The sequence below is a fragment of the Variovorax sp. ISS6 genome (assembly GCF_056523145.1).
The window spans coordinates 1,463,132-1,686,403 of sequence record NZ_JAWRZC010000002.1 but is presented as its reverse complement, the minus strand read 5'-3'; the positions used below and the strand labels follow the sequence as shown (position 1 = coordinate 1,686,403).

Here is a 223,272-nt window from a genome sequence, read left to right as displayed (position 1 = left end):
GACGACGGCAAGTTCGACCACTACGAGAACCCCGGCCATCACGATCCCAACATGCGCTCCCCCGGCCGCGGGACCGATCCCTACAACACCGGCAAGAGCGTGCTGCCCGAGAACCATCGCGAGTTGTTCGAGAGCAGCCGCTCCTACCCCGGCGATCGAAGCGTGCGCTATGCCCGCGACAGCCACGGCAACGTGCACCAGTTCCAGGACTCGGGCGCGCGGATCTTCCACTGGGCCGGTTCGGACAACGGCGTCTCGCTGCGCGGCACGGTCGACCACCTGCGCATCAATGCCGCGCGGCGCCGCTTCGCGTCGACCGTGCCCGCGTGCCGCGCCTAGCGGCGCGCCTCGAACCGACGGCTTCAAGGACAATCGCCCCATCATGCCCGCACATATCTTCGGCACCCGGGAGACCCTGCAGTTCGACATCGCGCCCAAGGACCCCGAGAGCTTCGCGATGCGCCAGGTGGACATCCACGCGGCCGGCACGCACGTGACCGCGACCGATAACGGCGTCTACGTGCCCAGCTTCCTCTTCACGCTGCACAGGACCCTGAAGAGCTTCCGCAACCCGGCCCGCTTCCAGCCCAGGGCGGACATCTTCGGCGACCGCGGACCCGTGGACATCCACCGGATACTCGCCGACGCGCCGGATCCATCGCCCGATCCCGGCGACTTGCCGGACCTCTGGGCCTTCCTCCAGTTCGGAGACGTCACGTTGCGCGTTCTGAGCTTCCTGATCCCCACCGCGCACGGCGTGTACCTGAGCTGCGAAACGCCCTCGCCGGAGACGCCGCAGCAGCCCGGGATCCGGGTCGTCGAAGTGTCGGTGGAAGCCCTGGCACGGACCATGACGCAGGCCTTCGAGGCCGTCGCCGCCGAGTACGAGGGCGACAAGTCGTCCGTGTCCTGATCCGCCCGCGGGCGTCGAGAGAAGGTCGCGGCTAGTCGATCGCGATCTTCGCGCGCGCCACCACGTCCTTCCAGCGCTCCAGCCCCTGCCGGATCGCCTGCGTGACCGCCTCGGGCTCGCTCGATCTCACCGCATAGCCCAGGCGCGCCAGCCTCGCGGCGAGATCGGCATCGAGGGCCTTGCGCGTGGCGGCGCGGATCGTTGCGAGCACGGAGGGCGGCACGCCGGCCGGCGCCAACAGGCAGTACCAGACCTCGTAGTCGACCGAGGGCCCGCCGATCTCCTTCAGCGTGGGCACCTCGGGCAGCTGCGTGCTGCGCTGCGCGCCGAACACCGCGATGCCGCGCAGCCGCCCGGCCGCGATCTGGCTCGCGACCGAGGGCGAGGTGGCGTAGACCATGTCGATCTGCCCGCCCATCGCATCGTTGACCGCCGGCGCCGTGCCCTTGTAGGGCACGTGCAGCGATTGCAGCGGCGAGATGGTCGAGAGGTACTCGCCCACCAGGTGCGGCGAGGTGCCCGCGCCCGGCGTCCCGTAGCTCAGCGAGCGCTTTTTCGACAGCGCTACCAGCTCCTCGAAATTCTTCGCGGGGAAGTCGGGCCGCACGGCCATCACCACCTGCGTGCTGCCGACCATGCTCACGGACGCGAAGTCCTTGAGCGGATCGAAGCGCGTGTTGCGGTTCACGCTCGGATTGGTCGCGAGGTAGTCGTTGGCGAACAGCAGCGTGTGGCCGTCGGCCGGCGCGCGCGCGACGAAGTCGGTGCCCATGTTGCCGCCACTGCCCGGGCGGTTGTCCACGACCACCGCGCGTCCGAGCAACTGGCCGAGCCGCTCGGCGAAGGGCCGCGCGATGGTGTCGAAGCCGCCGCCCGGCGGAAACGGGACCACCATCGATATCGGGCGCGACGGGAATTCCTCGGCAGCCCATGCGCGCGGCAGCGGCGACGCGACCAGCGCGGCACCGAGTCCCAGCACGATGCGACGGCGCCGGCCGCCGGACTGAACATCGCGCATGCTCACAGCCTCGGCAGCTCGATCTGCAGCAGCTCGCTCGCGGCATCGGCCGTCATCGCGCTCGCCGCCTCGCCGCTGTAGAGCGAAGACCGCGCTTCCCAGTCGCGCCTGCCTTCATCCGCGTGGCCCTTGCCGGCCAGCACGAAAACGATGGTGTTCGGCGGCACCTCGATGCTCCGGCCCGCCTCGAGCGCGATCAGCGACAGCACGGTCCGCGCCTCGGAGAAGCTGCCCAGGTGCTTGCGCGCCACGCCGGGCCGCTGCGCATCGCCCAGCCATTGCGCGGCGGAGGGGCGAATAAAGATCGGCTTGTCGTAGCGGCTCTCGGGGTAGCGCAGCTCGCGGCCGTTGATGTGCTCCCAGACGGCTTCGTAGGCATCCTGGTTGCGCGTGCCGCCTTCGGGCTTGTCGACCTTGTAGACGCCGGCCTCGAAGCGCCCGTTCTTCTTCAGTTCGGCGATGCCGCGCTGGAACGCCGCCTCCGACACGTAGCCGCTGCGGCTCGCGCCGCCGAACTGCAGCACCAACGTGAGCGACTCGCCCGCAATGCTCTGCGGGCCGTAGAACACACCCTCGGGAAAGTAGCCGATCATCCCCGGCCTCATGACGCCATCGCGCGCGAAGTCGGCGTCGCCCTCGAGCTGCACGCGCACCTGGTCGAAGTTGTGGCGATGGCGCGGCGAGTCGAAGTCGTTGAAGGTGTTGGAGAGCTGGAGGAAGAAGTTGCCCACGCTGCCGTCGCGGCCGGACAGCAGCGGGTGGTAGCGGAACTTGCCGCCGCGGGCATGGGTGCGCTCGATCATCGTGAGATCGCGCAGGTTCAGAATCTGCTGCATGGAAGGATGCGTCTCCTTGTTGGAATGGCCCGCATGCTGACGCAGTCCCCGCCACAAGCCCAGCGACATTAATTCACGGCAGCGTTGCCATTGCGGCAACGCTGCCCCGCGCACCATGAAACCCCGACGCCCCCTGCTCGACCACCTGAACCTCGCCACCCTGAAGCTCGTCGCGGCGATCGAGCACGAAGGCAGCCTGTCGCGCGCGGCCGCCACCCTGCACATCGTGCCCTCGGCCGCGAGCCGCCGCATCACGCAACTCGAGAACGCGATGGGCGTCGAGCTGCTGCACCGCACCGCGCGCGGCGCCGGCCTGACCGCGGCGGGCCTGTCGATCGCACGCTATGCACGCGCGATGATGGAGGACGTCGACACCCTCGATGCCGAGTTGCAGAACCTGCAGGCCGGCGTGTCGGGCCGCATCCAGCTCGTCGCCTCGATCTCGGCCATCGTGCAGCACCTGCCGCAGGACCTCGCGCTGTTCCTGCAGCAGCACCCGGGCATCAAGATCGAGCTGGCCGAACACACGAGCGCGGAGATCGTCGAACTGCTGCTGCAGCGCAAGGCCGACGTCGGCGTGTTCGTCGCCGAGGGCGACATCCCGGGCCTCAAGCTGCAGCCCTACCGCACCGAGCGGCTGGTCGTGATCCTGCCCGTGCACCACCGGCTCGCGAAGCGCAAGCGCCTGCGCTTCGAGCAACTGCTGAAGGAGGAGTGGGTGGAGCTGCCCCCCGGCACCGCGCTCGCGAGCCGCGTGGCCAGGGAGGCGCTCGCGCACGGCGTGCGGCTGCGCACGCGCATCCAGGTCAAGGGCATGGATTCGGCCAGCCGCATGGTGCAGTGCGGCCTCGGCATCGGGCTGCTGCCCCAGGCCAGCCTCGAGCAGCAGGCGAAGTTTCCGAACCTGGCCTTCGTGCCGCTCGACGAGCCCTGGGCGCACCGGGTCAGCTACCTGGCCGTGCCCGCGCTGGCCGAGCCGGCGCCGGCGAGCCGGATGCTGTTGCAGGCGTTGATGGGGCTTTGAGCGGTTCCGGGGCGAGCCCCGGTCTCAGCGCGGCGCCTGTATCAACGGATCGAGCGCCGCCCGGATCCGCCGCACCGCCAGTTCGCTCGCCAGCGTCTGCGGCCCGCGCCCGTAGGTGCCCGCGAGCCGGATCAGCCGCAGCTGCTCGCGCTGCAGCCGCGTCTTGAGCCGCCGCGCCCTGGCGCCGAAGGCCCGGCCCATCTCGCGGCGCACGCGCCAGCGTGCCAACGGCTGGCCCAGGCGCACCCATTCGTCGTCGCGGATCAGTTCGCGCTCGGGCACGAAGTAGGCCGCGAGCGCGTGCAGGTAGGCGCCGTTCTCGCGCGCGGCCTCGCGCCAGAACAGCCAGGCCGCGATCAGCACCGGGATGCCCTTGACCAGCAGCAGCAACGCCATCTCGCCATAGCCGCCGTCGAAGTAGTCCTCGAGCAGCGGCGAGTTCCAGACGAAGTGCATGGCCCAGGCCAGCACGAAGCACAGCACGGCGGCGCCGATGCGCGTGACCAGCCGCCGCTCGGGATGCAGCAGGAACCACGCGACGCCGAAGGACGCGATGGCGGTGTAGGCCGCGTGGCTCCACAGCCCGCTCATGAGTCCGCGCGTGAGCAGGTTCAGCAGCACGGGGTAGACCTGGTTCTCGAGCGGGAAGCGCATCGACGCGTTGACGGTGTAGGTCAGGTTCTCGACCACCTGGAAACCGAGCCCCGCCATGGCGCCGACGATGAGCACCGACAGGTAGGTCTGGAACTGGTTGCGCGCCACCAGCACCAGCAGCACCACGCCCGCGAGCTTGAGGAATTCCTCGGTGATCGGTCCCGCGACCGCGGGCCCCCAGGCCGCCACGAATTCGGGCGAGATCAGCTTGGCGCACAGGCTCTGGATCGCGATGTTGGCCGGCGCGGCGAAGTACACGGCGCCCATGCCGCCCCAGGCGAAGGCCAGCACGAAGGCCTCGGGCGGATGCTGCTCGAGCAGGTCGAGCGTGCGGAACACCAGCAGGAAGGCCAGCGTGTAGAGACCCCACACCACGAGCCCGAGGAAGGCCGTGATGGGCACCACGCGAAAGCCCATCGAGAACATCTGCGCGGTGTAGAACAGGCCGTTGACTATCAGCGCGCTCAGCAGCCAGAAGGCGGCGCGGCGCGGCTGGAAGAAGGAGTCGGTGCCGACCGGCCACGGCGACTCGTCGCTGTCGAAGGCGGTGGTGGTGATGGTGGTGTCGTGGCTCACAGCGGCGCCTCCAGGTCCATCGACTCGAGCATGCTGCGCGCGTCGGCCATGGCTTCGTCGAGGCCGTCGCTGCCGCCGTAGACGTCGATCTGCACCAGCGACTTGCGGCGCTGGTCCACCACCTGCCAGAAGCGGCCGGCGATCTTGCTGCCGTAGTAGGCGAAGGTCTTGCCCTGCAGGCCCCACATGGTGACGAAGTCGGACACGTCGCCCTCGATGCTCAGGCCCTGGCCGCGCTCCATCAGCCGCTGCTGCCGCACCAGCGGACCGTCGGGCCCGCCGGCCCAGGGCAGCGTGGTCACGAGGAACTTGTGGTTGCCCTTGAACAGCATCAGCGAACGGCCGGCCTTGGAGCGCGCCACGTCCATCTGCCAGCCGCGCGCGGGCTCGAAGCGCGCATGGCCGACCGACACGGTCTCGCCGGCCGGCAGCGGGCGCGCGCCGGGCGTGTGGCGGTCCCAGAAGATCAGGCCGCCGACATAGGCGGCGATGGCGAGGAAGACCGCGAGGGCGCCCGGCCAGGTGCGGTAGGGGATGCGGCGGGAGGGCTCGTGCATGGGGGCGATGGTGCCATGGCGCGGCACGAGCGATCCCGCCCTCGCACGGTGCGCGCGAGCGTCTTCGACGCCGCGTGTTCGATGCGAACTTTTCACTTCGGCGTCAGTGTGCGGTCAGTCGTCCTATGTCATGCATCTGCCACCGGGAGGTCATACGACCCCCGCATGATCCGCCCCGCGCCCGCCGGCCCCTTCACTGGGGCGGCGGGCGTTTCGTCACTTCTTTCGCGGATCTTTTTTCATGATTTTTTCCTTCCCTCGCACCGCGCGCGCGACCTCGACGCTCGCCGTCGCCGTCGCCGCGGCCGTGCTGCTGCTGTCCGCCTGCGGCGGCAGCGACAACCAGAACGCCGGCTTCCTCCCGCTGCCGCCCTCTGGCTCCAACCCCGGCCAGACCACGCCGCCGCCGGCCGAGTCCGCACCGCCGGTGCAGGTCGCGTTCATGCCCGACATCCACTTCCACGACGTCTACGCCAACTTCAAGGACGGTTCGTTCCCCGGCGTGTTCAATCCGAAGTCGGGCCGCAACGCGACGATCCGCCTGATGCACGCGCAGATGACCTCGACGCGCCTGTTCAACGAGAACTACTTCGCCTTCATCACCGCGCTCGACGACGCGGTGGCGCGCGGCGTGAAGCTGATCGCGCTGCCCGGCGACTTCTCGGACGACGGACAACCGGTGCACATGCGCGGCCTGAAGAAGGTGCTGGACGACTACGCGAACAAGCACGGCATCCAGTTCTTCGCGGCGCCCGGCAACCACGACCCGAACAAGCCGCTCGAGCGCGCGGGCGGCAAGGCCGATTACCTGGGCATCGACCCCACGACCAACCGTGTCGGCGCGCCCCAGCCGATCTACAGCCGCGGCGGCAACGGCGATTGCGCGGCGTCCAACTACAGCGGCGAATGGGCCAAGGTCAACAGCAGCTACTGCACCGAGGAAGTCAAGGAACAGGGCTACGCGGGCATTACCGAGGCGCTCGACCAGCACGGCCTGATGCCCAAGGCCGGCTATCGCTATTTCGAGACGCCCTACAGCAGCTACAGCTACCAGAACTACGACTTCGCGAAGGCGAAGGAACAGGCGGCCTGGAGCAGGCGCAGCTTCGAGATCTGCGCGCAGGGCGCGGGCGGCACCTACAAGAAGGACGGCTACACCTTCTGCCATGACGTGCCCGACACCAGCTACCTGGTCGAGCCGGTCGAAGGCCTGTGGCTCGTTGGCATCGACGCCAACGTCTACGTGCCCACCGGCACCGGCCCCAACGACTTCAACGGCTCGGGCGACGCCGGCTACAACAAGATGCTGACGCACAAGCCGCACGTGATCGCGTGGCTCAAGGACGTGGTGGCACGCGGCAAGAAGCAGGGCAAGCAGGTCGTGGCCTTCAGCCATTTCCCGATGAGCGAGTTCTTCAACGGCGCCTCCGACGACATCATCGCGCTGCTCGGCGCGGGCAAGATGCAGATGGTGCGCCGCCCCACCGAGGACGTGACCAAGGCACTGGCCGACACCGGCCTGCAGGTGCACGTGGGCGGCCACATGCACTTCAACGACACGGCCGTGCGCAACTACGAGGACGGCCATGGCCTGGTGAACATCCAGGCACCGTCGATGGCGGCCTACGTGCCGGCCTACAAGCTCCTGACCTTCAAGGACGCGACGCACATCGACGTGCAGACCGTGCGCCTGGACAACGTGGCGCGCTTCGACGAGCTGTTCGACCTCTACCGCGAGGAACACCGCTTCTTCACGGACTTCCCGAACCGGCTGCCGGGCGGCAGCAACGGCGTGCTGTGGGACAAGACGGTGCTCGACGCGAAGAACTACGGCGAGTTCAACACGCGCTACATGTCGGAGCTGGTGCGCCTGCGGCTGCTCAACGACGACTGGCGCTGCGAGATGCGCGAGCTGGTGAAGAGCCCGATCTACGGTTCCGACCTGCTGGTGCTGTCGCAGCTGCAGACCAAGGTCACGCTCAAGCAGCTGGGCAACACCGGCAACCGCGGCCTGCTGAGCAGCGCCTTCTTCTCGTGCCTGGGCGACGCCGGCGGCGACGGCAGCGCGCAGCAGGCGGCCTATGCCAAGGACTACGCCGATGCCGAAGCAAAAGCGCGCGCGCTCGCGGGCGCCAGCGGCATGCGGCTGGAGGACTTCAACCAGTGGAAGGCGATCGACCTCGCGGGCGACTTCGTGCGCCTGGCCAATGCCGGCGACCTCGCGTTCGCCGACATCCCGGCCGACCGCGCGCGCCAGTACAAGCTGATCGCCCAGGCCCTCGAAGGCACCAGCGCCACGCTGGCGCTCAACGGCAGCCAGCAGGTGATGAACGACAACCCGGCCCATGCCGTGTTCCAGGCGCGCTTCAAGCCGCTGATGCAGATCCTGCTGAAGCTCGCCAAGGGCGCGCCCACGCAGCACTTCACGATCGACCTGCAGACCAACAAGCTGACCGACATGACGTCGGCACCGGCGCCCTTCTGAATCGCAGCGAAGACCCAGACATGACATCGAAGAACAACATCCAGCGCCGCGGCCTGCTGCTCGGCGCGGGCGGCGCGCTGCTGGCCGGTTGCGGCGGCGGCGGAAGCAGCGGCGGCTTCCCCTTCGTGCCGGCACCCGCGCCGGCCCCTGCTCCCGCACCGGCGCCCGCGCCGGTGGCCGAACCCGAGGTCACGTCCCCGACGCTGACCGGCCGCGCCGTGCTGCCGGCCGACAGCTACGTGGCCGGCCCGACCTCGGGCCAGTTCATCTCGGGCGGCGACTACACGCGCGCCAGGGACACCTACGGCTACACCCTGCCCTTCCAGGGCAAGCAGCCGATGCAGGGCTTCTCGGCGCTGGTGCCCAGCGGCATGCCGGGCGTCTTCTACGCGATGCAGGACAACGGCTTCGGCGGCCGCGCCGCCTCGCCCGACGCCCTGCTGCACATCTACGCGGTGAAGTTCGACTGGGCCAAGGGCCAGGTGATCCCGGCCAACTTCCAGACCGGCGAGACGCTTTCGTCCTTCAGTGCGCAGAGCTATATCCGCCTGAGCGATCCCTACCGCAACCTCGGCTATCCGGCCGTGGCCGACATGGTCAACTACCCGGGCAGCTCGGTGTCGCCGGCCGGCCAGACGCTGGCCGTGGACCCGGCGATCGTCTCGGGCCGCCTGCTGACCGGCTACGACATCGACCCCGAGTCGCTGCAGATCGATGCGCAGGGCAACTTCTGGATCGGCGACGAGTTCGGTCCCTTCCTGCTGAAGTTCGACCGCCAGGGCCGCCTCGTCGCGCGCGAGGTGCAGATGCCCAACCTCGCGAAGATCGGCGGCAATCCACTGGTGCAGACGCCGAACAACCCGTACATCCAGTCGAACACCTCGGTGGCCAACCTCGGCGGTTCGGGCGGCCTGGAAAGCATGGCGATCAACGCCAGCCGCACCAAGCTCTATGCGATGTACGAGAAGGAGATGAACGGCGACAACGCGCAGCGCCGCATCATCAGCGTGTTCGACCTGGCCTCGCAGAACTTCGAGCCGCGCGTCTACGCCTACAAGGTCAGCACCGGCCAGCGCATCAACGGCGACGGCAACCTCGAGACCGAGGTCTACAGCGTCAACGACATGGTCGCGATCAACGACACCGAGTTCCTCGTGGTCGAGAAAGACAGCGGCGCGGGCGACGTGCGCAGCGGCAAGTTCCCGGCCTCGGGCACCTGGCGCAACGCGGCGCGCTTCAAGCGCGTCTACAGGATCGACCTCGCGCAGGTCGACAGCAGCGGCTACCTCAAGAAGGAAGAGATCGTCGACCTGATGGCGCTGAAGGACCCGAAGGGCCTGGGCGGCGACGCCACCATCGACGGCGTCTTCGCCTTCCCGATGGAGTGCGTGGAGGTGGTCACGATCGCCGACGCGCAGACGCTGATGCTGGTGAACGACAACAACTACCCCGGCGGCTCGCCCTCGCGCCTGCCGAACAAGGTGGACGGCAACGAGTTCATCCGCATCCGGCTGCCGAAGCCGCTGGCGCTGCCTTCCGCGAAGGCTTGAGCGCGCGCGGCGCGGGGATCGCGATGCGCCGCAGCGCCACGGCCGACACCACGGCCAGCGCCGCGATCCCCGCGGCCGCCACGGCGGACGACACGCCGAGCCCGGCCACGAAGGCGTGCCGGGCCTCGTCGAGCAGGCCCGCGGGCAGGCTTTGCGCAAGCGAGGTCGCGCTCCAGAGGCCCTCTTCCACCGCGCGGGCCGCCTGTTCGGGCAGCCCGCGCGGCAGATGCTCGGCGATGCCCGCGCGGTAAACCACGGTCGTCAGGCTGCCGAAGATCGCCACGCCGAGCGCGACCCCGAGTTCCTGCACCGTTTCCGACAGCGCCGAGGCCGAGCCCGCATGGGCGGCCGGCGCCGCGCCGATCACGAGGTCGGTGCCCAGCGCGGCCAGCGTTCCCAGTCCCAGGTAGATCAGCGCATAGCCGGCCACCGCCCAGCCCAGGCCCTGCGTCGCGGGCAGCACGGGCAGCAGCGCGAGCAGGCCGTGGCCCAGCGCCGACAGCGCGAGCGACGCGGCCATCACGAAACCCGGGCGCACGCGCCGCGCGACCAGCGGCGCGCCGATGCCGGCCACCAGCATCGCGAGCGCGGGCGGCGCCATCCACAGGCCGGCCGTCACCGGCGGCAGGCCGATCACGAGCTGCAGGTACTGCGTCACCAGCAGCAGCGCACCGCCCACGCCGGTCAGCCCGACCAGCAGCACGCCGAGCGCGACGCTGAAGCTGCGGTCGGCGAACAGCCCGATGTCGAGCAGCGGATTCGCGAGCGCGCGCTGGCGCCGCACGAACGCGATCGCGCAGGCGATGCCGAGCAGCAGCGCCAGCGTGGTGGCAATGCCCCAGCCGCTCTTCGCGCTCTGCTTGACCACGTAGACCAGCGGCAGGATCGCCGCCAGCGACAGCGCGACGCTCGCGAGGTCGAGGCGCGCGCGCCCCGGTGCGCGGTATTCGGGCAGCAGGAACGGCCCGCCGATCCACAGCAGCAGCACCACGGGAATCGCCACCAGGAAGGCCGAGCCCCACCAGAAGTGCGCGAGCAGCAGGCCGCCGACCAGCGGCCCCGCGGCCATGCCGAAGGCGAACATGGTGGCCCAGACGCCGATCGCCAGCGCGCGCTGGCGTGCATCGAGGAACATGTTGCGGATCAGCGCCAGCGTGGAGGGCATCAGCGCCGCGCCCGCGATGCCGAGCAGGGCCCGCGCGGCGATCAGCAGGTTGGCGCTGGGTGCGAAGGCGGCCAGCACCGAAGTCACGGCGAAGGCCGCGGCGCCGATCAGCAGCAGGCGGCGGCGGCCGATCGCATCGCCCAGCGCGCCCATCGTGACCAGGAAGCCCGCGATCATGAAGCCGTAGGCGTCCATGATCCACAGCGCCTGCGTGGCGCTGGGCTGCAGGTCCTCGGCCAGCTTGGGCAGCGCGAGGTAGAGCAGCGTCACGTCGAGCCCCAGCAGCATCGTAGGCAGCGCCAGCATGGCGAGGCCGGCCCATTGGGCGAGGCCCGCGCGTGCCGGCGGCGTTGTCGCAACGCTGTTGCCGTTGTGCTGTTTGAGACCGAAAGCCATGCGAACCACTCCTGAATGATGAAGGAGCGATCATTCTGGGAACGGATCGGCAACAGGACAATATTTCCTCTCATGCTATTACTGGCAGCAATACGAAGGGCGGCGTGCCATGGCGTCTAGATCGCTCGACCGCACGCGCACCGAACTCTCGGCCTTCCTGCGCGCCCATCGCGAGCGGCTCGCGCCCGCGGACGTGGGCCTGCCCAGCGGCGGGCGGCGCCGCACGCCGGGTCTGCGCCGCGAAGAGGTGGCCGCGCTCGCGGGCGTGGGCATCACCTGGTACACGTGGTTCGAGCAGGGCCGCGAGATCGGTGTCTCGGAAGCCTTCCTGCTGCGCATCGGCAAGATCCTGCGGCTCGACGATGCCGAGTGCTGCCACCTGTTCCTGCTCGCGCAGCAGCGGCCGCCCTCGGCCGAGGCCTATCACTGGCCGAGCATCCCGCCGCTGGTGCAGCGCATGATGGACGAGCTGGTCGCGCGCCCCGCTTACGTCACCAACCTGCGCTGGGACGTGGTCGCGTGGAATGCCGCCGCCGACCGGCTGTTCGGCTTCTCGGGCCGCGAGCCCGCGCAGCGCAACTTCCTGCGCCTGGCCTTCGCCGATCCCGAGCTGCGCCGCCGCTTGCCGGACTGGAAGGAGGATGCGCCGCGCCTGCTGGCCGCGTTTCGACGCGAGCTCGCGGTCGCGCCCGACGATCCTGCGATGCTGGAGCTGGTCGATCAGCTGCGGCGGCTGTCGCCCGACTTCCGACGCTGGTGGGACACGCCGCGCGATCCGCAGCCCTCGCGCGGCATCTCGGCCCTGCTGGACGAGGGCCGGCGCGTGGCCTTCGAGCACGAGGCGCTGACGGTGGACGAGTACCGCCACCTGCGCATGGTGGTGTACTTCGAGGACGGCGCCGGGCCGCTCAGCGAGACGTCGTCGCCGGCCGCGCGGGAATCCACGCCACCAGCGGCGCCAGCCAGCGCGGTCGCCAGCTCAGCGTGAAGGTCACGGCGAGCGCGGCCCCCGCGAGCGCCATGAACCAGACCAGCGAGGCCATCGAGACATGGTCGACGCGCAGGCACAGCAGCAACGACACGACCAGGCAGGCCGCGCCCAGCACGCGCAGCACGCGCGCCATGCGCACCGGGTAGGCCGTGCCGGGGCGCGCCTGCTCCCAGTGCACGTCCATCGACAGCGCGAACAGGCCCGCGCCCACGAGGTTGGCGGCCAGCGCGGCCGCGAGCATCAGGGCCTCAGACACGGGCCACCGCCGATCCGTTCGACGCCGACACGGTGGAGACGGCGGCCGCGGCCGTCTCGGCGGCTCGGCGCCGCAGCATGCGCGCCGCGATCACGGCCAGCGAGACCGCCGCGAGCACCGACAGGTCGACGCCCGCCACCGGCCAGTAGCCGCTGCCGATGGTGCGCAGCAGGTGATCGCCGGTGGTGATCCAGTTCAGCAGCACCGCCGCCACGCCCAGCAGCGCCACGGCCCAGCACTGTTCGGCCCAGGCCGGTGCGAGACGGCCGTGCGCCGTGGGCGCGGTGCGCCACAGGCCATGGAGCAGCGAGACCAGCCAGGCGCCCGCGAAGACGCCGATCTCCCAGTTGCCGCGCAGCGGCAGCTCGGCCGGCAGCAGGCGGTTGGCGACCAGCATGGAGAAGGTCGCGATCAGCAGGCCCGGCACCGTCGCGACCGCGAAGGCATCGACCCAGCGTGCGCCCTGGAGGCCCTGCTTCGCATGCTGGCGCTTGCGCTTCTCGACGAAGAAGATGAAGCCGGTGGCGATGCAGGCGCAGCCGGCCAGCCCGCCCAGCACGTAGAGCCAGCGCAGCAGCCAGTGCCTGAAGTGCTGCAGATGCAAGCCGGTGAGGAAGTCCTTGATGCCCGCGACCACCGTGGGCGCCGGGTCCTCGCGGATCACCTCGCCGGTCGCGCCGTTGAAGTGGATGCCCTCGCCCGTGAGCGTGACCCGGTCGGTGCCCGCGCGGTAGACGCTGACGTAGGCATTGGCATCGTTCACGTGCTGCACGTTGAGCATGCCCACTTCGCCCGCCATGCCGCGGCTGGCCCAGCGGCGCTGGGCCTCGGCCACCATCGCGTCGACCGAAGCCAGCGTGCCCGGCGTGCCCGCGCGGTCGTGCGGCAGGCCGGTCTCCTGGGCCTCGAGCTTCTCGTGCAACTCATGCAGCGGCTCGAGCTGGGTGTGGCTCACGGGGAAATAGACGCCCGCGAACACCACCAGCCCCGACAGCGCGAAGATGAAATGGAAGGGCAGCGCGACCACGCCCGTGAGGTTGTGCAGGTCGAGCGCGCTGCGCTGCACGTGCTTGGCCGGACGGAAGGTGAACAGCTCGCGGAAGATCTTGCGGTGCATCACCACGCCGCTCACCAGCGCGATCAGCATCACCAGCGCCGCGAAGCCGACGATCCAGGTGCCGAGGTTCAGCCAGTTGATATGCAGGCTGTAGTGCAGCGGGTAGAAGAAATCGCTGCCGATCTTCAGCCGGTCTTCCGACAGTGTCTTGCCGGTGCGTGGATCGATGGTGGCGTTGCCCCAGACCCCGTCTTCGGGCTCCTTGGCGTTGGGCAGGATGAAGCCCGAATAGATGCTCAGCACCGGGTCGCGGTGCGTGGTGTAGGCCAGCCACTGCTTGGGCTCGAAGCTCGTCGCCATCGGGCCGTTCACGCGCGAGCGCGCTTCCTCGACGTTGGCGGGGGTGGGCTTCGCCTCCTTGAACAGCGGCAGCAGCACCTGGTCGAACGAGGGCATGCGCTGCGGCTCGAAGCGCGTCTCGGGGATCGCCCAGCGGTCGATCTCGCGGTCGAACACCGACAGCGAGCCGAAGAAGAACACGACCATCAGCACGAAGCCGAGCACCAGCCCGAACCAGGTGTGGAGCCAGGCCATCGAGAGGCGGAAGTTCTGGAACACGGAAGTCTCTCCTCGCGGGAATGGTTCGATTCGGGTCGGGTCAGAGCAGCGCGCGCTGCACGAGCGATGCCGCCGCCGTCATCGACAGGCCGCCGCCGGCCAGCACCAGCCACACGCGCTTGACGTTGGCGGCCGAGAACGCCCAGAGGAACGCGACCAGGAACACCAGGAAGGCCAGCATGCTGGCGAGCGACTCGGCGTCGTGGAACGGCATGCCCGCGGCGAACAGCAGGCCGATGCCGAGCGCGACGAAGCCCCAGGAGAACGCATAGCCGCCGAGCACGGCGGCGCCGATGCGGGAGACGATCTGCAGGGCGGGGACAGCGTTCTGGGCCATGGCTTTCTTCGACGGGATGGACGACGGAGGCAGGCGTGGCACCTTGCCGTACCTGGAGGCCGGAGACCGGTCACTCGAGGCAATTGATAGTCGTTCTCATTCTATCAAGGGGACTCTTGCCAACCTGAAGAACTGAAGGGACTCTTCCTTTTCGCCGTGGTCAACCTACGACCTGGAAGAAAAGGTGGAAGAGCCTGTTCCACGGCGCCGCCCCCTCGCTCCGTCGACTCGACCCGAACCAGTCGGGCGCAAATTGCATGAAGTATTCGGGGGGTTGAACGGCGTATGCAGTTCTCCGCAAGGCCGCATCGACCCGGCTTTGCAACGAGTGCGGCCGCACCGCGTCGAGAGAGGAGATGTCTTGCAGATCGAGCCCTCCGAGGTGACGTGAACTGGACGTCCCGTCCGATCGCAAGGTCTCGCCCCAGGAAGACATGCCCAAGGCGGCAATGGGGGCCAGATGATGGAAGTAGATCAACAGGCTCGGAAAGCTTCTGTGCAACGAACCTTCGGGGTCCTGGCCTCGCACGGCTTGCGCCGGATCGTAGACGTACACCGCGCAGAAATTGCTGTAGCTGCCTTGCTCCGTCCGAGTCGCGAGATTGGGCAGATCCTCGAGCGCAACCGAAAAATCCTTGACTGCTTGATGGCAGCGAACTTCGTCGCATGGCGTGCAGTGCGCATCCCCATCGGCGATTTTTCTAAGCGTTTGCTCATCGAACACTCATGAACCTCCATCAGATGCATGAATCCTATGCTGTGTCTCCCGGGCTTCTCGAAAACACGAACCGGAAGAGTGGATCCCCACGCGGATGCCAGAAAGCCGCCCGCTTCCAAAGCCCCCAGCACTTCCGCCCACGGCGGCCTCGCGATCCTCACACAGCGCCCGGCGATCAGATCCCCAACTGCGTCAACGCCCAAGCCACCATCGCCAACTGCGCCACGTTGATCAGCATCCCCGCAATGTGCAGCCGGCGGAACTCGAGGATCGATGCATTGGCCTCGGGAATCGAGCCACGCAGCGCGTCCATGCGCGGGATGATGAACCAGCCGCGCAGGGCGAAGGCCAGCGCGCCGATGAGCGCCGCGCCCAGTGCGAAGACGAACTTGCCTGACCAGACATAACTGAGCGCCGCGGCAGCCGCCGTCAGGGTCACGGCGACGTAATAGACGTTGAACAGGCCGCGGATGAAGCGCGCATCGAGCGGAGTGTCGTGCTTGAGCACGAGCAGCGGCAGCGAGCCCATCATGAAGAAGCCCATCCAAACCAGCAGGACGACGGTGGCAGCGAGCGCAACGACGATGGGAAGCATGGCGATCCTCCGCGCGGTCTCGCGGCGGGTGCCGGGGCCGAGGCGCCGAATGTATCCGTTCGCTTCGCCGTTGCGTAGAGGTTCACCCCCTGCTCAGGCCGTCATCCCCCCATCCACGTTGTAAACCCCGCCCGTCACGAAGCTCGCCTGGGGCCCCAGCAGCCAGAACACCAGGTTCGCCACCTCCTGCGCGCTCGCCGCGCGCTTGAGCGGCTGGTTCAGGAAGTGCTGCTTCAGCGCGGCCTCGGCCTGCGCCTCGGTGCGGCCGTCGACGAGGAAGGTGCTGCGCAACAGCGGCGTGTCGATCGGTCCCGGGCAGATGGCGTTGATGCGGATGCCGAGCGGCGCGAACTCGAGCGCCGCCTGCTGCGTCATGCGGATCACCGCGGCCTTGGAAGCGCCGTAGACGCCGAGCCCGGCCTCGGCGCGGCTGCTGCGCTGGCCCGACACCGAGGCAGTGTTGACCATGGTGCCGCCGCCCTGGTCGCGCATCGCGCGCGCCACGGCCTGCATGCCGAGCAGCACGCCGCGCACGTTGACCGCGAAGATGCGCTCGAAGTCCTGCATGCGGAACTCGAGCAGCGAGGATTGCGGGCCGACGATGGCGGCGTTGTTGTGGAACAGGTCGATGCGGCCGAACTTGCTCAGTGCGGCATCGACATAGCGCCGCACGTCGGCCTCCTGCGCGACATCGGCCGCGACACCGATCGCATCGCGCGCATCGAGCCCCTCGAGCGCGCGGTCCAGCGCGGCCTCGTCGCGGTCCACGATGGCGACGCGCGCGCCGGCCTCGAGCAGCTGCCGCGCGAGCGCCAGCCCCACGCCGCTGGCACCGCCGGTGACGACCGCCACCTGGCCTTCGAACACGGGCGCGCTCATCGCAGCGTGACCTCCAGCGCGCTCGGCGCGCGAAACACGAAGGTATGCAGATGCGTCGCGCGGTCGGGCTCGACCAGCCGCATGCGCGGGAAGCGCTTGGCGAACTCCTCGAACACGATCTTCATCTCGAGCCGCGCGAGCGGCGCGCCCAGGCAGAAGTGCACGCCGTTGCCGAAGGTGAGCTGCTTGCGCGCATTGGCGCGGCGGATGTCGAAGCGCTGCGGGTTCTCGAACACCTCCTCGTCGCGGTTGGCCGAGGCGAAGGACAGCACGATGGGCGCGCCCTTGGGGATCGTCACGCCGCGGAACTCCACGTCCTCGAGCGCGATACGGCGCCAGCCGATCACTGCCCCCGCATAGCGCATGCCCTCCTCCACCGTGTTGGCCGCGAGCGAGGGATCGGCGCACAGCGCTTCCCACTGCTCGCGGTTCTCGAGCAGGCTGCGGAAGGTGTTGGTGAGCTGGTTGGTGGTGGTCTCGTGGCCCGCGAAGGCAACGCCGAAGGTGTGGGTGATGATCTCGGGAATGGTCATCACGGCGTCGTCGCCATTGCGGATCTCGAGCATGCGGCTGGTGAAGTCGTCCTGCGGATGCTTCTCGCGCTCGCGGACCATCTCGGTGCAGTACTGCCAGAACGCCACCATGTTGCGCGCGCCCTCGAGCTGCTCGGCATGGGTGGCGGGGCTGAAGTCGATCACGCTGCGCGCGCCGGCCCAGTGCTTGACGTTCGGAATGTCCGAGTCGGGAATGCCCAGCACCTTGAACACCACCTGCGCCGGCAGTTCGTAGTTGACCTCGCGCAGCAGGTCGACGGCATCCCTGCCCTCGACGCGGTCGATGGCCTCGTTCACGAGCCGGCGGATGTGGCCGTCAAGCTTGACGAACTCGCGCAGGTTCAGCACCTGGCCGGTCACGCCGCGGATGCGCTTGTGCACCGCGCCGTCGAGGCTCGAATGGCTGCCGGTCTGCGCATAGCCGCCCTCCTTGAGGATCGCCTGCGCATCCGGATGCATCGGCGTCACGGGCCGCGTGGTGTTCTGCGACGAGAAGCGCGCGCCGTCGTGCAGCACGCTGTAGACGTCGGCGTGTTTGGTGAGCACCCAGTAGCCGATCTCCTCGCACCAGAACACGGGCTCGTCGCGCCGCTGGGTCTCGAAGGCCGCATGCAGCTCGGGGCTGAAATAGGGCTTGAAGTCGGCGGACGGCGAAGCCCCCGCATGAAAGGGGCAACCGGCAATGGCATTCATCGGGAAGTCTCCTGGCGTGGGTGTTTGTTCTTGGAAGCGGAAGCAGTCAGCGCATCAACATGCCGCCGTTGACGTCGATCGTGGCGCCCGTCACGAAGCCGGCACCGGGCGACACGAGGTAGGACACCGCGGCCGCGATCTCATCGGGCGTGCCGATGCGGCCCAGCGGCACGGCCGCGGTGCCAAGGTACTTCTGGCCGCGCTGCGCCTCGGGCACGGTCTGGTGCAGCATCGGCGTGTCGATCGGTCCCGGCGCCACGGTGTTGACCGTGATGCCCAGCGCGGCGGCCTCGCGCGCCACCACCTTCGACAGCGCGAGCACCGCGCCCTTCGAGGCGCTGTAGGCCGCGCCGCTCTGCATGCCGCCCATCTGCCCCGCGAGCGAGGCGACGGTGACGATGCGGCCATGCTCGATCGCCTGGCCGCCGCAGCGGCGCAGCATCTCGCGCACGCAGAGGAAGGTGCCGAGCGCGTTCACGCGCAGCACGGTGTCCCACTCATGCAGCGTGATGTCGACCGTGGGCAAGCGCCCCGGCGCGGGCTGCGTGCTGAGGATGCCCGCGAAGCAGGCCAGCACGGCCACGCTGCCGAGCTTCTCCTGCACCGTGTCGAAGGCGGCGCGCACGCTGTCCTCGTCGGCCACGTTGCAGCCCAGGCCGATATGGCCCTCGCCCGGCAAGGCGGCGGCGGCACGCTCGGCGGCCTCCGCATGCAGGTCGGCCACGGCAACGGTCAGGCCGTCCTCGGCCAACCGCCGGGCGCTGGCCAGCCCCAGCCCGCCAGCGGCGCCGGTGATGAGTGCGATGCGCATGAAAAGACTCCTGGATTTCAGCGGTCCGGATGGGCCTCGGCCCAGCACTGCACCAGCGGTTCGCTGATGTAGGCGCTCGTGGTCTGCCCCCCGTCGACGGCCAGCACCTGGCCCGTGACGTAGCCCGCGTCGTCGCTGCACAGGAAGGCGGCCGCGCCGGCCACCTCCTCGGGCAGGCCGGGCCGGCCCATCGGCGTGGTGCCGACGATGGTGGCCTGGAAGCGCGCGGTGTTCAGCCGCCCCGCGGTCTGCGGCGTGGCGATGATGCCCGGTGCGATCGCGTTGACGCGGATGCCCTGGTCGGCATAGTCGGCCGCGAGGTTGCGCGTGAGGCCGATCACGCCGGCCTTGGCCATCGAGTACACGGCCTGCCGGCGGTAGCCCACCAGCCCCAGCGTGGACGCGATGTTGAGCACCACACCGCGCGCCGCGATCAGCGCCGGAAAGGCCGCGCGCGTGACCATGAAGGTGGCCTTCTGGTTGATGTCGGCGAACCTGCGGTAGTCGTCGTCGGTGGTCTCGTGGAACGGCGGGCAGTTGCCCAGTCCCGCGTTGTTCACCAGCACGCGCAGCTCGCCGAAGCGCTCCATGCATTCGTCGACGATGGCCTGCGGCGCGCCGTCGGCCGTGACGTCGGCGGCGAAGACCTGCAGGTGCTCGTCGCGCGGCAGTTGCGCGAGCCCCTGGGCGTTGATGTCGACCGCGAGCACGCGCGCGCCCTCGGCATGCAGCCGCAGCGCGATGGCGCGGCCGATGCCCGAGGCCGCGGCGGTCACGATGGCGGCCCTGGCCTCGAAGCGTTTCATGCGACTTCCCACACGTCGTACACGGGCCCGTCGCTCTCGCGCGTGCCGGTGCCGACCGCGATGCGGTCGTTGAGCCATTCGAGGCCCGGTGCCGCGGTCTCGAACTGCACCGCGACGCGGAAGTAGTCCTCGCCGCGCGCGATCGGCTCGCGATTCACGATCTTGCGCATGACCTCGGGCGTGGGCCCGTTGCGGCGTCCGCTGTAGGTCATGTAGACGAGCCCGCCGCCCTCGGCCTCGAGCACCAGCCGCACGTCGAGGTGCAGGCCGCCGTCGGGCCGCTCGAGCACCACGTCGGCGCCGCCGGGCAGCACCCGGCCGCGCAGCCGCTCGCCTTCGAAGCGGCCGCCGCTCACGCACATCACGCGCCGCGTGTAGCCGTGCGGCACGGCGCCCACGAACTGGGCCGGTGCCGTGACCTCGGCCTTGATCGTGAACAGCGGTCGCAGTTCGATCGGTGTCATGCCGCCGCGCCGCTCACTCGCCGGCCTTCTCGCCGTGGCCCGTGCCGTAGCGCTTGCGCACGTCCTGGATCAGCTCCAGCAGCGCCTTGGGCACGTCGCGGCCCTCGGCCTTGGCCTGGCGCTTGCAGTCCTCCCACAGCTTGAGGTCGGCATAGCCCTTGTCGGTGTGGCGGTTCCATTCCTTGTCCAGCGGCGTGGTGATCTCCAGGCGCACGCCGGCCGGGTCGTGGAAGTAGATCGACAGGATCAGGCCCTTGTGGTCGGTCGGCCCGATCACTTCCACGCCCTGCGAGGTCAGCCACTCGTACCACTTCGTTACCTCGGCGCGGTCCTTCGCCTGCAAAGCGATGTGGTTGAAGATGTCGTAGGCCGGATGGCTGGACTTCGAGGGCGCGGGCACGCCCGGCGCCTCGAAGAAGGCCAGCGTGGAGCCATCGCCCATGCGGAAGAAGATGTGGAAGTAGGGAATCGCGTCGCCGGTAGAGGGCACGCTGTCGTCGAGCACCGTGCTCGCGAGCTCCATGCCCATGATGCGGGTGTAGAAGTCGGTGGTGGCCGCCGCGTCGGGCGTGACCCAGGCCGCATGGTTCAGCATCATCGGCGTGAGGCCGGGGTTCGGGGTCAGCGGTGCCTTGGGCTTGGTGCTGAGATCGGGTGCAGTGGCTTGCATGAAGCGTTTCTCCGTGTTGATGTCGGCTCTTGGAACTCGTTCTTACAGTTGAGGGTCGGCGATGCGAACGGCGATGCCGTCGAGCGCCTCGCTCATGACGATCTGGCACGACAGCCGGCTGCCCGCTTCGCGCGGCGCGGCCGTGTAGTCGAGCATCTGGTTCTCGGTGTCGACCGCGGGCGGCAGCCTGTCGATGAAGGCCTCGTCGACGATCACGTGGCAGGTGGCGCAGCTCATGACGCCGCCGCAGTCGCCGACGATGCCTTGCAGGTCTTGGCTGGTGGCGGCCAGCATCAGGCTCTGGCCTTCGGCGACCTCGAGCTCGGTGCGCTCGCCGTTGGAATGGATGTAGATGGCGCGGGGCATGGAAGGACTTTCTCTCAGGCGGTCGTTCGCGTCAGTCCCCTCGACGGGGACGTTGGCCCGCGCCGCCGCGCAGGCGCCGCAGCACGCTGCGCACCAGCCCCACGAAGCCCTGCGGCATCAGGAACATGCACAGGATCAGGAAGCCCGCGAAGATCGCCGAGGGCGCCGACTTCGAGATCTGGTCGGCGACGTTCGGTATGAACTGGATGAAGGCCGCGCCCACCAGCGCGCCCGAGATGGTGCCGAGCCCGCCCACCACCACGCCCACGAGGAAGAACACCGACACAAACATGCCGAAGCTGTCGGGCGCCACGAAGGCGGTGGCGATGGCGCCGAGCGAGCCGGCCACGCCGGTGTAGAGCGCGCTGATGCCGAAGGTCATGGCCTTCACGTGCGGCACGTTGACGCCCATCGCGGCCGCGGCGGTCGGCTGCTCGCGGATCGCGATGGTGGCGCGGCCCAGCCGGCCGCGCAGCATGTTCCAGGCGCAGACGAACATCAGCGCCGCGATCGCCAGCACCACCAGGTAGAGCCACTGGTCGGCCGACAGCTGCAGGCCGAAGGGCGCCTCGGGCTTCATCAGCACGATGCCTTGCACGCCGCCGGTCCAGGGTTCGAGCGCCTTGTGCTTGAGCAGCTGCGGCGTGGCCAGCGCGAGCGCGAAGGTGGCGAGCGCGAGGTAGTGGCCCTTGAGCCGCAGTGCCGGCCAGCCGAACAGGAAGCCGAAGCCGAAGCACACCGCGGCCGACACCGGCAGGGTGGCCCACCAGGCGAAGCCGCCGTGCTCCATCAGCACCGCGGTGACGTAGGCACCGAGCGCGTACAGCGCGCCATGGCCCAGCGAGAGCTGGCCGTTGTAGCCCACCAGCATGTTGAGGCCGAGCACGCCGATGGCGGTGATCAGCGTCATGGTGACGAGGAAGAGGCGGTAGTCCGACAGCGCGAAGGGCAGCGCGAGCGACGCGATAGCGAGCAGCGCGAAGGCGGCGATGCGCCAGGGCGAACGCGCGGGCGCGGCGTCGGCGGCCAGCGCCGGTGCCTGCTCGGGAATGAAGGGCAGTGCCGACATCTTCAGACCCTCGCCACCAGCTTGCGGCCGAACAGGCCCGAGGGCCGCACCAGCAGCACGGCCACGATCAGCACCAGGGCCAGCGTGAGCTTGAGCTCGGTGCCCACGAGGTAGGTGCCCGCGAGGTTCTCGACCACGCCCACGATCAGCCCGCCGGCCACCGCGCCCCAGGGGTTGTCGATGCCGCCGAGCAGCGCCGCCGCGAAGGCGTAGATCAGCACGCCGCCCATCATGTTGGGCTCGAGGAAGACCACGGGCGCCACCATCAGCCCGGCCACCGCGCCGATCAGCGCCGACAGGCCCCAGCCCAGCGAGAGCATCAGCGACACCGGGATGCCCGCGAGCCGCGAGGACACCGGGTTCTCGGCCGAGGCGCGCATCGCGAGCCCGACCTTGGTGAAGCGCAGGAAGACATAGAGCAGCGCCATCACCAGCAGCACCACCGCGACCGTGCCGAGCTCGTGGCCCGAGATCAGCGTGCTGCCGCCGGGCAGCTTGTCGGGGAACGGACTCGGGAAGGGTTCGAGCTGGTGGCCGAAGATCCAGCCGGCCAGCGAGTTGATGCCGACGAACAGGCCGATGAAGACCACGATCACCGAGAGCTCGGGCACGTCGCCCAGCGGCCGCAGCACCAGCCGCTCGATGGCGAAGCCGGCCACGAAGCCGAATGCCAGCGTGGCGAGCGCGGCGGCCCAGTACGGCAGGCCCCACTTCAGCAGCAGGAAGGCGATGAAGGTGGAGAACATCGCCATCTCGCCCTGCGCGAAATTGATGTGGTGGGTGGACTGGTAGATCATCACCAGCGCCAGGCCGAGGCAGGCGTAGATGCCGCCCATGGCGATGCCGGAGGCGATCTGTTGCAGCAGGCTGTACATGGGGAGGGTCCTTGTCAGAAGCCGAGGTAGGAGCGGCGGATCTGCGCGTCGTCGCGCAGCTGCTTCGCGGTGCCCGAGATGACGGTGCGGCCGGTCTCGAGCAGCCAGGCGTGGTCGGCGATCTCGAGCGCGCGCGCCACGTTCTGCTCGACCAGCAGGATGCCCACGCCCTCCTCGCGATTGACCACGCGCATGATCTCGAAGATCTCGCGGATCACCAGCGGCGCGAGGCCGAACGAGGGCTCGTCCATCAGCAGGAGGCGCGGGCGCTGCATCAGCGCGCGGCTGATCGCCAGCATCTGCTGCTCGCCGCCCGAGAGCGTGCCGGCCTGCTGCCCGCGCCGCTCGCGCAGCCGCGGGAAGTAGCCGAACATGCGTTCCATGTCCTGCTCGACCTCGGCCTTGCCGCGGCGCAGGTAGGCACCCACGCGCAGGTTCTCCTCCACCGTCATGTTGACCAGCGTGCCGCGCCCGTCGGGCACGTGCGCGATGCCCAGCGCGGCGGTCTTCTTGGTGCTGTGGCCGTCGATGCGCTGGCCCGCGAGGCGGATCTCGCCGGTGCGCCGCACCAGGCCGCTCAGCGCGCGCAGCGTGGTGGTCTTGCCCGCGCCGTTGGCGCCGAGGATGGTGGTGATGCCGCCCTCGGCGACCTCGAAGTCGATGCCCTCGAGCACGCGCGTGGGGCCGTAGAAGGCCTCGAGGTTCTTCACCTCCAGCAGCGCGGCCATCAGGCGGTCTCCGTGCCGAGGTAGGCGCGCACCACTTCCGGGTCGGCCTGCACCTGCGCGGGCGGGCCGTCGGCGATCTTGCGGCCGAAGTTCATCGCCACCACCTGGTCGGACACGCGCATCACCAGGTTCAGGTGATGCTCGACCAGCAGCACGGTCACGTGGAAGCGCTCGCGTACGTCGAGAATCAGCTGGCGCAGCCCGTCGACCTCCTCGTGGTTGAGGCCGGCCGCGGGTTCGTCGAGCAGCAGCAGCTTGGGATCGGCCACCAGCGCGCGCGCCATCTCCACGCGCTTGCGGGTGCCGAACGAGAGGTTCTTCACCGGCGTCTCGGCCAGCGCCGAGAGGTCGAGCAGGGCCAGCAGCCGCTCGGTGCGCTCGCGCACCTCGGCCTCCTCGCGCCGCACCGAGGGCAGGCGAAACGCATTGGCGAGGTAGCCGGTGCCGGTGCGGCAATGGCGGCCCACCATCACGTTCTCGCGCACCGTCATCGCGGGGAACAGCGCCACGTTCTGGAAGGTGCGGCCGATGCCCGCCGCCGCGATCGCATGCTGCGGCTGCGCGAGCAGGTCGACGCCGTCGAACACGATCGATCCCGAAGCCGGCGTGTAGATGCGGCTCAGGCAGTTGAACAGCGTGGTCTTGCCGGCCCCGTTGGGACCGATCAGCCCGCAGATCTGGCCGCGGCGCACCTCGAAGGAGATGCCGTCGAGCGCCACGATGCCGCCGAAGCGCACGCCGAGGCCGCTGACGCGCAGCAGCACGTCGGCGGCGGCGTTGGTGGAGGCGGAGGGGGTTGTCATGGCGGGCAGTATTCGCCGCGCATCGCGGGCCCGTCAGTCCCCTGCCCGTGGTACAGGCCGCGCTGTCCCTTGCCACGGGGACAGACGCCGCGCGGCGGCGCTGCCACATTCGCTGCACTCCCCTCTTCCCACTCCTCATTCACTCATTCCCTCGTGGAGGCACAGCCATGGACTACGGACTGCAGGACCGCGTGATCCTCGTCACCGGCGGCGGCAGCGGCATCGGCCGCGCGATCGGCATCGAGGCCGCGCGCGGCGGCGCGCGCATCGCCGTCGTCGACGCGGTGGCAGAGCGCGCAACGAGCGTGGCGGCTGAGCTGCGCGAACTCGGCGCGCAGGCCGTCGCGCAGACGCTCGACGTGCGCGATGCCGCTGCCTGCGAAGCCGCGGTGGCGCGCATCGAGGAACAGCTCGGCGCCATCGACGGCATGGTCGCCTGCGCGGGCATCTCGCCGCCCGCGCCCGCCCACGCGATGCCCGACGAACTCTGGACCCGCTGCCTCGACGTCAACCTCACGGGCATGTTCCGCTCGCTGCAGCCCGTGGGCCGGCGCATGCTCGAGCGCCGGCGCGGCGCGATCGTCACCGTGGCCTCGATCGACGGCCTCGGCGGCCATGCGGGCCGCGCGCACTACAGCGCCTCGAAGCACGGCGTGATCGGCCTCACGCGCGCGCTCGCGATCGAGTGGGGCCGCTTCGGCGTGCGCGTCAATGCGCTCGCGCCGGGCGTGGTCGACACGCCGCTCGTGCAGGCCAACATCCCGCCCGACCACCTGCAGTACGCGATGGTCGACCGCAACCCGCTGGGCCGCCTGTGCCGGGCCGAGGAGCAGGCCGGCCCCGCGCTGTTCCTGCTGTCCGATGCCGCGAGCTACGTCACCGGCTCGGTGATGACCGTCGACGGCGGCAGCGCCGCGGGCTTCTTCACGCGCTGGAACGGCGCCGACCTCGGCTCGCGCGCGCTGCTCGAGGCGGGCGCCTACGGCGCGCCCGAATGAAACGAACTCTTTGCACCACTCCCTGAAGGACGACAACCCATGAAGAACCTCTTCGACCTGCGCGGCGAGCGCATCCTGATCACCGGCGCCGGCGGCGCCATCGGCGGCGCGACCGCGCGCGTGTGCGCCGCGCTCGGTGCCGAGCTGTTCATCGCCGACCTGAAGGCGCCGACCGAGCTGGCCGACGAGCTGAAGGCGCGCGCCGCCGCGCTCGACAACACGAAGCGCGACGACGTCAACGCACTGCTGCAGGACATCGGCGAGATCGACGCGCTGATCGACACCAGCGGCTACTACGTCAAGGGCGACTGGCTCGATGGCGGCGACGAATGGGAACAGCTGTTCGAGCGCACCATGGCCGTGAACGTCAAGGGCCCGGTCAACCTGCTGCGCGCGGCGCTGCCCGCGATGATGAAGCGCGGCAGCGGCCGCATCGTGCTGACCAGCTCGATGGCCGCGCGCAACGCGGGCTCGACGCTGGCGGTGGAGCCGGCCTACGCGGCCTCGAAGGGCGGGCTGTCGGCGCTGGTGCGCTACTTCGCGCGCCAGGCCGCGGCCTCGGGCGTGGTGGTCAACGGCGTGGCGCCGGGGCCGATCTTCACGCCGCTGCTGGTGTCGGCGAACCAGCCCTTCACCGTCGACCAGTACCCGATGAAGCGCCTGGGCCAGCCCGAGGAGATCGGCTGGCCCGCCGCCTTCCTGGCCTCGCGCGGCGCCAGCTTCACCACCGGCGCGGTGCTCGACGTCAACGGCGGCATGTGCTTCTCCTGAGCCGCGCATGACGATGCCGACCGCGCTCGACGTCCTGTGGGAGCCGGTGCGCATCGGCCCCGTGCAGGCGCTCAACCGCATCTACCTGCCCGCGCACCAGGTCAGCCTGCCGCCGCCGGCCTATGGCGCCTACCTGGCCGAACGCGCGCGCGGCGGCGTCGGCCTGATCGTCACGCACGGCTTCCATGTGCATCCGGCCAGCGCGCGCGCCGGCGTGTCGCCGTGGGAGCCCGGCTGGGCCGATGCGGTGCGGGCCTTCGTCACCCCGAGCAAGCGGCTCGGCGTGCCGGTGATCGTGCAGGTCACGCACATGGGCGCCAGCGGCACGCGCCGCACCGACGACATCGCGCACTGGGGCGCCGTGCTCGCGCCCTCGCAGCTGGCCTCGCCGGTGCACCGTGCGATGCCGCAGCCGATGGAGGAGGACGACATCCGCGCGGTGATCGAAGGCTTCGCCGCGACCTGCGCCAACGTGCAGGCCGGCGGCGGCGACGGCGTGGAGATCCATGGCTCGCACGGCTACCTGCTGAGCAACTTCCTCTCGCCGTACTGGAACCGGCGCGATGACGAATGGGGCGGCGACACCGGGCGCCGCGCGCGGCTCGCGCTCGAGATCGGCCGCGCGGTGCGCGCGCGCTGCGGCAGCGATTTCGCGATCGGCATCAAGCTGAGCCTCGACGAGTACCTCGGCGAGGCCGGCACCACGCCCGAGGAAACGCTGCGCGTGGTCGCGCTGCTCGAGGCCGAGCGCCTGTTCGACTACGTGTGCCTCTCGCACACCGACTACCACCAGAACCACCGGCTGGTGCCGCCGCAGTCGAGCGGCGAGACCGCGCCGCTGGCCGCCAACGCCGCGCGCGTGCGCGAGGCGTTGCGCGGGCGCATCCCGCTGCTGATCCAGGGTTCGGTGCGCGACATCGCCACCGCCGCGAACATCGTCGCGCACGGACAGTCCGACATGGTCGGCCTGGTGCGCGCCCAGATCGCCGACCCCGAGATCGTGCGCAAGGCCAGGGAGGGCCGCGCCGACCAGACCCGGCGCTGCGTGGGCGCCAACCAGGGCTGCTGGCGCAGGCTCGGGCAGAACGTGAGCTGCACCGTGAACCCCGAGGCGGGCCGCGAGCTGCAGTTCGGCGCGGCGCTGCCGCGTCCCGCCGCCACGCCGCGCACGCTGCTCGTGATCGGTGGCGGTCCGGGCGGCCTCAAGTTCGCCGACAGCGCGGCCGCGCGCGGCCACCGCGTCACCCTGTGGGAACGCACGGACCGGCTCGGCGGCCAGATCCGCCGCGCCGGCCTGCTGCCCGACTACGGCTCGTGGAACTTCCTGGTCGACGACCTCGAGGCCTCGCTGCGCCGGCGCGGCGTGGAGATCGTGCTGCGCCGCGAGGCCACGGCCGACGCGGTGGCCGCCTTCGGCGCCGACGAGGTCATCGTGGCCACCGGCGCGCGCTGGCAGCGCGGCGGCCGCTCGATGTTCCGCACCGACCGCGACGCGATTCCGGGCGCGGACCTGCCGCATGTGACGGACGCGCTCTCCGCGCTCGACGACCTGCCCGCCTGCGGGCGCCGCGTGCTGATCGTCGACGACAACGGCGACTACCTGCCACTGGGCCTGGCCCGGCTGCTGAGCGCCGCCGGCCGCGAGGTCACGGTGGTCGGCGCCGACGCGATGCTCGGCCGCAAGCTCGAGCCCACGCTCGACTGGCCCTGGCTGATGCCGCGCGTGGCCGCGGCCGGCGTGGCGCTGCGTGCCTCGACCACCGTCGAGCGCATCGAGCCGGGCAGCGTCGTGCTGCGCAGCACGCTGGGCGGCGCGAGCGAGACGCTGGCGGCCGACACGGTCGTGCTGTCGATGCTGCGCGAGAGCGACGATGGGCTGTACCAGCAGCTGAAGGCACGCGGCCTGGCGGTGCGCCGCATCGGCGACTGCGTGGCGCCGCGCGAGGTGGACGATGCGGTGCTCGAGGGATTCAGGGAGGCGCAGGCGATCGGTTGAGCCTCGCCAGCCATCGTGCACGAGGAAGCCTTCGAGTTGCTCACGATGCGAACTCGGGGTTTGCCGAGTCCACGCCTCGCCGGCCCTGCGCTAGATTGCTCCGCATGACGCCCCAACCTTTCAGGCTTCGAATCGCGGATGACGCGATCGCCGATTTGCATGCGCGGCTGGACATGACCCGCTGGCCAGACCAGCCCGCGGGCCCGCCTTGGGCGTACGGGGCCGACCTGACCTGGATGCAGCGGCTCGCCACGCACTGGCGCCATCGTTTCGACTGGCGCGCGCAGGAGCAGCGGCTCAACGCGTTTGCGCAATACACGACGCCGCTGCACGGAATCCAGCTGCACTACATCCACGTGGCGGGCCAGGGCCCGGCGCCCATGCCGCTGCTGCTTTCGCACGGCTGGCCTGGCTCGGTGTTCGAGTTCGCCGAGTTGATCCCGCGGCTGACCGACCCGGCGCGCTTCGGTGCCGATCCCGCCGATGCCTTCACGGTGGTGGCGCCCAGTCTGCCGGGCTATGGCCTGTCGTTCCACCCCGGCCAGCCGGGATTCTCCGTGGAGCAGATCGCCGATGCGTTCGCCGCGCTGATGACCGACGTGCTGGGTTACGGGCGTTTCGCCACCCAAGGTGGCGACTGGGGTGCCTCCATTTCCGCGCGGCTCGGGCTGGTGCATCCACGCAAGACCATCGGCGTGCACCTGAACCTGTTGCCGATAGCGCGCGATCCGGCGCGTTTGGGTTCCAGCCCGGCAGCGCAGCGCTACCGCGAGGAACTGCAGCACTGGCTGCGCGAAGAGACCGGCTACAGCGCGATCCAGGGCACGCGACCCCACACGCTGGCCTTCGGCCTCGGCGATTCGCCGATCGGCCTGGCGGCGTGGATCGCCGAGAAGATGCGCGCCTGGTCCGACTGCGGCGGCGACATCGAATCGGTGTTCAGCCTGGACGAGATCCTGGCCAACGTGTCGCTGTACTGGTTCACCGGCGCCATCGGCTCCTCGTTCTGGCCCTACTACGCGCGCCAGCATGCCGCGCAGTGGCCGATCCCCGAGGGCGCCACCGTGGACGTGCCCATGGGCTATGCCGAGTTCCCCGCCGAAATCCTGCATCCGCCGCGCGAACTGGCCGAGCGCACTTTCACCGACATCCGGCGCTGGAGCGCGCTGCCGCGCGGCGGCCATTTCGCGGCCATGGAGCAGCCCGAGCTGCTGGCCCAGGAGATCCGGGCGTTCTACCGGCCGCTGCGCGGCACGGCCTGAACCGAATTCACTGCGCGGGTTGCAGCCCGAGCGCGCGCAGTTCGGTCTCCATCAACTGGCGCAGCCGGTGCTGGCGCTCGTAGCCGAAGCGCGCCGTCAGCGTCGCGATGCTGAGCGCGCCCATGGCGTGCTCGCCCATGCGGAACGCGATGCCGAAGCCGGCCACGCCGACCTCGCCGAAGGCATCGAAGGTCACCATGCAGCCCTGCTCGCGCGCCGCCACGCCGGTCTGCAGCAACTGCTCCACCGCCAGGCCGTTCTCCGCATACTGCGCGGCATTGCGCGCATGAATGGCGGCGATCTCCGCGGGGTCCATCAAGCCGAGCACCGCGCGGCCGCCGGTGCCGGTGCCGATCAGGCGGCGCTGGCCGATGTTGGTCGTCAGGATCTTGATCGGCGAACTGCCTTCCTCGCGATGCGCGCAATACACCAGGTCGCCCTGGCGCATCATCAGGAACACCGTGTCGCCGCCGATGCGCCCGATGCGCTTCATGGTCGGCACGAAGCGGCGCAGCAGCGGCGTGGGCTGGGGCAGCAGCGAGCCGAGCAGCACCGCCTGGGGCCCCAGCCGGTACAGATGCTCGGCATCGCGGTCGACGAACTGTTCGTCGACCAGGCAGCAGAGCAGGCGGTATGCCGTGGCCCGGTCCAGGCCCGAGTCCCGCACCAGCTGCGCCAGCTTGATGCCGTGGTCGTTGCACTTGGCCACGCGCCGCAGCAACTGCAGCGCGCGGCGCACGCTCTGCGTGCCGCGCGCCGGCCCCTCGCCGGGCCCTTCCCCCGCGGTTTCCGCCAGCGCTTCGCCGCCGCGTTTCTCTTCCGCCGACAATTCCGAACCCACACGCATCTCCTTGGCCGATTGGCGCCGCGCCGGCTCAGCGCAGCGGCGAGAAACCGGTCGGCTTGAGCAGGCGATTCTCCATGCCGACGATCCACGGCAGCACCTTGGCCGAGAACGCGATCCACTGCGGATCGTTCCACAGCGCGGTCCGGCGCCGGTCCCTGTCCACCAGGTCCTCGAAGCCCCAGATGTGCACCGCCGTGTTCAATTGCCCGGTCTCGGCCGTGAAGTAGGCCACCAGGTGACCCAGGTGACCGCGCACCAGCGGCAGGCCCTCGGCCTCGAAAAGCGTGAGGAACGGCCGAAAGTTGGCCGGCGCGAAACTGTAGTTGCGTTCTTCGTAGATCATGTGTCGCCTCCGTTCAATCCAGGGGGCCGTCGTAGGCGTCGCTCGCGGCGCCCCAGGCCATGTAGCCGCCATCGACCGGCAGGGTCACGCCGGTGATGAACTCGGCGCGGTCCGAGGCGAGGAACAGCACCGCGTCGGCAATGTGCTGCGCCGTGCCGAGCCGACCTGCCGGGGTGCGGCGCCGCACGCGCTGCGCATCGAGCTTGCCCTCGTCGATCAGGCGCTGCGAGAACGGCGTCAGCATGTAGCCCGGCGCCACCGCGTTCACGCGCACGCCCTGCGCCGCCCACTCGCAACCCAGCGTGCGCGTCATCATGCCGATGCCGGCCTTGGCCGCGCTGTAGGCATTGCGACGCGCGAGCCCGAGCACGCCGGCGATCGAGCTGAGGTTGACGATCGCACCGCGGCCTTGCGCCAGCATGTGCGGCGCGGCCGCCTTGCACATCAGGTAGGTGCCGCACAGGTGGATGTCGACCAGCCGACGGAAAGCGGCCACGTCCTGCTCCACGGTGGGCTGGAAGGTGTCGGGAATGCCGGCGCAGTTGACCAGCACATCGAGCCGCCCCCAGCGCGCCACCGCGGCATCGACCATGCGCCGCACGTCGCCTTCGTCCGCCACGTCGCCGGCCAGGCCCAGATGGTCGGGGCCCAGCTGCGCGGCCTCGTCCAGCGCGGCATCCCGCCGCAGATCGGCCACTGCCACCCGCGCGCCCGCGGCCGCGAAGCCGCGGGCCGAGGCCTGGCCCAGGCCGCTGGCGCCACCGGTGATCAGGACCACCCGGCCTTGCAGTTCCGGATAGGCATGTTCTCGCCCGCTCATTGCTCGAGCTTGATGTTGGCCGCGCGGATCACCTCGCCCCACAGCGCGCTCTGCGCCTTGACGAAGGCGGTGAACTCGGCGGGCGTGGTCGGCGACGGCTCGATGCCCAGGTCGGCCAGGCGCTTGCGGATGTCGTCGGAGGCGAGCGCCTTGTTGAGCTCGGCATTCAAGCGCGCCACGATGGGCTCGGGCGTGCCCGCGGGCGCCGCCAGGCCTTGCCACGAATACGACTCGAAGTCGGCCAGCCCGGCCTCGGCGAAGGTCGGCACCTCGGGCAGCGCGGCGCTGCGCCGCGCCATGGACAGCGCGATCGGCCGCAGCTTTCCGCTCTTGATGTAGGGCAGGCTGGCGGCCGTGTTGACCAGGTACATGTCGATCTGACCGCCCAGCAGGTCCTGCAGCGCCGGTGCGTCGCCCTTGTAGGGCACGTGCAGCAGCGCGATGCCCGCCTTGCGCTGGAACAGCTCCATGCCCAGGTGGTTGGGTCCGCCCGCTCCCGGCGTGGCGTACTTCAATCCGCCGGGCTCGGTGCGCGCCAGCGCGATCAGCTCGGCCAGCGTGTGGGCCTTCAGCGTGGGCCGCACCACCATCACGAAGGGAAATCGCGTGGTGCCGCCGATGTAGCTGAAGTCCTTCTCGGGCTGGTAGGGCACGCGCTTGTACAGATGCGGTGCCAGCGCCACGGTCGAGGTGTCGACCGTGCCGACCGTCAGGCCGTCGGGCTTGGCGCGAGCCAGCAGATCGCCCGCGATCATGGTGCCGCCGCCGGGCTTGTTGTCGATGACCAGGGTCTGGCCCAGCGCGCGCCCCATGGAATCGCCCAGCATGCGCGCCACCACGTCGGTGCCGCCACCGGCCGGATAGGGAACGATCCAGCGCGGCGGCTGGCTGGGGTATGGCTGCGCCAGCGTCCGCGTGGACAGCGCCGCGCCCGCGGCCAGCGTCAGCAGCGCGCGGCGGCTCAGGTGCGCGGAAGCGTCGAAATCTTTCATGCTTGTCTCCTTGTCTTGCAATCGATCAGCGCGGCTGGGGCGCGCGAACCCCGCCGAAGGTCTGCCACGAGCCCGCGACCAGCCAGCCCGCGTCGGCCGGCACGTTGATGCCCGTCAACACACCGGCCTCTTCGGACAGCAGGAACACCACGACCCGCGCGATGTCCCGTGGTGCGATCAGCCGGCCCAGCGCGCTGTGCGCCTTGAGCTTTTCGGGATCGCGCAGCCCCAGGTCGATCTGGCTCTGCAGCGCGGCCGTGACGGTATAGCCCGGCGACACGGTGTTCACGCGCACGCCCGAGCGGCCCCACTCGGCCGCAAGGCATTCGCCCAGCGAGATGACCGCGGCCTTCGCGGGCGAATAGGCATGCAGCGGCATGGAGCGCATGCCCGCCACCGAGGCGATGTTGACGATGGCGCCGCGCCCGGCCCGTGCCATCGCGCTGCCGAACACCGCGCAGCACGAATAGGTGCCCTCGAAGTCGATCGCGAGCACGCGCTGGAATTCCGCATGCGGCAGGTCGGCCGGCGTGTCGGGCGATTGCACGATGCCGGCACAGTTCACCAGCAGGTCGACGTGCAGGCCCCGCGCCTGCAGCCGTGCCTGCGCCGCCTGCACGGCCGCGTGGTCGGACACGTCGAGCACCAGGGCCTGGGCGCCGAGGCGCCGCGCCGCCTCGTGCGTGCGCGCCTCGTCGATGTCGGCCAGCACCAGCGTGGCGCCGCGCGCGACCAGCAGCTCGCAGCAGGCCAGGCCGATGCCGCTGGCACCGCCGGTGACCAGGGCCAGGCGGCCCGCGAAATCCTGTATCTCGCTCATCTGCGCGCGCACCTTCAACGACCGCTGAACACCGGCTTGCGCTTCGATGCGAACGCCTCGACCGCCTCGTGGTGGTCCTGCGTCAGGTTGGTCAGGCACTCGTAGGCCGTGCCCGCGTCCATGTGGCCGTGCGCCAGCTGGCGCAGCGGAATGGTGTAGCCGGCCTTGGTCCAGCGGATGGCCTTGGTGGCACCGTTCTTGAGCTTGCTCACCAGGGCCTCGACCTTGGCGTCCAGTTCGTCGGCCGTGCTCACGTTGCCGACCGCGCCCAACTGCTTCGCCTCGGCCGCGCTCAGCAGGTCGCCGGTCAGCAGCAGTTCGCGCGCCTTGCCGAAGCCGATCATCTGCGGCCACAGGAAGCCTCCGCCATCGGCTGCGTTCAGGCCCACGCGCACGTGCGGATCGCCGATGCGCGCATGGTCCGCCATCACCGTGATGTCGCACAGCAGCGCCAGGGTGGCGCCCAGGCCCACGGCGTCGCCGTTGATGCGGCCGATGATGGGGATCTCGCAGTCCAGCATCGAATAGACGATGCGCTTGGCCTCCCAGGTCACGATCTCGAAGCCCTCGGGCTCGCGCACCGCCTCCTTCATCCATTCGATGTCGCCGCCGGCGCAGAAGGCCTTGCCGGCGCCCGTCAGCACGATCACGCCGATGTCGCGGCGCTCGCCCAGGTCGATGAACACGCGCGACAGCGCGGTGTGGAGTTCGGCGTTGACCGAGTTCAGCGCATTCGGACGGTTGATGGTGACGCGGGCGACGCGGTCGGCGATCTCGACCTGCAGGGCGGAATTGGACATGGGGAAGTCTCCTGTGGAAAAAGAGGTTGGAAAGAAGGAAGGGGGTCAGGCGGCCAGCAATTGCCGGCGCACCTCGATGCGGTTCAGCTGCGCCTCGGCGGCACCGAAGCACCGGGCATTCACGTGCAGGCGGCGGTACCAGTGCGTGAGCCGGTATTCTTCGGTCACGGCGATGCCGCCCGTGACCTGGATCAGCGCGCCCACGCCGCGCAGCACGCGCCGGCCGACGAAGCTCTTGGCTACCGGCAGCGTGGGCCAGGGGCCAGCCGCCTCGGCATCGATCTCCTGAGCGAGGCGCTCGGTCAGCGCCAGCGCCTGCTGGAGGTCGCAGAAGATCTCGGCCATGCGGTGCTGCAGTGCCTGGTTGGCCGACAGCGGCTTGCCGAACTGCATGCGCTGCTTGAGGTAGTCGAGCGTGAGTTCGAACGCAGCCTCGAACACGCCGGTGGCATCGGCCACCAGCGCGGCCGCGGCCCGGTCGACAGCCTGTTCGGCCAGGCCGGGCCAATGGCGCACCGTGGTCCGGTCGAGTCGCAGCCGCGCCGTGGCGCGCCCGTCCACCCAGCGTGCCGGTTCGCGCGAAACACCGGCGGCCGCCAGCTCCAGCAGCGCCAGGCCGCCGGAGGCGAGCGGCAGCAGCGCGTGGGTGGCGTGCTCGGCGCCCAGCAGCGCGCCGGTGCGACCGCTCAGTTGCTCCGCATCCCGGCGCGGCCCTTCGGCCTCGGGCTGCAGGTCGGCCATGGCCAGGCGCAGCGTTCCGGCGCTCAGCGACGCCGCCAGTTCAGGGGCCAGCCGCACGAGCAGCGGGGCCAGCAGCAGATGCAGGTCCAGCGCTTCGGGCCGCGCGTCGCGGCCGGCCAGGCGCAGCAGCTCGAAGCAGGCGCTGGCCGGTGCGCCGAAGCCGTCGGCCTCCTCGGGCAGCGGCAGCGCGAGCCAGCCGAGGCCGGCCAGCGCGGCCCAGGAGCCTGTCGGCGCAAGGTGGCCCTGGCGGAACCGGGCCACGCGCTCGGACAGCGGTGCATGCTCGGCGAACCAGCGCCTGGCCCCGTCCAGCAGCAGATCGAGTTCTTCGCGTTCCATGGTGCGGCTCCCTCACATGTCCAGGATGGACTTGGCGATGATGGTTTTCTGGATCTCGTTCGCACCCGCGTAGATGGTCACCACGCGGCGGAAGAAATGGCGCTCGGCCCAGCCCCGGCCCGCGGGATGCAGCAGTCCGCTGCCGTAGTCGGCGCCCAGCACCAGGCCGGCGTCGCCCAGCAGCGCCATCGCGGTTTCGCTCACGCGCTGCTGCAGCTCGGAGCCGCGGATCTTCAGCGTGGACGCGGCGGGCCCAGGCTCGATGCCGCGCATCTGCTCGGCGATGACCGAGAGCGCGGCCGACTCCAGCGCGACGAAATCCGCCGTCAGCACGGCCAGCCTGCGCCGCACGCCGGCCTGCTCGATGAGGGGCCTGCCATCGGCGCCGCGGCACTCGCGCGCCAGCCGATCGAGCTCGACGATGTCGCGCTTGGTGCGCGGCGCCTGGGCGTTGTTCACGCGTTCCCGCGCCAGCAGGTCCTTGGCATAGCCCCAGCCCTTGTTGGGGGCGCCGATCATCGCGTCGGCCGGCACGCGCACGCTGTCGAAGAACACGGCGTTGACGCTGTGGCCCTCGTCCATCGTGAGGATCGGCTGCAGCGTGATGCCGGGATCGCGCATGTCGAGGATGAACACCGACAGGCCGGCCTGCGGCTTGGCCTCGGGCTCGGTGCGCGCCAGGCAGAACATCAGGTCGGCGTGATGGCCGCTCGACAGCCAGGTCTTCTGCCCGTCGATGACCCAGTGGCTGCCGTCGAAGCGCGCGCGCGTCTTGAGCGAGGCCAGGTCCGACCCGGCATTGGGTTCGGAGAAGCCCTGGCACCAGAACTCCTCGCCGGCAAGGATCCTGGGCAGGTAGCGCGCCTTCTGCGCGTCGCTGCCTTCGGCGATCAGCATCGGACCGGCCAGGAACAGGCCATGCACGTCGCCCAGCGGCGCGTCGGCGAACGCGCTCTCCTCCTCGAAGATGTAGCGCTGCAGGGCCGTCCAGCCGGTGCCGCCCAGCGCTTGCGGCCAGTGCGGCGCGCCCCAGCCGCGGCGGTGCAGGATGGCCTGCCAGCGCGCCATGTCCTCGCGCGCCATGTGCAGGCCGCCGCGCGTCTCGTGGCGCAGGTCCTCGCTCAGGTGGGTCTGCAGGAAGTCGCGCACTTCCGCGCGGAAGCGGCGCAGCTCGGGGGTGTTGAACAGGCTCATGGGTCGTTGGGGGCGAGTGGATTCAAGGCAGCAGCACCAGCGAGCCGGTGGTGCCGCGCGACTGCAGCGCCTCGTGCGCCTGCGCCGCTTGCCGCAGCGCAAAGCGACCGCCGATGTGCACCTGCAGGGCGCCGTCGGCCACCAGGCCGAACAGCTCGTCGGCCGCAGCCTGCAGGTCGGGATGCGTGCGCACATAGGCGAACACGCCCGGCACGGCCACGCCGATCGAACGCGCAGGCCCGAGGTCGGCCAGGGCCACGTTGGGCAGGCCCTCGGCCACCTGGCCGAGGTTGACGACTTGGCCGAATGGCTTGACCACGCGCAGGCAATCTTGAAAAACCGTGCCGCCGAGGCCTTCGAACACCGCATCGACACCGGCGCCATCGGTGAGCGCCCGCACCGCCTCGACGAAGGGCTGCTCGCTGCCCACGATGACCGCATCGCAACCCTGGCGTCGCGCCTGCTCGGCCTTCGCCGTGGAGCCGACCACGCCGATCACGCGGCAGCCCAGCCGGCTTGCCCACTGCGTGAGCAGCGAACCCAGGCCGCCCGCGGCGGCATGCACCAGCACCGTCTGGCCGGGCTCCGGCCGCGTCACCTTGCGCAGCAGCATGTGGGCGGTGAGCCCCTGCAGCGTGACGGCGGCCGCCTGCTCGTCGCTCACGCCATCGGGCACGCGCAGCACATGCCGCGCCGGCAGGTTGCGCAGCGTGGCGTAGCTGCCCACCGGCGGGCATGCGTACGACACGCGCATGCCGGGCGCCAGGTGGGTCACGCCCTCGCCCACGGTCACCACGCTGCCGGCGGCCTCCACGCCGAGCGCGCCGGGCAGCGCCGGCAGCGGAAACACGCCGCGGCGGTGGTAGGTGTCCAGATAGTTGATGCCGATGGCACTCTGCCGGATCTGCACCTCGCCGGGTGCCGGCGGCGGCACCTCGATGGGTTCGCACACCATCGCTTCGGGCCCGCCGTAGGCGTGGATTCGAACCGCGTATTCAGTCGACATGGGCATGGGCTTTCGTGGCGGCGAGCAGTTGCTCGCGCAGTTCGCGTTTCAGGATCTTTCCCATCGGGTTCTTGGGCAGGGCTTCGAGCACATGCCATTGGCGTGGCGTGGCGAAATCGGCCAGCAGGCCGGCGCAGTGCGCGCGCAGCGCCGCCGTGTCGAGCGCCACGCCGGGCCGGGCCACCACGCAGGCCGCGATGTCCTCGCCCAGGCCCGCGTGCGGCACCGCGACGACGGCGGCCTCGGCCACCCCGGCGAAGCGGTAGATCGCCTCCTCGACCGCGGCCGAGGCGATCTTCAGGCCGCCCCGGTTGATGATGTCCTTCTTGCGATCGACGAAGTGCAGGTGGCCTTCGTCGTCGATGCGGCCGATGTCGCCGGTGCGCACCCAGCCGTCGACGAAGGCCTCGGCCGTGGCCTCGGGGTTGCGCCAGTAGCCCAGCGCGGCCGAAGGACCGGAGAACACGATCTCGCCGCTTTCGCCTGGTGCCGCCGGCTGGCCGTCCTCGCCGATCACGCGCACCGCGCAGCCGGGCTGCGCCACGCCGATGCAGCCCGCCTTGCGCGGCAGGAACCACGGCGCGAGCACCGTGCCGGCCGGGCCGGTCTCGGTCATGCCCCAGATGTGGACCTGGTCCACCCACGGCAGGTGGCGGCGGAACTTGGCGATGACCTCGGCCGGCATGGCCGCGCCGCCGTAGCCGAGCCGGCGCACGCGCGAGAGGTCGTAGGCCGCGTTGGGGTACTCGTCGATCATGAAGTTCAGCGGCGAGGTCACGCCGTGGTAGACGGTCGTGCCCTCGGTCTCGATCAGCCGCAACCGACCCGCGTTGTCGAGCACGCTGGGCTCCAGCACCGCACCGGCGCCGCTGACCCAGGCCGCCATGCAGGCCATGTTGAGCACCGAGCTGGTGTAGACCGGCCAGGCGCCCTGGTAGGTGTCCTGGTCGGTGAGACCGACGGCGCCGCCAATCGCATGACCGCAATAGAGCTGGCTGCGATGGCAGTGCGTGACGGCCTTCGAGCGCGCCGTGGTGCCCGAGGTGAACAACAGAACGCTGGGGTCCTCGGGGCGCGCCACTTCGGGCAGGGCCGCGGCATGGAACTCGGCCTCCGGTTCGGGCCAGGTGTCGGCGGCCGCGGCCGGGCCGTCCAGCAGCAGCACCCGCGCGACGGGGTACAGCGCACCCACGCGTGCGGCCTCCGCCCGCATGCAGACGACGAAGGCGGGCTCCACCAGCGCCAATGCGTGGCGCAGTTCGTCGTCGGAGGCGCGCACGTTCAGCGGCGAGACGATGGCGCCGAGCCGCCAGCAGCCCAGGGCCGTAAGCACGGCCTCGCGCACGGCCTGGTTGGAGACGAACAGCGCGACGCGCTCGCCGGCCTTCAGGCCGCGCGACGACAGGCCGCGCGCCATCGCTTCCATGCGGATCACCAGCTGGGCGTAGCTCAGCCGGTCGCGGTGGCCGCGATGGCTGTGGGCCGACAACGCCAGCTTGAAGGGCGCCTGGGCGGCGCGGCGCCGCAGCAGCGCGGGCACGGTCAGGCCGTGCAGTTCGCCGTAGCGGTTCAGTTCATCGGCAGGTCGCACGTCCACCTCACGCAATGCTGTAGCCGCCATCGACCGGCAGCGTCACGCCGGTGATGTAGCCGGCGTCGTCCGATGCGAGGAAGGCCGCCGCCTTGCCGATGTCGCCCGGCTGGCCCCAATGGCCCGCCGGCAGGCGCTTCAGGATGGGGCCGGCGCGCTCGGGATCGCTGAAGGCATTGACCGACATGCGTGTGTCGATCCAGCCAGGCGCGATGGCATTCACGCGCACGCCCTGCGCGGCGTAGGCGACCGCCAGCGCGCGTGTCAGCGCTTCGACCGCCCCCTTGCTGGCCGAGTAGCCCGGATTGCGGCCCGAGCCGAAGCGGCTCCACATCGACGCGAAGTTCAGGATGCTGCCGCCAGCGGCGGCCAGCGCGGGGCGCAGCAGCGTGCACGCCAGCTGGGTGCCGTGCAGGTTCACGTCGACCACGCGCCGGAAGCCCTCCACCGTGTGCTCGCGCTCATCGTGCAGGATGATGCCGGCCGCATTGGCCAGCAGGTGCAGCCGCGGCGTGCGCCGTGCCACCGCGCCCAGCGCCTCGGCATCGGTGATGTCCATGCGCTCGAACTCGATGCCCGAGCCCTCCAGGCCGGGCTCGGTGTCGAGGCCGAGCGCCAGCACGCGCCAGTGGCGCCGGCGCAGTTCGAGGCCGGTGGCCAGGCCCAGGCCGGTGCCGCCGCCCGTGATGATGGCAAGGCGATCGTCTTGCGCGTGTGTCATGCGTTCTCCAGGGATTGCGAAGGGGACCGGTCCGCCAGCGCTTCGAGCCCGCGCATGGCGGCCACGAAGTCCGACGCGCTCAGCGGCCGCTCGAAATGCTTCAGGTGCGGCGCCGTCATCGCGCCGTCGGCGATCGTCCGCAGCACGTCGTCGGTGGCGGGGACGTCGAAGCCTTGCAGGCTGGTCGCCAGGCCGACCGCACGATGGAAGTCCAACTGCTGCTGCATGAAGTCCTGCGGGCGGCGCTCGAGCATGAACTGCACCAGCAGTCCGTAGCCGACCTGCTGGCCATGCAGCGTCGCGGCTATCCGCGGCACGCGCGTCAGGCCGCGCGTCATCGAATGCGCGATCGACAGGCCGCTGTTCTCGAACGCGAGCCCCGCCAGCAGCACCAACGCTTCCGTCAGGTGCTCGAAATGCATATCGGGCGAGCCGGCCTGCAGTGCGGCCAGCCCCGGCACGGCGTGCTCGCGAATGGCCCGTTCGCAGGCGATGGACAGCTGCGCCGCGGCCAGCGTGTTGCGCCCGCCGAACAGGTTCAGGCCATGGGCGCGGCGCGCCTGCTCGCCCTCGTACAACTTGCACAGCGCGTCGCCGATGCCGGAGACCAGCAATGCACGCGGCGCGCGCACCAGCACCTCGGTGTCCACGATCACCGCATCGGGGTTGCGCGGCAGGTGCTCGACCGATTCCATCCGGTGCTCATCGTCGTAGTACACGAAGGACTCGCTGCAGGGCCCGTCGTTGGAGGCCGAGGTCGGCAGCACGACCAGCCGCGCGCCGAGCTCGCGCGACACCGCCTTGCCGGCATCCACGCCCTTGCCGCCACCGGCCGCCAGCACCACGTCCGGCGCGTCGGTGCCTCGAGCCTGCCGCACCAGCCCCTGCACCATGGCGCGCGTGACATCGCCGCGCACCTCGAGCCACGGAACCGCCATGCCTCGCGCGCTGCAACCCGCATCGACGGCCGGGCGCAGCAGGCCGGCGACGATGGCGTCGCACACCAGCACGGGCCGGCGGCCCAGGCGGCTCACCACATCGCCCACCAGTCCCAGCGCGCCGGGGCCCTGGTAGTAGCGGTGCGCCGCGCCGAACGCGCGGATCGCCTGCGGGTTCGCGCTCATGCCAGCCATGCCGTCACGCGTTCGACGATGCGCGCCTTGCTGAGGCCGTACTTGTCCAGCAGATAGGCGTGCGAGCCGCATTCGGTGAACTGGTCGGGAATCGCGATCTTCAGCAACGGGCGGTGCTGGCCGGCCTCGTACAGCGCGTCGATCACGAGGGAAGCCAGGCCGCCGCTGGCGACATGGTTCTCGCAGACCACCAGGCGTTTGACGGAGGCAGCGAACTCGACCAGGCCGGCCGCGTCGAAGGGCTTGATCGACGCGGTGTGGAACAACGAACTGGCGATGCCGCTTGCCGCGAGCTCGCGCTGCGCATCGATGACGCGCTCGGTCATCGATCCGGTGGAGACGAAGCCCACGTCGCTGCCGCCGGCGACCACGTGGCCCTTGCCGATGCGCACGCGATGCGTCGCGGGATCGAACACCACGGGCACGTTGGCGCGCAGCAGGCGGCTGTAGACGGTGCCGGGGATGTCCACGGCCATCTCGGCGATCTGCGCCATCTCGGTCGCGTCGCACGGGTCGAGCACCGTCATGTTCGGGATCGCGCGCATCAACCCCAGGTCCTCGTTGGCCTGGTGCGTGCCGCCATAGCCGGAGGCCAGGCCGGGGTTGCCGGCGAACATCTTCACGTTCTCGTCGCTGTGCGCGCAGGCGATCGCGAGGAAGTCGTAGGCGCGCCGCGTGGCGAAGGTGCCGTAGGTCGTGCAGTAGGCGACCTTGCCGGTCTTCGACAGCCCGGCCGCGGCCATGACCAGCGCCTGTTCGGCCATGCCGACGTTGAAGAAGCGCTGCGGATACTTGTGGCGGAAGTCGTGTACGTCCGTGTACTTGCCGAGGTCGGCCGTCAGCACCACGATTTCGGGATGCCGCTCGGCGGCCTTCAGGGTGCCGATGGCGAACGGCGCGAACTGCGCGGGACGGCCGACCACGGCCTCCGATTCGCTCATCGCGAGCGTGCGCGAAGGGGCAAGGGTCTCAGGCATTCTCGATCTCCAGTTCGCGGGCGACGTCGTCCCATTCGTCGGCGTCGATGCGCACGAAGTGCGCGCGGTCGCGTTGCTCGATGCGGCGGATGCCGCGGCCGGGGCGGGTGCGCATGACCACGGCCTTGGGTTTGCCCTCGCACAGGCGCGCCCAGGCCAGGGCTTCCAGCAGCTGTGCGAGATCGTTGCCGTCGATCTCGCGCACGGCCCAGCCGAAGGCGGCGAAGCGGCCCGCGACGGGCTCGATGTTCACGACCATGGGCCCGTCGGCCTGGATGCCGTTGCAGTCGATCCACGCAACCAGCCTGTCCAGGCCGAAGCTGGCGGCAGCGGTGGCTGCTTCCCAGGTCGAGCCTTCCTGCAGCTCGCCGTCGGACAGCTCGACATGGATGGCCGACTGGTGGCCGTCCAGCCGGTAGCCCAGCGCGGCACCGGTGGCGATGCCCAGGCCGTGGCCCAGCGAACCGCCGGTCATCTCCACGCCGGGCACATGGCCCTCCATCGTGCTCATCTCCAGCGGGCTGCCGTCGGCGCCGTAGCTGGGCAGGCTGGCCGCGTCGATGAGCCCGGCCTCGGCCAGCACGGCCCACATCGCGATCGAGTAGTGGCCGGTGGACAGGTAGAAGCGCTTGCGGTCGGCACGCGTGAAGTCGAGGTCGTCCGCGCTGAACTCGTGGAAGTAGAGCGCGGCCAGGAAGTCGGCGATGCCCAGGCCCTGGCCCAGGTAGCCCTGGCCCTTGCCGCGTGCCTGCACGACCATCTTTCGGCGCAGGGCCAGGGCCTTGGCCCGCAGCCTCTGCACATCGGCCGCCTCGTCCGGCGGGTTCGGTCTCGCGTTCATGAAATGTGTGCTCCTTGCGTGGTGGTTCAAATGCCGAGGTAGGTGGCGCGCAGGTGGCCGTCGGCCAGCAGCTCCCGGCCGCTGCCCGACAGGGCGATGCGGCCGTTCTCCAGCACGTGGCCGTGGTCCGCCATCTGCAGCACCTTGAAGACGTTCTGCTCGATCACGAGCACCGTGACGCCGAGGTCGCGAATGCGCCGGATCGACTCGAAGAGCCGGTCGACCATGATGGGCGCCAGGCCCAGCGAAGGTTCGTCCAGCGCCAGCAGCCGCGGCTTGGCCATCAGCGCGCGGCCGACCGCCACCATCTGCTGCTGGCCGCCCGACAGCGTGTTGGCCGCGAGCTTCTGGCGCTCTTCCAGGATCGGGAACAGCGCGAAGACTTCCTTCAAGGTCTGGTCGCGGACCTCGCGCGCACGTGCGTTGTGCGCGCCGATCAGCAGGTTCTCGCGGATCGACATGCCGCCGAACAGCTGCTTGCCTTCGGGCGACTGCACGAAGCCCTGCCTGACCACTTCGTAGGGGGCCAGGCCCTGCAGCGGCGAGCCTTCGAGCCGGATCTCGCCGGCCTGCGGCTTGATCAGGCCGGAGATGGTGCGCAGCAGCGTGGTCTTTCCTGCGCCGTTGGCGCCGATCAACGCGACGAGCTGGCCCGGGGCGATGGACAGGTCCAGCCCGCGCAGCACCGACACGTCGCCATAGCCGGCCACGAGGCCCCGGATCTCAAGCGCCGGCGTCGACATAGTCTTCTCCAAAGTAGGCCTTGAGCACCGCGTCCTGGCGCACCACGTCGGCCGGCAGCCCGTCGGCGATCAGTTCGCCCAGGTTCATCACGATCACGCGGTCGGACAGGCCCATGATCACTTTCATCACGTGTTCGATGATCAGAACCGTGACCCCGCGGTCGCGCACCTTCTTGATCAGCTCCACCATCACCATGGCTTCCTGCGGTGTCGCGCCGGCCACCACCTCGTCCATCAGCAGCAGGCTGGGTTCGGTGGATAGCGCACGGCCCAGTTCGACCTTGCGTCGCTCGAATGCGGTGAGGTTGTCGGCATCCGTGGAGGCCAGGGCCGACATGCCGAGGAAGTCCAGCAGTTCGTCGGCCTTGCTCAGGCTGCGCGCGCGGTCGCGCGTCTTGACCAGGCTGCCCACGACGAGGTTCTCGCGCGCCGTCATGCCGCCGAAGGGCTTGGACAGCTGGAAGGTGCGCGCCAGCCCCGCGGCACAGACGTCCCAGGGCTTGCGGCCGCTGATCTTCCGCCCGTCGAGCTCGATCTCGCCCTCGTCCACGCCGACGAAGCCGGCGATCATGTTGAAGGCCGTGGTCTTGCCGGCGCCGTTCGGGCCCAGCAGCCCCAGGATCTCGCCGCGCCGCAACTGGAAGGACAGGCCCTTCACGGCCTGCACGCCGCCGTAGCGCTTGGAAATGCCGCGCACCGAGAGCAGGATGTCGGAACCCGTGCTCATCGCGTGCTCCTGCCGCGCAGCAGCCAGGTCCCCAGCCGCTTGATCGGATCCCACAGGCCCTTGGGCAGGTACAGCACGGCCAGGATCAGGACCAGCCCGTAGATCACGAGGTGCAGCCCGATGAACTGGCCGCCCAGGTAGCCGCGCGTCACCTCGGCGAGCGGCGCCAGGAACGCGGCGCCCACCAGCGGACCGAACACCGTGCCCTGGCCGCCGATGATGGCCATCAGCGCCATGTCGATGGACAACTCGGTGCCCATGTTGCGCTCCGGGTTGATGAAGCGGATGAACTGCGCGTAGAAGCTGCCGCCGAGTGCCGTCATGAACGCGCTCAGTGCATACGCGCTCAGCGTGTAGCGAGTGGGATTGATGCCCAGCGATTCGGCGGCATCGCGATCACCGCGGATGGCCTTCAGGCACACGCCGAGCCGGCTGCGTTCCATCAGCCACGTCATGGCCGTGATCACCACCACCAGCACGAGGATGATGTAGTAGTACGGCACCTTGCTCTCGAACTGGAACAGGCTCCAGTCGGTGCCGACCAGCGGAACGCGCAGGCCTTCGGCACCCTTGAGCGAGATGCCCATCACCAGGTCGGTGTTCTCGACCCAGATGCGCACGATCTCGGCCACGGCGATGGTGGTCAGCGCGAAGTACGGCCCGCGCAGGCGCATGGTCGGGTAGCCGATGACCACGGCCAGCAGCGCCGCCAGCGCACCGCCGACCAGCATGCCGAGCCACGGCGACAGGCCGAGGCCGGTGAGCAGCAGCACCGAGCAGTAGCCGCCCACGCCGCTGAACACGGAGTGGCCGAACGAGATCTGCCCCACGTAGCCGCACATCAGGTTCCAGGCACTGGCCAGGTAGGCGAAGTACAGCACCATGATGGCGCTGTGCAGGAAGAACTCGTCGTGCACGGCCAGCGGCAGCGCGAATCCGGCGAGCAGCAACCCCGCCAGGGCGATCCTGGCGACATGGACGCCGCGGGCCGCGGCCGGTCGAACCGAACCTGCCAGCGCGGAGGGAATGGCGGACATCAGACGCCTCCCTTCTTGCCCATCAGCCCCTGCGGCCGCAGCAGCAGGATCACGATGAACAGGCCCAGCGAGAAGATCGCGGCCGTGGGCGTGGCGACGAACTGCGAGGCCACCGACTCGAAGAGGCCGATCACGACACCGCCGACCAGCGAACCGGCGATGCTGCCGATGCCGCCGAGCACCACGACGATGAAGCTCTTGATGCCGAAGGCCAGCCCGACCTGCGGCGTCACCGGGATGAAGGGCGCGATCAGGCAGCCCATCACGGCCACGGTGGCGCAGCCGAGGCCGAAGGTCAGGTTGTAGATGCGGGCCACGTCGATGCCCGACATGGCGGCCGCGTCGCGGTTCGAGGCCGTGGCGCGCACCGCCCGTCCCAGGTCGGTGCGGCCCAGCCACAGCGACAGGCCCAGCGCCATCAACAGCGGCACGGCGGCGGACACCAGGCGCAGCGTGTTGATCGGGAACTCGCCGAGCATGATCGTCTGCACGGCGATGCCGGAGCTGGCCGAGCGGACGTTGGGGCCGAAGGCCATCAGCGCCAGGTTGTCGATCAGGATGTAGACGCCGGCCGTCAGCAGCAGCGCGCTGATGGGCTCGACCACCAGGGCACGCTCGCGCCGCACCAGCGGGGCGATCACCAGTGCCTGCACCGCATAACCCAGCGCGAACATGGCCGGCGCCGCCACGGCGATGCTCAGGTAGGGATCGAGCCCCAGGCGCTGCTGCAGCCAGAAGGCCGTGTACATCGCCAGCATCAGGAACGAGCCATGCGCGAAGTTGACGATGCGCATGACGCCGAAGATCAGGCTCAGGCCGAGGGCGATGCCGCCCAGCATCGCGCCGACCAGGATGCCGTTGATGGCGGCATAGCCAAGTACAAACCAGTCCATGGGAAGACCTCAGGAGATGTCGGACGAACTTCTCCGCGCACGCGCTCCCCGCCCTGTCTCGAGCCAGGGAGGCGCGCAGGAGAACGAGGGGCTCAGTTGTTCGCGCGCTGCGCCCAGCCGGGAACGGGCCAGACGGGCTTGGTGCCCGCCGCCCGGTTGGCCAGCGGCCACACCGTGCGGCGCTTGCCATCGATGTTCTCGGAGATGACGCCGTGGGCGAAGGTGTTCTGGCCCTGCTCGTCGAACTTGATGCGCTGGTAGCCGGGGAACAGCGCGGGCCCGGCGCTGATGTCCGTCGCGGACAGCGCATCCCGCAGCGCCTGGCGCTCGGCGCTCTTGCCGCGCTCGAGTGCATCGGCGATCACGTAGACCGCCGACAGGCCCTGCGAGACGTAGGCGCTCATGCCGTAGCCGAGCAGTTCGCGCGTGCGCTTGTCCGCCGCGTGCAGCAACGGATCCTTGTTCACTTCGAGCGCGTCGACCTGCCAGTCCTCCTGCACGAAGTAGTAGGCCACCGACTTCGGTGCGACCGTCGCGTAGAAGCTCGGGTCCTCGGTGCCGCCCCCCGCCGAATGCACGCCGAACGGAAGGTCCAGCCGCTGTTCGGCCAGCTGCCGCGTGAAGAGCAACTGGTCGGGCGTGTACAGCGCGAGGATCAGTGCGTCGGGCTTGGCGGCGCGGATCTTCAGCAGCTGCGAGGTGAAGTCGACCTGGTTCGGCGGCGCGGGCTCGTCGAGCACGATCTCCAGCCCGTACGAGGCCGCCATCTTGCGCACGTTGGCGACATGCGAGCGGCCCCAATCGCCGCCTTCATAGAACAGCGCCACGCGCTTGACCGACTTGCCGGTCTCCTTCGCGAGGAGCGCCATGGCCTCGAGCTGCTCCCGCGCATCGTAGGTGGCCTTGTTGTTGATGCGGAACACGTACTTGAAATTGCGCTCGGTGATCTCGTCCTTGACCGCACCCACGGCAACCCAGGGGGTCTTGTTGCGCTCGGCCAGCTCGGTGGCGGGGAAGGTGACGGCGCTGTTGAACGCGCCGCACAGCACCGCGACGTTCTCGCGCTGGATCAGCCGCTCGGTTTCCGAGACCCCCACATCGGCCTTGGATTGCGAGTCGCCGAAGAGGGCCTGCAGCTTGGCGCCGCCCAGCGACTTGATGCCACCGGCCGCGTTGACTTGCTCCACGGCCGCGATGACGCCGGCGCGCGTCTGGTTTCCAACGGCGGCCGACCCACCGCTGAGCGGGAGTACGCAACCCAGTTTGACCGTGGTCTGAGCCACGGCGGTTCCGGCCAGGCCGAGGCCCAGTGCCATCGCCATCAGCCATTGGCGACGGCCCGTCGATTGCCTTGAAAGTCCACTCATGCTTGTCTCCGCTTTGTGTTGATCGCGTGCAGAGTGTGGACATCCGGCCAGGCTTCACCGGCGGAAAAGCGGTGCATCGTTCACTATGTGAACATGTCAGAAACCCTGAGTCGCCGGCGGCACGGTCGATCGCACCATCGCGCCATGCGCATCGACTCAACGGTTCCCCAAGGCTTCTTACCCTCCGACCTCGACGAGGGATTTCTCGTGCACGTGGGCCCGCTCTACATGCGGCCGCATCGCAAGGAGTCGCGCGAGTTCGTGCTGGCGTTGCGGGCGGGCGCGCAGCATGCGAACCGCTATGGCGTGGTGCACGGCGGCCTGCTGGCCACGCTGGCGGACACGGCCATCGGCGCCAACCTCGCGCGCACGGGCGCCGGCTCGTCGGTCGACACCACGCTGACCGTCAACCTGACGCTGAACTACATCGCGGGGGCGCAGGTCGGCGACTGGATCGAAGCGCGTGTGAGGCTCGTCAAGGAACGGGGGCGTGTCCGCTTCGGCGAATGCGACGTGGTCTGCGGCGAGAAGCTGCTGGCGCAGGCCAGCGCTTCGTTCTATGTGCCGGCGCCGCGCTGACGCCAGGCGCCCGGCGGACTCACCCCTCCTCGACGAACGCCTCCTCCCGCTTCGAGCGTACCGCCGGCGACAGCACGATCACCAGCAGCAGCGCCGCGCCGATCAGCAGCCCGGCCGAGATCGGCCGCGTCGCGAACACGCTCCAGTCGCCACGCGACAGCAGCAGCGCGCGCCGCAGGTTCTCTTCCATCATCGGCCCGAGGATCAGGCCCAGCAGCAGCGGCGCGGGCTCGCAGCCCAACTTCAGGAAGGCGTAGCCGACGATGCCGAAGAAGCCCACCATCCAGACGTCGAAGGTGTTGTTGTTGGTCGAGTACACGCCGATCGCGCAGAACAGCACGATGGCCGGGAACAGCCAGCGGTAGGGGATCGACAGCAGCTTGATCCAGATGCCGATCATCGGCAGGTTCAACACGATCAGCATCAGGTTGCCGATCCACATCGAGGCGATCAGCCCCCAGAACAGTTCGGGGTTGCTGGTCATGACCTGCGGGCCGGGCTGGATGTTGTGGATCGTCATCGCGCCCACCATCAGCGCCATCACCGGGTTGCCCGGGATGCCGAGCGTCAGGAGCGGAATGAACGAGGTCTGGGCACCGGCATTGTTGGCCGACTCGGGGCCGGCCACGCCGCGGATATTGCCCTTGCCGAAGGGAATCTCGCCCGGCTTGAGGCTGAGCTTCTTCTCGAGCGTGTAGGAAGCGAAGGCCGACAGCAGCGAGCCGCCGCCGGGCAGGATGCCCAGCGAGCAGCCGAGCGCCGTGCCGCGCAGCACGGCCGGAAACATGTTGCGGAAGTCTTCCTTGGTGGGCATGAGGCCGTGCAGCTTCGCCGTGAAGACCTCGCGCTCCTCCTCGGGTTGCGAGAGGTTCGCGATGATCTCGCCGTAGCCGAAGATGCCCATCGCGATGGCGATGAAGCTGATGCCGTCGGTGAGCTCGGGAATGTCGAAGCTGAAGCGCGCCACGCCCGAGTTCACGTCGGTGCCCACCAGGCCCAGCAGCAAACCCAGCATGATCATGCAGATGGCCTTGATCAGCGAGCCCGAGGCCAGCACCACCGCGCCGATCAGGCCCAGCACCATCAGCGAGAAGTACTCGGCCGGGCCGAACTTGAAGGCCAGCTCGGTCAACGGCGGCGCGAAAGCGGCCAGGATCAGCGTGCCGACGCAGCCCGCGAAGAACGAGCCCAGGCCGGCCGCGGCGAGCGCGGGCCCTCCCCGGCCCTGCCTGGCCATCTGGTGACCGTCGATCACGGTCACGACCGAGGAGGACTCCCCTGGCAGGTTCACGAGGATCGCGGTGGTCGAGCCGCCGTACTGCGACCCGTAGTAGATGCCCGCCAGCATGATGAGCGCGGCCACGGGCGGCAGCGCGTAGGTCGCGGGCAGCAGCATCGCGATGGTCGCGACGGGGCCGATGCCGGGCAGCACGCCGATCAGCGTGCCGAGCAGGCAGCCGATGAAGGCGTAGACCAGGTTCTGCAGCGTGAAGGCCGCCGCGAAGCCGATGGAGAGGTTGTTGATCAGGTCCATGGCGTTTGCCCTCAGCCGCTGATGAAGGTGGGCCAGACCTGGAACTGCAGGCTCAGGCCGACGATGAAGGTGAGGTAGCTGCCGATCGCGAGGATGGTGCCGAGGATCAGCGCGGTGCGCATCGAGAAGCGCGGCCCCGCGACGCTCGCGACGGCGACCAGCGCGTAGATCGCCGCGATCAGGCCCATGGCCGGCACGCCCCAGGTCGGCAGGCCGCCGAGCAGCACGCCGAACACCAGGTTGGCGCCGATGATCAGCAGCAGCGGCTTCCAGGCGATGCGGCCGACCGGCTCGCCGCCGGCCGCGCCGAAACGCAGCGAGCCCGCGAGCACGACGGCACCGCCGATCGCCAGCAGGATCCCCAGCACGAGCGGGAAGTAACCCGGGCCCATGCGCGCCCCGCTGCCGATGGTGTAGTTGGTGGCACCGATCGCGAAGGCCGCGCCGACGCAGATGAACATGATTCCAGACAGAAAGTCCTTCTGGCTCTTGATCTTCATGGATGAGGAGGAGGGAACGCCGCGACCTTCCGCGCCGAAGGACGCGGGTGGGGCGAAGCGGGGGTGTTGTCGACAACGGACGCCGGGGCGTTCGCGCGGAAGAACCGGTCGCCGGCTCGTGGTCAGCTTCCGATCAGTTGCATCATGCTATGACATGTTTTATGTCACAGCATGAGTGATTACCCTCTGGGCCCGTGCAACGGCTGATACATTGCGGTCTCCTTCGCCGATCCCGCCCATGCCGACTTCCTCCAGCCCGCTCCAGAAGCAGCGCTTCGAAGCCCTCTCCGATTTCCGCTACACGCTGCGCAGCTTCCTGCGCTTCAGCGAGGACGCCGCGCGCGAGGAAGGCATCACCGCGCTGCAATACCAGCTGCTGCTGCACACGCAGGGCTTTCCGGGCCGCGACTGGGCCTCGATCGGCGAGCTGGCGGAACGCCTGCAGGCGCAGCCGCACGGCGTGGTGGCGCTGGTGTCGCGCTGCGAGGAAGCGGGCCTGGTCGTGCGCAAGCCCAGCGCCGTCGACCGGCGCCAGGTGGAGGTGCACCTGCTGCCCGCGGGCCGCAAGAAGCTCGCGCGGCTCGCGACCGAGCACGCGGGGCAGCTCGCGACCCTGGCCGAGGTGGTGCGGCTGGCGAGCAGCCTGCGCGACTGAGGCCGCGGGCCGCCGTCTTGTAACAGCCGGCATCGTGCGCGGGCCGGTCGTTAAAATCCGCGACTTTCCTTCAATCCCCTCTTTCGCATCCACCATGCTCCTTCGCTTCCCCGCACGCTCCGCCCTCCTCCTGTGTTCGCTGCTTGCCACCGCCGCCGTGCGGGCCGAACCCGCCGACGCGATGGAGATGGCCGAACGCTATGCGGATGCGGAGCACTGCATGGAGCGGATCATCGGCAAGCGCTGGGAGATGCGCTATGGCGTGGAGCTCGCGCGCAACCAGTGGGGCGCGCTCGAGCCCACGGGCCGCTCGATGGACAGCGCGCCGCAGGCGATCCGCATGGCCGACATGAGCTGCCGGCGCGAACTCAGCATCGAGCGCCAGCCGCGGCCCTGAGCCGCGCGCCCCGCGTTCAATCAAGGCAGGTAGACGGACCAGCCGGCCTGCGTGCCCTGCGCCCCCGGCGCATGCGACCACAGCAGCATGGCACGCGGTGAATCGGGCGCCAACCAGGCGATCGGCGCGAAGTGCTCGCCGACGTTCGAGGCAGCGATCTGCGTGACCGCGCCCCACGCGAGCGTGTCGTGCCGGAACTGCCGCGCATGGATCCTGAGGCCCACGCCCGTGCCGTTGCCCAGCACGTTCTCGGTATAGGCCCAGGTCAGCAGCGCATCGCCGCGCGCGTTCATGCGCAGGTCGAAGCTGCTCATGTCGACGAAGCCGTTGCTGCCCGCGGCGCGCGGGTCCAGCTGCTGCGGCGCGCTCCAGGCCTGGGTCGCTGCCGAGAAGCGGCTGCCGTGGATCGGCGCGTTGTTCATCGGCAGGTTGGCGCCCACGCAGGTGCCGCAGGGCCACGCGAGGATCGCGTTGCCGGCATCGTCGGCCACCAGCTTCGGCGCGACGTAGGCCCCGAGGCGGCCGGCCGTGACGAAACCGTGCGGCGTCCAGCGCGTATCGGCCGGGCCGAGGCTGTAGACGTCGATCTCCTGTCCCTGGCTGTTGCTGTCCACGGGCACGGCCTGCCAGGCGCGGCCCGTGCCGTCGAGCGCGAACGCGGGGTAGTCGGCTGCATTGGGCCCGGGACCGGACCAGAGCGTCCATTGCTCGGTGGACAACGCATAGCGCGCGGCGCGCACCGTGCCGTCGAGGTGATGCCAGAAGGCCATCGCGTCGCCGCGCGAGTTCACCGCGAGCTGCAGCGGCATGCGATAGGTATCGCGCTCGAGCGACGCGATCGAGCTGCCGAGCGTGCTCGCCGCTTCGAGCAAACCATCGGACAGCCGCAGCCGGCGCACCCGCACCGTGCTGCCCAGGCTGTCGTGCGTGCTGGACCATGCGATCAGCGCCTGGCCGCCCGAGCGCTGCACGCGCGCCTGCTGCCAGGGGAACAGGCCCATGCGTACGCTCTCGCCGAGATCGGCGCCGTCGTCGAGCCGCCGCGCAGCGCTCCAGGCCGTGCCGCCGTGATGGCGCATCCACAGGCGCGGCATGCCGTTGATGATCTCGACCCAGACGGCCACGGCACGGCCCTGGTCGTCGGTGGCGATGCCCACGGGCGCCGCCTGCGCGGCCTCGGCGACCGCCGCGATCGGCTCGGCCGGATCCCAGGCGCCGGACGCCGCGCGGTAGCGCGTGGCCCAGACGTTGCGGCCGCCGTCGCTCAGCAGGGCCCAGGCATCGCCGTTGCCGTAGCCCTGCAGGGCGGCATCGCCGTAGTTCCACGGCGCGGCATCGAAGGGCGCGCGAATCGTCGCGCCCGGGCTCCAGCCCTGGCCGCTCGGCGGCGCGATCACGGTGAGCGTGACGGCCGCGGCGTTGGCATTGCCCGCGCTGTTGCTCACAGCGAGGTCGAGGCTGCTGCCGCTCCAGGCCGCCGGCACGTTGCCGAGCACCAGCGTTGCGCTGCCCGCGCCGCTCACGGTGGCCGGGGTGCCGTTGCAGCTGGCGGCCTGCGCGCCGTCGGCCAGCGGCGTGCCGTTGCGGCGCCACCGGTGCTGGAGCGGCGCGGTGCCGCTCGCGGTAGCGCTCAGGGTCACGCTGGCGCAGGCGACGATCGACAGCCCCGGCGTTGCCGAGATCGCACCCACCGTGGGTGCCTGCGCGGCCGAGGCCACGCGCAGCACGGCCTCGCTCGACACCGCGCGCCCGCCGCTGTTGGTCGCCACCGCGTAGAAGCGCGCGCCATCGTCGGACAGCTGCGTGGCCGGCGTGGTGTAGGTCGCGCCGGTGCCCACCTGTTGGTCGCCGCTCGCCTCCACGCGGAACCACGCGAGGGTCGGCGCGGGCCGGCCGCTGGCGGTGACGGTGAACGAGGCCGTCTGCCCCGCGACCACCGACAGGTCATGCGGCGCCTGCACGATGGCCGGCGCGATCGGCCCGGTGTAGTCGAGCCGCACCACGTCCGAATCGATGCAGTTCAGCGTGAGGCCGCGCGCGTTGCAGACCCGGGCCCTGATCAGCGCGCCATGGTCGGCCGCCTGCACATTCGCCACCGAGAAGCTGGTGCCGGTGCCGACGTTGCGCCAGCTCGCGCCCGCGTCGTCGCTGCGCTGCCACTGCACGAACAGGCTGTCGGGCGCCGTCGCCGCCACGCTGAAGCTCGCCGCCTGGCCGGCGCCCGCCGTTGCATCCGCGGGCTGGCGCGTGATGACCGGTGCCGCCACCGGCACCGGAATCGCCACCGTCACGGCGGCCACGCCGAAGGGATGGGGCCAGCCGTCGTAGACGAAGGCCACGTTGGGCGGATAGCCGCTGCGGTGCATGCAGCTCCAGTCCACGTACAGGCCGCCGGTGCCGTTGAAGCCGTGGTCGAAGGCCACCGGCACGTCGACGCTGCCCGGACCGGCCAACACGCGGCTGGCGATGAAGCTGCGCGTGCCGCGGCCATCGTGGCGCATCAGCCGCAGCGTGATCGGGCCTTCGCACCAGATGCGGTTGGTGCCGGGCTGGTAGGCGATGGCGTTCACCTGCAGGCGCGCGATGCGCGTGCCCGCCTGGTCGATCAGCTTGTACTGCGGCTGGCCCGGCACGGCCTGCGCGGGCAGCAGCGTGTAGCTGCCGAGCAGCGCGCCGCCGAACCACGGCTGGCCGTCGGTGCACTTGTATTCGCAGGCCGCCAGGCCCCACGAGAAATGCGTGCTGAGGAAGCGCACCGCGTTGCCGTCCCGCTTCACCTCGTCGACCGGCAGGCCGATCCACGGCTCGCCGGGCTGGCTCAGCAGCACGGGCGGGCTGCGGTCCGCGGGCAGGCCCGATGCATCGATCGGCAGCCGGATCTCCACCGGCAGGTCGAACTGCTGCCCGTGCGGCGTGAAGGCATAAACGGCCGACAGCCGCTGCGCCTCGGCCGGTACGCCGGGCGCGCCGCTGCCGTCGCGCGCAATGCGCAAGGTGACGCGCTCGCGCAAGGCGCCGGGCGGCACGGTGACGCGCACGCCGTCGGGGCCTTCGACCACGCCGCCCTCGGCGCCGAGCGTGGCGCTACCTTCGGCCGGGGCCGGCGCCGGCGGGACCACCGGCAGGCCGACGCCACCGCCACCGCCGCCACCTCCACCGCAGGCCGCGAGCAGCAGGGCGAGGCCGAGCGCGGTGGCGAAACGGGCGACGCCGCGCCGCGATCGGCGTGCCGGCAGGATGGGGTGCATGGGCTTCTCCTCGTGCAATGGGTGGACCGCGCCCGAAGGCGCCACCCGCAGAAGTTAGAAGCAAGCCGCGCCGGGCAGTGAGTGAAGAAGGTCATGTGGCGGCGGCCTATGCCTTCAGGCAGAGGCCGCTGGCGCGATCGATCACCAGCGCCGACACCAGGTGCCGGGCTTCCACCGGCTTGAACAGCACCGGCAGGCCGCTGGCCTGCAGCGCCTGCAGCCGCAACGGGTCGGTTTCGCCCGTGACCATCAGCACGTGCAGGCCGCCGCCGGCCGCGCGCAAGCGCTGCGCGGCCGCGAGGCCATCCTCGCCGTCGCGCAGCCGCCAGTCGCACAGCGCGGCCTCGAACGGCGCGCCGCCCTCCCCCCGCGCCTCGCGCAGCGCCGCCAGGGCGGCCGCCTCGGTGTCCACGCTCGCGGCCTGCACGCCGAACGCGCGCAGCACCTCGACCATTGCCGCGCGCGCGTCGGCATCGTCGTCGAGCACCAGCTCGCGCCGCGCGAGTTCGCCCTGGCCCAGCGGCGGCAACACGGTCTGCCAGGACTGCGCGGCCGCCGCGGCGCTCGCCTTCATCGGCGGCGCCTCGGCCGCGGGCAGCACCAGCCGGAAGCAGGTGCCACGCCCCTCGCGCGTGCGCAGCACCAGCGGATGCGCGAGCAGCGCCGCGATGCGCTGAACGATCGACAGCCCGACGCCGAGGCCGCGCGAGCGGTCGCGCCCGGCATTGCCGGCCTGGTAGAACTCGTCGAACACGCGCGCGCGATGCTGCTCGGCGATGCCGATGCCGGTGTCGCGCACCTCGAGCCATACCGCGTCGCCGCGCGGCCGGGCGCGCACCACCACGCCGCCGCGCTCGGTGTACTTGAGCGCGTTGTCCACCAGGTTGCCCAGCAGGCGCTGCAGCAGCTGCGCATCGCTGCGCACCCACAGCGGGCTGGAGCGCACGCGCAGCTCCAGCTCGCGCTGGTTGGCGCGCGGCTCGAACAGGTCGAACACGCGCTCGAGCAGGCCCTGCAGCGGCAAGGGCCGCAGCTCAGTGCGGACCACGCCCGCGTCGAGCTGCGAGATGTCGAGCATCGCGTCGAGCGAGCTATCGAGCGTGCGCACCGCGCCCATCAGCCGGCGCGCATTAGCCTGCGCGGGATGGCCGCCCAGTTCGTGCTCGAGCGCGGCGCCGAACAGGCTGATGGCATGCAGCGGCTGGCGCAGGTCGTGGCTGGCGGCCGCGAGGAAGCGCGTCTTGGCGGCGCTCAGTTCGCGCGCGCGGTCGCGCTCCTCGCGCGCCACGTTCGACAGGTGCAGGTTGGCGTCGACCATCTCCATCAGCGCATGCAGGGTGCGCGCGCGGTCGCGCACGCCAGCCAGCAGCAGGAAGTAGGCAAGCCAGGGACCGAAGCCGATCAGCACGTCGATCGGCGTGCCGCGCAGGAACCAGCCCAGCGACATCAGCAGCGTGGGCGGCAGCGAGAGGCTCGCGAAGGCACGCGTGGAACCGGCCACCCCGTCGGCGCCCACCGAGAGCACCAGGATCAGGATCGCCGAGACCGCCAGCGGCGCGAAGTCGTCGCCCGGCGCCATGAACACGAAGGGCAGGATCGCGCCATTGAGCAGCCCGCCCGCGAGGAAGCCGCGCAGCAGCACCGGCAGTGCCGCGGCGCGCGCGGAAGGGCCCAGGCGCTCGATCCGGCGCCCCTGGCGGCAGCGCAGGAAGGTGACGACAGCCAGCGCAGCGAGCCAGCATGGCAGCGACAGCCGCAGCCCGTGGCGGTAGCCGATCACCGCCACCAGCACGAAGCCCGCATAGGAATAGGGCAGGCGCCGCAGGTAGGCCAACACCTGGTCGGCCTGCCGCTCGCGCACGCGCGCCTCGACGCGGGCCTGCCGCGCCGGATCGGCGGCGGGCAGCCCGAGCGTGTCCAGTCCGTCGCCGCCCACCGCTCAGCCCTGCGCGCCGAGACGGCTGATGAGCTGCGAGCGCGAGCGCATGCCGAAGCGCAGCAGCAGGCTGGTGACGTGGTTCTTCACCGTGCCCTCGCCGAGCGACATCGCTTCGGCGATCTCGCGGTTCGACATGCCCTCGAGCACGTGCCTCAGCACCTGCTGCTGGCGCAGCCCGAGGGCCTGCCCCCGCGCCGTGGCGGGATCGGCTGCATCGGCCGCGTCGGCCAGCGGCGGCACGCCGTCCTCGCGCCAGCGGCGCAGGAAGTGCGCGAGCTCCTGCAGGTCGCCGCCCTTCTGCAGCCACGCCACCGCGCCCATCGCGAGCGCCGCCTGCACTTGCGCCGGTTGCCGGCTGCCCGAGAGCATGGCGATGATGGCGTCCGGGAAACGGGCCTGAAACTCGGCCAGGCCCGACAGGCCCTGCGTGTCGGGCAGCGCGAGGTCGAGCAGCACCAGGCCGATGGCGCCGCGGTGCCGCTCGTAGAGCGCCATCGCCTCTGCCAGCGTGTTGGCTTCCAGCGCCTCCATGCCCTCGCCGGTGTAGGCGCCGTGCGCCTGCGTCAGCGCGCGAAAGCCCAGGCGCACCAGCGCGTGGTCGTCGACCAGCAGGACGGCGGCTCGGGCGGAGGTGGACATGGCGGCGGGCCCGCGGGAAAAGGGGGCCTCATCGTAGAGGCTGGCGTGCCCTTCGCCAAGCAAGCCCCGGCATGATCTTCGTCATGCCCGAGGTCGCGGGCCGCGCGAGCCGCGCGCGTTCAGCGCTCGATCGTGATGAGCTCCGTCATCGGCTTCCACGACTTGCCATCGAACTGCGCCAGCCGCGCCTGCCGGATCGGGTAGTAGTCGTCGGCGCGGAAGTTGATCTTCATGCCGGGCAGCAGCATGCCCAGTTCGATGTCCTTGAGCCCCTGCACCTGCTTGAGGAAGTTCTCGCGCGTGAGGTTGTCGCCGCAGCGCTCGAGCACCAGCGCCGTGAGCTGCGCGCCCATGTAGGTGTAGACCGAGGTGGTGTCACCCGGATCGTCGTTGGGCAGGTACTTCTTGAAGAAGGCCAGGTACTCCTGCATCGCCTTGTCGTTGTTCCAGGTCGGGTCCGACGGCGTCTTGAACCAGTAGCTCGACACCAGCCCCACCGAGTTGTCGAGGCCGGCCGGGGTCAGCACGCCGCTGATCGAACTCGACACGTAGGGCACGATGTAGAACGGCTTCCAGCCGATCGCCGCCGTCTTGCGGATCGCCTGCGCCTGCGCCTTGTTCGAGGTGAAGGCCACCAGCACCTCGGCGCCCGAGGCCTGCAGCTGCAGGATCTGCGAGTCGACGGTCGGGTCGCTCATCTCCTGGCTCACCTCCTTCACGATGTTCGACTGCTTCGCGCCGAGCGCCTTGCGGAAACCGCGCATGTACGACTTGCCCACGTCGTCGTTCTGGTAGAGCACGCCGATCTTCGCGTTGGGCTTGGACTCGGCGAGGTACTTGCCGTAGATCGAACCCTCGATGTCGTAGGCAAAGGAGAAGGGCACGGTCCACGGCGTGGTGGCGGAGTCATGCAGGTTCGGGCTCGAGGCATAGAAGAACACCTGCGGCACCTTCTTGCCGTTGAGGTACTTCTGCACCGAGGTCTGCGAGGCCGTGCCCATGGAGTTGACCAGCGCCAGCACTTGGTCGGACTCGACCAGCTTGCGCGTGCCCTCCACGGTCTTGGGCGGGCTGTAGGCATCGTCGACCGACAGCAGGTTGATCTTGCGCCCGTTGACCCCGCCCCTGGTCTCGTTGAGCATCTTGAAGTAGGCCACCGACATGCGGCCCACCATCGAATAGGCCGAGCCGGGGCCGCTGTAGGCCACGGTCTGGCCGAGCTTGATCTCGGTGTCGCTGGCACCGGGGCCATAGGTCTTCTGGGCCTGTGCCGTCGCCGCGGTCGCGAAGGCGGTGCAGGCCACGAGGGCTAGCAGGGAAGCGCGCATGTGTGTGTCTCCTGGTTCCGGGGGATGGTCGTTCTTCGAGCCGGCGCGAGTACATCAAGCGGAGCGCGCGGCGTCTGTCCCCTTGCCGGGGACGCAAGCGCGCAATGAGCCCGCGCCGTCCCCGTCAAGGGGACTGACGAGCGGCGGGAGCGCATCGAGACTCGATGCATTCCCCCACGCCAGGAGCCCCTGCATGACCACCACCGCCGAACCCGTCGCGCTGCGCGACGCGCCCGTGCTGGACATCGACCCGTACGCGATCGAGGTGCTGCTCGATCCCTATCCGTTCCACGAGGCGCTGCGCGAAGCCGGTCCCGTGGCCTTCATCGCGCCGCATGGCATCTATGCCGTGGGCCGCCATGCCGAGGCGAAGACGGTGCTGGCCGACCATGCGCGCTTCACCAACGCGGGCGGCATCGGCATCCAGGACATCCGCAAGCCCGGCGAGTTCCGCATCCCGAGCCGGCTGCTCGAGGCCGACCCGCCCGATCACACGAAGATCCGCTCGGTGGTCACGCGCCTGCTGTCGCCGCTGGTGATCCGGCGCTGGAAGGAAGGCTTCGATCGCAAGGCCGAGGCCCTGGTCGATCGGCTGCTGGAGCAGCGCGAGTTCGACGGCGTGGAAGACTGCGCCGAGCGCTTCGTGCTCGAGGCCTTTCCGGCCGCGGTGGGCGTGCGCCTGCCACGCACCGAGACCCTGGCCATCGGCGAGATGCGCTTCAACCAGAGCGGGCCGCGCAACGCGCTCTACGAGCGCGCGATGCAGGCCGCGCAGCCCTACCTCGCATGGTTCGAGGAGAGCGTGTCGCGCCAGGGCGTGATTCCCGACTCGATCGCCGAGCTGCTGTTCCGCGCCGAGGACGCGGGCGAGCTCGACGAAGGCATCGCCTCGAACGTGGTGCGCAGCTTCGTGGGCGGCGGCACCGACTCGACCATCGCCGGCATCGGCTTCACGCTGCACCAGCTCGCGAAGAACCCGGCGCAGTGGGAGCGCGTGCGCGCCGAGCCGGCCAAGGTCAAGGCCGCGTTCGAGGAAGGCATCCGGCACGAGACGCCATTCCAGGTCACCTACCGCACCACGCGCGGCGAGACCGAGCTCTCGGGCGTGCGCCTGGCCCCCGACACCAAGATCGGCGTGTTCATGGGTGCGGCCAACCGCGACCCGCGCCAGTTTCCCGAGCCCGAGCGCTTCGACGTCGACCGCCCCGCGCTCGCGGGCAGCCACGTGGCGCTGGGCAACGGCATCCATGCCTGCATCGGCCAGATGCTCGCGCGCCAGGAATCGGAGGCGCTGATCGGCGCGCTGAGCCGCCGCGTGGCGCGCATGGAACTCACGGCGCCGGCCAGCTACCGGCCGATCAACCAGATGCGCACGCTCGACCGGCTGCCGATGCGCATCGTGCCGGCATGACGGCGGGCAGCGAAGCGCGCGGTCCGCTCGCGGGCCTGAAGGTGCTCGAGATGGGCCAGCTCATCGCGGGCCCCTTCGCCGCCAAGACGCTCGGCGACTTCGGCGCCGAGGTCGTCAAGATCGAGCCGCCCGGCGCCGGCGATCCGCTGCGCAAGTGGCGGCTGCTGAAGGACGGCACCTCGGTCTGGTGGCAGGTGCAGTCGCGCAACAAGCGCTCGATCGCGCTCGATCTGCGGGACAGCGAGGCGCAGGCCATCGTGCGCCGGCTCGCCGCCGAGTCGGACGTGCTGATCGAGAACTTCCGCCCCGGCGCGCTCGAGGGCTGGGGGCTCGGTCCCGAGGCGCTGCTCGAGGCCAATCCGCGCCTGATCGTGCTGCGCGTGAGCGGCTACGGCCAGACCGGCCCCTACCGCGACCGCCCCGGCTTCGGCGTGGTGGCCGAGGCCATGGGCGGGCTGCGCCATCTCACGGCCGAACCCGGCCGGGTGCCGGTGCGCGTGGGCATCTCGCTGGGCGACACGCTGGCCGCGCTGCATGGCGTGATCGGCATCCTGATGGCGCTGCAGGAGCGCCAGCGCTCGGGCCGCGGCCAGGTGATCGACGTGGCGCTCTACGAGGCGGTCTTCAACTGCATGGAGAGCCTGCTGCCCGAGTACAGCGCCTTCGGCGCGGTGCGCGGCGCGGCCGGCAGCGCCCTGCCCGGCATCGCGCCGAGCAATGCCTACCTCTGCGGCGACGGCGGCTATGCGCTGATCGCAGGCAATGGCGACAGCATCTTCCGCCGGCTCATGGCCACGATCGAGCGACCCGATCTCGCGGCCGATCCGGCGCTGGCCGACAACGCCGGCCGCGTGGCGCGCGTGGCCGAACTCGATGCCGCCATCGGCGCCTGGACCGCGCGGCACGAGGTGGCCGAGGTGCTCGCGCGGCTCGACGCGGCCTCGGTGCCGGCCGGGCGCATCTATTCGGTGGCCGACATCGCGGCCGATCCGCACTACCTCGCGCGCGGCATGCTGCAGACCATCGCCATGGGCGACGGCGATGCGCTGCAGGTGCCCGGCATCGTGCCCAAGCTCTCGCGCACGCCCGGCGCGCAGCGGCGCAATGCGCCGCGCCTCGGGCAGGACACCGACGCGGTGCTCGCCGAGATCGGCCTCACGCCCGCGCAGATCGCCGAGCTCAAGCGGCGCGGCGTCGTCGCGGGCAGCGAAGCATGAGCTCGATGCGCGCCGCCTTCTACACGCGGCAGGGCGAAGCGGCCGAGGTGATCCGCGTCGGCGAGCAGCCGCGGCCCGAGCCCGGCCCGGGCGAGGTACGGGTGCGGCTTCGCAGCTCGGGCGTGAACCCCTCCGACTGGAAGATGCGGCGCGGCGGCGGTCGCGCGCTGGTGGCGCCGCTGATCGTTCCGCACAGCGACGGTGCCGGCGTGATCGATGCGGTGGGCGATGGCGTGCCCGCCGCGCGCATCGGCGAACGCGTGTGGACCTGGAACGCCCAGTGGCGGCGCGCCTTCGGCACCGCGGCCGACTACGTCGCGCTGCCGTCCGCGCAGGCCGTGCCGCTGCCGGCCGCGCTGGGCTTCGCCGAGGGCGCCTGCCTGGGCATTCCCGCCTTCACCGCGCTGCATGCGGTGCGCCTGTCCGAATGCGGACCCGGCCAGCGCGTGCTGGTGGCCGGCGGCGCCGGGTCGGTGGGCCACTATGCGATCCAGTTCGCGAAGCTGCGCGGCGCGGAGGTCATCGCCAGCGTGAGTTCGGCGCGCAAGGCCGCGCACGCGGTCGCGGCCGGTGCCGACCATGTCGTGGACTACCGCGAGCAGGACCTCGGCGACAGCGTGCAGGCCCTCACGGGCGGCGCGGGCGTGGACCGCGTGATCGAGGTCGACCTCGCGAACAACGCGGCGCATTACCCCAAGCTGCTGAAGCCCGGCGCGCGCGTCGTGGTCTACGGCACGACCGGCATGGACGCCGTGCTGCCGGCCGTGGTGCTGATGCAGAGGAGCGCCGAACTGCGCTTCTTCACCATCTACGAGATCGCGCCCAGCGAGCGCGAGGCCTGCCTGCGCGAACTGCTGCCGCTGCTCGAGGACGACCTGCTGCTGCACACCATCGGCCAGTTGCTGCCGCTCGAGGAGATCGTGCGCGCGCACGAGCTGGTCGAGCGCGGCGAGGTGCTGGGCAACGTCGTGCTCGCGATCGACTGATCTTCTTTCTTCCCATCGTTTCCCGGAGGTTCCCCATGATCGAAACCGACGTCGTCATCATCGGCAGCGGCGCGGCCGGGCTCACCGCCGCCATCACCGCGCGCCAGCTGGGCCTGGAGGTGCTGGTGGTCGAGAAGACCGCGCTGTTCGGCGGCACCACCGCCTACTCGGGCGGCGCGCCGTGGATTCCGTGCAACCACGTGATGAAGCAGATCGGCCTCGACGATTCGCGCGCGGCCGCCGAGACCTACCTGCGCGCCGTGCTCGGCGAGGCCTACCGCGACGACCTCGTCGCGAGCTACCTCGACCACGCGCCCGAGATGCTGGCCTTCATGGAGCGGCACTCCGAGGTGCGCTTCAAGCCCTTTCCGCTGCCCGACTACGAATCGGACCTGCCGGGCGCCGCGCGCAGCCGCTCGCTGCTGACCCAGGCCTTCGACGGCCGGCTGCTCGGCCACCGCCTGGCCGACCTGCGCATGCCGCTGCCGCAGCTCATGCTGTTCGGCAGCATGCAGATCGAGGGCGCAGACATCCACCCGATGCGCCATGCGCTCAAGACCTGGGCCGGGTTTCGCCACACCGCACGCGTGATGCGGCGCTTCGTCGCCGACCGGCTGCGCTACGGGCGCGGCACGCGCATCGTCAACGGCAACGCGCTGGCCGCGCGGCTGTTCCATTCGGCGATCCAGGCCGGCGTGACTTTGTGGAAGAACACGCCCGCGCTCGAACTGGCCATGGAGGACGGCCGCGTGACCGGCGTGGAGATCGAGCGCGAGGGCCGCCGCATGCAGGTGCTCGCGCGGCGCGGCGTGCTGCTGGCCACCGGCGGCTATGGCGCGAGCGAGGCGATGCGCCGCAAGCACATTCCGTTCGCCGAGCACCACCATTCGCTGCAGCCCGAGGGCAACGTCGGCGACGGCGTGCGCCTCGGCGTGGCGGCCGGCGGCCTGCACGACCCAGCCCATGCGGGCGACTGCATCTGGACGCCGGTGTCGGTGCTGCGCAAGCCCGACGGCGGCATCGTCAGGTATCCGCACATCTTCATCGACCGCGCCATGCCCGGCTGCATCGCCGTGGGGCCCGATGGGCGGCGCTTCGTCAACGAAGGCGGGTCGTACCAGACCTTCGTGGGCACGATGCACCGGCGGGGCATCACCACGGCGCACCTGATCGCCAATCGCGACTTCCTTCGCCGCTACGGGCTGGGCCTCGCGCGGCCCGCGCCCTTCAGCGCGCGCTCGCTGATCGAGGCGGGCTACCTGGTCGAGGCGCCGACGCTGGCGCAGCTGGCCGGGCGGCTCCAGATCGATCCGGGCGAACTCGAGGCCACGGTGCGGCGCTTCAACGAAGGCGCGGCGCGCGGCGAGGACCCGGAGTTCGGCAAGGGCGCCGACGCGCACTCGCGCTTTCGCGGCGACCAGACGCATGCGCCCAATCCGGGCGTGGCGCCGATCGGCGACGGGCCCTACTACGCGCTCGCGCTGCATCCGGGCGATCTCAGCACGGTGGGCGGCCTCGAGACCGATGCCGAGGCCCGGGTGCTGACGCCACGGGGCGTACCGATCGAGGGGCTCTACGCGGCCGGGCTCGACATGAACTCCATCATGCGCGGACGCTATCCGGGCGGTGGCAGCAGCATCGGGCCGGCGATGACCTTCGGCTACATCGCGGCGCGGCAGATGGCGCAGGCGCGATCGTCGATGCCGCGGGCCGACGCTCAGACGATCGGCGCGTAGCCGGGCGCGGCCCAGCGCAGGCTCACGCGCGTGCCCTGCCCGGGCCGGCTGTCGATGTCCAGCCGCACACCCATCGCCTCGGCCTGCTCGCGCAAGCCGACCAGCCCGTAGTGCCCGGGCGCGATGGCCCGGCTGTCGAAGCCCACGCCATCGTCCGCGATCTCCAGGTGCAGAACGCCGGGGTCGGCACGCCGCAGGCGCAGGCCCAGATGCCGCGCGCCCGCGTGCCGCTCGACATTGCGCAGCAGCTCCTCGCACATGCGGTAGACCGTTTCCGCGGGCTCGGCGGCCAGCGCCGGCAGCTCGGGCGCGAGCTCGCAGTCCACGGCGATGCCCGTGCGCTCGCTGGTGCCCCTGGCCAGCTCGGTCAGCGCCGCGCCCAGCCCGATGTCGCGCACCGGGTTGCTGCGCAGTTGGTCGATGGCGCGGCGCGCCTCGTCCAGGCCCTCGCGCGCGGCCTGTTCGGCACGCATCAGCTCGTCGGGCAGCTGCTGCGGCTGCGCGGTCGCGATGTGCTTGAGCACGCGGATCTCGGTGAGCATGGCCATCATCGAATGCGCCAGCGTGTCGTGCAGGTCGCGCGCCATGCGCAGGCGCTCGCGCATCACGGCGGACTCGCGCGACTCCTGCGCCAGCCGGCTGATCTCCATGGTGCGCTGGCGCACGCGCTCGTCGAGTTCCGCGTTGAGCAGGCGCAGTTCGTCGCGCTCGCGCTGCAGGGTGTCGAGCAGCCGGTCGAGCGCGGTGCCCAGGCGCGCCGCCTCGTCGGCGCCCTCGGGCACCTCGATGCGCGAGGCGCTGCCGGCGAGCACCGCATCGGCCGAGCTCGCGATCGCGCTCACGCGATGGGTCAGGCGGTGCGTCATCGCCACGCCGACCACCGCGGCGCACAGGCCCAGCATGCTGAGCACCAGCGTGATGCGCCATTCGATGGCGGTCGCGAACGAAGCCAGCGACGCCACCGGTTCCACCACCACCACGCGCCAGCCCAGGCGCCGCAAGGTGCCGTCGCGCTCGGTGCGCGGCGCCGCCACCAGGAAGGGCTTGTTGTCGACCAGCCGCCGCACCCGGATGCGCGCCGGCAGGTCGGCGCCATCGGTGCCCAGGCCCGCGACCGTCGGGTCGAAGGGCGCGGCCAGGTCGCCGGTCTCGCGCCAGCGCGTGCCGAGCAGGGCCGCCGGGCCGTGGCGCACCATGCCGTCGCGGTCGATCAGCAGCCACTCGCCCGGCGAGGCCTTGATGCCGGACACCGTGTGGTCCACCCACTGCCAACTGAGCTGCGCCGCGACCACGCCGACGATGGCGCCATCGGCATTGCTCACCGGCGCGCTGAGCTTGAGGAAATGCTCGCCCGGCGAGCGGCCCTCCTCGATCCACGCGTCGGCCAGCCCCTGCGAGATCCACGCATGCTGGTTGACGTTCTGGCCCACCACCTGGCTGTCGGTGGCGGCGACGATGAAGCCGTCCGCGTCGGTCAGCGCCAGCCAGATCAGGTCCGGCACGCCACGGTGCACCGCTTCGAGCGAGCGCTGCCGCCACGCGGCATCGTCGCCCTGCACGTCCTGCGACAGGATCGAGGCCACCACGCTCACCGACTGCAGGCGCAACAGCATCGCGGTATCGAGCTCGGCGCTGACGTGCTCGCCGGCCGTCTCCAGCCGCTGCGAGTGCACCTCGAGCAGGGTCGAGCGCACGAAGCTGCGCAGCCAGAGATTGGCCGCCAGCGCCAGGCAGATGGCCAGCGCGATCATCAGCCAGCCGATCGCGGCGGCGAGGCTGCGCCGGGGGTCGATGCGCTGCAGCAGGCTCATCGAGCGGTCGAGGCCGGCGAGGCGGAAGGGGGGCGCGCGGTCATGGGCGGCGCATTGTCGCAAAGGACCCGCGGCGCGTCAGCCCATGACTTTCGGTATGGGCACTTACCCTGACATCTCGGGGTTTTCCTCGGGTCGCGGCGTGACTTCCGGCAGGCGCGAGCAGTTATTTTCGAGACGACAGTTGCGTCCATCGCGCAGCGTGTCGAGAGATGCGCCACATCCACCCAGTTCGACAGCGCCGCGACGCGATCGGCGTGACCTGCCAAGGAGACATTCGACAATGAGCACCCCCACATCCCTCTCGCCGGCCGTCGGCGCCTCCGCCGGCGTCCCGGTACGCTGGTACGCCAGCCGCTGGACGCAGCTGGTCGTCGGCATCGTCTGCATGATCGCAACCGCGAACATCCAGTACGCGTGGACGCTGTTCGTGCCCGAGATCCAGAAGTCCTTCGGCTGGGAACGCGCCTCGATCCAGATCGCCTTCACCATCTTCGTGCTGGTCCAGACCTGGCTGGCGCCGATCGAGGGCTACTTCATCGACAAGTTCGGGCCTCGGCTGATCGTGGCCTTCGGCGCGGTCTTCATCGGCGCGGCCTGGGTCATCAACTCGCAGGCGACCACGCTGCTGGGCTTCTACATCGGCGCGGCCGTCGGCGGCATCGGCGTGGGATCGATCTACGCCACCTGCATCAACAACGCGCTCAAGTGGTTCCCCGACCGCCGCGGCCTGGCCGTGGGCCTGACCGCCGGCGGCTACGGCGCCGGCTCGGCCGCGACCATCCTGCCGATCGCCGCGATGATCGAGTCGTCGGGATTCCAGGAAGCCTTCTTCTTCTTCGGCGTGATGCAGGGTTCGCTGGCCTTCCTGGCCGCGTGGTTCCTGCGGGCCCCGAAGGCGCACGAGATCCGCGCCTCGGCCAAGCTCACCCAGAGCCGCCGCGACTACACGCTGAAGGAGGCGCTCAACACCCGCCTGTTCTGGCTGATGCTGCTCATGTTCTCGTGCGTGGTCACCGGCGGCATGATGGCCGTGGCGCAACTGGGCGTGATCGCGCAGGATCTGGGCGTGAAGGAGTTCAAGGTCGACCTCTACTTCTTCGTCATGGCCGCGCTGCCGCTGGCGCTGATGCTCGACCGCGTGATGAACGGCATCTCGCGCCCCCTGTTCGGCTGGATCTCCGACCACATCGGCCGCGAGAAGACCATGGTGATCGCCTTCACGCTCGAGGGCATCGGCATCATCGCGCTGGGCTACTTCGGCCACAACCCGTGGGCCTTCCTGATCCTGTCGGGCGTGGTGTTCCTGGCCTGGGGCGAGGTCTATTCGCTGTTCTCCGCACTGGCCGGCGACGCCTTCGGCACCAAGCACATCGGCAAGATCTACGGCGTGCTGTACTGCGCCAAGGGCATCGGCGCGCTGTTCGTGCCCATCGGCAACCTGATGATGGAAGCCACCGGCACCTGGTCGACCGTGCTCTACACCGTGGCGGGACTGGACCTGTTCGCAGCCTTCCTGGCCATCGTGGCGCTGCGGCCGATGCTCAAGGCGCACGTCGAGGCCTCGTCCGCGAATCCCGCGGGCAAGCATGGACGCTTCGGATTGAGCGAATGACCCGCTTCAGCGAATGAGCGGATGAACGACGCCGGGCACGACCCGGCGTCTTTTTTTCTCAGGGCTGTTTTCTTCGCGCGAGCACGAGCACCGCCAGTTCGGTGCGCGTGTTCGCGTGAAGCTTCTGCATGATGCGGCTCGCGTGGTTCTTCACCGTGCCTTCGGCCAGGTTCAGCGCCGCCGCGATCTGGCGGTTGCTCTGGCCCTTGGCGATCAGGTCGAGCACCACGGCCTCGCGCTCGGTCAGCGGGTCGGGCGCCTCCTGCGCTTCGGCCGACTCGGGCTCGGCGGAGGCCGGCGGGTCTTCCGCCGCCACGTCCTGCGCCACGTGGTTGGCCAGCAGCCGGAACTGGTCCATCACCTTGCGCGCGATCTGCGGCGTCATGCGCGACTCGCCGCGATGCACCGCGCGCACCGTGTCCAGCACCTCGTCCTCCGAGGCGTCCTTGAGCAGGTAGGCCTGCGCGCCGGCGCGCACCGCGTCGAACACCAGGTCGTCGCGGTCGAAGGTGGTCAGCACCATCACGCGGGTGCGCGGCAGCGCGGCCGTGATCTCGCGGGTGGCCAGCACGCCGCTCTGGCGCGGCATGCGCAGGTCCATCAGCACCACGTCGGGCAGCAGGCGCCGCGCCAGTTCCACCACCTCCATGCCGTCGGCGGCCTGGCCGACCACCTGGATGTCGGATGCGGCGTCCAGCAGCATGGCCATGCCGCGGCGGATCAGGGGCTGGTCGTCGGCGACGAGGACGCGGATCTGCGGGTCGGTGGGCGCAAGGGGGGGAACGGCCGAAACGGTGGTGGCGCTCATGGGGGCCTCATTGTGCGATGCAAGGCGGCCCGCGGCGGGCAGGGATGGCCCTGAGGTCCGGGGATATTTTCGGGTTCCGGGCGCCTGAGACACCCCCCCGCACCAGGGTTTCGGGGGCCCATTGGCCAGCCCCGGCCCCGGTCGCGCGACAATCCGGGGTTACGGCCAAAAAAGGGCCACCCCCTGACGGCCGGAAATTCCAGCACTTGACAACCTGCATCTACGGAAGAAGCGCATGAGCACGAAGCAACCCACCATCGTCTACACCCTGACCGACGAGGCGCCCCTGCTGGCGACCTACGCATTCCTGCCCATCATCCGCGCCTTCGCGAATCCGGCCGGGATCAACGTCGAAACCAGCGACATCTCCGTGGCGGCCCGCATCCTGGGCGAGTTCCCCGAACTGCTGAGCGACGACCAGAAAGTGCCGGACAACCTCGCCGAGCTGGGCAAGCTGACCCTCAAGCCCGAAGCCAACATCATCAAGCTGCCCAACATCAGCGCCTCGGTGGCCCAGCTCAAGTCGGCCATCAAGGAACTGCAGGGCAAGGGCTACAAGATCCCCGACTACCCCGAAAACCCGACCACGGACGAGGAAAAGGACATCCGCGCGCGCTACAACAAGTGCACCGGCAGCGCCGTGAACCCCGTGCTGCGCGAAGGCAACTCCGACCGCCGCGCGCCCAAGGCCGTCAAGGAATACGCCCGCAAGAACCCGCACAGCATGGCCGACTGGAGCCAGGCCTCGCGCTCGCACGTCTCGCACATGCACGGCGGCGACTTCTACCACGGCGAGAAGTCCATGACCCTGGACCGCGCGCGCAACGTCAAGATGGAGCTCATCACCAAGAGCGGCAAGACCATCGTGCTCAAGCCCAAGGTCGCGCTGCTGGACCGCGAGGTCATCGACTCCATGTTCATGAGCAAGAAGGCGCTGCTCGAGTTCTACGAGAAGGAGATCGAGGACGCGCACAAGACCGGCGTGATGTTCTCGCTGCACGTCAAGGCCACCATGATGAAGGTCTCGCACCCCATCGTGTTCGGCCACTGCGTGAAGATCTTCTACAAGGAAGCCTTCGAGAAGCACGGCAAGCTGTTCGACGAGCTGGGCATCAACGTCAACAACGGCATGGTCGACCTCTACAACAAGATCGCCACCCTGCCCCAGAGCACCCAGGACGAGATCAAGCGCGACCTGCACGCCTGCCACGAGCATCGCCCCGAACTCGCCATGGTCGACTCGGCCAAGGGCATCACCAACTTCCATTCGCCCAACGACGTGATCGTGGATGCCTCCATGCCCGCGATGATCCGCAACGGCGGCAAGATGTGGGGTGCCGACGGCCGCCTGAAGGACGTGAAGGCCGTGATGCCCGAATCGACCTTCGCCCGCATCTACCAGGAGATGATCAACTTCTGCAAGTGGCACGGCGCCTTCGACCCCAAGACCATGGGCACCGTGCCCAACGTCGGCCTGATGGCGCAGAAGGCCGAGGAATACGGCTCGCACGACAAAACCTTCGAGATTCCCGAGGACGGCGTCGCCAACATCACCGACCTGGACACCGGCGAAGTGCTGATGAGCGAGGACGTGGAGCAGGGCGACATCTGGCGCATGTGCCAGGTCAAGGACGCCGCGATCCGCGACTGGGTCAAGCTGGCCGTCACGCGCGCGCGCAACTCCGGCATGCCGGTCGTGTTCTGGCTCGACGCCTACCGTCCGCACGAGGCCCAGCTGATCACCAAGGTCAAGATGTACCTGCACGAGCACAACACCTCGGGCCTGGACATCCAGATCATGAGCCAGGTGCGCGCCATGCGCTACACCCTGGAACGCGTGGTCCGCGGCCTCGACACCATCAGCGCCACCGGCAACATCCTGCGCGACTACCTGACCGACCTGTTCCCGATCATGGAACTGGGCACCTCGGCCAAGATGCTGTCGATCGTGCCGCTGATGGCCGGCGGCGGCCTCTACGAGACCGGCGCGGGCGGCTCGGCCCCCAAGCACGTGCAGCAGCTGGTGGAAGAGAACCACCTGCGCTGGGATTCGCTCGGCGAGTTCCTCGCGCTGGCCGTGAGCCTGGAGGACCTGGGGATCAAGACCGGCAACCAGAAGGCCAAGATCCTCGCCAAGACCCTGGACACCGCCACCGGCAAGCTGCTCGACAACAACAAGAACCCCTCGCCCAAGACCGGCCAGCTCGACAACCGCGGCAGCCAGTTCTATCTGGCGATGTACTGGGCGCAGGAACTGGCCGCGCAGACCGACGACAAGGAGCTGCAGGCCGCCTTCGTCAAGCTGGCCGACACCCTCGCCGCCAACGAGCAGAAGATCGTCGAGGAACTCGCCGCCGTGCAGGGCAAGGCCGTGGACATCGGCGGCTACTACCTCGCCGACAAGGTGAAGTTCGAGGCCGTGATGCGCCCGAGCGCCACGCTCAACGCGGCGCTGGCCTCGGCCCAGGGCTGATCGGCATCGCGCGGGTGGCGGCAGCCATGAAGCCCTCCTGGCTCGCGATGCTCCCCGTCGTGCTGGCCCTGGCCGGCGCGGCGGGCAGCGCGCACGCGGCCGAGGACTGCGAGGCCCTGCGCACCCGCATCGAGTCGAAGATCGCCGCCGCCGGCGTGGCGCGCTTCACCGTGGCCGTCGTCGATGCCAACGCGTCGACGAGCGGGCAGGTGGTGGGCAGCTGCGAGCTGGGCAGCAGGAAGATCGTCTATGAGAGGGACGTCGGTACTGGCGCGGGTTCTGCGCCGGTGGCGGCGGGCCCGGGCTCGGCTTCCGTGGGGGAGCCGATGCTGACCGAGTGCAGGGATGGGACTGTGTCGATGGGTGGGGATTGCAAGTAGCGTCCTGACGCTTCAGGTCGTGCGTGGCGCCGCAACCCAGGTGGCCAGGGCTTCTTCAAGCCCCTCCCACGATGACTCCCCGACCCATGCCACGTAGCCGTCGGGCCTGACCCACACGGCCGCTGGCGCACCGACCTCGCCGAGCACCGGGAGCTCCCAGGTGCCATCGAAGCCGGCGTCGATCACCTGGACCTTGTCGGCCAGGCGTTTCGCATCCAGGCCGCCCGGAACCCCGAAATTCAGCAGCAGCGGCCGCGCCGAATGCATCAGCGCGAAGACGCGCTTCGTACCTTCCGCAGTCACGACCTCGAGATCCGGCATCCTCCTGCCCACCAGCGGATGCCCCTCCCCCAGGTCATACCGGATGTCCAACCCCGACATCATTCCCGCGAAGCGCTTGCGCGGCTCCTCCATCCGAAGCAGTTCCGACACGCTCTCCACCAACGCCTTGCTGCGATCGTCCTGCCGCCGCAGCGCGACCTGCGCCAGCGAATTGCGCAGCACCAGCGCCCCTACCGGATGCCGCTCCGCCTGATAGCTGTCGAGCAGGCTGTCCGGCGAGATCCCCTTCACCACCTGCGCCAGCTTCCACCCGAGGTTGAAGGCATCCTGCACGCCGAGATTGAGCCCCTGCCCGCCCGCCGGGTAGTGCACATGCGCGGCATCTCCGGCCAACAGCACGCGCCCCTTGCGATAGCTCGCCGCCTGCCGCGCCATGTCCGTGAATCGCGAGATATGAAGCGGGCTGTGAACGCCGAAGTCGGTGCCGTAGTGAGCGATCAGGCCCTCGCTCAGGTCGCGCAGCGTGGGCTGGTCCGCGCGCCCCACTTCGCGCTCCGTCACCATGATCCGCACGGTCTTCCCGTCGTCCATGCGGCTCAGGCCGTGGGTGCCGATCGCGTCGTGCCGCATGCCCCACACGGGCTCCTCGGCGACCTCCGCTTCGGCGAGGATGTGGCTGATCGTGGCATCCCCCCCCGGAAACTCGATCCCCGCCGCCTTCCGGATCACGCTGCGCCCGCCATCGCAACCGACCAGGTATTGCGCGCGCAGCGTCTGGCCGTCGCGCAAATGGACGTCGACACCAGCCTCGTCCTGATCGAAGCCGACCACCTCGCGCTCCCGATACGTGGTCACGCCCAGTTCGGCAATCCATCCCGCAAGAATGCGCTCGATGTGCTTCTGCCACAGCGCCAGTCCGTAGTTGTGCCGCGTCGGGAAATCGCTGATGTCGAGCCGGTTGAAGCCGAACGCGGCCACCTGGGCGGTCTGCCCCTCGGCCAGGAACCGGTCGACGATGCCACGCTGGTCGAAGATCTCGAGGGTGCGCGCATGCAGGCCGCCGGCGCGCGATCCTTCGATATCCTGGTTCGAGCGCCGCTCGAGGATCGCGACATCGACGCCGGCCAGCGCCAGTTCGCCCGCGAGCATCATGCCGGTGGGGCCGGCGCCCGCGATCAGCACCGCGTTCCCGGACGGTTTCGTTTCGCTCATTCCCATGTCCCTCCTCGTGTTTCGACCCGCGCCGCATCGCGCCATCCGCCCGGCGTCACCCCATGCAGCCGCACGAACGCGCGCTGCAACGCATCCACCGACCCGAACCCGCTGCGGCTCGCGATCCTTTCCTGCGTCCACCCGGTCTGCCGCAGCAACTGCGCCGCCGCGGCCACGCGCGTGCGCTCGACGAAGCGCGCGGGCGTGCACCCGGTCTCGGCCGCGAAGGCGCGCGCGAAGTTGCGCGGGCTCATGCCCACGCGTTCGGCCAGCACCTCGACTGCAAGCTCTTCCTGCGGATGGGTGCCGATCCATGCGACCAGTTCGCGCAGCCGATGGCTCGCGCTGGCCTGCGCCTGCAGCGCCGGGGTGAGCTGCGGCTGCTCGCCGCCGCGCAGCATCGGCAGCGCCAGGGTGCGCGCGATGTCCATCGAGACCTCGTGGCCCAGGTCGTCCTCGACCAGCGCGAGCGCGAGCTCGATGCCGGTGACCACGCCCGCCGAAGTCCAGACCTTGCCGTCGCGCACGTAGATGCGCTGCTGCCGCACGCGCACCTGCGGACGCAGTTCCTGCAGCATCTCGCACACGCGCCAGTGGGTGGTGGCCTCGCGCCCGTCGAGCAGGCCGGCTGCGGCCAGCGCGAAGGCGCCGCTGCACACGCTCGCGATGCGGCGCACGCGCGGCGCGGCATGGGCGATCCAGTCGCCGATGCGCTGCTCGAGGATGGCGTGACGCACGGCGGGTTCGTCGCCGCCAGCCACGATCAGGGTGTCGATTGCGGCGGGCAGCGCGTCGAGGCTTCGGGTGTCGCCCAGCTGCAGACCGCTGTTGGTCGACACGGTGCCGCCACCCGGCGAGGCGATCAGCACCTCGTAGCTGCCGGGTCGCAATTGCTCGGCCTTGCTGAACACGCTGGCGGGGCCCGCGACGTCGATGGCCTCGACGCCGTCGAACGCGACCAGCACGACGGTGCTGGCAGGAACCGCGGCTTCTTCGTCCTTGTGGGTGGGGGTCGGCATTCCTAAGCTCGGTGCATCGAGGTCATGAAGGGGATTCTCCATGTGGAACGGGCTGCGTGCGCTGCTGTGCGCGAGTATGGCGGCGATCGGGTTGGCGGGATGCGGCACGGGCACGCGCGATGCGGCGGTGCCGCCCGCGGCGCACGACGAGGCGGCGCTCGCGCGCGACCGGCAGGCTTTCGTCGAGGCCATGAAGCCGCGCCGGCCCGGCCGGCCGGTGATCGCCATGCTGGCGCTCAACGAGGGCACCGAGCTCACCGACCTGCTGCTGCCGCACGCGGTGCTGCAGCGCGCCGACGTGGCCGATGTGCGCGTGGTGGCGCCGCGGGCGGGCCGGGTCACGCTGTTCCCGGCGCTGCAGGTCGAGGGGGCGCAGGACTTCGCCAGCTTCGGGCGCGCCCATCCCGCGGGCGCCGACTACGTGATCGTGCCCGCGATGGAGCCGGCCGACGCACCCGCGGTGAGGGCCTGGCTGCAGCAGCAGGCGAGTCAGGGCGCGCGCGTGATCGGCGTGTGCTCGGGCGCGCTCGTGCTCGCGCACGCCGGCCTGCTCGACGGCCGGCGCTTTGCCAGCCACTGGTACGACCGCGGCACGCTGCGCCAGCGGCCCGGTGCCACGCATGTGCCCGACCGGCGCTACCTGGTCGATCGCGACGTGGCGACGACCACCGGTATCACGGCCTCGGTGCCCGCGACGCTCGCGCTGGTCGAGGCGATCGGCGGTCCCGCGAAGGCCGCGGCGATGGCGGCCGAACTCGGCGTGGACGGCTGGGGCCCGGCGCATGCGAGCGCGCCCTTCGGGCTCACGACCGGCCGCGGCGCCGAGTACCTGTTCAACAAGGCCGCGTTCTGGCGCGGCGAGCGCCGCCGGCTCGAGGTGCGCGATGGTGCCGACGACATCGCGCTCGCGCTGGCCACCGATGCGTGGACGCGCACGGGGCATGTCGATGTCGAGGCGGTCTCGTCCTCGGGCCCGGTGAAGCTGCGCAGCGGGCTCGTGCTGGTGGCCAGCCCCGCCACGCGCGAGGCAAAGCCCCTGCCGCTGGTGGCCGCGCTGAAGCCCGTGCAGCAGCTCGACCGCACGCTGTGCGAGATCGCGGGCCGCTACGGCAATGCGCGGCGCGACTGGGTGATGCAGGAGATGGAGTACCCGCGCACGGCGGCGAACACCGCCTGCGCGTGGTGATCAGCCGGCGTCCGCGGCGATGAAGTTGCGCCCGCGCGCACCGGCCAGCGCCTGCGCGATGCGTTCGCTCCATTCCGCCTCGGGAATGCCATAGCTCAGCGGATCGACGCTCACGCCCAGCCCCTCGAGAAAGGCGCTCAGCGACGCGACGGCCTGCTCGATGTCGTGCGCATCGAAGACCGACAACAGCAACGCATCGAGCGCCGGATCGCGCCCGCCCGCGAGCTGCATGATGCGCGGCAGGCTGAACGAACACGCGATGCCGTGCGGCACGCCATGCCGCAGCGTGATGTCGTAGGACAGCGAATGCGCGAGCGCGGTGCGCGTGTTGGAGAACGCCAGGCCGGCCTGCAGCGCCGCGGTGGCCAGGCGCTCACGCAGCTCTGGCCGGTCGGGCCGCGCCAGCAGTTCGGGCAGCGTGGCGACGATGCTGCGCGCCGCGCTCACGGCCAGGCTTGCCGACACCGGGTTGCGGTGCACGTTCCACAGCGACTCGAGCGCATGCGACAGCGCATCGAGGCCGCTGGCCAGGGTGGCCGCATGCGGCAGGCTCAGCATCAGGTCGGCATCGACGATGGCGGCCTCGGGCCAGGTCCACGGCAGCTGCAGCGACAGCTTGCGCGCATGGGCCTGGTCCCACACGGTGGCCCACGGCGTGACTTCGCTGCCGGTGCCCGCGGTCGTGGGAATGGCCAGCAGCCGCCGGTGCCGCCGGGCCGCGGCCGGCGCGCTGTCGGCTCCTTCGAGCAGTGCGAGCAGTTCGTCGAAGCGGCCGGCCGCGGGGCGCGTGAGCATCACCTTCGCGCAGTCGATCACGCTGCCGCCGCCGAGCGCGACGACGCAGTCGACCTCCGCATGCTCGCGCCACAGCCGTTCGTACATCGGCGCCAGCCAGGCCACGTCGGGATTCGGCGGCACCTCGGTCTCGACGGCCGCGAGGCGCCCGCCCAGCAGGCCGCGGATGCGATCGACGAGGCCGAGGCCGACCGCCTCGGGGAAGGCGATCAGGATCGCGCGGCGCGCGCCGAGCAGCCCGGGCAGCGCATCGAGCGAGCCACGGCCGGCATGCACGTCCACGGGGTTGTAGTAGGTCCACATGATGGGTTCGGGAAAGCTGGCGCCCCGGCCGCGTCATGCGGCCGGGCGCTCAAGAGAAAGATCCGCGCGGCCTTCAGTGCCGGCCGCTGTGCTGGATGCGGTGGCGCAATTGGCTCGAGAGCAGGTCGGCCACGATCACCATCACGGTGATCACGATGATGCAGGTGGCGGTCTCCTGGTAGCGGAACAGCTTGAGGCTGCTCACCAGCTCGAAGCCCAGCCCGCCCGCGCCCACCATGCCCAGCACGGTGGCCGAGCGCAGGTTCACCTCGAAGCGGTACAGCACCACGGCGATCCAGGCCGTGACGACCTGCGGCAGCACGCCGAACACGATGACCTGCAGCGGCCGCGCACCCGTGGCGCGCAGGGCTTCGAGCGGGCCCTGGTCGATCTCCTCGATGGCATCGGCGAAGAACTTGCCGAGCATGCCCGCGCCATGCAGCGCGAGCGCCAGCACGCCGGGGAAGGGACCGAGCCCCACGGCCGATACGAACACCAGCGCGAGGATCAGCTCGTTGATGCTGCGCACCACGTTCAGGGCCTGGCGCGTGCACTGGTAGACCCAGCGCCGGCTCTGCAGGTTGCGCGCCGCCAGGAAGGACAGCGGAATGGCCGGCAGCACCGCCAGCAGCGTGCCCCAGACGGCGATCTGGATGGTCTCGAGCGCCGGCGCGACGAGGCGGCCCAGGATGTTCGTGTCGGGCGGCATGGTGCGGCCCAGGAAATCGAGGATCTGCGGCAGGCCCGCCGCCAGTTCGGACCAGCTCAGTTGCGCGCCGCCGGCGCTCCACTGCAATGCCCAGCCGACCACGCACAGGCCGATCAGCAGGTTGAACCAGCCGCGGCGACTCTCGGGCAGCGGGCCGGTCCAGGCGTAGGAAGAAGAAGGGTTGTTCATGCGTGTCCTTCGCTGCGCGCCAGCAGCGGCATCGATGGCGCCGCCGGGGCGGCGGGCTCCTTGCGGTCGGCCGCGGGCTGCGGCACGTAGATGCGGTCGATGTCCTCGGGGCCCATGGCCTGCGGCGCGCCGTCGAACACGACGCGGCCCTGCGAGAGGCCGACGATGCGGTCGGCGAACTCGCGCGCGTAGTCGACCTGGTGCAGGTTGCACAGCACGGTGATGCCGAGGTCGCGCGAGGCATCGCGCAGGTACTGCAGCACCTTGCGCGAGGTCTGCGGGTCGAGGCTCGCGACCGGCTCGTCGGCGAGGATCAGCCGCGGCTGCTGCGCGAGCGCGCGCGCGATGCCCACGCGCTGCCTCTGGCCGCCCGACAGCGAATCGGTGCGCGCATCGGCCTTGTGCGCGAGTCCCACGCGGCCCAGGCATTCGTGCGCCAGCGCGATGTCTGCGCGGCTGAAGAAGTGCAGCACCGAGGCCAGCGTCGACACCGCGCCGAGCCGCCCCGTGAGCACGTTCTTCAGCGCGCTGAGCCGCGGCACCACGTTGTGGTGCTGGAAGATCATGGCCACGCGCTGGCGCAGCGCGCGCGTGTCGACGCAGTTCACGGCATCCATGCCGTCGACCCTGAGCTCGCCGCCGTCGGCCAGCGCGAGCCGGTTCACGCAGCGCAGCAGGGTCGACTTGCCGGCGCCCGATTCGCCGAGCACCACCACGAACTCGCCCGCCGCGGCATCGAGGTCCACGCCGCGCAGCACGGCGTTGTCGCCATAGCGCTTGGTGAGCTGCCGGATGCGGATCACTTCATGCTCCGCAGGTCGAGCTTGAGCACCCTGGCGGTGTCGCGCACCACGTTGTAGGCGGCGTCGGTGGTGGGCTGGAAGCCGTTGAGCACGCCCTGGTCGCCCCACGGCAGGTCCTTCACGTTGGCCAGTGCCTTCGCGATCTTCGCCTTCAGCGCCGGATCGAGGTCCTTGCGCCAGACCATCGGCGACTCGGGGATCGGGCTCGACGACCAGACGATCTCGAGCTCGTCCTGCTTCACCTGGCCCTTGGCGATGGCGCTCGCGAGGATGCGGTCGGCCACGGCGGCGGCATCGACCTTCTTGTTGGCCACGGCCAGGATGCTGGCGTCGTGCGAGCCCGAGAAGATCACGCGGCCGAAGAAGGTCTCGGGGTCGTGGCCGGCCTGCAGCAGGTCCGACTTGGGAAACAGGTGGCCCGAGGCCGAGGTCGGGTCGACGAAGGCGAAGCTGCGGCCCTTGAGGTCGGCGGTCCTGGCGATGCCGCTGTCCTTGCGCGCGATGATCACGCTCTTGTAGGAGCTCTGGCCGGTCTTCTTCGTCACGGCCACCGCGAAGGCTTCCACGTCCGCGACCTGGTTCGCGAGCACGTACGAGAACGGGCCGAGATAGGCCACGTCGAGCTTCTTCGAGCGCAGCGCCTCGATCACGCCGTTGTAGTCGGTCGCCACGAAGGGCTTGACCGGCATGCCGAGCTGCTGCTGCAGGCTGTCGAGCACCTGGCGGCTGCTCTCGATCATGGCCTGCGAGTCCTCGGCCGGGATCAGCCCGATGGTGAGGGGCTGCGCGGCCAGGGCCGGCAGGGCGGCGACCGCGGAAACCGCCGAAAGGGCCAGGACGATCAGGCTGCGGCGCAGGCGAAGAAGGGTGTTCATGGTGGTGTCGGGGATGGAAAAAGGGACTGGAAGGGACCGGAACGGCAGGCATCGGCCTGCGACTACCCCAAGGCTAAGAACGCCATGTGACAGCCGCATATCAGATCGATCACGGATTTGTCACGATTCCATTCAAACAATCTATGGATGTCCGCTGCCAAACTCCGCGCCTTCCTCGCCGTCGCCCAGCACGGCAGCTTCAGCGCCGCCGCGCGCGCCGTGGGCCTGAGCCAGCCCACGCTCACCACCCAGGTCCAGGCGCTGGAGCGCCAGCACAAGGTGATGCTGTTCCACCGCCAGGGCCACCGCATCGAGCTCACCAGCGTCGGCGAGCGGCTGCTGCCCATCGCGCGCCAGATCGCCGCGCTCGAGCTCGATTCGTACAACCTGCTGCACGACAGCGGCGATCTGCAGTCGGGCGAGCTCAAGCTCGGCGCGGTCGGCCCTTTCCACGTGATCGAGATGGTCGACGCCTACCGCCGGCGCTATCCGCGGCTCGACGTCTCGATCCGCATGGGCAATTCGTCGTCGGTGTTCAAGGACCTCGAGGAGTACGCGGTCGACATCGGCGTGCTCGCGCGATTCCACGAGGCGCCGGGTTTCAGCGCGACGCCGTATGCGCGCCATGCGCTGATCCTGTTCGTGCACCGCGACCATCCGTTCGCCAGGCGCGGCGAGATCCGGCTCGAGGAACTGCACGGCCAGCCCATGCTGCAGCGCGAGAGCGGCTCCAGCACGCGGCGCGCGCTCGACGAGGCCTTCGCGCGCGCGGGCGTTCGGCCCAGGCTCGCGATGGAGATCGGCAGCCGCGAGGCGATCCGCGAAGCGGCCGCGCGCGGCATCGGCATCGGCGCGGTCTCCGAGGCCGAGTTCATTCCCGACGCGCGCCTGCGCACCGTGCGCATCGAGGGCGATCCCGCGGTCACGCAGACCTACCTCTACTGCCTGCAGGTGCGGCGCGAAAGCCGCGTGCTCGCCTCCTTCTTCGACGTGGCGCTGAAGCTGCGCAAGGAGGAGTTCGAGGGCGCGACATGACAGCCGGCCGGCGCGAACCTTTGCATCCATATGCGAACGACGGCTAAGCATCCCTGAAAGCCTTCGTTGGTCCGCCACCGGCGGCCACCTTAGTCTGCATCGATCCTCTTTCAGCAAGGACCCCGCAGATGAACGACCGACTCCAGCGCGCGCATGCCTCGCGCTCGGCCGCCGTGAAGGCCGGCCTCGACCATCCGGTGATCGACACCGACGTGCACGTCAACGACTTCGCGCCAGTGCTCGAGGACTACGTGGCGCAGTACGGCGGCAACAAGCTGGTCGATGCGCTGCGCAAGGCGCTCGGCGGGCGCTTCGTCACGCGCAACGGCGGCGGCAAGGACTGGTACCAGCAGTCGGCCGAGGAACGCCAGTTCCACCGCACGCTGCGTGCGCCCTGGTGGGCCCGCGTCACGCGCAACACCTACGACCTCGCGACCTACACGCTGCCCGCGCTGCTGCACGAGCGCCTGGGCGAGCAGGGCTCCGACTACTCGATCCTGTTCCCCAACGACGTGCTCTCGCCGGCCGCGGCCGGCAGCGAGTACCGCCAGCCGCTGCACCGCGCCATCAACCACTTCCACGCCGACCAGTACCGGCCCTATGCCGACCGGCTGACGCCGGTGGCGGGCATTCCGCTGCACTCGCCGCAGGAGGGCATCGAGGAGCTGGAGTTCGCGGTCAGGACGCTGGGCCTGAAGGTCATCAACATCGCGGGCGGCGTCCGCCGCCCGATCCGCGCCATCGCCGAGAAGTACCCGGCCGCCGAGCATCCCGAGATCGCCAGGCAGGTCGGCTACATCGACTTCTACGGCATCGACAGCGAGCACGACTACGACCCGTTCTGGGCCAAGGTGGTGGAGCTCGGCGTGCCGGTGACCACGCACTACGGCAGCCAGGGCTGGACCGGCCGGCAGTCGATCAGCAACTACATGAACAACCACATCGGCCACTTCGCCGATGGCTCGCAGGCCTTCGCCAAGGCGCTGTTCTTCGGCGGCGTGACGCGGCGCTTTCCGGGGCTGCGCGTGGGCCTGCTCGAAGGCGGCGCGGACTGGGGTTCGCACGTCTACACGCACCTGGTGGACCGCTGGGAGAAACGCAACCGGCATGCGGTACGCAACTACGACCCGGCCGAGGCCGACATCGAGCTGCTGGCCTCGCTGTTCGAGCGCTACGGCGGCGACTTCGTCAAGGGCCGCACGCTCGACAAGGCCACGCTGCTGCGCGACAGCCTGGGTATCTCGGCGCTGCCGCACAGCCGCGAGCCGAACGAGAGCGAGATCGACGACTTCGCGCTCGCGGGCATCGAGAAGGTCGAGGACATCCGCGACCGCTGGGTGAACAACTTCTACTTCGGCTCGGAAGCCGACGACCGCACCGTGGCCGCGGCCTTCAACGACAAGGTGAACCCGCTGGGCGTGAAGATCAACGCGATCTGGTCGTCCGACGTGGGCCACTGGGACGTGCCCGAGTTCACCGAGCCGCTGGCCGAGACCTGGGACCTGGTGCAGCAGGGCGTGATCTCGGCGGCCGACTTCCGGGCCTTCGTGTTCGAGAACCCGCACCGCTTCTACACCGAGGCCAATCCGCGCTTCTTCGAGGGCACCGAGGTCGGCCGCAAGCTGGCCGCGAAGAAAGGCACGCCATGAAGCTCGTGCGGCATCTCCTGCGCTGGACCGCGCTGCTGGCCACCGCCTTCGCGGCCTCGGCGCAGGCCGCCCCCGACACCATCCGCATCGGCGTGGCCACGGCCGGCGGCGGCGATCCCGTCACCTGGGGCGGCTCGCCCGGCGGCGTGGCGCGCGCCAACAACTGGCTCGAGGAGGAATTCAAGGCCTCGGGCATCAAGGTCGAGTGGCTGTTCTTCAAGGGCGCGGGCCCGGCCGTGAACGAGGCGCTGTCGAACAGGCAGATCGACTTCGCCTACCAGGGCGACCTGCCCTCGATCGTCGGCCGTTCGAACGGCCTCAAGACCAAGGTGCTGCTGGTCAGCGGCGCGCGCAACAACCTCTACCTGGTCACGCCGACACAGTCGAACATCCAGTCGATCAAGGACCTCAAGGGCCGCACGGTGTCGATCTTCCGCGGCACCAACGGCCACCTGGTCGCGATCAACGTGCTGGCGGCCGACGGGCTGGCCGAGCGCGACATCAAGGGCGTGAACCTCGACACCGGCAGCGCGCAGGCGGCGCTGGTCTCGAACGGGGTGGACGCGGCCTTCGGCGGCTACGAATGGTTCAAGGTGCGCGACCAGGGACTCGCGAAGGTGGTCTATTCCACCCAGGGCCGCGATCCGGCGCTCACGCGCCAGGCCGCGCTGCTGGTGCGCAGCGAATTCGAGCAGGCCAATCCCGCCGAGGTGCAGCGCGTGGTCGACGTGTTCGTGCGCGCCGCGCACTGGTCGTCGGAGGAGAAGAACCGCGACGAGCTGTTCCGCATCTGGGCCCGCAGCGGCACGCCGGTCGCCTCGTGGACCGCCGAGTTCGACAAGCAACCGCTGGCGCAGCGCAACTCGCCGCTGGCCGACGATTTCATCGTGGCGCGCTACAAGGCCGTGGTCGGCGACGCACTCAAGCTCAGGCTGATCCGCCGCGAGGTCACGGTCGATGACTGGTTCGACACCCGCTATCTCAAGGCCGCGCTCAGGAAGCAGGGCCTCGAGGGCTACTGGAGCGCTTCGGACGCGAAAGGGCAGCCGAAGGGCGGGCCCGCGGTCGCGTCGCGATGAACGCCGAAGCCGAACTGTCGGCGGTCCTGCAGCGCGAGCGGGTCGCGCCGCTGCGCTTCTCCTTGCCGTGGCGCCGCCTCGGCGACGCCGCCCTGCCCTGGCTGCTGCCCGCCGCCTTGCTCGCGCTGTGGTTCGCGGGTGCCGGCCAGGGCTGGATCTCGCCGCAGGTGCTGCCGCCGCCCGGGTTCGTGGCCGAGACGCTGCGCGACCTCGCGACCAGCGGCGACCTCTGGCTGCACGTGAGCACCAGTTTCGCGCGCGTGGGCGTGGGCTTCGCGATCGGCACGCTGCTCGGGCTGCTGCTGGGCACGGCCATGGGCCTGTCGCGCCGCGTCGAGGCCTACCTGCTGCCGAGCTTCAACGCGCTGGTGCAGATCCCGGTGCTGGCCTGGCTGCCCTTCGTGCTGCTGATCGTGGGCATCGGCGAGCCGCTCAAGTACATCCTGATCGCCAAGGCGGCGCTGGTGCCGGTGGCGCTCAACACGCTGCAGGGCTTCCGGCAGACGCCGCGATCGCTGCGCGAGGTCGGCGAGGTCTATGGCTACAGCCGGCGCCAGCAGGTGCTGGAGATCGTGCTGCCGCATGCCGTGCCCACGCTGTTCACGGGCGTGCGGCTGGGCTTCACCAAGGCCTGGCTGTCGCTGGTGGTGGTCGAGCTGGTTGCCTCGAGCGAGGGGCTGGGCTACCTGATCGTCTATGGCCGCCAGCTGTTCCAGCTCGACCTGGTGATGGCCGCGGTGGTGATCGTGGGCGCGATCGGCTGGGCCATCGACCGCCTGCTCGAGCGGCTCGAGAACACGCTGCACCGGCACCGACCGGGCGGTGCCGCGCGATGAGCGCGCCCGCCTCGCTGTCGCGCGACGCGGCCGAGCTGGCCGCGGTGCAGCCGCTGCGGCCCGTCGATCGCAGCCGCTGGCGCGGCCTGGTGCTGCCCGCCGTGGCGATCGCGCTGTGGGCGCTGCTGTCGTGGCTCGACGTGGTGAATTCGGCGCTGCTGGTCTCGCCGCAGAAGGTGCTCGCGACCGCCGCCGACCAGGTCGTCAGCGGCCGCCTGTGGCGCGCGCTCAGTGCCAGTCTCGCGCGCGAGGCCACGGGTTTCCTGATCGGCACCGCCTCGGGCCTGATGCTCGGCGCGCTGCTGGGCCTGTGGCCGCTGTTCGACCGCATCGTCGGCCCGAGCTTCAACACCTTCAAGCAGATCTCGCTGTTCGCGTGGATTCCGCTGATCTCGGTCTGGTTCGGCCTCGGCGACGTGGCCAAGGTGGTGTTCCTCTCGCTGGCCGCGCTGGTGCCGGTGGTGGTCAACACCTGCGACGGCATCCGCACCGTGCCGCCCGCGCTGCTCGAGGTGGCGCGCGTCTACGGCTTCACGCGCTGGCAGACGCTCGCGCAGGTGGTGCTGCCGGCCGCGCTGCCCGCCATCTTCACGGGCGTGTACCTCGCGCTCATCTACTCCTGGCTCGCCACCATCGGCGCCGAATACCTGCTGGTGGCCGGCAAGGGCATCGGCAACACCCTGATCGAGGGCAGCGAGCATTTCCAGATGGACCTGGTGATCTTCGGCATGTTCGTCATCGGCCTCGTCGGCTGGCTGATGAATGCCTCGGCGCGCGCGCTCGAACGCCGGCTGGCGCGCTGGACCGGCAGGGCCTGACACCTCTTCTTCCCCGCATCATGAGCACTTCCATCGCATCGAACGAACTCGACATCCGCGGCCTCGGCAAGCGCTACGCGCAGGCACAGGCGCGCGGCGGCGAACTGCAGGTGCTCGAGAACATCGACCTGCACGTGCCGCCTGGCAGCTTCACCAGCATCGTGGGCGCGAGCGGCTGCGGCAAGTCGACGCTGCTGCGGCTGGTCCTCGGGCTCGACGACCAGTACGAAGGCCAGATCCTGCTCGGCGGCCAGCCGATCGCGGGCACCGGCCGCGAGCGCGGCATCGTGTTCCAGGACCACCGGCTGTTTCCGTGGCTCACGGTCGAGCAGAACATCGCGGTGGGCCTGCGCAACGCGCCGCTCGGCGCGAAGCAGAAGGCCGAGCTGGTGGCCGAGCACGTGGCGCTGGTCGGCCTCGGCGGCTTCGAGAAATCGTGGCCGCACCAGATCTCGGGCGGCATGGCGCAGCGCGTGGCCATCGCGCGCGGGCTGGTCAACCGGCCGCGCGTGCTGCTGCTCGACGAGCCCTTCGGCGCGCTCGACGCCCTCACGCGCGCGCGGCTGCAGAACGAACTGCAGCGCATCTGGCAGAAAGAGCGCATCACCATGCTGCTGGTGACGCACGACGTGGAGGAGGCCGTGTTCCTCGGCGACCGCGTGGTGGTGATGCAGCCCTCTCCGGGCCGCATCCGCCGCACCGTGGCGGTGGACCTGCCGCATCCGCGCAACCGCAGCGATCCGGCCTTCATCCGCTTGCGCGATGACGTGCTGAGCGACTTCGTCGATGCGGGAGTCGACGAGCGCCGCGCGCCACCGCGCGGCGGCGAACCCGGCGAACCCGGCGAACCCGTCGAGGCTCGGCCCTCGCGATTGCAGCTCGCGTGGTGAGCACGGCTCGCCGCCGTCTGCGCGATCAACGCCCCTTCTGCCGGATGTACGCCTGCGGCGTCATGCCGATCTGCTTGCAGAACATGGCGATGAAGGCCGAGGGCGAGCCGTAGCCCAGCTCGATCGCGACGTCCTTCACCGCGCGCCCCGCCTCCAGCAGGGCGATCCCGCGGATGACCTTGAGGCGCTGGCGCCATTCGCTGAACGGCATCTGCAGGTCGCGCTCGCAGCGTCGCGCCAGCGTGCGCTCGGTCGAATGCACCGTGGCGGCCCATTCGGCGAGCGAGCGGCCATCCCAGGGTTGCGCCTGCAAGGCCTCGAGCACGCGGCCCAGCTGGGGGTCGTCCGACATCGGGAGGTAGCTGTCGTGGCCGGGCGCGATCGCCAGCTCGTCGCGCAGGACCTCGAACAGGCGCTGCTCGGCCGGATTGCGCGGCACCTCGATGGAACGGGTGCGCAGGCTGTCGAGCACGGCCTGCGTCAGCGGGCTGATGACCATGGTGCAGGCGCGCTTGGGAAGCACGTCGCACAGGGCCTCGGCCAGGTAGACCGTGGCGTAGCTCGCCGCATGGCGGTTGCTCGACAGGTGCTCGACGCGCGGCGGAATCCACACGCCGTACTGCGGCGGCGCCAGGAAGACCCGGCCCCCCATCCCCACCTCGATCACGCCCGAGATCGCATGCACGAACTGCCCTTCCTCGTGGCTGTCGCGCGGCGCGGTGCCGCCGGGCGCGAGGTGCACGACCTTGAAGAGCACGGGCTGCCCGTCGGCGGCGGATTTGAGGAGTCGCTTCATGTTGTCCGGCTTGCTCGATCGGTTGTCCGATTGGAGGGGCTGTGATCCATCCCGTCACTCTAGACTGCCTTCGGCCTCGCAACCACTGCATACCCGAAGGAGACACTGCCCATGAATGCACGACCCGACGACCGCCTTCCATCGGACCAACAGGTCGATGAGTTCTCGCGCGATGGCGCCATCGTCCTGCGCGGCGTCCTGCGGCCCGCCGAGGTCGAGCTGTTGCGCCAGGGGATCGATGCCAACCTCGCCGCGCCGAGCGTGCGCGCGAAGGTGGCGAGCCGGCCCGACGATCCGGGCTTCTTCATCGAGGACTTCTGCAACTGGCAGGAGATCCCGGCGTACTGGGACGTGATCTCGCGCTCGGCATTGCCGGCCGCCGCGGCCAGGCTCACGAGGAGCACGCAGGTGCGGCTCTATCACGACCACATGCTCACGAAGGAATCGGGCACGCACCAGCGCACGCCCTGGCACCAGGACCAGCCCTACTACAACGTCGAGGGCAGCCAGAACGTCAGCTTCTGGATTCCGGTCGATCCGGTGTCGCGTGCCTCCACGCTGGAGCTCGTCGCCGGATCGCACAAGGGGCCGTGGCTGATGCCGCGCACCTTCATGACCAACGAGGCCCGGTGGTTCCCCGAGGGCGCGCTGGCCGACCTGCCCGACATCGAGGCCGACCGCGCGGCCCACGACATCCTCGGCTGGGCCGTGGAACCCGGCGACGCCATCGCCTTCAACATGCTCACGCTGCACGCCTCGGCCGGGCTCGAGCCCGGCCGGCGGCGGCGGGTGTTCTCGGTGCGCATGCTGGGCGACGACATGCGGCACGCGCCGCGGCGCTGGAAGACCTCGCCGGATTTCCCGGGGCTGGCCGAGCAGCTGCCGGCGGGCGCGCCGATGGCGCATCCGCTGTTTCCGGTGCTGTGGCCGCCGGCTTCCAGTTAGTGGGCCGCGAGGCGTTCCGCCTCCAGCGCCGCGCGAACGCTGGCGCGCTGTCCCATGCGAACCATGAAGCGCTGGATCGCCGCGTAGCCCGAGAGATCGATGTTCACGCGCGGCGGCCACGACAGCACGTTGTAGAGATAGGCATCGGCCACCGAGAAATCGGCGCCCAGCACATAGTCGTTGGCCGACAGGTGCTCGTCGATGTAGGCGAACTTGCTGGTGAGGTTGCCGTCCGCGAACCGCTTCTTGGTGTCCGCGTCGAGGTAGGGCGAGAACATCACGGCCATGCCCTTGTGCAGGTCGCTCGCGACGAAGTTCAGCCACTCGAGCGCGCGGTAGCGCTGCCGCGTGCCGAAGGGCGGAAGCAGCCGGTGCTCGGGATGCCGGTCGGCGATCCACTGCAGGATCACCGCGCCCTCGGTGATCAGGTCGCCGTCGTCGAGCTTGAGCACGGGGATGAAGCCCTTGGGCGTCACCTGCAGGTAGTCGCCTTCGACCGTCGTCTTGGTCTTGAAGTCGACCTTGACCAGTTCATAGGCCTGGCCGGCCTCCTGCAATGCGATCTGCGAGGCGAGGCCGCAGGAACCGGGGGCGTAATAGAGTTTCATGGTTGACTAGAGAGCAGCGGGTATCAGGGCATCGAAATCGCTGGCATCGTGGCGCTCGCGCAGCACGGTGCCCGGCGCGCCCGAGGTGCGGTTGACCACCCTGCCGCGCGCGACCGCGGGCCGCGCGGCAATGGCCTCGTACCAGCGCAGCAGGTGCCTGTACTCCTCGACGGCCAGGAACTCGTGCGTGTCGTAGACGCCGTAGAGGCTGCCCGGATACCAGGGCCACACCGCCATGTCCGCGATCGTGTATTGGTCGCCGGCGAGGAACTCGTGCGAGGCCAGATGGGTGTCGAGCACATGCAGCTGGCGCTTGGTCTCCATCGCGTAGCGGTCGATCGCGTATTCGATCTTGAACGGCGCATAGCCATAGAAGTGGCCGAGGCCGCCGCCGACGAAGGGCGCCGAGCCCACCTGCCACATCAGCCAGTTGAAGGTCTCGGTGCGCGCGCGTCCTTCGGCCGGCAGGAAGGCGCCGAAGCGCTCGGCGAGATGGACCAGGATCGAGCCACTCTCGAAGACCTGCGTGACCGGGTCCGTCGATCGATCGACGAGCGCGGGAATCTTGCTGTTGGGATTGAGGCCGACGAAGCCGCTGCCGAACTGGTCGCCCTTGAAGATGTCGATGAGCCAGGCGTCGTACTCGGCGCCCTCGTGTCCGGCCGCGAGCAGTTCCTCGAGCAGGATCGTGATCTTCTGGCCGTTGGGCGTGCCCTGCGAATACAGCTGCAGCGGATGCCTGCCGACCGGCAGCGCCTGGTCGAAACGCGCGCCCGACACGGGACTGTTGATGCTGCCGAAGGTGCCGGCCGGATTGCTCTTCGGTTGCCAGACCTTGGCGGGCACGTAGCCCGCGGGTTGATTGGCTGGAGGCGTGTCTGTCATCGATGGCTTTGGTGGATGGATGTCGATGCAAAAAATTCTAGGAACGCGCCGACGATTCATCTACGGGCGCCACTCGAATTCATCGTTCGGCCGCCCGAACAATGCGGCGGCCCGCCTCAAGGGGCGGGGTGCGCATCGACCCGCCAGCCCGCCTCCGCCTTGCCCACCACGCCGCCCACCCAGTCCACGAAGGCGCGCACGGTGGGCGACAGGTGGCGGTTCTGCGGGTAGAGCACGGAGAGCGGCGCGGCCGGCGCGGCATAGTCGGCGAGCACCCGCCGCAGCTGTCCGCTGCGCAGGTGCTGCTGCACCATGTAGCTGCCCGCGCGGATCAGGCCCAGGCCCTCGAGGCCGCAGGCCACGTAGGCATCGGTGTCGTTGACGATGAGGCTCTCGCGCATGGCGATGCAGCGGTCCTCGCCGTTCTCCACGAAATGCCACTCGAGCGAGCGCGCCGTGCGGCTCGAGAGATAGCCCACGGCCTTGTGCCGCGCCAGGTCCTCCAGCGTCTTCGGCGTGCCATGGCGCTCCAGGTACTCGGGCGAGGCGCAGCTCACCCAGTCGAAGGCGCCGATGCGCCGGGCCACCAGCGTGGCCGAATCCTCGGGCGTGCGCGCGCGGATGACGCAGTCGATGCCCTCCTGCACCAGCTCCACCGTCCGGTCGCTCACCGTGAGCGTGAGCTCGACATCGGGATAGCGCGACTGGAAGTCGCGGATCGAGGGCAGCACCACGAGGCGCGCGAGCGAGAGCGTCATGTCGACGCGCAGGCGCCCGCGCGGCCGTCCGGCGCTGCCGGGAAAGCTGGACTCGACGGCCTCGATCTCGGCCAGCAGCCGCCTGCAATGGTCGTAGTAGAGCGTGCCTTCGGGCGTCAGGCTGATATGGCGCGTGGTCCGCTGCAGCAACCGCGCGCCGAGGAATTTCTCGAGGTCCTTGACCGCGCGCGTGACGCGCGACTTGGGCAGCACGAGGCTGTCGGCGGCCCGCGTGAAGCTGTGCATCTCGACGACGCGGGCGAAGATCTGCATCGATTGCAGGCGGTCCATTCGATCTCTCCTTGGCCCGGAATTTATTGCTCGAAGCGAAACAAGTATAGGTTCGGCTCCCTCGATGTCTGGCGCCTTTCCCTCTGAATTCAAGGGCCGAGGCCGAATCCACTGTTCCATTCAAGGCAACAAACTTAGCCAGCTTCAGGGCTAGATGTTCGTGCGCCGCGCGCTCAGACTGCGGGCCATTCAACCCTCTCGAGCAACTCGCATGAATCCCCTCCAGAAGCATCCCCTCGCGGCCATCGTGGCCGCGATCGCGGTGGCCGGCGCGGGCAGCGTTCTTTGGAAGCATGGCTCCGAAGCGCATGCCGCGCCCGCCACCGCGGCTCCCACCGTCAAGTACCGGCCGGCCCAGCAGCGATCGGTGTCCGACTCGCAGGACTACACGGGACGGCTCGAAGCCGTCGACCTCGTGGACATCCGCCCCAAGGTGCCCGGCACGCTGCTGGCCGTGCATTTCAAGCCCGGCCAGCATGTGCGCCAGGGCGAACTGCTGTTCACCATCGACCCCGCGCCCTACGAGGTCCAGGTGCGCCAGGCGCAGGCCGCCGTGGCGGGCGCCGAGGAACGGCAACGCCTCGCCGACCTCGAGCAGGCGCGCGCACGGCGGCTGCTCGAATCGGACTCGATCGCGCGCCGGGAATTCGATGCGCTCGACAACGCGGCGCGCGCGGCGGCCGCATCGCTCAAGGGCGCGCGGGCTTCGCTGGCCCAGGCCAGGCTGCAGCTCGACTACACGCAGGTGCGGGCACCGATCGCGGGCCGCATCTCGCGCGCGGAGATCACCGCGGGCAACGTGGTCGGCGCGGGCGGCGATGCGGTGCCGCTCACGCGCATCGTCTCCGACGGCAAACTCTACGCCGCCTTCAACGTCGACGAGCAGAGCTACCTGCGGCTCATCGCGCCGTCGCTGCGCGCGGGCGCGCAGCCGACGGTCGCGGTCGGCCTCGCGAGCGACGACGGTTTTCCCCATGCGGCCGCCATCGAGGCGCTCGACAACCAGATGGACACCCGCTCGGGCACGGTGCGCGTTCGCGCTCGCATCGACCGCGTGAGCCCCGACATGCTCCCGGGCCTGCAGGCGCGCATCCGGCTGCAGGGCGGCCTGCCCTACGAGGCCGTGACGGTCGACGATGCGGTGGTCGGCACCGACCAGGACCGCAAGTACGTGCTGGTCGTCGATGCGCAGAACAAGGTCGAGCGCCGCTTCGTCGAGCTCGGCACGCTGCACGGCCGCGATCGCGTGCTGCGCAGCGGCGTCGCGCCCGGTACCAGGGTGATCGTGGACGGCGCGTTCCGCGCGCCGCCGGGCACCGCGGTGTCGGCCGAGGCCGCCGAGCCATCGGCGGTGCCCGATGCGCCGACCGCGTCCGCGCGCGCCGTCGACGGGGGCCGGTCGTGAACATCTCGAAGTTCTTCATCGACCGCCCGATCTTCGCGGGCGTGCTGTCCGCGCTGATCCTGCTCGCGGGCATCGTCGCGGCCTTCCACATGCCGGTCTCGGAATACCCGCAGGTCATTCCGCCCTCGGTGGTCGTGCATGCGCAGTACCCGGGCGCCAACGCCAGGACCATCGCCGAGACGGTGGCGGCGCCGCTCGAGCAGTCCATCAACGGCGTGGAGGACATGCTCTACATGGACTCCAAGGCCAGCGGCGACGGCCATCTCTACCTGACGGCGACCTTCAAGCTCGGCACCGATCCGGACCGGGCCCAGCAGCTGGTGCAGACGCGCGTGTCGCAGGCCCAGCCGCGGCTGCCGGAGGACGTGCAGCGCCTGGGCGTCACGGCCATCAAGAACTCGCCGATCATCACCATCGCCGTGCACATGGTCTCGCCGAACGGGACCTACGACAACAACTACATCAGCAACTACGCCATCCTCCACGTGAAGGACCGGCTGGCCCGCATCGCGGGCGTGGGCGACGTGGTGGTGTGGGGGCCGGGCGGCTATGCCATGCGCGTCTGGCTCGACCCGGCCGCGCTGGCCGAGCGCGGGCTCGGCGCGAGCGACGTGGCGGCCGCGATCCGGCGCCAGAACATCCAGGCCGCGGTCGGCACCATCGGCAGTTCGCCCGCGTCGCCCGACACCGCCTTCCAGCTCAACGTCAACGCCGACGGGCGCCTCAAGTCGCCCGAGGAGTTCAAGGGCATCGTCATCAAGTCCGATGCCAACGGCGCGATCACGCGCCTGGGCGACGTGGCGCGCGTGGAACTGGGTGCCGAGGACTACGGCATCCGCGCCACCCTGGACAACGCGCCCGCCGTCGCGGTGGCCGTGCAGGAAGCGCCGGGTGCGAACTCGCTGCAGATCTCGCGCGAGGTGCACAGCGCCATGAAGGAACTCGAGAAGGAGTTCCCGCAGGACGTGGTCTACCGCGTCGTCTACGAGCCCAGCCGCGCCGTCCAGTCCGGCATCGACGCCGTGATCGAGACCCTGCTGGAGTCGGTGGCGCTGGTCGTGCTGGTGGTGTTCCTCTTCCTGCAGACCTGGCGCGCCTCGATCATTCCGCTGCTCGCGGTGCCGGTCTCGATCGTCGGCACCTTCGGCTTCCTGCTGCTGGCCGGCTACTCCATCAACACGCTGTCGCTGTTCGGCCTGGTGGTCGCGATCGGCATCGTGGTCGACGACGCGATCGTGGTGGTCGAGAACGTGGAGCGCAACATCGCGCGCGGCCTGGGCCCGCGCGAGGCCACCTACCAGGCGATGCGCGAGGTCAGCGGTCCCATCGTCGCCATCGCGCTCACGCTGTCGGCGGTGTTCCTGCCGCTGGCCTTCCTGAGCGGCCTGACCGGCGAGTTCTACAAGCAGTTCGCGGTCACCATCGCGATCTCCACCCTGATCTCGGCGGTGAACTCGCTGACGCTGTCGCCGGCGCTGTCGGCGCTGCTGCTCAAGGGCCACGGCGACGCGCCCGACGCGGTGACGCGCGTGACGCAACGGCTGTTCGGCCGCTTCTTCGCGCGCTTCAACCGCCGCTTCGACCGCGCCTCCGAAGGCTACGGCAGCGGCATCGGCCGCCTGCTGCGGCACAAGGGCGCGCTGCTCGTCGTCTACGCGGGCCTGCTGGGCGCGACCTGGTGGCTCACCGGCCACGTGCCGGGCGGCTTCGTGCCCGCGCAGGACAAGGAGTATCTCGTCAGCCTCGCGCAACTGCCCGAGGGTTCGACGCTCGATCGCACCGAGGCGACCATGAAGCAGATGAACGACATCGCGCTCAAGCATCCCGCCGTGATGGGGACCTCGAGCTACAGCGGCCTCTCGATCAACGGCGTGACGAAGAGCTCGAGCACCGCGCTGACCTTCGTGCTGCTGAAGCCCTTCAAGGAACGGCCCGGGATCAGCGCCGAGCAGGTGGTGGCCGACCTGAGCCGCGAGTACGCCGGCATCGGCCATGCCTACACCGGCGTCTTCCCGCCGCCGCCGGTCTACGGCCTGGGCACGCTCGGCGGCTTCAAGCTGCAGATCGAGGACCGCGCGGACCTGGGCTACGAGGCGCTCTACAAGGCAACCCAGGCCTTCGTCAAGAAGGCCTCCGAGGCACCCGAGCTCGCTTCCATCTACTCGACCTACACGGTCAATGTGCCGCAGCTCAAGGTCGACATCGACCGCGCCAAGGCACAGCAACTGGGTGTCGATACGCCGGCGGTGTTCAACACGCTGCAGTCCTTCCTGGGGGCGTACTACGTCAACGACTTCAACTTCCTGGGCCGCGTGTACCAGGTGCGGATGCAGGCCGACGCCAGGTTCCGCTCCAGGCCCGACGACATCGGCCAGCTGCACGTGCGCAGCGAGTCGGGCCGCATGGTTCCGCTCGCCTCGCTGGCGAGGATCAGCCAGACCTACGGGCCGGACCAGGTGGTTCGCTACAACGGCTTCACGGCCGCCGACGTCAACGGCGCCCCGGCGCCCGGCTATTCCTCGGGCCAGGCGATGGCCGCGATCCAGCGGATCGCGGCCGAGACGCTGCCGCCGGGCATGAGCTACGAATGGACCGACCTGACCTACCAGCAGATCATCGCCGGCAACAGCGCGGCCTGGATCCTTCCGCTGTGCGTGCTGCTGGTGTTCCTGGTGCTGGCGGCCCAGTACGAGAGCCTCACGCTGCCGCTGGCCATCATCCTGATCATCCCGATGAGCATCTTCTCGGCGCTGCTCGGCGTGTGGCTCACCCGGGGCGACAACAACATCTTCACGCAGATCGGGCTGATCGTGCTCGTCGGGCTGGCGTCGAAGAACGCGATCCTGATCGTCGAGTTCGCGCGCGAGCTCGAGATGGCGGGCCTATCGACCGCGAAGGCCGTGATCGAGGCCTGCCGCCTGCGGCTGCGCCCGATCCTGATGACCTCGCTCGCCTTCGTGATGGGTGTCATCCCGCTGGTCGCGTCGACCGGCGCGGGCGCGGAGATGCGCCAGGCGATGGGCATCTCGGTGTTCTTCGGGATGATCGGCGTCATGCTGTTCGGCCTGTTCCTCACACCGCTGTTCTATACGCTCGTCAGGTCGCTCGGCAGGGGCAGGCCGCTGCACGCGGCGGCGCATCACGAGGCGCCGGCGCTCGCCGCGCGCCATCTCGAACCCATGCAACCGGAGGGCCGGGCATGAGCCGCTTCATCCCCACACGGAACCTGCTGGCCACGGCGGCCATCGCCTTCCTGCTGTCGGCATGCTCGCTCGCGCCCACCGAGCAGCGCCCCGGCATCGACATCCCCGCGAGCTACCGGCAGTCCGGTGCGCCTTCCGACGCGATGCCGGCGGAAGAACCCGGCCGCTGGAAGCCGGCCGAACCCGCCGACCACCAGGCGCCCTCGCCCTGGTGGGGCGTCTTCGGCGATCCCGTGCTGGTGCAGCTCGAGGAGGAAGCGCTGCGGGCGAATCCCGACGTGGCGATCGCGATGGCACGGCTGAAGCAGGCGCGCGCGCTGACCTCGCGCAGCGAGTCGGAACGCTTCCCCGAGATCGACTCGGGCTTCGGCCCGACCCGCCAGCGCGGCACGGGCGCGGCCGCGGGGCGCGGAGACGGCTCGCCGGGCAGCACGCAGACGCTGTGGCGCGCCCAGGCTTCCGTGGCCTACGAGGTCGACGTCTTCGGCCGCGTCGCCTCGGGCATCGCCGCCGCGCGGGCCGACGAGGCGCGGCAACGCGCCCTGGCGCACCAGATGCTGCTGCTGGTGCAGGCCGAGGTCGCCGGCACCTACTTCGGCCTGCGTCAGCTGGAGGGCGAGCTGCGCCTGCTGGCCGACACCGTGGCCTTGCGCGAGGACGCCGCGGCGCTGCTCGAGCGCCAGCTCGGCGCGGGCGCCGTGGCGCGCCACATCGTCGACCAGGCGAGGACCGAACTGTTCACGGCGCGCGCCGAGCACCTGGCGGTGGCGCAGCAACACGCGCAGGCCTCGCACGCGCTGGCCATCCTGCTCGGCAAGGCGCCGGCGAGCTTCTCGCTCGCCGCGAAGCCGCTGGAAGCCACCGTCGTGCAGTTGCCGCCGGGCCTGCCCTCTGCCCTGCTCGAGCGCCGGCCCGACATCGCGGCCGCCGAGCGCGCCATGGCCGCGGAGAACGCACGCATCGGCGTGGCGAAGGCCGCGTACTTTCCCTCGCTCGCGCTGACCGGTTCGCTCGGCTACGAATCGGCCGCGCTCGGCAACCTCGGCAACTGGTCGCAGCGCACCTTCCTGCTGGGTCCGCTCGCGGGCACGATGCTGAGCCTGCCGCTGTTCGACGGCGGACGCCGCGAGGCCGAGCTCGACCGCGCGCGCGGCGCCTACGAGGAGAGCGTGGCGCAGTACCGCAAGACGGTGCTGCAGGCCTTCCGCGAGGTCGAGGATGCGCTGGTCGCGATGCGGACCCTCGATGCGCGCATCGCCCAGCAGCGCGAGGCCGATGCGTCGGCCGCGCGCGTGGCCCGGTCCGCGAAGGCGCGCTTCGATGAAGGCGACACCGACTACCTGGCGGTGGTCGACGCACAGCGCACGCGCCTGCGTAACCGGCAATCGCTGATCCAGGCCGAAGGCGCGCGCGCACGCGCGAGCGTCGACCTCGTGCGCGCGCTCGGCGGCGGCTGGGAAGCCACCGGCACCGCGGCGCATGCCCGTTCCGCACCCTCCTCGTCCTGAAGATTCCATGTCCCATTCGAAACTCTTCGAGCCTCTCACCCTGCTGCACGGCCCTCCGATGCGCAACCGCTTCATGCTGGCGCCGCTCACCAACCAGCAAAGCGAGGTCGGCGGCGACGCCTCCGAGTTCGACCAGGACTGGATCGCACAACTCGCGCGCGGCGGCTACGCCCTGATCCAGACCTGCGCCACGACCGTCGAGGCCGGCGGCATCGCCTTCGCACGGCAACTGGGCATCCACAGCGACGCCCATCTGCCGGGCCTGCGCCGCATGGCCGACGCGATGCGCGAAGGCGGCGCGCTGTCCGCGGTGCAACTGCACCATGCGGGCCATCGCGCCAATCCGCGGCTGGGCGGCATTCCGGCACCGGCCTCCGGCGACACCCTGCCTGGCATCGATGCATTGACGACCGAGGAAGTCGAACGGATCCGCGACAGCTTCATCGCGGCCGCGCAACGCGCCGAGCGCGCGGGCTTCGACGGCGTCGCGATCCATGGCGCCTTCGGCTGGATCCTCTCGGAGTTCATGTCGCCGCTGCTCAACGACCGCACCGACCGCTATGGCGGCAGCGTCGAGAACCGCGCCCGCCTCACGCTCGAGGTGATCGAGGGCATCCGCCGCGCCTGCGGTCCCGCGTTCCAGATCGGCCGGCGCCTGTCGATCGAGCGCTACGGGCTGCGGCTCGAGGAATTGCGCGACGTCACCGCCGACATCCTCGACCGCGAGCTGATCGATTACCTCGACCTCGCGCTGTGGGATTCGGCCCAGGTCGTGCAGCAGGGCACGCTCCAGGGCCGCACCATGCTCAGCGTCTTCACCGAACTGCCGCGCCGCGGCGTGCGCGTGGGAGCGGCGGGCCGGATCATGAGCGCCCGGCGCGCGGCCGAGCTGCTCGACGAGGGATGCGACTTCGTGCTGGTCGGCCGGGCCGGCATCCTGCAGCGCGACTTTCCGCTGCGGGTGATGGAGAACCCGCTGTACGACAGTCCGAGGCTGCCGGTGACCGCCGACTACCTGCGCGCGGGCGGCTTGAGCGAACGCTTCATCGCACACATGCGCGGCTGGCCGCACTTCGTCCACCCCGCGAGCCCCTGAGTTCGGGCGCGGGGACTATCCCTGGTGCATGGCCGGATGGCTCTTGAAGAGATCGGCCGCCCAGTCCACGAACACCCGCACCTTGTTCGACAGATGCCGGTTCTGCGGAAACACCACGTGGATCGGCATCGGGTCGTTGCTCCAGTCCTCGAGCACGGGCACGAGACGGCCGTCCTCGATCATGGGCCGCAGCAGGAACTCCGCCATCTGCACGATGCCCAGCCCCGACAGGCCCGCGGCCGTGTACGCATAGCTGTCGTTCAGCGCGATCCGCCCGGGCAGCACGAGCTGCACGCGCTCGCCGCCGCGCGTGAAGTCCCAGTGGAACATCTCGCCCGTGCGCGCGGAGAAGTAGTTGACGCAGCGATGCCGCGCCAAGTCGTCCGGATGCAGCGGACGGCCATGGCGCTCGAGGTAGGCCGGCGAGGCGCAGGTGGTGTAGTGCATGGCCCCGACGCGGCGCGCGATCAGGCTCGAGTCCTCGAGCGCTCCGCCGCGCACCGCGCAATCCACGCCCTCCTCGATCAGGTCCACGGGCCGGTCGCTGCAACCCAGCTCCAGGTGGATGTCGGGATAGCGCGCGAAGAAGTCGGGCAGCGCGGGGATGATCACCAGGCTGGCCAGGCCGGTCGGGGCGTCGACGCGCAGGCGCCCCGAGGGACTGCGCCGCGTGCGCGACAGCGATTCGTCGGCCTCGCGCACGTCCGACAGGATGCGCAGGCACCGCTCGTGGTAGGCCGCGCCGTCGGCGGTCACGCTGACCTTGCGCGTGGTCCGGTGCAGCAGCTTCGTCGCGAGCGAGGACTCCAGCGCCTGGATCAGCGTCGAGACCGTCGCCTTGGGCAGCTTCAGGTGCTCGGCCGCGCGCGTGAAGCTGCCCGTGTCCACCACCTGCACGAAGACCTCGATCGCCTGCAGCTTGTTCATCGCTCGCCCTGCCCCGCCGCCCGTCATGCGAGGAACGCGCGGGTGCCCGCGGCCTGCTGGAGGATCCAGTTGCAGAAGCTGCTCACCTCGGGACGGCCGGCCGCGTTCGGGTTGACGATCATCCAGTAGGCGCCCGGCCCCGCGGTGCGGAACGCCTCGCCGAACACCTCGCGCAACTCGTTGCGCCCCAGCAGGTCGGCCACCAGCGGCAGCCGCGCCAGCGCCAGCGCGTGGCCCGCCACCGCGGCCTGCACCTGCTGGTAGGTGAAGTTCAGGTGCATCCAGTTGCGCGGCTCCAGCTCGGCATGGTTGTGGATGCGCAGCCAGTGCCGCCAGCTCGCGCGGCCGGCCGAGGCATAGGCGTCGTCCTCCTCGACCAGCGTGTGCCGCGCGAGGTCGCCGACGTTCTTCAGCGGCGGCGCATCGCCGAGTTCGATCTGCCGCGCGAAGGCCGCGCTCATGACCGGCGTCAGCGACTCGTTGAACAACCGCGTGGCACCGGCGGGCGCGAACTTGGGCGCGCAGTAGCGCAGGAACACGTCCGTGTCGGGACTCTCGATCGGCGCCATCGCATCGCTCGACGAGACGCGGATGTCGATCTCGGTGTGCTCGCGCTGGAACTGCTCCAGCCTCGGCAACAGCCACAGCGAGGTGAACGAGGCGAAGGTGCTGACGGTGACGCGCGCCTTGGCGCTGGGCGAGCGGATCTGGCGCACGGCCTCGTCGAGGCGGTCGAGCATCGGGAACAGCGCCTTGACCAGCACCCGGCCCTCGGCGCTCAGCTCGACCGAGCGCGTGCTGCGCGCCAGCAGCGTCGCGCCGATGTCGCTCTCGAGCGCCTGGATCTTGCGGCTGACGGCCGACTGCGTGAGATGGAGTTCGGCCGCCGCGGCATTGAAGTTGAGATGCCTCGCGACCGCGGCAAAGGCGCGCAGGGGTCCGATCGATAGAGGTCTTTGACGGTCCATGGAAAGAGTGATGGCACCGCATCGCGAGACGGACCGGCGCATGCGGGACTCTACGCAAGAACACCGCGCCGGGTGCGACGCGCGGCGCAATTGTGAGTTGCGTTCGCCGATGCATCGAATCGTTGGTCCAAACCTAAGATCGACTTCGCCAGCCCGAACTACGGGCTGTCTTCTCGATTCAATGCAACCGATTCAAGGTCTTTCAATGAAATTCGCCATCTTCGTTTTCTCCGATCCCAAGGCCGGGGAAGAAGCCGTGGGACGCCTCTTCAATGCGCTCGCGACCGCCTACGACTTCAAGCAGCGCCATGTCGAAGTCGCCATCTATTTCCAGGGGACCGGCACGCGCTGGGCCGGCGTGGTCGGCAATGCCGACCATCCGGTGCATGGGCTCTACAAGGCCGTCGAGGACAAGGTCGCGGGCGTGTCCTGCGGCTGCGCCGACGTCTTCGGTGCGCGCGAGGACGCCATCAAGAACGGCTTCGAACTGCTGAGCGGCAACGACGTGCCGGGCACTTCCGGACTGCCGAGCATCGGCGCCCTCGCGGCCGACGGCTTCACCATCCTGACCTTCTGATCGATCGATTCGAACTCGCCGCGCCCGGGAGTCCTAGAGCGCGGCGAGTTCGCGGCGCAATCTCGGTCCGACCAGGTCGATGAAGCTTCGCACCCTGGACGAGCCGAAGCGGCTCTCGCGGTGCAGCAGGTGGATCGGCAGCGAGCCGCTCGCGTAGTCGGCCAGGATCGCGCGCAATTCGCCGCTGCGGACCTTGTCGGCCACCTGGTAGCACGGCAGGTTCACGATGCCGATGCCGCGCACGGCCGCGTCGATGGCGGCATCGCTGCCGATGACATCGAGGACCGGCTTGAGCTTGACCGAGATCGCGCTGTCCTTCGACCTGAACTTCCACACCGCCACCTGGGCCGACACCTCCGCGGCCACGATCCTGTGCTTCTGCAGGTCCATCGGATGCACCGGCTCGCCGTGCTGCTCGAGGTAGGCCGGCGAGGCATAGCTGAGCCTGCGCACCTGGCCGACCTTGAGCGCCTTCATGCCCGAGTCGGGCAGCTCGGCGATGCGGATGGCCACGTCGAAACCCTCGTCGATCAGGTTCACGGTGCGATCGAGAAAGATCGCCGAGATCTCCATCTCGGGATAGAGCGCGAGGTATTCCTTGATCAGCGGAATGATGAAGAGCCGGCCGAACACCGTCGGCGCGGTGATCCGCAACTGGCCGCGCGCGACGACGTTGGCGCCGATCACCGAGGCCTCGGCGCGATCGACCAGCTGCAGCACCGCGCGCGAATCCTCGAGGTACCGCTGCCCGCTCTCGGTGAGCGCCAGGCCCCGGGTGTTGCGCTGGAAGAAGGCGACGCCCATCTTCGATTCGAGGTGGTTGATGGCGCGCATGGCCGCGGCGGCCGAGATGTCGAGCCGCCGCGCACCGCCGGCCAGGCTTCGTTCCTCGCCGACGGCGACGAACACCGTCATCAAATGAATGTCGTCCATGTCACCACCATCTTTCCGGCTCGACCGCCCTGCGTCGCGCGCAATTATCAATTGCGGTCCGCTTCCTTTCGGGTCGCCGCGTCGATCGGCACAATTTTTTTCCAATGACCGTTCCCGAAAGCATCGACCCATGACGACCAGCGACACCCTGTTCCACGAAGGCGAATTGATGGCCCAGCGCAATGCGGGCGAGAGGGACATCGCCGAGCGCAACGGCGCCACCGTGGGCCGCACCATCGTCCGGGGCGCCCTGCCCTTCGTGCGCCAGCAGAAGACGGCCTACGCGGCCAGCCTGGACCGCAACGGACAGGTGTGGGCCTCGATCCTGCTGGGCGAGCCGGGCTTCCTGGCCCCCAGCGACGACGCCGCCGCGCTGTCGGTCGACCTGGGCAAGGTCGCGCGGCTCGATGCCGATCCCTTCTGGGAGAACATCCGGCACGATGCGCGCATCGGCCTGCTGCTGCTGGAGCCGCAGAGCCGGCGCCGTTTGAAGATCAACGGCGAGGCCCATCTGGAGAGCGATCGGCTCGAGGTCCAGGTGACCAAGTCCTTCCCCATTTGCCCGCGCTACATCCATCGGCGCGAAATCACGCTCCCGCACCCTGGCGAAGCGGCGCCGTCCTCGACCGCCAGCCATGGCCATGAACTGGGCCCCGAGCAACTCGCGCTCATCGGCGACGCCGACACCTTCTTCCTCGCATCGGCGCACGCCACGCGCGGCGCGGACTGCTCGCACCGCGGCGGCCCGCGCGGCTTCGTGCGGCATGCGGGCGATGGCGTGCTGAGGATTCCCGACTACAACGGCAACAGCATGTTCAACAGCTTCGGGAATTTCCTGCTGAACCCGCAGGCGGGCCTGGCCTTTCCCGACTACGAGCGGCGCCGCGTGCTGCAGCTGGCCGGCACGGTCGAGATGATGTGGAACCAGTCCGATCCCGCGGGCCTCACGGGCGGCACCGGAAGATTCTGGGAGTTCAGGACCTCGCACTGGATCGAGAGCGAGCTGCCGGCGACGCTGCAGGCGAAGTTCATCGAGTTCTCGCCCTTTCTGCCGAAGGTGGACTGAACATGCGACTCACCGTGACGAAGGCCGAGGCGCTGGCCGCCGGCGTGCGGCTCATCCGATTGCAGCATCCCGCCAACGAACGCCTTCCCGGCTTCGATGCCGGCGCGCACATCGAACTGGGATTCGATGTCGATGGGCAAAGCCTGCTGCGCAAGTATTCGCTGGTCTCCGACACCGGAGCGCTCGACCGCTACGACATTGCGGTGAAGCGCAACGACAGCGGCCGCGGCGGCTCGCGTTTCCTGCACGACGTGCTGGCCGTTGGCGACACGGTGGAAGTGTCCACGCCGGTCAATGCCTTCGGCATCGCGCCTGCCGCCAGCCACCACGTGCTCATCGCCGGCGGTATCGGCATCACGCCGATGCTCGGCATCGCATCGGCGCTGAAGCAGCGCGGTGCTTCGTACGAACTGCACTATGCGGCCAGGCACGAGCGGGAAATGGCCTTTCGCGACCGGCTGCTCGACGAGGGGCACGACAAGCTGTTCCTCTACGCGACGCGGCAAGGAGAATCCCCGCGGCGCATCGATGTGCAGGGGCTGCTGCAGCCTCGCTCTCGCGACGAGGGCGTGCACTTCCATGTCTGCGGCCCGGCGAAGCTCATCGACGATGTGCGGCTGGCGGCCACGGCCCTCGGCATTGCGTCGTCGCGCATCCACTTCGAGAGCTTCGGACCCGCGTGGAGCGCCACCGACACGAAGGTCCGGCTCGCATTGACCGAATCGGGCCTCGAACTCGAAGCCTCGCCGGGAACCACCTTGCTCGACGCGGTCGAGGCCGCGGGCGCGTGGATCCCCTCGGACTGCAGGCGCGGCGAGTGCGGCGCCTGCATCGTGAGCTACGGCGGCGGCACGCCGATCCACCGGGACAACTGCCTGACTCCGCAGCAGCGCACGCATTCGCTGTGCCTGTGCGTGTCCTGGGCCGAGCCGGGCGACGCGCTCGTGCTGCGGGCCTGAACCCTCAGTTCAACGCCTCGCGACCGCGCAGGCGGTGCACGAGCAGCTCGACGAACTCGCGGGCCCGCGGCGATTCCCAGCGGTCCCGCTCGCAGACGACATGGATCGGCCACGGCGGTTCCTCGTGGTCCGCCAGCACGATCGCCAGGCGCCCGGCCTGCCGGTGGGTGGCGATCTGGTAGGAGAGCAGTTGCGCGATCCCGCTGCCGCGCACGACGGCCTCGATGGCCGCGTCGTTGGTCCCGACGATCAGCCGGGGCGCGAGCCGCAGCGCGAGGTCCGCATCGCCCGAGCGAAACCGCCATTCGTTCCCCGGCGACAGGGGCGCGGCCGAAACGATCGCATGCCGGGCGAGTTCGGAGGGATCGCGCGGCGTGCCATGCGCCTTCAGGTAATCGGGCGATGCGCACAGCACGCGCCGCACCTGCCCCACGCGGATGGCCTTGAGCCCGGTGTCGGCCAGAAAGCCGATGCGTATCGCGACATCCATCCCCTCCTCGCGGAGGTCGACGATGCGATCGAGGAAATAGCCGGAGATGCTCATGCGCGGAAAGCGCCCCAGGTACTCCTCGATGCACGGCATCACGTGCGAGATGCCGAACAGCGCGGGGGCGGTGACATTGAGGTGTCCCTGCACGGCGCTGCTCACGCCACGGGCCGTCTCGGCCGCATCGGCGAGCTTCGCGAGGATGAGCTTCACGTCTTCCAGGTAACGGTGGCCGACATCGGTGAGCCTGACGCTGCGCGTGGTGCGCAGGATGAGCTTCACGCCCAGGTGCTCTTCGAGAGCGGCGATCGCGCGCGTGACGGCCGGCGCCGACATGCCCAGATGCCGCGCCGCGGCCGCGAAATTCTGCGCTTCGGCCACCGCGAGAAACACGGTCATCAGGTGCGCGCGATCCACTGCGGTTGCTACGGTTGTGGGGTCTGGATGAGGAAGGGCCGGAGCATTCTACGTTTGGGTTTCGCGGCTTCTCCTGGCCATCGGCGCCAGCCGAGCGTCGCCGATTCCCGCTGAAGAACCCTTTTCCATAGTTTCCCAATAAGGAAACAAAAGAACCGGATCGTGCCAACGGCGGCGGGCCGCCGAACGCATGGCCGGCGCCTGGGATTGTTCAGCATCAAGAACAATCTGCCCCGTATTTCGCCGCGGAAGAACAGTTTGCGGCCCCGTGACCCGGCTGCTAGCATTCGTTTCCCATCAGGAAACTTTTGTCATGTAGCGAGCCACGAGCTCCAGCCCATGCCAACCTGATCTTGCCGGCCGGAAGCAGCCTGCAAGGCGCCCCGCCGCACGCATACCGCGCCAACCGCGGCGATGGGCAGGTGTCCCGTCGGACACAGGTATTCCATCCCCAAAAAAGAAACCGTCTTAGGAGACAAGCATGAAAGCCATGAGAACCGCAGCCTGCGCGCTGCTCGCCCTGGCCGCCATCGGCACGGCCGGTGCCGGCACGACGTTCGACACCGTCAAGAAGCGCGGCACCGTCCAGTGCGGCGTCTCGACCAACCTGCCGGGCTTCGCGTTCACGGACAGCAAGGGCGAGTGGCAGGGCATCGATGCCGACACCTGCCGGGCCATCGCGGTGGCCATGTTCGGCGATGCATCGAAGGCGCGGTTCACGCCGCTCACCACGCAGGCCCGCTTCACCGCGCTGCAGTCGAGCGAGGTGGACGTGCTGACCCGCAACACGACCCAGTCGCTCACGCGCGACACCACGCTGGGACTGATCGGCGTGGGGGTCAACTACTACGACAGCCAGGGGATCATGGTGAAGAAGGACCTCGGCGTCGCAAGCGCGAAGAAGCTCAACGGCGCCACCATCTGCGTGCTGCCGGGAACGACCACCGAGCTGAACCTGGCCGACTGGTTCCGCGGCGCGAAGATGGAGTTCAAGCCCGTGGTCCTCGACAAGGCCGACGAGATCCTGCGCGCCTTCGCCGCCGGGCGTTGCGACGGCATCAGCATGGACAAGTCGCAGCTCGCACTGGCGCGGATCAATCTCGGCAATCCCGACAACTTCGTGATCCTGCCCGAGGCGCTGTCGAAGGAGCCGCTGGGCCCGATGGTCCGCCAGGGCGACGAGGCCTGGTTCAACGTGGTGCGCTGGTCGCTCAATGTGCTGCTGGAAGCCGAGGAGTACGGCCTGAGCTCGAAGAACGTCGACGAGGCGCTCAAGAGCCCGTCGCCGGGCATCCAGCGCATGCTCGGCGTGACGCCCGGCATGGGGAAGAACCTCGGCATCGACGACAAGTGGGCCTACCGGATCGTCAAGCAGGTCGGCAACTACGGCGAGGTGTTCGACCGCAGCCTGGGCATGGCCAGCCCCATGAAGCTGGAGCGGGGCCTGAACGCGCCCTACACCAAGGGCGGGCTGATGTACGGCTGGCCGATCCGCTGAGACCGGCGGCGGCGCACGCGCCGCCGCGATGTCCGCGTCTTCCGAACCTCTTCCACGCAGCCATGCCCTCCCACCACACACTTGCACCGCCCACGCGCCGGCCCCGGCGCTTCAGCTGGACCGATCCCTCCACGCGCGCCCTGGCCTGCCAGGCGGCGGCCATCGCGGCCGTCGCGCTGGTCGCCTGGTTCCTGGTGTCCAACACGCTCCACAACCTCGCCTCGAGGAACATCTCCACCGGCTTCGGCTTCCTCGGGCGCGAAGCCGGCTTCGCGATCGGGGAGAGCACCATCGCCTACACGCCGGCCGACTCCTATGCGCGGGCCATCGGCGTGGGCGCGCTCAACACCTTGCGCGTCGCGCTGATCGGCATCGTGGCCGCCACGCTGCTCGGCACATTGATCGGCATCGCGCGGCTGTCCGGCAACTGGCTGATCGCGAAGCTCTCGGCGCTGTACGTCGAGCTGGTGCGCAACGTCCCGCTGCTACTGCAACTGCTGCTCTGGTATGCGCTGATCACCGAGAACATGCCCGGGCCGCGGCAGGCGCATCATCCGCTGCCGGGCGTCTTCCTCTCGAACCGCGGCCTGAAGGTGCCGACGCTCGAAGGCAGCTCGGTCGACTGGATGCTCGGTGGCGCGGCGCTCGCGCTGGTGCTGGCGCTGCTGCTCGCGCACTGGGGGGAAAAGCGCAGGGAAGCCAGCGGCCTGGAGTTCTCGGCCGGGCGCGTGGCCGCGGCCCTGCTGCTCGGCCTGCCCCTGGCCGGCTGGCTGCTGGGGGGCGCCTCGCTGTCGCTGAACCTGCCCGAGCTCCGGGGCTTCAGCTTCGAGGGCGGCGCCACGCTGTCGCCGGAACTCGCGGCGCTGCTGGCGGGCCTCGTGTTCTACACCACCGCCTTCATCGCCGAGATCGTGCGCTCGGGCATCCAGGCCGTCGGCAGCGGCCAATGGGAGGCCGCGCGCTCGCTGGGCCTGCGCCGCTCGCGCATCCTGCGGCTGGTGGTGCTGCCGCAGGCGGTCCGGGTGATGGTGCCGCCCGTCACGAGCCAGTACCTCAACCTGGTCAAGAACAGCTCGCTCGCGGTGGCCATCGGCTATCCCGACCTGGTGTCGGTGGTCAACACGACGCTCAACCAGACGGGGCAGGCCATCGAGGGCATCCTGATCATCATGGGTGCCTACCTCACGGTGAGCCTGTCGATCTCCTGCTTCATGAATGCCTACAACAAGCGCATGTCGCTGGTGGAGCGCTGACATGAACGGCATCGCATCGCCCGCGCGGCATCTGGACATCGCGCCGCCGCGCCCGCCCCGGGGCGGCCCGCTCGCCTGGCTCCAGCGGCGCTTCCTCGCCTCGCCCGCCAGCGTGGTCGCGACCGTGCTGCTCGCCTGGCTGCTGCTGATGGCCGTTCCGGCGCTCATCGACTGGGGCTGGATCCAGGCGAACTTCAACGCCACCAGCGGCCAGGAATGCCATCGCTCGCACGGTGCGTGCTGGGCCTTCATCGCCGAGAAGCACCGCCTGATCCTCTTCGGCACCTACCCCCACGACGAGCAGTGGCGGCCGCTGGTCGCCACCTGCCTGCTGATCGGCCTGATCGTCTGCAGCGGTATCCGCCGGTTCTGGAACCTCGCATTGCCGGCGATGTGGGTGCTGGGCCTGTCGACCGTGGCCGTGCTCATGTGGGGCGGCGTGCCGGGGCTGGTCTACGTGGAGAACGTGCGCTGGGGCGGCCTGCCGCTGACGCTCATCCTCTCGACCTTCGGCATCGCATTGGCCTTCCCGCTCGGCGTGCTGCTCGCCCTCGGGCGGCGTTCGCGCATGCCGGTCATCAAGGCGCTGTGCGTCGTCTACATCGAGCTGATCCGCGGCGTGCCGCTCATCAGCCTGCTGTTCATGTCGTCGGTCATGCTGCCGCTGTTCCTGCCCGAGGGCTTCGCCATCGACAAGCTGCTGCGCGCGCAGATCGCGATCGTCATGTTCGCCGCCGCCTACATCGCGGAGACCGTGCGCGGCGGCCTGCAGTCGGTGCCCAAGGGGCAGTACGAGGGCGCCGATTCGATCGGCCTGGGCTACTGGCAGCAGATGCGCGCGATCGTGCTGCCGCAGGCCCTGAAGATCGTGATCCCGCCGCTGGTCAGCACCTTCATCGCGCTGTTCAAGGACACCTCCCTCGTCGTGATCATCGGGATCTTCGACCTGACGCTGGCCGCGAAGGCCGCGCTGGCGGATGCCGCGTGGACCGGCTTCGGCATGGAGGCCTACCTGTTCATCGCGGCCATCTACTTCGTCTTCTGCTTCGCCATGTCGCGCTACAGCCAGGCCCTGGAACGGCGCCTGGCGACGGGTCACCGGGCCTAGAAGCGACCGCCCCGCACTCCAAGGATTCCAGACATGAAAGAACCCATCATCCGCCTGCAAGGCGTCAACAAGTGGTACGGAGAATTCCACGTGCTGCGCAACATCGACCTCGAGGTCGCGCGCGGCGAACGCATCGTCGTCTGCGGTCCCTCGGGGTCGGGCAAGTCCACGATGATCCGCTGCCTGAACCGGCTCGAGGCGCACCAGCAGGGACGCATCGTGGTCGACGGCACCGAGCTGACCGACGACCTGCGGCGCATCGAGGCCATTCGGCGCGACGTGGGCATGGTGTTCCAGCACTTCAACCTGTTCCCCCACCTCACGGTGCTGGAGAACCTCGTCCTGGGGCCGACCTGGGTGCTCAAGAGGCCACGCGCCGAAGCCGAGGCCGATGCGATGAAGTACCTCGAGCGGGTGCGCATCCCCGAACAGGCGAGGAAATTCCCCGGCCAGCTCTCGGGCGGGCAACAGCAGCGCGTGGCGATCGCGCGCTCGCTGTGCATGAAGCCCAAGATCATGCTGTTCGACGAACCCACCTCCGCGCTCGACCCCGAGATGGTCAAGGAGGTGCTGGACGTCATGGTGAGCCTGGCGCAGGAAAGCGGCATGACCATGCTGTGCGTCACCCACGAGATGAACTTCGCGCGCAAGGTCGCCGACCGCGTGATCTTCATGGACCGCGGCGAAATCATCGAGCAGGGAAGGCCCGAGGATTTCTTCGGCAATCCGCGCAACGAACGCACGCGCGCGTTCCTGGGCCAGATCCTGCACTGACGGCTTTCACCACTTTTCGGACATCGGAGAATCGGATGACAAGAGAACTCGATCGGCCCCCGGGATTCCAGACCCGCGCCATCCATCACGGCTACGGCTCGCAAGACCCCTACGGGGCCGTCTCGCCGCCGATCTACATGACGTCGACCTTCGCGTTCGACACGAATGCCGAGGCCGAAGCCATCTTCGCCGGCGAGAGCGACCTCTACGTCTACGGGCGGCAGCACAACCCGACGCAGGATCTTCTGGAGCGGAGGCTGGCCAACCTCGAGGGTGCGCAGGCCGCGGTCGCCACCGCCTCGGGCATGGCCGCGATCAACGCGGTGTTCCTCAGTCTCCTGGGCAGCGGCGACGAGATCGTCGTTCACCACACGATCTATGCCACGGCAACCACGCTGATCGACGAAGGCCTGCCCCGCCTGGGCATCAAGGTGACCAAGGTCGATCTGTCGTCGCCCGCGGAGCTTGCCGCAGCGATCACGGCGAAGACGAAGCTCGTGTACTTCGAGACGCCGATCAATCCGACCGGAGAGGTGCTCGACATCGAGGCCATCTCGAAGATCGCGAAGGCCGCCGGCGTGCGGGTCGTGGTCGATTCGACCTTCGCCTCCCCGGCCCTGCAGCGCCCCTTGGCCCATGGCGCCGATCTGGTGGTGCACTCGCTGACCAAATACATCAACGGGCACGGCGATCTGCTCGGCGGCATCGTGGTGGGTGACCTGCCGACCATGAACAGGGTCCGCAGCGTCGGCCTGAAGTACATGACCGGCGCTTCCCTTTCGCCGATGCTCTGCTTCCTGGTCCTGCGCGGTCTCAAGACCCTGAAGCTGCGCATGCGCCAGCACGGCGAGAACGCGCTGGCGATCGCGCGGATGCTGGCGGCCCATCCGGCGGTCGAAGTCGTGCGCTATCCCTTCCTCGAAGACAGCCCGGGGCACGAGATCGCGCGCCGGCAGATGCTGCATGGCAGCGGCATGCTGTCCTTCGACCTGAAGACGGGATACGACGGCGCGATCCGGATGATCGATCGCCTGCGCCTGATCTCGCGCGCGATCAGCCTCGGCGATACCGAGTCGCTGATCACGAGCCCCGGCGCCCTGATGCGCGCGCGGCAGAAGATCGCGCCGACGGCGCGCCTGAGCGAAGACGTCACCATGGACCTGATACGCCTTTCGGTGGGACTCGAGGATGTGGAGGACCTGATCGCCGATCTGAGGCAGGCGCTCGACGCGCCCTGATTCGGCGCTGCACGGGCGCGCCCGCCCGCATCAATGGGCGCGCTTCATGCGAATAACTCCACAGTCCGATCCGCCGTTCGGGAAAGAATGAGTCATCGGATGCGATGCGCATCGAGGACAGGACACCGCAATGAAATCAGCAGGCCTTTCTCTGGCGACCCGCGCCATCCACGCGGGCTACGATGCCTCGGCGCACCAAGGGGCGCTGAATCCGCCGATCTTCTGGTCGTCGACCTTCGCCTTCGACTCGGCCGAGCAGGGCGCCGCGCGCTTCGCGCAGGAAGAGCCGGGGATGATCTACACGCGCGTCACCAATCCGACCGTGCAGTTGCTCGAGGAGCGCCTCGCATCGCTCGAGGGCGGCGAGGCCGCGCTCGCTTTCGGGTCCGGCATGGGCGCGATCTGCACGCTGATGTGGACCTTGCTGAGACCGGGCGACGAGCTGCTCGTCGACCTCACGCTCTACGGCTGCACCCATGCCCTCGTGCACCACCTGCTGCCCGACTTCGGCATCGTCACGCGCGTTGCGGACTTCACGCAGCCAGGCGAGCTGGCGGCCCATCTCAATGCGAGAACGAAGCTCGTGCTGTTCGAGACGCCCGCGAGCCCCCACATGCGCGTCGTCGACATCGCAGCGGTCTCGGAGATGGTCCATGCGCACAGCACGGCACTGGTCGCGGTCGACAGCACCTACTGCACGCCCTACCTGCAGCAGCCGCTGAAGCTCGGCGCCGACGTGGTCGTGCATTCGCTCACCAAGTACATCAACGGCCACGGCGACGTGATCGCGGGTGCGCTGGTGGGCACCAAGGCGCTGATGTCGACGCTGCGCTTCGTGGGCATCAAGGAACTGACCGGCGCCTGCATGTCGCCCATGGATGCCTACCTGATCCTGCGCGGCCTGAAGACGCTGCCGGTGCGCATGGACCGGCATTGCGCGAACGCGCAGCGCGTCGCGGAATTCCTCGAAGCCAGGCCCGAGGTGGCACGCGTGAAGTTCCCGGGACTGCCTTCGCATCCCCAGTACGAGCTGGCCAGGCGGCAGATGGCGCAACCGGGCGCGGTGATCGCGTTCGACATCCATGGCGGACTCGATGCCGGACGCCGCTTCATCAACGCGCTGCGCCTGGTGACGCGCGCCGTCAGCCTGGGCGATGCCGAGAGCCTGGCCCAGCATCCCGCCAGCATGACGCACGCGACCTACACGCCCGAGGAGCGCGCGCGGCACATGATCGGCGACAGCCTGATCCGGCTGTCGATCGGGCTGGAGGCGATCGAGGACATCCTCGAGGACCTGCGGCAGGCGCTGGAAGCCTCGCCCGCCGGCTGAGCGGCCCTAGACCACGCGCGCGAGCAGGCTACGCACCTCCTCCGGCCGCGGTATCGGCGCCACCGCGCCGAAGCCCGTGGTCGTGAGCGCCGCCGCCGCATTGGCATAGCGCACCGCCTGCGCGATCGCGTCGCCCGCGGCCAGCCGCGCGAGCAGCGAGCCCGCGAAGCAGTCGCCGGCGCCGGTCGCATCGACCGCCCGCACCGCATGGCCCGCGATGCGCTCGCGCGACGAGGGCGTGGCGAGCACCGCGCCGGCCTTGCCGAGCTTCAGCACCACGGTGCGCGCGCCGGCCTCGAAGCACCAGTCGAGGATGGCGTCTTCGCCGTCGAGGCCGGTGAACTGCTGCGCATCCTCGATGCTCGGCAGGAACAGGGCCGACAGGCCCACGGTCTCGCGGATCACGGCGCGGGCGCGCGCCAGCGGCCAGAGCTTGAGCCGCAGGTTGGCGTCGTAGCTGACCTGCACGCCCTTCGCGCGCGCGATGGCGATGGCCTCGAACACGGTGTCGCAGGAGCTCGCGCTGATGGCCTGGCTGATGCCCGACACATGGAGGAAGCGCGCGCCCTCGATGGTGCCGCGCGACAACCCGGCCGGCACCATGCGGCTGGCGGCGCTGCCGGCGCGCAGATAGCTGAAGGCATGGCCGTCGCCGTCGTGCGTGACGAAGTACACCGCGGTCGGCGCCTGCGCATCGCGCGCCACGCCGTCGGTGGCCACGCCTTCGGCGCGCCAGAGTTCCATCAGCGCATCGCCCCAGGTGTCGCTGCCCACGCGCGTGAGGTAGGCGGTGCGCGCGCCCTGCCGGGCGGCGGCGATGATGGCGTTCGAGGTGTCGCCGCCGAAGCCCTGCAGGTAGCCGGGCTCGCCGGGACGGACCTGGTTGAACTCCACCATCGGCTCGCCGAGCGCGACGATCTGCACCGCGCCGGTGGCTTCAGATGCGGCCATATTTCGCCAGCCCCTTGCGCAGCGAGCGCTCGGCCACGATCAATTTGGCCTGCTCGAGCTCGCGCTGGTCGATCTCCTGCGCCATCGCGAGCACGGCCTCGGCGTGGGCGAGCGGCACGATCACCACGCCGTCGATGTCGGCCACCACGATGTCGCCCGGGTGCACCATCACGCCGCCGATCATGGTCGGCACGCCCGAGCTCAGGGTCTTGTGGCGGCCCAGCGTGGTGCCCGGCGAGACGCTGCGCGCGAACACCGGGAAGTCGTAGTCGCGGCGGATCTCGGCGATGTCGCGCACGCCGCCGTCGAGCAGCGCACCCGCGTGGCGGTTGGCGAAGGCGCCCGCGGTCATCAGGCCGCCCCAGACGGCGACGTCGCTCTCGCCGCCGATGCCGATGCAGATCACGCTGCCCTCGGGCGCCTCGTCGATCAGGTCGAGCGCATGCTGCGGCGGCACGAACTCGTCGGTCGGCACCTCGATCACGGTGGCGGCCGGGCCGACCACGCGCCTGTCGTTGATGCGCGGCTTGATCTCGTGGTCGAGGTAGCCGCGCTTGCCGGTGACCTTGTCGACGGCATCGGCGACCGAGGCGGTGGCGACCTTCTCGAAGGCGGCGATCAGTTGCTGGGTGTCCATGAATCTCTCTCCTTGTATATGGGGCAATGGGCTGGAAGACGGAAAACGGCGGGCAGGCTCCCGCCCGCCCTCCTCGCGGAGGGCGGCAGAAAAACGAATCGGGGGTTCAGGCGCTCACTGCGCGGCCTTGGCGATCTCCTCGCGCGCCTGCTTCATCAGTGCGGCGCCGATCTGCTCGGTGAACTTCTCGTGCACGGGCTTGACCTTCTCGCGCATGCGGTTGGCCTCGGCGGCCGGCAGGTCGACCACCTGCAGGCCGTGCTTCTTCATCTGGTCGACCAGCTTGCGCGTTTCCTCGCGGTTGATCTGCCGTTGGTAGGTGCCGGCATCGACGGCCGCCTTGCGCACCACGTCGCGATCGGCCTCGGAGAGCTTGTCGAACCACTTCTTGCTCGCCAGCACGATGTAGGGCGTGTAGCTGTGGGCGCTCAGGGTCAGGTATTTCTGCACTTCGTAGAACTTGCCCGACTCGATCAGGCCCAGGCCGTTCTCCTGCGCGTCGACCGACCGGGTCTCGAGCGCGCCATAGAGCTCGGTGTAGGGCAGCGGCAGCGGGTTGGCGCCCAGGGCCTTGAAGGTTTCGATGTAGACCGGGTTCGGGATCACGCGGATCTTCAGGCCCGCGATGTCCTCGAGCTTGTTGACCGGGCGGCGCGAATTGGTGAGATGGCGAAAGCCGTTCTCCCAGTAGGCCAGGCCCACCAGGCCATGGGCCTCGAGCTTCTGGAACAGCGACTGGCCGACCGGGCCGTCGAGCAGCGAGTCGGCCTCCTTGAAGCTGGAGACCAGGAACGGCAGGTCGAGCAGCGCGTATTCCTTGACCACGCCGACCAGGCCCGAGGTCGGGCCGACCATCAGCTCCTGCACGCCGCCCTGCAGCGCCGACTGCATCTGCGCATCGGTGCCGAGCTTGCCGCTGCCGTAGGTGTTGACGTTGACGCGGCCGCCGGTGCGCGTCTTCACCAGCTCGGAAAAGCGCTTGGCCGCCAGGCCCTGCGAGTTGTCGTCGCTGGCGCCGTAGCCGAACTTGCCGGCCTGCGCATGGGCCAGGCCGAGCGCGGCGGTGGCCGCGAGCGCGACGATGATCTTCTTGAGCATGCTTGTTGTCTCCTTGTTGGATGAATGAACGGTGTCAGCGGAACCAGGTGGCGGGCACGAGCACCAGCGCCGGGAACAGGATCAGCAGCAGCAGCACGACGAGCTGCGCCAGCATGAAGGGCATGACGCCGCGGATCGCGTCGTCCATGCGGATGCGCGCCACGCCGGCCACCACGTTGAGCACCGTGCCCACGGGCGGCGTCACCATGCCGATGGCGTTGTTGATGATGAACAGCACGCCGAAGTAGATCGGGTCGATGCCGGCCTCATTGATGATCGGCATCAGCACCGGCGTGAGGATCAGGATGGTGGGCGTGAAGTCGAGCGCGGTACCCACCAGCACCACCACCGCCATCAGCACCAGCATCAACAGCGTCTTGTGCTCGATGAAGGGCTGCGCCAGCGCCACGATCTGGTCGGGGATATTGGCCACCGTGATGAGCCAGGCCGACACCAGCGAGGCCGCCACCAGGAACATGATGATGGCCGAGGTCATGGCCGCGCTCAGCAGCGCGCGGTAGAGGTCGCGCAACGACAGCGCGCGGTAGACCACGGTGCTCACGAAGAGCGCGTAGGCCGCGGCCACCACGCCGGCCTCGGTGGGCGTGAACAGGCCGAACTTGAGGCCGAAGATGATGATCACCGGCAGTCCCAGCGCCCACAGGCTGCGCAGCACCGCCACGCCGATCTCGGGCAGGCTGCGGCGCGGCGCCGGCTGCACCGTGCCGCGGCGCGAGAGCCACCACCAGGTGACGATCAGCGAGGCGCCCATCATGAGGCCCGGCACGATGCCGGCCATGAACAGCTTGGTGATCGACAGGCCCGCGGCCACGCCGAACACCACGAAGCCGATCGAGGGCGGGATCACCGGCGCAATGATGCCGGCCGCCGCGATCAGCCCGCTCGAGCGGCCCACGTCGTAACCGGCATTGCGCATCATCGGGATCAGCAGCACCGCCACCGCCGCGGTGTCGGCGATCGCCGAGCCCGAGACGCTGGCCAGCACCAGCGCCGTGAGCACCGCCACGTAGCCCAGGCCGCCGCGGATGTGGCCGATGATGGCCATCGCGGCATCGACGATGCGCCGCGACAGGCCGCCGAGGTTCATGATCTCGCCGGCCAGCAGGAAGAAGGGCACCGACATCAGCAGGTAGTTGTCGGCGCCGTCGACCAGCTTCTGCGCCAGGATCTGCACGTCGAAGCTGTTCATCTGCAGCATCAGCGCGACGCCGCAGACCATGAGGGCGAACGCGATCGGCATGCCCAGCGTCATGGCGCCGAGCAGCGATGCGATGAAGGTGAAGACGGTCATGGAATGGCCTCTGTCCTTGCGCTCAGTCGGCGGCGCGGTCTTCGCTCTCGCGCACCGTCACCAGCTGCGCGTCGCTGAGGTCGCCGCGCAACGCCTGCCAGAGGTTGGCCAGCAGGGTGATGCCCATCAGCACCGCGGCCACCAGCCCCACCGAATAGACCGCCGCCACCGGGATGCCCGAGACCGGCGCGTGGTTGTCGAGGTTGACCTTGGTCTGCTCCCAGCAGCCCAGCCACAGCATCACGATGCAGCCCAGCATCAGCAGGTGGCTCAGGACGAAGAAGGCCAGCTTGCCCGCATGCGGCAGCCGGCTGACCACCGTGTCCATGCCCAGGTGCGTGCCCTGGCGCAGCGCGACGATCGAACCGATGAAGGTCAGCCAGACGAACAGCATGCGCGACACCTCCTCGGTGAAGGTGATGCCGGTGTCGAACACATAGCGCAGCACCACGTTGGCGAACACCATCAGCGACATCACGGCCAGGCCGCCCACGAGCGCGTGCTCGAACCACCGGTAGAGCCGGTCCATTGCTGCATTCATCTTGTCTCCTGATCTGTGGCAACAAATATATCAGATGCCAGATATTAAACGCCAGAGATCAGATCCGGTATTTCCCGAGGGCCGGTCCTGTTAGGATCGCGCATGGCCCCGCCCCGTCAATCCGCCCTCTCCGTCAAGGTCGAGCGGCCCAAATCGCTCACCGAACTCGCGATCGACCAGATCCGCGCCGCCATCGTCAGGGGCGAATTGGGCTTCGGGGAGGCGTTGTCGGAGTCGGTGCTGGCGGCCACGCTGGGGATCAGCAAGACGCCGGTGCGCGAGGCGCTGCTGCACCTCAAGATGGAAGGGCTGGTCGAGGTCCATCCGCAGCGCGGGACCTTCGTCTTTCAGCTCGGCGAGGCCGAGGTCGCGAACATCTGCCGCTTCCGCTCGATGATCGAATGCGAGGCGCTGGCCGACGGCATGGAGCACCGGCCCGAGGCGCTGATCCAGGCGCTCGAGAAATGCCTGGACGACATGGCGGCCGCCTTCTCGAAGCAGCAGCACGACGAGTTCCCGCGCCTGGACACCGAGTTCCACAACGCCATCATCGAGAGCTGCGCCAACGGCTACATCCAGTCCGCCTACATGCTGGTGGCGGCGCAGCTCACCGCCCTGCGCTACCGGCTGCCGGCCGAAAACAGCCAGGTCACGCATTGCCAGGACAACCACCGCGTGGTGGTCGACGCGATCCGCGCCAACGACGCGGCGCGCGCGCAGGCGATCCTGCGCGAGCACATCCAGAGCACGGAGCAGGCCTACCTGATCGCCTGCCGCAACATGGTGGCGCCGGCGCGCGAAACAGCGAAACCCTAAGTTGCCGCGGCCACGATGGAAACGCCGTGGTCCGCCAGGTGCAGGCTCACGGGCGCGCCGGGCATCAGCGACTGCCTGACCTCGGGCGAAACGACGAAGATCTCGCCGAGTCCGCTCGAGAAGGTGTATTCCACGGTGCTGCCGACATAGGTCCTCTTGAGCACGCGCGCCGCGAGACCATCGTTCGAGACCGGCCGGATGATCCAGGCCTCGGGCCGCACCGCCACCTTCACCGGCCCCGCGCCGATGCCGTCCGGCGCCGTCACGCCGAGCGTGCCCAGCATCACCTGGCGCCGCGCATCGCAGACGCCGTCGAACAGCATCGCTTCGCCCATGAAGCCCGCGACGAATTCCGACTGCGGCGACTCGTAGAGCTCGTGCGGCGCGCCACGCTGGGCGATCGCGCCCTGGTCCATCACGATGATGTGGTCGCTGACCGCCAGCGCCTCGCTCTGGTCGTGCGTGACGTAGGCCACCGTGAGCGACAGCCGCTGCTGCAACGCGCGGATCTCCTCGCGCATGGAGCGGCGCAACCGGGCGTCGAGGTTCGACAGCGGCTCGTCGAACAGCAGCACCGCCGGCTCCAGCGCCAGCGCGCGCGCCAGCGCCACGCGCTGCTGCTGCCCGCCCGACAGCTCGCTGGGCATGCGCTCGTTCATTCCCTTCAGGCCCACGGTCTCGAGCATCAGCGCGGCCTTCTCGCGCGCCTGCGCCTTCGCGAAGCCCGACATGCGCAGCCCGTAGGAGACGTTCTCGATGACGCTCATGTGCGGGAACAGCGCATAGCTCTGGAACACCAGGCTGACGTTGCGCTGCGCCGCGCCCAGGGTCGTGACGTCCACGCCGTCGATGAAGATGCGCCCCGCGCTCGGCGTCTCGAGCCCCGCGATCATGCGCAGCGTCGTGGTCTTGCCGCAGCCCGACGGGCCGAGGATGGTGGTGAGCGTGCCCCGGGGCACGCCGAAGCTGATGTCCTTCACGACCATGGGCGCCTGGGCGCCGGTGCCATAGTTCTTGGACACGTTCCTGAATTCGATGCCGTACATGTTCTTCTCCGATTGAGATGCTTCAGGTGGCCGCCGGCGCATGCCGTGCGTCGGCCGCCCCGGTGTCCGGGCGCCGGGCCGTGGCGGCCCTGCGGCCCAGCCTGCGGTCGCCGACGCGCCATTGCACGAGGCCGGTGACCACCGCCATCAGCACGATCAGCGCGGTGCTGTATGCGAGCGCCACGCCGTAGTCGCCCTGGCCGACGCGGCCGATGATGAAGGTGGTGGCCAGCTCGGTCTGCGCCGTGACGAGGAAGATCACCGCCGACACGGTGGTCATCGAACGCACGAAACTGTAGATGAGCGAGGCCGCGAGCGCCGGCTTCAGCAGCGGCAGCGTGACCGACCAGAGCGTGCGCGCGGTCGAGGCGCGCAGCATCAGCGAGGCCTCGTCGAGCGACTTGTCGAGCTGCTTGAAGGCCGCCGAACCCGCGCGCACGCCCACCGGCAGGTTCCGGAAGATGAAGCACAGCACGATGATCAGCCCGGTGCCCGTCATCTCGAATGGCGGAGCGTTGAAGGCCAGCACGTAGCTCACGCCCAGCACCGTGCCCGGGATCGCGAAGGCCATGAGCGCCGAGAACTCGAACGCGCCCTGCCCGCGGAACTGCACGCGTGCCAGCAGCCAGGCGATCAGGAGGCCCAGCCCCGCGGTGAGCGGCGCCGCCACGGCCGCCAGCCGCACCGTCGTGAAGAGCGAATCCCAGGCCACGCCGGCCCATTGCACCGCGCCCCCCTCCACCACCACCGAGAAGGCCGTGCGGAAGTGCGCCAGCGTGGGCGTGTAGTTCCGGCCCCAGGTCTGCACGAAGCCGCCGCAGAAGGCGAACACATAGACCACCAGCGTGAAGACCAGCCACGGTACGACCACGCACAGCGCGGCGCGCCGCAGACCGTCGGGCAGGCGCATCGAGAGCCCCGCGTCGCCCTTGCCCGAGACGGTGGTGAAGTTCCTGCGGCCCAGGATCCCGCGCTGCACCGCGAAGACCCCCAATGCGAACACGGTCAGGATCAGCGCGAGCGCGGACGCGCGGCCCTGGTCGAACTGCGCGCCGACGATCGCGAAGAAGATCTCCGTGGACAGCACCGAGAACTGCCCGCCCACGATGATCGGGTTGCCGAAGTCGGCGATGCTCTCGATGAAGCCGACCAGGAAGGCGTTCGTCAGGCCCGGCAGCATCAGCGGGAAGGTGACATGGCGGAAGGTCCGCCAGGCATCGGCGCGCAGCGTCTGCGAGGCCTCCTCGAGCGAGGGGCTGATCCCCTCGATCACGCCACGCACGATGAGGAAGGCGATCGGCGTGAAGGCGAACAGCTGCGCGAGCCAGACGCCGAACCAGCCGTAGAACCAGCGCGTGGGTTCGATGCCGAAGGCCCATTCGATCAGCTGGTTGACCAGCCCCGCCCGCCCGAACAGCAGGATCAGGCCCAGCCCTACCACGAAGGGCGGCGTGATGATCGGCAGCGGCGCGAGGAAGCGCAGCGCATGCCGGATCCGCGAGGCACTGCGGTTCTCGACCAGCGCGAGCAGCGTGCCGAGCACCGTGGTCGTGACGCCGGTCAGCGTGGCCAGTGCCAGCGTATTCCAGGCAACGCCGCAGCTGCGCGCCGAATGCAGGCAGCCGACGCCCCAGATCCTTTCGCTCGCGATGCGCGCGAACCAGGCGCCGGCGCTGAACTGGCCGCCGTCGTCGAGGAAGGCGCCGGCCAGCGAGCGGAACACCGGCAGCGCGACGAAGGCCAGCAGCAGGCTGCCCGCGCCCACCACGGCCGCCGCGACGAACAGGTCGCCGCGGAACGCACCCGTGCGCGCCGCGCCGAACGCGGTCAGCATCAGCAGCGCGCCCAGCACGAGCATCGCGCCCCAGCCGAAGCCCGGTTGGCCGGCGGCGACGGCCGCCGCGAACAGGCCCGGCGCCGGGTCGGCGGCGGGCAGGCCGATGGCGAAACCCTGCAGCAGCACGCCCGCCACGCCCAGCGCGCCGCAACCGGCCAGCAGCCGTCCCTGCGCGACACCGGGCGCCATCCGCATCGCCAGCAGGCCGGCGAGCAGCGGCCAGGCGGCCAGGGCCAGCCAGGGCCGGCGATGCAGCAGCACCTGCGCGAGCGCCGAGGAGCTGTCATGGCCCGCGAGCAGTTCGCCCACGCCCTGCAGTCCCGCGAGGCCATCGGGCAAGGCATGCCAGGGCAGCAGGCAGAAGGCGAGCAGGCCGACGACCGACCAGAGCGCGATCGGCCTGTTGTGAGGATCGAGCTTCATGCGGATCCGTTCAACGCGACTGGCCATTGACTTCGCGCTCCCAGCGTTCGATCAGGCGCTTGCGCTCGGCCGAGCGCCCGTACTTCGCATAGTCGTAGTCGATGAGGCGGATCTTGCGGAAGTCGGGGATGTGGCTGTCCAGCGTGGCCGACTTGTTGGACGGCAGCTGGTATTGGTGCGCCGCCGCGGCCAGTTGCTGCGCCGCGGGCGTCAGGGCCCATTCGTAGAACCTCTTGGCATTCTCGAGATTGCGCGCGCCCTTGATGATCGACATCGAGCCGATCTCGGCGCCGGTGCCCTCGCAGGGCGTCGCGGTCGCGATCGGGAAGCCCTGCATCTGCTCGCTCGGCGCGTCGTGCACGAAGCTGATCGACACCGTGGTCTCGCCGCGCGCCGCGGCCTTGATCGGGCCGGTGCCGGAACGCGCGTACTGGCTCACGTTCCGGTGCAGGCCCTTCATGTAGTCGAAGGCCTTGTCCTCGCCCATCAGCTGCACGAGGGTCGCGATCATGGTGTAGGCCGTTCCCGAGCTCGCGGGATTGGCGACCTGGATCTCGCCGCGCAGGCCCGGCGACAGCAGGTCCTTCCAGCACTTGGGCTCGGGCAGCTTCTTCTTCGCCAGCAGTTCGGTGTTGTAGGCGAAGCCCAGCGGCCCCGAGTACACGCCGACGGTGCGCCACTGCGACTGCTCGGCCTGCGATTGCGACCAGGCATGCAGCTGCGGCAGCGAGGGCGACTTGTACGCGAGGGTCAGGTCCTGCTCCGCGGCCTGGAGATGGGGATCGCCCGTGCCACCGAACCAGACATCGGTCTTCGGGTTGCCGCGCTCGGCCAGCAACTGGGCCAGCGCCTCGCCGCTGCCGCGCTTGAGCACATTGACCTTGATTCCCGAGCTGCGGGCGAAGGTGGTGCTCATGAGCGAGCACCATTCGTCCTGCACGGAGCAGATGACGTTCAGCTGGCCAGCCCCCTGGGCATGGACGGCCGGCGCGCACAGGCCGGCGGCCAGCGCGAGGGCCGCGAGGGCATTTGTCTTGTTCATGGATATCTCCTTGGAGTGGGATCGAAAAGAAAAGGGCGACACGCGTCCCCGGCCACGCGCGGGCCGTGAAGAAACGGGAAGGAATGCGGGGGCTTCGTTCGGCCGGCATGGGTGCCGGCCGCGTTCAGGGGGCCTGGCTCCAGCGGACCACGGCGTCCACGCCGATGACCCGCCCGGCATCGACGCGGTTGTAGATCTCCATCGACGCGCCCATGGCCTCGGCGATCTGGCGGCAGATCGACAGGCCCAGGCCAACCCCGCCCTTGGTGGCCGAGAACGCCTGGAACAGCCGCGGCCGCAGCGCATCGTCGACGCCCGGGCCGCCGTCCCACACCACGAGCTCCACCGTCGCTGCATAGGCGCGCACCAGGATGCCGAGCCGGCCGCCATCGGGCGTGTGATGGATCGCGTTCGCGAGCAGGTTGCGCAGCAGCTCGCCGAGCATCAGCGGATCGCCGGTGGCGCCCAGCTGCTCGTCGCCCTCGAGCGCGAAGTCCAGCCGCTTGGCCGCGATGAGCGGCGCGAGTTCCATCACCGCGTCGACGGCCGCCGCATGCAGCAGCACCGCCTGCAGGCGCCCCGCCCGCTTGACCTGCTCGAGCTTGCTGAGGCTCAGCAGCTGGTTGGCCATGTCCGTCGCGCGGTCGACCGTGTGCAGCATCTGCGGCAGGACCTCGCCGGCCGGCACGTCGCCCGCCATCGCCGACTGCAACTGCGTGCGCAGCACCGACATCGGCGTGCGCAGCTGGTGCGAGGCATCGGCCAGGAAGCGGCGCTGCTGCTCGACCCATTCGCGCTGCCGCTGGTGCAGCTCATGCATGCGCGCCATCGCCGGGCGCAGCTCGGAGGGACCGTCGTAGAGCGCCATGTCCAGCTGCGGGGCATCGAGCGCGCGGCGCGCGCGCGCCAGCCAGCGCGAGGTCATGGCCACCGCCGAGACCACCACGGCCGACATGCCGAGGGCGGCCGCGGCGAGCCAGCCCAGCAGTTGCCGCGGCATCCGGTCCCAGGCGGCGAAGCGCGCGCGCATCGGTTCCGCGGCCTGGACCACCACCTTCCCTCCGGACTGGGTCGCGTCCTCGCGCAAGGCCGCCGCGGCACGCACCGCCACGTCCCCGCGCTGGCTCACATAGAGGCGCGGCGCGCCCGACGCCGGCAGGCTCGCGACCCAAGGGAACGCCTCGAGCATGCGGTCGCCGGCGATCCGGCTGCCGTCGAGCGAACCGGTCCGCTCGAACACGGCACCGACACCGGGCTGCCCCGAAGCGCCGAGCGCCGCCACCAGCCGCGCGTCCTGCGCCCGCGCCAGCTCGATCAGCGCCGCCACGAGATGGAACGCCGCGATGCAGGCCACGACCAGCCACAGGCCGCCCAGCAGCCACAGCAGCAGGAAGCGCCGGAGCGACACGGCGCGCGGCGGCCGGGACGAGCGCATCATCCGCCGACCGGGCGTTGCGCCGCCGCGGAGGTGTCGTCGCACAGCAGATAGCCGACGCCGCGCAAGTTGAGCACCTCGACGCTGGCGCCGACCAGCTTCTTCCTCAGCCGGTGCACCACGAGGTCGATGGCCTCCGACTGCGCCGTGTCGGCACCGAACACCGCCTGCCTGAGCTCCTCCCTGGGCACCACGCGATCGACGCGCGACATCAGTTTCTTCAGCAGGTCGGCCTCGCGCTGCGACAGCTCGAGCGGGCTCTCGTCGCGGTAGAAGACATTGGCGGCGGCTTCGTAGCGCAGCCGGCCGCAGCGCAGCTCGCCATTGCGGCCGAGCCGGCGGGTCAGCGCGCCCACGCGCGCGATCATCTCCTCGAGGTCGAAGGGCTTGGCGAGGTAGTCGTCGGCGCCGGCATTGAGCCCCGCGATCCGGTCGCCGACCGCGCCGCGGGCCGTCAGGATCAGCACCGGGGTCGCGTTCCCGTCGCCGCGCAGACGGTGCAACAGCTCCAGGCCGTCGAGCCCGGGCAGCGACAGGTCGAGCACGATGATGTCGAAGTTCTTCTTGCGCGCCGCCGCCAGGGCCTCGGCGCCATCGCTGCAGCACAGGATCTCGAAGCCGCGCGACGACAGGCTGCGGGACAGTATTCCCGACAGGTCGAAGTCGTCTTCCACGAGCAGCAGTTGCATGCCCGGATGTTGCCATCGGGGACCTTCCCGCGAACTGGGGCTTGCACCACGCAACGGTGAAAGACAGACGAAAGAAAGGCCGGCGTCGATCCAGCGGGCGATGGTCCAGCCAGATTCGAAGAACGTGGTCCAACCGGAAGGCGCGATGCGGACGCACACTGCCTCGACCCCTTTCATGGACCTTGCCCCTCATGACCGCCACCCCGATCCACTTCCGCCCCGTCGAATCCGATGCGGACCTTCTCGCCTGCCATCCCATGGTGCGCCAGTTGCGTCCTCACCTCGCGAGCCCCGAGGCCTTCCAGCAGGTCGTGGCCGAGCAGCGCCGCGAGGGCTACCGCACGCTCGTGGCCTGGCGGCACGATGCGCCGTGCGGCTTCGCGGGCTACCGCTTGCAGCGCAACCTGATCCACGGGCGCTTCCTCTATGTCGACGACCTCGTGACCACGCAGGACGAGCGCGGCGGCGGCGTGGGCAGCGCGCTGCTCGGCGCGCTGAAGACGCTGGCCCGCGAAGCGGGCTGCACGCGCCTCACGCTCGACACCGGCATGGACAACGCGCTGGCGCAGCGCTTCTACTTCCGCAACGGCCTGCTCGCGCGCGGCCTGCATTTCGGATTCGACCTGCGCTAGCTGTCAGCCGATCGCGTACGTCATCGTTGCCCATGGGCCGACGATCGCGACGCGCCGGAGCTCTACAACCGGAACCTGTTCCTGGTTCAACGAAGGAGAGTTCCGGATGTCACAGACGAACAAGGCCGTCCTCGAGCAGGCCAACGCGGCCATCGTCGAAGGCGACTACGAAGGCTTTCTGAGTGCCTGCACCGACGACACGCAGTGGACCTTCGTGGGCGAACAGACGCTCGACGGCAAGGAAGCCGTTCGCCAGTGGATGGCCCGGACGTACAAGGAGCCGCCCCGGTTCGACGTGCACCGGCTGGTCGCCGAGGGCGACATCGTGGCGGCCATCGGCGAGATCACTCTGAAGGACGAGGCTGGCAAGGCGACCCATCACAGCTACTGCGATGTCTGGCGCTTTCGCGACGGGAAGCTCGCCGAACTGCATGCCTTCGTGGTCGAGACGGGGCAACAGGCCGGCCCGCGTTAAACAGAGGGCGCCGCCTGACTTCCGCCATTCGTCAGGCGCCGGTGTGGAGCACCCTGAAGCGATCGGGCTGCGAGGAATCGCGCTCGACGACCTGGACCGGCGGCCAGGCCCATTGCAGGACATCGATGCCCGGCACGCGCGAGAACCGGAAGGAACCGCGGCTGCCCTCGAAGCTCACGTGCGACCATGCATCGGCAATGCCTTCGCGCCGCGCACCGTGCGATCGCATCGCTTCGGCGAGCACAGCGATCGCGTCGTAGCCCTCGAAGGCGACGAACGAAGGCGCCACGCCCAGTCGCTCGCGCAATGCCGCTTCGATGCGCATGGCTGACGAACCGAGACGCTCGGGCAGATAGCGAAGAAACGGAATCGCCGCGCCATCCGCGCCCAGCGCCGCCATCCACTCGGCGAACTCGGGCTGCCCCGCCGGCGCGCCGATCCGCATGCCGGCCAGCCGCGAGTCATGGCGCACGGCCTTGACGATGGGCACGGCCGGCTCGGGGTGGCCGGCCAGCATCAGGACGGCCGTGGCGCGTTGCTCGAACAGCTGGTCGCACAGTGCCGCGGGCGACAACGCACGCGCATCGAGCTCGATCAACACGCCGCCGCGCGCGGCCAAGTGCTCGCGCAGGATCACCGTGCCCGCCGCCCAATAGACGCTGGCATCGGCCGCGACCGCGATGCGGCGATGGCCCTCGCCGAGCAGGAAGTCCGCATAGATCCGCCAGCCGTGCGACTGCGCCGGCGCCAGCCGCGCCACCCAGCGGCTCGGTTGTTCGCACAGCGCATCGAGCACCGCCGACGCGCAGAGGAACGGCAGGCCGAGCGCATGCGCCCGCGCGGCCGCCGCGCGGGCGACCACGCTGTGGTACTCCCCGGCCAGCGCCACCACGCCGAGGCGGGCCAGTTCGTCCACGGCAGTCATTGCCGTGTTCGGATCGGCCGCCGTATCCCTCACCACCAATCGAAGCAGCCTGCCCGCGATCCCGCCTGCCTCATTGATCTCGAGGGCAGCCAGTTCCATGCCCGCCAGCAGATGCTCGCCCGCCTCGACCCAGCCCGGCCGGCTCAGCGGCGCGAGCGCGCCGATCTCGATCGCGGAAGAACTCATCGACCGCTCAGGCGAAGCGCTTGGCGCCCGCCACGCAGAACACCACGACCACGGTCGATGCGATCATGGTCCAGGCCACCGGCTCGCCGAGCAGCATCCCGGCCAGCAGCAGGCCGAAGAAGGGCTGCAGCAATTGCAGTTGCCCCACGCCCGCGATGCCGCCCAGCGCCAGGCCGCGGTACCAGAAGACGAAGCCGATCATCATGCTGAAGACCGACACGTAGGCGAGGCCGGCCCAGGCCGGCGCGCCGATGCGGTCCCAGGCGTGCGGCAGGGTGAACAGCGCGATGGCCCCCATGAGCGGCAGCGACAGCAGCAGCGCCCAGCAGATCACCTGCCAGCCGCCGAGGCGGCGCGAGAGCGTGGCGCCTTCGGCATAGCCGAGTCCGCACACCACGATGGCCGCGATCATCAGCAGGTCGCCCTGCAGGCTGCCGCCGCGGCTGCCGTGCAGCGCGAAGCCGGCCACCACCGCGGCGCCGACGATCGAGAACAGCCAGAAGGCGGGTCTGGGCCGCTCGCCGCCGCGCAGCACGCCGAAGATCGCGGTCGACAGCGGCAGCAACCCGACGAAGACCACCGAATGCGCGGCATCGATGTGCTGCAGCGCCAACGCGGTCAGCAGCGGGAAACCGACGACCACGCCGATCGCCACCAAGGTCAGCGGCACGAGGTCGGCCCGCCTGGGCCGCGCCTCGCGCAGCGCGAACAGGAACACCGCGCCCAGCAAAGCGGCGATCACCGCGCGCGCCCCCGTCAGGAACAACGGCGAGAAATCGGCCACGGCCACGCGCGTGGCGGGCAGCGAGCCGCTGAAGATGAGCACGCCCAGCAGGCCGCTGCCCCAGCCGGCCGAATGTCGTCGAGAACCTTCGCTTGTCATCCGCCCAGCGTATCTGGGCCGGGCCCTGGCGGGAAGGCACAGAGGCATACAATTTCCGCAAACTGTATGGCTCATCCCGGCCACACAGTCACCCGGAAGGCGGCGAGGATGAACGGTGTGAAGGCAACGATGCGGACCGATGCGCTGATGGAGGCGGTGCGCGCCAAGATCGCGAACCGCGCCCTGGTGGAAGGCGACCGCCTGCCTTCGGTGCGCAGCTTCGCCGAGACCATGGGCGTCTCGCCCTCCACCGTGGTCGAGGCCTACGACCGCCTCGAGGCCGAGGGCGTGATCCGCGCGCGGCGCGGCTCGGGCTTCTACGTGACCGGCGCCAACCTGCCGCCGATGGCGCTGGCCGAGATGGGCGCGCCGCGCGAACGCGACGTCGATCCCTTCTGGGTCTCGCGCCAGTCGCTGGATGCCGATGGTTCCTTTCTCATGCCGGGCTGCGGCTGGCTGCCGGCCGACTGGATGCCTCACGCCGCCCTGCGCAAGGGCCTGCGCGCGCTGAGCCGCGCCGACGACGCGCTGCTGGCCGACTACGGCAGCACGCGCGGCGCACTCGCGCTGCGCCGCCTGCTGCTGGCGCGCCTGGCCGACGAGGGCATCGCCGCGACGCCCGAACAGCTGCTGCTGACCACCTCGGGCACGCAGGCCATCGACCTGATCTGCCGCCTGCTGCTGCGGCCCGGCGACACCGTGCTGGTGGACGATCCCTGCTACTTCAACTTCCAGGCGCTGCTGCGCGCGCATCAAGCGAAGATCGTCGGCGTGCCGTTCAAGCCCACCGGCCCCGACGTCGCGGCCTTCACGCAGGCGCTGGCGCAGAACCCGCGGCTCTACATCACCAACTCGGCGCTGCACAACCCCACCGGCGCCACGATCTCGCCGCAGACCGCGCACCGCGTGCTCGGCGCGGCCGCGGCGCAGGGCATGACCATCGTCGAGGACGAGGTCTTCGCCGACTTCGAGCCCTCGCCCTCGCCGCGGCTCGCGGTGCTCGACGGCCTGCAGCGCGTGATCCGCATCGGCAGCTTCTCCAAGACGCTCTCGGCCTCGGTGCGCTGCGGCTACATCGCCGCGCGCCGGGACTGGATCGACGGGCTGGTCGACCTGCAGGTGGCGACCCAGTTCGGCGGCCCGAGCCCGGTGGCCACCGAGCTGATCGCCGGCGTGCTGGCCGGCGGCAGTTACCGCAAGCACATGGACGAGGTGCGCCAGCGCCTCATGCGCGCGCGCAAGGACGCCACCGAGCGCCTGAGGGCGCTGGGGATCGAGCCCTGGCTCGCGCCGCGCGGCGGCTTCTACCTCTGGTGCCGCCTGCCCGCTGGTCTCGACTCCGCGGTGCTGGCGCGGCGCTGCATGGAACAGAAGGTCGTGCTCGCACCCGGCAATGTCTTCAGCGTCTCGCAGACGGCCGGCGCGTTCGTGCGCTTCAATGCCGCGCAGCTCGGCGACCGGCGCGTGTTCGGGATTCTCAAGGAGGCCATGAAGGACAGCATGCCGCCGCGCCCTGCGACGGCCAGGCGCAAGCAAAGCGCGGCCCTGTGAAAATCCATCACGTTCCCGCTCCACCCGATCTCCAGCCTCCCGTGCCGTCCTCCGAACTCCAGGGATTCATCCTCACCCGGCGCTGGCGCGATGCGCCCGGCGGCACCGAGATCGAGTTCTGGCTCGCCACCGACGAGGGCCCGCGCAAGGTGCTGCTCAACGCGCAGACCTCGGTCGCCTTCGTGGCGGCGAAGCACAGACTGGCGGTGGAAGCGCACGCCCCGGAGCTGCCGGGCCTGCAGTTGCGCGAACTCGCGCTCAAGACCTTCGGGCAGGAGCCGGTCGTCGGCGTCTACGTCACGCATTTCCGCCAGCTCAAGCGGCTGGTGCGCCTGCTCGAGGCGCAGGGCATTCCACTGCTCGAAGCCGACGTCCGGCCGCACGACCGCTACCTGATGGAGCGCTTCATCACCGCGGGCGCGCTCGTGGAAGGCGGCAGGCCCGACGGCGCCGCCCTCGTCGATGCGAGGCTCAAGCCCGCGCCCGCCTACCGGCCGCGGCTCAAGGTGGTGTCGCTCGACATCGAGACCAGCCAGCACGAGGAGCTGTACTCGATCGCGCTCGACGGCACCGGCGAGCGCGTGGTCTACATGCTGGGCGAAGCGCCCGCGCAGGCGGCGAGCGAGCCGCTGGACTTCTCGCTCGTCTACTGCGCCAGCCGCAAGGCGATGATCGAGCGCCTCAACGACTGGTTCGAACACAACGACCCCGACGTCATCGTCGGCTGGAGCGTGATCCAGTTCGACCTGCGGGTATTGCAGAAGACGGCCGACACCGCCGGCGCGCCGCTGCTGCCGGGCCGCGAGCGCCGGCCCTTCGAATGGCGCACGCATCCGGGCAAGCAGGGCTACCTGTTCGCGACCACCGCGGGCCGCGTGATCATCGACGGCATCGAGGCGCTGCGCTCCGGCATGTGGAGCTTTCCGTCCTTCAGCCTCGAGTCGGTGTCGCAGGCCTTGCTCGGCGAAGGCAAGGCCATCGGCGACGAGTACGACAAGATGGCCGAGATCGAGCGCCGCTACCAGCAGGACAAGCCGGCGCTCGCCACCTACAACATCCGCGACTGCGAGCTGGTGCTGCGCATCTTCGAGAAGACGAAGCTGCTGAGCTTCGTGCTGGAGCGCGCCCAGACCACGGGCCTGCAGGCCGACCACTTCGGCGGCTCCATCGCCGCGTTCAGCCACCACTACCTGCCGCGCATGCACCGGCTGGGCTACGTGGCGCCCAACGTCGGCGAGATCCTCAGCAAGGCCTATCCGGGCGGCTACGTGATGGACTCCAAGCCCGGCTTCTACGACTCGGTCGTGGTGCTCGACTACAAGAGCCTCTATCCATCGATCATCCGCACCTTCCTCGTCGACCCCGTGGGCCTGGTGGAAGGCATGCGGGCGCAGGACCCGGCCGCGGGCGTGAAGGGCCCGAACGGCACCCTGTTCTCGCGCGACAGGCACTGCCTGCCCGAGATCGTCAGCACCTTCTGGCATGCGCGCGACGAGGCCAAGCGCGCGAAGAACGAGCCGCTGTCGCAGGCGCTGAAGCTGCTCATGAACTCCTTCGCGGGCGTGCTGGGTGCGTCCGACTGCCGCTTCTTCAATCCCGACCTGGTGTCCGCCATCACGCTGCGCGGCCACGAGATGATGCGGCTCACGCGCGACTTCGTGGAGGAACGCGGCTACGAGGTCATCTACGGCGACACCGACTCCATCTTCATCTGGCTCAAGCGCGCGCATTCCAGCGAGGACGCGCACGCCATCGCGGCGGCGCTCACCACCGAGATCAATGCCTGGTGGACCTGCACCCTGCACGACGAGCAGGGACTGCGCAACTTCCTCGAGATCGAGTTCGACACCCACTACAAGAAGTTCTTCATGCCCACCATCCGCGGCTCGGAGATCGGCAGCAAGAAGCGCTATGCGGGCCTGAGCGTGGATGCCAAGGGCCGGGAGGAGATGGTCTATCGCGGCCTCGAGATGGCGCGCAGCGACTGGACGCCGCTGGCGCGCCAGTTCCAGGAAGGACTGCTGTCGCGCATCTTCCACGACGAGCCCTACCGCGATTTCGTCGCCGACTACACGCGCTCGATGCTGGCGGGTGCCAAGGACGAGCTGCTGATCTACCGCAAGCGCCTGCGCCATCGGCTCGACGACTACCAGGTCAACGTGCCGCCGCAGGTGCGCGCGGCGCGCATCGCCGACGCATTCAACGACCGGGCGCAGCGGCCGCGCCAGTACCAGAACGGCGGCTGGATCCAGTACGTGATGACGCGCAACGGGCCCGAGCCGCTGGAAGCGCGGCAGTCGCGCATCGACTACGAGCACTACCTCGCGAAGCAATTGCGGCCGATCGCGGATGCGATCCTGCAGCCGATGGGCGAGAGCTTCTCGGCGCTGACCTCCTCGCAGTCGCGCCTGTTCGACGAGTAGGCTCAGATGCGGCCGAAGTCGCCGCCGCGCCCCAGTCCCGATGCGAAGCGGCCCGCGCCATCGGCGCCTTCCTGGTGATGCGCCTCCACGCCGTTGGCCCACTCCACGCGCATCGCATCGCGCAGCGGCAGGCCATGGCTTTCGTGCACCGTGCGGCGATCGGCCCGCACGGCGGCCTGCGGAAAGCGCGCGATCTCCCTGGCCATCGCCTCGGCCGCCTGCCGCGCCTCGCCATGCGGCACCAGTTGCTCGCACATGCCGATGCGCAGCGCCTCCTCGGCCGGCACCTTGCGGCCGGTGAGGATGATCTCCATCGCGCGGCCCTGTCCCACCAGCCGCGGCAGACGCACCGCGCCGCCATCGAGCAAGGGGATGCCCCAGCGGCGGCAGTAGACGCCGAAGTAGGCGCTCTCGGCCATCACGCGGATGTCGCACCACAGCGCGAGCTCCATGCCGCCCGCCACCGCGGGGCCTTCCACCGCCGCGATCACGGGCTTCGACAGCTCCAGCCGCGTCGGCCCCAGCGGCCCCCGCGGCGCCGCGTTGGCGCCCATCGGAAACGCCAGGCCGCGCACGATGTCCTGGTCGAAGCGCTCGCGGTCCGCCAGCGTGCTCGCGTACTTGAGGTCCCAGCCGGCGCAGAAGGCGCCGCCCTCGCCCCACAGCACCGCGACGCGCGCCTGCGGATCGCGGTCGAAGGCCTGCAGCTGCTCGACCAGCGCGTCGGCGCTGTCGGGGTCCATCGCGTTGCGCGCTTCGTCGAAGCGGCTGTGGATCACGGTCCACACCGCACCATCCTTCTCGGTTCTCACGGTCATTGGCGTCTCCTGTTGAAGTGCTTACTATCGTGAAGACACGCGCATCGCGCTGTCGTTGCAACGACATCCATGAAGCCCGCCCCACCGCCCACCTCCCTGCTAGACCGCAGCGCCTGGTTCGCCACGCTGGAGCCGGCGCAGCAGGCGCTGGTGCGCGCCACCCTGGTCGAAAAAGATGCCGCGATCGGCGAATGCGTGGCCAGGGTGGGAGAGACCGCGGCACACTGGATCGGCGTGGACAGCGGCTTCCTGCAGATGTCCGTGACCGCCGCCGATGGCAGCGAGACCACGCTGCATTTTCTGCGCGAGGGCGAGTGGGGCGGCGAAGGCTCGATGCTCAAGCGCGAGCAGCGGCGCTACGACGTGATCGCGGTGCGCGCGAGCCGCGTCTGCCTGCTGCCCGCACCCACCTTCGAGCTGCTGCTCGCGCAGAGCGTGCCGTTCAACAACTTCCTGCTCAACAACCTCAACCAGCGCATGGGCACGGTCACGGCCTTGCTCGAAGCCTCGCGCATGCTGGCGCCCGACATGCGCGTCGCGCGCTGCCTCTCGCTGCTGGCCCAGGGCGACGACGGCGATGCGCTGGCCCTGCCGCAGCATCAGCTCGCCAACCTGTGCGGACTGTCGCGCCAGCGGACCAACATGGCGCTGCGCGCGCTGAGGTCCGACGGATTGGTGCAGCTCGAGGGTCCCCGGATCAGGATCGTCGACTTCGCCGGGTTGGCGAGCCATGGCGCGAAGGCCGGCGGGCGAAGGAAAAGCGGGCGCGCCGCCTGACCATCCGCCGCGCGCGCACCCAGTCACGCCGAAGCGCCGAGCCCGCACAAGGCCTGCACGACCGCCGTGCGCGCCTGGCCGAAGACCATGCCCTGCCAATCGGCATCGTCGACGTAGAAGCAGGCCTTCAGTTCCTGCCCGGCCTCGGCCTTGAGCCGCGGCGCGACGGGCGGCTCGGCCCGCCAGCAGAAGTGGTCCGCGCGCAGCGCATCGATCATCCGCAGCAACGGCACGGTGCCGAACTCGAGCGCGATCGTGGTGCCCAGTGCGTGGGGGCATTCCTGCGCGAGGATCGTCACCATCGGGCCGCTGATCTCGTACATCACCGAATCGTCGCGCTCGGTCGAGATGACATCCGCGCCCCACCAGGTCCGGGCCCGGTCGATCTCGCCGGGCCTGCCGATGAACACCTTCTCGCAGTGGCCCCGCGGGCCGAGCCCGGTGTGCAGGTCGATCCAGCCCACCTGCTTCGTCGCGGCGCCCTCCTGCCGAAGAACCTGCCGGATCGTCCTGTTGCTCCAGGTCGCGCGGCTGCCGCCGTAGAACATTCCCGTGGGCGAGTCGTACTGCCCCTGGAACACGGACTGCCCATAGGCCTCGACGCCGCGCGCGTCGATCCAGGCATCGAGCCGCGCGGCCGCCTCGGGGCCCGGAGGCCATGCAGGCGGAAGCAGCAGGGGCTCCAGCTCGGCGTAGCCATGGTTCGGCGAGCGCGCCTCGTCGAAGCGCACGAAGTTCCGGTTCACGTCTACGTTGTCTTCATTGACGCGGCGCAGGTGCGAGAAGCCGAAGGGATTCACCGCGTGCACGAACAGCAGGCCGACGCCCATGCGCTCGGCCACGGCCAGCAGCGGCTCGTCCACGAGCATCGCCGACTGGCAACCCGAACCGCAGAAGCCCTCGACGCCGTGGATCGCGGAGGTCAGCACCAGCAGCTTGTCGGCGCGCGGATCGCCGAATCGCACGATATCCATCGCGAGTTCCTCGCCCTGCGCGCCGCGCACGCCTTCGATCGCATGCGAAGCCACGGCGAGCCCCGCCGCGCCCGCGCTCGCGAGAAAGCGCTCGCGTGCCGCGGCATAGCTGGCCGCGAAATGGTTCGTGGGTTTCACTTGAAGCTCCCCACCGGCATCGCGGGGCGCACGCGCGGCGGCGCTTCCTTCGGGCTCTGCGCATCGAGGACCTCGCCGGTGCGGTCGACGAGCCAGGGCATGACGAGGGTCGAGACCACGGTCACGGCCACCAGGTACCAGGCCGGCGCCAGCTTGTCGCCGGTCTCGTGCACCAGCCAGGTCAGCACGAAGGGCGAGAAGCCGCTGAAGACCGCGACCACCACGCTGTAGACGGTCGAGAGCCCGCTGGCGCGCACATGCTTCGGGAAGATCTCGGTGAGCATCACCAGCAGCGCCGGAAACTGCGAAGTCAGGCACACGCTGAGCAGCCCGACGACCACGTACAGGCGCCCCGGCGATGGCGCGGCGAGCAGCCAGTGGAAGCACGGGAACACCAGCAGCAGCAACACCACGCGCGACCAGAAGATCACGGGCTTGCGCCGCAGCCAGTCGGCCAGCAGGCCCGACAGCGGCGCGACGAGCAGGTTCACGATGCCGAACACCACGCCGGCCCAGATGCCGACCTGCACCGGCAGCCCGAGCTCCCGGGCCGCATAGGTCGGCATGTAGAACGCGACCACGTAGATGCCGACCGTGCACGCGAGGAACAGCAGGCTGGCCTGGATCAGTTGCTTCCAGTGGTGGCGCAGCAGCAGGCCGATCTTGCCGCCCGATTCTTCGGAGGCCGATGGTTTCGGCGCGTCGACATGGGTCTCGTGCAGGCGCGTGCGGATGTACATGCCCACCGGCGCGATCAGGATGCCGAGCACGAAGGGCAGCCGCCAGCCCCAGCTCTCGAGATCGGCCGGGGCCAGCACCGAGATCACGGTGCTCGAGACGAGCGCGCCGAACATCACGCCCAGGCCCTGGCTCGCGACCTGCCAGCTGGCCATGAAGGCGCGCTCGTTGCGGCCCGCGTACTCGACCAGCATGGCCGTCGATGCCCCGACCTCGCCGCCCGCCGAGAAGCCCTGGATCAGCCGTGCCAGCACGATGATCGCGGGCGCCGCCAGCCCGATCTGCGCGGGCGTGGGTGCCGCCGCGATCATGGCGCAGCCCAGCGCCATGAGGCCGATGGTCAGCCCCATCGCCTTCTTGCGGCCATGGCGGTCGGCATAGGCGCCGATCACCACGCCGCCCAGCGGCCGCGCGAGGAAGCCGACGCCGAAGCTGGCCACCGCCAGCAGCAGCTGCGCATACGGACTCAGGGAGGGGAAGAAGATCCGCCCGATGATGCTCGTCATGAAGCCGTAGACGGTGAAGTCGTAGAACTCCAGCGCGTTGCCGACCGTGATCGCCGTCACCGCCTTGCGCTTCGATAGCGGCGGCGCGACGCCGCTTGTCTGGGTACCCATTGCTGTCTCCTGGCCATGCCTTTTGTTGCGATGGCGGATGCTAGGAGCGGCGATCCGCGGCCGGAAGACAAGCACTCTTCAGCGGTGATAGGCATTGCCTTTCATCGCGGCTTCATGGCGCAGGCCATCGAGGAAGTTCTGCGCCGCCGGGCTCAGCACGGAGCCGGGCCGCGAGATCACGCTGACGTCGAGCGCCGCGAGGGGATCGCACAGCGGCAGCTTCACCAGGCCGTAGTGCGGAAACTCCTCGCGCGTCATCGTGTCCACGAACACGCCGATCAGGTCGCTCTCGCCCACGAGCTTCAGGCCGATCGCCGTCGAGGTGCAGCGCACCACCCGCGTCGGCGGCGCGATGCGCTTCGGGGCGAACAGCTGGCGTACCAACGCGGGCGCGCTCTCGTCGTCGTAGGGCAGCAGCCATTCCCAGTCGGCGAAGCCGTCCGTGTTCGCCGCGTCCAGGATCGGATGGCCCTCGCGCGCCACCGCCACCATGGCGGTGCGGTACAGGCGCTTGACCTCCCAGTCGGCCAGCGAGCCCGGCAGCATGTGCGCGACCATGAAGTCCACCGTTCCGTCGAGGATGCGCGGCAGCGTGTGCGGGATCGAGGCCTCGTTGAAGCGGACCTCCACATGCGGGAAGCGCGCGCGGAACGCCGCGAAGGCCTGGGGCAGTATCTCGAAGGCGACGGCCGTGGAGATCGCGATCGAGATCAGGCCCGAGCTGCCGTCGCGGATCTCCTCGATCTCCGCCACCGCGCGCTCCATCTCGCGCTGGATCACGCTGGCCCGGCGCACCAGCGAGCGCCCATACACCGTGAGCTCGACACCGGCCGTGCCGCGCTGCAGCAGCGGCGCGTCGACCGACAGCTCGAGCTCGCGCATCGCCTGGGTCACGGCCGGCTGCGACATGCCGAGCGCGCGCGCCGCGGCCCGGATGCTCCCATGCTCGGCGACGCTGAGGAACGAGCGGAGTTGACTCAGTTTCATGGCGGTCGGGCTCGGTGGATCGGGGGTTTTCAGTTTACGCAGGGTCCCGGGTGTCACCAGACCCGACGCTCGTGGCCGGTCGAGGGGTCGGGACGCGCAGCCGCCATGTCTTTTGGCATAGGCGCATCCCGTTTCTTGCTCGACAATAGCAACGGACTGGGCCTTTTGCCTGACATACAGGCCCCGTCGATCACCGAACGACAGACCGGATGCGTCCGATCACCCCGAGTCAGGACACCCCCATGGAATCCCAGGAACTGGCCGAGCACATCCGGCGCGACGTCGAGGCCATCGGCCGGATCAGCGCGGTGCCCTCGATGCTGCGGCTGATCTGCGAGCAGACGGGCATGGGCTTCGCCGCCGTCGCGCGCGTCGACGGCGACAGCTGGACCGCCTGCGCCGTGCTCGACCGGATCAACTTCGGCCTCAAGCCCGGCGGCCAGCTCGAGCTGCACACGACCCTGTGCGTGGAATCGCGCGCCGCGCGCCAGCCCATCGCCTTCGACCACGCCAGCACGCACCCGGTCTTCCGCAGCCACCACACGCCGCGGCTCTACAGCATCGAGAGCTACATCTCGGTGCCGATCGTCAAGGGCGACGGCAGCTACTTCGGCAACCTCTGCGCGATCGACCCGACGCCGCACGGCGTCGACAACGCCCGCACCATCGCGATGTTCCAGGGCTTCGCGGACCTGATCGGCCACACGCTGGAGCTCGAGGACCGGCAGAGCGCGACCGAGGTCGCCCTGTTCGATGCCGAGGCCACCGCCGAACTGCGCGACCAGTTCATCGCCGTGCTCGGCCACGACCTGCGCAATCCGCTGGCCTCGCTCAGCGCCATCGGCGAGCTGCTGGCCCGGCGCGCGGCCGACCCCGACACCACGCGCGCCGGGCTGCGCATCCGCGCCACCACGAAGCGGATGGCCTCGCTGATCGAAGACGTGATGGACTTCGCGCGCGGGCGCATGGGCAACGGCCTCGATGTCGCGCGCGAGCAGATTCCCGACCTGGGCCTCGCGCTCGACGACGTGGTGGCCGAGATGCGCGCCGCGCATCCCGCTCGCGTCATCGTCGCCGACATCGAGGTGACGGACATCGTGCACGGCAGCCGCGGCCGCCTGCAGCAGGTGCTGTCGAACCTGCTTGGCAATGCGGTCTCGCACGGCGCGCTCGACAGCCCCATCGACGTGGCGGCCTGGACGCGCGACGGCTGGTTCGTGCTGAGCGTGAAGAACCAGGGCGAGCCCATTCCGCCCGGCAACCTGCAGAAGATCTTCCAGCCCTACTGGCGGCCCGCCGAGAGCCGCGGCCATGGCGGACTGGGCCTGGGGCTGCACATCTGCTCGCTGATCGTGAAGTCGCACGGCGGCACGCTGCAGGTGACCTCGACGGCGGAGCACGGCACGAGCTTCGTGGCGCGCATTCCGGTGCGGCCGGGGGTTGCGGCGGTCGCCTAGGAATCGCCGCGATCGCCTGCGCCGGGGAGAAGGACATGCCCTCGGTCGCAGGTTCAATTACTCCGCGAGAACAGCGCGGGTTGCCACCCATCGCGTGAACCCCGCTAACAGCCGTCACGGACGTTCATCGCGATGCGGACGAGCTCCACCTGCCGCTTGCAGTCGAGCTTTCCCATCATCATGGCGATCTGTTTGCGCACCGTGTGGATCGAAAGACCCCGGTGCGTCGCGTAGTCGGCGGCCTTCATGCCGCTGGCCAGTGCGTGAAGCACGGCGGCCTCGGCACCGGTCACTCCCAGCGCACCGGCGAGCGCCTCGGGGCTCGCGAGCATCGGCACCCCTTCTTGGCGCATCCGGACGAAAAGCAGCGGCTCGGCGGCCAGGCGCAGGATCGGATTGGCCTTCGTCACATCGATGCAGAGCAGCCCCGCGCCCGGCGCGATGGGAAAAGCCATGGTGCGGACGACACCGTCGGCGCATGCCGCGGCCAGGCCACCCTCCAACCGTGCCTGCAGGCGCGCATCCGCGGCGGCAAGATGCCCTTTGCGCTGCAGCAGGCCCCTGCGCTCGTCGAGCAACGCTCGTGCCCTGGGCGACGCATGCACCAGCAGGCCATTGCGGTGCACGAGGCAGCTGGCCTCGTCCAGCGCGTCGAAGGCCACGTCGCTGACGCTCAGCCAGGAGGAGGCGCGCGCCCTGCGCAACGCCATCGCGTCCTGCAAGGCCCTGGAATATCCGCATATCCTCGCTCCTCGAAGTCTTTCGCCCAGCGCGTCGGATGCGACCGCCCGCTGGAAACCCAGGCTCACGCGCCGTCCCGGTCCGTTCTCGACCATGTAGGAATACAGCTGCCGCATCCGGTGCCTCGACATGAAGTCGACGTAGTAGGCGTTGCGCTGCCGGAGCGGCTCGGGAATCAGTTGCTGCGTGTCGAGCCAGGTCCCGGGGTCACGAACGACGCCGGGCTTGGTCATGACGTCTTCGGTGTGAAAGTGCTCCGCATAGTCGCGCATCGCGCCGAGGTCCGCGCCGAAGTTCTGCATGTCGACGACGCGGTCTCCCTCGAAGACGATCATCACCGCCGCATCGCTCTCCACCAGCGTGTTCGCGGTCGCCAGGACGTCGCGCCAGGATGCCCTGGCATCGGGGATGGATCGAACGGCCTCCAGTGCGCGCATCAGGTCGACATCTTGTCGCATCAGACTTCTCCTCCGCCGGGTGATGATGCGCCCGGGAGAGCGGCTCGTCCATCCGTGCGCCGGAAACTGCCGAGTCTCATGGCCTGGACCGCGAGGCGGGAGGGACTCTTTCTTGCGCGAAGTGTTGGGCATTCCCCGGGCAGCCGCATCACTCGAATTGAGTATGCGTGCGCTCCGCCCGGCAATGCCCTGCCGCCACGTGGCTACTGGAGCTTGTACAGCGCGATCGCCGAACTGAACGCCACCTGCTTCTGGTTCGTCGCCTGCAGCAGGAAGGAGTTGATGGTCGAGTTCTTCGCGTACATCGTGGGGTCGGTGGTGTCGCAGTGCCCGTCGGCGGAGGTCTGCCGCGAGCAGTACACGACGGCCCTGCGGGCGCTGCTCGGAAACGTGGCGGAGTCGTTGAAACCCGCGCCGTTCGCACCCGGGGTGGTGCTGCCGAAAGGCGCATTGCCGAAAACGCTCAGCTGGGTCGGCGCGGGCGCGCCGGCGGGTACCGACCAGCCGTCCTTGTCCCCGGGCGGCGAACTGAAATTGACCCAGATCGGGTTGGCGACGAGCAGGTAGCCGCTGGCCGCCGACCCCGTTGCCAGGAAGTCCCGCAGTCCGCCCGACAGCTGCGCCAGCGGCTGTTGCCGCAACTCGGCCATCGTGAGTGCGCGCGAAAGCGTTCGCGCGGTCTGCACGACGTTCGGCTTCGTCGTGTCGGCATGATGGAACTCCACGGTCCAGATGCCCTGGTCGGCGATCGCGCGGATTTGTGCGTCATCGAGCTGCGGCTGCGCATAGGTGAGCGATGTCTCCTTGGTCGAGGGATTGCCGGGCGTCTCCGTGCTCCGATACTCGCCGCGCAGCCTGTAGACGGAACTTCCGGTGATGGCGCCGTTCGCCCGCGCGAACCGCAGCGTCGAATAGCCCGCGCCCGGCAGGAAGGTCAGCGGCGTGCCCCACGGCGTCGTGACCACGGCCTTGGCGAAGACGGGGTTGCCGGCGCCGTCGGTCAGGTTCGGGATCGTGACGTCGTACCCGGTGCCGTAGTTGCTGAACGCCGGGGTGTTCAGGAACTCGCGAAGCTGGGCGTAGGGCTGTACCGTGGCCCGGTACGCATTGCCGTTGCCGACCAGCTTGAGCGTGTTGCCGACCCGGCGCGCACCGAGCAGGTCGAAGGCGGTGTTGCCTTGAGGGTCCGTCGTGCGATAGCTGAGCACCATGTCTCCGTTGGGGCGAAAGAATTCCACGCTGCCCCGTTCCCAGCGAAGTCCCCTCGCGCTCGCGCGAAACAGGCTGGCATAGGCCCCGGCGTTCGCGGACGAACGACCCACGTTCGCGCCATTGCTGTAGAAGGTGGAGGGATCGTCGTCGAGAAAGAGTTGCCGGCATGCGGGCGCCGCGACCGCCGACGGCCCGCCGACGGCGTCCGTGTCGTCATCGGTTGCGGTGCTGACGCGCTGCGTCAGCGGCAAAGCGTAGCAATCGGTGAATCGCCGCAGCAGCTCCGCCACGAGCGCGGGCGGCGGCGCATCCGCGACCTCCACGCCTGCGCCGATCGGCGGGATGCTGCTGTCGCCGCTGCGGAACCGGACAGAGACAGGCGTCCCATCGGCCGTCTTCACCGTGATCTCGATGTTGGCCGCCTCGCCGTCGGGCCGGACGCTCACGCTCAGAACATCGAGCAGCCTGTCCTGTCCGGTGCCGTCGGCCACCAGCGCGTCGAGCAACGGGTGGCCGAGCGCCAAGCCCAGGCTGTCCAGCACCGGCTGCAAGGCCGTCTTCAGTGCCGCCACCTGCTGCGAGATGCTGTCGGCCGTGAGGATCTCGGGACGGCTCGACAGCACGCCCGCGAGTTGGGCCGGGTTGCCCGCGGGAGACAGGCGGGCGACCACGATGTTCGTGAGTGGCGTGACATTCGCGATGCCGGAACTCCGGACCGCCGCGCCGTAGAGCACCTGGTCGTCGCGCAGTGCGCGAATCACCAGCGGTGCCTGGGTCGCCGCCGGCAGCTGGCAGGTGTAGGCGCCGCCGGTGTCGGTCTGCGTGGTGCAGACCGTGGTTCCCCCGGCATCGGTGACCGTGATCTCCGCGCCCGCGAAAGGGGCGCCTGTTGCCGCCACGCCGCTCAGCGTCGTTCCGGTGGAAGGGTTCGGCGCTGGCGCCGGAGGCGCCACCGTCGATCCGCCCACGGGCCAGAAGAAGCCTCCGCTCCCTCCTCCTCCGCCGCCGCAACCGGCAACGGCCAGCAACGCGGCCATCGCGAGAGACGACCGCGGACCTGCATTCCTCATCGATCTTTTCATGTGCGTTTCCTCCGCAAGGTTGGCTCGGCCCAGGATGACCCTGGCACCCGCGAAGGCAGTGTTGCGCAGACCATGCGCGACGGCATCACCAACTCTGAGTAAGGCTGGCCCGGAATTTCCGATGATCGCGACCGACGCTAGATCAGCCCCCGCGTCGCCGCCTTCAAGGTCGCCGCCGCGCGCGTCGTGCACCCGAGCTTCTGGAACACGCGCTCCACGTGCGTGCGCACCGTGCTGGGACTGATGCCCAGCGCGCGCGCCACCTCCTTGGTGTTGTCGCCCCGGCTGATGCAGCGCAGCACCTCGAGCTCGCGCTGGGACAGCGATGCATCGTCCTGCGCCGGCGCCGCGGGCTTCGGCGGCACCGCGCCCGGCAGCGTGCTGGCGCACAGCGCCTCGACCACGGCCGCGTCGAAGCGGCCGGCCGCGGCGTCCTCCTGCATGCGCTCGGCGGCCTGTTCCCGCGTCAGCGCGTCGCGCCACGGACGGCGCGTGCAGTGCGACCACCACTGTTCGGCCGCTGCGACGACCTGCCCTTCCAGCGGCATGGCCGCACCCGAGCGGCCACGGAAATGGCCCGAGCCATCGCGCCGCTCGAAGGCGAAGGACGCGATCTCCGCCTCGGCCGCGAGGCCGTCGATCTGCCCGGCGGCGCGCGAGGTCCAGTAAGGCACCAGCCGCACGCGCTCCAGCGCCGAGGCCTGCAGCGGCCCGGGCGCGTTCCAGATCGCGTTGGGCACCGAGGCACGTCCGATGCCGTGGATCAGCCCCGCCTTGTAGGCACGGCCACAGCCGGCTTCGTCCAGCCCCATGCGCGCGCCGCAGTCGCGCGCCAGGCTGGCCACGCGGCGCGAGTAGCCGGTCATCCACGGCAGCTTGAGGTCGATCACGTCGCCGACCAGTTCCAGCCCCATGGGCCGGCGCATCGAGTCCGGCTGTTCCGCTGCCTCTGCCCATGGCGCGGCGGGTGCATCGAGCGCCTGCATCCAGGCCGCGAGATCGGCCGCGCTGGCGTCGAGCAGCGCGGCCGGGTAGAGACTGTCCGCACGGCCGCGCACCAACGCGAGCGCCTGCTCGATGCCGTACAGGCGGCCGAAGATCTCGAGGTCGCTGGCCAGCGCCACCACGTAGGTCGAGAACGGCACCGCCTCGCCGCGCAGCAGGCCCGGCACCCCGCTGCCGTCGTAGGCCTCGAACACGGCGCGCAGCGTGGCTTCAGTGTCGTGGCTCAGCCCCAGCGTGTGGGCGATGTCGCCCGCGATCTCGCAGTGGATCTCGGCCATGGCGAGCACGGCGCCGGGCACCGGCGCACTGTCGTGGGGCTGGCGCATGCGCGGTGCCGACGATGCGAGCAGGGCCCGGCGACCTTCGACGTCGTCGTCGAGGAAATCGGCGAACTCCTGCGCATTGGCCGTGCAGCCCGACCAGCGCAACAGCGCGGCATGGCGCGCCGCCTCGATCTGCGGCGCGGTGCAGCCGGCCCGCGCCGCGATCTTGCCCGCGAGCCAGGCCGTGCGCAACGAATGGTCGATCGGCTGGCCCATGCTCAGGTCGCCGATGAAGGCCAGCGCGCGGACGGCGTCGAAAACAGGAATGGTCGTGTCGTGGGACATGGCCCATTTTGCGCGTGTCGGTCATTCGACCGATACCGGCCGCCGGGGTGGCTCGGAAGAATCGTGGCATCCACCGCTCGACGGGCGGCTCCCTTTCACTCGCGGCTTCCACCGCCTCTTTCTCATGACCGACATCCTGCAAAACCCATCCCCGCGCGCCGCCTGGCTGCGCAAGCTCTATTTCACCCGCGCCGCCTTTTCCTTCGCCTGGGTCGCGCTGGCCTTCACCGCCGCGAAGCAGTCGCCCGCGCTGGCCACGGTGCTGCTGATCGTCTACCCCGCCTGGGACGCCTTCGCCAACCTGTGGGACGCCCGCATGAGCGGCGGCGCGCAGGCCAATCCCACGCAGATGCTCAACCTCTGGATGAGCACCCTGGTCGCGCTCGCGGTCGCGGCCTCGCTAGTGGCCGGCTGGCAGGTCGTGCTGCTGATCTTCGGCATCTGGGCCATCGTCTCGGGCCTGCTGCAACTGGCCACGGCCATCCGCCGCCGCAAGGCCGAACGCGGCCAGTGGGTGATGATGCTCAGCGGCGCGCAGTCCGCGCTGGCCGGCGGACTCTTCATCTCGCGGCAGGGCACCGATGCGCCGATTCCGCAGACGCTGGCGGGGTATGCGGCGGTGGGGGCGGTGTATTTCCTGATCTCGGGGGTGGTGATTCTGGTGCGAGAGCGCAAGCGCTGAAACGTCGGTGCGCCGCCACTTTGCGCACCCGGCAACGGGTCCGACGACTCCCCACGCTATGCAGCCTCGGCCGCCTTGCGACGGCGAGCTTGCGCCAGGCCCTTCGGTCTGGACAGCTTCACCACCGGCGCCATGCCGGCGGTGGCGGCCATGTCCATCAGGGTGTCCAGGGAGAACAGGTTGATCCTTCCCCGAACCAGATCGGAGATGCGCGGCTGCGTCACGCCGAACAACTGCGCCGCCTCGGTTTGCGTCATGCCCTGTTGCCGAATGACTTCGGCCAGGCTCATCATCAGGTCGGCACGCGCGCGCATGCTGGCCGCCTCCTGGGGCGTGCCTGCAATGGCGTCGAAGACGCTGTCGAAGCGGCGGGCTCCGGTCATGATGCGAGGTCCTTCACTAGGTCTTTCAAACGCTTCCTGGTCAGTTCGATGTCGCGCTTCGCAGTTTGCTGAGTCTTCTTCTGGAAGCAGTGAAGCACATAGACGGCGTCGACCAGCCGGGCTACGTACATCACGCGGAAGATTCCCGCCTCTTCCCGGATCCTCAACTCCACCACGCCGGCGCCAATGCTGGGCACCGCCTTGGCGTCGACCGGCGCCAGGCCGTTCTGCACGAGGTGCAACTGGTAGCCGGCCTCGCTCCGAGCAAGCTCGGGAAAGCTGCGTAGATCGTTCAAGGAAGTGCCTCGGAATTCGATGGGCTTCATACCCATTTTATACAAAATCTTGTATTGAAACCTACAGCGCAGTCCTGCACACTCCCGCGAAAAATCTTCTCTCCTGAAGCTGGTCGCTCAAGGCGGCAACACCAACGGCCCGCAATCCGAATCCGCGATGAAGGTCGCGATCAGCGACGCCGGCTTCACCGGATCAGGGTTCTCCGCGAACAGGTGCAGCGCGCGCGGCGGCTCGAACCAGGCCTGGCCGGCCTGGTAGTCGACCGCGGGGCCGCCCGCCATCTGCGAGCGCACCGTGCCGCTGACCACGACGGCCTGCACCGAGCCCGGGTGCCGGTTCGCGGGCGTGTAGGCCAGCGGCGGAAACTCGACCATGGCGGTGGTGATGGACTTGCCCGGCACGTTCGGCAGCGGCTCGCACGACAGCGGCCGCACGGTCGTCTGCGGCCGCGCCGCGCTGCCCTCGGGCGCGGGCGCCGAAGCGAACATCGGGCGCGTCACGCTGCTGCAGAGGTCGTCGAGCCATGCGACGGTGGCCTGCCGGCCCGCATGCGGCACCAGTGCCCATGCGGCCGCGCCGAGGGCGAGCCCCGCGAGCGACAGCGCGACCGCATGCCGCGATGCGCGCGGCGATAGGCGGGCCGCGATGCTCACGACCGTGCCTCCGCGCCCAGCCGCATCGACGGGGTCCAGCCGAGCAGGCGCCGCGCCTTGCCGCTGTCGACCTCGGGGTTGTCCTCGGCGATGTTGAAGACGCCACCGGCCGAATGGCGCCAGGCCAGCAGCGCGGCCCAGGCGGCCGCTTCGACATGCACGGGGCTCGCGCCCTTGGGCTCGTCGGCGCCGGTGCCCGGGCCGTACAACTGGCCATAGCGCAGCACCGTGCCGGCGATGCCCGGCGCCTGGAGCACGGCCTGCTCGAGCGCCACCACGCCGCCCACGCTGATGCGGCGCGCGCCTTCGGCCTCGGTGTCGAGCGGCTGCGCTTCCGCGTATGGCCTGGGGCCCGGCGCATAGGCCCAGGCGATGCTCTGCGCCACCATGCGCACCGCGCCGGCGGCGCGCGCGGCCTCGACCAGGTTGCGCGTGCCCTCGGTGCGCACGCGGGCGTTGCGCGCCGTGGCTTCGGCCATGCGCGCGGGATCGAGGCCGCGCGGCAGGTCGGTGAGCTGGTGGATCACGCCGAGCGGCGCGATGCGCACCAGCGCGGCCTTCAGCGCTTGCGCATCGAACACGTCGACCAGCACCGGCTTCACGCCCCGGGCCTCGAGCGCCGCGGCGCGCTCGGGCTGGCGGGTGCTGCCGTGCACTTCGTAGCCGGCCTCGCGCAGCAGCGGGATCAGGGCCGAGCCGATGGCGCCGGTGGCGCCGGCCAGGAAAATTCTTTCGCTCATGGCGTTCTTTCTCGGAGACGGATGCTTTGGAGCCTCCAGCTTAGGCAGCCGATGGCCCGGCGCACAGTGCCAAGAATCGGTGGATCGGATGGACCATCGCGGCCCATCGCGATGGCGTGCTCAGCCCTGCCGCACCAGCGCCAGCAACCGCACGCAGGTTTCCGCCGCGATCTCCACGCGCAGATCCGCCACGCCGAGCAGCAGCCCGGTGTTCTCGGGCCCGGGCTGCGCGTACCACGGCGACAGCGGCACCGGCGTGAGGCCGTGCGCCGCGAGCGATTGCGCCAGCGCCAGGTCCGACACGCCCGGCGCGAGGCGCAGCAGCACGGTCAGGCCCGCGGCGATGTACGTCGCCGATGCGGCATCGAGGCAGGCGACCAGTGCCGCGCGCCGCTGCGCATAGACCTGCCGGGTGCGGCGCAGGTGGCGCAGGAAATGGCCGTCGCGCAGGAAGGCCACCACCGCCAGTTGCACCAGCGGCGCGGGCGCCGGCGGCAGCACCGCCGCATGGCGCGCGAAGCGCTCGACCTGGTCCGCCGGCACGACCAGGAAACCGAGCCGCAGCATCGGGCTGATGGTCTTGCTGAAGGTGCCCACGTGCAGCACGCGCGCGCCCTCGCCGGCGGCCACGAGCGAGGGCGCGGCGCGGGCGCCGAGCTGCAGCTCACCGAGGTAGTCGTCCTCGACCACCCAGGCCCGCGCGCGCTCGGCCCAGGCGAGGATCGCCTGCCGCCGCCGCGCCGACAGCGCGACACCGAGCGGTGCCTGCTGCCCCGCGGTGACGACGGCCAGCGCCGCATCGGGCGCGCGTGCCATGCCCTCGTCGACCACCAGGCCTTCGGCATCGACCGGCACCGGCACCGGTTCCACGCCGAGCGCATGCAGGCAGCGGCGCGTGGTGGGATAGCCGGGGTCCTCGGTCCAGGCCGCGGTGCCGCGCAGCCCCAGCGCCTGCACCGCGAGCGAGAGTGAGCCCGCGTAGCCGGTGGTGACGAAGACCTGCGCGGCCGTGCACGGCAGCCCGCGCGCGAGCGAGAGGTAGGCCGCGATCTCGCTGCGCAGCGCGAGCTCGCCGCGCGGGTCGGGATTGATCTGCCGCGCATGCGAGGTGGCGCGCACCGCACCGGTCATGATCCGCGCCCAGACCTTGGCGGGGAACAGGTCCTGCGCCGGGTTCGCCATCTGGAAGATGCCCGAGCGGCCGGGGAAGCTCGGAATGGTGCCGACGGGCGCGGATGGGACCGCCACTGCCTCGCGCGGGCGCGACGACGGCGGCAGGTGCTCGGCGACGAAGGTGCCGGCCGCGCCCAGCGAGACGATCAGCTGCGCATCGAGCAACCGCTCGTAGGCCGCGCTCACCGTGCCGCGCGCCACGCCGAGCTGCGAGGCCAGGTCGCGCCACGACGGCAGGCGCGCCCTCGGCGCGAGCCGGCCCTCGCGGATGGCCGCGCGCAGGCCCGCGGCGATCTGTTCGCTGACCGGCTCGCGTGCCGCGCGGTCGATTCGTAGCTGGAGCTTCGACATGGGCGGATGTTAAGCAGGTGGCCCGTGGAATCGACCTGGGCACCGCCCGCTCGAGGCCAGCCAGCCGTGGAAGCGGCAGGTTTTTTGCATACAGTGCATGCAATCCCTTGAATCTCTTCCCACCCCTCCATGGAAATCGACTTCCAGACCCTCGATCCCTACGCGCGCTACAAGCTGATGGCGAGCCTGATCGTGCCGCGGCCGATCGCGCTGGTCACGACCCTCGAGCCCGAGGGCACGGTCAATGCCGCGCCCTTCAGCATGTTCAACATGGTGGGCGAAGACCCGCCGCTGGTCTTCGTGAGCATCAACCGCATGCATGACGGGCGCGTCAAGGACACCGCCGCCAACATCCTGCGCACCGGCGAGTTCGTCGTGCACCTGACCGACGAGGCGATGGCCGAGCAGATGCATGCCTGCGGCGATGCGCTGCCGCGCGGCAGCAGCGAGCTCGCGCACGCCGGATTGCATGCGGTCCCATCGAACACGGTGGCGCCGCCGCGCATCGCCGAGGCGCCCGTGGCCTTCGAATGCGTGCTGCACGAGAAGATGGAAACCGAGAGCCGCTACGTGTTCTTCGGCCGCGTGCAGTGGCTCGCGGTGCGCGACGGGCTCGTGGACGCCGAACGCTGGCGCGTGCAGCTGCAGGACTACCGGCCCGTGGGACGCTTCGGCGCGAGCTTCTACGTGGGCACGCAGCAGCGCTTCGCGCTCGGCGCGGCGGCTTCGGCGGGCAACGGCATCGACCAGCTCTGACTCACGGCGACGAGTACCAATGTCATAAATCCTCCCTAGCATGGCCGCATGAGCCTGCATCGCCCCAGCCGCCGCCAAGTCCTTCGTGGTGCGACGGCCATGGCCTTCGCTTCGTCCCTCGGATCCAGCTTCGCCCAGGGCGCGCGTCCCGCCGAACAGCCGGCGGTCAAGGTCACGCAGCTCATGGACGTCTCGCCGAGCCAGCAGGCGCTGTCGCGCGACTATGCGACGGGCTTTCGCCTCGCCTTCGCGGAGCTCAAGGCCACGACGGGGCTCAACGTGCAGCTCAAGGCGTTGGAGGTGGGCGAATCGGATGCTGAAGTGCAGGCCGCGCTGAAGGCCGTCGGCGAGGACAGCGCGCAGGCGGCCCTGGTGGGCACCGTCGGCGAACGCCTTGCGCTCGCGAGCCTGGCGCATGCCGAGAGCAGCCGCCTCGAGATCGCGCATGTCGCGCCCTGGCTCGCCGACTCGCGCTTCGATGCGAACCCCAACCTGTTCGCGCTGTTCGCGTCGCGGGAAGACCAGATCCGCCACGTGCTCAAGAACCTCGCGACCATGGGCGTGGCGAAGATCGGCATCGTGTACCCGAGCGCCGGGCACGCCAGGGCGCTGCAGCCGGGCATGGCGCAGATCGCCGAACGCCTCAAGCTCGAGGCACAGGTGCTGACGGCGCCCCAGGGGCGCGACCTCGAATTCTTCGGCGGCCAGTTGCCCGCCAGCACGCCGTACTTCCTGCTGTTCACGGGCGATGCCATCGAGCTGGCACTGTTCACGCGCGGCCTCGCCCGACGGGGCGTGCAGCGCACCGTGGTGTGCCTGTCCGATGTCGACACCAACACCTTCCTGCAACTGAGCCCCGGCAAGGGCGTGCCCATCATCTTCACGCGCGTGGTGCCCGACCCGCGCACCAGCAAGATCGCGATCGTGCGCAGCTACCGCAACGCGCTGCAGCGCTACTTCGACGAGGAGCCCTCGCCGACCAGCTTCGCCGGCTACCTCGGCGGGCGCCATGCCGGCGCCGTCATCGCGGGCGCGGGCGCCGAGCCGGGACGCGCGAAGCTGCTGGCCCAATTCAAGCGCCGCGCCGCGGTGGAGCTCGACGGCTGGCGCTTCGACTACGCCGGCGGTTCGCGCGCCAGCAACCAGGTCAGCCAGATCCTGCTGAACAGCAGCGGCAACTTCGTGGGCTGAGGGGCCGCGCCTACCCGGCGCGCTGGATCAGCTTCCACCCGTTGCCCGACGGATCCCTGAAGCCGGCATCCACGGTGCCATAACGCTCCACCGGCTCCTGCGTGAACTCCACGCCCTGGGCGCGCAGCCGCTCGTAGCTCGCGCGGCAGTCGTCGACGCTCAGCACCAGCGGCGGCATCGCGCCCTTGGCGACGATCGCCTGCAGCGCCTGTGCCGTGGCCGCGTCGTGCACCGGCGGACCGGGCTTGAACAGGCCGAGCTGGAACGCCGGCTGCTCGGGATGCTGCACGGTCAACCAGCGGTAGTCGCCGTTGCCGACATCGGTGTGGACGCGAAAGCCGAGCTTGCCCGCGTAGAAGGCGAGTGCCTCCTCCTGATCGCGCACATACAGACCGACCGTTTCAATACCTTGGCTCATGGAATCTCCTGTGGTTCGGCCTCGTTTGTACCGGCCGCGGCCTGGCGGCGCTTCTCCGAAACTGCTGTTTGGAGATGGGGCCGCTGCGATGCGCTGACGATGCAGGCGGGCACGGGTCCGAAGGCCCGGGCCTCGCCCTTGCCGCGCGCACGCACCTCGCCCGGGCTGCCGCCCGTGATGTCGCGGAAGGTGCGCCCGAAGGTGCCGAGGCTGGACCAGCCGGTGGCGAAGGCGATGTCGGTGATGGAGAGTTCGGTCTCGCGCAAAAGCGCGCTCGCGCGTTCGATGCGGCGCGTGAGCAGATAGCGGTGCGGCGGTGTGCCGAAGGCCTGCTTGAACGAGCGCGCGAAGTGGGCCTCGGAAACGCCGCTGACCTGCGCCAGTCGCTCGACCGGCCATTCCTCGTGCGAGGCGGCGTCCATGCGGTCCCTGGCGCGCAGCAGGCGGCGCAGCAGCGCGGGGTCCTGCGCGAGCGAGGCCGCGTCGACCGGCTCCCGGCGCCTCGTCACAGGCCGCCCGCCACCTTGAGCACGCTGCCGGTGACGTAGGACGACTTGTCCGACAGCAGCCAGACGATCGCCTCGGCGATCTCGCGCGCCTCGGCCGCGCGGCGCATCGGGATGCGCGCCGCCACGCGCTGCGGCCGCCCGGGTTCGCCGGCCGCGGCATGGATCTCGGTGAGCGCGGTGCCGGGCGAGACCGCGTTGACGCGGATGCCCTGTTCGGCCAGTTCCTTCGCGAGGCCGACCGTGAAGGCCTCGAGCGCCGCCTTGGAAGCCGCGTAGTGCACGTACTCGCCGGGCGCGCCCAGCGTGGCCGCGATCGACGAGACGTTGACCACCGCGCCGGTGCGTCCCTCGGCACGCCATTGCGCGACGACGGCCTGCGTGAGGTACATGGGCCCGAGCACGTTGACGTCCATCACCTGGCGCAGGGTGGCGTGCGAGACGTCGGCGAAGCTGCCGAGCGGCCCGGTGATGCCGGCGTTGTTGACCAGCGCGGCCAGTGGCGCGAACGCGGGCGGCAGGGCCTGCAGCACGCGGGCCGCGCTGGCGGGATCGGCCGCGTCGGCCTGGATCGCGAAGGCGCGGTGGCCGGCCTGTTCGATCTCGCGCACCAGCTCGGCCGCCGCGTCGTGCCGGCGCTCGTAGGTGAAGCACACGTCGTGGCCGGCCGCGGCCAGCAGCTTCGCCGCCTCGGCGCCAATGCCTCGGCCGCCACCCGTGATCAACACGGTTCCCGCACTCGCCATGGGTCGTCTCCTTCGATGGGCGTGCCGCCATGCCGGGCACGCCGGCATTGTGTCGCAGGAGACCGGCGAAGCTCGTCGCGCGGAGCTACAGTGCAGGCCGCGCGGCCGACGGCGCGCGCGCATCGCGTGCCGGATTCATGAAGTCGAAATGCGCGGCGACCGGCGAGGACTCGGGCACCACGTAGACCACGCCCCGGCGCTGCCCCAGCGCGGGCTTCACGTAAGCGTCGTAGAAGGCCGCGGGCACGTTGATGCAGCCGTAGGAGATGCGGTTGTCGGCGATGGTGGGCGAGGCGAGCCGCTCGAGCCGGCGGTCGGCCTTGTTGGTGGTGCGCACGCGGTGCATGGAGATCGCGGCGTCGTAGTCGACCCAGACGATGTCCTCGCCGCCCGTGTTGCGCCCTGGCTCGGAAGCAAAGCGCCCGGCCGGCGTGGTGCGTTCGTGCGGGCGGATCTTGGCCATGGGGCGCTCGCCGATGCCCGGCACCGAATCGTCGCCGCGCGCGAGGCCCAGCAGCACCGGCGACGCGCCGAGCAGCGTGCCCTTCGCGTCGAAGACGAAGACGCTCGCGGCCTTCTTGTCGACCACCGCGAAGGCGTCGCCCGCGTTGTCGCGCGCCGCGACCGCGGCCTGGGCGATGCGCTGGGCATCGGCCGTCAGCGGGGCCGCAGGCATCGCGGGCGGGGCGGCAAGCGCCGCCGCGCTCGCGAGCAGTAGCGCTGCCGCTGCCGCCCGCGAGCAGGAAATGCCTGTCTTCATCACTGAAGCCGCGGCCTCAGTTGCGGTCGGCGCGCGCCGGACGCATCGGCTGGGCGGCGGCCATGTTGCTGCTGCCCGAATCCTGCGACATCGCGGTGCCGCGTGCCGGAGCCGGGGTGGCGGCCATGGTGTTGTTCTGCGGCGTGGTGCCGGTCGTGCCCATCGGGCCGCCCGCGGGGTTCTGCTGGCCGGCGGCGGTGGCGGGGTTCGGCGGCGCGGTGGTGGGCGGGTTGCCCTGCGCGAAGGCGGCGCCGGCGGCGGTGAAGGCGAGGGCTGCGATCAGATGGGACGTGCGATTCATGACGATGCTCCTTGAGGGATCCGGCAATGCCGGAAGGTTGGGGATCCGCCGGACCGTTTGCCCGACTGGTTTCAACTTAGGGCCCACGAAAAATCGCCAGGTCAGTTCGCGGCCCGGCCTCCTGTAGGAGCGCGACACCCGAAAACGACACGGGCCGGGCGTGCGCGACGCCCGGCCCGTGCCGGCAAATGCCATTCGGTGGCGCTGGCTACTGCGGCTTCTTCTTCAGGCTGATGACCTGCGGCTGCGTGACCGCCTTGAGCCCGTCGATGCCGAACTCCAGGCCCCAGCCCGAACCCTTGACGCCGCCGAAGGGCACCATCGGATGGATCGCGCCGTGCTGGTTGATCCACACGGTGCCGGCCTCGATGCGCGACGCAACGGCGCGCGCCTGCTCGATGTCGGTGCCCCAGACCGAGGCGCCCAGGCCCACGTCGACGCGGTTGGCCTGCGCGATCGCGTCGTCGATGTCGCGGTAGCGGATCACGGGCAGCACCGGGCCGAACTGCTCCTCGTCGACCAGGCTCGCGCCGTCCGCGATGTCGGTGACCAGCGTGAGCGGATAGAAGTTGCCGGCGCCCGCGCTCGGCTCGCCGCCGCAGACGATGGTCGCGCCGCCGGCGCGTGCCTCGTCGACCAGCCGGCGCACCTTGTCGAACTGCATGCGGTTCTGGATCGGGCCCATCGCGATGCCGGGCTGCGCGCCGTCGCCCATCGGCATCGCCTCGGCGATCGCCTTGAGCTCGGCCACCACCGCGTCGTGCAGCGCATCGGGCACGTACAGCCGCTTGGCGCAGGCGCAGGTCTGGCCCATGTTGAGGAAGGCGCCCCAGAACAGGTCCATGGCGATGGCCTTCGGGTCGGCGTCGGGCAGCACGATGGCCGCGTCGTTGCCGCCGAGCTCGATCGTGGTGGGCGTGAGGTTGCGCGCCGCGGCGGCCGCGATCTTCGCGCCGGTGGCGCTCGAGCCGGTGAACATGATCTTGTCGACGTCGGGGTTCTCGACCAGCCAGCCGCCGACCTCGCCGGTGCCGCTCACGGTGTTGAGCACGCCGGGCGGCAGCACCTCGGCGATCAGCCGCACCATCTCGAGCGTGCCGATGCTGGTGTATTCCGAGGGCTTGATGACCACCGTGTTGCCCGCGCGCAGCGAGGGCACGATTTGCCAGATGGCGATCAGGAGCGGCCAGTTCCAGGGCGCGATCGCCGCGATCACGCCGAAGGGCTTGCGGTGCATCTCGTCGCGGCGCGTGGCGTCCTCGAACACCACGTCCACCGGCATCTCGAGGCTGGCCGGCACCTGGGTCCAGGCCTCGCAGCCGAACAGCTCGAAGCGCGCGCCCGGCACCTCGGTCGGGCCGACACCGCCCAGCGGCTTGCCCTGCTCGCGCGTGACCCAGCCGGCCAGGTACTCGGCATTGCCGTGCAGCACCTCGGCCACCTTCATCAGCAGCGCGCGGCGCTCGGCGTCGGGCCGCGCGGCCCAGGCCGGCTGTGCCTTGCGCGCCGCGCGCACGGCCTGCTCGACCTGCTCGGCCGTGGAATGCGGCACGAGGCCGATGGCTTCGCCGGTGGCGGGGTTCTTCGATTCGAAGCTGCGCTCCGACGTGACCGGACGGTTGTCGACGGTATTGGGGTAGGTTTGAAGGCTCATGGGGCGCAGTCTGCGAGCCCGCCGCCTTCATGGCATCGCGAACATTCGCGACGGGGTAATCCCGGGGTCTTCCCCAGGGCCCGGCGCGCCGCCCCCTGCGGCAAACCCTATCGCGAAAGCTCGCGATAGCCAGGCGCGCGGGCGCTTTCCAGAATCCCGGGGGGTCGAAGACCACAACAACCTACAGAGACCACAGGAGCCACGATGCCCCAGCGCCTTCCGCATGCCTTTTTCCGCCCCCTGCCGTTCGCGCGCCTCGCGCTGCTGCTGGCCGGCTGCGCCCTCGCCGGCGCCGGCGCCGCCGCGGCCCAGGCCGTGGACGGCGCGCGCATCGCGGCGGCCGACCGCGAGCCGGGCAACTGGATGAGCCACGGCCGCACCTACGACGAGCAGCGCTTCAGCCCGCTCGCGAAGATCAACGACCGCAACGTCGGCAAGCTCGGCATGGCCTGGACCTACAAGCTCGACGTCGACCGCGGCGTGGAGGCCACGCCGATCGTGGTCGACGGCGTGATGTACACCACCGGCGCCGAGAGCATCGTCTACGCGCTCGACGCGCGCACCGGCAAGCTGCTGTGGCGCCACGACCCCAAGGTCAATGCCGAATCGCTGAGCCAGGGCTGCTGCGACGTGGTCAACCGCGGCGTGGCCGTGTGGAAGGGCCGGGTCTACGTCGGCGCCTTCGACGGCCGGCTGATCGCGCTCGACGCGCGCACCGGCGAGCAGGTCTGGTCGGTCGACACCGTGCTCGACAAGACCAAGAGCTACACCATCACCGGCGCGCCGCGCATCGTGAAGGGCAAGGTGCTGATCGGCAACGGCGGCGCCGAGTTCGGCGTGCGCGGCTACGTCACGGCCTACGACGCCGAGACCGGCCGGCAGGCCTGGCGCTTCTTCACCGTGCCCGGCGACCCGGCCCAGCCGCCCGAGAACAAGGCCATGGCCATGGCGATGAAGACCTGGTCGGGCAACGGCTGGGTGAAGTGGGGCGGCGGCGGCACGGCCTGGGACTCCATGGCCTACGACCCCGAGCTCAACCTGCTGTACATCGGCACCGGCAACGGCTCGCCCTGGAACTACCAGTTCCGCAGCGAGGGCAAGGGCGACAACCTGTTCCTGTCGTCGATCGTCGCGCTCGACCCCGACACCGGCGACTACGTCTGGCACTACCAGACCACGCCCGCCGACCGCTGGGACTACACCGCCACCCAGCACATCGTGCTGGCCGACCTGCGCATCGACGGCAAGCTGCGCAAGGTGCTGATGCAGGCGCCGAAGAACGGCTTCTTCTACGTGCTCGACCGCACCGACGGCAAGCTGATCTCGGCCAAGAACTACGTGCCGGTCAACTGGGCCTCGCACATCGACCTGAAGACCGGCCGGCCCGTGGAGACCGGCGCCGGCAACTACGGGCCCGGCGAGCAGAAGAAGCTGGTGATCCCGGCCTTCCTCGGCGGCCACAACTGGCACCCGATGTCCTTCAACCCGAAGACCGGGCTGGTCTACCTGCCCGCGCAGGAGACCATGGCCGAGCTCGAGGCGCAGAAGGAACCGCTGTTCCTGCCGACCAAGTCGGTGGTCAACCTCGGCCTGGAGGTGCCCGAACTGCCCGAGGACCCGAAGATCGAGGCCCAGATCCGCGGCGCCTGGAAGGGCCGCCTGCTGGCCTGGGACCCGGTGCGCCAGAAGGCCGCGTGGTCGCACGACTACGCCAGCGCCTGGAACGGCGGCACCCTGAGCACCGCGGGCAACCTCGTGTTCCAGGGCACGGCCGACGGCCGCGCCGTGGCCTATGCGGCCGACAACGGCAGGCAGCTCTGGCAGAGCCCCGTCAACAGCGGCGCCATGGCCGGCCCGATCAGCTACGAGGTCGACGGCGAGCAGTACGTGAGCTTCATGGTCGGCTGGGGCGGCGCCTTCCCGCACATCACCGGCCCCATTTCGCTGAGTGCCCGTGTGCGGCCCGAGGCGCGCGTCGTGACCTTCAAGCTCGGCGCCAGCCAGAAGCTGCCGCCCGCCAAGCTCGCGCCCGCGCTGCCGCGCGCCGCCGACGTGCCGCCGCTCACCGCGTCGGCCGAGCAGATCAAGCAGGCGCGCCTCATGTTCAACGGCCTGTGCGGCTCCTGTCACGGCCTCAATGCCGTCAGCGGCGGCGTCGTCCCCGACCTGCGCTACATGAAGCCCGAGCAGCACGAGCTGTTCGCGGCCACCGTCAGCGGCGCGCGCATCAACCGCGGCATGCCGGGTTTCGCGGGCGTGCTCAAGCCCGAGGACATGCAGCTGCTGCACCAGTACGTCATCAAGCGCACCCACGACCTCAGCGCGGAGATCGCGGCCGCCCGGCCGGCCGCCAAGTAGGCAAACCCCATGCCGACGCCCTGCCCGGACTGGCTATCATCCGGCCGACCTGGATGTGCAGTCGGAGATGGGCGCATGAACGACGAAGAGCTGATGGCCGCGCAACGCCAGTTGCGCCGAAGCCTGCTGGATGGCCATGGCGCCCTGCGCTGGCGGCCCGCGCGCGACCTGGCCGCGCACCTCCTGCTGCATCTCGACGAACCCGACGACTGCTGGCGCTTCGCCGCCGGCTGGCTGCGCGAGGCCTTCGACGCCGACCGCGTCGACTGCGGCTTCGGCCGCCCCGACGAAGCCTGCTACCGCCCCCAGGCCGAGGCCTTGCGCCGCGACCGCGACGTGCCCTCGGTCATCGGCCTCGCCATCGACGCCGCCGACTGCGGCGTGCAGACCGTCTGGCACGCGCACGGCGTGGTGGTGCTGCGCGACGTCGAGCAGGAACGCCGGCTCGGCCACGGCACCCGCGCCGAGCTGCTGCGCATGGGCACGCGCGTGAAGATGGCCGCGCCGATCATGGACCGCACGCGCCCGCTGGGGCTGATGTGCGTCGACTGGATGGATGCCTGCGAGCCGGCGCGCGACGAGCGCTGGGCGCGGTTCGAGGAGATCGCGGCGGTGGTGCTGGGGCCGGTGATGAGTGCGGCGCAGCGCGTGGCGGGTGGAACGCAGCGGGTTGCTAGCCGTCCGGTGCATGACGGCGATGCGATCGATCTGCTCGAGAGCTTGACGCCGGCCGAGCGCACGGTGGTTCGGCTGGCGGTCGATGGGTTGAGCTACAAGGAGATTGCGCGAAAGCTCAATCGGTCGTTCTCGACGGTGGATCACCAGTTGCGCAGTGCGCGGAGCAAGCTGGGGGTGAGTTCCACGGCGCGGTTGGTGAATTTGATGTCGGGGACGCGGGCGCACTGAGCGGGGCGACCTCGCGCTCAACCGCTCGGCCGCAGTGCTGCCGCGGCCAACAACACACTGATTCTTCGGGCGTCCGACGCTGCGCTGGGTGCCCATGTCCTGTCAACTTGGTTGCCCAACGTTCCAGCATCAAGGCCCGACGCCAAAGTTGCGAAGACATCGGACCAGAACTGCCTCTCCTCGCTGGTGCTGAACAGCTCCTCCAGGTCGAAGTCATGGCCGGGGAAAAACGATGAGGACTCCGACTCGAACTTGCTCACGAACAGGGCGTGCTCGTTTTCCTCGATACATCTCCGTGCGCAGGCGAGGGCGAACTCCACCAGGGCCGCGGATCGCTTGTTCGACACCACGACTGAGCCGCAGCTTGTGAAAAAGGAGGCGCTCATGAAAGTTGATTGCCAAGAGTACACAGCATACGTTCCTCGCATCCTGATTGGCTCCCGCCTTCGTGATGGCTGCCGGTCAACATCGCATCGTCTGGGACGATGCAGAATCCCCAAAAAACCCAACGCGCTATTTATGTCCCGACGTCTTTGGTCCATTCTTTCTCTGTTCGTGATTGCACTCGGTGTCACCGCATATTTTTCGTTCTTGGCAGGGGCGAGTCGTGCGCGTGCAGTCAACGCCGTAGTCAACTCGGTGTCAATCAAGGCCGAAGAGCAGTGCTATAAAACCAACGACCTGGAGTGCTTCCGGGCGAGTTGGATTCTGCGAGCCGGGATGACAGCCACGTCCGCTCACCGCTCGCTGGAAGGTTTCTATCCCTCCGCCGCAGAGCCTGAACTCCGTTCGTACATCCAATGGGCCGAGCAACTTCCAAAGATCCACACGCCCGAAAAATAAGCATCGTCGACATTCCAACTGCCACCACCGCCAGAAACAGATCTTCGACGGCGTCGCAGAAATTTCTCTTGGCCCATGTTCTTGATTCTGCGGCGACCAAGATCAAACATCATCAGTAGTCGTGCTATTTTTTTGAGAGGGCGGTCTCAAACCCCAAGTGCAACACCGTCTGGAAACTGCGCATTGTGGTCGAGGCAGTCCTGGAAGAAGGCCTCCGCAGGCGTCCTCCAATCGAGCGTGTTGCGCGGACGGGTGTTGAGCTCCCAGGCAATGGCATCGAGCTGGCGCTGGCTGTAGACGCTCAGGTCGGTGCCTTTAGGCAGGTACTGCCTGATCAGTCCATTGATGTTCTCGTTGCGCCCCCGCTGCCACGGGCTGTGGGGATCGGCAAAGTGCGCTTTCCGTCACCCAGTTGCACCAATGCCAACTGATAGTCCCGACCCTCTGCGACATCGGCACGCTTCCGCATAGACGCCCCCCCAAATTCTGAGCCACTATCGAACGACCGGTTCTGGCCGGCTACAGCCGCTCGATGGAACGAGCAAGCATTTCGGCTGCGCAGGCGGACATGTGACCGCATCCATCGAAACCCGAGACCGGGGCAGATAACGTTCCGCTCACTGTCACGCGCTTACCGTGCCATCGCTTGAGTTGATCTTCATTGAACCGAAGCGCTCCGTTACCGACGCTCAACCAAATGCTTGAAGGGCGGATCGGCCCTATTCGGCCCGGTTCGCGCCGCTCCACCTTCGGGAAGTGATCGATGGACGTGTCCTCGAACTCGAAGCAGAGGACGCCTTCAACCGTGATCTCCTGGCCAGCCACCTCTTGCAAAGCATCGATAGCGGAATTTATAGACAGGGTCGTGGTCATCGGTTTTGCTACTGTTGCTGAACGTCCGGTTGTGGCCGTTTGCAGCTAAATGCCACTTGCCCAGAAAAACTGCGGAGCGATCGCAACCGAGAATAATTCATCAAACTCGGCGACAAATTTTTTCTTAAAAGGGCCCTGCTTGGTGATGCGGTAGGGCATTTAGATGAAGCGTGAGAACCCTTCTGCTTCAACGTGTACCCGAACCCCATCGGGGGCGCTTGGTGAATCGCCCCGGGTTTTGAGGAGGCTCAACACTCTGAGAGGATTGAGCCATGAGCAAGTCAAACAAGTTCTCGCCCGAGGTGCGTGAGCGCGCGGTGAGGATGGTGCAGGAGCACCGGGGGGAGTACCCGTCGCTGTGGGCGGCCATCGAGTCCATCGCGCCGAAGATTGGATGTGTCCCGCAGACCTTGAACGAATGGGTCAAGCGCGCCGAGGTCGACACCGGCGTTCGTGAAGGCATCACGACCAGCGAGGCCCAGCGGATGAAGGAGCTGGAGCGCGAGGTCAAGGAACTGCGCCGGGCCAATGAGATATTGAAGCTGGCCAGCGCGTTTTTCGCCCAGGCGGAGCTCGACCGCCGGCTCAAGTCCTGAAGGACTTCATCGACAAGCATCGCGATACCTTCGGGGTCGAGCCGCTCTGCAAGGTCTTGCAGGTCGCCCCGTCGGCATACCGAAGACACGCAGCGCTGCTGCGCGAGCCCCACAAGCGCTGCGCCCGGGCGCATCGTGACGAGATGCTGATGCCACAGATTGAACGTGTCTGGCAGGCCAACATGCAGGTCTACGGCGCCGACAAGGTGTGGCGGCAACTGGCACGCGAAGGTGTTGTCGTGGCCCGCTGCACGGTCGAGCGATTGATGCGCAGGCTAGGCCTTCGTGGTGTGATGCGCGGCAAGGCCGTGCGCACCACCGTCGGCGATGCCAAGGCGCCATGCCCGCTGGACCGGGTCAATCGGCAATTTCGCGCCGAGCGGCCCAACCACTTGTGGGTCAGCGATTTCACGTACGTCTCGACCTGGCAGGGCTGGCTGTACGTGGCCTTCGTCATCGATGTGTTTGCCAGGCGCATCGTCGGCTGGCGGGTGAGCAGTTCGATGCGAACCGACTTCGTGCTCGATGCACTGGAGCAGGCTCTGTATGCCCGGCAGCCCGAACGCGATGGAAGCCTGGTCTGCCATTCCGACAGGGGCTCGCAGTACGTCAGCATCCGCTACACCGAACGCCTGGCAGAAGCGGGCATCGAGCCGTCAGTGGGCAGCAAGGGCGACAGCTATGACAACGCCTTGGCCGAGACCATCAACGGGCTCTACAAGGCCGAGCTCATTCATCGCCGAGCACCCTGGAAAACGAAGGAGGCAGTGGAACTCGCAACGCTTGAATGGGTGTCGTGGTTCAACCACCATCGCCTGCTCGAATCCATCGGGTATATCCCGCCAGCAGAAGCCGAGGCAAACTACTACCGGCAACTCGCCAGTCAGAACACCGAGGTGGTGGCCTGACTTAAACCAAACAGCCTCCGCGAATCCCGGGGCGATTCATGGTGAGTATTCATCGGGAATGTTCACGTTCGCAGCGAGAGCCACCGCCGACAGCTTTCCGGCGGCTGCATCAGCAGCAAAGTTGCAGCCAAGTAGTTTGTAAATCTCTTGAGCATTTGGCCGCTCTTGGCCGTTGTGACCACCAACGCTTCCAAACTTTCCGTCATTCGTCAACGTCGCACCGAATGGGTAGAAGTCTCCTGTGTCCTTCAGCATCGTTTTTGCGAAGTCGGTGCAGTAGGTGACAAGCGCGCTGAGTTGTTCGGGGGATACTGCCATTAGTTTTCCATTTAATGCAATTTGATCGCCGAATGCTTTTTCAGGGTGTTCCGCTTGCTTCACAACAACTTTCCGGTTGTGGCTGCATCCGGTCAGCGATGCACATGCACTTACCTCTGTATAAAGCGAACCATGGGCTCAATTTTTGAGATTACGCTCAGACATCCGTCGGAGGAAACTATGAGCCATTCTCTAAAGTCGCCGATGGCACTTGTCACATTCAGCATGCCGTAGGACTGCTCTTGCTCCATCCAGCCACCTTGCTTGACCTCGAAGATTGTGTGCCCTGTCTGTACAGGGACTACCCCCCAATAAGAGAGCAAGTCTCCCTCATCGAGGAATCTAAATCCTCTTGGAATCGAGAATAAAACCTCTAGGTATCTGTCTTCGTCATCATGAGTGCGGTCAAAGCTGACCACGACGCGCAAACCAGTAACTCCGAGCGTCAATTCACTAATATCCGAAAAACTAAAGCTGACTACGGGCTGTTCGAACGGCTTTGTAATTACGGAAGATTTCATATTCAGTCAAGCAAAAAACATCTTTAGTGCATCTTTTGCGCGAGGGGCAGCTTCTGGCCAGTAGGCGTCAAACCCATCGCCCTTCAAATTCGACGTCGACGGAACCTCCGTTAACCCGAACAAGGTAGAAGCTTCCACTAGAGAAAAGTCCTGCATGGAGGCTGCCCGTACGGATCTTGTAGTCCGCTCCCAAATGAACGGGATTTCCGTCCAAGTCCTCATATGGATAGGTTGATTGGTCCCAGAAGTTGAGCACCACTTCCCCGCTCTCGGCTGTCACCAAGTTGCATGCCGTTCGCTCCATTTGCGTACGAGGAAAAAATGGCAGCGGATTTACGTATGGGTTCATCATCAGAGGGCTCGCTCACTGACTGCTTTTGGGTGAACGGTGCTGTGGCGTTGACCGACCGCTTCTGGCCGCATTCTGCCCCCAATGCGAGCCGGGTTAAGTAGGCCGCCCGAAGTATGCGATCAAGAACGCTCTCGCAAGAACGTTTCATCATCACCATAAAGGCTGCTTGAAGCGAAACGCACAACGAAACCGGAGCCTTCGTCTCGAGCTTCGTAGCCCGGCAAACCATCGTCTCTTTGGATCTCCTGCACCACCAAGTTCATCGCTGTCCAGGAAACTGGGCCAGCCAGATAGGTGCAGTTGAAAAATGCCAGTCCAACTGGCTCCTGCCGGCTGGTCGGATCAGTCAATTTCACGATGAGGCGGTCCTGGTCGTTCCTAAATGAATTGATACTCGCGTCCGCGCCGCGCCACCCGTCGAGGCGACGCTGAAACGCTGTCAAATCCAGAGCTTTGAAGATCATCTCGATGTCTGCTTGTGGCCGTATGCCGCCTCGTTCAGCGAATTTCGATGCGGCCATCTGCACAACGTACTACCTCAGCACGCCATTCGGGCTTGTCCATTCCATCGTTGCTCTGGATACCAAAGGTCTCGACTTCGCCAGTTTCCGAAAGTGGGTCGCAGGTCCACCAAGCCGATTCATAGGGCGTGTCGCCACGTTCGTGCTCGTATGCGACTGCGACCGGTTCGGAAACTGCGACGGCAACTTGTCGAAGCCACGTAAGGAAATCCAGATTCCACTTCCCGAGGTAGCCCTCCTTTTCGCCATCGCGGAGGTCGGCTTCGTGCAATACAGGACGAGCGTTCTCCGTACGCCAAAGTAGTTCATCAGAATCCGGTGGTACATGTGTATGCCCGTAGACGTCTTCGAGCAACAAGACGGACTTCACGTCGATGAGCAGAAGCTGCTCACTCACCTTCGCAACGCTCAAGGCGTCGTGAAGCGATGCGCAAAGCGAGAGATGCTGCGCGGTCTTTCCGCCGGCGGGAACCGAGAGCAGAACGTCAATTGGCATGAGGTAGATGCATGGGAGGAACGACCGCTTTGGAGCAAATTTTGAGGGCAGCCCGAATCACTGGTCCTGGCCGCAAGCGATCTGCAGGACGGATCGCTAGTGCGGTCTGAGCGTGGTATGCCTCTACCACCGAAATATAGGCCCCTATCATGCTGCCCGTCGAGCTGCTGAGCGTCTCCTCCTGTCGAGCATTCACGGTTCGGAACATGGGACCGCAGACCACCCGATCGCCGTCGACGAGGTCTCGTCTCTACGGTTCCCGCGACGTGTTGTCCTTACTGACGTGGTCCAGCAGATCATCAACGGTATCGAACGACATCGTTCCTGCATCCACATCCCGCTCTGCGATTGCAAGGTCATCGAGACCGAGTTGTTCGTCGAGCTGAGCATGGATCCAGCTGTCGGGGAACTGGCGTGGTGCTTCGAAGCGCAGAAGTGTCGCCTCCGCGAGCACAACGACCGACTTCAAGACCAGATCGGATCGCAGGCTGGTGGATTCCTTCACTGGCTCGTCACCAACGGCCGCCTCGATTTCGCCAACGATCTGGTCGATGATCAGGCCCCACTGCGTTGGCGAGACGCCGAGTATCTGGTCGATGCGGCGCAGCAGAACTGTCGCGTCCGGTGCTCCCCCGTCCTCGAGTTCAGGATCGACGTTGACCCAAACGTCAGCTTGCGCCGCCAACACTCGCGCCCGGCCGACGACGATGTCCTCGCGCACCTCGACATCGGTGAGCATCCCGCTGCTTGCGATCGCTTCTCTGAATTCGTGGATCATCCCATCTTCCTGCGTGAAACTGTCGTCCGAGTCTGCTTCCGGCCGATCGTACCCATTCGTGCCAGGCCTACCTCGGCCTGCCTGTCGATGATCGGCATCGAGCGCGTGGCGGCCACCGAGGCCCATCCGCGGCCCCGACCGAAGCGAATTCCTTCATCGAGAAGACTCCAGCCCGTCACGCCCAAAGAACATGTTCTCGAAGCCCTTTCATCGGCTCAATCCGACCGCATCACCATTTGCCAAGAAATCTGCGGCGCCCGAACACTCGCGCACACCGGCCCACCATCCTTCATCGTTCCTTCGATGCATGCCTCGATCGCGGCATTCGGGTCGCCCGCTGCGCGCTCCACCAGCGCGATCGGAATATCGGCCAGCTTGATCTTCGCCCTTCGCTGCCACGGCGTTCCCGTCTGCCCCGCGGACAACCCAGAGTTCACGTACACGAATCGATCCGCGGGCGTGCCTTGCGCGAAAGGGCCCCGGAAGTTGGGAGAACCATCGGCGAGTGCGGGACCAAGTGTCAGCGTGATGGCGAAGGACACCGAGTTCGCCGTCGCGAGGAATGGCCTCACCAACTCATCGCGCCCGCGCTGCACGGCAAAGTCGACGCCCGGCGGCGGCGACTGCAGCGTGAGAATGAGTTGGAGGTTTGCTCGGTGGTCGGTCCGCATGGGGCTGCAGTTTAGAGGCGACCTCGGCGCTGGCGCGCGCGAGATTGGCACATCGAACATCGTCGAGACAGAATCCCCGATCTCCCCAAAAGACTCGAGCACCCGGAATGCTCGTCCGCCTCCCATGACAAGACTGATTCACGCCCTGGCTTTGCTCGCCGTGCTGGGCGGTTGTGCGTCCGGTGCAAAACCTCCGCCGGAGGCCATGCCCGCGATCCCAAGCCCCTTCATGTCCGTGTGTCGAGACTTGGGAACGCCCACATTTCCCACACTTGTCTTTCCGCGAGCGGCCCGCGAAGCCCGGCAGGATGGCTGGGTCATCCTGGAACATGACGTGGCCGATGGACGAATGACCAACATCAGGGTGATCGCATCGAGCCCCCAGGGCATGTTCGAGGAATCGGTGACCACCTGGGCACCCTCTGTCTACTTTCCATTGCGAAAGGATGGGCGAGGATGTCGTCGAGCGATCGTGTTCCACAACCAATAGAGGTCTTTGACTTTTCTGGAACACGGAGCAGGCATCGACGCCCGTCCTTCAGTGCCTTGCCCCAGCGCCAATGGTGTCCAGCCGCGCCACAGCCTCGGCCGGCAACTTCAGCCCGGCCGCCGCCAGGTTCTCCCGCAGATGCCCCAGCGACGAAGTCCCCGGAATCAGCAGCAGGTTCGGCGAGCGCTGCAGCAGCCAGGCCAACGCCACCTGCATCGGCGTCGCGCCGAGTTCGCCGGCCACCTCCGACAGCACCCCCGACTGCAGCGGGGTGAAGCCCCCGAGCGGGAAGAAGGGCACGTAGGCGATCCCCTCGCGCGCCAGCTTCTCGACCAGCGCGTCGTCGCCGCGATTCGCGAGGTTGTACATGTTCTGCACGCCGACGATCGGCACAATGCGCTGGCCGTCCTCGACCTGCTTCGCGGTCACGTTGCTCAGGCCGATGTGGCGGATCAGGCCCTGCTGGCGCAACTCGGCGAGCGCGGTCAGCGGCGCCTCGAGCGAACCTTCGGCCGGACCGTGCACGCCCAGCATGCTGCGCATGTTGACGACATCGAGCACGTCGAGGCCGAGGTTGCGCAGGTTGTCGTGCACCGCCTGGCGCAGCTCGGCCGGCGAGGCCGCGAGGTTCCACGAGGCATCGGCCCCGCGCGTGGCGCCGACCTTGGTGACGATGGTCAGGTCGTCGCGGTACGGGTGCAGCGCCTCGCGGATGATCTGGTTGGTGACGTGCGGGCCATAGAAGTCGCTGGTGTCGATGTGGTCCACGCCGGCCTCGAGCGCGGCGCGCAGCACCGCGACCGCGGCGGCGCGGTCCTTCGGCGGGCCGTAGACGCCGGGGCCGGCGAGCTGCATGGCGCCGTAGCCGAGACGCTTCACGTCGCGGCTGCCGAGGCGGAAGGTGGAGATGGTGTCGAGCGGGTTCATGGGCTTTCCTTTCAGGTTGAAGCTGAATGTAGGCACCGCAGCGGCGTACGATAAGCCGGCTCAATGCGCACGGGTCGTGCGGAAAAACGAACAATCGAAAGACAGGCGATGACGGAACAGCTCGGCGATCTGGCGGTCTTCGTGGCGGTGGCGCGCGCCGGCGGCTTTCGCGAGGCGGCGCGGCTGCAGAGCGTGAGCGCCTCCAGCCTCAGCGCGGCGGTGCGCCGGCTCGAAACACGGCTGGGCGTGCGCCTCCTGCATCGCAGCACCCGCAGCGTGGTGCCCACCGAGGCCGGCGCGCGGCTGCTCGACCGGCTCGGGCCGGCGCTCGGCGAGGTCGAGGCCGCGCTCGACGTGGTCAACGGCTTTCGCGACAAGCCCGCGGGCACCTTGCGGCTCAACGTGCCCGCGAGCGCGTCGCGGCTGGTGCTGCCGGCGATCGTGCCGCCCTTTCTCGCGGCCTATCCCGAGATCCTGCTCGAGGTGGTGGTCGAGGAGAGCTTCGTCGACGTGCTGGCTGCGGGCTGCGATGCGGGCATCCGCTACGAGGAACGGCTCGAGCAGGACGTGATCGCGATCCCGATCGGCCCGCGCCGCCAGCGCATGGCGACCGCGGCCTCGCCGGCCTACCTCGCGGCGTACGGCCGCCCCATGCATCCGCGCGACCTGCTGCAGCACGCCTGCCTGCGCGGGCGGTTCGCGAGCGGCGCGATGGCGGGCTGGGAATTCGAGCGCGAGGGCGAGGTGGTGACGGTGGATGTCGATGGGCCGTTGATCGTGCGCCTGGGCGGCGGTGTCGAGCTCGCGGTCGACACGGCGGTGGCCGGCATCGGCGTGATCCATCTGTTCGAGGAATGGCTGCAGCCGCAATTGACGAGCGGCGCGCTGGTGCCCGTGCTCGAGGACTGGTGGCAGCCCTTCACCGGGCCCTTTCTCTACTACCAGGGGCGCGAGCGGCTGCCGGCGCCGCTGCGCGCCTTCGTGGATTTCGTGCAGTCGCGGCGCGGCTGAGGTCCCGCTTCAGGCGCCGGCCTGCGCCAGCGGCAGCGCCGCGCCGCCCTTGAGTTCCTCGAGGCACACGCTCGAACGCACCATGCTCACGCCGGGCAGCGCCGAGAGCTTCTCGGTGAGGAAGGTGCTGAGCGCCTCGAGGTCGCGCGCGATCACCTTGAGCACGTAGTCGACGTCGCCCGTCACCGAGTGGCATTCGAGCACGTCGGGCAGTTGCGTCACGGCCTGGCGAAAGCGCTTGAAATCGCGCACATGGCCGCGTTCCATCGCGATGTGGACGAAGGCCATCACGCGCAGGCCCACGGCCGCGGGCCGCAGCCGCGCCTCGTAGCGCGCGATCACGCCCTCCTCCTCGAGCCGGTGATGCCGGCGGCTGCATTGCGCGGGCGAGAGCCCGACCGCGGCCGCGAGCTCGAGGTTGGAGATGCGGCCATGGCCCTGCAGCACCTCGAGCATGCGGGTGTCCATCGAGTCCAGCGGTACGGGTTGCAAGATGTTCTCCTGTTTGGCGGGAATGGTGAAAGAACTTCTCTTCTTCGCGGGGTGATCCCCAGGTGCAATGAAAACCCATTGCGCAAGCCGGGCGAAAGAATCGTTGCGAGCTCGACCCAGGGGCGAGAGCAGACGAGACATCTTCTCTCGATTGGCAACGAATGCGCAACTGCATTGCATCGCCATTCGCGAATGCCCCGGGGTCGGCCATCCGATCCATCCGCACCGAGCTTCGACCAGGAGAACCCATGAAGCGCATCCCCGAACCGTTCCGCATCAAGACCATCGAGCGCATCGCCCTGACCAGCCGCGCGCACCGCGAGCAGGCCCTGCTCGACGCGGGGCTCAACCCCTTCCTGCTGCGCAGCGACGACGTCTTCATCGACCTGCTGACCGACAGCGGCAGCGGCGCGATGAGCGACCGCCAGTGGGCCGCGATGATGGCGGCCGACGAGGCCTATGCCGGCAGCCGCAGCTACTACCGGCTCGCCGACACCATCGAGAAGGTCTTCGGCCATCGCCACACGGTGCCCGCGCACCAGGGCCGCGGGGCCGAGCAACTGCTCTACCCCGAGCTCGTGAAGCGCCGCAGCGCGAAGCGGCCGGTGTTCCTGTCGAACTTCCACTTCGACACCACCAAGCTCCACATCGAGCTGGCCGGCGCGCGCGCGCTCAACGCACTGACGAAGGAGGCACTGGACACCGCCACCTACCACGACTGGAAAGGCAACTTCGACCTCGACGAACTCGCGCGGCTGATCGAGACGCACGGCGCGGCCAACGTGGTGGCGCTGGTGGCCACCGTGACCTGCAACACCAGCGGCGGCCAGCCGGTCGCGCTGGCCAACCTGCGCGCGGCCTCGCGGCTCGCGCGCGAGGCCGGCATCCCGGTGGTGATCGACGCCACGCGCTTCGCGGAGAACGCCTGGTTCATCCGCGAACGCGAGGCCGGCCAGGCCCGGCGCGAAGTGCCCGATATCGTGCGCGACATGATGGCCTGCGCCGACATTGCGGTGATGTCGTCGAAGAAGGACGGGCTGGTCAACATCGGCGGCTTCTGCAGCTTCCGCGACGACCAGGACCTGTTTCGCGCCGTGCAGGAACGCTGCGTGGTCAGCGAGGGCTTCATCACCTACGGCGGCCTCGCCGGCCGCGACATGGAGGCGCTCGCGGTCGGCCTCGAGGAGGCCATGGATGCCGACTACCTGCGCTACCGCGTCGGCCAGGTCGCCTACCTCGGCGAGCGGTTGCGCGCGCAGGGCATTCCGATCCAGCATCCGACCGGCGGGCATGCGGTGTTCGTCGATGCGGCCGCGCTGCTGCCGCACCTGCCGGCCGACAGCTTTCCGGCCCATGCGCTCGCCTGCGAGCTGTACCTCGAAGCGGGCGTGCGCGCGGTGGAGATCGGCTCACTGCTGCTCGGGCGCGATCCCGCCACCGGGTTGCAGGAGAAGGCGCCGCTCGAATCGATGCGGCTCACGATCCCGCGGCGCGTCTACACCAACGACCACATGGACTACGTGGCCGACGCGCTGGCCGAGGTGGCGCGGCGCGCCGCGCGCATCCGCGGCATGGCCTTCACCTACGAGCCGGCGCTGCTGCGCAACTTCACGGCGCGCTTTCGCTGGACCGACAACTAACCGATGGGCGGGTAGCTGCCCGTGCCCTCGGGCCAGGGCGTCAGCACCTCGAAGCCGTCCTCGGTCACCGCGACCATGTGCTCCCACTGCGCCGACAGCGAATGGTCGCGCGTGACCACGGTCCAGCCGTCGGGCAGCTCGCGCGTCTCGCGGCGGCCCGCGTTGATCATCGGCTCGATGGTGAAGACCATGCCGGGCGCGAGCCGCAGGCCTTCGCCGGGCCGGCCGTAGTGCAGCACCTGCGGATCGTCGTGGTAGATCTGCCCGATGCCGTGGCCGCAGTACTCGCGCACCACGCTGAAACGCTCGCGGTGCGCCACGCTCTGGATCGCATGGCCCACGTCGCCCAGCGTCGCGCCCGGGCGCACGGCCAGGATGCCGGCGCGCATGGCCTCGTAGGTGGTCTCGACCAGCCGGCGCGCGAGCGGGCTCGGCTCGTCGACGAAGTACATGCGGCTGCAGTCGCCGAACCAGCCGTCCTTGATCACGGCCACGTCGATGTTGACGATGTCGCCCTTCTTCAGCGTCTTCTGCGCCGAGGGAATGCCGTGGCAGACCACGTGGTTGACGGAGGTGCATACCGTCTTCGGGAAGCCCTTGTAGCCCACGTTGGCCGGGATCGCGTGCTGCACGTTGACGATGTAGTCGTGGCAGAGGCTGTCGAGCTCCCCGGTGGTGACGCCGGGCTTCACGTACGCGCCGATCATCCGCAGCACCTCGGCCGCGAGATGCCCGGCCTTGCGCGACAGCGCGATCTGCTCGGGCGTCTTCAGGGGCACGGCCATGTTCATTGCACGACCTTCGCCGCCCGCCCCGCCGCGCGGCCAGGTGGCCGCGGCGCGTGCGGCTCGCTCGGCGCGCAGGCCATCGCGAGGTCGAGCCCGCCGGCCATCTCGGCGCGCACCAGCAGCTGGCACAGCTCGCGGTGATCGAGGTCGGGATGCAGTTCGGCGAGCATGCCGATGCGCATCCAGTGCTCGGCCTGCGCGTTGATGGAACGGCTCAGCGCGGTGCCCGCGACGCGCAGGTTCTCGTGCATGAGGTCGGAGATCTTGACGATGCCCATGGTGCTGGATCTATATGAAACGTATATGAATCATATAGCATAGGATGCCATTGCCGCAATCCCCGCGCAGCCCCGGGGCACGCCCCCTTCACAAGGGAAGAGTCCATCTTCCAAGGGTTAGTCTTGATGCCGTGCCCGATCGCGATTGACTCTAATCACGGCCTCGCCGTCTCGATCGATCTCCATCGAGCCCATCATGCGCATTGCCCAGCACGTCCTCGACGCCCGTCTCTTCGCGCTGATGGTGTTCGCCATCCTTGCCTTCGGGCGTCTGGCTGCCCTCTTCATGCCGGGCGAGGTCTACTTCACATTCCAGTCGCTGTTCTCCGATCGACCCGGGCCCCAGATCGTGCTGGCCTTGCTGGTCAAGATGCTGCCGCCCTTGCTTTGCGGCGCAGGAGCGGGCTTTGTCGTCTTCTCGGTGACTCGGCGCCGCACGACTCACTTCTTCGCCTCAAAGCTCGGCCGAAAGCTGCGCCGCGTCTGGGCACCGACCGTGCTGGCTGCGGGCTTCTTTGCATCGTTCCTTTCGGCATGGCCCAACATCGCCTATTGGGACTTGGTATCGGACCCCTCGGTGGCTTCGCTCAAGGCGCTGTTTTTCGCGATGTACCTGCTGTACATGATGTCGTTCGGATACGTGGCACTGATGGGTCTGCTGATGATGGTGTTCTGGCGCGAGCGCCTCGCGGCCAGCGGGGATGCACAGAGCATCGTGTCCACGCGCGAGCTGGGTCGCGTCGGCGTGCTTTGGCTGTTGAATTCGAGCATCGCGTCTTCAGTCCTGAAGTACGTCACGCCATGACACGGCGCCTTGCGTTCCGTCTCCGGCCCTCCCTGTCCCGGCTCGGGCATGCATGCCGATCCCCGCAGGGAGCGCCCGCGGCGCGCGGACTGATGATGCCCCTGATGCTCGGCGCCGCGGCGGTGATCATCCTGACTTGCGCCTCACCGACGTCCTACCGCGATGCGCCGGCGATCGCACGCGTGCAGACGACAGGCCAGCAGGCTGTCCGCGATCCTTCAATCAGGAAGTTGCCGGTGATGGTCATGCCGCTGGAGGGCATGCACGGATCTGTCCGCAGCATCCTCAACGACGACGGCCTGCGTGCGATGCGTCGGCGGATGGCCGTCAACATCCTGCTTCGGTCGGGCTACCTCAACCGGGCCGTGGCGCTGTCGGACGCCGAGGATGTCGCCGAGCCGACTTCCTACGGTGTAGAGGTGGACGAATCCATCAAGTCCTGCGCGCTGGCGGGGCAGGCCCCTGGCGAGGAATCGGACCTCTGGTCCCTGGCAGTGGCCGTCGTATCGGCCGAGAAGTTCAACCGTTCCGGGTTGCATCGATCCTTGGAGTGGCATCTCGCCGACGCGATGCTGATTGCCACGGGCCGGTTGCCGGACCTTTCGCTGGGCGTCGCGCAGATTCGTCCCTCCACCGTCAGACGCTATGCGCCGACCTCACCAGCCTTGCGCGCGTTGGCGCCGAAGACGGACGACGTGAGCCTGCGGGATCTGCTGAGCGACGAGTGCCGGTCTCTCGGGTCTTCCTTCGCCCTGCTCCAGGCGATGGCGACCGAGTTGCGCCATTCGAAGACATGCTCGTACGATTCGGATTGCCAGGAACTCGCGGTGCTGCGCTACGGCGGCCGCCGACATCGGTCGGAGGCTGTCGTCGACTACCTGGGCCTGGTCAAGTACATGAAGGACCTGCTCGACATCGGCATCATCGACCCGACGGAGGAAGATGTGCCGGTCACGCCCGCGAAGAGCGCCGACGCCGCAACGCAAGGAGCGGCGGCATCGAAGCGATGAGAGGGAAACAGCCGCCGCTCAGTCCTGCAGACAGAGGTACTTGAGCTCGAGGTAGTCCTCGATCCCGTGCCGCGAGCCCTCGCGGCCCAGGCCCGACTGCTTCACGCCGCCGAAGGGCGCGACCTCGTTCGAGATCAGGCCGGTGTTGATGCCGACCATGCCGGTCTCGAGCTGCTCGCCCACGCGCCAGAGGCGGCGGCGGTCCTCGGTGAACAGGTAGGCGGCGAGGCCGAACTCCGAATCGTTGGCCATCGCGACGACCTCCTCCTCGGTCTCGAAGCGGAACAGCGGCGCCAGCGGCCCGAAGGTCTCCTCGCGCGCCACGCGCATGGCCTGCGTCACGCCGGTCAGCACGGTGGGCTCGAAGAAGCTGCCGCCCAGCGCATGCGGCTTGCCGCCGGTGCACAGCTGCGCGCCCTGCGTGAGCGCGTCGTCGATGTGCTGGCGCACCTTGGCGACGGCGCGGCCGTCGATCAGCGGGCCCTGCGTGGTGCCGGCCTCGAGGCCGTTGCCCACGCGCATCGCCTCGACCGCGGCCACCAGCCGCGCGGCGACGGCGTCGTAGATGCCGGCCTGCACGTAGATGCGGTTGGCGCAGACGCAGGTCTGGCCCGCGTTGCGGAATTTGGAGGCCACGATGCCCTCGATCGCGCGGTCGAGATCGGCGTCGTCGAACACGATCAGCGGCGCATTGCCGCCGAGCTCGAGCGAGAGCTTCTTGATGGTCGGCGCGCACTGCTGCGCGAGCACGCGGCCCACGCCGGTGGAGCCGGTGAAGCTGAGCTTGCGCACGGTCGGGCTCTCGCACAGCGCGGCGCCGATCTCGGGCGCGTTGCCGGCCACGATCTGCAGCACGCCAGGCGGCAGGCCGGCCTCGAGCCCCAGCACGCCCAGCGCGAAGGCGCTCAGCGGCGTGAGTTCGGCCGGCTTCACGACGATGGTGCAGCCCGCGGCCAGCGCGGGGCCGACCTTGCGCGTGATCATCGCGGCCGGGAAGTTCCACGGCGTGATCGCGGCGCAGACGCCGATCGGCTGCTTGAGCACCACGATGCGCTGGCCGGCGCGCTGCGGCTGCAGCACCTCGCCGTCCACGCGCTTGGCCTCCTCGGCGAACCATTCGATGAACGAAGCCGCGTAGGCGATCTCGCCGCGCGCCTCGGCCAGCGGCTTGCCCTGCTCGAGCGTCATCAGCCGGCCCAGGTCGTCCTGGTGCGCGAGCATCAGCTCGGCCCAGCGGCGCAGCACGCGTGCGCGCTCGGGCGCGGTGCGCGCGCGCCAGGCGGGCAGCGCCGCGGCGGCGCCGGCGATGGCGCGCTCGGTCTCGGCGCGGCCCATCCGCGGCACGTCGGCCAGGTGCCGGCCGGTGGCGGGGTCGTTGACGGCGAAGGTGGCGCCGTCGTCGGCCGCGACCCACTGGCCGTCGATCAGGCCGGCGCCGCGCAGCAGGTCGGGGCGCTGCAGGCCCAGGGTGGATGCGGAGTTCATGCCGAGAACGCCTCCTCGACGATGGCCAGCGCGCGTTCGAACTGCGCGACGGGAATGGTCAGCGGATACAGGAAGCGGATCACGTTGCCGTACATGCCGCAGCTCAGCAGCACCAGGCCCTGTTCCAGTGCCTTGGCCTGCACGCGCGCCACGGCCTCGGCGTCGGGCGCGCCCGTGGCCGCGTCGCGCAGTTCGACCGCGACCATCGAGCCCTGCGCGCGCACCTCGGCCAGCGCCGGGTTCGATTCCTTGATCTTCAGCAGCCGGCCGACCAGGCGCTCGCCCAGCGCGGCGGCACGTTCGCAGAGCTTCTCGTCGGCGATCACGTCGAGCACCGCGTGCGCCGAGGCCACCGCCAGCGGATTGCCCGCGTAGGTGCCGCCGAGGCCGCCGGGCGCCGGCGCATCCATGATGGCGGCGCGGCCGGCCACGGCCGACAGCGGCATGCCGCCCGCGAGGCTCTTGGCCATGGTGATCAGGTCGGGCTCCACGCCGTGGTGCTGCATCGAGAACAGCCGGCCGGTGCGCGCGAAGCCGGTCTGCACCTCGTCGGCGATCAGCACGATGCCGTGCGCGTCGCAGATACGGCGCAGGCCCTGCAGCAGCGCGGTGGGCGCGACGTTGAAGCCGCCCTCGCCCTGCACCGGCTCGATCACGATCGCGGCCACGCGCTTCGGGTCGATGTCGGTCTTGAACAGCTTCTCGATCGCGGCCAGCGAGTCGTCGGCGCTCACGCCCTGCAGCGCGCTCGGGAACGGCACGTGGAACACGTCGGCCGGGAACGGGCCGAAGCCGGTCTTGTAGGGCGCGACCTTGCCGGTCATGGCCAGCGCCATCAGCGTGCGGCCATGGAAGCCGCCGCCGAAGGCGATCACGCCGGCGCGGCCGGTGTGGGCGCGCGCGATCTTCACCGCGTTCTCGAGCGCCTCGGCGCCGGTGGTGAAGAAGGCCGTCTTCACCGGGCCCGAGATCGGCACCAATGCATTGAGGCGCTCGGCCAGCGTCACCACGCTCTCGTAGGGAACGATCTGGTAGGCCGTGTGCGTGAAGCGCCCGAGCTGCTCCTGGATCGCGGCCACCAGGCGCGGATGGCGGTGGCCGGTGTTGAGCACCGCGATGCCGGCGGCGAAGTCGATGTATTCGCGGCCTTCGATGTCCCACAGCGTCGCGTTCTCGGCGCGCTGGGCATAGAAGCCGCACATCACGCCCACGCCGCGCGGCGTGGCCGCGAGGCGGCGGGTCTGGAGTTCGGAGTTGGTGGTCATGGCTGAAGGCGTCCGGGAAAGGCTGGAGGTCGATCGGAAGTTCTGATTGAATGCGCAATTGGCTCCATCAAAAAGATCCACTTCCTGCAATCAGGATGGAGCCAATCCAAAAAGCCATGAAATCCATCTGCGCCGACCTGGTGCTGCAGCGCCTCGTTCCCGCGACCGGCGCCGCGCTTAACCGCCAGCTCTACGACTGCCTGCGCGGCGCCATCCTCGACGGCAGCCTGCCGCCCTCGAGCGCGCTGCCGGCCTCGCGCGACCTGGCGCGCGAGACCGGCATGTCGCGCAACACCGTGCTGCATGCCTACGAGCAGCTGCGCGCCGAGGGCTACGTGCATTCGCGCGTGGGCAGCGGCACCTTCGTGGCCGAGACCACGCCCGAGAGCCAGCTCGCCACCGGCCGCGGTGCCGCCGCCGCGCCGGCCCGCGCCGCGCCGGTGCGCCTGGCCCGGCGCGCCCAGGCGCTGGTCGACGATGCCTCGGCCGCCGCGCGCCAGTGGGGCGCCTTCATGCCCGGCGTGCCCGACGTCACCCAGTTCCCGCACCGCGCCTTCGGCCGCATCGTCGCGCGCCTGTGGCGCGATCCCGCGCCCGAGCTGCTGACCTATTCGCACGGCGGCGGCCACCCGGCGTTGCGCGAAGCCGTGGCCGAGCACCTGCGCGTGGCGCGCGCGGTGCGCTGCGATGCCGACCAGGTGCTGATCACCGAGGGCGTGCACCAGGCCATCGACCTGTCGCTGCGCATGCTGGCCGACCCGAGCGATACCGTGTGGGTCGAGGAGCCCGGCTACTGGGGCTTCCACAAGCTGCTGCAGATGGGCGCCTGGCGCGTGCGGCCGCTGCGCGTGGAGGCCGAGGGCGACGGTCCCGGGGCCGGCTGGCCGCGCGGCGGCAGCGCGCCGCGGCTGATCTTCGTCACGCCCTCGCACCAGTACCCGCTGGGCTCGGTGATGAGCCTGGCGCGCCGGCGCGAGCTGCTCGACTTCGCGCGCCAGTCGGGCAGCTGGATCGTGGAGGACGACTACGACAGCGAGTTCCGCTTCGCGGGCCGGCCCATTCCCTCGATGCAGGGGCTCGAGGACGACAGCCCGGTGATCTACATCGGCACCTTCAGCAAGACGCTGTTCCCGGGCCTGCGCGTGGGCTACATGGTGCTGCCGCGCGCGCTGGCCGCGCACTTCCGCACCGCGCATGCCGACCTCTACCGCGAGGGCCACGCCATCACGCAGGTGGCGCTGGCCGAGCTGCTCGGCCAGGGCCACTACGCCGCCCACATCCGCCGCATGCGCGTGCTCTATGCGCGCCGGCGCGCGCTGCTGGCCGGGCTGATCGGCGAGCACCTGGGCCCCGACCATCTGCATCCGCAGGCCAGCAATGCCGGGCTGCACCTGGTGCTGCGGCTGCCCGAGGACCGCGACGACGTGGCGATCATGGAAGCGGCGCAGGCGCGCGGCGTGCTCTCGCGGCCGCTGTCGCGCTACTACCGGCGCGGCGACGGGCGGCGCGGCCTGCTGCTGGGCTATGCCTGCGTGGAGGAGGCGAACATCGAGCCCGCGTTCCGCGTGCTGCTCGACTGCATCCGGCCTTGAGCGGCGCCCGGCCGGTTCGCATCGGCCTACACGCGCTGGCCGATCATCCCGACAACACGGTGCGCGCGGTCCGGTCCCAATAGGACTTCTGTCACCCACTGCCTTCGTCACCCGTGCCCCTGCCGCCCGCGCAAGACCGACCCGCCCGCCCCGGACGCCGCCTGGCCCTCGCGCTGGTCGTGGCCATCGCCGCCGGCGTGGTGGCCGTCTTCACGGGCGCCATCGAGGTGCCCGAGCGCCACGATCCCTGGGCACCGCTCGACGTGACGGCGGCGCCCAACTGGCTGACCACCTACAAGCTCGCGCGCGCACGCGGCGATCCGGTGCGCTGCCAGGCCGCGCTGGCCGACACCGGCATGCAGTACGAGCGCGTGCCCGACCGCGTCACCGGCCCGGGCTGCGGCTTCGAGAACGCGGTGCGCCTGCGCTCGGCCGGCGTGCGCCTGGGCAGCGCGCCCACGCTGAGCTGCCCGATGGCGCTGTCCTTCTTCATGTGGGAGCACCATGCGCTGCAGCCCGCGGCCCTGCGGCACTTCGGCCAGCCGGTCGCCGCGATCGACCACCTCGGCAGCTATGCCTGCCGCAACGTGAACCGCGGCGAAGGCGCGATGCCCGGCGCGCCGCGCAGCCGGCATGCCACGGCCGACGCCTTCGACGTGGCCGGCTTCGTCCTCGCGGACGGGCGCCGCGTCAACGTGCGCAGGGACTGGCACACCGACGCTTCGAACCCTTCGGCCGCGCTGCTGAACGACGCCCATCTGGGCGCCTGCCGGTTCTTTCGCGGCGTGCTCGGGCCTGAGTACAACGCGGCGCACCGCGATCACTTCCATCTGGAGACGGGCGGGTTTCCGATGTGCCGCTGAGCCCGTCTGCTAGAAAGCCACCATGAACGCCTCCCTCGCCGCCTCCCTCCTCGACCTCTTGCTGGGCCTGGAACTCGGCGCGCGTGGCGATGCCGATCCGAACCGCTTCGCGCTCGAGGGCGTGCGCTGGACCACGGGGCAGGACGGCACGCACGAACTGCGGATCGCGCGGTTCGAAGCGATGGCCCTGCGGCTCGCCACGGACGCGCTCGTGCTGGAGATCGAGCGCATCGCCGTGCACGAACTGGTCGCGCGGGTACATGCCGGGAACGGGGCGCTGCGCGTCGGTGCTATCGAGGCCCGCGACGCGGAATTCTCCGGCCTGAAGCTGCACGGCCCGCTGGTGCTGCCACGGCAGTTCCGCCAGCTGTGGGAGGCCACTCATCCCGCCGAGGGCACCGCGATACCGCCACCGGCCGACGCCTGGCAGCTCGGCCCGCTCGGCGAGATCGACGGCACCATTCGCGGCCGCATCACCGACGCGCACCTGCTGTTCGATGCCGACGTGACCGTGCCGATCCGCCATGGGCTGGTCGACTTCAACGACGCCACCGTCGAGCACGTGGGCCCCGACTCGCGCATGGGCGTGAGCCCGCTCGGCTTCTACGTCGATGCGCCGAACGGCCGCAGCTACCTCTACCAGTTCGCCTCGGCGCCGCTCGCGGGCGTGGAGTTCGAGCGCCGCAAGAGCCTGATCGGCCCGTGGATCTCCGAGCGCGGCAAGCTGCGGCTGCGGCCCTTCGCCGAATCGATGCTGCGCCAGGGGCTGGGCTCGCAGGCCCAGGGGCTGACCGCGCAGGCGCGCACGCTGCTCGGGCGCACGGCCTTGTCGGGCGAACTGCGGCTGGGCGACGGACTGCTCGCACTGCCGGGCCTGCAGGTGTCGATGGACGGGCACGAGCAGGGCCTCAACACGGTCGTGCTGCGCTCGGAATCGGTGGGACGCGGGCTGGGCACGGAGATCGCCGCGCTGTCCGCGCGCGAGATCGCGGCGAGCTGGGGCGGCGCGCAACTCGCCGGCGGCGCCGTGACGGCGAAGCTCGGCGTGCAGGTCGTCGTCGAGGGCGACACCCTGCGCTTCGTGCTCGCGGCCGCGAACGGCCGCATCACCGCACCCCGCATCGGCTTCGCGGCCGTCGAGCCCGCGTGATCGTCCCCTGGAGGTCTATCCAGGCCGAGATCGCTTCGACCGCTCGAGCCGTTCGATGAACTCCTTCGGCAGACGCCGCGCCCGCGCGATATCGACCGCATCGCGCCCCTGCTCGTCGGTTACGGAAGCATCGGCACCGGCCGCGATCAGCAGCGCCAGGGTCTTCAGCCGCTGCAGCCGGGCCGCATAGAAGAGCGGCGTTTCGCCGTGCGCGCGCAGGTTCAGTTCGGGCTTGTTCGCGAGCAGCACGCGGCACATCGCCTCGTCGTCGCGCCACACCGCGGCCCACAGCGACCAGCTCGTGTTCGCGCCGCGCTTGGCAAGGAACTTGACCAGCGGCAGGTTCTCGCCGCGCGCCACCGCGTACCAGATCGGTGTGGCGCGGAAGTCGCCCTCGTCCTCGTCCATGGGCACTTCGGCCTCGAGGTCGGCGCCCGCATCGAGCAGCGCGGTCACGGTCTTGATGCCATGGGGTTCCGCGAGCTGAGCGCCCTCCGCCTTCACCGTGCAGGCCAGGTGGATCGCCGCGCGGCCGCGTGGATCGGTGGCGCCGACCAGCTCCGGCGCCTGGGCCAGATGGGCCTCGACCGAGGCCGCGTCCCAGGCTTTCGCGGCGGCGAACAGCGAGGTCTTCGAGGGCTGGGGCATGGGCGCTTTCCTTCCTTTTCCGAGTCTGGCCAAGGCTACCGCCATCTTCCCACGGCCTTGACCCAGGTCAATCGCCGAGCGCCCGCACCGGGCTAGCATGGACAGGCGACACGAGGAGACGCCGTGGAACTCGAGATACCGGAGATGCTGGCCGCCGTCCTGCGCAGCCAGGTCGGCGCGCAGTCGCCGCTGGGCCTCCAGCTGGGCGGCCAGGGGGCCTGCAGCGGCATACGCGTCGTGTCGAGCCGCCACTTCGACGGCCGCTCGCTCAACCTGCTCTACCAGTTGAGCCTCGGCAACGGCGCGCGCGACCTGGTGTTCCAGCTGCTCGCGCTCGACAACCTCAACGGCGAATCGCAGCTGCAGCCGATCGCGAACCTCGAGGCGATGGTGCCGGCACTGACCGAATGGCTGGCGCGCGACGCCATCGACGGCTGGCTCTACCAGCGCGGCAAGGACGGCGTGCTGCTGCCCTGGCTGGTCCACACGGTGCGGCTGGTGAAGCCCACCGAAGGCAACGCCTACGTGCTCGTGGGCCTGCTCGCCAACACCTTGCAGGCCGCCGGCCGCGAGCCACCCTCCGAGCCCCGGCTGCGCTTCGCGGGCATGACCTGGGGCCTGAGCTTCTACGAGGAGCAGTTGCCGCATCGCACGCTGGCCGACCTGTTCGCCGACCACGGCTTTCACAAGGAGTGCGCGGAGTTCAAGCGCGAGTACGAGATGCAGCTCGAGCGCTTCGGCAAGCTGCAGCCGCAGCACGGCGCGCAGTTCACCGTCGGCGGCAGCGTCTGGACCGCGGGCGAGGGCCCGCGCGCGGCGCTCGAGTGCCATCGGCTGCCCGAGGGCGCCGCGGTGCGCTGCGTGAACGACGAGGAGCTGCTGCGCCGCCGCTTCGACCTGGCCGCCGATCCGCACCACTGGCGCGAGAGCGGCATCGCCCAGGGCTTCGACCGCATTCCCCAGCACTGCTACCTGCACCTGTTCCACCTCGACTGGCACCGCAACATCTGGGTCCATGCCCAGCATGTGCAGGAGTACCGGTACCAGCCCGGCCTGCGCGAGCGGTTGGTGCTGCCGCAGGCGCACCGCGACCTGATCGACATCCTCACGGCCGACCGCAACTTCCTGGTCGAGGACGTGGTGCCCGGCAAGTCGGGCGGCACCACCATCCTGTGCAAGGGCGCGCCCGGCCTGGGCAAGACGCTGACCGCCGAGGTCTATGCGGAGGTGGTCGGCAAGCCGCTGTACCGCGTGCATTCGGGCCAGCTCGGCGTGACGGCGAGTTCGGTGGAGACCAGCCTCACGCGCATCCTGCAGCGCGCCGCGCGCTGGGGTTGCGTGCTGCTGCTCGACGAGGCCGACGTCTACATCCGGCGCCGCGACAACGACCTGCAGCACAACGCCATCGTGGCCGAGTTCCTGCGCACGCTCGAGTATTTCAGCGGCCTGCTGTTCATGACCACCAACCGCGTCGGCGACATCGACGAGGCCATCCTCTCGCGCTGCATCGCGGTGATCGACTACCAGCCGCCCGGGCCCGAGGATGCGCGACGCCTGTGGACCACGCTGTCGGCCCAGCTCGGCGTGGAACTGCCCGCCGCGGTGATCGACCGGCTGGTGGTCGACTACGCGGGCGCCAGCGGCCGCGACATCAAGGAGCTGCTCAAGCTCACGAGCAAGTACTGCCGGCGCAAGGAACTGCCGCTGTCGACGCAGTCCTTCGCGCAGTGCGCCGTGTTCCGCGGCATCGCGCCCGCCGCAGCGCCCGGAGGCACCGCATGATCGATCCCACCCTGTTCGGCGGCGCGCTCACGGGCCGCATGGCCTTCCGGCCCGGTGCCGCGCCCTTGTACGAGCCGCTGCCGCCCGGCCGTCACGACCTGGGTTCGACGAAGGCCGCGACGCGGTGCTGGTCGTGCCCGAGGGCCTGCCCACCGATGCGCCGCTGCCCCTGCTCGTGATGTTCCATGGCGCGGGCGGCGAGGCCAACCGCGTGCTGCCGCACTTCGTCGCGCATGCGCGCTCGCGCGGCTTCCTGCTGCTGGCGCCGCAGTCGATGTACGCCACCTGGGACATCGTGGTCGGCGGCCATGGCCCCGACCTCGAGCGGCTCGACAACGCGCTGGCCACCGTGTCGCGGCATTTCCGGCTCGACCCCGCGCGGCTCGCGCTCGCGGGCTTCTCCGACGGCGGCAGCTACGCGCTGTCGCTGGGCCTCACCAACGGCGACGTGGCGAGCCACGTGATCGGCCTGTCGGCCGGCTTCATGAACAGCTTCGCGCAGGCCGGCACGCCGCGCTTCTTTCTCGCGCACGGGCGCTCGGACAGCCAGTTGCCGATCGAGACCAGCGCCCATCCGCACGCCCGGCGGCTGCTCGAGAGCGGGCACGACCTCACGCTGCAGCCCTTCGATGGGGACCATGTGATCGTGCCCTGGGTGGTGGGGCGGGCGGTGGAGTTCTTTCTGGGCAGGGAGGCAGCGAAGCAGGTTTGAGAGCCCAAGAACTCCAGATGCACAAAAGCCGCGCGACTTCTCGCCGCGGGACATCGATCCACCCTCGATCCGTGATCAAGCCGAGATCGCATGCCCCGCAGACGCTGACTTTCGGTCAACTGGAACGGGCGGCCAAGAGCAAGCGTCCGCGCTCAACTATGCGATCGGCATCGAAGGCCTGGACGCAACCAGCGGTCGCGTCTGCCAGACCACGATCGATATCCGCCTTGAGAGTGGAAAACTCATTGAGTACCAACCAGCGCCGCGCTTTCCATTCACGCAAAGCTTCTCGTACCACTTCGCCAGGCGATTCGTACTCTCCGCGCTCCACCGCCTGCCTGATGGTGGCAGCTATCTCGACGGGCACCGTGACGGTCATTCGTTTGGTGCCGCGCACGCGTCGGCCTCCTTCCGCGGTCTACGATCACTGCGAACCATCACCTGCGTGCCGACAGCCCGCGCCCGCAACTGCCCACACCCCCCATCCACGTCCTGCCCCGCCGAATTCCGCAGCTTGGTCAGGATGCCGCGCTCGTGCAGGGTGCGTGCGATCTGCTGGCAGCGCGCCCAGGCCGGGCGCTGGAAGTCCACGCCGTCGACCGCGTTGAACGGGATCATGTTGAGCACGCCGTACTTGCCCGACAGCAGCCGCACCAGCCCCTCGATCTCTTCCTCGCTGTCGTTGATGCCCTCGAGCAGCGTCCACTGGTACTGGATCGGATAGCCAGTGGTGCGCGCATAGCGCTCGCCGGCCGCGACCAGTTCCTCGGGCGTGAGCCGCGGCGCGCGCGGCAGCAGCTTGCGGCGCAGTTCGTCGCGCGTGGTGTGCAGCGACAGCGCGAGCGCGGGCCGCACGCGTTCCTGCAGCAGCCGCTCGAACACGCGCGGATCGCCGACGGTGGAGAACACCAGGTTCTTGTGGCCGATGTTGCCGACCGTGCCGAGCAGCTCGATCGCCTCCATCACGTTGTCGAGGTTGTGGGCCGGCTCGCCCATGCCCATGAACACCACCTTGCGCACCGGCCGGCGCAGGCGCGCGAGCGCCACCTGGGCAACGATCTCGGCGCTGCCGACCTGGCGCAGCAGGCCCTCGCGCCCGGTCATGCAGAACTGGCAGCCGACCGCGCAGCCGACCTGCGAGGACACGCACAGGCCGTCGCGCGGCAGCAGCACGCTCTCGACGGTCTGGCCGTCGGCAAGGGCCACCAGCAGCCGCTCCGAACCATCGGCGCCCGGATGCACCGCATGCACGCGCGCAAGGCCCGCGAGCTCGGCCTCGATGGCCGGCAACTCGGCCATCAACCCGGCCGGAAAGAAGCTGTGCGGCAGCCGCCGGCCGCTGTCGCGCGGCAGCGCATGGGACCACAGCCGCAGCACGCGCTGCTCATGGCTGGGGCCCGCGCCCGCTTCGCGCAGTCGGCGTCGGATGTCGTGGATTCGCATGGGGCTGGAACGGGAGGCGGCGCGCGCGGCGGCGCGGATCGGGGGTCCAGATTGTGCACCCGGGCCGCGGCCCGCTCAGCTCCACTGCCGCGCGAGGTACTTCGCCGTGGGCGTGCCGGCCTTCGCGACCTCGCGCGGCGTGCCCGCCGCCACCACGCGCCCGCCCTCGCCGCCCGCGCCCGGGCCCATGTCGATGACCCAGTCGCAGCGCGCCACCACGCGCATCTCGTGCTCGACCAGCACCACCGTGTTGCCCGCGTCGACGAGCTCGTCGAGCTGCGCCATCAGCCGGTCCACATCCGACGGATGCAGCCCGGTGGTCGGCTCGTCGAGCACGTAGAGCGCGTCGCCGCGCTGCGCGCGCTGCAGCTCGGTCGCGAGCTTGATGCGCTGGGCCTCGCCGCCCGACAGCTCGGTGGCCGGCTGGCCCAGGCGCAGGTAGCCCAGGCCGATCGCCGCGAGCAGGCGCAGCGGCCGCTCGATCGGCGCGTCGTCCTTGAAGAAGGCATGCGCCTCGTCCACCGTCATCGCGAGCACGTCGGCGATGCTCCTGTCGCGCAGCCGCACCTTCAGCGTCGCCGCGTCGAAGCGCGAGCCGCCGCATGTCGGGCACGGCGCATAGACGCTCGGCATGAACAGCAACTCGACGCTGACGAAGCCTTCGCCCTCGCAGGTCGGGCAGCGGCCTTTGGCGACGTTGAACGAGAACTGGCCGGCATCGAAGCGGCGCGCCTTCGCGGCACGGGTCTGCGCGAACAGCTTGCGCACGTGGTCGAACAGCCCGGTGTAGGTCGCGAGGTTGGAGCGCGGCGTGCGGCCGATCGGCTTCTGGTCGACCCGCACCAGCCGCCGGATCCGGTCCAGGCCCTCGACGATGCGGCCCTGCGCCTCCTGGGCGAGCGAGGGCTCGCCCTCGCCCGGCTCGTCGTCGGCCGGTGCCTCGTGGCCCAGGTGGGCCGCCACCAGCTGCACCAGCGCCTGGCTCACGAGGCTGGACTTGCCCGATCCCGAAACGCCAGTGACCGCGGTCATCGCGCCGATCGGAAATGCCGCATCGACCGCCTCGAGGTTGTTGCGCGTGACGCCTTCGAGCCGCAGCCAGCCCCGCGCCGAACGCGGCGGCCGGCCCGCATCGCCGGCCGCCTCGGGTGCGAACAGGTAGGCGGCCGTGCGGGAAGCCGCCACTTCGCGCAATCCGGCGGGCGGCCCGCTGTAGAGCACCTCGCCGCCCTTCTCACCCGCGCCGGGCCCGACATCGACCAGCCAGTCGGCGCGGCGCATCAGGTCCAGGTCGTGCTCGACCACGAACAGCGAGTTGCCCGCGCGCTTGAGTGCATCGAGCGCGTCGACCAGCGCCTCGGCGTCGGCCGGGTGCAGGCCGGCCGAGGGCTCGTCGAGCACGTACACCACGCCGAACAGCTTGGAGCGGATCTGCGTCGCGAGCCGCAGCCGCTGCAGCTCGCCCGGCGACAGCGTGGGCGTTGCGCGATCGAGCGAGAGATAGCCCAGCCCGAGGCCCAGCAGCGTCTCGAGCCGCGCCAGCGCGTCCTGCGCGATGCGCTGCGCCACGATGCGTTTCTCAACGGACGGCACGGTCTTGCCATGCGCCTCGCCATGCGCCGCCGGCCGCAGCACCTGCGCCAGCGCGCCCAGCGTCAGGTGCGAGATCTGCCCGATGTCGAGCCCCGCGAAACGCACCGACAACGCCTCGGCCTTGAGCCGCTTGCCCTGGCAGGCGGGACATGGCGCGCCCGACATGAAGCGCGAGACGCGGTTCTTCATCAGCGCGCTCTGCGTGGTCGCGAAGGTGTGGAGCACGTACTTGCGCGCGCCCATGAAGGTGCCCTGGTAGCTGGGCTCGAGCTTGCGGCGCAGCGCGGCGCGCGTCTCGGCCGGCGTAAAGCCCGCATAGACCGGCACCGTCGGCTGCTCCTCGGTGAACAGGATCCAGTCGCGCGTCTTCTTCGGCAGCGCGCGCCACGGCGTGTCGACATCGATGCCCAGCGTGACGAGGATGTCGCGCAGGTTCTGCCCCTGCCAGGCCGAGGGCCAGGCGGCCACCGCGCGCTCGCGGATCGTGAGGCCGTCGTCGGGCACCATCGCGCGCTCGGTCACCTCGAACACCCGGCCCAGACCGTGGCAGACGGGACAGGCACCCTGCGGCGTGTTGGGCGAGAAGTCCTCCGCGTGCAGCATGGCCTGGCGCGCCGGGTAGTCGCCCGCGCGCGAATAGAGCATGCGCAGCAGGTTCGACAGCGTGGTCACGCTGCCCACCGAGGAGCGCGTGCCCGGCGTGCCGCGCTGCTGCTGCAAGGCCACGGCCGGCGGCAGCCCGTCGATGGCATCGACCGCCGGCACGCCGACCTGGTCGATCAGCCGCCGCGCATAGGGCGCCACCGATTCGAGGTAGCGCCGCTGCGCCTCGGCATACAGCGTGCCGAAGGCCAGCGAGGACTTGCCGGAACCCGAGATGCCGCTGAAGACCACGAGAGCATCGCGCGGAATGTCGACGTCGACGTTGCGCAGGTTGTGCTCGCGCGCACCACGCACGGAGACGAAACGGTGGGAGGACGGGTCGGGCAAGGCTTTGGGTTGTCGGGGCATGGTGTTCGCAGGGGCTGGCGCCGCAAGCCGATATTGATGGCAGACATCGCAGCGGCGCCTTGCAGGACAAGGGCGCGAACTCGATTCGGCGCGGGCAAAGGCCGGCACGATAAGGCATGCGTGCCACTGCCCCCCGCAAACCCTGGAAAGCCATCGCCTGGACCTTCGTCCTGACGCTCGCCGCCACCCTGCTCGTGCTCAACCTCACGAGCGGCGAGAAGAAGCTCGACGAACAGGTGCGCCGCGAATACGCGCTGCACGATCCCCAGTACCAGCGCGCGCTCGGTGCCATGCTCGGCCCGCCGATCGCCGACGGCAACCGCTTCGAGGCCTTCCAGAACGGCGACAGGATCTTTCCGCCGATGCTCGCGGCGATCCGCGCCGCGAAGCACAGCATCACCTTCGAGACCTACATCTACTGGTCGGGCGACATCGGCCGCGCCTTCGCCGATGCGCTGTCGGAACGCGCGCGCGCCGGCGTCAAGGTGCATGTGCTGCTCGACTGGGTCGGCAGCGCGAAGGTCGATGCGGACTTCATCCGCGAGATGGAGACAGCGGGCGTGGAGATCCGCAAGTTCCACAAGCCGAGCTGGTACGACATCGCGCGCATGAACAACCGCACCCACCGCAAGCTGCTGGTGGTCGACGGTCGCATCGGCTTCACGGGCGGCGTCGGCATCGCGCCCGAATGGACCGGCAATGCGCAGGACCCGGCGCACTGGCGCGACTCGCACTACCAGGTCGAGGGCCCGGTGGTGGCGCAGATGCAGGCGGTCTTCATGGACAACTGGATCAAGGTCTCGGGCGACGTGCTCCACGGCGAGCGCTACTTCCCGCCGCTGCCGCCGGTGGGCACGGGCCGCGCGCAGATGTTCAGCAGCTCGCCTTCGGGCGGCAGCGAGAGCATGCACCTGATGTACCTGCTCTCGATCGCAGCGGCCACGAAGACCATCGACCTGTCGAGCGCCTACTTCGTGCCCGACGATCTCACCGTGGGCGCGCTGGTGGCGGCGCTGCGCCGCGGCGTGCGGGTGCGCATCGTCACGCCGGGGCCGATCATCGATTCGCAGACCGTGCGCCGCGCCTCGCGCGCCGCCTGGGGCCCGCTGCTCGAGGCCGGCGCCCAGATCAGCGAGTACCAGCCGACCATGTACCACTGCAAGGTCTTCCTGGTCGACGGCCTGCTGGTGTCGGTGGGCTCGACCAACTTCGACAACCGCTCGTTCCGGCTCAACGACGAGGCCAACCTCAACATCTACGACGAGGCCTTCGCCGCGGCGCAGACCGTGCAGTTCGAGGCCGACCTCGCGCAGTCGAAGCGGTTGAGCTACGAGGCCTGGAAGGAACGGCCGCTGCTCGAGAAGGCCTGGGAGCATCTGGCGGCGGTGCTGTCGCCGCAGCTCTGAGCGGCCGGCCCTATGCCGACACCCTGGCCTCGAGGGCCTGCAACGCCTCCGAGACGATGGCGAGCCCTTGCATCAGATCGGCCTGGGAGATGGTCAGCGGCGGCGCCACCACGCACAGGTTGTACTTGACGTACAGCCACACGCCGCGCGCCAGCAGGTCGGACTGGAAGTCCTCCATCAAGCGCTGATCCGCGCCCTGCCACGCGACCAGCGGCTCGCGCGTCTCGCGGTCGCGCACGAGCTCGATGCCGAAGAAGGCACCGATGCCGCGCACGTCGCCCACGATGGCGCTGCGTTCGCGGATGTCGTCCAGGCCTTGCCGGAGCCAGGCTTCGATCTCGCGTCCTCGCGTGAAGAGGCCTTCGGTCTCGTAGGCGCGCAGCGCGCCAAGCCCCGCCGCCATGCAGACCGGGTGGCCCGAATAGGTGTGGCCGAACGGAAAGGGCCGATGATCGAAGGCTTCGGCGATCTCCTCGCGCATCAGCACGCCGCCCAGCGGCATGCAGGCGCCCGTGACGCCCTTGGCGAAGCTCAGCATGTCGGGCGCGACGCCGACGCGGCGCGAGGCGAACATCTCGCCGACGCGGCCGAAGCCGCACATGACCTCGTCGTGGATCAGCAGCGCGCCGCAGCGCCGTGCGAGTTCGCGCACGCCGGCCAGATAGCCCTCCTCGTACGCGACCAGGCCGTCCGAACCGAGCACCGGCTCGATCAGGATCGCCGCGATGTTGGCGGGGTTCTCCTGCTCGATCACGCGCTCGAGATGCGCCAGCGCGCGTCGCACCTCCTCGGCCCTGTCGTCGGTGTGGAAGGGACTGCGATAGGGGTGCGGCGCGAAGAAGCGCGCGATGCCGCCCGGCGCCGCCTGCTCGCTGGCCCAGCGGCGGCTGCCGCCCGTGAGCGCGGCCGCGCCGGCGCTGGTGCCGTGGTAGGAGCGGTAGGCGCTCAGCACCTTCAGCCGGCCGGTGACGAGGCGCGCGATCTTCACCGCGTCGTCGTTGGCCTCGCCGCCGCCGGTGGTGAAGTGCACGCGCGCACCGCCGCGCCAGGGCGCCCGTGCGCACAGGCGCTCGGAGAAGACCTCGCGGATGTCGCTGCGCAGCGTGGGCGACACGAAGCACAGCGACTCGGCCTGGCGCCTTATCGCCTCGATCACCGTCGGATGGCCATGGCCCAGGTTGGCGCACATGAGGCCGCTCGACAGGTCCAGGCAGCGCGCGCCATCGGCCGTGTGCAGGTGGACGCCAGCCCCGCCGACGAAGACGGGACCGGGCCGCTGCCCCTGGCGCGACCACGGCGTCATGAAGCGCGCGGCCGCCTCGCCCGGCATGGCGGCCATCACCGGCCCTCGAAGAAGGCCTTGATCTCGCGCGCGCAGACCGCGGGCGCCTCGCGGTGCACGAAGTGCCCGGCATCGGCGAAGTCGATGCTGAAGTCGGCGAAGTAGTCGCCCAGGCGGTCCGACCACTCGGGGCGGATCAAGGGATCGCGTCGCCCCCAGAGGAAGCGCGAGGGCACCGTGATGCGCGGAGGTGGCGGCAAGGTGCCGTCGAGCCACTTGCGGCGGTTGGCGGCCGAGCTCAGGTACCAGTCGAAGCCGCCCTGGATGTTGTCGTTGCGCATGAACATGTCGACGTAGATCTCGATCATGTCGGCGAACACCTCGGGGTTGTCGCCCGACCAGTGATCGAGGAAGTGCGACATGTAGAGCCTGCAGCTCTCGCGCGATGCGCCGACCAGCTTCGCGGCCCATGGCAGCTGCTGGAAGTACTGGTACCAGACCTCGATCAGGTGGTCGGGCTGCCCGTAGCGCGAACCGAGGCCGGGATAGGGGGTACAGAAATAGAACGCGCCCTTAAGCCGATCGCCGTGCGCCTGGCTGAAGGCCTGCAGCACGTAGGCGCCGAGGTCGCCGCCCACCATGCCGAAGCGGTCGAGGCCGAGGCGCCGCGTGAATTCGGCGATGTCCTCGGCGTGCGTCGCGGCGTTGGCGTTGGCATCGGGCCCGGACGTGGGCTTGCCGGTGAAGCCGCAGCCGCGCAGGTCGGGAACGATGAGTTCGAAATCGTTCTTCAGCAGCTCCATGAGCGGCCGGTACACCATCCAGAACTCGGGCCAGCCGTGCAGCAGCACGAGCGGCGCGCCCTGGCCGACGCGCGCATAGTGCATGTTCAGGCCGTTGGCCGGTACGTGATCGAATCGGATGCCGGAAGCGGCGGCGTCGCGCATGGCGTCATCTAGTGCAGACATGGTGTTCCTGTGGTTCATCGGTGAAAAGGCACCGCTTCGAAGCGGTGCGATGAACTTTAGGAATGGCCCCGCGCAGCGTCCAATACCGACGCGATACGCTGGCAGAGGCGCGGCGTCTGGCGCGCCCCGCGCACCTCGGCTCAGCCCGGCGCCGGGCCCGTCTTCTCGACGATCTGCAGGAAGTTCCTCAGCGCGACCGAGGCGTGGTCCTTGCGCCAGACCACGGTCATCGGCGAGGTCAGCACCTGCGGCTCGATGCCCACGAAGCGCACGCCGCTGCGTCCGTGCCCGCAGACGCTGGCGGGCACGAAGCTGATGCCGGCGCCGGCCGCCACCAGGCCCAGCGCGGTCTGCATGTTGCGCGCGCCCTCCTTGAGTTCGAGCACGATGCCGCGCTCGCCGAGCGCATGAAGGATCAGGTCGGTCAAGCTGGGCCGCGGGTGACGCGGATAGAGCACGGCAGCCTGGCCATGCAGCTCCTCCACGGGAATGGTGGCCCGCGCGGCCAGCGGATGCCGCGTCGGCACCGCGGCCATCAGGGGCTCGGTGATCAGCAGCCGCTGCTCGATCGACGGATCGGGCGGCAGCCCGGGGCGCGAGAAGCCGACGTCGATCGAACGCCGCGACAGCGCCTCGGCGATCTCGGCCGCCAGCAGCTCGCTGAAGGACAGCTCGACCTCGGGATAGCGGTCGCGAAACGCGTTGAGCACATCGGGCAGCACGCTGTACATGGCCGAACCCGCGAAGCCGATCGCCAGTTTTCCGCTGTGGCCGCGGCCGATGCGCCGCACATCGTCCACCGCGGCATCGAACTGCGACATGATCGCGACCGCGCGCTCGAGCAGCAGCGTGCCCGCCTCGGTGAGCCGCACCGGCCGGTTGTCGCGGTCGATGAGCTGCACGCCCAGCTCCTCCTCGAGCTGGCGGATCTGCTGGCTCAGAGGCGGCTGCGCGATGTGCAGCCGGTCCGCCGCGCGCGTGAAGCTCAGTTCCTCGGCCACCGCGCGGAAGTAGCGCAGGTGCCGGATCTCCAGGCGCGCGGACGGCCCGCCCGAATGCGCGGGTCGCGAATCGTCGTCGTTCGATGGGGCGGGCGGGTGGTCGCGCATTGCGTGCTCCTGCGCGGTGCGCCGTCGGCGGCTCAGCTGTCGAGCGGCCGGTCCCGGGTCTCCGGGACGAACAGCCAGCACAGCACGAACCCCGCGCCCGCGATCAGCACAGGGTACCAAAGCCCGTCGAAGATGCTGCCCGTGGCGGCCTGGATGGCGACGACCGTCGCGGGCAGCAGGCCGCCGATCCAGCCGTTGCCGATGTGATAGGGCAAGGACATCGAGGTGTAGCGGATGCGCGCCGGGAACATCTCGACCAGCATCGCGGCCATGGGGCCGAAAGCCATGCCGGTGAGCAGCTGCAGGTAGACGATGATGAGCACGATCATGAGGTGGTTGATCTGCGCGGGATCGGCGCTGGCACGATAGCCGGCGTCCTCCATCGCTTTGCCCAGCGCCTGGTCGAAGGCGGCCGCGCGCTCCTTCGCGTCGGCGGCCGCGCCGTCGTAGGCCGGCAGCGACAGCGTGCCGATGCGCACCACCGCCGTCGTGCCCGGCGCCGCGGCCTCGTTGCTGTAGGGAATGCCACGCCGCACCAGCGCGCTCTTCGCCACGTCGCAGCTCGAGGTGAACTTCGAGGTGCCGACCGGGTTGAACTGGAACGAGCAGCGCGCCGGATCGGCCGCCACCACCACGGGCGAGCGCGCCTGCGCGGCCTCGAGCGCCGGATTGGCGAAGTGCGTGAGCCCGTGGTAGACCGGGAACAGCGACACGGCCCCGAGCACCAGCGACGCGAGCACGATCGGCTTGCGTCCGATGCGGTCGCTGAGGTAGCCGAAGATCACGTAGAAGGGCGCGCCCAGCAGCAGGCCAATGGTCGACAGCGTGGTCGCGGTGACGGGATCGACACGCAGCGTATTCACCAGGAACAGCGACGAGTAGATCGGCCCCGCGTTGGTGACCACAGCCTGCCCCGCCTGCAAGCCGAACAGCACGATCAGCACCAGCTTGAGGTTGCGCCAGTTGCCGAAGCTCTCGCGGATCGGCGCGCGCGACAGCGCACCGGCCGACTTCATCTCGGCGAACACCGGCGACTCGTGCAGCTTCATGCGGATCCACACGGAGATCGCCAGCAGCACCATCGAGAGCAGGAAAGGCACGCGCCAGCCCCAGGTCTCGAAGGCCTCGGGCGACATCGCGAGCCGGCAGCCCAGGATGACGCCGAGCGCCAGGCACAGGCCGACGATGAAGGCGGTCTGCAGCCACGAGGTGTAGCCGCCGCGCTGACCCGGCGGCGCATGCTCGGCGATGTAGACCGCCGCGCCGCCGTATTCGCCGCCGATCGCCAGCCCCTGCAGCATGCGCAGCCCGATCAGGATCGCCGGCGCGAAGCTGCCGATCGACGAATAGGTGGGCAGCAGGCCGACCGCGAAGGTCGCGAGGCCCATGATCAGGATGGTCGCGAGGAAGGTGTACTTGCGCCCGATCATGTCGCCGAGCCGCCCGAACACCAGCGCGCCGAAAGGCCGCACCACGAAGCCGGTGCCGAAGGCCAGCAGGCCGAAGATGTAGGCCTCCAGCGGCGTGGCGCTGGCGAAGAAATTCTTGCCGATGATCGCGGCCAGCGCGCCATAGAGATAGAAGTCGTACCACTCGAAGACGGTACCCAGGGTCGAGGCGATCACCACGTGCCTGGCCTTGGCGGGGCTCGGCGCGTGGGCGGGCGTCGCGGATGCATTCCGTGCGGATGCTTGCATGCTTGTCTCCAGTTCTCTTTTCTTGGGGTTCAGCGCGGGCTCAGCGCCCGCCGGCGACGGCCACGATGGCCGCGGTCACGTAGCCGGCCGAGGGCGACACCAGCCAGGCGACGCTCTGCGCAACCTCCTCGGGCAGGCCCGCGCGGCCCATCGGAATGCCCGGCGCCATGCGCGCGGCGCGGTCGGGCTTGCCGGCGGCCGCATGGAGTTCGGTCTCGATCAGGCCCGCGGCCACGGCGTTGACGCGGATGCCCTCGAGCGCGACTTCGCGCGCGAGGCCGGTGGTCAGCGTGTTCAGCGCGCCCTTGGTCGCCGCGTAGTGCACCCACTCGCCACCGCCGCCGATCTCCGCGGCGCGCGAGGACACGTTGACGATCGCGCCGCCGCGCCCGCCGTGGCGGATCGACATGCGCCGCACCGCCTCGCGGCAGCACAGGAACGCACCCACGACGTTGACGCCGAACACCTGCGCGAGCATGCGCGTGTCCGCCTCGTCCACGCGCGAGAAGCCGCCGGTGATGCCGCCGTTGTTGACGAGCACCGTCGGCGTGCCGAGCTGCGCATCGGTCTCGCGGAACAGCCGCAGCACGTCCTCTTCCTTCGAGACGTCGGCCTGCAGCGCGATGGCGCGGCCGCCGCGCGACTCGATGTCGGCGACCACGGCGCGGGCGCTCGCGGCGTCGCCCGCGTAGTTGACGACGACCGCATGGCCGTCCTTCGCCAGTTGGCGCGCGATCGCCGCGCCGATGCCGCGGCTGCCGCCGGTCACGATGGCGACCTTGTGGGTTGAAGGCATGTCTTCTCCATTCCTGTGTTGCGTGGGTGAAAACAGCGGGCGTGGTGCCTGCTGCGAACTGCCGCGGAATGAGAAGGCTTTTGCCGAAATGCGTCCAATAGCGTTGGCGTCAGAAACTATATGCAGCGCCTACATGCGCGCATACGCACCGTCGCCTTCATAGGCTGCGCATCTGGAAGCGGATGCCTTCGGTCTTGGACACGGGTGTCGCGCCGTTCCTAGGATGGCCGCATCGCAATCCAGGAGCGCCACCCGATGAGCCTCGTTCTTCCCACGCCCGGCGCCGGCACGCTGCGCGCCATCTCGGACTTCCACCCCTTCCTCTCGGCTTTCCGCCGCGATCTGCACGCGCACCCCGAGCTCGGCTTCGAGGAGCGACGCACCGCGGCGCTCGTGGCCGAGGCGCTGCAAGGCTTCGGCCTCGACGAGGTGCACACGGGCGTCGGCCGCACCGGCGTGGTCGGGGTGCTGCGCGGCCGATGGGCCGGCACCTCGAAGTCCGTCGGCCTGCGCGCCGACATGGATGCGTTGCCGGTGCAGGAGGAAGGCGATTGCGCGCACCGCTCCGTGCATGCGGGCCTGATGCATGGCTGCGGCCACGACGGGCACGTGACGATGCTGCTGGGCGCTGCGCGCCATCTGGCGCACACGCGCGACTTCGGCGGCACCGTGCACTTCATCTTCCAGCCCGGCGAGGAAGGACATGCGGGTGCGCGCGTGATGATCGAGGACGGCCTCTTCGAGCGCTTCCCCTGCGATGCGGTCTACGCGCTCCACAACTGGCCCTCGCTGCCGGCGGGCACGGTGGCCGTCAACCCCGGTGCGATGATGGCCGCGCGCGACGATTTCTGGATCCGCATCGAGGGCGTGGGCGGACATGGCGCGATGCCGCATCGCGCGGCGGACCCGGTCGTCGCCGCCTGCGCCGTGGTGGCGGCGCTGCAAACCGTGGTGAGCCGCAACCTCGACCCCGCGCTGAGCGCGGTGCTCACCGTGCATTCGCTGCAGGCCGGCAGCGCCATCGTGCATGGCGTTCCCACGCAGAGCGTGACGGTGCCGCCGCATGCGGACATCGCCGGCATCGCGAAGTGGTTCGACGCACCCGCGGGCGAGACGCTGCGCAAGCGCGTGGCGGAGATCGCGGGGGATTGCGCCAGCGCGTTCGGTACCCGGGCGGACGTGCGCTACCTGCCGTTCCTGCCGCCGACGGCGAATGCCCCGCCGTGCGCCGAGCTCGTGCGGCGAGCCGCGACCGGCCTGTTGGGCGCAGGGCACGTTTTCACGGCCATGCTGCCCAGCATGGCCTCGGAGGATTTCTCCTTCATGCTGAACGAGCGCCCCGGTGCCTATTTCTGGCTCGGCGTCGGCGAGGACGTGCCGGGCCTGCACCATCCGCGCTACGACTTCAACGACGCGGTGCTCCCGATCGGCGCGGCGCTGCTGGCGACGATCGCGCGCGACGCGCTCGCGGACTGACGGCGGGTGCCACGGCAATACACGACCGCCGCGCAGGCACACCGTGTCTTGGCTAGAGTCGACCCGACCCTCTTTCTACTTTCTCGACAGGAGCGACGGATGACTTTGGCAATGAGCTGGCAGGCATGGAGCGAACAGGACGGCGTGGGGCTCGCCGCGCTGGTGCGCAGCGGGCAGGTCACGCCGGCCGAGCTCGCGGCCCAGGCCAGCGCCGCCATCGCGCTCACCAACCCCGCGCTGAGCGCGGTGGTCGAGGTCTTCGACGACGTGGTGGCCGATCCGCTGGCCGACGGCATGAACCCCGCGGGCGCGTTCGCGGGCGTGCCCTACCTGATGAAGGACCTGGGCCCGACCATGAAGGGCCGGCTGCAGGAGATGGGCTCGCTGCTGATGAAGGGGCAGCGCGCCACCGCCGACACGCACCTGACGCAGCAGATCCGCAAGGCCGGGCTCAACATCATCGGTCGCACCACCACGCCCGAGTTCGGCGTCTGCAGCTCGGCCGAGAACCCGGCCGTCTACGTCACGCGCAATCCCTGGAACCTCGACTACACCACCTGCGGCTCCTCGGCCGGCACGGGCGCGGCGGTGGCGGCAGGCGTGCTGCCGCTGTCGCACGCCACCGACGGCGGCGGCTCGATCCGCATCCCCGCGGGCGTGAACGGCAACATCGGCCTCAAGCCCTCGCGCGGCGTGTTCTCGATCGCGCCGGCGCTGTCGGACCTCACGGGCCTGGTGTCGATCCAGGGCTGCCACAGCCGCACGGTGCGCGACACCGCGGCCTTCGTCGACCACTGCCGCGGCGGCGCGCCCGGCGAGTTCATGCCCTACTGGAAGGCCGACGAGCCCTGCACGCAGCTGATCGAACGCGACCCGAAGCCGCTGCGCATCGCGATGTCGCACGAGTGGGGCGACTTCCGCGCCACGCCGCACATCGTGGCCGAGCTCGAGCGCGTGGGGCGCTTCCTCGAGGGCCTGGGCCACCACGTCGAATGGGCGCTGCCCGCGGTCGACATCCGCGCCGCCTTCGCGGCCCAGACCACCTGCTACATCAGCAACTTCGCGCAGACCATCGAGGGCTTCCTCGCGCGCTTCGGCCTCGAGCAGCCGCCGGCCGACCTGATCGAGCCGATCAACATCAAGATCTGGGAGGCCGGACGCGACATCTCCTATGCCGAGCGCTTCAGGATGCAGACGGTGTTCAACACCACCGCGCGCGGCTTCGGCGCCTTCTTCGAGGAGTGGGACATCATCCTCACCCCGATCACCGCGCTGCCCACGCCGCGCGTGGGCACCACCGAATACCTCACGCTCAGCGACAACCCCTCGGTGCTCGACTGGTTCGACAACCTCTGGCAGAACTTTGCCTACACGCCGCTGGCCAACCTCTGCGGCATCCCGGGCATCTCGCTGCCGCTGGCCTTCAACGAGCACGGCCTGCCGCTGGGCATGCAGCTGCAGGCGAAGCAGGCCAACGACGGCCTGCTGCTGCAGCTCGGCGCGCAGATCGAGCGCGCGATCGGCGGCCGCTGGAACGATGGCCGCCGGCCCGGCGTGCACGTGACGACAGCCGGCTAGAAGCCATGCTCAGTGCCGGCAGCCCGGCACGCCGCAGGCGCCGTCGTTCCACGACGAGCCGAGGATCATCCCGCAGAAGTTGAGCCGCTTGTACGTGGGGTCCTTGAGCGCCAGCACGTCGGCCTTGACGTTGCCGAAGGTGGTCTCGGGCTTGAAGCGCGTGCCCTTGGCGAAGGCGTCGATGATGCCCTCCTTGAAGTCGGCCTCGCGCGGATGCGCGCGCACCACCGCCTCGCGCTGCTCGGTCGGAAAGGCGTCGTAGGCCAGGCCCAGCACGTCCATCTCGACACCCGCGGTGACCAGCGCCACCACCGGCTTCTTGTGCTGCGGAATGCCCGGCGTGGTGTGCAGCGCGATCGCATCCCACACCTGCTCGACCTCGGGCTCGGCGATGCCGTGGCGCACGAGGAAATCGCGCGCGGCATTGGCGCCGTCAACCTCGAAGCGCTCGGTCCTGCTGCTGTAGGGCGCCACCAGGCCCATGTCGTGGAACATCGCGCCGATGTAGAGCAGCTCGGGGTCGTAGGCCAGGCCGCGGCGCTCGCCGGTCAGCGCGCCGAACAGGAACACGCGCCGCGAGTGGTTGAACAGCAGCGCGGTCTCGGTGTCGCGCACCAGCTCGGTGGCCTCGCGCGCCATCTGGCTGTCGGGGATGCGGATGCCGGCAATGGATTCGTTCATGGGTTCTCCGGGATGAGGGTTGGCGAAAGTGCGAACCCAGTGTCCGGCGCGCCGGCGCTCCCTGCGCATGCCCGAGGTGGCATGGACTGCCAGATCGGGTGCGCTTCCTGCCAACGCGCTTCGGCGCCCACCGCCAGGCCAAAAAACGCAAGCCCGCTTGCGTTCTTGCAAACTGACAACAGGGCCTCGCAACCCTAATCTCCGTCCGCCACTTCAGCCCCTGCGACGCAGGGACCCGGCGATTCAGCCACATCCACAGGACGGAGACCCCCATGAGCCCATCAACGCTCGAGACCATTCGACAGATCTTCGTGTTCGAGAGGAACACGCTCGCCGAGGGCGGCCGCGCCGCTGCCGCGCCTTCGCGCCACGTGGTCGCCGCCGCGATCTTCAAGAACCCCTGCGCCGGACGCGGCGCCGCGACCGACGCCGAGCTGGCCGACCTGGCGCAGCGCTCGGTCGAGATCGGCACGCTGCTGACCGAGCGCGCGCTCTCGCACTTCGCGGGCGAGGAGAAGCCCCGCGCCTACGGCAAGGCCGCGCTGGTGGGCACGGCCGGCGAGTCGGAGCACGGCGCGGCCCTGATCCATCCGCGCCTGGGCCTGGCCATGCGCACCGGCCTGGGCGCGGGCCCCGCGCTGATTCCGGGCAATGCCAAGATGTCGACGGCCGGCGGCTCGGTCGACCTGCTGTTCGGCGGCGCCGACGATGCCTGGGACTACGACGCCATGGACGGCATCACCCTCGCGATCCCGGGCGCGCCCGGCCCCGACGAGCTCGTGCTGTTCGTCGGCTTCGGCACCGTGCGCATCAATGCGCGCGTGAAGGGCGCCAGCGCCGAGCAGGTCGCCAAGGTGGTGGCCGACATCCGGGCGCGCCGCCAGGCCTGAAGCGCCCGCCACCGGCCACGCCACGTGGCCGGCCAGGGAGGAGCCCCACCGGGCGGCCTCCTCCCTTCAGAACCACAAGACAGGAGACAAGCATGGACATCCCCGCAACCCTGACGGGTGCGACGCATCGCGCGGAAGGCAGGAAGGTCATCGTGGCCTCTTCCGTGGGCGCCGTCATCGAGTACTACGACTTCTTCCTCTACGGCTCGCTCGCGACCATCATCGCGAAGCAGTTCTTCTCGGCGCTCGACCCCTCGGCCGCCTTCATCTTCGCGCTGCTCGCCTTCGCGGCGGGTTTCATCGTGCGGCCGCTCGGCGCCGTGCTGTTCGGGCGCCTGGGCGACATGATCGGGCGCAAGTACACCTTCATGATCACGCTGCTGCTGATCGGCATCTCGACCTTCTCGGTCGGTTTCCTGCCCAACTACGCCACCATCGGCGTGGCCGCGCCGATCATCCTGATCGTGTTGCGGCTGTGCCAGGGGCTGGCGCTCGGCGGCGAGTACGGCGGTGCCGCCACCTACGTGGCCGAGCACTCGCCGCCGCACAAGCGCGGCGCCAGCACGGCATGGATCCAGACCACCGCGACGCTGGGCTTCCTGCTGTCGCTGGTCGTGATCCTCGGCGTGCGCAGCACCATGTCGCCCGAGCAGTTCGACGCCTGGGGCTGGCGCATCCCCTTCATCATCTCGCTGGGCCTGCTCGTGCTCTCGGTCTACATCCGGGTCTCGATGAAGGAGTCGCCGGTGTTCCTCAAGCTCAAGGCCGGCAACGGCATCAGCAAGGCGCCAGTGCGCGAGGCCTTCGGCGAATGGAAGAACCTGCGCATCGTGCTGATCTGCCTGTTCGGCCTGTGCGCCGGGCAATCGATCGTCTGGTACACCTCGCAGTTCTACGCGCTGTTCTTCCTCACGCAGATCCTCAAGGTGGATCCGATCTACGCGAACACGCTGTTCGCCACCTCGCTGGTGCTGAGCATGCCGCTGTTCATCTTCTTCGGCGCGCTGTCGGACCGCATCGGCCGCAAGTGGCTGATCATGATCGGCATCCTGGTGGCCGCGCTGTCCTACGGCCCGCTGTTCAAGGCGCTCGCGCACTATGCGAACCCGGCGCTGGAACGCGCCCAGCGCAGCGCCTCGATCGTGCTGACGGCCGACCCGCGCGAATGCTCGTTCCAGGGCAACCCGATCGCGCGCGACGTCGACTTCCGGACCTCCTGCGACATCGCCAAGCGCGTGCTGGCGCAGAGCGCGGCCAGCTACGAGGTCAAGGACGCGGCCGCCGGCGAGCTGGCGACCGTGACCGTCGGCGACCGGGCCATCGCCTCGGTGCAGGGACGGCTGGTCGCGAACGGCAATGCCTTCGAGCCCGCCAGCAAGGCCGAGATCGACGGCTTCCGCGCGCGGATCGGCGCCGCGCTCCAGGGTGCCGGCTATCCCGTGACCGCCGATCGCGCGGGCATCGACTCGCCGATGGTGGTGCTGATCCTGCTGGTCTTCATGGGCTTCGTGGCCATCACCTACGGGCCGCTCGCGGCGCTGCTGGTGGAGATGTTCCCCGCGCGCATCCGCTACACCTCGATGTCGCTGCCCTATCACATCGGCGCCGGCTGGTTCGGCGGGCTGCTGCCGACCATCTCGTTCGCGCTCGTGGCCGAGCACGGGAACATCTATGCCGGCCTCGCCTATCCGGTCGCGGGCGCGCTCATGACCTTCGTGATCGGCGCGATCTGGCTGCGCGACACCAGGGAGACCCGGGCCGCGGCCTGAACCGCAAGCTTGCACCGATGGCGCCCGGGCCCACGCTGGACTAATGTCCTCGCTCCTTCGTTCAGCCTTCAATGCCATGGCCACCAAGCACCTGCCCCTGGATCAACTCGGATGGGACCACCTGCGCGCATTGCTCGAAGTCGCGCGCGGCGGTGCGCTCGCGCCCGCCGCGCGCAAGCTGGGCGTCGACCAGTCGACCATCAGCCGCCGCCTCGCGCAGGTGGAGTACAGCTCGGGCGGCACGCTGTTCCGGCGCGACCGCAAGGGAATCGTCCTGACCCCGTTCGGGCGGGAAGTGTTCACGAGGGTGGAGAAGATGGAAACGGCCTTACACGAAATCCAGGGACTGACCGCCGACCGCTACGGGCAGAACGCCGGCACCGTCTCCATCGCAACGATGGAGGGCGTGGGCGCGATGCTGATCTCGCGCGCGGTCAGGAAGCTGCACGAGCGCTTCGCGGCGATCGAGATCCAGCTCGCCACCACCTCGAACTACGTGGACATCGCGCGCCGCGAGTCCGACATCTTCGTGAGCTTCTTCGAGCCGCCGCCGAAGTCGCTGCACACGCAGAAGGTGGCCGACGTGCATTTCCATCTCTATGCCAGCGCCTCCTATCTCGCGGGCCGCGAGATCGCGCGGCCCGAGGACCTGGCGCAGGACTTCTTCATCGGCTACATCGACGACCCGATCTACCTGCCCTCGGCACGCTGGCTCGAGGAGTTCGTCGATGCGCCGCGCATCGGCTTCCGCGCGACCAGCATGTTCTCGCAGCTGTTCGCGGCGCAGGAGGGCCTGGGCGTGGTGCTGCTGCCTTCCTATGCCGAGGCCGAGTCCTTCGGACTGATCCGGCTGCTGCCCGATCGCTCCGCGCGCGTGCCGCTGTTCATCAGCGTGCAGTACGACCTGCAGTACCTGCCCCACATCCGGGCCGTCTTCGACCTGCTCGCGCAGCTCATGGCCGAGAAGCTCGCGGCCCAGCAGCCGGCGACGGCCTGACACACATCGCTTTCTTTCCATCCACCCTTTGCTCATTCATTTCCATGAACAAGAAAATCCTCGGCATCGTTTCCTATCCCATCACCGCCTTCGACGAGCGCAGCGGCGCCGTCGACATCGAGACCAGCCGCCGCGTGGTCGAGCGGCTGGTGCTCTCGGGCTCGCATGCCATCGCGCCGCTGGGCAGCACCGGCGAAAGCGCCTACCTGTCCGACGAGGAATGGGACGCCGTGGCCGAGGCCTCGATCGCGCAGGTCGCGAAGCGCCTGCCTGTGATCGTCGGCATCTCGGACCTCACGACCCGCAACGCGGTGCGCAAGGCCCGGTTCGCCGAAGCGGCGGGCGCCGACGCGGTCGTGGTGCTGCCCGTGTCCTACTGGAAGCTCGGCGAGGCCGAGATCTTCCGCCACTACCAGAGCATCGCCGACGCGATCGGCCTGCCGGTCATGCTCTACAACAACCCCGCGACCAGCGGCGTCGACATGCAGCCCGAGCTGATCGTGCGGATCGTGCGGGACATCGCGAACGTCACCATGGTCAAGGAGAGCACGGGCGACATCCAGCGCATGCACCGGATCCGGCAACTGTCGAACCGCGAGATCCCGTTCTTCAACGGCAGCAATCCGCTGGCGCTCGAGGCCTTCGCCGCCGGTGCCGTGGGCTGGTGCACGGCGGCGCCCAACATCATTCCGACCTGGCCCGTAGCGCTCTACGACGCCTGCCTGTCGGGCGACATGGAAGCGGCGCGCACGATCTTCTACGGGCAGCTCGAGGTGCTGCAGTTCATCCTCAAGGGCGGGCTGCCGACGACCGTGAAGGCGGGGCTGCGGCTGCGGGGGTTCGAGGCGGGGGTGCCGCGGCTGCCGCTGCAAGGGCTCGACGAGGCGTCGACCGGGCAGTTGCAGCGTTTGCTCAGGGAACTGGATTCGCGAACGATCGCCTGACAAGGTGTGAAGAAACCGTAGCGAGCGGCCGGTCGCCGTCACGCGTAGGCGACCCACCCCCTGAACGTGAACCCCACGTAGAAGAGCTGCACTCCGCTGAATCCCGCCTCGCGCAGGACCGCCTCGTCTTGCGCCGGCGACAGGATCGCCAGCTCCTTCTGCACCTTCTCGCTCGTGGCGGCCGCCTGCTTCGGGTCGGAGCCCGATGACACGAGGAAGGCCGCGTAGCGTTTCATCCAGGTTTCGCGCTGGCCCTCGCCGTCCTCCACGCTGAGGTGCGCCACCACGAAGGGCGCGCCCGGCTTCAGGCGGCGATGGATCTCGCGCGCCGTCGGCAGGCGCTGGTCGGGCGGCACGAAATGGAAGGTCAGCAGGCAGGTCGCGCCGTCGAAGGGGCCTTCGGGCGCGTCCTGCACATAGCCTTCGTGCAGGGCCACGCGCGACGTCAACGGGCCGAGCCGCTGGGCCGCGAGATCGAGCATCGGCGCGCTCGGGTCGACACCGTCGATGCGCCACCCGGGGTGGGCGAGCGCGAGGTCCTCGAGTTCGAGGCCGCCACCGGCGCCGACCACCAGCACGCGGCCTTCGGCCGGCACGCGCTCGGCCAGCAGGATGCGCGTCATCGGCAGCAGGCCACTGTGGCCGGGCACGTTGCGCTTCGGGCCCTCCGCGTACTTGGCCACCGCATCGGAACTGTTGAATGCACTGTGAGAGTTCATCCAACGATGATGGCATGGCGCCTGGGGGTGCGCTTCAGCAGGGGTTCAGCGCCGCGAAGACGGCCTCGTAGCGGCCATCGCGCTCGGCCCAGCGCCGCGCGTGGTCGCGCTCGAGCATCAGCTCGCCGTTCGGATGATCGCCGCGCTCCAGCTGTCGCATCACCTCCGCCACGTAGGCGCCCACGGGCATGGCGCGCGGGTCCGAGGCCTGCGCGCTGCCCGTGAGTTCGGTCTGCACGTAGGGCGGTGCGAGTTCGAGCACCTCGACCGGCACCGCGCGAAGCTGGTGGCGCAGCGACTGCAGCCACGAATGCAGGAAGGCCTTGCTCGCGCAGTAGACCGGGAAGTCCGCGCGCGGCACGAAGGCCAGGGCCGAGCCGGTCGCGATGAAGCTCGCGTCGGGCTGGCCCTTCAACAGGGGCAGGAACGCGGCCGCGGTGCGCAGCACGCCGAGGATGTTGGTCTGCACCACCGCTTCGGCATCGGTGGCGGTCCAGGCATCGGCGCGCATGTCTTCCGCGCGCGAGATGCCGGCATTGGCGATCAGCACGTTGAGCTCGGGAAAGCGTTCGCGCACCTCCCGCGCGACGCGTGGCAGCGAGGCGGGATCGGCCAGGTCGAGCCGCAGGCCGAACAGGCCGGCTCGGCCGGTCGTGACCTCGTCGAGCAGGGCCTGGCGCCTGCCGGTGACGATGACGCGGTTGCCGCGCCGGTGCAGGGCCTCGGCGAGCGCGCGGCCGATGCCGCTGGTGCCGCCCGTCACGAGGATGGTGTTGCCGGTGGTTTTCATGATGGCTGTCTTTCGATGGGTTGGGGTCATGGAGAAAGCCATGGCAACCCTCGCAACGCTCTTCGCGAACGGGCGCGAAAAGACCCTGTGCCGGCCGCGCGATGCGATGCAGCGCAGGAAGGCGAACAGGACGAACGAAAGGAACAGGGAGGGCATACCGTGGCGTCTTTGCATCGAGATCTCCCTGCTGGGAACCACTCGACAAAGGACGCGTTGGATGACGGTAACGCCTACGGCAGCGCGCCGCTAAGGCGACTGCGGGCCGGATTGTCGACGCGCCGGCGCGCCGGCGTCAACCCCCGGGCGACGACGCGAGCCGCGTGCTGCCGAAGTTCGCGCGGTACTGCTGCGGCGTGACGCCCAGGCGGCGCAGGAACACCGCGCGCATGCGATGCGCGTCGTGGAAGCCGCAGGCGAAGGCCACGGTCTTCATCGGCGCCTGGCCGTTCTCGAGCATCACGCGCGCCGCATCGAGCCGCGCGCTCTCGACGAATTCGGCCGGCGTGAGCTTCGCGTCGCGCGCGAAGCTGCGCTCGCTCATGTGGGCGACCCGCGCCAGCACCGCCACCGTGAGCTCGTCGCCCAGGTGCGCCATCACGTACTGCTGCACCTGCGCGACCGGCGAGGCCGGCTCGAGCCGTGGCGTGAGGAAGGGACTGAACTGCGACTGCCCGCCCGCGCGCTGCGTGAACACCACGAGCCGCCTGGCCACGTGCAGCGCCACCTCGTTGCCGTGGTGCTGCGCGAGCAGGTAGAGCGACAGGTCGATGCCGGCCGTGACGCCGGCCGAGGTGTAGAGCTTGCCGTCCTGGTTGAAGAGCCGGTTCGATTCGACGCGCGCGCTCGGGCACAGGCTGGCCAGCGCCGCCGCGTCGTTCCAGTGCGTGGTGACGGTGCGGCCATTCAGCAGGCCCGCACGCGCCAGGATGAAGGCGCCGCTGCAGATCGAACCGAAGCTCGCGGCCCGCGCGCTCGCGGCCTCGAGCCAGCGATACAGCGCCGGATCGAAATGCTGCCGCACCAGCGCCGGGCCGCCGGCCACCAGCAGCAGGTCGAAGGCATCGTCGACCTCGGCATAGTGGCGATGCGCCTGCAGCGAGAGGCCGTTCGAGCACGGCATGGTGCCGTGCTCCACGCCGATGGTCTCGAGCCGGTAGTGGTCCTCATCCGGCAGGAAGCGGTTGGCTTCCGAGAACACGTCCATCGGGCCGCTGACGTCGAGCGACTGGACGCCGGAGAAAACGAGCAGGGCGACGGTGCGGTGCATGGGCGGGAGGTCGGACGGGCGATCGGTATCGGTCCGGGATTCTGGCGCACCCCGAGATTCGTGGCTTGAAAAACGCCGTGCCTCGTTCGTCTGGAAGACTTCGAGTGCCGCGGGCGGCATGCATTCACCCCGACGGCATCGGTACATCCCACCCAGCGAGCCCCTGCCCCATGACAATCGCCCGATGCGCATCGCCCCGCCGCCTCGCAACCGACGCCCCGCGATGAACCGATGGTGAGTGCCCCGCTTCCGCCCCTGCGCTTCGGTCCCTTCGTGCTCGACGTGGCCGCCGGCCGCCTGCTGCGCGACGACGCGCCCGTCGCGCTGCAACCCAAGGTCTTCGCGCTGCTCTGCACGCTCGCGGGCCACCCCGGCCGGCTGATCGCCAAGGCCACGCTGTTGCAACAGGTCTGGCCCGCGCAGGTGGTCAGCGACGCCGTCGTGAAGACCGCGATCAACCAGCTGCGCATCGCGCTCGGCGACGATCCCTCGCAGCCGTGCTACGTCGAGACCGTGCCGCGCCGCGGCTACCGCTTCATCGCCGGCATCGAAGGCGCCACGGTGGCGCCACCCGCCTGGGTGCAGCCGGCCGGCGACCGGCTGGTCGGTCGCCAGGCCGCGCTCGATGCGCTCCATGCGGCCTGGCAGCAGACGCGCGAAGGCACGGCGCAGCTGGTGTTCGTGATCGGCGAGGCCGGCATCGGCAAGACCACGCTGATCGACCACTTCGCGCGGCACGCGGTCGCGGCGCTGGTGGCACGCGGCCAGTGCGTCGAGCAGGGCGGGCAGGATGAGCCGCACATGCCGATCCTCGAGGCGCTCAACGGCCTGTGCCGCAGCCACCCGGGCGCGGTGCCGCAAATACGGCGCATCGCGCCCACCTGGCTGGCCCAGATGCCCTGGCACGCGAGCGAGGCCGAGCGCTTCGCGCTGCGGCAGGAGATCGACGGCGTGGGTCCGGGGCGCGTGCTGCGCGAGTTCCGCGAGATGCTGGACCGGCTGGCCGAGCCCCAGCCCATCCTCCTGGTCCTCGAGGACCTGCAGTGGAGCGACCTGCCCTCGCTGCAACTGATCGAGCACCTGGCCAGCCGGCACGAACGCGCGCGCTGGATGCTGGTGGCGAGCCTGCGCCCCGCCGATGCGCAGGGCCGGCCCACCGCCGTGGCCGACCTGCATGCGCGGCTGCGGCTGCGCGGCCTGGCGCGCGGCCTCGAACTGGCGGCGTTCTCCGCGGGCGAGGTGGCCGAGTACCTCGCGGGCCGCTATGCCCGGCAGCCCCCATCGACCCACCTGGCGCAGCGGCTGCATGCGCAGACCGGCGGCCTGCCGCTGTACCTCGCGACCTGGCTCGATGCCGCCGACCGCGAGCACGCGGACACGCAAGACGGCCCGGGCGGGCCTCCGCCCGACGCCTTCGCCGAGCCGCCGGCACGACTGGCGCACGGGCTCGCGCACCTGATCGAGCGGCAGCTCGAGCTGCTCGAGTCCGAGGACCAGTCGCTGCTCGAGGCGGCCTCGGTGCTCGGCGTGGAGTTCTGGAGCCAGCCGCTGGCCTCGATGCTCGAACGCTCGCGGCTGTCGGTGCGCGCGCAGATCGACCGGCTCGCCAGGCAGGGCCAGTGGCTGGTGCCGCTCGCGGTCGAGCGGCTGGCCGACGACAGCTTCGACGCCCGCCATGCCTTTCGCCATGCGCTGCATCGCCACGTGCTCTATCAGCGCCTGGGCGCGGCGCGGCGCGCCGAACTGCACCGCCGCGCGGCGCAGGGCCTCGAGGCCATGGCACCGCTCGGCCTGCCGGTGGCGGCCGCGGAGCTGGCCGAGCACCACGAGCGCAGCCACGACGCCACCGCCGCGATCCGCCACAGCGCGGAGGCGACGCGGCTCGCGGTCGCGCGCTTCGCGCCGCAGGAAGCGGTGCGGCTCGCGCGCCGGGCGCTGGCGCTGCTCGGCCGCAGCGATGCGCTGCCGCGGCCCGAGCGCGATGCGCTCGAACTCGGGCTGCATGCCCACCAGGCCGTGGCCTTCGCGCAGTACCTGGGCTTCGCGGCGCCCGAGCGCGAGGTCTCGCTGGCTCGCGCGCTCGAGCTCTGCGAACGCCGGCCGGCGGCGGCCGCGCATGGCTGGATCCATGGCGGCCTCGGATGGATCCACATGGCGCGCGCCGACTACCGGCAGGCGCTGCGGATGGCCGAGCGCGTCGAGACCCTGGGCCGGCGCTTCGACGATCCCGCGGTGGTGGTCTGCGCCCTGAACCTGCGCGGCACCACGCTGTCGTTCCAGGGCGACTACGCGGCGGCGGCGAGCTGCATGCGCGAAGGGCTCGCGATCTGCGCGCGCGACGAGTCGCGCATCGCGGGCGCGCCGTTCCCGATCGACCCGGTGGTGTCGATGCTCGCCAATTCCGCGCTGCCGCTGGTGATGGTCGGCGAGATCGACACCGCCTTGCAGCATCTCGCGCGGGCACGCGAACGCGCCCTGCGGCTCGGCGCACCGATGGCCAGCATGCTGGCCGCCTGGGGTGCATCGACCGCGGGCGCCGCGCTCGGCGAAGCCGCGCTGGTGGCCGAGATGCTGCCCACCCTGCAGGCCGCGGCCGGTGCCGACGACATCGGCCAGGCCGAGGGCCCGGCCCTGTGGTTCGACGGCTGGATCGCCGGGCATGGAGCGCGCCGGCCCGCGCAGGTCGCGACGCAGCGCATCCGCGCGGCGCTCGAGCGGCACCGCCAGCGCGGCATGTTCGCGGGCGCGAGCCAGGTCCACCTGTATGCGGCCGAGGTGGCGCTGCGCGCCGGCCAGCTCGACGAGGCCCGCGCCGAGATCGACGCCGGGCTGCACAGCGCCGAGCAGTTCGGCGAAGCCGGCCATCTCAGCGACATCCACCGGCTCGATGCCCGCTGGCACGCCGCGCAGCACGACGATGCCGAATCGCGGCGCGCGCTCGAGCGCGCGCTGCACCACGGTGCGGCGCAGCAATCGGCCTGGGCCGCGCTCGCGGCGTGGATCGAGCTCTGCGAACGGCCCGATGCCGGCGAGGCGGAGCGCGCGGGACTGTCGCGGGCGCTCGCGCAGGTGCGCGGTGGCGAGAGCCTCGCGCGCGTGCAGCGCGCCAGGTCCCTGTTGCAGCGCTGAAGGACTTTCCCCCTCCCCCTCTGGGGGAGGGCCGGGGTGGGGGCAAGCGACGTCTCCACGGCCAATCCCTATCTCTTTCGGCAGACGCTTACCAATCGCTGACCGTCTTTCCTGCTCCCCGCGTTTAACGTGCATCTCCCCCGGGGCGAAGGCCCTCCCGCCGCACGAGGACACGCCATGCAATGGACCGATCGACAACGACTGCACCGCCTGGCGCGCGCGCTCTGCCTGCGCGCAGGCCTGCTGTGGGCCGCGGCCCTGCCGGCCTGGTCGCAGACCGCGCCGATGCCCGATGCGCGCTCCGCCGCGCCGATGATCACCTTCGCCGACGCGCATGTGCATCTCAACGACCTCGCGATGCAGCTCGCGCTGATGGACCGCTGGGGCGCCACGCATGCCGTGGTGTTCTGGGGCGGGCGCAGCAGCAACGATTCGGTGGCCGAGGCCGCGAAGCGCCATCCCGACCGGCTGATCCCCTTCGCCTCGATCTCGCCCGAGCGCAGCATCTACCGCCCGGGCTGGAGCGCCGACGATCCGGCCCTGCTCGCGCAGCTCGACGCGCTGCTGGCCACCGGTCTCTACAAGGGCATCGGCGAGATCTCGGCCGCGCACTTCCCGGCATCGGGCTTCGCGGAGACCGACTACAGCCCGACCGGCGCGACCATGACCGGCATCATGGCGCTCGCGCGCAAGTACCGGCTGCCGGTGATGGTGCACGTGGAATCCACGCGCATGGCCGAGCTGCAACAGATGCTCGAGCGCTTTCCCGACGTGCCGGTGATCTGGGCCCATGGCGGCTACACGCCGTTGTTCCTCGCGCGGCGGCTGCTCGATCGGCATCCGAACCTGCACTACGAACTCAGCGCGCGCACCTGGCCGCGCCATCCGCGCTCGCCCGACTACACCGTGCTGCGCGACGGCCAGAACGTCTGGCCCGAATGGCTCGCGCTGATCGAGGCGCAGCCCCACCGCTTCCTGATCGGCACCGACGCGAGCCACCGCTCGGCCGACGCCGAAGCCATGAAGTTCGCGAGCGTGCAGAACTTCCTGGGCCAGCTCGCCCCCGAGGCGCGGGAACTGGTGGCGCGCGGCAATCTCCTGCGGCTCGTGGGGGTGAAACCTTGAAGCGAACGGCTGCGGCCGAGGAATTCGCGGCCATTGCAGGACGCGCGGCCATCCATTCGAGCGGAACGACCATCGCGCCGCGCCCGCCGATTTCGAACAATCGATGACCCATGCACACGCACGACATCCGTATCGACACCGACTCCCCCGTCGCCAACGACCTCATGTTCTGGAGCCTCATCGGCCACGAGGGCCTGTCGCGCGCCGCGGTCTACGAACTCACGGTGCTGTCGAAGAACGGGCATGTGCAACCCAAGGACATCCTGGGCCGCGCCTTCGACATCGGCATCGACTTCATCGATGCCCATGAGCTCCCGCACACTCGCCACTGCCACGGGCACGCCGTGCGCTTCCTGCGCGAAGGCCGCACCGGGCGCTACCACCGCTACCGCATCACGCTGCGCTCCTGGTTCTGGCTGCTGACCAAGCGGCGCAACTCGCGCATCTTCCAGGACAAGCCGGTGCTCGATGTGCTCAGCGGCGTGTTCGAGGACAGCCCGGCGCGGCGCATCCGCAAGACCAATGCCGACGGCGTGATCGGCGCGCACGAACCGCACCGCTACTGCGTGCAGTTCCAGGAGAGCGACCACGATTTCCTCTCGCGGCTGCTCGAGGCCGAAGGCATCTACTACTGGTTCGACGCGCACGACGAGCCGGGCCGGCTGCAGCTCGCCGACACCAGCTTCGTCGCGCACAAGCGCCTGCCGGCCACGCCGGTGCTGCACTACACCGACGTCGCGGGCGAGGCGCGCTTCAACGAGATCACGCGCTGGATCTCCACGCAGCGCCTCGACACCGGCAAGCATGCGGCGCGCGACAGCGACTTCAAGGCCATCCGCAAGAACATCGGCGCCACCATCGACGCCGCCGACGAGCACGAGCTCGCCGAGTTCGAGGACTTCGAATACCCGGGCGACTACTTCAGCGTCGAGCACGCCGAGGCCACGGCCAGGATCCGCGGCGAGGAACTGATCGCGCGCCGCGACCGCCACTGGGCCGTGACGACCTGGCCCGACGTGGGCGTGGGCCGCAGCTTCGTGCTCGAGGGCGATGCGCCCGAACTGGCGCGCGGCGAACACCTGATCGGCGCCTGCAGCTTCGTCATCACCCATCCGGGCCATGAAGGCGCCGACGACGAGCGCACGCGCAAATGGCATGCCGAGCGGCTGTGCGGCCTGATCGCGGGCGACGCGGTCAACGATGGCGCGGACGGCGTGCTCGACGAGCTGATCCGCACCGAGCGCACGCTGCACGATGCGCAGCGCGGCGTCTGCGTGTTCTTCCTCACCGTGCTGCCGATGCAGCTGCCGTTCCGCCCGCCGCGCCTCACGCCGCGCGTGACCATGCCCGGCCCGCAGACCGCGATCGTGGTCGGCCCAGAAGGCGACGAACTGCACGTGGACGAACACGGCCGCGTGAAGGTGCACTTCCACTGGGACCGTTACGACGAGAGCAACGAGAAGTCGACCTGCTGGGTGCGCGTGTCGCAACCCTGGGCCGGCAAGGGCTGGGGCGGCTACTTCGCGCCGCGCATCGGTCAGGAGGTGATCGTCGACTTCCTCAATGGCGACCCCGACCGGCCCGTGATCGTGGGACGGGTCTACAACGACGACCAGCCGATCCCCTACAAGTCGCCCACGCAGAGCGGCTTCCGCACGCGCTCCACGCCCGGGGGCGATGCGAGCAACTACAACGAGATCCAGTTCGAGGATCGCAAGGGGGAGGAGCTGTTGTCGGTGCATGCGGAGAGGGACATGCGGCGGGTGGTCGAGCGCGACGATGCAACCTACGTCGGCCGCGACCAGGCCCTGACCGTCGACCACGACCAGACGCAGCAGGTGGGCCACGACCGCATGGTGCACGTTGCGAACAACGACCGCTCGATCGTCGACGGCATGCAGAAGCAGACGATCAAGAAGGACCAGTTGCACCACGTGGTGGGCAAGCAGGATGCCTTCGTGGACGCAGACCGCAATCTCACGGTGCAGAAGAATTCGAAGGTCGACGTCGGCGGGCAGCGCGTGGACATCACGCGAGCCGACGAGACGCGCGACGTGCTCGGGAACAAGACGGTCACCGTCGGCGGGGACTACTCGTTCAAGGCGCGGAACATTCGCTTCGAGGCGGCGCATTACGACTTCGTCGTGACGGGTGCCAACTCGACGGCAGTCACCAGTCCGAAGGGCCCCTACTCCATCCTTGCCAATGAGGTGAAGGTCATCAGCAATACGAATGTCAGCACCTTTGCGGTGGGGGACATCAACGAGACTTCGATCGGGTCGAATCAGACGGTGATCGGATCGAATTCCAGCGGCTACATCGGTTCGAACAGTGAAGCGAACATGGGTATCGCGCGAACCTCCTTCGGCGGACTCAGCCTTGAAACGGCGATGGGGATCAGCATCTCGAACTTCCTGGGGTTGCAGATAGAGAACGCAGCCGCCTTGCGACTCGAAACGGTCGCTGGCACCGGTATCGAGATAGGCAGCATCAAGATGGTCCATACGGGCCTCATCAACATCACCCCCTTGAAAGGCGGAAAACCATACGGTGGACCTCCTTCCGTCGCCTCAAAGGACGCCAGCGGATGGGCCATGCTCATGACGGTCAGCGGCGCCTTGAGCGGACTCGGCTACTACTACGCCGACCGAGCGGAGACCCTGAAACAGTACAAGAAAGCCGTCGCGGAGATGCGAGCGGCATCCACGATGGCATGGAATGCGGAGCTCACGGGACTGGCTCATCGCATGGAGACACTGGCGGACGCACTTGAAAGGCGTTCGGGGGGCAACTGGATCCGATATGTGCCGGTCCTTGGAGAGCTTGCGTCTGCTGCCGCGGATCCAGCAGAGGTGGATTTGGCGGAGAAATGGAAGGTCGAGGAGCCAGATTCGATCAATGCGGATGACGCCGCACCCGATCATTTCCTGTATGGCGGCCTCGACAACCGCCACGAACACAACCACGAACGCCACGCGCGCAGAAACCCTCAGCAACCGCCTTCATCGCCCAAGCCACCACCGATACAGGACATGCCCCCTGGCCCTGACAAATCGCCACCCAAAGGCTGAAGCAGATGCAAGTCGTCAAACCCGGCCAGATCAGTCTGACCACTCGTCCCTTCACGTTTCGCAAGCGTCACGGGATGTCCATCAGTGCCATGCTCCACGTCCCCTTCGATCAAGGCGAGCAAGGACGTCTCTGGGGCGAACAGTCCATGTGGAATTTCCTCGCGGGCGAAACGGAATCACCACTGATCGACGAAGGCATCGCCAAGCTGACGCCCGAATTTCTGGTGCATGGTCATGTCTATCCTCCCGGCGATGGCAGTCACGCACGCGCCGTACGCGCACGACTCGGTGGGAAGGAGAAGATTCTGCTGGTCTTCGGTGACCGGCACTGGGCGGGCAACACCCCGACCACGCCCCAAGCCTTTGACAAGCTGCCCCTTTCGTGGCGAAGAGCCTTTGGAGGCACGGGGTTCATGGCCAACCCCTGCGGTATCGGCGCACAGGAACTGGACGGCGTGCATCGCCTTCCGAACATCGAGAGCCCCAACGATCGCCTGGTCTCGCCGCGGCAGCAGACAGAGCCCGCGGGCTTTTCCGCATTGGACTCTCAACATCCCGCACGGGCCGCACTGCGCGGAACCTACGACGACAGCTATCTGCGCGAACACGCGCCCGGCTTCGCTCCCGATATCGACTGGCGCCATTTCAATGTCGCGCCGTCCGATCAGTGGCTGGAAACGCCTTTGGCCGGAGACGAAGAGTTCTGCCTCGAAGGAATGCACCCCGCCAAGGAACGCATCGACGGCAAGCTGCCAGGATTGCGCGCACGCACATTCGCCCGCAAGCAGCCCATCGATGGCAGTGAAAACGAGTTCCTCGAGGTGCCGCTCCGGCTCACCACCGTCTGGTTCTTCCCGCACGCAGAACGCGCAATCCTGATCTTCCAGGGCATCACATCGGTGCGCGAAATCGACGGGACCGACATTGTGGAGTTGCTGGCCGCCGTGGAGCGCATCGGGAGCGAAAAGGACGATGCTCACTATCTCGACGTACTGAAAAAACGCGCCGATCCCCAGATGGGCGCCATCCATGCCCTGAACGACGCGGACCTCCTCCCGGAAGACCTCGATCACTCGGACCCCGAATCCGAGGCGACGCAGGCCGTTCTTGCTGGTGATGGCATGCGAGCGGAAGTCGAACGGAGGCGATCAAGCATCGACTTCGAGCTGGCTCGCGCGGAGCTTCGCAAGCTCGGAAAGGACCCCGACGAAATGGGCCTTCGCATGCCTGCCGAAGAGCCCGTTCCAACCGGAGCGAAGCTTGCCGGCTATGTCGAACGCAAGCTCGTCGAAGCGCGCGAACAGCAGCTCGCGGCGCTCGAAGACATGCTTTCCTTGCTGGAACGCGCGCTGGAGTTGGAGAAAACCAAAGGCATCCCCATTTTTTCCGGCGGGCATCGCGGTCCTCCGCTGTACAACGCCACGCAGCATCTCGGTGAACTCCGGCAGATGTTTGCCGCCACCGGGAAGCCGTTCGACGAAGCCGCGATTTTTCCGAATCTCCTCAGAAAGCAGGACGCGGAACGCCAGGGTTACCTGCAATCGGCCCATATGCAATCGCCTGCTGCATGCATGAATGGCGAAGACGCGCAACGATTGCGGGTGGAGATGGTTCGGGCACATACCCTGGGTCTGCGGAACTTCATGCTCCATGATTTCACCGGCGCGAACTTCTCCGACATGGATCTGAGCGGCGTCGACTTCAGCGGGGCCCATCTGGAGAGCGCCGATTTTTCGCATTGCAACCTCTCGGGTTCAAATTTTTCCCGCGCAGTGCTGGCGCATGCCAAGCTGGACGGCGCCATCGCCATCGACGCGTCTTTTCGCGAGGCCAACCTCGGTCGGGCCGGCCTCGTCGGCACGGTGCTCGACCGTGCCGATCTTCAGGGAGCGATCCTGTCGCACTGCCGTTTCGAGCGCACCCATCTGCGAGGGGCGAGGCTCAAAGGCGCCCTCTGGATGGATACGGTATGGAATGCCACCGATGGCCGCGAGGCTTACGCAGAAGGCCAGACCTTCTACAAGATGGACCTGCGCTCGCTGCGGCTGGAAGAAGCCGATCTCCGCGGTTGTTCCTTCATCGAATGCGATCTTTCAAATGCGCGAATCGGCGGTGCGAGGCTCGATGGGAGCTCCTTCATCGATTGCAACCTCGAAGGAGCACAACTGGTGTCGGCACAAGCAACCAGCGCGTCTTTCGTGAGCACCACGCGAATGGGCGGCATCAACCTCGCGCGGGCTGTTCTGCGCGATGCCAACCTCTCCGACATGAATCTGGAGGGAGCATCTCTGGTTAGGAGTGATTTGCGAGGTGCCAACCTTTCTGGCGCGCTGCTCACGGGTTGCGATGGTCGGGCTTCGGACGCGCGCGGCGCACTGATGACTCGGTCGGTGCTTCGAGGGGGAAACTGGCAGAGCGCGAATCTGCGTGACTGCATCCTTCAGAACGCGGATCTTCGAAATACCGATCTGCGCGACAGCAATCTCTTCGGTGCGGATCTCTCCAGCATCCTGATCGACGGATCCGTGCAACTGCAGGGCGCACTTCTGACACGTGCGAAGACCTGGCCGCGGCGCAAGGCGGCCGAAACGGGGGGCGGTCAATGAGCCCCGAGGTGCTCACGCTCGCAGCTTTGATGGGCGAAGTCATCTCGGAGCGGAATCTGCGCGGCAAGAGTTATGCAGGGGCATCGCTGGGGGCGATCATTTTCACGAAGACATGTCTTGCTCAGGTCGATCTTCGAAACGCAGACCTGCGCGAAGCCGTGTTCGATCAATGCGACTTGCGTGGTGCCTTACTTTCCGACGCGCAGCTTCGGGGCGCCGTTTTCGACCGATGTGTTCTGACACATGCGGATCTGCGACAGGCTTTTCTTCACCAAGCCAAGCTCTCAACTTGCGACTTGAGCCACGCCCAGCTCGCACGTGCCGTGATGTCGATGGCGACCCTGACGCGTTGCAATCTCTCCGGTGCCGTATTCCGCGACGCCAGTCTTGTCTCGTCCGTGATCAGCGAATGTCGCCTGCACGACGTATCGCTCGATGGCGCCGATCTCGAACACGCGAGCTTGCTGGAAAGCGACGTGGTGAACCCTACATGGGAAGGGGCTCGCTTTCGCCATACCGTCTTCTTCAAATCGAGCTTGCCGGGTCAACGATTCTCCGGCCTCCGCCTCGAAGGTTGCCAGTTCGCCAACCTCGACCTTTCCGGATGCGACTTCTCCGAGGCAACGCTGACGCAATGCAACTTCCAGGACTCTCAGATCGAGGACGTCCGTTTCCGTGGGATCCAGGCGCCCATGAGCATCTTTTGCGGCACGCACGGGCAGGGCTGCGATTTCACTGGCGCCCAGTTGCCGCAGAGCCTTTTCAGCGCCGCCAAGCTTCCTGGTTCGATCTTCGACGGTGCGAATCTCCGGCAGGCGCATTTCGCTCAAGCGGATATGCCAGGCGGCCGATGGATCGGAGCCGACCTCACCCATGCAGACCTGAGTCACGCGAATCTCGCACAAGGGGATTTCTCTGGCGCGGTGCTCCAGCGCTCCGTTCTGCATCGCGCCCAGCTCGGCGGTGCGATCGGGGTCGACTACTCCCGGGCGATAGCGCCCGATGCGTATCTGGAGCGCGCCGACTCCTGGAGACCCACCCTGTTCACAGCATCTTGAACCCCATGACCATCGCCAATCGCTCCATCCCCATTTCCCATCGCTCTCGCCGGAGGCTCCGCGCAAGGGAATCGCATCGAACGACCGCTCATTGGGGTGTCGGCGTCATCGTTGATATGCGGGACGACCTTTTCACGGTCGTCAGCGAGCAAGGCTCACTGGAAGCTCGCGTCTCGTTCAGTTGTCTGGTCGTTCCAGCACTCGGCGACACCGTGTCCTGTCTCGACGCAGGTGCAAATGGCGCCTGGATCGGGTCGATCCTCGCTCGCCAGGCACAGACGGGCCATGCCACCGTGGCGCCCTTGCATCTCTCCAGCGGTCCAGTGACCTGGAACGTCGAGGGCAGCCTCGCCATAGCCGTCAACCGATTTTCCGTCGACGCCGAGGAATTCCACATGGCAACCCGCTCCATTGACGTCACGGCAGATCGGGCGCATGTCGTGGTCGAAGGGCTTCGTTTCATAGCGGGCGCCATCAAGCTCATCGCCTCCACGCTGTCGAGCGCAATGACCCGAGTGCAGCACTTCAGCGAAAGTTACGCACGCTCGACGACAGGGCTCGATCGTGTGAGTGCTGGTCACGTCGAGGTCGAGGCCGAAACACTCATGCACCTGAAGTCGCAGCACACCATGGTGGACGGAAGCAAGCTGGTGAAGGCGCGCGGCGGCCAGATCCATTTCGGTTGATCGCATGTTCGCGAACTGCCAGTTGATGGGGACCGATATGGCCTTTCCGGACGTCTGTATGACGCCGGCCGCGCCCTCCCCGATCCCGGTGCCCTACACGGACATTGCCCTCGGACCCACCGCCATCCCGAACTGTCCGACGATCCTGATCATGGGTGGGCCGGCGCACAACCTCGCCACGACGATTCCGATGACCAACGGCGACAACCCCGGCGTCCTGCTCGGCGTGGCCTCCGGCACCGTGATGGGCCCGAGCCGGCACACGACCGGTGCCAACACCGTGCTGTTCAACGGCATGCCCGCCACCCGCCTCACCAGCACCACCATGCAGAACAGCACCAACGCCATGGGCGCGCGCATCGCGCCGAGCCAGACGCTGGTGCTGATCCTCGCACCCTAAGGTCTATCGCCAATGGCCAACGCGGCAAGGGGCGCCCTAGGACCTCCGGCGGAGTGTCAAGCAGGCGCGCGATCACTAGCATCCGCTGTTTTCCGATTTCTTCCTCGCATGTCGAAGACCTTCAAGCGCGGGCGCCACCACGCAGCCCCGCACGAGACCGCACCCGACACCGAACGGCTCATCGCACGCCTCTGGTTCGAGCCGGTGCTGAGCTTCCAGTACCGCTGCGCGAAGAACGACGCAGTCGAGGTCCGCAGCCGCTCGCATGCGCCGCTGTACGTGTTCTGCGACGACGGCTGGCGCGTGCGGATGGCCGATGGGATTCATCTCGCGAACAGGGGCGACATCCTGTTCCTGCCGCGTGGCGGCGTGCACCTCGTCTTTCGCGACGAACAGGTCGTGCCGCGCGGCATCGAGGACCTGGTTCGCGCGGGCTTTCGCAACCGCCATGGTGTCTATGCGGTGGGCTCCGAGCACGACGCGCTCGTCGCGGGCAGCTTCTTCGAGACCAGCGCCCTGATGGAACACCCGCTGATGGCGCTGCTGCCCGAGGTGGTGCTCTGCAAGGCCGGCGAGGGCGCCGGGGATGCGCGCGTGGTCGACTGGGTGCGCTGGATCTCCGACCTCGACGCCGGCAATGCGATAGCGATGGGGCCTTCGATCAACGGCATCCTGCGCATGCTGCTGTCGCGCCACTTCGCCGACCCGGCCCATGCGGTGGGACTGGAAGCTGCACCCGGACGCCGCGATCGCCAGCTCTCGACGGCCGTGCTCGCGATGCACGAGCATCCGGCGCGCAACTGGACCGTCGATGCGCTGGCGGCGCTGTGCCACCTGAGCCGCAGCGCCTTCGCTTCGCGCTTCAGCCAGCAGTTCGGCCTGCCGCCGCTGCGCTACCTCTTCCACACGCGCATGCGCATCGCCGCGCGCCTGCTGAAGGAGCAGCGGCTCACGCTCGACCAGGTGGCACAGCAGGTGGGCTACTCGAACGGGCTCGCGCTCTCGCGTTCCTTCAAGCGCGCCACCGGCATGCGGCCGCGCGGTCAGGCGCAGCCCTGACGAGAGCCCTCGACCTCAGGGCGCGGGTGCAGCTCCGCTCTTGCCCACGCGCAGCCGGTACACCTTGCCCACGCCCACGGTCGCCACGTAGAGCATGTTCGCCTCAGTCCCGCGGCCGAAGCCCACGTTCACCGGGCTCTCGCGGTTCGGCAGCACGAGCCGTGCCACGAGCTGGCCCGCGGGCGTGAGCACGTAGAGGCCCGGCCCGCCGGGCGAGGATGGCAGCGCGAGGTAGACGTTGCCCTCGGTGTCGGTGGCCATGCCGTCGACGCAGCCGGCCTTCTCGAGGTCGAGCAGCACGCGCGGCGCGCCAGGATTGCCCTCGGCATCGAGCGCATAGGCCAGCAGGCCGCCCGAGCCGGTGCGGTCGAGCGGGGCCGGGCCCTGCTCGCCGAGCGCGTTGCTGCCGGGGTCGCACAGGCCCGCGTAGAGCGTGCGCCCGTCGGGCGAGAGTTCGACGCCGTTGACCTTGGCGTTGTCGCCGAGGATGCGGGCGATGGGCCACAGGCCCTTGGCGCCGCTGCCCGCGACCGGCGGGTCGAGGCGGTAGACGGCATGGATGCGCTGCTCGATGGTCTCGGGGCCGAACAGCCGCAGGTCGGAGAAATAGATACGGCCCGCGCGGTCGATGGCCACGTCGTTGGGCGCATTGAGCTGCCGGTTGTCGTGGAAGTAGGCGACCACGCGGTAGTCACCGCTGCGCAGATCGGTCACCGACACGCGGCGACCGCCGAAGTCGGCACCCTCGGCCGCCACCAGGCGGTCCTGCGCATCGATGGCCAGGCCCGCCGCCATGTTGCTGGGCTCGCGGAACACGCGCGGCCGGCCGCCCGGCGGAATCATCCAGATGCGGCCGCCCTGCACGCCCCTGGCGTCGCTGCAGCCGACCGAGCGCGTGATCTCGGTGAAATAGACGCTGCCGTCCGATGCGGTGGCGATGCCCTCCATCACGCCGCAGCCGCCCGCATGCACGGTCTCGAACGCGGTCGATGGAAAGAACTCCTGCTGGCGAGTCAGCGCCGCGTCCTGCAGGCCGCTCAGGCGCACGGGTGGCTGGGGTTGCGCGTGCACAAGGGCAGACTGCAGCAGCGCCAGCGCGATGCACAGCGGCGCCAGCAGGTGCGAACGCAGGGTCCTGTCTCTCATGGTCTTCTTCTCCTTCGTGAATCCGGGTGCACCCATTCAGGCATGGTGCCGCAGGAAGGGCAGCACCCGCGCCAGCACCTCGTCGGGCGCCTCCTCGGCCATCAGGTGGCCGCAGTCGACGGTGCCGCCCTCCACGGTGTCGGCCCAGGTCTTCCAGACTTCGGCCGGGTCGGGCCGCGCGGTGTTCGACGCGCTCCACAGCACCTGCACCGGGCAGGCCAGGCGACGTCCGGCCGCGAGGTCCTCGCGGTCGTGCTGCAGGTCGATCGAGGCGGCGGCGCGGTAGTCCTCGAGCATCGCGTGGCGCACCGACTCCTTCGCGAAGGCGCGGTGGTATTCGGCCAGCGCCTCGGGCGTGACGGCGTCGACCTTCTGCACCATGTTGCGCAGGGTCCAGTCGAGGTAGTAGGCGGGATCGGCGCGCAGCATGCGCTCGGGCAGGTCGAAGGGCTGCGCGAACAGGTACCAGTGGAAGGCCTTGAGCCCGAAGGCCATGCCGGCGCGCTTCCACATCTCCTCGGTGGGAATCACGGTGAGCGAGACCAAGCAGCGCACGGCCTCGGGCGTGTCGAGCGCCAGGCGGTAGCCCACGCGCGCGCCGCGGTCGTGGGCCATGACGGCGAAGCGCTCGAAGCCCAGCGCGCGCATCAGCGCGAGCTGGTCGGCGGCCAGCGTGCGCTTGCAGTGGTTGAGGTGCAGCGGATCGCCGGCGGGCCCGGTGCTGTCGCCATAGCCGCGCAGGTCGGGCGCGACCACGGTGAAATGCCGTGCGAGCACGGGCGCGACACGGTGCCAGGCCACATGCGTCTGCGGGTAGCCATGCAGGAGCAGCAGCGGTGGTCCGCTGCCGCCGACTTCGACGTGAATCCGCGCATCGCCGAGTTCGATGTTGCGCGCCTCGAAACCGGGGAAGAAGGGCGCGCTCATCGCAGCACCTCGGCAAAGAAGTCGGCCATGGCCTCGAGCTGCTCGTCCATCATGTGGCGACCATGGACGATGCGCGCGCCCATGGATTCGGCGAGCGCGAGCAGCGCGGTGGTGGGCGGCTCCATGATCACGTCGGCCACCGCCTGGCCCGCGCGGATCGCCGAGGGCGCGATCGGCAGCGGATCGTCCGCGCGCATGCCGGCGGGCGTGGCGTTGACGAGCAGGTCGCGCGGGCTCTCGCCATCCCATGCGCCGGCGTTGCAGCCGAGCGCGCGCAGTCGCGCGACGAGATCGGCGCGCTTCGCATCGTCGGCATCGCGGATGTCGATGGAGGCGGCACCCGCGGCGGCGAGCGCGAAGGCGATCGCATTGCCCGCGCCACCGGCGCCCGCGAGGCCGACGCTGCGGCCCCGCACCTCGAAGCCGTTGCGCACCAGGCCCGCGAGAAAGCCGGCGCCATCGAGCAGCTCGCCCTGCCAGCCCTGGCCATGGCGGCGCAGCACGTTCACGGCGCGGGCTTCGCGCGCCGCGCGCATCAGCTCGATCGGCAATGCCGCCACCTGCTGCTTGTGCGGCACGGTGACGACGATGCCCGCGAGGTTGCGCACCGCGTGCAAGCTCTGCAGCAGCGATGCCACGTCGTCGGCGCGCACATGCAGCGGCACCAGCACGGCGTTGAGGCCGCGCCGCTGCAGGCGCTGCGTCAGCGGCAGCGGCGCCTTCACCTGCGCGATCGGGTCGCCGATGATGCCGAGCACGGCGGTGCTGCCGTCGAGCTTGAGGCCGTTCCAGTCGAGGGTGTTGTCAGGCATGGGCGAAGCCGTTTCGTTGCAGGAATGACGTGGTGGCGCGATAGGCGGCCGCGGCGCGCGCCTGCGGATCCATCGTGGCCATGCGGATGGCGCTGGGCGCCTCGACCGACAGCAGTGCATCGCCGGCCAGGGAGGCGAGCAGCGCGGCCAGCGGCAGCGCGCCCTCGCCCGGAAACAGCCGGTGGGCCCGGCCTTCCTCGGCGGGCGAGAGGCCCGGGTGGCGCTGCGCGGGCGCGTCGTTGATCTGCATGAAGCCGTGGTCGATGCGCTCGGCATGCATCTGCGCAGGCTGGCAGCCGGCACGGCAGAAGTGCAAGGCATCGACCACGATGCGTGCATCGGACGCCGGCACCGCGGCCACCAGCCGCTGCGCATCGGCCAGGCTGCGCGCGGCGGTGTAGACCATGAACTCCACGCCGAGCGACAGCCCGTGCGGCCGCGCCCGTTCGGCCAGCGCGGCGATGCCGTCGGCGGCGCGCGCGAGATCGGCATCGTCGACATTGACCATGAGGCAGCGCGCGCCCAGCGCCTGTGCCGATTCGAGCACGCCGGCCAGGGCCGCGGCGTCGAAGTCCGGCTTGATGCGCGCGATCTCGATGTCGTGCACCGCCATGCCCAGGTCGCTCAGCCGCGCCAGCGTCTCGCGCAGCATCGCGCCGCCCACGGCCATCGGGAACGGCGCCTCGCCGAGGCGCGCGGGCAGCAGGCGGATGCCGACACCCGCGAAGCCCGCCGCATGCGCGGCCTCGAGCAGCCGCGGCGGCGTCGCATCGAGCATGCCGAGATGGGCCAGTGCGAGCCGGAAGCTCATGCGGTTGCCTGCGCTTCCGGTGCCACCGGCGCGGTCTGGCGCAGCGGCACGCCCTGCGCGATCAGCAGCGCCTGCAGCCGGCCCACGTCGACCTCGCGCGGCAGCACGCCCGCATCGGCCGCCAGCGCGGCCGCGGTGCCGGCCGCCTGGCCCGTGAGCCAGCATTGCGGGATCTCGCGCATGAAGCCGTGCGAGTTGGTGTCGCACGAGATGTGCTTGCCCGCGGCGAGCACGCCGTCGAGCCGCTCAGGCACCAGCGCGCCGTAGGGCACCGAGATGTTCGGGAATTTCGGCGAAGGACTGGGGCTGATGCCGATCTCGTCGGCCTCGACCGCGCCCGCGTCCCAGTCCGCGCGCCGCACGCTCTTGACGCCCGCGAGTCGCCGGCCATGCCGGGTGCCGATCTGCGGCGCCATCAGCATAGTCCAGGCCTGCTCGAAGCCCGGCGCATGCGCGCGGTAGAAGGCCAGGTGCTCGGCCATGCTGCGGCGCGACTCCCATTCGACCTGCGTCATCTCGTCGACGTCGAGCGCGCTGAAGCCCGACTTGCGCGGACCGAGGAAGGTGGCGACGTCGTCGCGCCAGGAGACGATGGGCTTCTCGAAGCTGCCCAGCGTCTCGCGCCCCCGCGCCAGCAGCGCCGAGTAGGCCTGCGGCTGGTGCGCGCGGAAGTCGAGCCAGCGCCGCATGTCGACGCCCGCGAACAGCCACGAGGTGTTGATGCAGTGGTGGATGTCGTGCGCGTCGATGTCGGACGAGAAGGCCGCGCCTGCGGCGGCGTAGAGGTCGCCCTCGCCCGTGGTGTCGACCACCACGCGCGCGAGGATGGCGCGCCGGCCCTGCTTGCTCTCGAACACGGCGCCGGTCACGCGCCCGGCCTCGGCGATCGGCGCGACCATCCAGCCATGCAGGATCAGGTCGACGCCGGCCTCGCGCACCATCTGGTGATACACGCCCTTGAGCATCTCGGGGTCGATGGTCGGCGAATGAGTCACCACGCCATGGAAGGCCGCGGTGCGCAGCGACCAGTGCTCGGCCTTGGCGGCGTCGCGCGAACCCCAGTCCTCGCGCGGCGGGCCCGCGACGGCCTCGCGGCCCAGGCGGTCCATGAACTCGGCCGCCAGGCCCTGGATCACGTGCCGGCCCGACCAGTCGGTCATGCGGTCGATCCAGATCACGAGGCCGCCGGTCGACAGGCCGCCCAGGTGGTTGTAGCGCTCGAGCAGCACGGTGCGCGCGCCGCTGCGCGCCGCGGCCACGGCGGCCGCCACGCCCGACGGTCCGCCGCCGAGCACCAGCACGTCGCAGCGTTCGTGCACCGGCACCTGGCGCGCCGGCTCGGTGATGTGGCCGTGCGGCTGGCGCGTGCGGCGCTCGCCCTGGCGTGCGTGTACGTCGGAGCGGAAAAAATGGCGTTCTTCGGGGGTCAGGGTTCCCATCGCGAGGCTTTCATTCAGGTCAATCAGGAGGACGAAGCGGCCGGGGCCGCGAGATCGGTCAGCAGTTCGGTCAGCGCCGCGGGCGCGGTGACCATGGCGTCGTGCCCGGTGGCCAGCGTGCGCAGTTGCCAGCCGGCATCGGCGCGCACGCGCGCCTTGGTGGGTTCGAGCGTGGCGATCGGGTCGCCCGTGCACTCGATGTAGGTCCTGGGCAGGCCGTTGCCCAGCGGCGCCTTCAGCAGCAGCGGCTGCAGGTAGGTGCCCACGGGCTGCGGCGTGAGGTGGCGCGCGACCCAGGCCGCGTCGGCCGGGTCCTTCACGCCGAAGGCCGCGGGCGGCAGCGCGGCGGCCGCACCCACGCCGCCGCCCGTCTCGCGGATGGCCTTGAGGCGCTGCTCGACCACGGCCGGCGGGAAATCCGAGAACAGGCTCTTGCCGGACTCGAGCAGCAAGGCATCGAGGTAGACGAGCTGGCGCAGCCGCTGCGGCACGCGGTCGGCCACGCCGGAGATCACGATGCCCGCGTAGCTGTGGCCCACCAGCACCACGCGCTCGAGCTCCTCGAACTGCAGCAGGTTGACGACGTCCTCGACGTGCGTGTCGAGGTTGATCTGCGGCGAGATCAGGTGGCGGCGCTCGCCGAGGCCGGTGAGCGTGGGCGTGTACACCGCGTGGCCGCGTTCGCGCAGCCGCGCCGCCACGCGCGACCAGCACCAGCCGCCGTGCCAGGCGCCGTGCACGAGCACGAAGGTGGAGGGCTGTGCCGCACGCGCCGGTTGCGCGAGGGCGGCCGATGCGAGCCCGGCACCGGCGATGCCGGCCGCGCCCGAGAGGAGGTGTCGGCGTTTCATGCGCGGCCCCTCATTCGCCGCGCACGCCGGTGCGCTGGATCACGCCGCCCCACATCGCCGTGTCCTGGGCGATGGTGCGCGTCAGCGCCTCGGGCGCGGTGCCCAGCGCCTGCCAGCCCTGGTCGAACAGGCGCTGCCGCACCTCGGGCGCCTTCAGGATGCGCGCGATCTCTTCCGACAGCCGCTGCACCACCGGCGCCGGCAGGCTCGCGGGGCCGAAGATCGCGTTCCACGAGGCCACGTCGAAGGACTGGCCGGCCGCCAGCGCCGACTGCAGCGGCGGCAGGTCCGCGAAGGCCGGGAACGGCGCCGCGGTGCTGACGCCATAGAGCCGCAGCCGCCCGTTGCGCGCCTGCGGCACGGCGATCGACGGGATCATGAACGACAGGTCGATCTGCTGCCCCATCAACGCGGTCGCCACCTGCGGGAAGCCCGGAAACGGCACGTGCACCGCCTGGATGCCGCTCAGCGTCTTGAGCAGCTCCATCGCCAGGTGTGAGCCCGAGCCCGGCCCGACCGAGCCGTAGCTGAGCCGGTCGCCGCGCGAGCGGGCATGGGCCAGCAGGCCGTGCAGGTCGGTGGCGGGCATGTCGGTGCTGCCGGCCAGCACGAAGGGGCTGCTGCCCACCAGCGAGATCGGGCGCAGGTCGCGCGCCACGTCGTAGGGCACGGCGGGGTTGAGCAGCTTGGCGGTGGTCAGCGGGCCGTTGCCGGTCAGGCCGATGGTGTGGCCATCGGTGGCCCGGGCCACCGCGGTCACGCCGATGGTGCCGGCGGCGCCGACCTTGTTCTCGACGATCACCGCCTGGCCCAGCGCCTGCGCCAGCGGATCGGCGACGGTGCGCGCCAGGGCGTCGGGCGAGGAACCCGGCGGAAAGCCGACGACCAGCCGCACGGGCTTCTGCGGCCAGGGCGCCGCGGCCCGCGCCGGCCGCACCCAGGCGGGCACGACCGAGGCCGCGAGCGCGCCCTGCAGCAGGCGCCGCCGCGGCGGCGAGAAGGACGAGGGGTGAGGCATGGATGCGGTCTCCTGTTCGGGCTCATGAGGTCCCGTGAGGCCTCATTCTTGACCCGCAATTCAGCTCGGAACGTGATGTTTGATGATCGCTTCCATCACGTTCCGTGATTGAATCGAGGCCCCATGCCGACCCCGAACACCCCCGCCCCGCGCAGCCACACGGCCGACATCGACCTGCTGCGCGTGTTCGACACGCTGGTGCGCATCGGCAGCTTCACCACCGCGGCCAAGGCGCTGTCGCGCACGCAGTCGGCGGTCAGCATGCAGATGCGCCGGCTCGAGGAGCAGCTCGGCGTGCAGCTGGTGGAGCGCGGCAGCCGCAAGCTGGTACCCACGGCCGAGGGCCTGCAGCTGCTGCCGCTGGCGCGCCAGATGCTGCGGCTCAACGACCAGCTGTTTCGCGACGTCGATGCGCAGGAGGTCTCGGGCAGCGTGCGCCTGGGCTCGATCGAGCACTACGCCACGCGCGTGCTGCCGGCGCTGATCGCCGAGTTCTGCCGGCTGCATCCGCGCATCCACGTCGAGCTGCAGCATGGCGTGTCGTCGCTGATGCACGCCGAGCTGGGCGCGCGCTACGACATGGTCATCGGCATCGGCCCGGTCGGCTCGGGCGAAGGGCTGCCGCTGTCGAAGTCGCGCATCGTCTGGGCCGCCGCGCCGGGCTCGTCGACGCACCTGCAGCGGCCGCTGCCGCTGGCGCTCAATCCCGAGGGCGCGATGCTGCGCGACTGGGCCACCCATGCGCTCGACCGCGCCGGCATCCCCTGGCGCATCGCCTACACCAGCACCACGGTCACCGGCCTCGAGGCCGCGGTGCGCGCCGGCATCGCGGTGGGCGTGTTCCGCGAGGCCACGATCTCCAAGCGGCTGCGCATCCTCGGCGCCAAGGAAGGCCTGCCCGCGCTGCCCGAGTCAGAGGCCTGGCTGGCCACCGCGCCGCTGCCGGGGCGCAAGGCGGCCGAATTGCTCGAGGCGTTCCTGATCCACCGATTGCGCAAGTCGCAGCGCTGAACGGCGCGCGTGGCGGACAGGCTCCCGTCCTGTCAGCGTCCGCCCTCGGCCGGGCCTGAAACCCGCTGACTTCCCGCCGGCACCGCGCCCCTCTATATTTGCCGGCTATTCCGCCCGACGAGGCGGCGGCGACGGCGAGGCTGCGGCTCGCCCACGAAAGGCGCAGGCAATGGTGGACGGTTCCGGCAACACGCAGCGAACGGACGACGAAGGGGAACGCGCGCACCTGGCCTTCCTCGAGGGCGGCGGCGAGCTGGGCCGCCTGGTGCGCGACTTCCCCTGGGAGCGCACCTCGCTCGGGCCGATCGCCACCTGGCCGCAGAGCCTGCGGACCGCGACCAGCCTGCTGCTGCGCTCGCCGGTGCCGATCGTGATGCTGTGGGGCGAGCCCGGCTTCATGATCTACAACGACGCCTACTCGGTGTTCGCGGGCGGCCGCCATCCGCAGCTGCTGGGCTCCGAGGTGCGCCAGGGCTGGCCCGAGGTGGCGGACTTCAACGACCACGTGATGAAGGTCGGCCTGGCGGGCGGCACCCTGGCCTTCAAGGACCAGGAGCTGGTGCTGCACCGTCACGGCAAGCCCGAGCCGGTGTGGATGAACCTCGACTACTCGCCGGTGCTCGACGAGAGCGGCCGCCCCGCCGGCGTGCTGGCGATCGTCATCGAGACCACCGAGCGCGTCCGCGCCGAAGCCGCGCTGCGCGAGAGCGAAGCGCGCGCCAGCGGCGTGCTCGAGGGCATGGCCGAGGGCTTCGTGCTGGTCGATGCCGGCTACCGCGTGCTGGCCATCAACGCCGAGGGCATGCGGCTGGAGACGCGCTCGCGCGAGGAGATCATCGGTCGCACCCTGTGGGAGGCCTGGCCCGGCACCTTCGAGAGCGCCTTCGGCCAGCTCTATCGCCAGGCGATGGGCGAGCGCCGGCGCGTCGAGATCGAGCACTTCTACACCTGGCCCAGCGGCCGCAGCGCCTGGATCGAGATGCGCGCCTATCCCTCGGGCGACGGGCTCGCGATCTTCTACCGCGACATCTCGGAGCGCAAATCGGTGGAGGAGCGCGAGCGCTTCCTGCTCAAGCTCAGCGACACGGTGCGCGACCTCGCCGACCCGGTGGCCGTGACCCGCGCCGCCGCCGAGCTGCTGGGCCGCCACCTCGCGGTGGGGCGCGCGGGTTATGGCGTGGTCGATGCCACGCAGAAGAACGTGACCGTGGCACGCGACTGGAGCGCCGGCGCCCTGCCCAGCCTCGCGGGCGAATCGCGCGTGCTCGACGGCTTCGGCCCCGAGGTGGTGGCCGAGCTCAAGGCCGGGCGCACCCTCGTCATCGCGGACTTCCGCGCCGATGCGCGCGCGGGCGGCGCGTATGCCGACACCTGGGAGAGCATCGGCACGCGCGCGCTGGTCGTGGTGCCGCTGCTGCGCGCGGGCGCGCTGCGGGCTGTCTTCTACCTGCACGAAGCCGCGCCCAGGCCGTGGATGCCCAACGAGATCGAACTGGCCGAGTTGACCGCCGAGCGCACCTGGGACGCGGCCGAGCGCGCGCGCGTCGAGGCGCGGCTGCGCGACAGCCGCGACCGGCTCGCGATGGAGACCCAGACGCTGGAGATCATCAACGCCACCGGCGCGCAGATCGCGGCCGAGCTCGACCTGCAGAAGCTGGTGCAGCACGTGGTCGATGCGGGCGTGGAGCTCACGGGCGCGAGCTTCGGCGCCTTCTTCTACAACGTGCTCGACGAGGCCGGCGAGCGCTACATGCTCTATTCGCTCTCGGGCGCCGACCGCGCCGCCTTCGAGAACTTCGGCATGCCGCGCGCCACGCCCGTCTTCGCGCCCACCTTCCGCGGCGAGGGCGTGATCCGCTCCGACGACATCCTCGCGGACCCGCGCTATGCGCAGAACCCGCCCAACAAGGGCATGCCCCGCGGCCACCTGCCGGTGCGCAGCTACCTCGCGGTGCCGGTGGTCTCGCGCTCGGGCGAGGTCATCGGCGGGCTGTTCTTCGGCCATGTGCAGACCGGCATGTTCAGCGAACGCTCGGAACGCGTGATGGTCGGCCTGGCCGCGCAGGCCGCGATCGCGATCGACAACGCGCGGCTGTTCGATGCCGTGCAGCATG

At 69.5% G+C, this 223,272-nt stretch carries 209 protein-coding genes, 1 pseudogene and 1 other annotated feature (2 of these 211 only partly in view); of the genes and pseudogenes, 83 read left to right on the top strand and 127 right to left on the bottom strand.

What is annotated here, in order from left to right; all coding sequences use genetic code 11:
* A protein-coding gene (locus AC1HIL_RS39530; protein WP_479669469.1) for an RHS repeat-associated core domain-containing protein crosses the window boundary here: on the top strand, positions 1-339 show its 3' portion. The gene continues 4,005 nt to the left of window position 1, outside the view; only the last 339 of its 4,344 coding nucleotides appear in the window; its start codon lies off the left edge, out of view; its stop codon occupies positions 337-339.
* A gap of 43 nt (positions 340-382) precedes the next feature.
* Positions 383-913 (top strand): hypothetical protein, encoded by a 531-nt coding sequence (locus AC1HIL_RS39525; protein ID WP_057594121.1) that lies wholly within the window; start codon positions 383-385, stop codon positions 911-913.
* Between the two features lie 31 nt (positions 914-944).
* Here the strand turns inward: AC1HIL_RS39525 and AC1HIL_RS39520 are convergent, their stop codons facing one another.
* Together AC1HIL_RS39520 and AC1HIL_RS39515 are read right to left on the bottom strand one after the other, a co-directional pair.
* Positions 945-1,931, bottom strand: coding sequence for a Bug family tripartite tricarboxylate transporter substrate binding protein (locus AC1HIL_RS39520; RefSeq protein WP_479669470.1), 987 nt, complete (start codon positions 1,929-1,931; stop codon positions 945-947).
* 2 nt (positions 1,932-1,933) lie between these two features.
* On the bottom strand, positions 1,934-2,767 hold the full coding sequence (locus AC1HIL_RS39515; RefSeq protein ID WP_479669472.1) for a hypothetical protein: 834 nt from the start codon (positions 2,765-2,767) through the stop codon (positions 1,934-1,936).
* 115 nt (positions 2,768-2,882) lie between these two features.
* Here AC1HIL_RS39515 and AC1HIL_RS39510 point away from each other — a divergent pair, with 115 nt between their 5' ends.
* A complete protein-coding gene (locus AC1HIL_RS39510) occupies positions 2,883-3,791 on the top strand; it encodes a LysR family transcriptional regulator (protein WP_296726720.1) in 909 nt (302 codons plus the stop codon).
* Between the two features lie 24 nt (positions 3,792-3,815).
* Here the strand turns inward: AC1HIL_RS39510 and AC1HIL_RS39505 are convergent, their stop codons facing one another.
* Positions 3,816-5,021: a PrsW family intramembrane metalloprotease gene (locus tag AC1HIL_RS39505; RefSeq protein WP_261206007.1), complete on the bottom strand. Its 1,206-nt coding sequence runs from the start codon at positions 5,019-5,021 to the stop codon at positions 3,816-3,818.
* Positions 5,018-5,578 carry a hypothetical protein gene (locus AC1HIL_RS39500; RefSeq protein ID WP_057594117.1) on the bottom strand — a complete coding sequence of 187 codons (561 nt, stop codon included), beginning with the start codon at positions 5,576-5,578 and terminating at the stop codon, positions 5,018-5,020. Before AC1HIL_RS39500 ends, AC1HIL_RS39505 begins: the two co-directional genes overlap by 4 nt.
* A 241-nt stretch (positions 5,579-5,819) precedes the next feature.
* Between AC1HIL_RS39500 and AC1HIL_RS39495 the strand changes: the two genes are divergently transcribed.
* Positions 5,820-8,063 (top strand): metallophosphoesterase, encoded by a 2,244-nt coding sequence (locus AC1HIL_RS39495; RefSeq protein WP_479669473.1) that lies wholly within the window; start codon positions 5,820-5,822, stop codon positions 8,061-8,063.
* 20 nt (positions 8,064-8,083) lie between these two features.
* Positions 8,084-9,613 (top strand): esterase-like activity of phytase family protein, encoded by a 1,530-nt coding sequence (locus AC1HIL_RS39490; protein WP_479669474.1) that lies wholly within the window; start codon positions 8,084-8,086, stop codon positions 9,611-9,613.
* Here AC1HIL_RS39490 and AC1HIL_RS39485 read toward each other — a convergent pair.
* Positions 9,561-11,174 carry an MFS transporter gene (locus AC1HIL_RS39485; RefSeq protein WP_413765644.1) on the bottom strand — a complete coding sequence of 538 codons (1,614 nt, stop codon included), beginning with the start codon at positions 11,172-11,174 and terminating at the stop codon, positions 9,561-9,563. The two genes, AC1HIL_RS39490 and AC1HIL_RS39485, sit on opposite strands and share 53 nt — an antisense overlap.
* A 109-nt stretch (positions 11,175-11,283) precedes the next feature.
* Here AC1HIL_RS39485 and AC1HIL_RS39480 point away from each other — a divergent pair, with 109 nt between their 5' ends.
* Positions 11,284-12,162 carry a helix-turn-helix transcriptional regulator gene (locus AC1HIL_RS39480; RefSeq protein ID WP_479669475.1) on the top strand — a complete coding sequence of 293 codons (879 nt, stop codon included), beginning with the start codon at positions 11,284-11,286 and terminating at the stop codon, positions 12,160-12,162.
* Here AC1HIL_RS39480 and AC1HIL_RS39475 read toward each other — a convergent pair.
* The 16 genes from AC1HIL_RS39475 to AC1HIL_RS39400 form a co-directional block, all read right to left on the bottom strand.
* On the bottom strand, positions 12,083-12,421 hold the full coding sequence (locus AC1HIL_RS39475) for a DUF3325 domain-containing protein (protein WP_057598032.1): 339 nt from the start codon (positions 12,419-12,421) through the stop codon (positions 12,083-12,085). The genes AC1HIL_RS39480 and AC1HIL_RS39475 overlap by 80 nt on opposite strands.
* Positions 12,414-14,096, bottom strand: a complete 1,683-nt coding sequence (locus tag AC1HIL_RS39470; RefSeq protein ID WP_479669476.1) for a PepSY-associated TM helix domain-containing protein — start codon at positions 14,094-14,096, stop codon at positions 12,414-12,416. Before AC1HIL_RS39470 ends, AC1HIL_RS39475 begins: the two co-directional genes overlap by 8 nt.
* A 40-nt stretch (positions 14,097-14,136) precedes the next feature.
* A complete protein-coding gene (locus tag AC1HIL_RS39465) occupies positions 14,137-14,433 on the bottom strand; it encodes a hypothetical protein (protein ID WP_057597325.1) in 297 nt (98 codons plus the stop codon).
* A 160-nt stretch (positions 14,434-14,593) separates the two neighbouring features.
* Positions 14,594-15,157 (bottom strand): hypothetical protein, encoded by a 564-nt coding sequence (locus AC1HIL_RS39460; RefSeq protein WP_057598034.1) that lies wholly within the window; start codon positions 15,155-15,157, stop codon positions 14,594-14,596.
* Positions 15,158-15,326: 169 nt separating this feature from the next.
* The gene (locus AC1HIL_RS39455) at positions 15,327-15,746 is read right to left on the bottom strand and encodes a hypothetical protein (RefSeq protein WP_057597323.1); all 420 of its coding nucleotides are present in this window, start codon (positions 15,744-15,746) and stop codon (positions 15,327-15,329) included.
* 93 nt (positions 15,747-15,839) lie between these two features.
* A complete protein-coding gene (locus AC1HIL_RS39450) occupies positions 15,840-16,625 on the bottom strand; it encodes an SDR family NAD(P)-dependent oxidoreductase (protein WP_057597322.1) in 786 nt (261 codons plus the stop codon).
* Positions 16,622-17,872: a cytochrome P450 gene (locus tag AC1HIL_RS39445; protein ID WP_479669477.1), complete on the bottom strand. Its 1,251-nt coding sequence runs from the start codon at positions 17,870-17,872 to the stop codon at positions 16,622-16,624. The genes AC1HIL_RS39450 and AC1HIL_RS39445 overlap by 4 nt, the downstream gene beginning before the upstream one ends.
* A gap of 46 nt (positions 17,873-17,918) precedes the next feature.
* Positions 17,919-18,683 (bottom strand): SDR family NAD(P)-dependent oxidoreductase, encoded by a 765-nt coding sequence (locus AC1HIL_RS39440; protein WP_479669478.1) that lies wholly within the window; start codon positions 18,681-18,683, stop codon positions 17,919-17,921.
* A gap of 17 nt (positions 18,684-18,700) precedes the next feature.
* Positions 18,701-19,489, bottom strand: coding sequence for an SDR family NAD(P)-dependent oxidoreductase (locus AC1HIL_RS39435; protein WP_479669479.1), 789 nt, complete (start codon positions 19,487-19,489; stop codon positions 18,701-18,703).
* The gene (locus AC1HIL_RS39430) at positions 19,486-19,953 is read right to left on the bottom strand and encodes a DUF3237 domain-containing protein (RefSeq protein ID WP_479669480.1); all 468 of its coding nucleotides are present in this window, start codon (positions 19,951-19,953) and stop codon (positions 19,486-19,488) included. Before AC1HIL_RS39430 ends, AC1HIL_RS39435 begins: the two co-directional genes overlap by 4 nt.
* Before the next feature lie 13 nt (positions 19,954-19,966).
* A complete protein-coding gene (locus AC1HIL_RS39425; RefSeq protein WP_057597317.1) occupies positions 19,967-20,623 on the bottom strand; it encodes a VOC family protein in 657 nt (218 codons plus the stop codon).
* A 42-nt stretch (positions 20,624-20,665) separates the two neighbouring features.
* Entirely contained in the window at positions 20,666-20,989 is a 324-nt protein-coding gene (locus tag AC1HIL_RS39420; protein ID WP_479669481.1) for a 2Fe-2S iron-sulfur cluster-binding protein, read from the bottom strand.
* Positions 20,990-21,020: 31 nt separating this feature from the next.
* The gene (locus AC1HIL_RS39415) at positions 21,021-22,058 is read right to left on the bottom strand and encodes a branched-chain amino acid ABC transporter permease (protein WP_479669482.1); all 1,038 of its coding nucleotides are present in this window, start codon (positions 22,056-22,058) and stop codon (positions 21,021-21,023) included.
* Between the two features lie 2 nt (positions 22,059-22,060).
* Entirely contained in the window at positions 22,061-22,933 is an 873-nt protein-coding gene (locus AC1HIL_RS39410) for a branched-chain amino acid ABC transporter permease (RefSeq protein WP_261206027.1), read from the bottom strand.
* Positions 22,934-22,947: 14 nt separating this feature from the next.
* Entirely contained in the window at positions 22,948-23,661 is a 714-nt protein-coding gene (locus AC1HIL_RS39405; protein ID WP_479669483.1) for an ABC transporter ATP-binding protein, read from the bottom strand.
* On the bottom strand, positions 23,661-24,464 hold the full coding sequence (locus tag AC1HIL_RS39400) for an ABC transporter ATP-binding protein (RefSeq protein ID WP_413765654.1): 804 nt from the start codon (positions 24,462-24,464) through the stop codon (positions 23,661-23,663). The genes AC1HIL_RS39405 and AC1HIL_RS39400 overlap by 1 nt, the downstream gene beginning before the upstream one ends.
* Positions 24,465-24,631: 167 nt before the next feature.
* Here AC1HIL_RS39400 and AC1HIL_RS39395 point away from each other — a divergent pair, with 167 nt between their 5' ends.
* The 4 genes from AC1HIL_RS39395 (at position 24,632) to AC1HIL_RS39380 (ending at position 29,491) form a co-directional block, all read left to right on the top strand.
* The gene (locus AC1HIL_RS39395) at positions 24,632-25,462 is read left to right on the top strand and encodes an SDR family NAD(P)-dependent oxidoreductase (RefSeq protein WP_261206029.1); all 831 of its coding nucleotides are present in this window, start codon (positions 24,632-24,634) and stop codon (positions 25,460-25,462) included.
* Between the two features lie 39 nt (positions 25,463-25,501).
* On the top strand, positions 25,502-26,233 hold the full coding sequence (locus AC1HIL_RS39390; RefSeq protein WP_208510672.1) for an SDR family NAD(P)-dependent oxidoreductase: 732 nt from the start codon (positions 25,502-25,504) through the stop codon (positions 26,231-26,233).
* A gap of 7 nt (positions 26,234-26,240) precedes the next feature.
* Positions 26,241-28,229, top strand: a complete 1,989-nt coding sequence (locus AC1HIL_RS39385; RefSeq protein ID WP_479669484.1) for an oxidoreductase — start codon at positions 26,241-26,243, stop codon at positions 28,227-28,229.
* A gap of 104 nt (positions 28,230-28,333) precedes the next feature.
* Positions 28,334-29,491: an epoxide hydrolase family protein gene (locus tag AC1HIL_RS39380; protein WP_057593535.1), complete on the top strand. Its 1,158-nt coding sequence runs from the start codon at positions 28,334-28,336 to the stop codon at positions 29,489-29,491.
* 7 nt (positions 29,492-29,498) lie between these two features.
* On the opposite strand, the gene AC1HIL_RS39375 is transcribed toward AC1HIL_RS39380, so the two are convergent.
* The 19 genes from AC1HIL_RS39375 to AC1HIL_RS39285 form a co-directional block, all read right to left on the bottom strand.
* A complete protein-coding gene (locus AC1HIL_RS39375; protein WP_172705230.1) occupies positions 29,499-30,332 on the bottom strand; it encodes an IclR family transcriptional regulator in 834 nt (277 codons plus the stop codon).
* Positions 30,333-30,366: 34 nt separating this feature from the next.
* Positions 30,367-30,681, bottom strand: a complete 315-nt coding sequence (locus AC1HIL_RS39370) for an NIPSNAP family protein (RefSeq protein WP_057593533.1) — start codon at positions 30,679-30,681, stop codon at positions 30,367-30,369.
* Positions 30,682-30,694: 13 nt separating this feature from the next.
* On the bottom strand, positions 30,695-31,501 hold the full coding sequence (locus AC1HIL_RS39365) for an SDR family NAD(P)-dependent oxidoreductase (RefSeq protein WP_057593532.1): 807 nt from the start codon (positions 31,499-31,501) through the stop codon (positions 30,695-30,697).
* Positions 31,498-32,493 carry a Bug family tripartite tricarboxylate transporter substrate binding protein gene (locus AC1HIL_RS39360; protein WP_057593531.1) on the bottom strand — a complete coding sequence of 332 codons (996 nt, stop codon included), beginning with the start codon at positions 32,491-32,493 and terminating at the stop codon, positions 31,498-31,500. Before AC1HIL_RS39360 ends, AC1HIL_RS39365 begins: the two co-directional genes overlap by 4 nt.
* Positions 32,494-32,518: 25 nt before the next feature.
* A complete protein-coding gene (locus tag AC1HIL_RS39355) occupies positions 32,519-33,313 on the bottom strand; it encodes an SDR family NAD(P)-dependent oxidoreductase (protein ID WP_057593541.1) in 795 nt (264 codons plus the stop codon).
* Between the two features lie 14 nt (positions 33,314-33,327).
* Entirely contained in the window at positions 33,328-34,113 is a 786-nt protein-coding gene (locus AC1HIL_RS39350; protein WP_057593530.1) for an enoyl-CoA hydratase/isomerase family protein, read from the bottom strand.
* A 45-nt stretch (positions 34,114-34,158) separates the two neighbouring features.
* Positions 34,159-35,193 (bottom strand): acyl-CoA dehydrogenase family protein, encoded by a 1,035-nt coding sequence (locus AC1HIL_RS39345; protein WP_057593529.1) that lies wholly within the window; start codon positions 35,191-35,193, stop codon positions 34,159-34,161.
* Between the two features lie 12 nt (positions 35,194-35,205).
* Complete coding sequence (locus AC1HIL_RS39340) at positions 35,206-36,387, bottom strand: acyl-CoA dehydrogenase family protein (protein WP_057593528.1); 1,182 nt, start codon at positions 36,385-36,387, stop codon at positions 35,206-35,208.
* Between the two features lie 22 nt (positions 36,388-36,409).
* Positions 36,410-37,393 carry a quinone oxidoreductase family protein gene (locus AC1HIL_RS39335; RefSeq protein WP_064262127.1) on the bottom strand — a complete coding sequence of 328 codons (984 nt, stop codon included), beginning with the start codon at positions 37,391-37,393 and terminating at the stop codon, positions 36,410-36,412.
* Positions 37,383-38,990: a class I adenylate-forming enzyme family protein gene (locus AC1HIL_RS39330; protein WP_479669485.1), complete on the bottom strand. Its 1,608-nt coding sequence runs from the start codon at positions 38,988-38,990 to the stop codon at positions 37,383-37,385. The genes AC1HIL_RS39335 and AC1HIL_RS39330 overlap by 11 nt, the downstream gene beginning before the upstream one ends.
* A 1-nt stretch (position 38,991) precedes the next feature.
* Positions 38,992-39,705, bottom strand: coding sequence for an SDR family NAD(P)-dependent oxidoreductase (locus AC1HIL_RS39325; RefSeq protein WP_057593525.1), 714 nt, complete (start codon positions 39,703-39,705; stop codon positions 38,992-38,994).
* Positions 39,702-40,829, bottom strand: coding sequence for a glycerol dehydrogenase (locus AC1HIL_RS39320; RefSeq protein ID WP_064262128.1), 1,128 nt, complete (start codon positions 40,827-40,829; stop codon positions 39,702-39,704). The genes AC1HIL_RS39325 and AC1HIL_RS39320 overlap by 4 nt, the downstream gene beginning before the upstream one ends.
* Positions 40,826-41,815, bottom strand: coding sequence for a transketolase family protein (locus AC1HIL_RS39315; RefSeq protein WP_057593524.1), 990 nt, complete (start codon positions 41,813-41,815; stop codon positions 40,826-40,828). The genes AC1HIL_RS39320 and AC1HIL_RS39315 overlap by 4 nt, the downstream gene beginning before the upstream one ends.
* Positions 41,808-42,656, bottom strand: a complete 849-nt coding sequence (locus AC1HIL_RS39310; RefSeq protein ID WP_057593523.1) for a transketolase — start codon at positions 42,654-42,656, stop codon at positions 41,808-41,810. Before AC1HIL_RS39310 ends, AC1HIL_RS39315 begins: the two co-directional genes overlap by 8 nt.
* Before the next feature lie 26 nt (positions 42,657-42,682).
* Complete coding sequence (locus AC1HIL_RS39305) at positions 42,683-43,399, bottom strand: ABC transporter ATP-binding protein (RefSeq protein ID WP_057593522.1); 717 nt, start codon at positions 43,397-43,399, stop codon at positions 42,683-42,685.
* Positions 43,380-44,126: an ABC transporter ATP-binding protein gene (locus tag AC1HIL_RS39300; RefSeq protein ID WP_057593521.1), complete on the bottom strand. Its 747-nt coding sequence runs from the start codon at positions 44,124-44,126 to the stop codon at positions 43,380-43,382. Before AC1HIL_RS39300 ends, AC1HIL_RS39305 begins: the two co-directional genes overlap by 20 nt.
* Positions 44,123-45,163, bottom strand: coding sequence for a branched-chain amino acid ABC transporter permease (locus tag AC1HIL_RS39295; protein ID WP_082321462.1), 1,041 nt, complete (start codon positions 45,161-45,163; stop codon positions 44,123-44,125). Before AC1HIL_RS39295 ends, AC1HIL_RS39300 begins: the two co-directional genes overlap by 4 nt.
* Positions 45,163-46,056 (bottom strand): branched-chain amino acid ABC transporter permease, encoded by an 894-nt coding sequence (locus tag AC1HIL_RS39290; RefSeq protein WP_057593520.1) that lies wholly within the window; start codon positions 46,054-46,056, stop codon positions 45,163-45,165. Before AC1HIL_RS39290 ends, AC1HIL_RS39295 begins: the two co-directional genes overlap by 1 nt.
* Before the next feature lie 92 nt (positions 46,057-46,148).
* Positions 46,149-47,423, bottom strand: coding sequence for an ABC transporter substrate-binding protein (locus AC1HIL_RS39285; protein ID WP_208510692.1), 1,275 nt, complete (start codon positions 47,421-47,423; stop codon positions 46,149-46,151).
* 144 nt (positions 47,424-47,567) lie between these two features.
* On the opposite strand from AC1HIL_RS39285, the gene AC1HIL_RS39280 reads away from it, so the two are divergent.
* The gene (locus AC1HIL_RS39280; RefSeq protein ID WP_064262129.1) at positions 47,568-48,002 is read left to right on the top strand and encodes a PaaI family thioesterase; all 435 of its coding nucleotides are present in this window, start codon (positions 47,568-47,570) and stop codon (positions 48,000-48,002) included.
* 19 nt (positions 48,003-48,021) lie between these two features.
* Here the strand turns inward: AC1HIL_RS39280 and AC1HIL_RS39275 are convergent, their stop codons facing one another.
* Positions 48,022-49,536, bottom strand: a complete 1,515-nt coding sequence (locus AC1HIL_RS39275) for a tripartite tricarboxylate transporter permease (RefSeq protein ID WP_057593517.1) — start codon at positions 49,534-49,536, stop codon at positions 48,022-48,024.
* A gap of 11 nt (positions 49,537-49,547) precedes the next feature.
* Complete coding sequence (locus AC1HIL_RS39270; protein WP_057593516.1) at positions 49,548-50,036, bottom strand: tripartite tricarboxylate transporter TctB family protein; 489 nt, start codon at positions 50,034-50,036, stop codon at positions 49,548-49,550.
* A gap of 238 nt (positions 50,037-50,274) precedes the next feature.
* Between AC1HIL_RS39270 and AC1HIL_RS39265 the strand changes: the two genes are divergently transcribed.
* Positions 50,275-50,691, top strand: coding sequence for a MarR family winged helix-turn-helix transcriptional regulator (locus AC1HIL_RS39265; protein WP_057593515.1), 417 nt, complete (start codon positions 50,275-50,277; stop codon positions 50,689-50,691).
* A gap of 94 nt (positions 50,692-50,785) precedes the next feature.
* A complete protein-coding gene (locus tag AC1HIL_RS39260; protein WP_057593514.1) occupies positions 50,786-51,088 on the top strand; it encodes a hypothetical protein in 303 nt (100 codons plus the stop codon).
* A 20-nt stretch (positions 51,089-51,108) separates the two neighbouring features.
* On the opposite strand, the gene AC1HIL_RS39255 is transcribed toward AC1HIL_RS39260, so the two are convergent.
* The 4 genes from AC1HIL_RS39255 to AC1HIL_RS39240 all read right to left on the bottom strand — a co-directional run bounded on the left by AC1HIL_RS39255 (position 51,109) and on the right by AC1HIL_RS39240 (position 58,242).
* A complete protein-coding gene (locus AC1HIL_RS39255) occupies positions 51,109-54,336 on the bottom strand; it encodes a hypothetical protein (protein ID WP_479669486.1) in 3,228 nt (1,075 codons plus the stop codon).
* 106 nt (positions 54,337-54,442) lie between these two features.
* Positions 54,443-56,272 carry a sensor histidine kinase gene (locus tag AC1HIL_RS39250; protein WP_479669487.1) on the bottom strand — a complete coding sequence of 610 codons (1,830 nt, stop codon included), beginning with the start codon at positions 56,270-56,272 and terminating at the stop codon, positions 54,443-54,445.
* Positions 56,273-56,275: 3 nt separating this feature from the next.
* Positions 56,276-56,914 carry a response regulator transcription factor gene (locus AC1HIL_RS39245; RefSeq protein WP_479669488.1) on the bottom strand — a complete coding sequence of 213 codons (639 nt, stop codon included), beginning with the start codon at positions 56,912-56,914 and terminating at the stop codon, positions 56,276-56,278.
* 119 nt (positions 56,915-57,033) lie between these two features.
* A complete protein-coding gene (locus tag AC1HIL_RS39240; protein WP_057593510.1) occupies positions 57,034-58,242 on the bottom strand; it encodes an ABC transporter substrate-binding protein in 1,209 nt (402 codons plus the stop codon).
* 193 nt (positions 58,243-58,435) lie between these two features.
* Between AC1HIL_RS39240 and AC1HIL_RS39235 the strand changes: the two genes are divergently transcribed.
* Genes AC1HIL_RS39235 through AC1HIL_RS39220 form a run of 4 tightly spaced genes read left to right on the top strand, consistent with a single transcriptional unit; the run spans position 58,436 to position 63,592 of the window.
* On the top strand, positions 58,436-59,653 hold the full coding sequence (locus tag AC1HIL_RS39235; protein ID WP_479669489.1) for a cytochrome P450: 1,218 nt from the start codon (positions 58,436-58,438) through the stop codon (positions 59,651-59,653).
* Positions 59,650-60,870 carry a CaiB/BaiF CoA transferase family protein gene (locus AC1HIL_RS39230; RefSeq protein WP_479669490.1) on the top strand — a complete coding sequence of 407 codons (1,221 nt, stop codon included), beginning with the start codon at positions 59,650-59,652 and terminating at the stop codon, positions 60,868-60,870. The genes AC1HIL_RS39235 and AC1HIL_RS39230 overlap by 4 nt, the downstream gene beginning before the upstream one ends.
* On the top strand, positions 60,867-61,856 hold the full coding sequence (locus tag AC1HIL_RS39225; RefSeq protein ID WP_479669491.1) for an NADPH:quinone reductase: 990 nt from the start codon (positions 60,867-60,869) through the stop codon (positions 61,854-61,856). Before AC1HIL_RS39230 ends, AC1HIL_RS39225 begins: the two co-directional genes overlap by 4 nt.
* A gap of 35 nt (positions 61,857-61,891) precedes the next feature.
* Positions 61,892-63,592, top strand: coding sequence for an FAD-dependent oxidoreductase (locus AC1HIL_RS39220; protein WP_057593507.1), 1,701 nt, complete (start codon positions 61,892-61,894; stop codon positions 63,590-63,592).
* On the opposite strand, the gene AC1HIL_RS39215 is transcribed toward AC1HIL_RS39220, so the two are convergent.
* On the bottom strand, positions 63,574-65,403 hold the full coding sequence (locus AC1HIL_RS39215; protein WP_057593506.1) for a histidine kinase: 1,830 nt from the start codon (positions 65,401-65,403) through the stop codon (positions 63,574-63,576). The genes AC1HIL_RS39220 and AC1HIL_RS39215 overlap by 19 nt on opposite strands.
* Before the next feature lie 283 nt (positions 65,404-65,686).
* Here AC1HIL_RS39215 and oxlT point away from each other — a divergent pair, with 283 nt between their 5' ends.
* Positions 65,687-67,018 (top strand): oxalate/formate MFS antiporter, encoded by a 1,332-nt coding sequence (gene oxlT / locus AC1HIL_RS39210; RefSeq protein ID WP_261206040.1) that lies wholly within the window; start codon positions 65,687-65,689, stop codon positions 67,016-67,018.
* Positions 67,019-67,076: 58 nt separating this feature from the next.
* Here oxlT and AC1HIL_RS39205 read toward each other — a convergent pair whose 3' ends face one another.
* Positions 67,077-67,826 carry a response regulator transcription factor gene (locus tag AC1HIL_RS39205; RefSeq protein ID WP_057593504.1) on the bottom strand — a complete coding sequence of 250 codons (750 nt, stop codon included), beginning with the start codon at positions 67,824-67,826 and terminating at the stop codon, positions 67,077-67,079.
* Positions 67,827-68,061: 235 nt separating this feature from the next.
* Between AC1HIL_RS39205 and AC1HIL_RS39200 the strand changes: the two genes are divergently transcribed.
* Positions 68,062-70,299 carry an NADP-dependent isocitrate dehydrogenase gene (locus tag AC1HIL_RS39200; protein WP_057593503.1) on the top strand — a complete coding sequence of 746 codons (2,238 nt, stop codon included), beginning with the start codon at positions 68,062-68,064 and terminating at the stop codon, positions 70,297-70,299.
* A gap of 26 nt (positions 70,300-70,325) precedes the next feature.
* Entirely contained in the window at positions 70,326-70,679 is a 354-nt protein-coding gene (locus tag AC1HIL_RS39195; RefSeq protein WP_479669492.1) for a DUF1161 domain-containing protein, read from the top strand.
* Between the two features lie 12 nt (positions 70,680-70,691).
* Here AC1HIL_RS39195 and AC1HIL_RS39190 read toward each other — a convergent pair whose 3' ends face one another.
* Positions 70,692-72,173 (bottom strand): FAD-dependent monooxygenase, encoded by a 1,482-nt coding sequence (locus AC1HIL_RS39190; protein ID WP_479669494.1) that lies wholly within the window; start codon positions 72,171-72,173, stop codon positions 70,692-70,694.
* The gene (locus AC1HIL_RS39185) at positions 72,170-73,192 is read right to left on the bottom strand and encodes a GlxA family transcriptional regulator (RefSeq protein ID WP_479669495.1); all 1,023 of its coding nucleotides are present in this window, start codon (positions 73,190-73,192) and stop codon (positions 72,170-72,172) included. The genes AC1HIL_RS39190 and AC1HIL_RS39185 overlap by 4 nt, the downstream gene beginning before the upstream one ends.
* A 40-nt stretch (positions 73,193-73,232) precedes the next feature.
* On the opposite strand from AC1HIL_RS39185, the gene AC1HIL_RS39180 reads away from it, so the two are divergent.
* The gene (locus tag AC1HIL_RS39180; protein WP_479669496.1) at positions 73,233-74,378 is read left to right on the top strand and encodes a DJ-1/PfpI family protein; all 1,146 of its coding nucleotides are present in this window, start codon (positions 73,233-73,235) and stop codon (positions 74,376-74,378) included.
* On the opposite strand, the gene psrA is transcribed toward AC1HIL_RS39180, so the two are convergent.
* The 4 genes from psrA to phnD form a co-directional block, all read right to left on the bottom strand.
* Positions 74,379-75,476 (bottom strand): iron-containing alcohol dehydrogenase PsrA, encoded by a 1,098-nt coding sequence (psrA, locus tag AC1HIL_RS39175; RefSeq protein WP_479669497.1) that lies wholly within the window; start codon positions 75,474-75,476, stop codon positions 74,379-74,381.
* Between the two features lie 73 nt (positions 75,477-75,549).
* Positions 75,550-76,374: a phosphonate ABC transporter, permease protein PhnE gene (phnE, locus tag AC1HIL_RS39170; protein ID WP_479669498.1), complete on the bottom strand. Its 825-nt coding sequence runs from the start codon at positions 76,372-76,374 to the stop codon at positions 75,550-75,552.
* Positions 76,371-77,177 (bottom strand): phosphonate ABC transporter ATP-binding protein, encoded by an 807-nt coding sequence (gene phnC, locus AC1HIL_RS39165; protein ID WP_479669499.1) that lies wholly within the window; start codon positions 77,175-77,177, stop codon positions 76,371-76,373. Before phnC ends, phnE begins: the two co-directional genes overlap by 4 nt.
* Positions 77,174-78,052, bottom strand: coding sequence for a phosphonate ABC transporter substrate-binding protein (phnD, locus tag AC1HIL_RS39160; RefSeq protein WP_479669500.1), 879 nt, complete (start codon positions 78,050-78,052; stop codon positions 77,174-77,176). Before phnD ends, phnC begins: the two co-directional genes overlap by 4 nt.
* Before the next feature lie 147 nt (positions 78,053-78,199).
* Between phnD and AC1HIL_RS39155 the strand changes: the two genes are divergently transcribed.
* The 6 genes from AC1HIL_RS39155 to AC1HIL_RS39130 all read left to right on the top strand — a co-directional run bounded on the left by AC1HIL_RS39155 (position 78,200) and on the right by AC1HIL_RS39130 (position 84,359).
* On the top strand, positions 78,200-79,087 hold the full coding sequence (locus tag AC1HIL_RS39155) for a LysR substrate-binding domain-containing protein (protein ID WP_479669502.1): 888 nt from the start codon (positions 78,200-78,202) through the stop codon (positions 79,085-79,087).
* A gap of 128 nt (positions 79,088-79,215) precedes the next feature.
* Positions 79,216-80,736, top strand: a complete 1,521-nt coding sequence (locus tag AC1HIL_RS39150; protein ID WP_479669503.1) for an amidohydrolase family protein — start codon at positions 79,216-79,218, stop codon at positions 80,734-80,736.
* Positions 80,733-81,815: an ABC transporter substrate-binding protein gene (locus AC1HIL_RS39145; RefSeq protein WP_479669504.1), complete on the top strand. Its 1,083-nt coding sequence runs from the start codon at positions 80,733-80,735 to the stop codon at positions 81,813-81,815. Before AC1HIL_RS39150 ends, AC1HIL_RS39145 begins: the two co-directional genes overlap by 4 nt.
* Entirely contained in the window at positions 81,812-82,651 is an 840-nt protein-coding gene (locus AC1HIL_RS39140) for an ABC transporter permease (protein WP_479669506.1), read from the top strand. Before AC1HIL_RS39145 ends, AC1HIL_RS39140 begins: the two co-directional genes overlap by 4 nt.
* Positions 82,648-83,469, top strand: coding sequence for an ABC transporter permease (locus tag AC1HIL_RS39135; RefSeq protein ID WP_479669508.1), 822 nt, complete (start codon positions 82,648-82,650; stop codon positions 83,467-83,469). Before AC1HIL_RS39140 ends, AC1HIL_RS39135 begins: the two co-directional genes overlap by 4 nt.
* Before the next feature lie 20 nt (positions 83,470-83,489).
* Entirely contained in the window at positions 83,490-84,359 is an 870-nt protein-coding gene (locus AC1HIL_RS39130; protein ID WP_479669509.1) for an ABC transporter ATP-binding protein, read from the top strand.
* Positions 84,360-84,384: 25 nt separating this feature from the next.
* Here the strand turns inward: AC1HIL_RS39130 and AC1HIL_RS39125 are convergent, their stop codons facing one another.
* The gene (locus AC1HIL_RS39125; RefSeq protein ID WP_479669510.1) at positions 84,385-85,155 is read right to left on the bottom strand and encodes an AraC family transcriptional regulator; all 771 of its coding nucleotides are present in this window, start codon (positions 85,153-85,155) and stop codon (positions 84,385-84,387) included.
* 111 nt (positions 85,156-85,266) lie between these two features.
* On the opposite strand from AC1HIL_RS39125, the gene AC1HIL_RS39120 reads away from it, so the two are divergent.
* Complete coding sequence (locus AC1HIL_RS39120) at positions 85,267-86,100, top strand: phytanoyl-CoA dioxygenase family protein (protein ID WP_479669511.1); 834 nt, start codon at positions 85,267-85,269, stop codon at positions 86,098-86,100.
* Here the strand turns inward: AC1HIL_RS39120 and gstA are convergent.
* The 3 genes from gstA to AC1HIL_RS39105 all read right to left on the bottom strand — a co-directional run bounded on the left by gstA (position 86,097) and on the right by AC1HIL_RS39105 (position 88,642).
* Entirely contained in the window at positions 86,097-86,708 is a 612-nt protein-coding gene (gene gstA, locus AC1HIL_RS39115) for a glutathione transferase GstA (protein ID WP_479669512.1), read from the bottom strand. The genes AC1HIL_RS39120 and gstA overlap by 4 nt on opposite strands.
* Before the next feature lie 6 nt (positions 86,709-86,714).
* Positions 86,715-87,593 (bottom strand): glutathione-dependent disulfide-bond oxidoreductase, encoded by an 879-nt coding sequence (yghU, locus tag AC1HIL_RS39110; RefSeq protein ID WP_479669513.1) that lies wholly within the window; start codon positions 87,591-87,593, stop codon positions 86,715-86,717.
* A 116-nt stretch (positions 87,594-87,709) separates the two neighbouring features.
* Complete coding sequence (locus AC1HIL_RS39105; protein WP_479669514.1) at positions 87,710-88,642, bottom strand: LysR family transcriptional regulator; 933 nt, start codon at positions 88,640-88,642, stop codon at positions 87,710-87,712.
* A gap of 211 nt (positions 88,643-88,853) precedes the next feature.
* On the opposite strand from AC1HIL_RS39105, the gene AC1HIL_RS39100 reads away from it, so the two are divergent.
* From AC1HIL_RS39100 to AC1HIL_RS39085, 4 genes are read left to right on the top strand one after another with little or no spacing between them, the layout of a single operon-like run.
* Positions 88,854-90,047, top strand: a complete 1,194-nt coding sequence (locus AC1HIL_RS39100) for an efflux RND transporter periplasmic adaptor subunit (protein WP_479669515.1) — start codon at positions 88,854-88,856, stop codon at positions 90,045-90,047.
* Entirely contained in the window at positions 90,044-93,250 is a 3,207-nt protein-coding gene (locus tag AC1HIL_RS39095) for an efflux RND transporter permease subunit (RefSeq protein WP_479669516.1), read from the top strand. Before AC1HIL_RS39100 ends, AC1HIL_RS39095 begins: the two co-directional genes overlap by 4 nt.
* Positions 93,247-94,758 (top strand): efflux transporter outer membrane subunit, encoded by a 1,512-nt coding sequence (locus tag AC1HIL_RS39090; protein WP_479669517.1) that lies wholly within the window; start codon positions 93,247-93,249, stop codon positions 94,756-94,758. Before AC1HIL_RS39095 ends, AC1HIL_RS39090 begins: the two co-directional genes overlap by 4 nt.
* A 7-nt stretch (positions 94,759-94,765) precedes the next feature.
* On the top strand, positions 94,766-95,854 hold the full coding sequence (locus AC1HIL_RS39085; RefSeq protein ID WP_479669518.1) for an NADH:flavin oxidoreductase: 1,089 nt from the start codon (positions 94,766-94,768) through the stop codon (positions 95,852-95,854).
* Positions 95,855-95,869: 15 nt separating this feature from the next.
* Here the strand turns inward: AC1HIL_RS39085 and AC1HIL_RS39080 are convergent, their stop codons facing one another.
* Both AC1HIL_RS39080 and AC1HIL_RS39075 read right to left on the bottom strand, forming a co-directional pair.
* The gene (locus AC1HIL_RS39080; protein WP_261206069.1) at positions 95,870-96,781 is read right to left on the bottom strand and encodes a LysR family transcriptional regulator; all 912 of its coding nucleotides are present in this window, start codon (positions 96,779-96,781) and stop codon (positions 95,870-95,872) included.
* A 23-nt stretch (positions 96,782-96,804) separates the two neighbouring features.
* Positions 96,805-97,749, bottom strand: coding sequence for a LysR family transcriptional regulator (locus AC1HIL_RS39075; RefSeq protein WP_479669519.1), 945 nt, complete (start codon positions 97,747-97,749; stop codon positions 96,805-96,807).
* 205 nt (positions 97,750-97,954) lie between these two features.
* Here AC1HIL_RS39075 and AC1HIL_RS39070 point away from each other — a divergent pair, with 205 nt between their 5' ends.
* The gene (locus tag AC1HIL_RS39070) at positions 97,955-98,326 is read left to right on the top strand and encodes a DsrE family protein (protein ID WP_261206070.1); all 372 of its coding nucleotides are present in this window, start codon (positions 97,955-97,957) and stop codon (positions 98,324-98,326) included.
* Between the two features lie 33 nt (positions 98,327-98,359).
* On the opposite strand, the gene AC1HIL_RS39065 is transcribed toward AC1HIL_RS39070, so the two are convergent.
* On the bottom strand, positions 98,360-99,259 hold the full coding sequence (locus AC1HIL_RS39065) for a LysR family transcriptional regulator (RefSeq protein WP_261206071.1): 900 nt from the start codon (positions 99,257-99,259) through the stop codon (positions 98,360-98,362).
* 130 nt (positions 99,260-99,389) lie between these two features.
* Between AC1HIL_RS39065 and AC1HIL_RS39060 the strand changes: the two genes are divergently transcribed.
* Both AC1HIL_RS39060 and AC1HIL_RS39055 read left to right on the top strand, forming a co-directional pair.
* The gene (locus AC1HIL_RS39060; RefSeq protein WP_057589894.1) at positions 99,390-100,325 is read left to right on the top strand and encodes a pyridoxamine 5'-phosphate oxidase family protein; all 936 of its coding nucleotides are present in this window, start codon (positions 99,390-99,392) and stop codon (positions 100,323-100,325) included.
* 2 nt (positions 100,326-100,327) lie between these two features.
* Positions 100,328-101,284, top strand: a complete 957-nt coding sequence (locus AC1HIL_RS39055) for a PDR/VanB family oxidoreductase (protein ID WP_422098761.1) — start codon at positions 100,328-100,330, stop codon at positions 101,282-101,284.
* A gap of 4 nt (positions 101,285-101,288) precedes the next feature.
* Here AC1HIL_RS39055 and AC1HIL_RS39050 read toward each other — a convergent pair whose 3' ends face one another.
* Entirely contained in the window at positions 101,289-102,170 is an 882-nt protein-coding gene (locus tag AC1HIL_RS39050) for a LysR substrate-binding domain-containing protein (RefSeq protein ID WP_261206074.1), read from the bottom strand.
* Between the two features lie 499 nt (positions 102,171-102,669).
* On the opposite strand from AC1HIL_RS39050, the gene AC1HIL_RS39045 reads away from it, so the two are divergent.
* The 6 genes from AC1HIL_RS39045 (at position 102,670) to AC1HIL_RS39020 (ending at position 109,389) form a co-directional block, all read left to right on the top strand.
* On the top strand, positions 102,670-103,686 hold the full coding sequence (locus AC1HIL_RS39045) for an amino acid ABC transporter substrate-binding protein (protein WP_057589897.1): 1,017 nt from the start codon (positions 102,670-102,672) through the stop codon (positions 103,684-103,686).
* A 62-nt stretch (positions 103,687-103,748) separates the two neighbouring features.
* A complete protein-coding gene (locus tag AC1HIL_RS39040) occupies positions 103,749-104,939 on the top strand; it encodes an amino acid ABC transporter permease (protein ID WP_479669520.1) in 1,191 nt (396 codons plus the stop codon).
* Between the two features lies 1 nt (position 104,940).
* On the top strand, positions 104,941-106,047 hold the full coding sequence (locus AC1HIL_RS39035; protein WP_479669521.1) for an amino acid ABC transporter permease: 1,107 nt from the start codon (positions 104,941-104,943) through the stop codon (positions 106,045-106,047).
* Between the two features lie 33 nt (positions 106,048-106,080).
* Positions 106,081-106,821, top strand: coding sequence for an amino acid ABC transporter ATP-binding protein (locus AC1HIL_RS39030; RefSeq protein WP_479669522.1), 741 nt, complete (start codon positions 106,081-106,083; stop codon positions 106,819-106,821).
* 35 nt (positions 106,822-106,856) lie between these two features.
* Positions 106,857-108,059: a trans-sulfuration enzyme family protein gene (locus tag AC1HIL_RS39025; RefSeq protein ID WP_479669523.1), complete on the top strand. Its 1,203-nt coding sequence runs from the start codon at positions 106,857-106,859 to the stop codon at positions 108,057-108,059.
* A 130-nt stretch (positions 108,060-108,189) separates the two neighbouring features.
* Positions 108,190-109,389 carry a trans-sulfuration enzyme family protein gene (locus AC1HIL_RS39020; RefSeq protein ID WP_479669524.1) on the top strand — a complete coding sequence of 400 codons (1,200 nt, stop codon included), beginning with the start codon at positions 108,190-108,192 and terminating at the stop codon, positions 109,387-109,389.
* 6 nt (positions 109,390-109,395) lie between these two features.
* Here AC1HIL_RS39020 and AC1HIL_RS39015 read toward each other — a convergent pair whose 3' ends face one another.
* From AC1HIL_RS39015 to AC1HIL_RS38995, 5 genes are all read right to left on the bottom strand, one after another.
* A complete protein-coding gene (locus AC1HIL_RS39015) occupies positions 109,396-110,340 on the bottom strand; it encodes a sugar kinase (protein ID WP_479669525.1) in 945 nt (314 codons plus the stop codon).
* Positions 110,327-110,977 carry an RraA family protein gene (locus AC1HIL_RS39010; protein ID WP_057589904.1) on the bottom strand — a complete coding sequence of 217 codons (651 nt, stop codon included), beginning with the start codon at positions 110,975-110,977 and terminating at the stop codon, positions 110,327-110,329. The genes AC1HIL_RS39015 and AC1HIL_RS39010 overlap by 14 nt, the downstream gene beginning before the upstream one ends.
* Before the next feature lie 114 nt (positions 110,978-111,091).
* Entirely contained in the window at positions 111,092-112,075 is a 984-nt protein-coding gene (locus tag AC1HIL_RS39005) for a TRAP transporter substrate-binding protein (protein ID WP_479669526.1), read from the bottom strand.
* A gap of 34 nt (positions 112,076-112,109) precedes the next feature.
* Complete coding sequence (locus tag AC1HIL_RS39000; protein ID WP_479669527.1) at positions 112,110-113,387, bottom strand: TRAP transporter large permease subunit; 1,278 nt, start codon at positions 113,385-113,387, stop codon at positions 112,110-112,112.
* Between the two features lie 22 nt (positions 113,388-113,409).
* The gene (locus AC1HIL_RS38995) at positions 113,410-113,928 is read right to left on the bottom strand and encodes a TRAP transporter small permease (protein WP_261206082.1); all 519 of its coding nucleotides are present in this window, start codon (positions 113,926-113,928) and stop codon (positions 113,410-113,412) included.
* Positions 113,929-114,030: 102 nt separating this feature from the next.
* On the opposite strand from AC1HIL_RS38995, the gene AC1HIL_RS38990 reads away from it, so the two are divergent.
* Positions 114,031-114,744, top strand: coding sequence for a GntR family transcriptional regulator (locus AC1HIL_RS38990; protein WP_057589908.1), 714 nt, complete (start codon positions 114,031-114,033; stop codon positions 114,742-114,744).
* On the opposite strand, the gene AC1HIL_RS38985 is transcribed toward AC1HIL_RS38990, so the two are convergent.
* The 5 genes from AC1HIL_RS38985 to AC1HIL_RS38965 all read right to left on the bottom strand — a co-directional run bounded on the left by AC1HIL_RS38985 (position 114,741) and on the right by AC1HIL_RS38965 (position 121,216).
* Entirely contained in the window at positions 114,741-115,790 is a 1,050-nt protein-coding gene (locus AC1HIL_RS38985; RefSeq protein ID WP_261206083.1) for an ABC transporter ATP-binding protein, read from the bottom strand. The genes AC1HIL_RS38990 and AC1HIL_RS38985 overlap by 4 nt on opposite strands.
* 22 nt (positions 115,791-115,812) lie before the next feature.
* Entirely contained in the window at positions 115,813-118,050 is a 2,238-nt protein-coding gene (locus AC1HIL_RS38980) for an ABC transporter permease (protein WP_479669528.1), read from the bottom strand.
* Between the two features lie 10 nt (positions 118,051-118,060).
* A complete protein-coding gene (locus tag AC1HIL_RS38975) occupies positions 118,061-119,092 on the bottom strand; it encodes an ABC transporter substrate-binding protein (protein WP_261206087.1) in 1,032 nt (343 codons plus the stop codon).
* 124 nt (positions 119,093-119,216) lie between these two features.
* On the bottom strand, positions 119,217-120,530 hold the full coding sequence (locus AC1HIL_RS38970) for a sensor histidine kinase (RefSeq protein WP_479669529.1): 1,314 nt from the start codon (positions 120,528-120,530) through the stop codon (positions 119,217-119,219).
* Entirely contained in the window at positions 120,527-121,216 is a 690-nt protein-coding gene (locus AC1HIL_RS38965) for a response regulator transcription factor (RefSeq protein WP_057589912.1), read from the bottom strand. Before AC1HIL_RS38965 ends, AC1HIL_RS38970 begins: the two co-directional genes overlap by 4 nt.
* A gap of 191 nt (positions 121,217-121,407) precedes the next feature.
* On the opposite strand from AC1HIL_RS38965, the gene AC1HIL_RS38960 reads away from it, so the two are divergent.
* Positions 121,408-121,848, top strand: a complete 441-nt coding sequence (locus AC1HIL_RS38960) for an N-acetyltransferase family protein (protein ID WP_479669530.1) — start codon at positions 121,408-121,410, stop codon at positions 121,846-121,848.
* Between the two features lie 106 nt (positions 121,849-121,954).
* A complete protein-coding gene (locus AC1HIL_RS38955) occupies positions 121,955-122,323 on the top strand; it encodes a nuclear transport factor 2 family protein (RefSeq protein WP_413764691.1) in 369 nt (122 codons plus the stop codon).
* Between the two features lie 31 nt (positions 122,324-122,354).
* Here the strand turns inward: AC1HIL_RS38955 and AC1HIL_RS38950 are convergent, their stop codons facing one another.
* Together AC1HIL_RS38950 and AC1HIL_RS38945 are read right to left on the bottom strand one after the other, a co-directional pair.
* Positions 122,355-123,434: an ABC transporter substrate-binding protein gene (locus tag AC1HIL_RS38950; protein WP_479669531.1), complete on the bottom strand. Its 1,080-nt coding sequence runs from the start codon at positions 123,432-123,434 to the stop codon at positions 122,355-122,357.
* A 7-nt stretch (positions 123,435-123,441) separates the two neighbouring features.
* The gene (locus AC1HIL_RS38945) at positions 123,442-124,317 is read right to left on the bottom strand and encodes a DMT family transporter (protein WP_479669532.1); all 876 of its coding nucleotides are present in this window, start codon (positions 124,315-124,317) and stop codon (positions 123,442-123,444) included.
* 117 nt (positions 124,318-124,434) lie between these two features.
* On the opposite strand from AC1HIL_RS38945, the gene AC1HIL_RS38940 reads away from it, so the two are divergent.
* Positions 124,435-125,868, top strand: a complete 1,434-nt coding sequence (locus AC1HIL_RS38940; RefSeq protein WP_479672812.1) for an aminotransferase-like domain-containing protein — start codon at positions 124,435-124,437, stop codon at positions 125,866-125,868.
* Between the two features lie 41 nt (positions 125,869-125,909).
* On the top strand, positions 125,910-128,291 hold the full coding sequence (locus AC1HIL_RS38935) for a DNA polymerase II (protein WP_479669534.1): 2,382 nt from the start codon (positions 125,910-125,912) through the stop codon (positions 128,289-128,291).
* 2 nt (positions 128,292-128,293) lie between these two features.
* On the opposite strand, the gene AC1HIL_RS38930 is transcribed toward AC1HIL_RS38935, so the two are convergent.
* Positions 128,294-129,109 carry a crotonase/enoyl-CoA hydratase family protein gene (locus AC1HIL_RS38930; RefSeq protein WP_209540007.1) on the bottom strand — a complete coding sequence of 272 codons (816 nt, stop codon included), beginning with the start codon at positions 129,107-129,109 and terminating at the stop codon, positions 128,294-128,296.
* Between the two features lie 69 nt (positions 129,110-129,178).
* On the opposite strand from AC1HIL_RS38930, the gene AC1HIL_RS38925 reads away from it, so the two are divergent.
* Entirely contained in the window at positions 129,179-129,886 is a 708-nt protein-coding gene (locus AC1HIL_RS38925) for a Crp/Fnr family transcriptional regulator (protein ID WP_261206096.1), read from the top strand.
* Positions 129,887-129,909: 23 nt separating this feature from the next.
* On the opposite strand, the gene AC1HIL_RS38920 is transcribed toward AC1HIL_RS38925, so the two are convergent.
* From AC1HIL_RS38920 to AC1HIL_RS38910, 3 genes are all read right to left on the bottom strand, one after another.
* A complete protein-coding gene (locus tag AC1HIL_RS38920; protein WP_479669536.1) occupies positions 129,910-130,998 on the bottom strand; it encodes a DUF2817 domain-containing protein in 1,089 nt (362 codons plus the stop codon).
* Complete coding sequence (locus AC1HIL_RS38915) at positions 130,995-132,353, bottom strand: MFS transporter (protein WP_479669537.1); 1,359 nt, start codon at positions 132,351-132,353, stop codon at positions 130,995-130,997. Before AC1HIL_RS38915 ends, AC1HIL_RS38920 begins: the two co-directional genes overlap by 4 nt.
* 78 nt (positions 132,354-132,431) lie before the next feature.
* The gene (locus AC1HIL_RS38910; protein WP_057589922.1) at positions 132,432-133,340 is read right to left on the bottom strand and encodes a LysR family transcriptional regulator; all 909 of its coding nucleotides are present in this window, start codon (positions 133,338-133,340) and stop codon (positions 132,432-132,434) included.
* Between the two features lie 242 nt (positions 133,341-133,582).
* Between AC1HIL_RS38910 and AC1HIL_RS38905 the strand changes: the two genes are divergently transcribed.
* Complete coding sequence (locus AC1HIL_RS38905; protein WP_479669538.1) at positions 133,583-134,797, top strand: GAF domain-containing sensor histidine kinase; 1,215 nt, start codon at positions 133,583-133,585, stop codon at positions 134,795-134,797.
* 104 nt (positions 134,798-134,901) lie between these two features.
* On the opposite strand, the gene AC1HIL_RS38900 is transcribed toward AC1HIL_RS38905, so the two are convergent.
* From AC1HIL_RS38900 to AC1HIL_RS38890, 3 genes are all read right to left on the bottom strand, one after another.
* The gene (locus tag AC1HIL_RS38900) at positions 134,902-135,996 is read right to left on the bottom strand and encodes a helix-turn-helix transcriptional regulator (protein ID WP_261206103.1); all 1,095 of its coding nucleotides are present in this window, start codon (positions 135,994-135,996) and stop codon (positions 134,902-134,904) included.
* 203 nt (positions 135,997-136,199) lie between these two features.
* Positions 136,200-138,482 (bottom strand): carboxypeptidase regulatory-like domain-containing protein, encoded by a 2,283-nt coding sequence (locus tag AC1HIL_RS38895; protein ID WP_479669539.1) that lies wholly within the window; start codon positions 138,480-138,482, stop codon positions 136,200-136,202.
* Positions 138,428-139,903, bottom strand: a complete 1,476-nt coding sequence (locus tag AC1HIL_RS38890) for an HD domain-containing phosphohydrolase (protein WP_479669540.1) — start codon at positions 139,901-139,903, stop codon at positions 138,428-138,430. The genes AC1HIL_RS38895 and AC1HIL_RS38890 overlap by 55 nt, the downstream gene beginning before the upstream one ends.
* Before the next feature lie 124 nt (positions 139,904-140,027).
* Here AC1HIL_RS38890 and AC1HIL_RS38885 point away from each other — a divergent pair, with 124 nt between their 5' ends.
* Positions 140,028-140,585, top strand: coding sequence for a DUF308 domain-containing protein (locus AC1HIL_RS38885; RefSeq protein WP_082321485.1), 558 nt, complete (start codon positions 140,028-140,030; stop codon positions 140,583-140,585).
* A 56-nt stretch (positions 140,586-140,641) separates the two neighbouring features.
* On the opposite strand, the gene AC1HIL_RS38880 is transcribed toward AC1HIL_RS38885, so the two are convergent.
* The 5 genes from AC1HIL_RS38880 to pdxR (AC1HIL_RS38860) form a co-directional block, all read right to left on the bottom strand.
* Entirely contained in the window at positions 140,642-140,968 is a 327-nt protein-coding gene (locus AC1HIL_RS38880) for a helix-turn-helix domain-containing protein (RefSeq protein ID WP_057589932.1), read from the bottom strand.
* Positions 140,965-141,294 (bottom strand): type II toxin-antitoxin system RelE/ParE family toxin, encoded by a 330-nt coding sequence (locus tag AC1HIL_RS38875; protein ID WP_409976475.1) that lies wholly within the window; start codon positions 141,292-141,294, stop codon positions 140,965-140,967. The genes AC1HIL_RS38880 and AC1HIL_RS38875 overlap by 4 nt, the downstream gene beginning before the upstream one ends.
* Before the next feature lie 87 nt (positions 141,295-141,381).
* Positions 141,382-141,918, bottom strand: coding sequence for a cupin domain-containing protein (locus tag AC1HIL_RS38870; RefSeq protein WP_479669541.1), 537 nt, complete (start codon positions 141,916-141,918; stop codon positions 141,382-141,384).
* Positions 141,915-142,658: an NAD-dependent epimerase/dehydratase family protein gene (locus tag AC1HIL_RS38865; RefSeq protein ID WP_479669542.1), complete on the bottom strand. Its 744-nt coding sequence runs from the start codon at positions 142,656-142,658 to the stop codon at positions 141,915-141,917. Before AC1HIL_RS38865 ends, AC1HIL_RS38870 begins: the two co-directional genes overlap by 4 nt.
* A gap of 120 nt (positions 142,659-142,778) precedes the next feature.
* Positions 142,779-144,182: a MocR-like pyridoxine biosynthesis transcription factor PdxR gene (pdxR, locus tag AC1HIL_RS38860; protein ID WP_479669543.1), complete on the bottom strand. Its 1,404-nt coding sequence runs from the start codon at positions 144,180-144,182 to the stop codon at positions 142,779-142,781.
* Positions 144,183-144,311: 129 nt separating this feature from the next.
* Between pdxR (AC1HIL_RS38860) and AC1HIL_RS38855 the strand changes: the two genes are divergently transcribed.
* Together AC1HIL_RS38855 and AC1HIL_RS38850 are read left to right on the top strand one after the other, a co-directional pair.
* Complete coding sequence (locus tag AC1HIL_RS38855; RefSeq protein WP_261206111.1) at positions 144,312-144,938, top strand: flavin reductase family protein; 627 nt, start codon at positions 144,312-144,314, stop codon at positions 144,936-144,938.
* A 48-nt stretch (positions 144,939-144,986) separates the two neighbouring features.
* Positions 144,987-146,129, top strand: a complete 1,143-nt coding sequence (locus AC1HIL_RS38850; protein WP_422098743.1) for an ABC transporter substrate-binding protein — start codon at positions 144,987-144,989, stop codon at positions 146,127-146,129.
* Between the two features lie 10 nt (positions 146,130-146,139).
* Here the strand turns inward: AC1HIL_RS38850 and AC1HIL_RS38845 are convergent, their stop codons facing one another.
* The 6 genes from AC1HIL_RS38845 to AC1HIL_RS38820 all read right to left on the bottom strand — a co-directional run bounded on the left by AC1HIL_RS38845 (position 146,140) and on the right by AC1HIL_RS38820 (position 150,514).
* Complete coding sequence (locus tag AC1HIL_RS38845) at positions 146,140-146,547, bottom strand: VOC family protein (RefSeq protein WP_479669545.1); 408 nt, start codon at positions 146,545-146,547, stop codon at positions 146,140-146,142.
* The gene (locus tag AC1HIL_RS38840) at positions 146,544-147,056 is read right to left on the bottom strand and encodes a helix-turn-helix transcriptional regulator (protein ID WP_479669546.1); all 513 of its coding nucleotides are present in this window, start codon (positions 147,054-147,056) and stop codon (positions 146,544-146,546) included. The genes AC1HIL_RS38845 and AC1HIL_RS38840 overlap by 4 nt, the downstream gene beginning before the upstream one ends.
* Positions 147,053-147,799 carry an SDR family oxidoreductase gene (locus tag AC1HIL_RS38835; protein WP_422098742.1) on the bottom strand — a complete coding sequence of 249 codons (747 nt, stop codon included), beginning with the start codon at positions 147,797-147,799 and terminating at the stop codon, positions 147,053-147,055. The genes AC1HIL_RS38840 and AC1HIL_RS38835 overlap by 4 nt, the downstream gene beginning before the upstream one ends.
* Positions 147,800-147,884: 85 nt before the next feature.
* Positions 147,885-148,475 carry a L,D-transpeptidase gene (locus AC1HIL_RS38830; protein ID WP_479669547.1) on the bottom strand — a complete coding sequence of 197 codons (591 nt, stop codon included), beginning with the start codon at positions 148,473-148,475 and terminating at the stop codon, positions 147,885-147,887.
* A 100-nt stretch (positions 148,476-148,575) separates the two neighbouring features.
* On the bottom strand, positions 148,576-148,860 hold the full coding sequence (locus tag AC1HIL_RS38825) for a proteophosphoglycan ppg4 (protein WP_422098740.1): 285 nt from the start codon (positions 148,858-148,860) through the stop codon (positions 148,576-148,578).
* A 208-nt stretch (positions 148,861-149,068) separates the two neighbouring features.
* Complete coding sequence (locus tag AC1HIL_RS38820) at positions 149,069-150,514, bottom strand: aldehyde dehydrogenase family protein (RefSeq protein ID WP_479669548.1); 1,446 nt, start codon at positions 150,512-150,514, stop codon at positions 149,069-149,071.
* 204 nt (positions 150,515-150,718) lie between these two features.
* Here AC1HIL_RS38820 and AC1HIL_RS38815 point away from each other — a divergent pair, with 204 nt between their 5' ends.
* A complete protein-coding gene (locus tag AC1HIL_RS38815) occupies positions 150,719-152,872 on the top strand; it encodes a PQQ-dependent dehydrogenase, methanol/ethanol family (RefSeq protein ID WP_479669549.1) in 2,154 nt (717 codons plus the stop codon).
* Between the two features lie 75 nt (positions 152,873-152,947).
* Positions 152,948-153,778, top strand: a complete 831-nt coding sequence (locus AC1HIL_RS38810) for a helix-turn-helix transcriptional regulator (RefSeq protein ID WP_479669550.1) — start codon at positions 152,948-152,950, stop codon at positions 153,776-153,778.
* A 17-nt stretch (positions 153,779-153,795) separates the two neighbouring features.
* On the opposite strand, the gene AC1HIL_RS38805 is transcribed toward AC1HIL_RS38810, so the two are convergent.
* A complete protein-coding gene (locus AC1HIL_RS38805) occupies positions 153,796-154,164 on the bottom strand; it encodes a hypothetical protein (protein WP_479669551.1) in 369 nt (122 codons plus the stop codon).
* Between AC1HIL_RS38805 and AC1HIL_RS38800 the strand changes: the two genes are divergently transcribed.
* On the top strand, positions 154,163-154,621 hold the full coding sequence (locus AC1HIL_RS38800) for a hypothetical protein (protein WP_479669552.1): 459 nt from the start codon (positions 154,163-154,165) through the stop codon (positions 154,619-154,621). The two genes, AC1HIL_RS38805 and AC1HIL_RS38800, sit on opposite strands and share 2 nt — an antisense overlap.
* Before the next feature lie 146 nt (positions 154,622-154,767).
* Here AC1HIL_RS38800 and AC1HIL_RS38795 read toward each other — a convergent pair.
* Both AC1HIL_RS38795 and AC1HIL_RS38790 read right to left on the bottom strand, forming a co-directional pair.
* Positions 154,768-155,016, bottom strand: a pseudogene (locus AC1HIL_RS38795) (IS30 family transposase); the annotation flags it as partial.
* 124 nt (positions 155,017-155,140) lie between these two features.
* Positions 155,141-155,494, bottom strand: coding sequence for a hypothetical protein (locus AC1HIL_RS38790; protein ID WP_479669553.1), 354 nt, complete (start codon positions 155,492-155,494; stop codon positions 155,141-155,143).
* Positions 155,495-155,766: 272 nt separating this feature from the next.
* Here AC1HIL_RS38790 and AC1HIL_RS38785 point away from each other — a divergent pair.
* Positions 155,767-156,998 (top strand): IS3 family transposase gene (locus AC1HIL_RS38785; RefSeq protein WP_412179492.1). Its coding sequence is split into 2 segments (ribosomal slippage): positions 155,767-156,058 and positions 156,058-156,998, totalling 1,233 coding nucleotides; the frame shifts between segments, so codons are not numbered across the junction.
* Positions 156,045-156,161 (top strand) — a sequence feature (AL1L pseudoknot). (Overlaps the previous gene by 117 nt.)
* A gap of 36 nt (positions 156,999-157,034) precedes the next feature.
* On the opposite strand, the gene AC1HIL_RS38780 is transcribed toward AC1HIL_RS38785, so the two are convergent.
* The 6 genes from AC1HIL_RS38780 to AC1HIL_RS38755 form a co-directional block, all read right to left on the bottom strand.
* Positions 157,035-157,379 carry a hypothetical protein gene (locus tag AC1HIL_RS38780; protein ID WP_479669554.1) on the bottom strand — a complete coding sequence of 115 codons (345 nt, stop codon included), beginning with the start codon at positions 157,377-157,379 and terminating at the stop codon, positions 157,035-157,037.
* Between the two features lie 47 nt (positions 157,380-157,426).
* Positions 157,427-157,837: a hypothetical protein gene (locus AC1HIL_RS38775; RefSeq protein ID WP_479669555.1), complete on the bottom strand. Its 411-nt coding sequence runs from the start codon at positions 157,835-157,837 to the stop codon at positions 157,427-157,429.
* A 471-nt stretch (positions 157,838-158,308) separates the two neighbouring features.
* Positions 158,309-158,653: a hypothetical protein gene (locus AC1HIL_RS38770; protein ID WP_479669556.1), complete on the bottom strand. Its 345-nt coding sequence runs from the start codon at positions 158,651-158,653 to the stop codon at positions 158,309-158,311.
* Between the two features lie 34 nt (positions 158,654-158,687).
* Complete coding sequence (locus tag AC1HIL_RS38765; protein ID WP_479669557.1) at positions 158,688-159,206, bottom strand: hypothetical protein; 519 nt, start codon at positions 159,204-159,206, stop codon at positions 158,688-158,690.
* A gap of 250 nt (positions 159,207-159,456) precedes the next feature.
* Positions 159,457-159,984: a hypothetical protein gene (locus AC1HIL_RS38760; RefSeq protein ID WP_479669558.1), complete on the bottom strand. Its 528-nt coding sequence runs from the start codon at positions 159,982-159,984 to the stop codon at positions 159,457-159,459.
* Between the two features lie 215 nt (positions 159,985-160,199).
* Positions 160,200-160,655: a DUF5990 family protein gene (locus tag AC1HIL_RS38755; protein ID WP_479669559.1), complete on the bottom strand. Its 456-nt coding sequence runs from the start codon at positions 160,653-160,655 to the stop codon at positions 160,200-160,202.
* Here AC1HIL_RS38755 and AC1HIL_RS38750 point away from each other — a divergent pair.
* Complete coding sequence (locus AC1HIL_RS38750; RefSeq protein ID WP_479672811.1) at positions 160,621-161,145, top strand: energy transducer TonB; 525 nt, start codon at positions 160,621-160,623, stop codon at positions 161,143-161,145. The genes AC1HIL_RS38755 and AC1HIL_RS38750 overlap by 35 nt on opposite strands.
* Positions 161,146-161,193: 48 nt before the next feature.
* On the opposite strand, the gene AC1HIL_RS38745 is transcribed toward AC1HIL_RS38750, so the two are convergent.
* Positions 161,194-162,072 (bottom strand): aldo/keto reductase family oxidoreductase, encoded by an 879-nt coding sequence (locus AC1HIL_RS38745; protein ID WP_479669560.1) that lies wholly within the window; start codon positions 162,070-162,072, stop codon positions 161,194-161,196.
* 108 nt (positions 162,073-162,180) lie between these two features.
* Between AC1HIL_RS38745 and AC1HIL_RS38740 the strand changes: the two genes are divergently transcribed.
* Positions 162,181-163,083 carry a LysR family transcriptional regulator gene (locus tag AC1HIL_RS38740; RefSeq protein ID WP_479669561.1) on the top strand — a complete coding sequence of 301 codons (903 nt, stop codon included), beginning with the start codon at positions 162,181-162,183 and terminating at the stop codon, positions 163,081-163,083.
* Between the two features lie 9 nt (positions 163,084-163,092).
* Here AC1HIL_RS38740 and AC1HIL_RS38735 read toward each other — a convergent pair whose 3' ends face one another.
* Positions 163,093-163,575, bottom strand: coding sequence for an Lrp/AsnC family transcriptional regulator (locus tag AC1HIL_RS38735; protein ID WP_431514577.1), 483 nt, complete (start codon positions 163,573-163,575; stop codon positions 163,093-163,095).
* 248 nt (positions 163,576-163,823) lie between these two features.
* Here AC1HIL_RS38735 and AC1HIL_RS38730 point away from each other — a divergent pair, with 248 nt between their 5' ends.
* Positions 163,824-165,215: a tryptophanase gene (locus AC1HIL_RS38730; protein ID WP_479669562.1), complete on the top strand. Its 1,392-nt coding sequence runs from the start codon at positions 163,824-163,826 to the stop codon at positions 165,213-165,215.
* Here AC1HIL_RS38730 and map read toward each other — a convergent pair.
* Positions 165,212-166,006 (bottom strand): type I methionyl aminopeptidase, encoded by a 795-nt coding sequence (gene map / locus AC1HIL_RS38725; RefSeq protein ID WP_261206136.1) that lies wholly within the window; start codon positions 166,004-166,006, stop codon positions 165,212-165,214. The two genes, AC1HIL_RS38730 and map, sit on opposite strands and share 4 nt — an antisense overlap.
* Positions 166,003-166,281 (bottom strand): ParD-like family protein, encoded by a 279-nt coding sequence (locus AC1HIL_RS38720; protein ID WP_413764714.1) that lies wholly within the window; start codon positions 166,279-166,281, stop codon positions 166,003-166,005. The genes map and AC1HIL_RS38720 overlap by 4 nt, the downstream gene beginning before the upstream one ends.
* Before the next feature lie 196 nt (positions 166,282-166,477).
* Here AC1HIL_RS38720 and AC1HIL_RS38715 point away from each other — a divergent pair, with 196 nt between their 5' ends.
* Together AC1HIL_RS38715 and AC1HIL_RS38710 are read left to right on the top strand one after the other, a co-directional pair.
* On the top strand, positions 166,478-167,086 hold the full coding sequence (locus AC1HIL_RS38715; protein ID WP_479669563.1) for a hypothetical protein: 609 nt from the start codon (positions 166,478-166,480) through the stop codon (positions 167,084-167,086).
* 95 nt (positions 167,087-167,181) lie between these two features.
* Positions 167,182-168,096, top strand: a complete 915-nt coding sequence (locus tag AC1HIL_RS38710; protein WP_479669564.1) for a hypothetical protein — start codon at positions 167,182-167,184, stop codon at positions 168,094-168,096.
* An 18-nt stretch (positions 168,097-168,114) separates the two neighbouring features.
* Here AC1HIL_RS38710 and AC1HIL_RS38705 read toward each other — a convergent pair whose 3' ends face one another.
* Together AC1HIL_RS38705 and AC1HIL_RS38700 are read right to left on the bottom strand one after the other, a co-directional pair.
* Positions 168,115-169,581, bottom strand: a complete 1,467-nt coding sequence (locus tag AC1HIL_RS38705) for an NAD-dependent succinate-semialdehyde dehydrogenase (protein WP_261206138.1) — start codon at positions 169,579-169,581, stop codon at positions 168,115-168,117.
* Positions 169,578-170,846: a 4-aminobutyrate--2-oxoglutarate transaminase gene (locus AC1HIL_RS38700; protein WP_479669565.1), complete on the bottom strand. Its 1,269-nt coding sequence runs from the start codon at positions 170,844-170,846 to the stop codon at positions 169,578-169,580. Before AC1HIL_RS38700 ends, AC1HIL_RS38705 begins: the two co-directional genes overlap by 4 nt.
* 116 nt (positions 170,847-170,962) lie before the next feature.
* Between AC1HIL_RS38700 and pdxR (AC1HIL_RS38695) the strand changes: the two genes are divergently transcribed.
* The 3 genes from pdxR (AC1HIL_RS38695) to AC1HIL_RS38685 all read left to right on the top strand — a co-directional run bounded on the left by pdxR (AC1HIL_RS38695) (position 170,963) and on the right by AC1HIL_RS38685 (position 174,451).
* A complete protein-coding gene (gene pdxR, locus AC1HIL_RS38695; RefSeq protein WP_479669567.1) occupies positions 170,963-172,438 on the top strand; it encodes a MocR-like pyridoxine biosynthesis transcription factor PdxR in 1,476 nt (491 codons plus the stop codon).
* Between the two features lie 113 nt (positions 172,439-172,551).
* On the top strand, positions 172,552-173,301 hold the full coding sequence (locus AC1HIL_RS38690) for an extensin-like domain-containing protein (RefSeq protein ID WP_413764724.1): 750 nt from the start codon (positions 172,552-172,554) through the stop codon (positions 173,299-173,301).
* 22 nt (positions 173,302-173,323) lie between these two features.
* The gene (locus AC1HIL_RS38685) at positions 173,324-174,451 is read left to right on the top strand and encodes a hypothetical protein (protein ID WP_479669568.1); all 1,128 of its coding nucleotides are present in this window, start codon (positions 173,324-173,326) and stop codon (positions 174,449-174,451) included.
* Between the two features lie 15 nt (positions 174,452-174,466).
* On the opposite strand, the gene AC1HIL_RS38680 is transcribed toward AC1HIL_RS38685, so the two are convergent.
* Positions 174,467-175,099, bottom strand: a complete 633-nt coding sequence (locus AC1HIL_RS38680) for an ankyrin repeat domain-containing protein (protein WP_479669569.1) — start codon at positions 175,097-175,099, stop codon at positions 174,467-174,469.
* 123 nt (positions 175,100-175,222) lie between these two features.
* Here AC1HIL_RS38680 and AC1HIL_RS38675 point away from each other — a divergent pair, with 123 nt between their 5' ends.
* The 3 genes from AC1HIL_RS38675 to AC1HIL_RS38665 are packed head-to-tail and all read left to right on the top strand — an operon-like array spanning position 175,223 to position 177,593.
* Positions 175,223-176,881: an AAA family ATPase gene (locus AC1HIL_RS38675; protein WP_479669570.1), complete on the top strand. Its 1,659-nt coding sequence runs from the start codon at positions 175,223-175,225 to the stop codon at positions 176,879-176,881.
* Complete coding sequence (locus AC1HIL_RS38670) at positions 176,878-177,060, top strand: hypothetical protein (protein ID WP_479669571.1); 183 nt, start codon at positions 176,878-176,880, stop codon at positions 177,058-177,060. The genes AC1HIL_RS38675 and AC1HIL_RS38670 overlap by 4 nt, the downstream gene beginning before the upstream one ends.
* Positions 177,006-177,593, top strand: coding sequence for an alpha/beta hydrolase (locus AC1HIL_RS38665; protein WP_479669572.1), 588 nt, complete (start codon positions 177,006-177,008; stop codon positions 177,591-177,593). The genes AC1HIL_RS38670 and AC1HIL_RS38665 overlap by 55 nt, the downstream gene beginning before the upstream one ends.
* A gap of 115 nt (positions 177,594-177,708) precedes the next feature.
* On the opposite strand, the gene AC1HIL_RS38660 is transcribed toward AC1HIL_RS38665, so the two are convergent.
* The 3 genes from AC1HIL_RS38660 to AC1HIL_RS38650 all read right to left on the bottom strand — a co-directional run bounded on the left by AC1HIL_RS38660 (position 177,709) and on the right by AC1HIL_RS38650 (position 181,640).
* Positions 177,709-177,990 (bottom strand): ribbon-helix-helix domain-containing protein, encoded by a 282-nt coding sequence (locus tag AC1HIL_RS38660; protein ID WP_479669573.1) that lies wholly within the window; start codon positions 177,988-177,990, stop codon positions 177,709-177,711.
* Entirely contained in the window at positions 177,969-179,036 is a 1,068-nt protein-coding gene (locus AC1HIL_RS38655; protein WP_261206147.1) for an RNA methyltransferase, read from the bottom strand. Before AC1HIL_RS38655 ends, AC1HIL_RS38660 begins: the two co-directional genes overlap by 22 nt.
* A gap of 75 nt (positions 179,037-179,111) precedes the next feature.
* Positions 179,112-181,640: an excinuclease ABC subunit UvrA gene (locus AC1HIL_RS38650; RefSeq protein ID WP_479669574.1), complete on the bottom strand. Its 2,529-nt coding sequence runs from the start codon at positions 181,638-181,640 to the stop codon at positions 179,112-179,114.
* A gap of 116 nt (positions 181,641-181,756) precedes the next feature.
* Here AC1HIL_RS38650 and AC1HIL_RS38645 point away from each other — a divergent pair, with 116 nt between their 5' ends.
* Positions 181,757-183,046 carry a phospholipase D-like domain-containing protein gene (locus tag AC1HIL_RS38645; protein WP_479669575.1) on the top strand — a complete coding sequence of 430 codons (1,290 nt, stop codon included), beginning with the start codon at positions 181,757-181,759 and terminating at the stop codon, positions 183,044-183,046.
* 10 nt (positions 183,047-183,056) lie between these two features.
* On the opposite strand, the gene AC1HIL_RS38640 is transcribed toward AC1HIL_RS38645, so the two are convergent.
* The 5 genes from AC1HIL_RS38640 to AC1HIL_RS38620 all read right to left on the bottom strand — a co-directional run bounded on the left by AC1HIL_RS38640 (position 183,057) and on the right by AC1HIL_RS38620 (position 188,898).
* On the bottom strand, positions 183,057-184,385 hold the full coding sequence (locus AC1HIL_RS38640) for an aminotransferase class III-fold pyridoxal phosphate-dependent enzyme (protein WP_479669576.1): 1,329 nt from the start codon (positions 184,383-184,385) through the stop codon (positions 183,057-183,059).
* The gene (locus AC1HIL_RS38635) at positions 184,385-185,296 is read right to left on the bottom strand and encodes an alpha/beta fold hydrolase (RefSeq protein ID WP_057590027.1); all 912 of its coding nucleotides are present in this window, start codon (positions 185,294-185,296) and stop codon (positions 184,385-184,387) included. The genes AC1HIL_RS38640 and AC1HIL_RS38635 overlap by 1 nt, the downstream gene beginning before the upstream one ends.
* A gap of 140 nt (positions 185,297-185,436) precedes the next feature.
* Complete coding sequence (locus tag AC1HIL_RS38630; RefSeq protein ID WP_479669577.1) at positions 185,437-186,405, bottom strand: LysR family transcriptional regulator; 969 nt, start codon at positions 186,403-186,405, stop codon at positions 185,437-185,439.
* A 32-nt stretch (positions 186,406-186,437) separates the two neighbouring features.
* Positions 186,438-188,102, bottom strand: coding sequence for an MFS transporter (locus AC1HIL_RS38625; protein WP_479669578.1), 1,665 nt, complete (start codon positions 188,100-188,102; stop codon positions 186,438-186,440).
* Positions 188,103-188,142: 40 nt separating this feature from the next.
* The gene (locus AC1HIL_RS38620; RefSeq protein WP_479669579.1) at positions 188,143-188,898 is read right to left on the bottom strand and encodes an SDR family oxidoreductase; all 756 of its coding nucleotides are present in this window, start codon (positions 188,896-188,898) and stop codon (positions 188,143-188,145) included.
* 255 nt (positions 188,899-189,153) lie between these two features.
* Between AC1HIL_RS38620 and AC1HIL_RS38615 the strand changes: the two genes are divergently transcribed.
* Positions 189,154-190,374, top strand: a complete 1,221-nt coding sequence (locus AC1HIL_RS38615) for an amidohydrolase (protein ID WP_479669580.1) — start codon at positions 189,154-189,156, stop codon at positions 190,372-190,374.
* Between the two features lie 99 nt (positions 190,375-190,473).
* Positions 190,474-191,952, top strand: a complete 1,479-nt coding sequence (locus AC1HIL_RS38610) for an amidase (protein ID WP_479669581.1) — start codon at positions 190,474-190,476, stop codon at positions 191,950-191,952.
* Positions 191,953-191,961: 9 nt separating this feature from the next.
* Here the strand turns inward: AC1HIL_RS38610 and AC1HIL_RS38605 are convergent, their stop codons facing one another.
* Positions 191,962-192,633: an HD domain-containing protein gene (locus tag AC1HIL_RS38605; protein ID WP_203206655.1), complete on the bottom strand. Its 672-nt coding sequence runs from the start codon at positions 192,631-192,633 to the stop codon at positions 191,962-191,964.
* Positions 192,634-192,905: 272 nt separating this feature from the next.
* Here AC1HIL_RS38605 and AC1HIL_RS38600 point away from each other — a divergent pair, with 272 nt between their 5' ends.
* From AC1HIL_RS38600 to AC1HIL_RS38585, 4 genes are all read left to right on the top strand, one after another.
* Positions 192,906-193,523, top strand: a complete 618-nt coding sequence (locus AC1HIL_RS38600) for an amino acid synthesis family protein (RefSeq protein WP_479669582.1) — start codon at positions 192,906-192,908, stop codon at positions 193,521-193,523.
* Between the two features lie 92 nt (positions 193,524-193,615).
* Entirely contained in the window at positions 193,616-195,292 is a 1,677-nt protein-coding gene (locus AC1HIL_RS38595; protein WP_479669583.1) for an MFS transporter, read from the top strand.
* Between the two features lie 76 nt (positions 195,293-195,368).
* The gene (locus tag AC1HIL_RS38590; protein WP_422098715.1) at positions 195,369-196,289 is read left to right on the top strand and encodes a LysR family transcriptional regulator; all 921 of its coding nucleotides are present in this window, start codon (positions 195,369-195,371) and stop codon (positions 196,287-196,289) included.
* A 44-nt stretch (positions 196,290-196,333) separates the two neighbouring features.
* Positions 196,334-197,233 (top strand): dihydrodipicolinate synthase family protein, encoded by a 900-nt coding sequence (locus AC1HIL_RS38585; RefSeq protein WP_479669584.1) that lies wholly within the window; start codon positions 196,334-196,336, stop codon positions 197,231-197,233.
* A 38-nt stretch (positions 197,234-197,271) separates the two neighbouring features.
* Here the strand turns inward: AC1HIL_RS38585 and AC1HIL_RS38580 are convergent, their stop codons facing one another.
* The 3 genes from AC1HIL_RS38580 to AC1HIL_RS38570 all read right to left on the bottom strand — a co-directional run bounded on the left by AC1HIL_RS38580 (position 197,272) and on the right by AC1HIL_RS38570 (position 200,009).
* Positions 197,272-197,952: a class I SAM-dependent methyltransferase gene (locus AC1HIL_RS38580; protein WP_479669585.1), complete on the bottom strand. Its 681-nt coding sequence runs from the start codon at positions 197,950-197,952 to the stop codon at positions 197,272-197,274.
* Between the two features lie 34 nt (positions 197,953-197,986).
* A complete protein-coding gene (locus AC1HIL_RS38575; RefSeq protein WP_479669586.1) occupies positions 197,987-198,742 on the bottom strand; it encodes an SDR family oxidoreductase in 756 nt (251 codons plus the stop codon).
* Between the two features lie 292 nt (positions 198,743-199,034).
* Positions 199,035-200,009: a GlxA family transcriptional regulator gene (locus tag AC1HIL_RS38570; protein ID WP_479669587.1), complete on the bottom strand. Its 975-nt coding sequence runs from the start codon at positions 200,007-200,009 to the stop codon at positions 199,035-199,037.
* Positions 200,010-200,243: 234 nt separating this feature from the next.
* Here AC1HIL_RS38570 and AC1HIL_RS38565 point away from each other — a divergent pair, with 234 nt between their 5' ends.
* The 8 genes from AC1HIL_RS38565 to AC1HIL_RS38530 all read left to right on the top strand — a co-directional run bounded on the left by AC1HIL_RS38565 (position 200,244) and on the right by AC1HIL_RS38530 (position 213,143).
* Positions 200,244-203,138 (top strand): ATP-binding protein, encoded by a 2,895-nt coding sequence (locus AC1HIL_RS38565; RefSeq protein ID WP_479669588.1) that lies wholly within the window; start codon positions 200,244-200,246, stop codon positions 203,136-203,138.
* Positions 203,139-203,315: 177 nt separating this feature from the next.
* Positions 203,316-204,263: an amidohydrolase family protein gene (locus AC1HIL_RS38560; protein WP_479669589.1), complete on the top strand. Its 948-nt coding sequence runs from the start codon at positions 203,316-203,318 to the stop codon at positions 204,261-204,263.
* 110 nt (positions 204,264-204,373) lie between these two features.
* Positions 204,374-207,334: a type VI secretion system Vgr family protein gene (locus AC1HIL_RS38555; protein WP_479669590.1), complete on the top strand. Its 2,961-nt coding sequence runs from the start codon at positions 204,374-204,376 to the stop codon at positions 207,332-207,334.
* A gap of 5 nt (positions 207,335-207,339) precedes the next feature.
* Positions 207,340-209,940, top strand: a complete 2,601-nt coding sequence (locus tag AC1HIL_RS38550; RefSeq protein ID WP_479669591.1) for a DUF2169 family type VI secretion system accessory protein — start codon at positions 207,340-207,342, stop codon at positions 209,938-209,940.
* Entirely contained in the window at positions 209,937-210,998 is a 1,062-nt protein-coding gene (locus tag AC1HIL_RS38545; protein ID WP_479672810.1) for a pentapeptide repeat-containing protein, read from the top strand. Before AC1HIL_RS38550 ends, AC1HIL_RS38545 begins: the two co-directional genes overlap by 4 nt.
* A 5-nt stretch (positions 210,999-211,003) precedes the next feature.
* Positions 211,004-211,684 carry a DUF3540 domain-containing protein gene (locus AC1HIL_RS38540; RefSeq protein WP_479669593.1) on the top strand — a complete coding sequence of 227 codons (681 nt, stop codon included), beginning with the start codon at positions 211,004-211,006 and terminating at the stop codon, positions 211,682-211,684.
* A gap of 4 nt (positions 211,685-211,688) precedes the next feature.
* Positions 211,689-212,084: a DUF4150 domain-containing protein gene (locus AC1HIL_RS38535; protein WP_398491755.1), complete on the top strand. Its 396-nt coding sequence runs from the start codon at positions 211,689-211,691 to the stop codon at positions 212,082-212,084.
* A gap of 108 nt (positions 212,085-212,192) precedes the next feature.
* Complete coding sequence (locus tag AC1HIL_RS38530; protein ID WP_479669594.1) at positions 212,193-213,143, top strand: helix-turn-helix transcriptional regulator; 951 nt, start codon at positions 212,193-212,195, stop codon at positions 213,141-213,143.
* Positions 213,144-213,158: 15 nt separating this feature from the next.
* Here the strand turns inward: AC1HIL_RS38530 and AC1HIL_RS38525 are convergent, their stop codons facing one another.
* The 7 genes from AC1HIL_RS38525 to AC1HIL_RS38495 are packed head-to-tail and all read right to left on the bottom strand — an operon-like array spanning position 213,159 to position 220,147.
* Positions 213,159-214,289, bottom strand: coding sequence for an SMP-30/gluconolactonase/LRE family protein (locus tag AC1HIL_RS38525; RefSeq protein ID WP_479669596.1), 1,131 nt, complete (start codon positions 214,287-214,289; stop codon positions 213,159-213,161).
* A gap of 36 nt (positions 214,290-214,325) precedes the next feature.
* Positions 214,326-215,216 carry an alpha/beta fold hydrolase gene (locus tag AC1HIL_RS38520; RefSeq protein ID WP_479669597.1) on the bottom strand — a complete coding sequence of 297 codons (891 nt, stop codon included), beginning with the start codon at positions 215,214-215,216 and terminating at the stop codon, positions 214,326-214,328.
* Positions 215,213-216,028, bottom strand: coding sequence for a shikimate dehydrogenase family protein (locus tag AC1HIL_RS38515; protein WP_479669598.1), 816 nt, complete (start codon positions 216,026-216,028; stop codon positions 215,213-215,215). Before AC1HIL_RS38515 ends, AC1HIL_RS38520 begins: the two co-directional genes overlap by 4 nt.
* Positions 216,021-216,839: a sugar phosphate isomerase/epimerase family protein gene (locus AC1HIL_RS38510; RefSeq protein WP_479669600.1), complete on the bottom strand. Its 819-nt coding sequence runs from the start codon at positions 216,837-216,839 to the stop codon at positions 216,021-216,023. The genes AC1HIL_RS38515 and AC1HIL_RS38510 overlap by 8 nt, the downstream gene beginning before the upstream one ends.
* Positions 216,836-218,278, bottom strand: coding sequence for an FAD-dependent oxidoreductase (locus AC1HIL_RS38505; RefSeq protein ID WP_479669601.1), 1,443 nt, complete (start codon positions 218,276-218,278; stop codon positions 216,836-216,838). The genes AC1HIL_RS38510 and AC1HIL_RS38505 overlap by 4 nt, the downstream gene beginning before the upstream one ends.
* 23 nt (positions 218,279-218,301) lie before the next feature.
* Complete coding sequence (locus AC1HIL_RS38500) at positions 218,302-219,129, bottom strand: alpha/beta fold hydrolase (RefSeq protein WP_479669602.1); 828 nt, start codon at positions 219,127-219,129, stop codon at positions 218,302-218,304.
* Between the two features lie 10 nt (positions 219,130-219,139).
* On the bottom strand, positions 219,140-220,147 hold the full coding sequence (locus AC1HIL_RS38495; protein WP_479669603.1) for a Bug family tripartite tricarboxylate transporter substrate binding protein: 1,008 nt from the start codon (positions 220,145-220,147) through the stop codon (positions 219,140-219,142).
* A 123-nt stretch (positions 220,148-220,270) separates the two neighbouring features.
* Here AC1HIL_RS38495 and AC1HIL_RS38490 point away from each other — a divergent pair, with 123 nt between their 5' ends.
* Both AC1HIL_RS38490 and AC1HIL_RS38485 read left to right on the top strand, forming a co-directional pair.
* On the top strand, positions 220,271-221,158 hold the full coding sequence (locus tag AC1HIL_RS38490) for a LysR substrate-binding domain-containing protein (protein ID WP_057589983.1): 888 nt from the start codon (positions 220,271-220,273) through the stop codon (positions 221,156-221,158).
* A gap of 169 nt (positions 221,159-221,327) precedes the next feature.
* Positions 221,328-223,272: the 5' portion of a PAS domain-containing protein gene (locus AC1HIL_RS38485; RefSeq protein WP_479669604.1), read on the top strand. Its footprint extends 1,208 nt past the window's final position; the window shows 1,945 of its 3,153 coding nt (coding positions 1-1,945); it begins with the start codon at positions 221,328-221,330; the stop codon falls past the right edge of the window.

Excerpts from the sequence above, each read along its gene's own strand:
- AC1HIL_RS39235 (WP_479669489.1), top strand. The coding sequence starts at position 58,436 with ATGACCACCACCGCCGAACCCGTCGCGCTGCGCGACGCGCCCGTGCTG.
- AC1HIL_RS38915 (WP_479669537.1), bottom strand. The coding sequence starts at position 132,353 with ATGGGTACCCAGACAAGCGGCGTCGCGCCGCCGCTATCGAAGCGCAAG.
- AC1HIL_RS38950 (WP_479669531.1), bottom strand. The coding sequence starts at position 123,434 with ATGAGTTCTTCCGCGATCGAGATCGGCGCGCTCGCGCCGCTGAGCCGG.
- AC1HIL_RS39220 (WP_057593507.1), top strand. The coding sequence starts at position 61,892 with ATGATCGAAACCGACGTCGTCATCATCGGCAGCGGCGCGGCCGGGCTC.
- AC1HIL_RS38990 (WP_057589908.1), top strand. The coding sequence starts at position 114,031 with ATGGCCCCGCCCCGTCAATCCGCCCTCTCCGTCAAGGTCGAGCGGCCC.
- AC1HIL_RS38810 (WP_479669550.1), top strand. The coding sequence starts at position 152,948 with ATGAACGACGAAGAGCTGATGGCCGCGCAACGCCAGTTGCGCCGAAGC.
- AC1HIL_RS38850 (WP_422098743.1), top strand. The coding sequence starts at position 144,987 with ATGAGCCTGCATCGCCCCAGCCGCCGCCAAGTCCTTCGTGGTGCGACG.
- AC1HIL_RS39070 (WP_261206070.1), top strand. The coding sequence starts at position 97,955 with ATGAAATTCGCCATCTTCGTTTTCTCCGATCCCAAGGCCGGGGAAGAA.
- AC1HIL_RS39425 (WP_057597317.1), bottom strand. The coding sequence starts at position 20,623 with ATGCAAGCCACTGCACCCGATCTCAGCACCAAGCCCAAGGCACCGCTG.
- psrA (WP_479669497.1), bottom strand. The coding sequence starts at position 75,476 with ATGTGGACCTACTACAACCCCGTGGACGTGCATGCCGGCCGTGGCTCG.
- AC1HIL_RS38585 (WP_479669584.1), top strand. The coding sequence starts at position 196,334 with ATGAACAAGAAAATCCTCGGCATCGTTTCCTATCCCATCACCGCCTTC.
- AC1HIL_RS38495 (WP_479669603.1), bottom strand. The coding sequence starts at position 220,147 with ATGCCTCACCCCTCGTCCTTCTCGCCGCCGCGGCGGCGCCTGCTGCAG.
- AC1HIL_RS39125 (WP_479669510.1), bottom strand. The coding sequence starts at position 85,155 with ATGAAGCGACTCCTCAAATCCGCCGCCGACGGGCAGCCCGTGCTCTTC.
- AC1HIL_RS38685 (WP_479669568.1), top strand. The coding sequence starts at position 173,324 with ATGAACGCCTCCCTCGCCGCCTCCCTCCTCGACCTCTTGCTGGGCCTG.
- AC1HIL_RS39495 (WP_479669473.1), top strand. The coding sequence starts at position 5,820 with ATGATTTTTTCCTTCCCTCGCACCGCGCGCGCGACCTCGACGCTCGCC.
- AC1HIL_RS38770 (WP_479669556.1), bottom strand. The coding sequence starts at position 158,653 with ATGATCTTCAAAGCTCTGGATTTGACAGCGTTTCAGCGTCGCCTCGAC.
- AC1HIL_RS38925 (WP_261206096.1), top strand. The coding sequence starts at position 129,179 with ATGAAGCCCGCCCCACCGCCCACCTCCCTGCTAGACCGCAGCGCCTGG.
- pdxR (WP_479669567.1), top strand. The coding sequence starts at position 170,963 with ATGAAATCCATCTGCGCCGACCTGGTGCTGCAGCGCCTCGTTCCCGCG.
- AC1HIL_RS39410 (WP_261206027.1), bottom strand. The coding sequence starts at position 22,933 with ATGTACAGCCTGCTGCAACAGATCGCCTCCGGCATCGCCATGGGCGGC.
- AC1HIL_RS38590 (WP_422098715.1), top strand. The coding sequence starts at position 195,369 with ATGGCCACCAAGCACCTGCCCCTGGATCAACTCGGATGGGACCACCTG.
- AC1HIL_RS39090 (WP_479669517.1), top strand. The coding sequence starts at position 93,247 with ATGAGCCGCTTCATCCCCACACGGAACCTGCTGGCCACGGCGGCCATC.
- AC1HIL_RS39060 (WP_057589894.1), top strand. The coding sequence starts at position 99,390 with ATGACGACCAGCGACACCCTGTTCCACGAAGGCGAATTGATGGCCCAG.
- AC1HIL_RS39195 (WP_479669492.1), top strand. The coding sequence starts at position 70,326 with ATGAAGCCCTCCTGGCTCGCGATGCTCCCCGTCGTGCTGGCCCTGGCC.
- AC1HIL_RS39300 (WP_057593521.1), bottom strand. The coding sequence starts at position 44,126 with ATGAGCACGGGTTCCGACATCCTGCTCTCGGTGCGCGGCATTTCCAAG.
- AC1HIL_RS38930 (WP_209540007.1), bottom strand. The coding sequence starts at position 129,109 with ATGACCGTGAGAACCGAGAAGGATGGTGCGGTGTGGACCGTGATCCAC.
- AC1HIL_RS39145 (WP_479669504.1), top strand. The coding sequence starts at position 80,733 with ATGAAGCTCGTGCGGCATCTCCTGCGCTGGACCGCGCTGCTGGCCACC.
- AC1HIL_RS38505 (WP_479669601.1), bottom strand. The coding sequence starts at position 218,278 with ATGGGAACCCTGACCCCCGAAGAACGCCATTTTTTCCGCTCCGACGTA.
- AC1HIL_RS38970 (WP_479669529.1), bottom strand. The coding sequence starts at position 120,530 with ATGATGCGCTCGTCCCGGCCGCCGCGCGCCGTGTCGCTCCGGCGCTTC.
- AC1HIL_RS38955 (WP_413764691.1), top strand. The coding sequence starts at position 121,955 with ATGTCACAGACGAACAAGGCCGTCCTCGAGCAGGCCAACGCGGCCATC.
- AC1HIL_RS38790 (WP_479669553.1), bottom strand. The coding sequence starts at position 155,494 with ATGACCACGACCCTGTCTATAAATTCCGCTATCGATGCTTTGCAAGAG.
- AC1HIL_RS38680 (WP_479669569.1), bottom strand. The coding sequence starts at position 175,099 with ATGCCCCAGCCCTCGAAGACCTCGCTGTTCGCCGCCGCGAAAGCCTGG.
- AC1HIL_RS38630 (WP_479669577.1), bottom strand. The coding sequence starts at position 186,405 with ATGCGCGACCACCCGCCCGCCCCATCGAACGACGACGATTCGCGACCC.
- AC1HIL_RS39365 (WP_057593532.1), bottom strand. The coding sequence starts at position 31,501 with ATGAGCGGGCGAGAACATGCCTATCCGGAACTGCAAGGCCGGGTGGTC.
- AC1HIL_RS39225 (WP_479669491.1), top strand. The coding sequence starts at position 60,867 with ATGAGCTCGATGCGCGCCGCCTTCTACACGCGGCAGGGCGAAGCGGCC.
- AC1HIL_RS39180 (WP_479669496.1), top strand. The coding sequence starts at position 73,233 with ATGTGGAACGGGCTGCGTGCGCTGCTGTGCGCGAGTATGGCGGCGATC.
- AC1HIL_RS38700 (WP_479669565.1), bottom strand. The coding sequence starts at position 170,846 with ATGACCACCAACTCCGAACTCCAGACCCGCCGCCTCGCGGCCACGCCG.
- AC1HIL_RS39190 (WP_479669494.1), bottom strand. The coding sequence starts at position 72,173 with ATGAGCGAAACGAAACCGTCCGGGAACGCGGTGCTGATCGCGGGCGCC.
- AC1HIL_RS38555 (WP_479669590.1), top strand. The coding sequence starts at position 204,374 with ATGCACACGCACGACATCCGTATCGACACCGACTCCCCCGTCGCCAAC.
- AC1HIL_RS39030 (WP_479669522.1), top strand. The coding sequence starts at position 106,081 with ATGAAAGAACCCATCATCCGCCTGCAAGGCGTCAACAAGTGGTACGGA.
- AC1HIL_RS39155 (WP_479669502.1), top strand. The coding sequence starts at position 78,200 with ATGTCCGCTGCCAAACTCCGCGCCTTCCTCGCCGTCGCCCAGCACGGC.
- AC1HIL_RS39065 (WP_261206071.1), bottom strand. The coding sequence starts at position 99,259 with ATGGACGACATTCATTTGATGACGGTGTTCGTCGCCGTCGGCGAGGAA.
- AC1HIL_RS39050 (WP_261206074.1), bottom strand. The coding sequence starts at position 102,170 with ATGACCGTGTTTCTCGCGGTGGCCGAAGCGCAGAATTTCGCGGCCGCG.
- AC1HIL_RS38545 (WP_479672810.1), top strand. The coding sequence starts at position 209,937 with ATGAGCCCCGAGGTGCTCACGCTCGCAGCTTTGATGGGCGAAGTCATC.
- AC1HIL_RS39080 (WP_261206069.1), bottom strand. The coding sequence starts at position 96,781 with ATGAACAAGCTGCAGGCGATCGAGGTCTTCGTGCAGGTGGTGGACACG.
- AC1HIL_RS39120 (WP_479669511.1), top strand. The coding sequence starts at position 85,267 with ATGAATGCACGACCCGACGACCGCCTTCCATCGGACCAACAGGTCGAT.
- AC1HIL_RS38670 (WP_479669571.1), top strand. The coding sequence starts at position 176,878 with ATGATCGATCCCACCCTGTTCGGCGGCGCGCTCACGGGCCGCATGGCC.
- AC1HIL_RS38600 (WP_479669582.1), top strand. The coding sequence starts at position 192,906 with ATGAGCCCATCAACGCTCGAGACCATTCGACAGATCTTCGTGTTCGAG.
- AC1HIL_RS39510 (WP_296726720.1), top strand. The coding sequence starts at position 2,883 with ATGAAACCCCGACGCCCCCTGCTCGACCACCTGAACCTCGCCACCCTG.
- AC1HIL_RS39520 (WP_479669470.1), bottom strand. The coding sequence starts at position 1,931 with ATGCGCGATGTTCAGTCCGGCGGCCGGCGCCGTCGCATCGTGCTGGGA.
- AC1HIL_RS38760 (WP_479669558.1), bottom strand. The coding sequence starts at position 159,984 with ATGATCCACGAATTCAGAGAAGCGATCGCAAGCAGCGGGATGCTCACC.
- AC1HIL_RS38615 (WP_479669580.1), top strand. The coding sequence starts at position 189,154 with ATGAGCCTCGTTCTTCCCACGCCCGGCGCCGGCACGCTGCGCGCCATC.
- AC1HIL_RS39245 (WP_479669488.1), bottom strand. The coding sequence starts at position 56,914 with ATGTCCACCTCCGCCCGAGCCGCCGTCCTGCTGGTCGACGACCACGCG.
- AC1HIL_RS38500 (WP_479669602.1), bottom strand. The coding sequence starts at position 219,129 with ATGAAACGCCGACACCTCCTCTCGGGCGCGGCCGGCATCGCCGGTGCC.
- AC1HIL_RS39270 (WP_057593516.1), bottom strand. The coding sequence starts at position 50,036 with ATGAAGATCAAGAGCCAGAAGGACTTTCTGTCTGGAATCATGTTCATC.
- AC1HIL_RS39345 (WP_057593529.1), bottom strand. The coding sequence starts at position 35,193 with ATGGAACGCGAAGAACTCGATCTGCTGCTGGACGGGGCCAGGCGCTGG.
- AC1HIL_RS38655 (WP_261206147.1), bottom strand. The coding sequence starts at position 179,036 with ATGCGAATCCACGACATCCGACGCCGACTGCGCGAAGCGGGCGCGGGC.
- AC1HIL_RS39315 (WP_057593524.1), bottom strand. The coding sequence starts at position 41,815 with ATGCCTGAGACCCTTGCCCCTTCGCGCACGCTCGCGATGAGCGAATCG.
- AC1HIL_RS38945 (WP_479669532.1), bottom strand. The coding sequence starts at position 124,317 with ATGACAAGCGAAGGTTCTCGACGACATTCGGCCGGCTGGGGCAGCGGC.
- AC1HIL_RS39285 (WP_208510692.1), bottom strand. The coding sequence starts at position 47,423 with ATGAGTGGACTTTCAAGGCAATCGACGGGCCGTCGCCAATGGCTGATG.
- AC1HIL_RS38645 (WP_479669575.1), top strand. The coding sequence starts at position 181,757 with ATGCGTGCCACTGCCCCCCGCAAACCCTGGAAAGCCATCGCCTGGACC.
- AC1HIL_RS38995 (WP_261206082.1), bottom strand. The coding sequence starts at position 113,928 with ATGAATGCAGCAATGGACCGGCTCTACCGGTGGTTCGAGCACGCGCTC.
- AC1HIL_RS38805 (WP_479669551.1), bottom strand. The coding sequence starts at position 154,164 with ATGAGCGCCTCCTTTTTCACAAGCTGCGGCTCAGTCGTGGTGTCGAAC.
- AC1HIL_RS38715 (WP_479669563.1), top strand. The coding sequence starts at position 166,478 with ATGCGCATTGCCCAGCACGTCCTCGACGCCCGTCTCTTCGCGCTGATG.
- AC1HIL_RS38720 (WP_413764714.1), bottom strand. The coding sequence starts at position 166,281 with ATGGGCATCGTCAAGATCTCCGACCTCATGCACGAGAACCTGCGCGTC.
- AC1HIL_RS38635 (WP_057590027.1), bottom strand. The coding sequence starts at position 185,296 with ATGTCTGCACTAGATGACGCCATGCGCGACGCCGCCGCTTCCGGCATC.
- AC1HIL_RS39445 (WP_479669477.1), bottom strand. The coding sequence starts at position 17,872 with ATGAATGCCATTGCCGGTTGCCCCTTTCATGCGGGGGCTTCGCCGTCC.
- AC1HIL_RS39355 (WP_057593541.1), bottom strand. The coding sequence starts at position 33,313 with ATGAGCGAGATACAGGATTTCGCGGGCCGCCTGGCCCTGGTCACCGGC.
- AC1HIL_RS39350 (WP_057593530.1), bottom strand. The coding sequence starts at position 34,113 with ATGTCCAATTCCGCCCTGCAGGTCGAGATCGCCGACCGCGTCGCCCGC.
- AC1HIL_RS39040 (WP_479669520.1), top strand. The coding sequence starts at position 103,749 with ATGCCCTCCCACCACACACTTGCACCGCCCACGCGCCGGCCCCGGCGC.
- AC1HIL_RS39020 (WP_479669524.1), top strand. The coding sequence starts at position 108,190 with ATGAAATCAGCAGGCCTTTCTCTGGCGACCCGCGCCATCCACGCGGGC.
- AC1HIL_RS38515 (WP_479669598.1), bottom strand. The coding sequence starts at position 216,028 with ATGCCTGACAACACCCTCGACTGGAACGGCCTCAAGCTCGACGGCAGC.
- AC1HIL_RS38885 (WP_082321485.1), top strand. The coding sequence starts at position 140,028 with ATGACCGACATCCTGCAAAACCCATCCCCGCGCGCCGCCTGGCTGCGC.
- AC1HIL_RS39485 (WP_413765644.1), bottom strand. The coding sequence starts at position 11,174 with ATGGCTTTCGGTCTCAAACAGCACAACGGCAACAGCGTTGCGACAACG.
- yghU (WP_479669513.1), bottom strand. The coding sequence starts at position 87,593 with ATGACAGACACGCCTCCAGCCAATCAACCCGCGGGCTACGTGCCCGCC.
- AC1HIL_RS39290 (WP_057593520.1), bottom strand. The coding sequence starts at position 46,056 with ATGGACTGGTTTGTACTTGGCTATGCCGCCATCAACGGCATCCTGGTC.
- AC1HIL_RS38975 (WP_261206087.1), bottom strand. The coding sequence starts at position 119,092 with ATGAACAAGACAAATGCCCTCGCGGCCCTCGCGCTGGCCGCCGGCCTG.
- AC1HIL_RS39260 (WP_057593514.1), top strand. The coding sequence starts at position 50,786 with ATGCTCCTTCGCTTCCCCGCACGCTCCGCCCTCCTCCTGTGTTCGCTG.
- pdxR (WP_479669543.1), bottom strand. The coding sequence starts at position 144,182 with ATGTCGAAGCTCCAGCTACGAATCGACCGCGCGGCACGCGAGCCGGTC.
- AC1HIL_RS39420 (WP_479669481.1), bottom strand. The coding sequence starts at position 20,989 with ATGCCCCGCGCCATCTACATCCATTCCAACGGCGAGCGCACCGAGCTC.
- AC1HIL_RS39025 (WP_479669523.1), top strand. The coding sequence starts at position 106,857 with ATGACAAGAGAACTCGATCGGCCCCCGGGATTCCAGACCCGCGCCATC.
- AC1HIL_RS38865 (WP_479669542.1), bottom strand. The coding sequence starts at position 142,658 with ATGAGCGAAAGAATTTTCCTGGCCGGCGCCACCGGCGCCATCGGCTCG.
- AC1HIL_RS39310 (WP_057593523.1), bottom strand. The coding sequence starts at position 42,656 with ATGAACGCGAGACCGAACCCGCCGGACGAGGCGGCCGATGTGCAGAGG.
- AC1HIL_RS38620 (WP_479669579.1), bottom strand. The coding sequence starts at position 188,898 with ATGCCTTCAACCCACAAGGTCGCCATCGTGACCGGCGGCAGCCGCGGC.
- AC1HIL_RS39185 (WP_479669495.1), bottom strand. The coding sequence starts at position 73,192 with ATGCCGACCCCCACCCACAAGGACGAAGAAGCCGCGGTTCCTGCCAGC.
- AC1HIL_RS39500 (WP_057594117.1), bottom strand. The coding sequence starts at position 5,578 with ATGCACGAGCCCTCCCGCCGCATCCCCTACCGCACCTGGCCGGGCGCC.
- AC1HIL_RS38835 (WP_422098742.1), bottom strand. The coding sequence starts at position 147,799 with ATGGCGAGTGCGGGAACCGTGTTGATCACGGGTGGCGGCCGAGGCATT.
- AC1HIL_RS38605 (WP_203206655.1), bottom strand. The coding sequence starts at position 192,633 with ATGAACGAATCCATTGCCGGCATCCGCATCCCCGACAGCCAGATGGCG.
- AC1HIL_RS38525 (WP_479669596.1), bottom strand. The coding sequence starts at position 214,289 with ATGAGAGACAGGACCCTGCGTTCGCACCTGCTGGCGCCGCTGTGCATC.
- AC1HIL_RS38640 (WP_479669576.1), bottom strand. The coding sequence starts at position 184,385 with ATGGCCGCCATGCCGGGCGAGGCGGCCGCGCGCTTCATGACGCCGTGG.
- AC1HIL_RS39240 (WP_057593510.1), bottom strand. The coding sequence starts at position 58,242 with ATGCGCGCTTCCCTGCTAGCCCTCGTGGCCTGCACCGCCTTCGCGACC.
- AC1HIL_RS39045 (WP_057589897.1), top strand. The coding sequence starts at position 102,670 with ATGAAAGCCATGAGAACCGCAGCCTGCGCGCTGCTCGCCCTGGCCGCC.
- AC1HIL_RS39075 (WP_479669519.1), bottom strand. The coding sequence starts at position 97,749 with ATGGACCGTCAAAGACCTCTATCGATCGGACCCCTGCGCGCCTTTGCC.
- AC1HIL_RS39135 (WP_479669508.1), top strand. The coding sequence starts at position 82,648 with ATGAGCGCGCCCGCCTCGCTGTCGCGCGACGCGGCCGAGCTGGCCGCG.
- AC1HIL_RS38610 (WP_479669581.1), top strand. The coding sequence starts at position 190,474 with ATGACTTTGGCAATGAGCTGGCAGGCATGGAGCGAACAGGACGGCGTG.
- AC1HIL_RS38730 (WP_479669562.1), top strand. The coding sequence starts at position 163,824 with ATGAAGCGCATCCCCGAACCGTTCCGCATCAAGACCATCGAGCGCATC.
- AC1HIL_RS39035 (WP_479669521.1), top strand. The coding sequence starts at position 104,941 with ATGAACGGCATCGCATCGCCCGCGCGGCATCTGGACATCGCGCCGCCG.
- AC1HIL_RS38650 (WP_479669574.1), bottom strand. The coding sequence starts at position 181,640 with ATGCCCCGACAACCCAAAGCCTTGCCCGACCCGTCCTCCCACCGTTTC.
- AC1HIL_RS38535 (WP_398491755.1), top strand. The coding sequence starts at position 211,689 with ATGTTCGCGAACTGCCAGTTGATGGGGACCGATATGGCCTTTCCGGAC.
- AC1HIL_RS38625 (WP_479669578.1), bottom strand. The coding sequence starts at position 188,102 with ATGCAAGCATCCGCACGGAATGCATCCGCGACGCCCGCCCACGCGCCG.
- phnE (WP_479669498.1), bottom strand. The coding sequence starts at position 76,374 with ATGAACAACCCTTCTTCTTCCTACGCCTGGACCGGCCCGCTGCCCGAG.
- AC1HIL_RS39055 (WP_422098761.1), top strand. The coding sequence starts at position 100,328 with ATGCGACTCACCGTGACGAAGGCCGAGGCGCTGGCCGCCGGCGTGCGG.
- AC1HIL_RS39000 (WP_479669527.1), bottom strand. The coding sequence starts at position 113,387 with ATGACCGTCTTCACCTTCATCGCATCGCTGCTCGGCGCCATGACGCTG.
- AC1HIL_RS38820 (WP_479669548.1), bottom strand. The coding sequence starts at position 150,514 with ATGAGCCTTCAAACCTACCCCAATACCGTCGACAACCGTCCGGTCACG.
- AC1HIL_RS39335 (WP_064262127.1), bottom strand. The coding sequence starts at position 37,393 with ATGTCGACTGAATACGCGGTTCGAATCCACGCCTACGGCGGGCCCGAA.
- AC1HIL_RS39215 (WP_057593506.1), bottom strand. The coding sequence starts at position 65,403 with ATGAGCCTGCTGCAGCGCATCGACCCCCGGCGCAGCCTCGCCGCCGCG.
- AC1HIL_RS38880 (WP_057589932.1), bottom strand. The coding sequence starts at position 140,968 with ATGACCGGAGCCCGCCGCTTCGACAGCGTCTTCGACGCCATTGCAGGC.
- AC1HIL_RS39010 (WP_057589904.1), bottom strand. The coding sequence starts at position 110,977 with ATGGACACCCAGCAACTGATCGCCGCCTTCGAGAAGGTCGCCACCGCC.
- AC1HIL_RS39480 (WP_479669475.1), top strand. The coding sequence starts at position 11,284 with ATGGCGTCTAGATCGCTCGACCGCACGCGCACCGAACTCTCGGCCTTC.
- AC1HIL_RS39200 (WP_057593503.1), top strand. The coding sequence starts at position 68,062 with ATGAGCACGAAGCAACCCACCATCGTCTACACCCTGACCGACGAGGCG.
- AC1HIL_RS39325 (WP_057593525.1), bottom strand. The coding sequence starts at position 39,705 with ATGACACACGCGCAAGACGATCGCCTTGCCATCATCACGGGCGGCGGC.
- AC1HIL_RS39280 (WP_064262129.1), top strand. The coding sequence starts at position 47,568 with ATGCGCATCGACTCAACGGTTCCCCAAGGCTTCTTACCCTCCGACCTC.
- AC1HIL_RS38745 (WP_479669560.1), bottom strand. The coding sequence starts at position 162,072 with ATGAACCCGCTCGACACCATCTCCACCTTCCGCCTCGGCAGCCGCGAC.
- AC1HIL_RS38595 (WP_479669583.1), top strand. The coding sequence starts at position 193,616 with ATGGACATCCCCGCAACCCTGACGGGTGCGACGCATCGCGCGGAAGGC.
- AC1HIL_RS39455 (WP_057597323.1), bottom strand. The coding sequence starts at position 15,746 with ATGCTTCCCATCGTCGTTGCGCTCGCTGCCACCGTCGTCCTGCTGGTT.
- AC1HIL_RS39390 (WP_208510672.1), top strand. The coding sequence starts at position 25,502 with ATGAAGAACCTCTTCGACCTGCGCGGCGAGCGCATCCTGATCACCGGC.
- AC1HIL_RS38575 (WP_479669586.1), bottom strand. The coding sequence starts at position 198,742 with ATGAAAACCACCGGCAACACCATCCTCGTGACGGGCGGCACCAGCGGC.
- AC1HIL_RS38530 (WP_479669594.1), top strand. The coding sequence starts at position 212,193 with ATGTCGAAGACCTTCAAGCGCGGGCGCCACCACGCAGCCCCGCACGAG.
- oxlT (WP_261206040.1), top strand. The coding sequence starts at position 65,687 with ATGAGCACCCCCACATCCCTCTCGCCGGCCGTCGGCGCCTCCGCCGGC.
- AC1HIL_RS39015 (WP_479669525.1), bottom strand. The coding sequence starts at position 110,340 with ATGGCCGCATCTGAAGCCACCGGCGCGGTGCAGATCGTCGCGCTCGGC.
- AC1HIL_RS38830 (WP_479669547.1), bottom strand. The coding sequence starts at position 148,475 with ATGCCTGCGGCCCCGCTGACGGCCGATGCCCAGCGCATCGCCCAGGCC.
- AC1HIL_RS38845 (WP_479669545.1), bottom strand. The coding sequence starts at position 146,547 with ATGAGCCAAGGTATTGAAACGGTCGGTCTGTATGTGCGCGATCAGGAG.
- AC1HIL_RS39105 (WP_479669514.1), bottom strand. The coding sequence starts at position 88,642 with ATGGACCGCCTGCAATCGATGCAGATCTTCGCCCGCGTCGTCGAGATG.
- AC1HIL_RS39400 (WP_413765654.1), bottom strand. The coding sequence starts at position 24,464 with ATGACAACCCCCTCCGCCTCCACCAACGCCGCCGCCGACGTGCTGCTG.
- AC1HIL_RS39435 (WP_479669479.1), bottom strand. The coding sequence starts at position 19,489 with ATGAAACGCTTCGAGGCCAGGGCCGCCATCGTGACCGCCGCGGCCTCG.
- AC1HIL_RS38960 (WP_479669530.1), top strand. The coding sequence starts at position 121,408 with ATGACCGCCACCCCGATCCACTTCCGCCCCGTCGAATCCGATGCGGAC.
- AC1HIL_RS38905 (WP_479669538.1), top strand. The coding sequence starts at position 133,583 with ATGGAATCCCAGGAACTGGCCGAGCACATCCGGCGCGACGTCGAGGCC.
- AC1HIL_RS39100 (WP_479669515.1), top strand. The coding sequence starts at position 88,854 with ATGAATCCCCTCCAGAAGCATCCCCTCGCGGCCATCGTGGCCGCGATC.
- AC1HIL_RS39405 (WP_479669483.1), bottom strand. The coding sequence starts at position 23,661 with ATGGCCGCGCTGCTGGAGGTGAAGAACCTCGAGGCCTTCTACGGCCCC.
- AC1HIL_RS38755 (WP_479669559.1), bottom strand. The coding sequence starts at position 160,655 with ATGCGGACCGACCACCGAGCAAACCTCCAACTCATTCTCACGCTGCAG.
- AC1HIL_RS39005 (WP_479669526.1), bottom strand. The coding sequence starts at position 112,075 with ATGCTCAAGAAGATCATCGTCGCGCTCGCGGCCACCGCCGCGCTCGGC.
- AC1HIL_RS38510 (WP_479669600.1), bottom strand. The coding sequence starts at position 216,839 with ATGAGCTTCCGGCTCGCACTGGCCCATCTCGGCATGCTCGATGCGACG.
- AC1HIL_RS38965 (WP_057589912.1), bottom strand. The coding sequence starts at position 121,216 with ATGCAACTGCTGCTCGTGGAAGACGACTTCGACCTGTCGGGAATACTG.
- AC1HIL_RS39085 (WP_479669518.1), top strand. The coding sequence starts at position 94,766 with ATGTCCCATTCGAAACTCTTCGAGCCTCTCACCCTGCTGCACGGCCCT.
- AC1HIL_RS38705 (WP_261206138.1), bottom strand. The coding sequence starts at position 169,581 with ATGAACTCCGCATCCACCCTGGGCCTGCAGCGCCCCGACCTGCTGCGC.
- AC1HIL_RS39140 (WP_479669506.1), top strand. The coding sequence starts at position 81,812 with ATGAACGCCGAAGCCGAACTGTCGGCGGTCCTGCAGCGCGAGCGGGTC.
- AC1HIL_RS39465 (WP_057597325.1), bottom strand. The coding sequence starts at position 14,433 with ATGGCCCAGAACGCTGTCCCCGCCCTGCAGATCGTCTCCCGCATCGGC.
- AC1HIL_RS39150 (WP_479669503.1), top strand. The coding sequence starts at position 79,216 with ATGAACGACCGACTCCAGCGCGCGCATGCCTCGCGCTCGGCCGCCGTG.
- AC1HIL_RS39320 (WP_064262128.1), bottom strand. The coding sequence starts at position 40,829 with ATGAGCGCGAACCCGCAGGCGATCCGCGCGTTCGGCGCGGCGCACCGC.
- AC1HIL_RS39265 (WP_057593515.1), top strand. The coding sequence starts at position 50,275 with ATGCCGACTTCCTCCAGCCCGCTCCAGAAGCAGCGCTTCGAAGCCCTC.
- AC1HIL_RS38800 (WP_479669552.1), top strand. The coding sequence starts at position 154,163 with ATGAAAGTTGATTGCCAAGAGTACACAGCATACGTTCCTCGCATCCTG.
- AC1HIL_RS39440 (WP_479669478.1), bottom strand. The coding sequence starts at position 18,683 with ATGCGCATCGCACTCATCACCGGCGCCGCTGGCGGGCTGGGGCTGGCC.
- AC1HIL_RS38890 (WP_479669540.1), bottom strand. The coding sequence starts at position 139,903 with ATGTCCCACGACACGACCATTCCTGTTTTCGACGCCGTCCGCGCGCTG.
- AC1HIL_RS39340 (WP_057593528.1), bottom strand. The coding sequence starts at position 36,387 with ATGAGCCTGTTCAACACCCCCGAGCTGCGCCGCTTCCGCGCGGAAGTG.
- AC1HIL_RS38540 (WP_479669593.1), top strand. The coding sequence starts at position 211,004 with ATGACCATCGCCAATCGCTCCATCCCCATTTCCCATCGCTCTCGCCGG.
- AC1HIL_RS39395 (WP_261206029.1), top strand. The coding sequence starts at position 24,632 with ATGGACTACGGACTGCAGGACCGCGTGATCCTCGTCACCGGCGGCGGC.
- AC1HIL_RS38825 (WP_422098740.1), bottom strand. The coding sequence starts at position 148,860 with ATGAATCGCACGTCCCATCTGATCGCAGCCCTCGCCTTCACCGCCGCC.
- phnD (WP_479669500.1), bottom strand. The coding sequence starts at position 78,052 with ATGAACACCCTTCTTCGCCTGCGCCGCAGCCTGATCGTCCTGGCCCTT.
- AC1HIL_RS38570 (WP_479669587.1), bottom strand. The coding sequence starts at position 200,009 with ATGCACCGCACCGTCGCCCTGCTCGTTTTCTCCGGCGTCCAGTCGCTC.
- AC1HIL_RS39525 (WP_057594121.1), top strand. The coding sequence starts at position 383 with ATGCCCGCACATATCTTCGGCACCCGGGAGACCCTGCAGTTCGACATC.
- AC1HIL_RS39370 (WP_057593533.1), bottom strand. The coding sequence starts at position 30,681 with ATGATCTACGAAGAACGCAACTACAGTTTCGCGCCGGCCAACTTTCGG.
- AC1HIL_RS38900 (WP_261206103.1), bottom strand. The coding sequence starts at position 135,996 with ATGCGACAAGATGTCGACCTGATGCGCGCACTGGAGGCCGTTCGATCC.
- AC1HIL_RS39295 (WP_082321462.1), bottom strand. The coding sequence starts at position 45,163 with ATGTCCGCCATTCCCTCCGCGCTGGCAGGTTCGGTTCGACCGGCCGCG.
- AC1HIL_RS38815 (WP_479669549.1), top strand. The coding sequence starts at position 150,719 with ATGCCCCAGCGCCTTCCGCATGCCTTTTTCCGCCCCCTGCCGTTCGCG.
- AC1HIL_RS38980 (WP_479669528.1), bottom strand. The coding sequence starts at position 118,050 with ATGAAGCTCGATCCTCACAACAGGCCGATCGCGCTCTGGTCGGTCGTC.
- AC1HIL_RS39415 (WP_479669482.1), bottom strand. The coding sequence starts at position 22,058 with ATGTCGGCACTGCCCTTCATTCCCGAGCAGGCACCGGCGCTGGCCGCC.
- AC1HIL_RS39205 (WP_057593504.1), bottom strand. The coding sequence starts at position 67,826 with ATGAGCGCCACCACCGTTTCGGCCGTTCCCCCCCTTGCGCCCACCGAC.
- AC1HIL_RS39360 (WP_057593531.1), bottom strand. The coding sequence starts at position 32,493 with ATGAAAGATTTCGACGCTTCCGCGCACCTGAGCCGCCGCGCGCTGCTG.
- AC1HIL_RS39305 (WP_057593522.1), bottom strand. The coding sequence starts at position 43,399 with ATGTCGACGCCGGCGCTTGAGATCCGGGGCCTCGTGGCCGGCTATGGC.
- AC1HIL_RS39230 (WP_479669490.1), top strand. The coding sequence starts at position 59,650 with ATGACGGCGGGCAGCGAAGCGCGCGGTCCGCTCGCGGGCCTGAAGGTG.
- AC1HIL_RS39515 (WP_479669472.1), bottom strand. The coding sequence starts at position 2,767 with ATGCAGCAGATTCTGAACCTGCGCGATCTCACGATGATCGAGCGCACC.
- AC1HIL_RS38560 (WP_479669589.1), top strand. The coding sequence starts at position 203,316 with ATGCAATGGACCGATCGACAACGACTGCACCGCCTGGCGCGCGCGCTC.
- AC1HIL_RS38910 (WP_057589922.1), bottom strand. The coding sequence starts at position 133,340 with ATGAAACTGAGTCAACTCCGCTCGTTCCTCAGCGTCGCCGAGCATGGG.
- map (WP_261206136.1), bottom strand. The coding sequence starts at position 166,006 with ATGAACATGGCCGTGCCCCTGAAGACGCCCGAGCAGATCGCGCTGTCG.
- AC1HIL_RS38520 (WP_479669597.1), bottom strand. The coding sequence starts at position 215,216 with ATGAGCGCGCCCTTCTTCCCCGGTTTCGAGGCGCGCAACATCGAACTC.
- AC1HIL_RS38490 (WP_057589983.1), top strand. The coding sequence starts at position 220,271 with ATGCCGACCCCGAACACCCCCGCCCCGCGCAGCCACACGGCCGACATC.
- AC1HIL_RS38855 (WP_261206111.1), top strand. The coding sequence starts at position 144,312 with ATGGAAATCGACTTCCAGACCCTCGATCCCTACGCGCGCTACAAGCTG.
- AC1HIL_RS39490 (WP_479669474.1), top strand. The coding sequence starts at position 8,084 with ATGACATCGAAGAACAACATCCAGCGCCGCGGCCTGCTGCTCGGCGCG.
- AC1HIL_RS38875 (WP_409976475.1), bottom strand. The coding sequence starts at position 141,294 with ATGAAGCCCATCGAATTCCGAGGCACTTCCTTGAACGATCTACGCAGC.
- AC1HIL_RS39255 (WP_479669486.1), bottom strand. The coding sequence starts at position 54,336 with ATGCACCCCATCCTGCCGGCACGCCGATCGCGGCGCGGCGTCGCCCGT.
- AC1HIL_RS39130 (WP_479669509.1), top strand. The coding sequence starts at position 83,490 with ATGAGCACTTCCATCGCATCGAACGAACTCGACATCCGCGGCCTCGGC.
- AC1HIL_RS39380 (WP_057593535.1), top strand. The coding sequence starts at position 28,334 with ATGACGCCCCAACCTTTCAGGCTTCGAATCGCGGATGACGCGATCGCC.
- AC1HIL_RS39430 (WP_479669480.1), bottom strand. The coding sequence starts at position 19,953 with ATGACACCGATCGAACTGCGACCGCTGTTCACGATCAAGGCCGAGGTC.
- AC1HIL_RS38740 (WP_479669561.1), top strand. The coding sequence starts at position 162,181 with ATGACGGAACAGCTCGGCGATCTGGCGGTCTTCGTGGCGGTGGCGCGC.
- AC1HIL_RS39275 (WP_057593517.1), bottom strand. The coding sequence starts at position 49,536 with ATGGACCTGATCAACAACCTCTCCATCGGCTTCGCGGCGGCCTTCACG.
- AC1HIL_RS38750 (WP_479672811.1), top strand. The coding sequence starts at position 160,621 with ATGAGTTGGAGGTTTGCTCGGTGGTCGGTCCGCATGGGGCTGCAGTTT.
- AC1HIL_RS38765 (WP_479669557.1), bottom strand. The coding sequence starts at position 159,206 with ATGCCAATTGACGTTCTGCTCTCGGTTCCCGCCGGCGGAAAGACCGCG.
- AC1HIL_RS39450 (WP_057597322.1), bottom strand. The coding sequence starts at position 16,625 with ATGAGCGCGCCCGTGTTCGAAGGCCAGGTGGCGGTCGTCACCGGCGGT.
- AC1HIL_RS38985 (WP_261206083.1), bottom strand. The coding sequence starts at position 115,790 with ATGTACGGCATCGAATTCAGGAACGTGTCCAAGAACTATGGCACCGGC.
- AC1HIL_RS38710 (WP_479669564.1), top strand. The coding sequence starts at position 167,182 with ATGCCCCTGATGCTCGGCGCCGCGGCGGTGATCATCCTGACTTGCGCC.
- AC1HIL_RS38775 (WP_479669555.1), bottom strand. The coding sequence starts at position 157,837 with ATGAAATCTTCCGTAATTACAAAGCCGTTCGAACAGCCCGTAGTCAGC.
- gstA (WP_479669512.1), bottom strand. The coding sequence starts at position 86,708 with ATGAAACTCTATTACGCCCCCGGTTCCTGCGGCCTCGCCTCGCAGATC.
- AC1HIL_RS39385 (WP_479669484.1), top strand. The coding sequence starts at position 26,241 with ATGACGATGCCGACCGCGCTCGACGTCCTGTGGGAGCCGGTGCGCATC.
- AC1HIL_RS38550 (WP_479669591.1), top strand. The coding sequence starts at position 207,340 with ATGCAAGTCGTCAAACCCGGCCAGATCAGTCTGACCACTCGTCCCTTC.
- AC1HIL_RS38580 (WP_479669585.1), bottom strand. The coding sequence starts at position 197,952 with ATGAACTCTCACAGTGCATTCAACAGTTCCGATGCGGTGGCCAAGTAC.